We start from the raw sequence: 230,686 nt of genomic DNA, 5'->3' as shown, positions 1-230,686 counted from the left end.
AAGACTTTGACCAACAAGAATTAGAAGCATTGGCTCAACAAGGGGCCAATGTGATTATGACCGAGAAAGATGCCGTCAAGTGCAGCCATTATGCGCAAGATAATTGGTGGTATCTGCCTGTATCTGCCCAGTTTGAACCAAACGATGCAGAGCAAATTTTAAAGAGAATAAAAGAGGTTAAAGCGGCTTATGGATCACCGTCTGCTTGAGATTGTAGCTTGCCCTGTTTGCAAAGGTAAGCTGACGTACGATAAAGAGAATCAAGAGTTGATCTGCAAATTGGATCGCCTCGCTTACCCAATCAAAGAGGGTATTCCCGTTCTGCTCGAGCCTGAGGCTCGTACTATGAGTATGGATGAGGGACGCTAATGTCTTTTACGGTTGTCATTCCTTCGCGTTACGCATCGAGCCGTTTGCCTGGTAAACCGTTAGCGGATATTGGCGGTAAGCCTATGGTTCAGTGGGTTTACGAGCAAGCGCTACAAGCGGGTGCGGAAGATGTTATCGTGGCAACTGATGACGAGCGTGTTGCTGATGCTGTCTCGTCGTTTGGTGGTAAAGTCTGTATGACCTCTCCCAATCACGAGTCAGGTACTGAACGCCTTGCTGAAGTTGTTGAAAAGATGGCTATTCCTGCAGACCACATTATTGTTAATGTGCAAGGGGACGAGCCTTTGATTCCACCGTCTATCATTCGTCAGGTTGCTGATAACTTATCGGGATGTGATGCTCCGATGGCGACATTAGCCGTAGAAATAGACTCGGAAGAAGAAGTGTTCAATCCGAATGCAGTTAAAGTTGTGGCTAATGAGCAAGGCTATGCGATGTACTTTAGCCGAGCAACTATCCCTTGGGATCGCGATAACTTTGCCAAACAAGACAAAATCATTGCCAACCCATTAATGCGTCATATTGGTATTTATGCTTATCGAGCTGGTTTCATTAATACGTATGTAAACTGGGCTCCGAGCGCATTGGAGCAGATTGAGTGCCTTGAGCAACTACGAGTGCTTTGGTACGGTGAAAAAATTCATGTAGCGGTAGCGAAAGAAGCGCCAGCAGCCGGCGTTGATACGCCAGAAGATCTAGAGGCGGTGCGCGCTATTGTGGCGAAGCAAGCATAACTAAAGGTCACATTGAATTAAGAACGAGAAAGGCTCCTGAATTAGGAGCCTTTTTGTTGCTTATATCCAAGTATTAGTTAGATGTTTGTGTCATATTGGTTCCGTTTAGGGCAGGTCGCTAAGACTTCTCGGTGACCTGTGTCTTTTACTTCTTGCAGAATGACATCAAATCCCCACAATCGGTACACGTGTTTCAGAACTTCTTCATAACTGTCATCAAGTGGGATTCGGTTATGAGGTACGTATTGCAACGTGAGTGAGCGATCACCACGAACATCGACATTAAATACCTGAATGTTTGGCTCAAGATTAGATAAGTTGTACTGAGCGGCTAAGGTTTCTCTAATGCGTTTATAACCCATCTCATCGTGTATCGCGGCGACTTCAATAAAGTTTTTGTGGTCATCATCGTTGATCGCAAACAGCTTGAAATCACGCATTAATTTCGGAGAAAGGTATTGGCTAATGAAGCTTTCATCTTTGAAATTATGCATCGCGAAATGTACTGCATCTAACCAATCGGTTCCTGCCAAATCCGGAAACCACTCCTTGTCCTCATCAGTTGGTTCTTCACAGATACGTTTAATATCTCGGAACATTGCAAAGCCCAAGGCGTATGGATTAATACCATTAAAGTAAGGGCTATTATAAGGCGGTTGAGCTACCACACTGGTATGGCTATGTAAGAACTCTAGTATGAACTTTTCTGATACCAAACCCTCATCGTAAAGATGGTTGAGAATGGTGTAATGCCAGAATGTTGCCCAGCCTTCGTTCATGACCTGCGTTTGTTTTTGCGGATAAAAATACTGACTGATTTTGCGTACAATCCGCACGACTTCACGTTGCCACGGCTCTAGTAGCGGGGCATGCTTTTCGAAAAAGTAGAGCAAGTTTTCCTGAGGCTCGCTTGGGAATCGCTCTTTAAGATCTTCCTCTTTGGTTTTGGCTCTTGGTACTGTGCGCCACAATTCATTCACTTGAGACTGTAAGTATGCCTCGCGTTCTTCTTGTCGCGCTTTCTCTTCGGTAATGGAGATTTTCTCTGGTCGCTTGTAACGATCCACACCAAAGTTCATTAAGGCGTGGCAGGAGTCGAGCAGTTTTTCCACTTCCTGTACTCCATATCGCTCCTCACATTCAGCCAAATACTTTTTGGCAAACAGCAAATAATCGATGATGGAGCTAGCGTCCGTCCAGGTTTGGAACAGATAATTACCTTTGAAGAAAGAGTTGTGCCCGTAACAAGCGTGAGCAATCACTAGCGCTTGCATTGTCACGGTGTTTTCTTCCATCAAATAGGCGATACACGGATTGGAGTTAATGACAATCTCGTAGGCTAACCCCATTTGACCATGCTTATAGTTCTGTTCCGTTTGGATGAACTTTTTACCAAACGACCAGTGGTTGTAATTGATGGGCATACCAATACTTGAGTAGGCATCCATCATTTGTTCGGAAGTAATCACTTCTATTTGGTTAGGGTAAGTGTCTAGGCGATAGTGTTGTGCGACACGCTTAATCTCTTTGTGGTAGCGTTCCAACAGCTCAAATGTCCAATCCGGTCCATCTGGCAGCATTTTACTATTACGCTTCTTAGGCGCCTCTCCTGAGAGGTTTTTCGTTGCGGTACTCATCGCTAGCCTCCTTACGCCGTTTCTTTTTGGAATAGTTCACGGAAGACTGGGAAAATATCCTCCACAGAGCGAATGTTTTTCATTGCGAAGTTCGGAAATTCATCGGTGAGTTTTTCGTACTCATGCCATAGAGTTTGGTGCGAGCGTCGCGTAATTTCTATGTAGGAGTAGTACTGACAGTTTGGCAGTAGTTTGTTCACTAATAGATCGCGGCATCTTGGCGAGTCATCTGCCCAGTTATCGCCATCAGATGCTTGCGCAGCATAAATGTTCCATTGTCCAATTGGATAGCGCTCTTTTACGATTTCGTCCATCAGTTTCAATGCGCTGGATACAATAGTGCCCCCGGTCTCTTGCGAGTAGAAGAACTCGTGTTCGTCCACTTCTTTCGCTTGGGTGTGGTGGCGAATAAAGACGACGTCTACATTCTCGTAAGTACGAGTTAAAAACAGGTATAACAGAACGTAAAAACGTTTTGCGATGTCTTTCGTTGCTTGATCCATCGAGCCCGATACGTCCATCAAACAAAACATCACAGCTTGACTAGATGGTACAGGGCGTTTTTCATAGTTTTTAAAGCGTAAGTCGAAGGTGTCAATAAATGGAACCCCCTCAATTTTCTTACGCAGCTCTTCAATTTCAGCCTTCAAGCGGTTCTCTTCAAACTGCTGAGCGGGTTCAATGTTTTTGATACGAGCAAGTTCATCTTCTAGCTCTTTGAGAAGACGTTTCTTACCTGCGGTCATTGCCGTACGTCGTGCAAGAGATTGTTGTAGCGAACGTACTACCGCAATGTTTGAAGGGATACCAGCAGTTTGAAAGCCTGCGCGGTGCGTTTTCCATTCAGTAATTTTGGCAATTTGGTTTTTTTCTAGATTAGGCAGCTCGAGATCTTCGAACAAAATATCTAGGTACTCATCTTTTGATATTTGGAATACAAATTCGTCTTGGCCTTCTCCATCTGGACTGGCATTGCCTTCTCCCGAGCCACTACCTTGACCGCCACCTTTAGGACGCTCAATTTTATCACCAGTAATGAACTGGTCATTGCCGGGATGAACTCGTTCGCGAACACCACCTTTGCCTTGATGAAAGATCGGCTCATTGATGTCTTTGTGAGGGATAGAGACGTCTTCGCCCGTTTCCGTATTCGTAATCGAGCGTCGATTCACTGCGTCTGCTACCGACTCTTTTATTTGCTCTTTGTGGCGCTTCAAGAAGCGCTGTCGATTAACAGCGCTCTTGTTCTTGCCATTGAGCCTTCGGTCTATAAATTGCGCCATGAAATAGCCCTCTTCATGTTTCACAAGCGACCTAACTCAATACTGGGTTAGGATGACTTACGTACTCGTAGGTACCACTCAGAAAGTAGGCGAACCTGTTTCTCGGTATAGCCTTTTTCCATCATGCGAGCGACAAAGTCGTCATGCTTCTTCTGATCTTCAGAAGAGGTTTTCGCATTAAATGAGATAACCGGAAGTAGCTCTTCGGTATTGGAGAACATTTTCTTCTCGATTACTGTGCGCAGTTTTTCGTAGCTGGTCCAAACCGGGTTTTGACCATTGTTATTCGCTTTCGCACGAAGCACAAAGTTAACGATTTCGTTTCGGAAATCTTTCGGGTTAGAAATGCCAGCTGTTTTTTCGATCTTCTCTAGTTCAGCATTCAGTGAAGAGCGATCAAATAGCTGACCAGTTTCTGGATCTCGGTACTCTTGGTCTTGAATCCAGAAGTCTGCATAGGTGACATAGCGGTCGAAGATATTCTGACCGTATTCAGAGTAAGACTCGAGATAAGCGGTCTGAATCTCTTTACCGATAAATTCAACGTAGCGAGGCACTAGATAGCCTTTCAAGAACTCGAGATATTTCTCTGCCGTTTCAGCAGGGAACTGTTCACGTTCAACCTGTTGTTCAATCACATAGAACAGGTGTACAGGGTTGGCTGCCACCTCTGTTTGATCAAAGTTAAATACGCGCGACAAAATCTTAAAGGCGAAACGTGTAGAGAGACCATTCATGCCTTCATCGACACCCGCATAATCACGATACTCTTGATAGCTTTTTGCCTTTGGATCGGTGTCTTTGAGCGTTTCACCATCGTAGACGCGCATTTTTGAGAAAATGGATGAATTTTCAGGCTCTTTCAGGCGTGAAAGAATACTGAATTGCGCTAAAGTTTCGAGCGTGCTTGGAGAACAAGGAGCCTGAGACAGCTCACTGTTTTCAAGCAGTTTTTGGTAAATTTTCACTTCTTCGGATACGCGGAGACAGTAAGGTACTTTTACAATGTACACACGGTCGAGGAAGGCTTCGTTATTTTTGTTGTTACGGAAGGTCTGCCACTCAGATTCGTTCGAGTGAGCCAGAATCATACCGTCGAATGGAATCGCAGATAGACCTTCAGTACCGTTGAAGTTACCTTCTTGCGTTGCCGTCAATAGTGGGTGCAGTACTTTGATCGGCGCTTTGAACATCTCAACGAATTCCATTAAACCTTGGTTTGCTTTACACAGCGCACCGGAATAGCTGTAGGCATCTGGGTCGTCTTGCGAATAATGTTCGAGTTTGCGGATATCGACTTTACCAACCAGTGATGAAATATCTTGGTTGTTTTCATCCCCAGGTTCTGTTTTAGCAATACCGATCTGATCGAGAATTGAAGGGCGAACTTTCACTACCTTAAATTTAGTGATATCGCCGCCAAATTCATGAAGGCGCTTAGCGGCCCATGGCGACATAATCGAGCGAAGATAACGTTGCTCGATGCCGTATTCTTTTTTCAAGATATCGCCGTCTTCCGTGGCTTTGAATAGACAGAATGGATGGTCATTCACTGGGCTACGTTCGCCATTAGCAGTAAGAACATAGATAGGCATCTGTTCCATCAGAGCCTTAAGTTTTTCAGCAAGTGAGGACTTACCACCGCCGACAGGACCGAGTAGATAAAGGATCTGCTTACGTTCCTCTAAACCTTGCGCCGCGTGTTTTAGGTAAGACACAATTTGCTCTATGGCATCTTCCATACCATAAAAATCTTTAAAGGTTTCATAACGAGAGATAACACGATTCGAGAAGATGCGGCTCAATCTCGGGTCTTTTGCCGTATCGATTATCTCTGGTTCACCGATCGCCATCAGTAGGCGTTCTGCTGCATTAGCATAAGCGCTTTTGTCATCCTTACACAGGGCTAGAAACTCCTGTAACGACATCTCTTCATCTTTTGCAGCTTCATATCTTGATTGATAGTGGTCGAAAATACTCATGTCGCTTTCCCCTTTAATAGTCAGTCTACCGACGAACGTTGATTCAGGCTTTCCCACCTATTGTTATGCTCCTTGTTGTTTGAATATACGTCCTGTTATCACATTTGGTTCGTACAGAATGTAAGATTGGCGACACCAAAGACTTTGCTTTATGGACAGTTTTTTCATTACAACGGTGAGCGGTGGGTATGAATCTTTCAATCACAGCCTTTCTCTACTTAAGCCTAGTCGGGGATTTGCAATTTTGCTTAACAATTATGAATTTATTGCAAAAGTGACATTTGAATCACTCTTTCACTGAAGATGAATTTATGTCGTGAATAGGTGCAATAGAAATCAAATATTTGGCAAAGACAGACGAGTCTCAGTGATTCATTGCTCTACATCGCACAAGGGAAGCGTAAGAAGGTGAAAAAGCAGCGGTAAGGTTGTGATAGGGCAAATAAAAAAGGAAAGCGAGTGCTTTCCTTTTCGTAGACGAATATTTTATGCGCTGAAGATTTGTGCAAGCTCGTTTTCGCATAAATGGTACTGACGAGGGCAGTTGCGCCAAGTTTGTAGCATACGACGGTATTTATCCAGCATTGGCATTTGGCTGTTAAAGTGATGGTCTGCTTTATCAAATTGAGGGTACAGACCTTCAGAATCAATAAGGAAGCGTACGTAATGGACTTGTTGGGCCTCTGAAGCAATATCAAACCCAAGGAACTGCAAGCGGCGCTGATCCACTTTGTTACGATCTTCGGTATCGAGCATGTTGTAAGATTCTTGCATCGCGTGATACATCTCCATAACGTCGATGATCTCACGACACTCCGCTTCTGACAGACAGCCGAAATCTTTATTCAACTCACGCATTTGTAGCTCATAGCCACGTTCAACGATCGTTTGTAAGCGTTTGTATTTGGCCGCATTACTTGGATCAAGTTGAGACATAAGGTTGTATTGGTTTGATAGAATCAAACGTTGAGCGTTTGACATTTCCATGATGACCTCACTAGATATCTAATACATTTTTAATGTGCTTAGGTTAACGCTTAAGACATGAGTGAAACATGATCTCAACACATATTTAATACTAAAAAATGGCAAGAACTGTCACTTTTGACCAGTTTAAAAACACTTATTTATGGTAATGATTGTATATGTAGTCTCGGTCTGAAAATACTCTTAGCCACTCTGGCTTGAATACGGTTAAAACCGCCAGTGACATACCATTTAATAGGCCCTCAGGGAAGGCAAGCAACGGTACAAAAATAAAGTAGTTATGTTGAATAGTTTCCCAATCGTAATGACCAACCGATAAATGGTAAAAGGAGTTAATCAGCAGATGCAGGCTTCCTGTTATCGCGCCGTTGAAAAAACCTGCAACGAAGATGAACACAAAAATGTTTCTTGGCAAGTAGTGATAACTCAAAAGAAAGACGAGGTAACTAATGAAGATAGGAAGCAGGGCAGACAATACTAAAGACGTGGGTAACTGCAACAACGACACATCATGTAGCAGGTGGTTGACCAGCATTGCGGGGATACTGATTAGAAAGGCCATACGCCAACCATACATCATCGTCAGCGTTGTTAGCGCGAGAAAATGAATCTGTAGTCCTTCTTTTACGCCTGCTTGAGTTGCCCATAGGATGCTGAAAAAAAAGAGTGTTGCAAAAACGAGGTGCTGAAATGCTTTTTCCTTTTCAAGCTTGGGCCAAACTACTTTTTTCCAATCTGGTAGACAGTAGGCGAGCACTATCCAAAGTATGACAACCAGAGAGCCCAAGTTAAACCAATCCATGTTACTTCCTTCCTATGCGATCATGACGCAATCATTTCTATTGTTCTTTTTATACCTAAATCAACTCATAGAGATTCATTGAAGGTACTTAGGTATAGTTAAAAAAATACCAGCAATATGCTGGTATTTTAAAGAGGTTAGTCTTGCTGTTCACTTAGTATTTTACGTTATCGTTGTACTGCGCAAGAATGGATTGAATCTCGTCCATAGTTTCTTTCGGTGGAGGGTTTACCCCTTCGAGTGGGTATTCTAAGCCCAATGCTTCCCATTTATGGGCACCCAATTTGTGATAAGGAAGTAACTCGACCTTTTCGATGTTATCCATATCTTTAATAAACTCACCAAGCATGTGTGCTGCTTCAGGGTCATCTGTGTAACCAGGCACGACTACATAGCGAATCCAAGTTTTCTTTCCGATTTTTTGCAAGTAACGAGCAAAGTCCAATGTACGTCGGTTCGATACGCCGATGAGATCTTGGTGCACTTCATCTTTCATGTGCTTGATATCAAGCATTACTAAGTCTGTTGCATCCAGTACTTCATCAATAACATCAGTGTGTTTACGAACATAACCGTTCGTATCTAGACACGTATGAATACCTTCTGCTTTAGCTGCGCGGAAAAAGTCCCGTACAAATTCAGGTTGAAGCATCGCTTCGCCGCCAGAACAAGTAACGCCACCACCTGATGCATTCATGAAGTGGCGGTAACTTTTCGCTTCGGAAATGATCTCTTCAACCGTAACTTCTTTGCCATCATGCGTATCCCATGTATCGCGATTGTGGCAATACTTACAGCGCATCAAACAACCTTGCAAGAAGACGATAAAACGAATACCAGGTCCGTCTACGGTACCACATGACTCAAATGAGTGAATACGACCAGTTGTTGACATCTTTTGCTCTCATTACTAGTAAATTCTAGCTGTTATTTTATTACAAAAAGCAGGGTTAAAACAGCTTTGTCGGTACTAAAGGCAAGGTTATGTGAAGAAAGAAAATAGATAGACCAATCTAAATAAATGCTTGATCACAGGGTTGGTTAATACCAAACGAGAGAACTTGCCTTGTATTTAGATTGGTGTGGATACAGGGATAAGTCAGCTTTTAAAAAAAGGCGAACACAGAGAAGGAGCCTGTCCCATAAACATCAGTTTGGGATTCTTCATAATCTGGCGTTTTTATCGTAAAGGTTAGGCTTGCACCGTAATTTTGGTTATACCAAGTTGCACCTGCTACGGCGCTTGCTTGCCAATTTTGCAGTGTGACGTCGTATGGCGCTGATGGCTCAGGAATACCAGGGCGATCGCCTTCGATGGTCATGTCATTGAAACGGTAACGACCTTCAAACCCCGTAAATAAGAACCAGCTTGAAGTATCCTGTGCGAGCATACTCGCTGAGAATGGGCTCTCTACACTAATATTGGCGGCTCCGATGCTGCTTGCTAGGTTTGTACCCCAACGAAACATGACGCCTTGAGAGACATCACTACGGAAGTTACCCGCATTGATGTCGTTAATGTTGATGATTTCCCATTGCGTTTTTTGTCCTTCGCTGCGCATCAATTTATTAAATACGCGGTAGCCAAGGCTAAACGCCACTTTATCGTCGATCTGGTAATCCCAACCTTGTGGGTCAGTCGAGCCTGTTATGCCGTGAACGATTTCTTGCGCTTTTTCTGAAAGCGAACTTTCACCTGTTGCACCGATGGTGAAGTTGTAGCGGACGGCTTTGTCATCAGTCAGAGAAAGATAGTTGATCTCAGTATGTAGATAACCCGCATATGGGCGATCATTGACCAGTGGGTAATCCGCTTCAATGTCGCTCGGAGTCCACATTTTGTGGCCAAGAACCAACTCTATTTTATCGATATTGGCGTGTTCTGAGTCAGCCAGACTCAGCCATCTCCATTGGCTTTCTTGTTTCAGTTGGCCTGTTGCGTAGGAAAGAAAAATACCATTTGTGTAGTCTTGGTCGACGCCGAAAATACCATCATTGTCGAGTGTAAAAGAGACCGTAGACTTAGTGGATGCCATCGCAACTGGAGAAAGAAGAGTAAGAACAATTAATTTACTGAGTTTCATATACTTTATTTACTAACTTTTTTCGCATCATACGTAAGAATGTGGGCAAAATCTTTCGTAATATCACAACTTTCATTCAAGAAATAAAAAAAGGCTGATGCTTAGAAGCATCAGCCTTTGTTGTATCACTAAAACGTTATTTCATTAAAGTCTTATAGAGACTCTGTGAATGTACGTGCGATTACGTCAGCTTGTTGCTCTGCAGTTAGAGAGTTAAAGCGAACAGCGTAACCAGATACACGGATTGTTAGCTGAGGGTATTTCTCTGGGTGCTTAACGGCGTCTTCTAGAGTTTCGCGGTTAAGAACGTTCACGTTTAGGTGTTGACCACCTTCGATACCCGCTTCGTGGTGGAAGTAACCATCCATCAGACCAGCAAGGTTAGCGCGTTGTGAACCCTCATCTTTACCTAGTGCATTAGGTACGATAGAGAATGTGTAAGAGATACCATCTTGTGCGTCAGCAAACGGCAGTTTTGCAACTGAAGTTAGTGATGCTACGGCACCTTTCTCATCGCGACCGTGCATTGGGTTAGCACCTGGAGCAAATGGAGCACCAGCACGACGACCGTCAGGTGTGTTACCAGTTTTCTTACCGTAAACCACGTTTGAAGTGATAGTAAGAATTGACTGAGTAGGGATTGCATCACGGTAAGTCTTAAGCTTACGGATTTTGCCCATAAATACAGAAACAAGTTCACATGCGATATCATCAACGCGTGGGTCGTTGTTACCAAATTTAGGGTAATCACCTTCGATTTCGAAGTCGATTGCTAGACCGTCTTCGTCACGGATTGGCTTAACTTTTGCGTATTTGATTGCAGACAGAGAGTCAGCCGCAACAGATAGACCAGCAATACCACAAGCCATAGTACGTTTAACGTCACGGTCATGTAGAGCCATTAGTGCCGCTTCGTAGCTGTACTTGTCGTGCATGAAGTGGATAGCGTTTAGTGCAGTCACGTACTGCTTCGCTAGCCAATCCATGAAGTGGTCCATTTTCTCCCACAACTCATCGTAGTTCAGTACATCGCCTTCGATCTTCGGCATTTGTGGACCAACTTGGATTTTTAGCTTCTCATCCACACCACCGTTGATGGTGTAAAGCATAGTTTTCGCAAGGTTAGCACGAGCACCAAAGAACTGCATTTGCTTACCAACAACCATTGGAGATACACAACATGCGATTGCGTAGTCGTCAGAGTTCATGTCTGGACGCATTAGGTCGTCGTTTTCGTACTGAATTGAAGAAGTATCGATAGACACTTTCGCACAGAACTTCTTGAAGCCTTCAGGTAGTTGCTCAGACCAAAGAACAGTGATGTTTGGCTCTGGAGAAGGACCCATTGTGTATAGTGAGTTTAGGAAACGGAAGTTTGTACGAGTAACTAGCGTACGACCGTCAAGACCCATACCACCCATAGACTCAGTTGCCCAGATAGGGTCGCCAGAGAATAGATCATCGTACTCAGGAGTACGTAGGAAACGAACCATACGTAGTTTCATTACGAAGTGGTCGATCATTTCCTGAGCTTGTTCTTCTGTGATGCGGCCAGCAGCGATATCGCGCTCGATGAAGATGTCTAGGAACGTAGAAGTACGGCCTAGAGACATTGCTGCGCCGTTTTGAGATTTAACAGCAGCTAGGTAACCGAAGTAAGTCCACTGGATAGCTTCTTGTGCAGTTTCAGCAGGACGAGAAATGTCACAACCGTATTTTGCAGCCATTTCTTTGATTTGACCTAGAGCACGGTGTTGCTCTGCGATCTCTTCACGAAGCTGCATTGTCATTTGTAGGTCTTCGCCGTTCTCGAAACGCTCTTGTAGAGAAGAGAACTGTGCGAATTTATCCTTCATTAGGAAATCAATACCGTATAGAGCAACACGACGGTAGTCACCGATGATACGACCACGACCGTATGCATCAGGAAGACCAGTCAATACGCCAGACTTACGACACGCCATGATTTGTGGAGTGTAGATGTCGAAAACGCCTTGGTTGTGAGTTTTACGGTATTCTGTGTAGATTTTCTTAACTTGTGGGTCAAGCTCGCGGTTGTAGGCTTTGCATGAACCTTCAACCATACGGATACCACCGTTAGGGATGATCGCACGTTTTAGAGGAGCGTCAGTTTGAAGACCTACGATAGTTTCTAGGTCTTTTTCGATGTAGCCTGCATCGTGAGCAGTGATGGTAGAGATAACTGAAGTATCAAAATCAACAGGAGCGTGAGTCGCGTTCTCTTGTTTGATGCCTTCCATTACCTTAGCCCAAAGCTTGTTAGTCGCTTCAGTACCTTCAGAAACTAGGAAAGATTCGTCGCCTTCGTACGGAGTGTAGTTCTTCTGAATGAAATCACGAACGTTTACTTCGTTTTGCCAGTCGCCTGCAGCAAAACCTTCCCAAGCTTTAGCAAATTGCTCTGCCATGACATACCTACCTTTTTAGTAGAAAAAAATACGTACTGCTTCGCCGTTGAGCCAGCTATCCCCAAGTTAAAGAGGGGAACAGTACACTCTTATGAATAACAATATTTATAGTCTTAAATTTAAATGTTCGAGTTACAAAACTATAAATATTGTCACTAGTTTTAACGTTTCTCTTTTTAAGCAACAGTTAGAGGTTAAACTAAAATTTTTTTGCAAACCTTAAACTAAATCAATAAATCCTCAAAAATCTCGATAAAAATGGGGTAGCGACTAGCGCTACCCACACATTTTCTGAACTGTCAGCTTTACAGCCAAGCTTGGATGCCATATTGGCCTTCAAGCATACCAACTGCAAGCATAGCAACTAAACAGATAATAAGTACGCTTACTGGGATCACAATCTTGTCTACAAACGACAAGCGAGACGCGCGCTCTTTATCACCAATTAAGCCGTTGTTATCTAAAAGCATAGTTAGTGCCCAAGCTAGAACAGGGTTAACGACTGCTGAACCAAAGATACAGATGCCTGCTGCTTGTGAATCTTTTGAGTCTTTCACCATCTGCATGCCTGCTTCAAGCAATGGTAGAGAGACACCAACGAGAAGAGCAACGCGCATAACTGGTGGCCATACAGCAACATCCATAGGGAAACCAAGGATTGCAACAATAATACATAGAGAACCTAGTAAGATTGCACCGCCAGGAATAGGGCGCTTCGCGATTGCTGCAGGGATCATGTAAGTCCCCCAAGATGATGTGATGTTACCACCACCGACAGCGGTACCGACCATTTGGCGCACAGAACACATTGTCATTGTGTCATCAACGTCCATCAGTACTTTTTCACTCTTACGTGGGTAGTTCATTTCTTGGAAGATGCGGTGACCCAAGAAGTCAGGAGACCACATTGCTACAGCAAGAATTGCGAATGGTAGAGAAGCGATGAAGTGTTCCATATTAGGAAGACCAAGCATCCAACCTTCTTCTGTTGAACCCCACCAGTAGATTGGGTTTAGGTTTGGAAGACCCGTCTCGGTTACGAATTTAATATCGAAGCCTGCGCCAAGAACAAGTGCGATTGCAAGGCCAGTGAAGGCACAAACAGGGATTGCTAGCCAGCGTTTGTTCACTTTAGCAAGAAACGCGTACAGGCCAATGGTAACCGCAAGAACGATTAGACCGATGTAACCCATGCTACCTGCGGCAACTGTGTCGGATTGCAAACCAACAGCCCAAGCTTGAATGGAATTAATTTGGCTCATCGTTCCGGTTAAACCCAAGAAGATGAGAAGGCCACCAGCCGTACCTTCAGAGGTGAGGTTAACCAGTTTTGAACCACCTTTTAACAGGCTCAGAATTAAACCAAACACACCAATGAGAATTGCCAATGCAAGAGGGTGAGCACCAGCAAGCGCGATGGTACCAATAAGAGGGATCATTGGGCCGTGGTTACCAGCTAGGTTGGCTTTAGGGTTAATAAAGCCAGAAGCAAGTACACAGAAAAGAAGTGCAGGTATGAGCATCTCTACACGAGCAACTTCGATGGCGAAATCTTTGCCCAGGTTAACATGGTCCCATGCGGCAGTTAGGCCTTCAGCCCAAGACATCATTACCGCAGAGTACATCGCGATAATACCAATCGTACCGGCAAGTGCTGGAACAAGATCTTCAAGTTCAAAACGGAAGTCACGACCTGGCAAGTTTAAGCCGAAACGACGCGGCTTCATAATTTGTAGTTCGTGGTCTAGGTAGTCTGAACGGCTTGCGAACTCAGATGCTGGACGATGAAGCTCACGGTAGCTCTTGGTCTCGATATCTGAATCAGAGTGCGTTTTGTTAACTGCGTCTGACATAGATTCCTCATATATTTAAAAGTTATGAATTCTTCATTCAATTGTGTTAATCCGCATCCTGCGGCACGCTTATGCTAGCTATTATTAGATTTGTTACACGTCGACATTGTGCCTAAGCATAGCTAATAACTTATTGTGTTGAGGCACAAAAAAATCCTCATCTTTTGGCAGGAGTCTAGCAAGATAGCCATTTAGGGTGATTGATTTAGATCACTTTAAGAATGGTTGTGAAATAAAACTACAGAAAGTTTCTGGCATGCGAATGAGATGGTGAAATCTTGTGTAATTTCATTACACAAGTTGCATAAAATTAGAATTTGTTGCTCTTATCGTTCGGGGATGCGAAGTAAATATCAATATTCATGATGATTATATAAAGCTGGCTTTATTCTTGCTTTCTACAGGGCAAAGACGATTTTTTGGCTAATCATTGCCGCTCAGTTTAGGAAAAAGACATGAAACAGCTTAAAGTACTGCCACTAGTGGCAATTATCTCAGGGTTAATGGTCGGTTGTGGCGGCGGTGGCGGTGGCGGCGGTGGTGCTGCGCCGAAAACAGCGTTTACTTTTGATTTTGCTATACCTGCAACAATGACTGAAAGTGAAGCTACTGCGAAAGGTTGTACGGTGTATGACCACAAAACTGAGCTAAACGGTGATAAAACGGTTTTAACCTATAGCGCAGCGTCAAAAGAGCAAGTGACTAACTATGTTATCGGTTACTACTCTGATGCAGATGGCAAAAGAGCCGGAGACATCATCAAACCAACCACTGATAACTTTAAGTTTTATCTTGAAGATATCCCTGACGGTGGCTTTGTAACGTTTCAAGCAATAGAATTTAACGGTAGAGAAGCTCGCGTAAATACGTTTTCAAAAGAATTCTTACAAGATAAGAAACTACGTAATGCCACGTTTGCCCTTAACCGAGACTCTTTGAACAAGTGCTTTACTGGCGGAAACTTAGCAAGCAATAAGTTTACTAACCTAGATTACCGAAATGCTGAATCAGGTGGTGGAGACTACAACTTTGTCTCGCAAACCGATGTTTTCACGTCACCTAACCCTGATATGTTGCCTACCGATGAGCTTATGGGGCTTAAAGGTGAGCCTACGGCGTTGTTCCAGTATGAATCTGGTTCAAGCGACAAAGCGCTTTACCAGTATGGTATTGGTTCGTGGGGGACTGGTGAGATCGCCTTAGTCAGAGCGGATAATACGTCAAACATTTATTCGTCTTCTGATTATACTTACGACACTCTCCACATTGGTTTTATTACTAACGGCTTTGCGTATGATGCGCTGAAGCTAGATAAAACGGCCGTTGAATATAATCGCCCTAGTGCAACGAATAAAGAAACTTGGGTCTACATGGCGTTCTCAGAGAATCAAGTTAATGGTTGGGACTCTCTACTTAACGAAACGGTCTCTGATGGATGGGATATTGACGTTGATCCAAGCTCTTACTTAAATATTGATAACCTGCCAAACACAAAACCAAGTGTATCAACACAAGGAAGTGCAGACTCGGTGATTGATCTGGACATGGGTTTAACATCGTCTACAGAAGGCTTTACTCGTGTCGCTTACTTTGCGGCTTCAGGCGACTATAAAGTCACACATCGTATTTTCACAAAGAGCGACAGTGACTCTGTTGTTGTTCCTGAGCTCCATTACTACAATTTCCCAACATCAGCCGTTAACGGTTTGAAAGTTTCAGCTTCGGACGATTTTAATCGCACTGCTTTGGTATTGAGTGACGATAGCAATATCGACTCTAAAGTTTTCATGAGCTTCTTTTCTAATGGTGAAGCGTCAGAGCCTGAGCTAGATGAAGACTTGGATGGCATCATTACTTCTGAAAAAGAAGGCCTAGAAAATGAAGTGACATTACGTACTTCAAACTCATTGGTAGTCAGTCGTTTTAATTAATTCATTACGACCCTAAATAAGTTTCAATTAACACTTTTGTAAATTTATTAAGCCCCTTCTAAAGGGGCTTTTTTATATTTAATATTCAGCTTTTGAAGAATAAGTTGCTATATATTGCATATTAATTTGGCTATCGTATCTTTCTATTCGAATTATTTAGGTTAATAATTTGTTGCAAGTTTCAGGGTGTGGTGCTAATTTGTTCCGAATTAGAGAGGGCGGAGTCCCTTAATTGCAGTGACAAAAACACAGGGAGTAGAGCGCATGAATGATGTACCAGCGCTAGATATAAAAGACCTGCACAAAACATTTGGACAAAATGAAGTTCTCAAGGGAATTTCTCTTGCCGCGCACAAAGGAGATGTCATCTCCATCATTGGCTCTTCCGGTTCTGGTAAGAGTACCTTTCTTAGATGTATCAACTTGCTAGAAACGCCTACCGCAGGCGAAATTTGGGTGAATGGTGAATTAATCCAAATGAAGAACAACCGAGCAGGGGAATCCGTTCCTGCTAATGAAAAGCAAGTGCAACGTATTCGCTCACGTCTAGCGATGGTGTTCCAAGGTTTCAACTTATGGTCACACCTGACAGTACTAGAAAACGTGATTGAAGCCCCTGTTCATGTTCTAGGCGTACCAAAAGCCCAAGCGATTGAAAACGCAGAAGTCTTGCTTAAGAAAGTAGGCCTGTATGAGCGTAAAGACTATTATCCTGGGCACTTATCTGGCGGTCAGCAGCAACGTGCCGCTATTGCCCGTGCGCTAGCAGTTGACCCTGAAGTGATGTTGTTTGACGAGCCAACCTCGGCGCTTGACCCAGAACTTGTTGGGGAAGTATTAGGGGTAATGAGAGATTTGGCAGATGAAGGACGAACCATGCTGGTGGTCACGCACGAAATGGCGTTTGCGCGAGACGTATCAAACCATGTGATGTTCTTGCATCAAGGCTTAGTGGAAGAACAGGGAAATCCAGCTAAGCTATTTACAAACCCGGATTCAGAACGATTACAGCAGTTTATCTCATCCATTTACTAATATTTTTAGGCGGCAGACTATTGCCTCCTAAGCCAGCACAACAAACAAAACGAAATAAAATAGCAATCACAGGAGTATGGAAATGAAAAAGTGGTTATTAGCAGCAACGATCGCTGCAACGGCAGTATCTGGTGTCGCTCAAGCGAAAGAATGGAAAACAGTTCGCTTCGGCATTGAGGGTGCTTACCCTCCGTTTAGCTGGACAGAAACTGATGGTTCTCTTAAAGGCTTCGACGTAGACATGGCCAACGCGCTTTGTGAAGAAATGCAAGTGAAATGTAAGATTGTCGCGCAAGATTGGGATGGCATCATTCCTTCTCTATTAGCGCGTAAGTACGACGCAATCATCGCTGCGATGTCTATTACTGAAGAGCGTAAGAAGAAAGTCGATTTCACTGGCAAATACGCACTGATTCCAAACAAATTTATTGCCAAGAAGGGTGCGAATCTGGATTTTGACAACCTAGATGGCAAGAAAATCGCCGTTCAACGTGCAACAACACACGACAAATATCTGACAGATAACTATGGCGATAAAGTAGAAATTGTTCGTTACGGTTCTTTTGATGAGGCTTACCTAGATTTAGCCAATGGTCGTGTTGCCGCTGTATTGGGCGACGCCTCTGCGCTAGAAGAAGGTGTGCTTAATAAAGCGGGCGGCGACGCGTACGAGTTTGTTGGTCCGTCATTGACCGATCCTAAGTGGTTCGGTGAAGGTTTTGGTATTGCCGTGCGTAAACAAGATAAAGATCTAACGAAGAAATTGGACGCGGCGATAATTTCACTACGTGAGAAAGGTGTTTATCAAGAAATTGCTGGTAAATACTTTAACTACGATGTGTACGGTGAATAAACCGTAATTAAGCGACCGTTGGCTTGTTCCTAGAAGTAGTCAACGGTCGATTTTTTGAGTTTAGGGATTAGGAACTCACCTATGCTAGATTTACAAGGATACGAAGCTTCGATTTTAAAAGGGGCTTTAGTAACGATAGAAGTTGCAGTGCTTTCACTCCTTCTTGCGGTGATCTTAGGTATGCTTGGCGCATTAGCTAAGTTAGCACCTTACAAATGGGCAAGGGCGATTGCCACTCTTTACACCACCGTCATTCGCGGCATTCCAGATTTGGTTCTGATGATGCTGATTTTCTTTGGTGGACAAATACTTTTAAACAATAGCCTGTACTCCATTAACGAGACGCTCAATGAGTGGTTTGCTTCGAGTGATCCAAACCATGAATGGACGTCTTACTTACCCGACTATATTGATGTCAGCCCATTTATTGCAGGTGTACTCACGATTGGTTTTATCTTTGGTGCCTACATGGCGGAGACTTTTCGCGGAGCGATCATGGCGGTGGACAAAGGTGAACTAGAAGCGGCGAAAGCTTATGGTATGAGCTCAGCCTTATCGTTTAGAAGAATCTTACTGCCTCAGATGATTCGTCATGCATTACCTGGATTTGGTAATAACTGGTTAGTGTTACTCAAGACCACAGCGTTAGTGTCCATCATCGGCCTAGATGACATGGTGAGAATGAGCTCGTTGGCGGCAGGTACGACGAAAATGCCATTTACCTTTTACATGGCTGTCGCGCTCATCTTTCTGTTTTTTACCAGCGTTTCGACCGGGCTACTCAAGCTTGTTGAGCGTAAGTTCAGTATTCATGCGAGGTAAGTTATGGATTTTTCTTTGATTATTGAAAGTTTCCCAACTTATCTTCAGGGACTTTGGACGACAGTTTGGCTGGTAGGATTAGCGTTGGTTATCGGTTTGTGTGTCTCGATTCCATTAGCCGTGGCACGTAATAGTACGAATTATGCCTTTAGCTTACCTTCTTGGGGATTCATTTACTTTTTCCGTGGAACACCGTTGTTGGTCCAGTTGTATTTGATTTATTACGGTATGGATCAGTTCTTTCCTGTGAAAGATACCTTGTGGGAAAACGCCTGGTTTTGTGCTTTAGTCGCTTTTATTCTTAATACGTCGGCTTATACAGCAGAAATTATTCGTGGTGCGATTAATGGCTTGCCCAAAGGTGAAGTAGAAGCTGCCAAAGCGTATGGGATGAGTAAGTTTATGACATACAGACGTATCATCTTGCCTAGTGCACTGCGTCGAGCGTTACCAGCTTATTCAAACGAAGTGATTTTCATGCTGCACGGTAGTGCGGTCGCGGGTATCGTTACCATTATGGATCTAACTGGTGCTGCGCGTTTAGTTAACTCACGTTACTATGCGCCATTTGAATCTTTCCTTACGGCGGGGCTGTTCTACATGGCACTGACGTTTATGATCTTGTGGTGCTTTAAAGTGGCAGAGAAGCGCTTCTTGGCATACCTACGTCCTTTAAGTTAATAATTAGTGTCAGCAATGGTATCGAAATGGGTACCATTGCTTTTTGATGATTTTGTTATCTTCATTCCTATTTTTCCTACCGATACAAAAGACTATTTCTTTTTATTCATGTACTTACATTAATATTTGATAAACCCATTGTTTAGTAAGTAAAAATGAAAAAAACAATTCTATCGTTGGGCCTTGCCGCCGTTGCCACTGGATGTGGTGGGGGAGAGGGAGAGTCACAATCTAATGCTCAAGTAAAACCAACGCCAGCTCCAGTTCAACAAGCTCTGGAAACTGGTAATGCACTGCTCGTTTCTGACCCGAACGATTTCATCCGAGAAAGTCGGCAAGTTGTGGAAGGGCACAAGAAACAGTCGAATACGATCAAATCTGCAATTGCGAAAAACCTTTCTGGCCTTTATTGGGATCCAACCCATGATGCAGCGATCTTGGCACCTCAGTATGGGTTCAACGACACCATCTTGATGACCAATAAGGCCATGGCTAGCGGTTATAAAGATCAGGCGCTGTCAATTGGCGTTGCTGGAGAAAAAGCTAATGGTCAACGTTATGCGCTATTAGGTAGTAACCCATTTAGAACGGCACAACGCTTTCCCGAGTCTTCGAATGCAGCGATGACTCAATGGCTAAGCAACCTGGTCACTTGGTTGTCAGGCGGAACTACTTCAAACGTTGTCATCGCGCAAATGGATCAGTCTTATTACTTCCCTGATGAGCAAGCGACTCGGAATTGGCTGAAAGACAATGTTTCACAAGAGTTGGCGTTTAACGAGGCCAACCTATGCGATGGTTCAAAGCTACTTAGCTGCTTGCAAACCAATACTCCAAACTTATTAGTTTTGTCACAGCATCTGCAATCTGGCGACACCAACCAACAAGTACTCGATGCTCTGGCATACGCTGAGCATGCCCAAATTCCTGTTCTATACCTGCATTGGGATGGAGGACTAACTGAACTTGGCCGAGACATTTTGGAAAAATTCCATGTTGATTATGTGGGAGATAACTATTGGCGTAAGTTAGGCTTGGTTGATTGGGCGCCTTCATCACTCATGAACTTCGTGCCAGACTCTGTTGCCATGCAACAAGCGCTGTTGTCTCGTTTTGAATCTCAAAACTTCAATGTTGACTTGTCACAGTGTGATGACAAATCTTGTCCTGACACTGCGAATATGGAAAGTCAATTTTATGCAGGGGCAAACAGCATTCGCCATCGGTTGAAAAAGCTTGATGAACAAAAAGTAGATTTGTTTAATCAAGATGGCTACCAATACGAAAAACTCATGGTATTGCTGGCTGATCACTATCGTCAAACGGTTGTGTTCCCAATGGACAAACAATCAACTCAAACGACCGAATTCCTAAAGTCGTACTTTGCCGATTACGTACAATACAACAGCCGAAGCGTGAACCCAAAACAACCAAATATGGGGAACTTCAGCCGTAGTGAATTTAGCCCTAAAGTAAAGAGAATCAGCGCAACGATTAATATGGAATCAAAGCGTAACTTCCGCTCTGCTGGTTTGTATGCGCTTCCTGGGGAGACCTTTACGGTCACGCGCAATGACAGTAATGAAGTGACGACTAAAATTGTCATCAACAGTTTAAGGAGTGGCGCAACTCATGAATTCAGCAAAGATGGATACACGCGACCAAAAATGCTGACTTCTTTCGCCTATGAGGTGAAGCCGGGTGAAAGCATCACGCTGACTTCACCTTATGGCGGGCCTATCCAGGTTCACTTTAACAACAACGATGTGCCAGTAGAACTAACATTTAGTCATGTAGCGCAACACCCTGTATGGAGAAGTGAAAAGGGTAACGATGCGTTTATTCAGCAGCTTGAAGCGAATTTGTTCGATTGGGCTGAACTGATCACGCCTGGATTTGAGGTACACTCTAAACGCGACAAAATGCTTGAATCTGTCAACGATGAGATGTGGTCGACACCAGCTGAAATGGCGCTAGCGACAGAAGAGTATGTTCATAACTACCCACATGTCTTGGCTGGTTTCCAAGGGCCGGGTATCGATGAGGTTCCGGAAATTATCCAGTATGCCAAAAATCAAGGTTGGGAAATCGCCAATATTGATATGGTGAAGCATATGAACGCTGACCAAGCGACGTGTGGTTACGGCTGTTCTGGTAACCCATACGATGCTTACTGGTCATTCAGCCCACTCGGTCACGGTGATTTACATGAGCTTGGTCATGGCTTGGAAAAAGGTCGATTCCGATTTGCTGGTTGGGAAGGGCATTCAACGACCAATTACTACTCGTATTACAGTAAGTCTCGTTTCTTCCAGAATACGGGGAAAGTTTCAACTTGCCAAAGTTTGGATTTCAAAGGCCAGTTTGAATTATTGCAAGCAAGCCGAACTCAAGCGGATCCAAACGCTTACATGGCAGCGCAAAATCAAACTGGTTGGAGTTGGGGAGCTCGCGTTTACATTCAAATGATGATGGCGACGCAGCAAGAAGGTGTACTGCAAAATGGTTGGCATTTATTGGCGCGATTGCACCTGATTGAACGTGAGTTTAACCGCTTAAAATCGGATGATGCGCTTTGGAATGAGAGACGATTGAGTATTGGTTTCGCCAACTACTCTCGTGAAGAGGCAAATAGCATCTCAAACAACGACTGGTTGCTTATTGCTCTGAGCTACATCTCTCAGCGAGACATGACGAGCTATTTAGATATGTGGGGCTTCTCGTTCACAGAAAAAGCGAAACAGCAGGCTATGGCGCTGAATCTACCGCCGATGCCTCTCACTTACTTTGCAAGCAGCAATACCGGCTACTGTCTGAACGAATTTGCTCAAACGCCAGTCAGTGTTGATGGTCAAACGGTTTGGCCGCTGAACTAGCTGAGTAGAAAGTAACTTGCATGAAAAAGGGAGACAGAGTCTCCCTTTTTCATGGGTTAAGCTTAGCGTTGAGTCCCGCTTATTGCTCAGTTATGTATTACTTGAACGTCGACCAAATTGGAGCGTGGTCTGAAGGTTTTTCAATACCGCGCAATTCATAATCGATACCCGACTCAATACATTTTTGCGCGAGAGAAGGGGTCGCCAAAATGACATCAATTCGTAGACCTCGGTTATCATCAAATCCGCGAGAGCGATAATCAAACCACGAGAATTGATCGTTCACTTCTGGATATAGCTTGCGGAAGGTGTCCTCAAAGCCCCAATCTAGCAAGGTTTTCAGCCATTCGCGCTCTTCCGGTTGGAATGAACATTTACCTGTTTTTAGCCAACGCTTACGGTTTGGTTCGCCGATACCGATATCTGCATCAATAGGGCTGATGTTGATGTCACCCATAACAATCAATTGCTCGTCACTATTGTGATGATCGTTTAGGTAGGTCATCAGATCTTTATAAAACTGACGTTTGTATGGGAATTTTGTTTCGTGGCTGATGTTATCCCCTTGAGGGAAGTAGCCGTTTAGCACAGTGACCTTCTCGCCGTTTTCATTTAAAAACGTTGCCATGATCATTCGCTTTTGATGTTCCTCGTTATCCGTCGGGAACCCTTTTTGTACGTGTAGAGGCTCTTGCTTACAAAGCATTGCTACGCCGTAATGTGCTTTTTGACCATGGAAATACACTTTGTAGCCCATGGCTTCGACAGCTTCAATCGGGAATGCTTCATCGTGAACTTTAATTTCCTGAAGACCAATCACATCAGGTTGGTGTTTGTCGATTAGCGCTTGGAGTTGGTGCAGTCGCGCACGTAATCCATTGATGTTAAAGCTGATTACTTTCATTGTTTATCCTTTTTGAGGGCGTACTTTTTTATGAATAGTATCATTGTGCAAGAGCACTGAAAACGAGTCTCGGTGAAAGGAGCGAAACGTTGGGCTACTTTGCTTTTAATTTGTTTTCTAAGTCATTTTGCACGATCTTCAAAGCGTTAAGCGCAACTTCTGGATCTATCTCATTGCTCTCAAGTAAATAGATCAAATCGACAGCCAATTTGATCTCTTCAGGTGCGTCATCTAAAGGCGAGGTTGGTTGTTCGGCCATTATTGGTGTTTTTCCCTATGCGTAATTTGGTTCTCTAGTTTCAGAAGCGCTGCCTCACAACGTGCCAAACGTTGCTCGGTCGCTAGTAACACTTTCTGAGCCTCGGCACGCATAAAACTAGGAGCGGTTTCGACAGCACGTTCTTTTTCTAACACCATTTCGCGCAAGCGTCTTGCCCACTCTTGGTGTTGAGCGAGTTCCTGATAAAGCACGTTAATAGGCTTGCGGAAATGGCTGCTATGTTTGATCTCATTCTTGCGAATTTTGGTGGTAGAAATCTCGCGTTGAATCGCACCTATTTGCGCTACTAACCGTTCAGTGAGGTACTCAGCACGCAAAGCGGTGAGCTTACCTTCATTTTGCTCGCGCACAATCGCATCCAGCGTGGCTTTTGCTTCTTTTACGCAAGGAGTAAGTAAGCGAGAGCGACAACCAAATAAGCGCTCATCAAAAAGCGGAACATGGTGTTCGCCTCTTTGACGGTCAAGAACAGCGGCTTGCTTCGCCATTTTTTCTAGGTTTTCCTGGAGTTGAGAAATGTTCATGACAAACCTACAAACCATGCGTCATAAGCCAATTTTATGGCCAGTATACTGACGACAGTAACAAATACAGGGCGAATGAATTTAGAACCAAACCGAATGGCGGAATGCGCGCCAACAAAAGCGCCAGCCATTAAACATACCCCCATTGTTAAGCCTAGCACCCAGTTGATATGACCGAGGACTGCAAACGTGATCAAAGAGGTAAAGTTGCTGGTAAAGTTCATTGCTTTTGCTAAGCCAGAGGCGAGCAAGATATTCAGCCGATACAGAGCCATTGAACTTACCGTCCAAAAAGCCCCAGTTCCCGGCCCTGCGAGCCCGTCATAGAACCCTATGGATAATCCTTGCATGTACTGTTTTCTATGAAGTTTTGGGCAAGGCTCGGGAATTGGACTTTGATGAGGAGAGTGCGGTGTTTTATGGAAGACGGTGTATAACGCCGCCGCTAAAATAACAAGAGGTAACCCTTTTTCTAGCCAATCCGTGCTAATCGCGTCCACAAGTAGGGTACCTAATGTTGCTCCGACAAGCGTCGCTACAAATGCTCTTCCCCAGCATTGAGGCTTGAATAAACGTTTCTTGTAGTACGTAAATGCTGCAGTAGAAGAGGCAAAGGTAGCCGCAAGTTTATTGGTGCCTAGTGCAATATGGGGCGGCAAGCCCAACGATAGTAGAGCAGGTACGGTTAGCATGCCACCACCACCGGCAACTGCATCAATAAATCCAGCGACAAAAGCGACAAGCGCCAACACCAACAGCATAGTTGGCTCAATCATTTCCATAAATGGTGATTCTTCTAATATTCTATTTTACGTTTAAATGGAGGTAGTGAGTCGATTAAGGCTTGTCCGTATCGCTTAGTGACTAGGCGTCGATCAAGAATCGTTACTCTACCAGAATCTCTCTCTTTACGCAGTAAGCGACCTACGCTCTGGATCAGCTTTTTGCTTGCGTCAGGTACAGTTATTTGCATAAACGGGTTCCCACCTTTTTTCTCGATATATTCGGAGTGAGCCTGTTCGACAGGGGAGGTTGGAACACCAAATGGAATTTTTGTTATCACCAAGTTTTCAAGTAATTCGCCAGGTAAATCTAGCCCCTCAGAGAAACTGCCAGTACCAAATAAGATGCTGGTTTTATTTGATTCTATTAGCTTTTTATGTTTTTTTAGAATTTCTTGACGTGAGCTTTCACCTTGAACTTGCAATGCCCAGCCTTTTTTTATGAACTCCGAAGACAGCGCCTTCGCAACTTGGTTCATCTGCCAATAGGATGAGAATAATACTAAGTTGGCTTTCTTGTCTTCCAAGTACTTAGGCAATATCTCAATAAGATATTCAGTAAATTGAGGCGCTGGTGGTTCATATTTCATCGCAGGGATGAGCAATTCTGCCTGGTTTTGGTAATCGAATGGTGACGCAAGCGCTAAAAACTGTGTGCCTGATTCTGGTTTTCCATCAATACCAACCTGATGGCAAAAGTAATGGAAGGAGTTTAATGCACGCATCGTTGCGGAAACTAAAATGGCGCCAATGCACCTGCTCCAAATTTGTTGGTCGAGTTGCCATCCAATTTCAAGCGGAGAAACACTCACAATGAAATCACCCTCGCGATCGGGGTGGGTTTCTAACCAGCGAGCTAAAGGCGCACCTTTTTCACGAGTTGGCTCAGCCATCAAGTGCCATACTTGCGCTAGGTTTTCTAACCTTTGAATGTAGAAGCCGAGCTCTGCAAGCGCTGGTTCAGCCAATCTTGTCGCAAGCTCCCCATCTTTTACTCTTTCCGCAATAAGGTCGGCAATTTTTGCCACACTTTGATTTGCTTTTTTACTGAACTGCTTTAACTCTTTGGATTGGTTCTCTAGCCATTCTGGTAGTTCACCGTGCTCAAAGCGGTAGATACTCTCTTCAAATTGAGCTGGATCGAACTGTTTAGGCAGTTGAGTCAGTGCTGGTATCAAGTTCTGAACCGCGTCTTGAAGGTCGTTGCGAAATCGAGCTACGCGCTTCTCGTCTGCGAGCGATGAAAACTTGCTAATCGACTGATTTAACTTCTCAAGCCATGCTGCCGCACCTTTTAAGCTCGCAGATGCTGAAGCATGATCGCGGGCGACATGAGGCAAGTGATGTGCCTCGTCAAAGACGTATATCGTGTTTTCTGGCTCAGGTAAGATTACTCCGCCCCCCAAGTCTGCGTCTGCCATGACGAGAGAGTGGTTCGCAATGATGACATCATTCTTATCCAGCTCTGAGCGCGCTTTTTGAAATGGACAGCCGCGATGGCCCGGTAAACTGTTATTGCAACTGTGTTTATCACTGACAATCAGTTGCCATAGCTTATCATCGATGGTTTTAGGCCAAGAATCACGGTCACCATCCCATTTACCTTGCGCAAGAGAGCGATGCATTGTTTCCAACAGCTCTATATCTTTTTGCTTAGGCTTGGTTTCGAACATGGCTAACTGACCACCATCAGCACCACAAGCTGAAGCAAGTTTTTCTGCACAACAATAGCGTTGACGGCCTTTTGCCAAAATAAAAGAAAACTCTCGGTCGGTAATCCGACGAAAAAGAGGGAGGTCTTTATTTATGAGCTGCTCTTGCAGAGCTACGGTCGCCGTTGAGATAACCACTTTTCTATTGTTATGTACAGCCACGGGGATGGCAGCCATTAGATAGGAGAGCGACTTACCAATTCCAGTCCCTGCTTCTGCAACCAGTATTCGGTTAGATTTGTGGTACTGACCGCACAGCGTTTTTGCAATCTCTGCAACAAGGTAGTTTTGTGCTCTTCTAGGTACAAAGTTATCAAGTTGATCTTGCAGGTTTTGATAGCTATTACGAATCGATTTTTGAATGTTACTGGTCAGCATACGGGCCTCAAATGCGTTGGAGGCGAATAGTAGCACACATCACTAGTTGTACAGTAGTTCACAAAACGGAATGCTTTTATGAGGAATGTAGATCTTCTTCACAAAAAAATATTGAACCTTATCTAAATGAAATTAATTTCATTATATGAAAAATATAAAACTCCAAATATGATATTTGTATGGTTTTTTATTCTATATATTGTGTTTTTTAGTATTTGTTTTGGGTTTAAAATCTCATTGTTAATGGTTTTATAAATTATGAAAAATCAAGAGGATTGATTAGATGTTCGTCGAATAAATAAAGATAAACTTTTCAAGCTATTGTTTTTAAATGTTATTTTTGTTTTTTTACATTGGTATTTAGAAAATTTGACAGCCAGAATAATCTTTTGCACTCTTAGCTCCAGATTTTGAGAAGGCGCTGTATAACGTTTTGTTAACGCTCTATCTCAAACATATAAAAAAAGGGAACCGGACAAGGATATCCCGAACTAAGAAAAGGCAGTGGATTAATTATGAAAAAAACTCTATTAGCACTAGCTGTAGTTGCGTCTGCAACTTCAGTGAACGCAGCTGAAGTATTCAAATCTGAAGAAGGTTCTGTAGATTTCTACGGTCAGCTACGTCCAACTCTTCTATTCCTAGACAGCACAGACCACACTGCAGAGCTAAACACTAGCTCTTCTCGTATGGGTGTAAATGGTGTTTACGTTGTAAACGACAACCTAAAAGTTCTAGGTGAAGTTGAAATCGGTGTTGCTCTAGGTGACAACTACGGTGCAGGTGCTGATTCAAGCGAGCGTACTGATGACTCAGTATACGTACGCCGTCACATCTTTGGCTTCGACATGGGCGATATGGGTACACTTCGTTTTGGTAAAGAAGGTACTTGGGCTGATGACATCTACGGAGCTGATTACTCATACTTCTTCGGTGGTTCTGCACTTCTTTACGGACACGCGTGGAACAACTCTTCTCAAATTAAATACGCTTACGAAAATGACGCATTCTGGCTAAAAGCTGGTTACGCGCTAGGTGAGAAAGATCAAAACGAAGAAATCCGCGAAGTATTCGTAGGTAAGTCTTTCAATGACCTATCTGTACACGCTGGCGTTCTTTCTTCTGAGAACAAGATTGCTTCTAAAGGTAACAACACTGAGAACCTATCTTTCGAAGTAACTGCTGAATACGCTCTAGATGAGCACACTCTAGGTGCTACGTACTACTACAACGAAAATGAAGACAAAGCAGCTAACGAGACTATCGATTCTCACGGTATCTCTCTAGCAGGCATGTTCGCTGTAGCTCCTAAAACAACACTTTACTCTGGCTACGAGCTAGTAATGTCATCTTCTGACAAATCTGGCAAGAAAGATGGCGACCAATCTAAGTTTTACGCTGGCGTTGAATACAAGTTCTCTAAATGGGCTCGCGTATTCGCAGAAGCGGGTTACAATTTTGATGGTGATAAGCTAGAAGCTGGTAAAACAACTGCAGAAACTGATTCTAAAACTGACTTCGGTGTTGGTGCACGTTTCTACTGGTAATCAATACCCAGTTTGATATTGTAAGACCCAGCTATATGCTGGGTCTTTTACTATGAAGATAAGGATGAAAAACTCTATGCAGTTATCATTAAAAGTGGCAATGGCGTTGTCTATTCTTGCCAGTACAAACCTTTATGCTGCAACGACTTTAGTGGTTCCAGAAGACGTGAAGTTACTGGCCGTCAATATGGAGAAGCCAAAACTTGAGGGGGGACTTTTCTCTAGTGAGAAGACAATTGAGATCCCCGACGGAACTAACCAAATTGTCTTCAAATATCAACCTGCTTTTGAAACAAACGAAAACCTTAAGACAGTTTACAGTGACGTGATCATCGCTAAGTTTGATGTTGAAAATGAAAAACTAAAGTTTGAACTACCAGAGTTTAAAACTCTTCGTCAAGCGCAAAACAACATCTCACCTTTAGATTGGCAACTGCTGGACACCAAAGGTCAACCTATTGCTTTGGTCGAAGATGTATTAGAGTCAGATGGTGTTCAAATTGGTCGTAATTACCCTCAAGAATCTCGTAACTACAATATTGCTGGCGGTATCGCGAGTGTTGCCGTTAGTTATGTAACTGTGAATCAGCATCAACAATCAGTAAGTGATATCGAGCCTCGAGTTGAGAGTAGTGATACCCGTTCAACAGTCGCATCGAACGACAGCCCAATGGTTGATGTATTAAAGACGATGTACCAGAAAGCGTCTCCGGCGGAAAAAGAGGCATTTAAAAACTGGCTTGCTGAGCAGTAATCCCTTAGTTCATTAGATAGGGCTTAACTGAAAAAGTACGAATCTAAAAAGCAGGCTTTAAGCCTGCTTTTATCTTTTCTGCCTATTAGAGAGAGATTTCTCTCCATTCACCAGGCATTAGGTCTTTAAGGACGATATCACCCATCGAATGACGAATGAGGCGCAAAGTAGGGAAGCCAATGTGCGCAGTCATGCGACGCACCTGACGATTTCTTCCTTCAATAATGGTAATGGCTAACCAAGTGGTAGGGATATTTGCGCGAAAACGAACAGGAGGGGTTCTATCCCAGACTTGTGGTTCTGGAATCACTTCAACTTCGGCTGGTAGGGTCATACCATCTTTTAGCTCTACTCCCTTTCTCAATTTTTCAAGATCTTGCTCTAGAGGAGCGCCATCGACTTGAACCCAATAAGTCTTCGGGGATTTTGACTTTGGCTGCGTGAGCTTCGCCTGCAAGATGCCATCGTTAGTGAGCACCATCAAACCTTCGCTGTCTCGGTCCAATCGGCCAGCCGCATAGACATCTTTGATTGGGATATAGTCCGCTAACGTTTTGCGACCATCACCATCGGTAAATTGACTGAGCGTGTCGTAAGGCTTGTTGAATATAATGACTTTACGGTCTTTTGGATCCACTTTTGGCTTTTGGTTTCTTGCTGAGCGAACAGGGCGACGGTTTGTTTGAGTACGAGTCTTTGAGCTATTGCGAGCTCCTGAGTGTTTAAATCGGCCCGTTTGGGATTGATTGCGACCGCGACCTTTTTCATGACCTGTACGAGATGACATGTTAACTACCCTGCAAAAATGTAAATGAACTGTGTTTGAAAGTTTTAAGTTTTCTCATGATCGGATATGATTTGCGCGCCTAAAACTAACAAACGCGCACAGAATGATAGACTAATTCGTGTTATTTGTTTAATTATATCAGTGCACTCATGGATTCAGAGCCCAGAGCTTCAAACTACAACAAAGAGTGCGAACCGCATGTGGCGTTAGTGAGGAGACATGTACTGCTAACGTGCAGCAATGCGTCAATTAAACCAACTCAGACGCTGAGTTGATCAGCCAACAAGTTGATTAAAAAATAGGGAAATTTCATGCCTACAGAAAAACCTACAATTATCTACACCATCACTGATGAAGCGCCGGCGCTAGCAACTTATTCATTACTACCAATCATTCAATCATTCACAGCATCGTCTGGCATCAATGTAGATACTCGTGATATTTCACTAGCAGGTCGAATTATCGCTAACTTCCCAGAGCATCTAAAAGAAGAACAGCGCATTGGCGATGCGTTGACAGAGCTTGGTGAACTAGCTCAAACTCCAGAAGCAAATATCATCAAGCTACCTAACATTTCAGCTTCAGTTCCTCAGCTTAAAGCGGCGATTAAAGAGCTTCAGGCGAAAGGTTACGATTTACCAAACTACCCAGAAGAACCGAGCACGTACGAAGAGAAAGCGATTAAAGCGGCTTACGACAAAATCAAAGGTAGTGCGGTTAACCCAGTACTTCGTGAAGGTAACTCAGACCGTCGTGCTCCAACTTCGGTTAAGAACTACGCGAAGAAAAATCCACATTCAATGGGTGCGTGGTCATCAGAGTCTAAGTCTCATGTTGCGAGCATGTCAGACAATGACTTCTTTGGTAGCGAAAAGTCCACGACTATCTCTGGTGCAACAGAGGTAAAAATCGAGTTTGTTGGTAATGACGGTACAGTTAAAGAGCTCAAGTCTGCGTTCCCATTACTAGATAAAGAAGTCATTGACACTTCAGTGATGAAGAAGAAGGCGCTGGTTGAATTTTTCGAGAAAGAGATTGCTGAAGCGAAAGCACAAGACGTGCTGCTGTCTCTTCATATGAAAGCGACAATGATGAAAGTTTCTGACCCTGTCATTTTCGGCCATGCAGTAAAAGTTTACTACAAAGACGTTTTCGATAAGTACGGCAAGCTGTTTGAAGAGCTAGGCGTTGATGTAAACAATGGCATCGGTGATGTTTACTCAAAAATTGAGTCTCTACCTGAAGCGCAAAAAGCAGAAGTTGAAGCGGCCATTCAAGCGGTTTACCAAACTCAACCAGAACTTGCGATGGTTGATTCTGATCGTGGTATCACAAACTTACATGTACCAAGCGACATTATTGTAGATGCTTCTATGCCAGCAATGCTTCGCTCTTCTGGTCAAATGTGGGGACCAGATGGTAAACAAAAAGACACCAAAGCGATGATTCCAGATCGTAGCTACGCAGGTATTTACCAAGCGGTTATTGATTTCTGTAAAGAGCACGGCGCATTTGACCCAACCACTATGGGTAGCGTACCTAACGTTGGCTTAATGGCTCAAAAAGCAGAAGAGTATGGTTCTCACGACAAGACATTCATTCTAGACGCAGCGGGTACTGTTCGCGTTGTTGATACTGCGGGTAACGTATTGTTAGAGCAAGCGGTTGAAGAAGGCGATATCTTCCGTATGTGTCAGGTGAAGGACGCACCAATCCAAGATTGGGTTAAACTAGCAGTGACTCGCGCACGTGCAACAGGTGTTCCAGCCGTATTCTGGCTAGACGAAAACCGTGCGCACGATGCTGAACTCATTAAGAAAGTAAATACGTACTTACCAGAGCACGATACTGACGGTCTAGAGATTAAGATCCTATCTCCTGTTGATGCTTGTAAGTACTCGCTAGAGCGTATGAAAGCGGGTCTAGATACTATTTCTGTAACGGGTAACGTTCTTCGTGACTACCTAACAGACTTGTTCCCAATTTTAGAGTTAGGCACGTCAGCTAAGATGCTATCTATCGTTCCACTGATGAATGGCGGTGGTCTATTTGAAACAGGTGCTGGTGGTTCTGCTCCTAAGCATGTTCAACAAGTAGAAAAAGAGAATCACCTTCGTTGGGATTCTTTAGGTGAGTTCTTAGCACTAGCTGCATCCCTAGAACATCTAAGTGTGGTGGCAAACAACCCGAAAGCGCAAGTTTTGGCGGATACGCTAGACAAAGCGACTGGTGAGTTTTTAGATACCAACAAGTCTCCGTCACGTAAAGTGGGCGAATTAGATAACCGCGGTAGTCATTTCTACCTCGCACTTTACTGGGCGAAAGCACTTGCCGAGCAAACAGACGATGCTGATCTCGCTGCTGAGTTTGCACCGATTGCGAAAGCGTTGTCAGAGCATGAAGAAAAAATCGTCGCTGAGCTAAACAACTCACAGGGTGTGAAAGGAGAGCTGGGCGGTTACTACCTGCTAGACGATGCATTGGTTTCTAAGTTGATGCGCCCAAGCGAAACCTTTAACGCGATCATTAACAAGTAAAATAGATGAAAAGAGCACGTCGCTTTCGGCGTGTTTCTTCTTTTATCAATACTTTGTATGTGGTCTATCTGTATTTCATAAGCTACAAATAGTAAGAAACCCGCTATCTTGGCGGGTTTATTTTTCTCTTCAGAACATCAAAATGACGTTTCGAGAGCAATATTTTTATTTTTCGACAGCGCTCTAATTATTTGGCTTGACCTTCAAGAGGCACGACGCTACTCGCGTGACAGCCTTTGGGACCTTTTTCAATCTCGTATGAGACTTGTTGGCCTGCTTTCAGTGTACGATAACCGTCCATCTGGATAGTTGAGTAGTGGGCAAAGATATCTCCCTCTTCTTCATCTGAACAAATAAACCCAAATCCTTTGGCATTGTTAAACCACTTTACTGTACCTGTAGCCATGCTTTTACATCCCTCATGCATTTTTTACTGAGTTGTTACAACAACCAAGTTATACCTTTAACCTGGTACTACTATTGTCAGCGAACGCTAACAAACATCTAGTCAATGAGAAATCACATTCACCAAGCTGCTTAAAAACAAATGGATTCAAAATGACGATTTATGCATCAACACTTTCCACTGTAGTCAATGAATCCCGACAGTCAATAGCATTAAGCAACAAACAGAAATATAATTGAAAACAAATCACTTTTGAGATTAACAAATTTGCAAACAGTTTTTCGTATATACGCGGAAGTTTGGTCAATTAGCCTGCAAAGTAGTATTCATTGGAAAAACCATACTGTTCGTGTTGCTTATGATAGATGAATCCTCTAACTGAATAAAAAATGAAGTTTTCGTGATAATTACCCCATTCTCAGTTAGGAAGTGTGATCTCGGTAGAAGACTGAGAGATGTTTCGCAATAGCTCGGAGGGGGTAAAAAGAAAGTTATTTTATAAGTAAAAATGTGTAACTTATCGACAAGCATCTTTTATTTGCGCCCCCTCAAGACCTGCATTAGTCTCTATATTAGGTAGCAACTTTTATCGATCAAAGATCGAATTCGGTGCCATATCTCACTACACCGCGCTGCACGCTTGTGGTAGATTGTTTTTATAGGTCGAAAACATCAACCCTTTGATACGATATCTTTGAATTGCCATGAGTAAAAATTTTGAATGGGTCACTCCGGACTCTGATCTTCTGGAGCGAGAAAGTACGAAAGTTCAGCCACCTAAGCTGTACAATGTTGTACTAAATAATGATGACTATACACCTATGGATTTCGTCATAGAGGTACTTGAGCGATTCTTTTCACATGACATTGATAAAGCGACTCAGATCATGCTCAAGATTCACTATGAAGGAAAGGCAATCTGTGGCACATACAGTGCAGAAATTGCCGAAACAAAAGTAGCGCAAGTTACGATGTACGCAAGGGAAAATGAACATCCGCTACTTTGCACTATGGAGCAAGCGTAAACAAAGAAGACTTGCTCGAACAACCCAAGTTGTTTTTTCGGGAGGTACTTATGCTAAATAAAGAACTAGAGTCAAGCCTTAACGGTGCATTTGCTCGGGCGCGAGATAAACGCCACGAGTTTATGACTGTCGAACACCTCCTACTTGCATTATTGGAAAATGATGCAGCTAAGGAAGCCCTTTTAGCTTGTAAAGCGGATCTTGACGCTTTACGTAACGAACTCGATATATTCATCGATCAAACTACGCCTCTTATCCCAGACAGTGATGAGACGCGTGAAACCCAGCCGACTTTGAGTTTTCAACGTGTGCTACAACGCGCCGTCTTTCATGTACAGTCGTCTGGCCGCAACGAAGTAACAGGTGCAAACGTGCTTGTGGCGATCTTCAGTGAGCAAGAGTCGCATGCCGCCTACCTACTGAAGAAAAACGACATCTCCCGCTTAGATATTGTTAACTTTATCTCCCATGGTATTACTAAAGCGTCAGGTGCAAGCGAAGACCCATCATCAGATTCGTTCAGTTCAGAGAGTGTCGAAGAGCCGAATTCTGAAGAACGTTTGGAAAGCTTTGCGACTAACCTTAATCAGGTCGCTAAAGATGGCAATATCGATCCACTGATTGGTCGCGATAAAGAGCTAGAGCGCACTATTCAAGTACTTTGCCGCCGCCGCAAGAATAACCCATTACTAGTGGGTGAAGCCGGGGTAGGTAAAACAGCCATCGCAGAAGGTCTTGCTTGGCGAATTGTAGAAGGGCAGGTCCCGGAAGTTATTCAAAACAGCGTGATTTACTCATTGGATATTGGTTCTCTATTGGCTGGTACTAAGTACCGTGGTGATTTTGAAAAACGCTTCAAGGCGATTTTGAAACAGCTTGAAAAAGAAGAAGATGCAATTTTGTTCATCGATGAGATACACACAATCATCGGTGCGGGTGCGGCTTCTGGTGGTCAAGTTGATGCCGCAAACCTTATCAAACCTCTACTAAGTAGCGGTAAGTTGCGTTGTATCGGCTCGACTACATACCAAGAATACAGCAACATTTTCGAGAAAGAGCGTGCGTTGTCCCGTCGTTTCCAAAAGATAGACGTTGTAGAGCCTTCTCTGGATGACACAACTAAAATCTTGATGGGCTTGAAGCCGAAGTACGAAGCACACCATGAAGTACGTTACACCAATAAAGCACTGCGTGCCGCGGTAGAACTTTCGGCGAAATACATCAATGAACGTCATTTACCAGATAAAGCCATTGATGTCATTGATGAAGCTGGTGCTCGCAGTCGTCTTGCTCCTGCAAGCCGCCGTAAGAAAACGGTTGGTGTTGCCGATATCGAAGCGATGGTTGCCAAGATGGCACGAATCCCAGAGAAGTCGGTTTCTTCTTCAGATAAAGACATCTTGAAGAACCTAGATAGCAAGATGAAGATGTTGGTATTTGGTCAAGATAATGCGATTGATGCATTATCCGAAGCGATCAAGCTGACACGTGCAGGTTTGGGCGTGGATAACAAACCAGTTGGTTCATTCTTGTTTGCTGGCCCTACTGGGGTGGGTAAAACAGAGGTGACGGTGCAGCTATCTAAGCTTCTAGGGATCGAGCTACTTCGTTTTGATATGTCGGAATATGGTGAGCGTCACTCCGTGAGTCGCTTAATTGGTGCACCTCCTGGTTATGTCGGTTACGACCAAGGTGGCTTGCTGACAGACGCTGTTATCAAGCACCCACATTCAGTCGTATTACTCGATGAGATTGAGAAAGCGCATCCAGATATCTTTAATTTGCTATTGCAAGTGATGGATAATGGTACGCTAACGGACAACAACGGTCGTAAAGCAGACTTCCGTAATGTCATCCTCGTTATGACAACCAACGCGGGTGTGGCTGAAACTGAGAAGAAATCAATTGGTTTGATTCAGCAAGACAACAGTCACGATGCGATGGCGGAAATTAAGAAGGTATTCACTCCTGAGTTCCGTAACCGTCTTGATAACATCATCTGGTTTAACAGCCTTGATGAAAGCGTTATCCATCAAGTTGTTGATAAGTTTATTGTTGAACTGCAGGTGCAACTTGATGCTCGTGGCGTATCAATGGAGGTATCGCAAGATGCACGCCATTGGTTAGCGAATAAAGGTTATGATAAGGCGATGGGTGCTCGCCCAATGGGACGCGTTATCCAAGAGCAACTTAAGAAACCTTTGGCTAACGAATTGTTGTTTGGCTCTCTAGTCGACGGCGGCACTGTGAAAGTAACACTAGTGAATGACACACTTAAATTTGAATATTTGAGTGAGAAAGAGGCAGCGATGCATTAATTGCTCCGTAGGGAAGTAAAAGCGCACGATTTTATCGTGCGCTTTTTGTTTGTCTGAACCTACTCGGAAATAAAAATCATGCAATAAAAAACGGAGCAAACTGCTCCGTTTTTTATTGCATCCGAAAATCAGAGATTAACGAGCGCGGAAGACGATGCGGCCTTTTGACAGGTCGTATGGAGTCATCTCTACAGTTACTTTGTCACCCGTTAGGATACGGATGTAGTTCTTACGCATCTTGCCAGAGATGTGAGCAGTCACAACGTGACCGTTTTCAAGTTCAACACGGAACATAGTGTTTGGTAGAGTGTCAAGGACCGTGCCTTGCATCTCGATTACGTCTTCTTTAGCCATTTAATCCTCTTTAGAAATTAGGCAATATTAGCGGGCTATATTCTGCCGCTAAATAGTAATTATGTAAAGTTGAGGCGTATTCTACCCTCGCCAACGCTGATTTACTAGCCTTTGGTGGCGTTGAAAGCGTGTTTTATAGTTCATTGCTGGACACTCATCAATCTGATAACCCAAATAAAGCCACTGTTGTTTGTTTTCTTGGCAGTATTTTATTTGATAGAGCACTGCCAAAGTGCCAAGAGATAACGGGTAGTCAGGGTCAAAAAAAGTATAAAATGCACTCGAACATTGAGTCATTACATCCGTTACCGCAATGGCGAGTAATTGATTTGACTCATCGTAAATATGTAAAAATGAAGTGGTCAACCAACTGGTTTGGGCAAACCGAGAAAACTCATCACGCTTTGGTGGGTACATAGTGCCGTTTTTATGCCGTTTGCAGATGTACCGACTGTAAAGCTCAAACCATTCCTCATCCATTTCAGGTTTCATTTCCCAGCGTAAAAACTGTGCTTTACTGAGCAGCCTCTTCTGGCTTTTTGATAGCGTCACGTCCGGAATCGAGACTCGAATTGGCTGACAAGCATTACAATGCTCACAGTGCGGTTTATATATGGTATCTCCGCTACGACGAAAGCCGTTGGCCATCAGCAGTTGATAGTTTTCTTCAGTATGCAGCCCTGCATCAAGTGCCACCGCCACACGCTCTTGCCGTTCAGGCAAGTAACTGCAAGGGTGATTATTCGTTAATCCAATTCGAATATGTTGTATATCCGTACTCATACTGAATCCTGCAAAACTTGGGGCTTATAGGTATCAAATAGTGTTTGTTTTTCTCTTAAAGATAGTAGTTTTTGCATAAACTCGTTACGCTCTAGTTCAAATGCGCCAAGTGATGCCAAGTGCGAGTTCATAACCTGACAATCGATTAATTGACCTTGCTTTGACGCCAAATGGTTGCATAAGTACCACAATGCAATTTTAGATGCGTTATCTTTTAGGCTAAACATCGACTCTCCGCAAAAAAGTTGACCAACGCAGATGCCATATAGTCCCCCAATGAGCTCGTTGTCATGCCATACTTCTACAGAGTGACAGTGACCCAGTTTAGCTAACTCAATGTAAGACGTTTGCATTTCCTCGTTGAGCCAAGTTTCCTCTGCAGGACGTGTTGATGAACATAGTCTAATCACTTCTTCTGTCGCGAAATTGAGCGTTACTTTATAGTTATGTTTACGCTGAAATTTTTTGAGACTTTTAGACGGTTTAAACGCTAAGGGATCAAAAACAGCGCGTGGGGAAGGGCTCCACCATAGAATAGGTTCTCCAGGACCATACCAAGGGAAAATGCCTTGATAGTAACCATTGAGGATTCTCATGGGATCTAAGTCACCGCCAAAAGCAAGCAAACCATTGGGATCGCTGAGTGCTTTATACGGTGAGGGAAAGTTGAACGTATCATCGAGTTCAGTTAAATAAATAGCCATAAGAAGTCGTTACCAACATTAGAGTCAGAGGAGTTTATGATGACCTGGTCAAGAAATATTGTGAAAGTATGGCTTTGGATCATACTGTTTTTCCCACTTGCCGCCAACGCAGCCTATGAAAGAAATGTTGCCAAGCCGGTAAATGAAGTGGTGTATGGGAAGATTGACTCTGTCCGTTATATTACTCAGCAAGAGGTCGTTCAATCGAAAAGTAACGGTTGGAAAACGCTACTTGGTGCCACAATAGGCGGTTTAGTCGGCAATCAATTTGGTGGTGGTACTGGACGAGAAGTTGCGACGGCAGTGGGTGCACTTGCAGGTGCAGCGGTTGCACAAAATCAAAGTAATTACCAATACACGGTTGAATATAAGTTAGTTGAGCTACTCATTAAAGTGAAGGGCGACAAGCTGATTAATGTTATCCAAGATGTTGATAAAAATATGCTATTTAGTCGAGGGGATGAAGTTCGTATCTTATATTTTGATGATGGAGTCAGAGTTGATATCGCTTATTAATCCTACATTATTTTAGCCTAATCAGGCATGCACAGTAGGGCTGGCTTATCGTCAAATAAAGTCGAAATAGTTTGCTGTTTCGTCGCGCTTTTTTCGCTCTTATTTACATCACTGGCAATGCCTTTAATTCTGCATCTTTAGGCTACTTGAGTATATTCATAAATTAGCGCCGATTTGCTCTGGTTTTGTCGTGTTTTTTTGGGTAGTCTGAATTCACGAAGAATTGTTTAGCTCTCATAAAAAATCGTATGTTGAGGGCACAAAGGATTATCAACTTTTAATGGAAAGCCTAACGTTACAACCTATCAATAAAATTCAAGGGGAAGTGAATCTTCCTGGCTCTAAAAGCGTTTCTAATCGAGCTCTTTTACTTGCTGCTCTTGCTAAAGGCAGAACTCGCCTTACTAACCTCCTCGACAGTGATGATATCCGTCATATGCTGAATGCGCTGACTAAACTCGGCGTTCAATACCAACTTTCCGAAGATAAAACAGAATGTCTCGTTGAAGGCCTTGGGCGTCCGTTTTCTGTCTCAGAACCGGTAGAGTTATTTCTCGGTAATGCTGGCACTGCGATGAGACCATTAGCTGCGGCTCTTTGTCTTGGAGAAGGGGAGTATGTACTGACGGGCGAACCTCGTATGAAAGAGCGTCCAATTGGTCACCTTGTCACGGCACTGAAAGATGCTGGTGCGAACGTTGAGTACATGGAAAACGAGAACTTTCCGCCTCTCAAAATAGTCGGTACTGGCCTAAAAGCAGGTACAGTTTCTATCGATGGATCCATTTCAAGTCAGTTCTTGACCGCTTTCTTAATGTCTGCGCCATTGGCTGAAGGTGAAATTCGCATCAACATCGAAGGCGAGTTGGTTTCTAAGCCTTATATCGATATCACCCTGCATATCATGAAGCAGTTTGGGGTCGATGTGATCAACAACGACTATCAAGAGTTTGTGATTCCTGCCGGTCAGCAATACATCGCTCCAGGTGATTTCTTGGTTGAAGGTGACGCGTCTTCTGCTTCTTACTTCTTGGCGGCGGCAGCCATCAAAGGCGGAGAAGTTAAAGTCACGGGTATCGGTAAAAACAGCATTCAAGGTGATATTCAATTTGCTGATGCGCTTGAAAAAATGGGTGCAGAAATTGAATGGGGTGATGACTACGTAATTTCACGTGTTGGTCAATTGAAAGGCATCGATATGGATTACAACCATATCCCTGATGCTGCAATGACCATCGCGACAACAGCGCTATTTGCCGAAGGCACTACTGCTATTCGTAACGTTTATAACTGGCGTGTAAAAGAAACAGACCGTTTGTCAGCTATGGCGACGGAATTACGTAAAGTGGGTGCGGAAGTGGAAGAAGGGGAAGACTACATCATTGTCAAACCTGTCTCTCAGTTAAAGCATGCTGCGATTGATACTTACGATGATCATCGAATGGCGATGTGTTTTTCGCTGGTGGCACTTAGTGATACGCCTGTGACGATTAACGATCCAAAGTGTACGTCGAAAACGTTCCCTGACTACTTCGACAAACTTAAGGCTTTAAGCTGCTAAATATTCTGACCTGAAACAGGAAAGCCAGAGTGAATAACACTCTGGCTTTTTTGTTTTCCGCTACTATTTAACCAGCGTAAATTCCTTGGAAAGGTGATGCGCTAAGTATTTGAACATATTGAATACTGCAGTCGTATTTGAAGTTGGTAAACCTTTGTCATCAAGGAAGTATTCACCTTTAAAAACTAAAACACCTTCTTTTTCTTCTACGCTTGTTGCTCGCATCCCTTCGATGTAATCATCGTGTTCTTGGATGATTTGGTTAGCGATCAAAAGAAGGTCGAACTCTTCGATAAACGTTCTATCAGACATACTTTTTCTACCATTCATTTCAGTTGAGAACGCTGAGTATACCTACAACTAAAATGGGTTTGCATGATTAATTCAATCAATCGTTCACTTAGCCTAAACAGATCAATTTTTAGAGTGTAAGTATGATTAGTTGGAGGATATGGAAGAGCCACTGAACGAAACTATTTTGTGATGGGTAACAAAATTTATTGCATTGGATTAGCGGATGCTAAGTTTGCCTGTTTAGATATGCCGCTCAATACCTTTCAGAACCCTGTCTCTTTGAAGTATAAAGACGATGAATTGTCAACCAATCGGATCTGAATTTCAAAAAAGCAGTTGATCTTCTTTTCATCTCGCACAATAGTAAAAAAAGAAGCAATGAAATAGAACATTATGCGGGTGGCCTTTAAACAAGGTTTCTACCCGCATTATTATGAAGGACGTTAGAGTCAGTTATGGGTAAATCACTCGTTATAGTGGAGTCACCAGCCAAGGCAAAGACGATAAATAAGTACCTTGGTAAAGACTTTATTGTTAAGTCTAGTGTTGGTCATGTGCGTGATCTGCCTACGGCCGGTCAAAGCACTGGTGAGAAAAAAGCCGCAGCCATCTCAACAAAAGGGATGAGTCCGGAAGAGAAAGCGCGCGTTAAAAAAGAGAAAGACCGCAAAGCGTTGATCAAAAAAATGGGGATTAACCCATATCATGACTGGGAAGCGAATTACCAAATCCTTCCAGGCAAAGAAAAAGTTGTCAACGAACTACAAAAACTCGCCAAAGACGCAGATTGCGTTTATCTCGCAACCGACTTGGACCGCGAAGGGGAAGCAATCGCATGGCACCTTCGTGAGATCATCGGTGGCGATGAAGAGCGATACAAACGTGTAGTTTTTAACGAAATTACGAAAAACGCGATCCAACAAGCTTTCCAAACACCTGGAGAGCTGAACATGGATGGTGTTAATGCCCAACAAGCGCGTCGCTTCATGGACCGTGTCGTTGGTTTTATGGTTTCACCTCTACTTTGGAAAAAAGTGGCTCGTGGTTTATCTGCTGGTCGCGTGCAGTCTGTTGCGGTGAAACTATTAGTTGAGCGTGAGCGTGAGATTAACGCGTTTGTACCAGAAGAATTCTGGGATATTCATGCGAATACGAAAACGAAAGACAAAGCGGACTTTAAACTACTTGTTGCTCAGAAAGATGGTTCTGCGTTTAAGCCAGTTAATGAGGCAGAAACCAAAGCAGCGATGTCTGTGCTTGAGAATGCAAGTTACGAAGTATGTAAGCGTGAAGATCGCCCGACGAAGAGCAAGCCTTCAGCACCTTACATCACCTCTACGCTTCAACAGGCAGCGAGTACACGTCTTGGCTACGGCGTGAAAAAGACCATGATGCTAGCTCAGCGCCTCTATGAGGCCGGTTATATCACTTATATGCGTACGGACTCGACTAACCTAAGTGCCGAGGCTGTGGACGCTGTACGTGATTTTATTGGTTCTGAGTTTGGTGATAAGTATTTACCAGCGAAACCGCTGACGTATGGCAGTAAAGAAGGGGCACAGGAAGCGCACGAAGCGATCCGTCCTTCAAATGTGGGTGTTAAAGCGGAAGACCTGCAAGGTGTCGATGCTGATGCGCACAAACTTTACGCTTTGATTTGGAATCAGTTTGTCGCGTGTCAAATGACACCAGCAGAATACGATTCAACAACCATCAGCGTAAAAGCAGCAGAATACACGCTTAAAGCGAAAGGCCGTATCCTTAAATTTGACGGCTGGACTCGTGTACAACGTCCAATGGGCAAAAACGAGGATACAATCCTTCCTGCGGTACAACTTGGCGATAAGCTAAGCTTAGAGTCACTTGACCCTAAACAGCACTTTACAAAGCCACCTGCGCGCTACACTGAAGCAGCACTGGTTAAAGAGCTGGAAAAACGAGGTATTGGTCGTCCTTCGACTTATGCATCGATCATTTCTACGATTCAAGATCGTGGTTACGTAAAAGTTGATCAGCGTCGTTTCTACGCCGAAAAAATGGGCGAAATTGTTACCGACCGCCTTGATGACAGCTTTAACGATTTAATGAACTACGACTTCACCGCCCGCATGGAACAGAAACTGGACCAAATCGCTGAAGGTGAAGTGAACTGGAAAGCAGTGCTAGATAACTTCTTTGCTGATTTCACTGGCGATCTTGAAAAAGCGGAATTGGATGAGTCAGAAGGCGGTATGAAGCTAAACCATATCGTCATGACGGATATCGAATGTCCGACGTGTAGCCGTCCAATGGGTATCCGTACTGCTTCGACAGGTGTGTTCTTAGGCTGTTCTGGTTACGCGTTACCACCAAAAGAGCGTTGTAAGACAACCATCAACTTGGGTGACGAAGAAGGTATTATTAACGTTTTAGAAGAAGACGTTGAAACGGCCGCGCTTCGTGCTAAAAAGCGTTGTCCGATCTGTGAAACGGCGATGGATGCGTACCTGATTGATGACAAGCGTAAGATGCATGTTTGTGGTAATAACCCGAACTGTGAAGGCTACCTTGTTGAATACGGTGAGTTCAAAGTCAAAGGCTATGATGGTCCAGTTGTTGAATGTGACAAATGTGGCTCTGATATGGTGCTTAAGAACGGTCGCTTTGGTAAATACATGGACTGTACGAGTGAAACGTGTAAGAACACTCGTAAGATTCTGAAGAATGGCGAAGTCGCGCCACCGAAAGAAGATCCTGTTCATTTCCCCGAGTTGCCTTGTGAAAACTCAGATGCGTATTTCGTACTTCGTGATGGTGCTTCAGGTCTATTTATGGCGGCAAGCAACTTCCCGAAATCGCGCGAGACACGTGCTCCTTTGGTTGCTGAACTGGCACGTTTTGAAGAGCGTTTACCTGAGAAGTTCAAATACCTAGCGACCGCACCGCAAGAAGATCCTGATGGTCGTCCTGCAGTTGTACGCTTTAGTCGCAAAACAAAAGAGAACTACGTTCGTTCGGAAGAGAACGGCAAACCATCTGGTTGGACAGCGCTCTTTGTTGAAGGTAAGTGGGAAGTCACAGATAAGCGTAAAAAAGCGAAAGCATAAAAATGCACCATTAAAGTAATGTAAAAAGGCAGCGATATCGCAGCCTTTTTTTGCGTAGGGGCCTACAGTTTTCTTCTGCGCATTCTTCCTCTAATCGACCTTTCCTCACTTTAACAAGCACCATTGTCGCTAGAAAACACCAGAGTCACGATTTATTAGTAGTGAACGTATTTTTTATGTAAAAAACATTCGTCGTAACTTTCATTTTGCATTCATATATTTGTTATATATTAAGCTCAAAAAGTCGGTGGTGTAGTGAATCCGTTCGTAAATTGTTTTCATAATGTAATCGTTTGCTTTTGCATGTGTGATCTAGATATCGTCTTGAGTAAGCAAGAACTGTATGGAACACAGAATGGCGTATTAAAAATTGTAATTTAGAACCTGCTTAGATAATTTATTACAAAAATTAGTGCAACTGTGTGCATTTTGCGTCGAAAAATAAGAAAAGAGTGGACGTTGCATACTGGAAGTGCCGTAGCTTTTTTATCGTGTTGTAAGAGTTCAAAGAAACTCCTGATACGGTTACTAAATGTATTCGCTTGACTCCCCGAGTATGACTCATTCAAGCGAGTACCAAATCCAAGCTATAACGATATGGAGAACAACAAATGGCTGGTGTTTTGGGAATGATTCTTGCTGGCGGTGAAGGCTCTCGTTTGAGACCTTTAACAGAATCTCGTAGTAAACCTTCGGTACCGTTTGGTGGTAGCTATCGATTGATCGATTTTGCTCTAAACAATTTTGTAAATGCGGATTTAATGCGCATTTACGTCCTCACCCAATTTAAATCTCAATCTTTGTTCCATCATTTAAAAAAGGGCTGGAACATTAATGGCATCACTGACCGCTTTATCGATCCTATTCCTGCTCAAATGCGCACTGGTAAGCGTTGGTACGAAGGAACGGCAGACGCGATCTATCAAAATCTCCGTTTTATGGAATTAGAGGAACCAGAGCAAGTTTGTATTTTTGGCTCTGACCATATCTATAAGATGGATATCAAACAAATGCTGAACTTCCATTCAGAAAAGCAGGCTTCTCTGACGGTATCTGCATTGCGTATGCCACTAAAAGAGGCGTCGCAATTTGGGGTTATCGAAGTGGACAGTGAAGGTCGCATGATAGGCTTTGAAGAGAAACCAGCAAACCCGAAGTCGATTCCTGGCGATCCTGATTACGCTTTAGTTTCAATGGGTAACTACGTTTTTGAAGCTCAGGTGTTATTCTCTGAGTTGGTTGAAGATGCGGATAATGAAGCTTCATCACATGATTTTGGGAAGGACATTATTCCTAAGATGTTCCCTCGAGGTGACGTGTTCGTGTATGACTTCAGTACTAACAAAATCAGCGGTGAAAGAGAAGAGGTGTACTGGCGTGACGTGGGAACCATTGATGCGTACTGGGAAGCGCACATGGATCTGCTAGAAAAAGACGCACCGTTTTCACTATATAACCGTAAATGGCCGCTGCATACTTATTATCCTCCATTGCCGCCAGCGACATTTACAGACTCTGATAATGGCCGTGTTCAGATCATCGACAGTTTGGTATGTAATGGCAGTTACGTCAGAGGCTCAAGAATAGAAAAGTCGGTGCTTGGGTTCCGCAGTAATATTGCATCTGCTTGCGATATCAGCGAATGTATCCTTCTTGGTGACGTGAAAATTGGCGAAGGCTGTGTTTTACGTCGTGTGATTGTCGATAAGGATGCCGATATTGCTCCTGGTACTCAGATTGGTGTGAATCTTCAAGAAGATAAAAAACACTTCCACGTGTCTGAGGAGGGCATTGTTGTTATTCCGAAAGGAGCTCGAGTTGGCTACTAACAACTTATCTATTCTGTTTGTAGCTTCTGAGGTTGAAGGTCTCATTAAAAGTGGTGGCTTGGCAGACGTTGCCAAGGCACTACCGGAAGCCCTTCAAAACCTACAGCAAGACGTAAGAATTACCATCCCTGCGTACAGCAGTATTGATAAACTCGCTGACGCAGAAGTTGTATTAGAAACAGAACTAACATCATGGCCGCATACGGAGTATCGAGTTCTGCGGCTCATGCTAGGTCAAAATCCTGTTTATCTGATTGATTGTCAGCCGTATTTCAATCGACCATCGATGTATGCGGAGAACAACCAAGCGTATACCGATAATGGTGAGCGCTTTGCGTTTTTTAGTGCGGCATGTTTAGACATGTTGCCGAAGCTTGCTTTTCAGCCGGATATCATACACGCGAACGATTGGCACACTGGTCTTGTTCCATTTTTGCTCAAGCACAGGTATAGCAATGATCCGTTTTTTGCTCATACTAAAAGCGTCATTTCAATTCACAATGCGGTCTTTAAAGGCGTATTTAGTTATGAAGACGTGCAGTGCTTGCCAGAGTTTCATTGTCGAAACGTTCCCGATGCTGCGGTGAGTGCAACGCATATTACTATGCTCAAAGCTGGTGTAATGAATGCCGATAAGATAAACGCGGTCAGCCCTACGTACGCAGAGGAACTCAAAACAGAGCTTGGCAGTCATGGAATGGCTTGGGAGTTTCAGCAACGCGCGCAGGACTTAGTTGGTATTTTGAACGGTTGTGATTACAGTGCTTGGAACCCGGAAACGGATACTTACTTGCCAGTTAATTACTGCGCTGACCAACAAAGTATGACGCAAGGCAAGAAAGCGTGTAAACAAGCATTACAACTGCGGCTAAATTTGCCTGAAAAAGATGTAGCCATGTTCGGTATGGTTTGTCGGTTGACCCAGCAAAAAGGTGTGCATTACTTGTTGCCTGCTTTGGCCGATTTTTTGAAGCACGATGTTCAACTAGTTGTCGTTGGGACCGGAGACCCTGTACTAGCCGCTCAGCTAGAAGAGGTTGCTGCACAGTTTTCTAGTAAATTTGTCTTCGTAGAAGCCTATGATAATGAACTTGCGCATATCGTTGAAGCGGGTTCTGATTTCTTTCTGATGCCTTCTGAGTTTGAACCATGTGGTTTAAACCAAATCTATAGTATGGCTTATGGGACATTGCCGATAGTACGTGGTGTCGGTGGTCTAAAAGACAGCGTCAACGATTATGATGTGAACCCTTCTGAAGCGACGGGGTTTGTTTTTTTCGAACCGACACCGCAGGCATTGTTGTTAACGATGCTAAGGGCACTGTTGCTCTATGCTCAAAACGAACCTGAAGTGAATAAAGTACAGTTGCACGCGATGCAACAAGATTTTTGTTGGCAAAAGGCCGCAGAAGCTTATTTGCAACTTTACAATTCGGCGTTAAATTGACTTAAAATTGTAACGAAAGGCACCGAATAAGGTGCCTTTATTATCTTGAGTAAGGGGAGTGTGGTAGGATGGCTTTTTACTCAATAGCACGACCTTTTTGATACTTGAATATGACCCAGCCGCTACTTTTTCATAAAACCTATTTGCACCCTACTAGTCATGAGTGGGTTGTATTTGTGCATGGTGCTGGCGGTAGCTCTTCTATCTGGTTCAAGCAAATCAAAGCTTACAAGCAACACTTTAACTTATTGCTGATCGATTTAAGAGGTCATGGAAAGTCAAATCAGTTACTTAAAGAGCTCATTGCCAGCCGTTATACCTTTACGGAAGTCACCCAAGATATTTTGAAAGTATTGGACCATTTAAAGATCCAATCCGCTCATTTTGTCGGTATGTCGCTTGGTACCATTATTGTTCGAAACCTTGCTGAATTATCAGCAGAGCGCGTGCGTTCAATGGTGCTCGGTGGCGCTGTCACAAGGCTCAATACTCGTTCTCAAATATTGGTTAAATTAGGTAATTTTTGTAAGCACATTCTGCCGTACATGTGGCTCTACAAACTTTTTGCGTACATTGTTATGCCACAGAGAAGCCAGCGAGAGTCTCGCCATCTTTTTATTCGTGAGGCCAAGAAGCTTTGCCAAAAAGAATTTAAACGTTGGTTTATTCTTGCTGCTGATGTAAATCCTTTAATGAAGTATTTTAAAGATCGAGAGTTACCCATTCCCACACTCTATTTAATGGGCGACAGAGATTACATGTTTATTAAGCCTGTTAAAGAAATGGTTGCGGCGCATAAGCTTAGTGTTTTACGAGAGATCCCCAACTGTGGTCATGTTTGTAATGTTGAGCGCCCTGAAGATTTCAATCAACATTCCATCGAATTTATTAAGCAGCAAATGGTTTCTGCTTAGCGCTGAATAAATCGATTGAGTAGGAGTAGGGGAGTTATTAAGGCTCCCCTATTTGATGTCCACATTGCCAACAAGCACCAAACTGCCCCTCGTTTACCTCATGGCACTTCGGGCACTGCCAATCTTGATACTCATTTCCATCGGATTGTTTGCGGTAGGCTTGTACTATTCCTTCTGCTTTTACTTGTTGTTTGGCGTCAAAAAGCCAGACATAAGGATCGGTATCATCACTAAACGGCAGCTCTCCTTTTAAACCGAAAATACCTTCTCCGCGGACTTCACAGTAGACTTGCTCGGTTTTCAATAATTCGCACACGATATGCGCTTCTGCTGGGTTTTTAGCAATGAATATTTTCATTAAACACGTCCACTTACTAATTATGAGTTTTGCTGACTCGGTGTTGGCCTTACTTTATTCATAACCCATTTAGTGATGATTGGAAACAGCCCCAGTAACGCAAAAGAGGCCAATACCGCAGGTGAAATAATGCCTGACAGGCTTTCAATTGTTGCTAACTGAGTACCGGCGTTTAAGTAAACTGCAGTGCCTGGCAACATACCTACTTGGCTAGTAAGGTAAAATCGACCTACAGACATTGGCGTTAAGCCCATCAACAAGTTGATAAGAAAGAAAGGGAATACCGGAATGAGACGCAAGGAAAATAGATAAAATGCACCGTCTTTTTCGACGCCTTGATTAATTGCGATTAACTTATTGCCAAACTTGTTTTGTACCCAGTCACGCAGCAAATATCGGCTGCTTAAAAATGCTAGTGTTGCACCCATAGTACTGGCGAAAGAAACCAGTAATAAGCTCGTCCAAAAACCAAATAGAGCCGCACCAAGTAATGTAACCACAGCTGCCCCAGGAATAGAAAAAGCGGTAATTGCAATGTAGGCAAAAAAGTAAATAGCTGCCGAAAAAACAAAGTTCTGATCGATGTATGTGGTCAGCGCTTCTTGTTGTGCTTTTGCATTTTCCAACGTTAAATACTGACTAAAGTTAACGCCTAAAAAGATAATGATCGCGACCAGGATTAGGCCTAATATCAGTTTCTTATTCATATTTATGATTCCAATTTGGGATATATGTAATAAGACAGAATGAAAGTCGAAAAAATTTCACAAAAAAACCGCAGATTAGACTGCGGTTTTACAAGATAGTTTTTAAGGCCGACTTTTATTGGAGGCCATTCATCAACTCATCTCGGCGAGCTTGAGGTACAACGCTCCAATGAGTACCGTTAATAGCACCTTCTAGTGCCCATAACAGCTCAATGTTGACGGTTGCAGAGTGCGTATCTCTTATCGCTTTATAAGCGTTAAGTGCACCTTCCTCTTCCAGTTTTTCTACTGACTCAATGCCTGCTTTTTTCAGCATGCGTTCAGTTGCCAGTCGTAAGTTAGGCAAATCTTTTAAGCGATTAGGCTTTGTAGTTGCTTGCTGTTCTTTTTCAAGCTTTGCCTTTTTCAACGATTGGTTAGCTACTTCGATTAAGCGTTCGCTAGACTCCCATAAATCGTTGGAAATTGCGTAGTACTTAGTAACGACTGGGAAGCCACGTTTTTTATAAACGTAAGGCTTTAGCCCTTGTTTCTCGAAGTCAGATGAAGTTTGTTGGTCTGCTCTTATATGAAGCTGATTATTTACAACTAGTGCAAACATTGTTTCATCAGCGAATAGTCCGAAGCCACCAAACATTGAGCGCGACTTGATATTACCAAGTGCCTCAAATAGCTTCATAGAGTCTTTGAGTATCGGTTTATCCATGTTTTGTTATCTCGGTGTAATTAATATTACGCCACCAAAAGTCAGGTCCGAGAGAGTAGCAAACATGCGCAAAAGCAATGTCATTACAGGGTAAAGTCATCGCTTGCACACTTGCCATCGGTAACCCCGCTACCTTCCATATAGTACTATGGTTCAGGCCGGAGGCTTTGCGTCCCACCCTTTCGAATGGTTTGCCCTGTGCGTGACAGAATGAGCATACTTCGTATATTGAATTAACATCACGTTTTACCCGTAAAAGTGTGATTTTGGTTCAATAAAAAGTGTCGACAAGCGCATATTTGTGCATATTTGAGAATAAGGCGGGATGATCTCGAGGTTGTGAGCGAGTGTGATTTACCTACATATAAAACAGAGACTTAGAGATTCGAGATTTTTTGTCTAACAAACCTAAGTCAGGGAAAAGTTATTTAGATACAAAAAATAAGCGCCCTTTTAGAGCGCTTATTTGACATCGTTATATTTGGCGAATTTTAGTTCATTTTCTTCACGGTGTTTCGAATTACAAGCTCAGGTTGCATTTCGAAAATTCGCTTTTCGTGTTCTTTATCTTTGATTCGCTCAAGTAGGATCTCGAACGCATTTTTACCCACACGACGTTTAGGTTGGTGGATAGTGGTTAACGGTGGAGAGAAGTATTCCGCAAGCTCGATGTTGTCGTAGCCGATCACTGAAATATCATCAGGAACTTTGATACCGTTTTGTTGTAGGCGGCTCATTAAGCCCAAAGCCATTGTGTCGTTAAAACAGAATACCGCTGTCGGACGTTTGTCCATTGCTGTAATTTTATCTGCGACTAAGACGGCCGTATCACATTCAAAGTTACCTTCAAGGATCCAATCTTCATTTACAGCTAGGTTTGCTTCGCTCATCGCGCGACGGAAACCTGCAATGCGCTCTTGGCAAGCAAGTTTTTCAAAATGACCGCTTAGACAAGCAATATCAGTATGGCCATTGTCGATCAGATGTTTGGTTGCGATGTAGCCACCTTCTTCTGAGTTATCCATGATCTTGTCCGCTTGTGAGCTTTCTGGACCCCAATCCATGACCACTTTAGGAATGTCGGCATGACGGTCAAGCATCTCTTTAAGCTCTTCGGTTAAGTCAGAACACATCACTAGGATGCCATCAACACGTTTTTCAGCCAGCATACGGATGTAATCGCGTTGTTTTTCGTAAATCCCACCCGTATTACACAGAATCAGAGTGTAGCCTTGGCGGTAACAGTAGCTCTCAACCCCGTCAATCACTTCTGAGAAGAATAGGTTGGTTGACTGCGTTACTAACATGCCAATAGTACGAGTTGAGTTGCACTTTAGGCTGCGTGCAACCGCACTTGGCGCGTAATTCAACTCGTCCACGGCTTTCATTACTTTTTCTTGCGTTGCTTCTGCAACGAAACGCGTTTTATTGATAACGTGCGAAACTGTCGTAGTGGAAACGCCGGCTAAGCGAGCAACGTCTTTTATAGTGGCCATAAATGGTGTCCTGTATCGAGCTACTGAAATATGTCGTGTTGGATGTACCTGATGCTCTAATGGTTTTACACCCAGCAATCTAAGGTTGGCGCTAAGTGTTTCGGCAGCGGTTGGTCCAAGCACGACAAAAGGGTACGTAGCAGCATCGGTCGATGAATTTTATCTTTTTTCTATCTGATGAGAAATTGCCATCAACCTGTTAAAAAACACAAAAACCGCTATATTTCAGCGGTTTACATATAAATCATATTTAATCGTTTGCGCTCACATTTTAGCCCTATGTGGACTGACTAGCAATGTTTTCAGCAAGAGATTTGTGTATTTGAAGTCACATTTTGACTGCTAAATAACCAAGCGTCTTTGAGCTAAGTTAAGGCAAACGAATAATATACCCAACTTACTTACATTCAGTTATTTCAGGTATACAGGAAGCCCGATAGGCGGGCTCCTTAAAAAAATAGGCGGCAATTATTCCCCAAGAAGGTAAGCGCTGTCTAGTTTACAAAATGCAACTAATAGTTTCGCGACGTTCGAGTAGAACCCAAATTCGTCGAATTGTTTACATTTGTCTGCAAACTGAGGTAACCAAGACATCAACTGTTGCTGGATAAAGTCGTTTTGTTTAACGAAGGCTTCTTCCATGTGTTTTTCTTGCTCAAGTTCGTTTGAGCGGATAATCATGTTGCCGAGAAAGTCGAGTTCAACGGCTAAGTGGTCCGCAGGCTCTTTTAGATTTTCATCTACTTGAACGCCAAATTCTGCCATCAACTTTTCCATTTCCTCGGCTGGCTTGTCATTCAGCAAACCTGATTCACCGATGTACATAGATGCGTAAGGAAGAGCGCCGTATTTTTCTGTCTTCAAAAACAGTTCACAAAAGTCAGCAGCAAGCTCCAATTGAGCGTCTTCACGATCTTGCAATCGGTTTAGCGCATCAACGAGGCTATCAACAGCTGGTTTCAGCGACTCATTTTCACCTAAACCTGCTAGAAAACTGCGAATTTCAACACTGTGGTAGGCTTCCAGCTCTTTCTCTGTTAGTTCTTTTGCGAACAAGCTCGAAAACCACCAGTAAATTTCAGCGCGTTTTTCATTAAAAGCTTTCACTTCTTGCATTTTGGGCTCCTGAATGATGCTTCAAGTTGTGCATCACAAAGTCAATTAGGGATATCCCCTAAGTGTAATCAATTAAAATGAATAGCAGTAACTATAATTATTATGTTTTATGGTCAAAAATTAACGTTTATTAATAGCGATGGGTAAGCTTGTTTTGAATCAATAAAAACGCTAAATCTTGCTTTTTAATGTATCTATGACTAGAAATGTTACTAGTTATGAATAGAATACGTCTTGGATAATAAGAAGACAGAAAAGTGGTGTAAATGAGCTATCACGTATTAGTCGTAGAAGATGATGTTGTAACTCGTAGTAAGCTTGCGGGATATTTCCAAAATGAGGGTTACCAAGTCAGCGAAGCAGAGAGTGGCGCAGAAATGCGTGAGGTCCTGCAAGCGGGCGATGTAGACCTGATCATGCTGGATATCAACCTGCCGGGTGAAGACGGCCTGATGCTTACTCGTGAATTACGTAGCCAATCGGATATTGGTATCATATTAGTAACAGGACGCACGGATAGCATTGATAAAATCGTAGGCCTAGAAATGGGCGCTGACGATTATGTGACAAAACCTTTTGAACTGAGGGAGTTGTTGGTTCGCGTTAAAAACTTGCTGTGGCGTATTTCAGCAGCGCGTAGCGGTAGCGCGAAAGCGAACGAAACCAGTGAAGAACATATTGTACGTTTTGGAGAGTGGACATTCGACATTCAACGTCGTGCGCTGAGCCGTAACGGCGAACCCGTAAAATTGACCAAAGCAGAATACGAACTTTTGGTGGCGTTATCGTCTTACCCTAACCAGGTGTTAAGTCGCGAGCGTATTTTGAATATGATCAGCCACCGAGTTGATGCTCCCAATGATCGTACTATTGATGTTCTTATTCGACGTATGCGCGCAAAAATGGAGTTTGATCCAAAGAACCCGCAAATTTTTGTGACGGTGCACGGCGAAGGCTATATGTTTGCTGGTGATTAAACTGAACAAACCTAAGTCTTAAAAAGAAAAGGAGAGCTTCGGCTCTCCTTTTTTGTGGTTTCAAGATAGTACTACTTTGCTTCAACCATTGGTGTTTGGCCGACAGTATCACGCAATCTTTGCCAAATGCTGCCCAAGTACTCATGCCAATAAAGCTCCGTTTGTTCTAAGTAACGCGCTTTAGGTGAGTATTTATCCCAAGGTTGACTGATTTCGCTAATAGCTAAGAAGTTGGTCGGGGCTGGGATTGGTTTAATGCCTGCTGCGTTGAACTCATACAATGCACGGCTCATGTGGCTCGCAGAAGTGACTAACACAATCTCCTTTTGTTGAACGAATGCAGCCGCTTGACGCGCCTCTTCCCACGTATCTTTCGCATCTTCTAATAAAATGATATCGGATTTCGCGACTCCCAACGCAAGGGCAACGTTCGCCATCATTCTCGCATGGCTAATTTCAGAACCGCCAGCATAGCCAGACAAAATTAATTTAGCACCTGGATACATTCTTAAAATACGAATGCCTTCAGTTAAGCGCATTAATGCTGCACGGCTTAACTGCGAGGTGGGTGGAATTTCGTCATCGATAACATGACCATTCCCTAAAACCATCACGTAGTCGATGGTGCCAGAAACTGGCAAAAAGGCTTTATGCTCTCGCTCTAATGGCATAAGAAGCTTGGTTGAAACAGGTTGGAAGGCAACAAGAAAAATGCCAACAAAAGAGAATAGAACAACGAAGCAGCCAGTTTTACGTTTTGTGGTAAAACTAATGAGAGCAAGACCCAACAAGCCTATCAGCAGCAATGCCGGAAGTGGCATAAGCAAGGCTGACACTACTTTTTTCAGCTCAAACATACATAAATAGTCCGAAAAAACATCAATTGATAATAAAAATGAGGGTACCCCTCTTTATTCCTGCTTTCCTTGTGCCAGAATAGCGGCACAATCCGTTATGATAACTCAGCAGAAGTGACAGAAGACCGCAATTTCGACGATATCGCCCACAAATTTGCAAAAAATATTTACGGCTCCGACAAAGGGGAGATCCGCCAAATCATTGTGTGGGAAGATTTTCTACAGATTCTAAGTGAATTAGATGCTGACCAGCAACCCCTAGAGGTGTTGGATGCTGGTGGTGGTTTGGCACAAATGTCGCAAAAGCTTGCTAAGCTCGGACATCGAATCGCTTTATGTGATCTATCTTCGGAAATGCTGCAGTTGGCTAAGCAGGATATTGAAAAAAACGGTTTGCTTGAGCAGTATCGCCTGATTCATTCGCCTGTCCAATCCATTGGTGAGCATATGGATGAACAGGTGGATCTTGTTATGTTTCACGCCGTCATGGAGTGGTTGGTCGATCCTAAGGCCGCACTTGAAACGGTACTAGAACAAGTAAAACCGGGAGGCATCGCATCAGTGATGTTCTATAACCACCATGGTTTAGTCTATAAAAACGTGGTTTGTGGCAACATTCCTCATATATTAGACGGCATGCCTCACCGAAAAAGATTTAAACTACAGCCGCAAAAAGGCTTAAAACCTGAAGAAGTCTACCAATGGATAGAAGATTCAGGCTTTAGTATTTGTGGTAAATCTGGTATCCGCTCATTTAGTGATTACATAGGTAATATGCAATACATGGGCGATTACGAGTTTGAAGATGTGTTGGCGCTAGAAAAACAACTTTGTCGACAAGAGCCATACCTCTCATTAGGCCGCTACATTCATGTGTGGGCTAAAAAGAACGATAAACAGGAATAACAATGAGTGAGATGACTCTCAATGCTGCAGAGCAACCAATCGATGAGTTGGTTGGCTGGGTTAAGCAGCACGATTTCTCGTTGAACCTGACCACAGAGCGATTGGCATTCTTAATAGCCATTGCCGTACTGAGTAATGAAAGGTTCGATGAAGAATTGGGTGAAGGTGAATTGCATGATGCGTTTGCCATCGTCACTCGATTATTTGATGAGACTGGCGAAGCATCCGCTTTTCGTGCTAACAACGCCATCAACGAGATGGTAAAGCAGCGCCTTATTAGCCGTTTTGTCAGTGAGATTACTGATGGAGCGAGCATTTACCGCTTGTCGCCTTTAGCGATAGGAATTACCGATTACTACGTGCGTCATCGTGAGTTCTCGAAACTGCGCCTTTCTATTCAACTGTCTATGGTGGCAGATGAAATGGCTAAAGCGATTGAGGCAGCACAAAAAGGTGGCACACCGGGCCACTGGAAGAAAAACGTATACGGAGTTTTAAAATATTCTGTAGGCGAAATCTTCGATCAAATCGATCTTAACCAACGTGTGATGGATGAGCAGCAGCAATCTGTAAAACAACAAATTGCCGATCTGCTAAATAAAGACTGGCGCGAAGCGATCAACAACTGTGAAGCGCTCCTATCAGAAACATCAAGCACGTTGCGTGAACTTCAAGATACGCTGCAAGCCGCCAGTGATGAACTGCAAACTCAGATCCTAGATATTCAAGAAATTGTGTACGGCGATCCTGAGCTAGAGTTCATCGAAGAAGCGTTGTTTGGTCTGCAAATGAAGCTGGACCGAATCACAAGCTGGGGCCAGCAAGCGATCGACCTTTGGATTGGCTACGACCGACATGTACACAAGTTCATCCGTACTGCAATTGATATGGATAAGAACCGTGCGTTTAGCTCGCGTCTGCGTCAATCCGTCAAAGATTACTTCGATGCGCCTTGGTATCTGACTTATGCAGATGCGGAAAGGCTTTCTGACCTTCGTGATGAGGCGTTGGTGCTACGTGATGACGAAGTGACCGGCCAAGTTCCGATGGAAGTAGAGTATGAAGAATTTCAACAAGTCAATGATGAGTTGTCTGAACGAATTGGTGACATGCTAAAAGCGCATAAAGATCAAGGCACGCCAATCGACTTGAGTGTGGTATTGCGAGATTACCTTGCACAGCATCCTTACACTCATCATTTTGATTTAGCTCGCATTATTGTCGATCAAGCTGTGCGTCTAGGGTATTCAGAATCGGATTACCAAGCGATTCAACCAGACTGGAAAGCGATCAACGAATTTGGGGCAAAGGTACAAGCGAATGTCATCGACCGATACTAATGAATACATGTCAGAGAATCTGGCAAAAGCAATCTCTAACCCTCTGTTCCCAGCGCTAGACAGCATGCTACGAGCAGGGCGTCATATCTCAAGTGAAGATCTGGATAACCACGCGTTGTTATCGGACTTCGAACTTGAGCTTTCTTCTTTCTACCAGCGCTACAATACCGAATTGGTGAAAGCGCCAGAAGGTTTCTTCTACCTTCGTCCTCGTTCAACTTCTTTGATTGGCCGCAGTGTGCTTTCTGAGCTGGATATGCTGGTGGGTAAGGTACTGTGTTTCCTTTACCTAAGCCCAGAGCGTCTTGCGCACGAAGGCATCTTCACTAACCAAGAGTTGTACGACGAGCTACTTGCTCTGGCTGATGAAAACAAGCTGATGAAGCTAGTGACGAACCGTGCTACCGGTTCTGACCTTGATAAAGAAAAGCTGTTTGAAAAAGTACGTACGTCACTTCGTCGTCTGCGTCGTCTAGGCATGATCATCAACATCGGTGAAACCGGTAAATTCAGCATTAGTGAAGCGGTATTCCGCTTTGGTGCCGATGTACGTATTGGCGATGATATGCGTGAAGCGCAGCTACGCCTGATCCGTGATGGTGAAGCGGTAGTGCACACCAAAGAGCCAAGCCAAGGCAGCCTATTGTCTGAAGAAGATCAAGACGACCAAGCCCAAGAAGAAACAACAGAAGAGGGTGAAGCATGAGCATGATTGAACGCGGTAAATACCAATCGCTGACCATGGTCAACTGGAACGGCTTCTTTGCCCGTACGTTTGACATCGATGGTCTGGTCACCACGCTATCAGGTGGTAACGGTGCAGGTAAATCAACCACAATGGCGGCGTTCATCACCGCATTGATTCCTGACCAAACGCTACTGCACTTCCGTAACACCACAGAAGCAGGCAGCAGCCAATCGTCTCGCGACAAAGGTTTGTACGGTAAGCTGCAGCCGGGCGCATGTTATGCGGCGTTGGACGTGGTGAACTCACGTAACCAACGCCTATTGTTTGCAGTAAAACTGCAGCAAGTTGCGGGTCGTGATAAGAAAGTAGACATCAAACCGTTTGTGATCCAAGGTCTTCCAAGCCATGTGAAACCAACGGATATCTTGGTTGAAAGCGTATCTGCGACTCAAGCTCGTGTACGTCAAATCAACGAAGTAAAAGAATCGATCGCGGAATTTGAAGGCGTTCAGTTCAAAGCGTTCTCTTCTATCGTGGATTACCACGCACAAATGTTTGAATTCGGTGTGATTCCGAAGAAACTGCGTAACTCTGGTGACCGCTCTAAATTCTACCGCCTGATCGAAGCATCGCTTTACGGTGGTATTTCAAGTGCGATTACGCGCTCGCTACGTGACTACCTTCTGCCACAAAACGGCGGCGTGAAGAAAGCGTTCCAAGATATGGAATCGGCGCTGCGTGAAAACCGCATGACGCTAGAAGCGATCAAAACTACGCAAGCAGACCGTGACTTGTTCAAACACTTGATTACAGAGTCGACCAACTACGTGGCAGCTGACTATATGCGCCATGCCAACGAGCGTCGTAAAAAACTAGAACAGACATTGTCTTTGCGTTCAGAGTTATTTGGTTCTCGCGAGACCTTGATTGAGCAAAACAATCTGCTTAACCGCGTTCAAGAAGAGCTGGAACTGCTGATCGAGTCAGAATCTTCTTTAGAGCAAGACTACCAAGCGGCTTCTGATCACTTGCAACTGGTGCAAAACGCGCTGCGTCAGCAAGAGAAGATCGAGCGCTACCAAGAAGATCTTGAAGAGCTGAGCGAGCGTCTTGAAGAACAAATGATGGTAGTGGAAGAAGCGCAAGAACGCGTGATGATGGCTGAAGAGCAAGCGACCATTGCAGAAGAAGAGGTGGACAGCCTTAAGACGCAACTTGCTGATTACCAGCAAGCTCTTGACGTTCAGCAAACTCGCGCGCTTCAATACCAACAAGCCGTTCAAGCGCTGGAGAAAGCGAAGCAGCTACTTGGCGATGACAACCTAACGGCAGAATCCGCACAAGCGTTAGTGGCGGAGCTGAAAAACAAAGAGTCGGAAAATACCAATACGTTGTTATCTGTGAAACATAAGCTCGATATGTCATCAGCTGCGGCAGAGCAGTTTGATACTGCATTGAAGCTTGTACAGAGCATCGTTGGCCCTGTTGAGCGCAAAGATGCCTCTGAGCACGCAAAATTGGCAATCGCTAAAGCTCGAGAATCACAGCAAATTGCACAAAACGAACAGCAATGGCGAGCACAACACCGTGATCTCGAACGCAGCCTTAACCAGCAGCGTCAAGCACGTGAACTGGTTGCTGAATACAAAAAGCAATATCACGTCGAGCTAACCGATGAAGTTACGTTTGAACAAGAACGTGAACGTCATGCGATGCAAATCGAATCACTAGAGATAGCTCAAGAGGAAGTTCGTGATCAGCGTGGTGAACAGCGCCGTCTAGAGCAAAATGCGGCGGCAGAAATCAGTAAGTTTGAAGCGATAGCGCCAGCTTGGATTGCAGCGAACGATGCGCTAGAGAAACTGAGAGAGCAGAGCGGGGCAGACCTTGAGGATCGCCATGCGGTAATGAACCACATGCAGGTTGTTCTTGAGCAAGAAAGGGAGCTGTCCTTAGCTAAAGATAAACTTGCTGAGCGTCGCAGTCAGCTTGACACTGAGATTGAACGTCTTGCTTCTCCTGGTGGTTCAAACGACCCTCGCCTGAAAGGTTTGGCTGATACTTTAGGCGGTGTATTACTGTCTGAGATCTACGATGACATCACGATTGATGACGCGCCTTACTTCAGTGCGATGTACGGTCCGGCTCGTCACGCTATCGTTGTTTCTGACCTGTCAGGTATCGAAGAGAAACTGGTAGAGCTAGACGACTGTCCAGAGGACTTGTACATCATTGAAGGTGACATCGATGCCTTTGATGACAGCTCGTTCGATGCAGAAGAGTTAGAGGGCGCGGTTTGTGTTCGCATGAACGATCGCCAAATGCGTTACTCTCGCTTGCCTGAGATCCCATTGTTTGGTCGTGCGGCACGTGAGCAGCGTTTAGAGTTGCTGCGTAACGAACGAGAAGAAGTGGTAGAGAAGCACGCAAAAGCGGCGTTTGACTCTCAGAAAATGCAGCGTTTGTACCAAGCATTTAACCAATTTGTGTCTAACCATATTCAAGTTGCTTTTGACGCCGATCCAGAACAAGCACTCGCAACCATTCGTGATAAGCGTAACCAAATCGCTCGCGTGCTGGCGGATCTGGATGCGAAAGAGCAACAACAACGTTCTCAGCTTCAAACTAGCAAGCAAGCGTTGTCTTCTCTGGACAAGCTAGCGTCACACATGGTGCTTGTTGAAGATGAGTCATTGCAAGCACGTTTTGATGAGCTAGAAGAGAAAATCGCTCAGCTTGCAGAGGCAAAAAACTTCTTAAACAACTATGCAAAAGCCATCACGCAATTAGAGAATATTGCGTCTGCGCTTGATGCTGACCCAGAGCAATTTGATGCACTAGAAGCAGAATACAAAGCGGCAGATGAACAGTTACAAGATCTTAAGAAGCAAATCTTTGCACTCTCGGATCTGGTTGAACGTCGTCACTACTTCGCTTACTCAGACTCGGTTGATCTTCTGAACAAAAGTAGCGAACTGAGTGAGCAGCTAAAAGCGAAGTTGGTTCAAGCTGAACAGACTCGTACTCGTTCTCGTGAAGAGTTGAAGCAAGCACAAGGACAAATGAACCAATACAACCAAGTATTGGCGTCTTTGAAGAGTTCGCATCAAGCGAAGCAAGAAACCGTACAAGAGTTCAAACAAGAGCTGCAAGAGTATGGCGTAAATGCCGATGAAGGCGCGGAAGAGCGTGCAATGCGCCGTCGTGACGAGCTGCAAGAACGCTTACATACTTCACGTAGCCGTAAGAGTGAATACGAGCGCACGATAACGTCGACCGAGCTTGAGATGAAAGGCTTGGCGAAACGTCTGAAGAAAGTGCAGAAAGAATACGCAGAGCTGCGCAAATTTGTCGTTGCAGCGAAAGCGGGTTGGTGTTCAGTACTTCGCTTAGCGCGTGAAAACGATGTTGAGCGTCGTCTACACAAACGTGAACTGGCGTATATGTCGGCAGATGAATTGCGTTCCATGTCGGATAAATCATTGGGTGCGCTGCGTCTTGCTGTTGCAAACAATGATGACTTGCGTGATGCACTCCGTTTGTCTGAAGACAACGCTCGCCCAGAGCGTAAAGTTCTGTTCTACATCGCTGTTTACCAACACCTTCGTGAGCGTATTCGTCAGGACATCATCCGCACCGATGACCCAGTAGAAGCGATCGAAGAGATGGAAGTGGAACTGGCGCGTCTAACGGAAGAGCTAACGCAACGTGAAAACCGCCTAGCGATCAGCTCTGAGTCGGTAGCGAGCATCATCAAGAAGACGATTCAGCGTGAGCAAAACCGTATTCGTATGCTGAACCAAGGCTTGTCGAACATCTCGTTCGGTCAGGTCAAGGGCGTACGTCTAAACGTGAAAATTCGTGAAAGTCACGAAGTGTTACTGAACGGTCTAGCGACACAACAAGAGCAGCATAAAGATCTGTTCGAATCGACTCGCTTTACCTTCTCTGAAGCAATGGCGAAACTGTTCCAACGTGTGAACCCACATATCGATATGGGTCAACGTTCTCCTCAGGTTCTGGGTGAAGAGCTACTGGATTACCGTAACTACCTAGAGCTAAGTGTAGAAGTGAACCGTGGTACAGATGGTTGGCTACAGGCTGAGTCTGGCGCGCTATCAACAGGTGAAGCGATCGGTACTGGTCAGTCAATCCTTCTGATGGTTGTTCAAAGCTGGGAAGAAGAATCTCGTCGTCTTCGCAGCAAAGACATTGTGCCTTGTCGTCTGCTCTTCTTGGATGAAGCAGCGCGTCTGGATGCGAAATCGATCGCGACATTGTTCGAATTGTGTGACCGTCTGGATATGCAGCTTCTTATTGCGGCACCAGAAAACATCAGCCCAGAGAAAGGTACTACCTACAAGTTGGTGCGTAAGGTGTTTAAAGACCATGAGCACGTACACGTAGTTGGTCTACGTGGTTTTGGTCAAACGGATAAGCCTAAGACCGAAGCGCAAGAGATGATCGAAGAGTTTGAATCGTAAACTCCGAATCTAGCAAAACGCCCGCAATGAACGCGGGCGTTTTTGTATTTGTTAGCGGGAGGCTTCAAAGCGTATAAAATAAGCCGAGACTGTAGGACGACAGTCTCGGCTTATTAATAGAACTTAGCGGGGAGGCTAAGTTTTATTCCTCTGAAATATCGTCTCTGATATCGATCATTTCAGCAAGCTCTTCAAGTGCTTGGACAGAAAGCTCAGACAAGCGTTGTAAATGCTGGTCTAAGCTCTCTTGTTCTTCAAGCTCTGGTTCATCGTTATCTGTTTCTTTTGTTAGCATTTCTCAACCTCTCAAGTTGAGTAAGGGGAGACCTCATCATACTCAAAAGTTAAAGGAGAAAAGAAACGATCTATGTTGATTCTGTTAGCTCGATCATTGATTCAAGTTATAGGTGAGATGGGTTTGTTTAATAAGATTAGTAGGTAGACGGTTTTGGAAACGGAAATAAAAACGCCAGCAATCCGAACAATTACTGGCGAATGATATTGTGATTGGCGATTAGAACTGCGGTTTTACCCCAAACTGCTCTGCTGCGTAGGCGACACGTTCAATCGGCTTTGGATACTCGGCAGGTGTGCCGAGGCTCTCTATGTGTTTCAAACGAGGAAGCAAGCCTGCACCATTGGCGATTTGGATTGCCAAGCCAGGACGAGCGTTGAGCTCTAAAACCATAGGTCCTTCCTCTTTATCCAGCACCATATCCGTACCCATGTACCCCAACCCTGTCATCTCCCACGCACTAGACGCAAGCTCAAGCAAGCGCTCCCAGTGCGGGACTTGGAGGGTAGAAAGGTCTTTGCCGGTATCCGGATGGTGGGTGACTGGATGGTCGAATTGTACCGCTCGGATTGCTTTACCTGTGGCGATATCAATGCCCACGCCCACAGCGCCTTGGTGAAGGTTTGCTTTACCGTCCGACGCCGCCGTAGAACAGCGCATCATTGCCATAACAGGGTAGCCTTTAAATACGATGATTCGAACATCAGGCACGCCTTCATAACTGAAGCCATCGAAACAATCATCAAATTTAATCAGGTTCTCAACGACTGCGACGTCGTTTTTACCACCAAGAGAGAAAAGGCCAGCAAGCGCATTACTGATATGACGTTCAACTTCGTCCTTACCAATTGTAGAGCCGGAAGGTTTGGTATAGACCCCATCTTTATGCGAGGTAATAACCAAAATACCCTTACCACCACTACCTTGAGCGGGCTTGATAACAAAACCAGGCCAATCTTGCACCATTCTATGGATTGTCTTTACTTCTGCTTGGTTATGAATAACGCCGATCAGAGCAGGGACTGTCGCCCCTGCTGCCTGCGCAATAATTTTAGTCTTGAGCTTGTCATCAACTAATGGGTATTTAGAACGATCATTGTAACGGCCGATATAACTGTGGTTACGTTTGTTCATCCCCATAATGCCTTTATGGCGAAGCTTAGCTGGCGAAGTAAAACTTTCGAACATCGTTTAGTCCTCCGCTAGTGGTTTGAAACGACGTAACTCAGTTAGACGGTAACCTGTGTAAGTACCTAGCAATAGAATACCGGCCAGAACAATCAACTGTAGACCAATGAAATTAAAGGTTAGGTGCTGAATGTATGAGTTCGTCATCGCTAAGTAAACCAATACTGCGGTGAGCAGTGAGCCCCCACCTTGCAGAGCGACTTCTTTCGCGCCTTCTTCTTCCCATAGGATAGACATACGTTCAATTGTCCATGACAAGATGATCATAGGGAAGAACGTAATTGTTAAGCCTTCCGTTAAGCCCATCTTAAATGCGACTACTGTGAACACCGAAATGATCATAATAACGGTAATAATGACCGCTGATATCCGTGCTACAAGCAGTAAGTTCAACCTCGATAAGTAACTTCGAATAATCAAGCCTGTGCCAACGATCAGTAAGAAACCGACAATACCCGTTAATAGCTGGGTTTGAACAAACGCAACAGCAATCAGTACTGGCATGAAAGTACCGGATGTTTTTAGACCGATAATCACACGCAAGAACACCACGATAAGGGCACCGATAGGGATCAGCATGATAGTCTTAAACATCGCTTGTTCTTCAAGAGGCAAGCTATGAATTGAAATATTCAGCAGCCCATCAGCTTCTATCTTGTTGTTTGTTGCTTGCTGTGGAGTCATTTCTTGCTTGATCATTGAGAAATGAACTTGGCTATTTTTACCACCAACAAGATCAAGCAGGGATACATTCGACTCATCCCAAACTAATAAGTTTGGTTTCACGGCTTTCTGTTCGGAATTTGGTGAGAACAGCACCCAATCTTTACCTGACCAAACCTGAACCATTGGTTGAATGGTTTGGCGTCGACGGCCATCTTCTAGTTCGATAACACCGACAGTTTTGCTCTGTATACCTGCGGTAAGCAAAATATTATGTAGTGCATCAGTACGGCTGAAGTCATTCAGTAGTAGCGATGAGTTTTGACTGTCTGGGTCATTAAGCGCTTTGATGAGCTCACGAGTGAAGGTCACATTGTCGGCAGAGCGACTCATCGCACGCTCAACAAGGGCATTTGCCGCCGCAGCTTGTGGCGCTGATAGAGTTGGTGGCGTAATGTCTTCAGTTGGTGGTAGAGGCGTAACTTTAGCCTGAGGGTCCACTAAGAACTGCGCTTTGTAGTAAATGGTTTGAGGACCTTTGGCCTGACGAATTGACCACTCGGCACGACGTCCAGAATCAGAATTAATGTAGGAAACGCCATAACCAGAAGAGGAAGCGGATTCACCGATAAGCGTATAACCACTTTGTGTATGAGGTGCTGCGAGTGAAGCTTTGACTTCATTGCCGTTAGCATTGAACTCAATACGTGCCTCTACATCCCATACCTGACGAGTTTCGCCTGGTGTCCAAGGCACGCCGTAGTTTTCATGTCTGAAAACACTCAAAGCAATGCCCGCAATCACCAATAAGATGATTGAAAGGTAAAACGGTATTTTTGACGTCATAATCTACCTTATTATTTTTTATCTTCGTCCGTTTGGATATAGGTACGACTTACATCGACAAGTGCGATGTCGCGCATAAATTCTCTACCCAGTAAAATAGGATGGTTCATATGCGAGCGATCTGCCAACGTAAATTGCGCTTTTTCATGAATTTTTCCAACGCGCACCCAAAGTTCGACTACAGCGCGACGTTCTAGTTCTTCACTGGTAACTTGGCGAATTTTTACGTAACGAATGACTGGCGCTTCGATCCAAGTATTTTTTTCTTCTTCAGATTTACTGGTATCTGCCAGGTGGAATCGAACCCAGTTTTTGCCGTTTCTTTCGAACTCTTCAATATCAACTGCATTTAAAGATGAGGTTGCGGCACCGGTGTCGACACGTGCATCAAAAGTCTGCTTAATGGAGTCGATAGTGACCTTTTCAATTGAGCCAAGGACAATATCATGAGTTGGTGTTGGTTCCACAGGAGCAGGAGATTGGACAATAATCGGCTCTTTTGGCTTTTTCACTTCTGCCATTGCTTCATCACGAAATGTCAGAAGTTCAACCTGTAGTTTATCGACTTGTTCTTCAAGGCTGTCGATATAGTCCGATTGGTTGCTGAGCTGAAGCTCTAAGTTAGTAATGCGATTATTGACATTCGCTTCTGAAGTTTGAATAGCCGCTAACGTTTCTTGGTGGTACTGTTCGCCTTTGGTTAGTGAGCATCCAGATAGTAAGGCGATGGCAACAATCGGGGTCAATCGTAATAACATTGAAAACCTTGGGATTGGATTAAGTTGTTTATTTTTTAGGAGTTTAGCTCATATCGATAAAGCCTCACAAGTAAGAATGTTTCTCTATTACTTATTGTTTGAGGAATAGTGATGAAAAGCTAAAAATCAAGGACATAAAAGCGCATCCTTATTTAGAGCGTGCTTATGTTTTGATGTAACAAATGGACTCGAAAAACAAACACGCTCAGTACGAGGAAAGAGGGTAATGTCTTAACTCGTAAAATGAGTTAAGACAATGTCAGGAATCTCAGCGAATTATGGTTTGCGAGCGACAAGAACCGCGCGGCGAGGGGCAGGGTAACCTTCTACAGTCTTGCTTGGGTCGTTCGGATCTAGATAGTCTGGTAGAGAGTTATGCGTCATCCAATCTGTGGTACGTTGCTCATCAACCGAAGTGACGCTTTCATCAACGATGCGCACATCTTCAAATCCTACCAACTCTAACCACACTTTCAGCGCTTTTGCTGAAGGGAAGAAATAGACATTACGCATTTGTGCGTAACGAGAAGTTGGAACCAACACTGCATTCTCATCACCTTCAATCACGAGTGTTTCCAATACTAGTTCACCACCAGACACTAATTGATCTTTTAGCTGCACCAAGTGATCCAGTGGAGAGCGACGGTGGTAAAGTACGCCCATGCTGAATACCGTGTCGAACGCTTCTAACTTAGGTAGTTGTTCAATACCCAACGGCAGTAGGTGCGCACGTTGGTCATCGCCCATTAGTTTACGAATTGCTTCGAACTGAATTAGGAACAGGTGAGATGGATCGATACCGACGGTTAAGCGTGCACCTTCACCCAGCATGCGCCACATGTGGTAGCCGTTACCACAACCAACATCGAGTACGCTGCGGTTCTTTAATGGAGAAATATGCGGAAGCACACGGTCCCATTTCCAGTCACTGCGCCACTCAGTATCAATATGAATGCCGTGTACGTGGTATGGCCCTTTGCGCCATGGGTGGAATGTACGAAGTAAGTTCTCTAATTTCTTCAGCTCACCTTCATGGAAAGGAGTGTCGTTGCTGATGGTCACTGAATTCTTGATGTCAATTTGATCCGGTGAGCCTTCTGGAATCTTGTTCAGTGCTTTCAACCAGCGACCAAAGTCACCGTGCTCTGCATTTTGCCAATCCGTTAGCTGTTGTGGTAGCACATTGAGCCAAGGTTGAAGACGTGTGTCTTGGGCAATCAATTGGTAGAAGTTTGCAAAGTTAAACATAGTTAGTTAATCGCTGAGTTGATGGTATTAAAATTATTAAATAACAGCCTAAATCGGCGTGATTCAGGGCATTTATATGCAAGGTTTATTTAATTGCGAACATAGAGCCAAAGTTAAAGCATTGGAACCAAACATCGTAGCTAGAAAAGCCAATTTTAGCGAAACGCTCTTTATGCTCTTTCTTTGAATCTGGGCGCATTACGTTTTCTATCGCGCTGCGCTTTTGGCTGATTTCTAGTTCGCTATAACCATTTGCACGTTTAAAGTCGTGGTGAAGGTCAATTAACAGCTCGTTTGACACTTCATCTTCGAAGACGAATTTCTCCGACAAAATCAAAATTCCGCCTGGACGTAGACCCGCGTAGATTCGTTCAAGCAGGGCGTAACGATCGTCTGGAGAAAGAAATTGCAGAGTAAAGTTCAGTACGACAACTGATGCGTTTTCAATATCGATATTACGAATATCCGCTTCAACCACATCTACAGGAGTATCGCTTCGGTACGCGTTTACATGCAATTTGCAACGCTCAACCATCGCAGGAGAGTTGTCCACTGCGATGATTTGGCAACCTTCTTGTTTGATATGGCGACGCATAGACAATGTTGCAGCACCCAAAGAACAGCCAAGGTCATAGATGTTTGAGTGGGGCTTTACAAAACGCTCTGCCAGCATACCAATTGCAGAAATAATGTTGCTGTAACCCGGCACCGATCGTTGAATCATGTCAGGAAATACTTCCGCTACGCGTTCATCGAACGTGAAATCCCCAATTTTATCGATTGGAGCCGAAAAAATAGTATCTGGATTGCTCTTAGGGTTCATAACCAAGTCTCTGCATACAAGCCGCCTGAAAATGTCAGGCACCAAAAAAGGCGCGTATTTTATGGGAATTTCGCGCCTCTGTCATGTGTTGCGTTAGAACATCTGTAACTGCGAGTTGCCATCGTTAGCCGGGAAAGATGCCAAGTCAGGAAGTGTTATACGCTTTTGTATGTCTTTATACAGATTGGCTGCCAACTCCGGCGCAATTATATTGTCCGCAGTATGGATCATGACATACGGCTGCTTACCTTCGGCAATCCATTGCGGCAACTTGCTGAGCCATGGTGTAAAAAACTCGTAATTTTGCTGTTCTTCTGGATGACCAATAAAGCGAATCAAAGGGTGTGAAGCGGTAGCAATGGCGTGGACTGGTACTCTTGGTTTTTTCATTTGCGCATCAATGATCGCTTCATTGTCTGGCTTAGCGGCAAAGACAGGGCGGCTATCCATAATAATGCGGTCAATGTTATTTTCTACTAACCATTGGTTAAGCGCTCGCTCTTCTTCACCTTTGGAGAAAAATGCCATATGACGAACCTCAACACCAAGAGGGAAGTTAGGTGGAAAGCTCGCACAGAAATTTTTCAGTCGATCAAGGTGCTCAGGACCAAATGCGGCTGGCAATTGAATTGTCCATTGCCCCACACGGTCATGCAACGGCTCCATGACTTTCATGAAGTCTCTCAGTTGTTCGCTGCAACCTCTTAGCATTTGCTCATGAGTGATGGCTTTAGGAAGTTTGAAAGTAAAGCGAAAATCATCGTGGGTTGCTGCTCTCCAGTTTTGCACCGTGTTGAGCGTCGGCGTGGCATAAAATGTCGTGTTGCCTTCCACGGTATGGAACACCTGTGCATACTTTTCTAAACGTTCAGCGGGCTTTGTCCCGCTGCCGTAAAAGCTTTGTTGCCATTGATTGTGCGACCACATCGTCAATCCAAGTCGAAGAGGTAAGTTATCCATTATTCTTTACTGCTTGCTACTCGTGTGAATACTTTACGAGAGTTTTGCTGAAATAGGTAATTTCACGCTATAATCCCCACCAATTTTTCCGCTTTGGTGCGCTTTTGAACATTTGTTGTACTAAAAAGCACCAGTGAATGATAAAACACACGTAATTGTATGTTGAGTAGTCGATTTTCGTGGACATTCAGCGTATAACTGAATCTTTACTCTGCTTGGCAATGAGGCTGACAGAGCGTAGTTAACAACATTTGAGAGATTGGGAATTTCATTATGCGTACCCATTACTGTGGTCACCTGAACAAGTCCCTTGCAGGACAAACTGTAGAACTTTGCGGCTGGGTTAACCGTCGTCGTGATTTAGGCGGTCTTATTTTTATTGATATGCGAGATCGCGAAGGTATCGTTCAGGTAGTTGTTGATCCAGATATGGCGGATGCGTATGAAGTGGCTAACACACTTCGTAATGAATTCTGTATCAAACTAACGGGTGAAGTACGCGTTCGTCCAGAAAGCCAAGCAAACAAAGACATGGCAACAGGTGAAGTTGAGATCCTTGCGACAGGTCTTGAAATCATCAACCGCAGTGACGTTTTGCCTCTAGATTTCAACCAAAAGAACTCTGAAGAGCAACGTCTGAAGTACCGTTACTTAGACCTTCGTCGTCCTGAAATGAGCGATCGCATCAAGCTACGTGCTAAAGCGTCTAGCTTTGTTCGTCGTTTCCTAGACGACAACGGCTTCCTAGACATTGAAACTCCAGTACTAACGAAAGCGACACCAGAAGGTGCGCGTGACTACCTAGTACCTAGCCGTGTTCACAAAGGCAGCTTTTACGCGCTTCCTCAGTCTCCACAGCTATTCAAACAGCTTCTAATGATGTCTGGTTTTGACCGTTATTACCAAATCGTTAAGTGTTTCCGTGATGAAGACTTGCGTGCTGACCGTCAGCCAGAATTCACTCAGATCGATATCGAAACGTCATTCATGACGGCTGACCAAGTACGTGAAGTGACGGAAAACATGGTTCGCGATATGTGGCAAGAGCTACTAAACGTAGACCTAGGTCAGTTCCCAGTAATGCCATTCAGCGAAGCGATTCGCCGTTTCGGTTCTGACAAGCCAGACCTACGTAACCCGTTAGAGTTAGTTGATGTCGCTGACCTAGTGAAAGACGTTGAGTTCAAAGTATTCTCTGGCCCAGCAAACGATGAGAAAGGTCGCGTTGCCGTTATTCGCGTTCCAGGTGGTGCATCTTTGACTCGTAAGCAAATTGATGGCTACGGTGAATTCGTTGGTATCTACGGTGCTAAAGGTCTAGCTTGGATGAAGGTTAACGATCGTGCAGCAGGCATGGAAGGTATCCAATCTCCAGTAGCTAAGTTCCTAAACGAAGATGTGATCAACGCCATCTTAGATCGCACTCAAGCGGAATCTGGTGACATCATCCTATTTGGCGCTGATAAAGCGGGTATCGTTGCAGAAGCTATGGGCGCACTGCGTCTGAAGCTAGGTAAAGATCTAGAGCTAACTGACGAATCTGCATGGGCTCCATTATGGGTTGTTGACTTCCCAATGTTCGAAGAAGATGACGAAGGCAACCTACACGCGATGCACCACCCATTCACATCGCCTTTAGGTGTGACTGCGGAAGAGCTAAAAGCGAACCCAGCTGCGGCAAACTCTAACGCTTATGATATGGTTCTAAATGGCTACGAAGTTGGCGGCGGTTCTGTCCGTATCCACAACGCAGATATGCAAGAAGCCGTATTTGATATTCTAGGCATCACACCTGAAGAGCAACAGCTTAAGTTCGGCTTCCTGCTTGATGCACTAAAATTCGGTACGCCTCCACACGCTGGTCTTGCATTCGGTCTTGACCGTCTAGTGATGCTGCTATGTGGTACCGAGAACATCCGTGATGTTATTGCATTCCCGAAAACAACAGCAGCGGCGTGTCTACTAACAGACGCACCAAGCATTGCGAACCCAGCAGCGCTAGAAGAGCTAGCAATCGCAGTGACTGCAGCGAAAGAAAAAGACGCAGAATAAGCGCACAACATTTGAAGAAAACTCCCGCAACTGCGGGAGTTTTTGTTTAAATAAACCCAAGAAACTTCCAAAGCAATTTCCCAAGCAACGCTTTTTAGCTCATGTTTGCTATTAAGCGTCAAAATACATTAAAAGGTGAATTATGGCAGGTCATAGTAAATGGGCGAATATTCGTCACCGTAAAGCAGCGCAAGATGCGAAGCGCGGCAAAATCTTTACCAAATTAATCCGTGAAATCGTTGTTGCCGCAAAAGAGGGAGGCGGTGAGCCAGAAAATAACCCACGTTTGCGAGCTGCAATTGATAAAGCGTTGTCTAACAACATGACGCGTGACACTGTCAACCGCGCTGTCAGCCGAGGTGCTGGTGGTGAAGGCGACGACAATATGGAAACCGTAATCTATGAAGGTTATGGTCCGGGTGGTACTGCGGTTATGGTCGAATGTATGACGGATAACCGAAATCGCACAGTATCAGGCGTACGCCATGCGTTCTCGAAGTCAGGAGGCAATCTGGGTACGGATGGTAGTGTAAACTATCTTTTCGACAAGAAAGGCGTGATCTCATATGCCCCAGGTTTAGATGAAGATGCGGTGATGGAAGTGGCGTTAGAAAGTGGCGCTGATGACATCGAAACATCAGAAGATGGCTCGATTGATGTTTACACCGCGCCAAGCGATTTTGGACTCGTAAAAGATGCCCTTGATGCTGCAGGTTTTGAGGCGGAGAACGCCGAAGTGTCGCTTATCCCTTCAACGAAAGCAGAACTGGATGTGGACACTGCGCCAAAACTGCTCCGTTTGATTGACGCTTTAGAAGATCTGGACGATGTTCAGGAGGTTTATCACAACGGTGACATCTCTGACGACGTTGCGGCCTCTCTAGAGTAAACTCAATGTGCAGTGAGCGGTATTCGCTCCGAAATTAGAAAGTAATAATAAGAAATTGAGGCCGCATTCGGCCTCATTTTTAGGAACATTCATGTCAATTATTTTGGGCATTGACCCAGGTTCACGCATTACCGGTTATGGGGTCATTCGTCAAAATGGACGCCATTTGCAATACCTTGGTAGTGGCTGTATTCGTACTTCAGAAAAAGAACTTCCGGGCCGTCTTAAGCAGATTTACGCTGGCGTCACGGAAATCATTACTCAGTTTCAACCGGACGTATTTGCGATTGAACAAGTGTTTATGGCTAAAAATGCGGATTCAGCATTAAAGCTTGGCCAGGCTCGTGGCAGCGCAATTGTTGCTGCGGTGAATGCAGAGTTGCCGGTATACGAATACGCCGCGCGTCTTATTAAGCAAGCTGTAGTCGGTACTGGTGGTGCGGACAAAGCACAAGTTCAGCATATGGTTCAGCAGATGCTTAAACTGCCCGCCAAGCCTCAAGCAGATGCAGCCGATGCTTTAGGTGTGGCGATTTGTCATGCCAATACGAACAAAACCCTTGTTGCCTTAGCGGGCAAAGCAACCAGTGCCAGAAAAGGGCGCTACCGATAAAATTAACTGGATGTCTATCCAGTTCTTTATTATCCTGTCGCAAATTCATTTCCAAAGAGTATTTATAGTGATTGGACGTCTTCGTGGCACACTGATTGAAAAACAACCACCTGAAGTATTAATTGAAGTTAATGGCATTGGTTATGAAGTCCAGATGCCAATGAGCTGTTTTTACGAGCTGCCAAATGTTGGCGAAGAAGCCATTATTTATACTCACTTTGTCGTCCGTGAAGATGCACAATTGCTATACGGTTTCAACACAGTAAAAGAACGCGCACTTTTCCGTGAAGTGATCAAAGCCAATGGCGTTGGTCCTAAACTCGGTCTTGGTATTCTCTCTGGTATGACAGCAACGCAATTTGTTACTTGTGTGGAACATGAAGACGTTTCTACGCTGGTTAAGCTTCCAGGCGTTGGCAAGAAAACCGCAGAGCGATTGGTTGTTGAAATGAAAGACCGCTTGAAAGGGTGGGGCGCTGGCGATCTATTTACACCATTTACGGATGCTGCTCCTGCGGATTCTGGTGCGACATCCAACAACGCGGAAGAAGAGGCAATTAGCGCGCTTCTAGCTTTGGGTTACAAGCCGACTCAAGCGTCGAAAGTGGTGTCTCAGATCGCTAAACCGGACATGAGCAGTGAGCAAATGATCCGTGAAGCTCTAAAATCAATGGTGTAACGCTGGTTTCACAGTGAGCATTTGTTCAAGATAACTCATTCTCTAAGGTTAATGCCAATCGCTTAACGATGTTTTTTGTGTCATTCCAGCGAGCCTAGCGAGACTGGGAATCTAATAGCAGCATGCTGAGCGGTTAATGAAACAATTTTGACCATAAAGTGCTCGGATAGAAGATCCTGTATCACGCTCCTTCGTCGCTGTACAGGATGACGAGATACAGAAATATGCCACTTGCTGTTAAACGAGCGGCATTATTCTCTCAGGTAACCATTTTTCAAGGTAAAAAGATGATTGAAGCCGATCGTTTAATCGCTCCAGAAAACCCTGCCTTTCGTGATGAAGATGTCATTGATCGTGCTATTCGACCAAAGAAGTTGGCGGATTACCAAGGTCAGGACCACGTTCGTGACCAAATGGAGATCTTCATCAAAGCTGCTCAGTTACGTAGTGAAGCTCTTGATCACCTGTTAATTTTTGGCCCTCCGGGTTTGGGTAAAACCACGCTAGCAAATATTGTCGCCAACGAGATGGAAGTAAACATCCGTACTACTTCAGGGCCAGTTCTTGAAAAAGCAGGCGATTTAGCCGCGTTACTAACCAACCTAGAAGAAAATGACGTTCTATTTATTGACGAAATTCACCGCTTAAGCCCGATGGTTGAAGAGGTTCTGTATCCGGCGATGGAAGATTATCAACTGGATATTATGATCGGTGAAGGTCCGGCCGCTCGTTCTATTAAGATCGATTTGCCGCCGTTTACTTTGATTGGTGCAACGACCCGAGCAGGCTCTTTAACGTCACCATTACGCGACCGTTTTGGTATTACTCAGCGTCTTGAGTTTTATAAGATAAAAGACCTCCAAGATATTGTGCAGCGCAGCGCGGATTGTTTAGGTTTGTCAATGGAACCTGAAGGTGCATTGGAAGTGGCAAGACGTGCACGTGGCACACCACGTATTGCTAACCGCCTACTACGTCGTGTTCGCGATTATGCGGAAGTGAAAGGAAATGGTCACATTTGTGCAGAGGTTGCCGACAAAGCGCTGAATATGCTTGATGTGGACGCCGAAGGTTTCGATTATATGGACCGCAAACTACTACTCGCAATTATGGAGAAATTTGGTGGTGGTCCGGTCGGACTCGATAACATGGCGGCAGCGATAGGTGAAGAAAAGGATACTATCGAAGACGTTCTTGAGCCTTATCTTATTCAACAAGGTTATTTACAACGCACTCCACGTGGAAGAATCGCGACAGATCGTGCGTATTTGCATTTCGGAATTGAAAAATAAGATTCCCGCGCTGGGCCTTTGCTGCCCAGCGCTTCATTAAAGTTGACCAAACTCACATTTTTTGAATTTCTTCTCATACCAGTTTAGTGAGTAAAAAGCATTGATTGTTAACTCTATGTTTGCTCGCAACTGGTTAATTTCTCTCCTGATTACTCTCTCTTAACATCCGTATCTAATACTGGTTGATCTGGATCAATGTGATGGATTTTTGTGCAAATTCCGCGCATAAACATTGATGTATATCAAAGCGCATTCCGGCTATAAACCTTTTGAAACAATCTGTTTTTACAAGTAATATTAGCCCTAGCTATATTAGCTGATGCTTAACAATTAACTAACCAATGAAGCACATTTTTGCAACAATGAGTTGTGATAATTCAACATTTTTCAAGTGTAAATAACACTTGAATATGGATTGCAATATGTAGAGAGTGTCATTCAGCCGACACATAGGAGTTACCATGATTGACGTAGTTGATCTATCGCGGTTGCAGTTTGCACTGACAGCGATGTATCACTTCCTATTCGTACCATTGACCCTTGGTATGGCCTTCCTTCTGGCCATTATGGAATCGATGTACGTAATGACGAACAAGCAAATCTACAAGGACATGACCAAGTTCTGGGGTAAGCTATTCGGTATTAACTTTGCACTTGGTGTGGCGACAGGCCTTACCATGGAATTCCAGTTTGGTACGAACTGGTCTTACTACTCCCACTATGTAGGTGACATCTTCGGTGCGCCGCTAGCGATCGAAGCCCTTGTCGCATTCTTCCTGGAGTCAACTTTTGTTGGTCTATTCTTCTTCGGGTGGGATCGTCTATCTAAACGTCAACACTTAGCGGTTACTTGGCTTGTGGCGCTGGGCTCTAACTTCTCTGCACTTTGGATTCTTATCGCAAACGGCTGGATGCAAAACCCAGTAGGCGCGGACTTCAACTTCGAAACCATGCGAATGGAAATGGTAAGCTTCTCTGAAGTTGTACTAAACCCAGTTGCTCAGGTTAAGTTCGTGCATACGGTTGCTTCTGGCTACACTTGTGGCGCAATGTTTATTCTAGGCATCAGTTCATACTACCTATTAAAAGGTCGTGACATTGCGTTTGCTCGTCGTTCATTTGCTATCGCTGCTTCTTTCGGTATTGCGGCTATCTTATCTACCATCGTTCTTGGCGATGAATCTGGCTACGAGCTTGGTGAAGTTCAAAAAGTGAAGCTTGCTGCAATTGAAGCAGAGTGGCACACAGAACCAGCTCCAGCAGCGTTTACGTTGTTTGGTGTTCCTAACCAAGAAACCATGCACACCGATTACGCAATCAAGATCCCTTACGTAATGGGTATCATCGCGACACGTTCTTTTGATGAGCAAGTAACAGGTCTTCGTGACCTACGTGATGAGCACGTCGATCGTATTCGTGACGGTATGTACGCTTATGAACTTCTCGAGAAGCTTCGTGCGGGCGACAAGTCAGAAGAAAACATGACTGCGTTTGATGAAGTGAAGGGTGACCTAGGTTACGGTCTACTTCTAAAACGCTACACAGACAATGTTGTTGATGCGACAGAAGAGCAAATCCAAGCTGCTGCGGATGACTCAATCCCAACAGTATGGCCGCTATTCTGGTCATTCCGTATCATGGTTGCTTGTGGTTTCATCATGCTATTCGTTTTCGGTGCGGCATTTATTCAAACGTGTCGTCAGAAGATCGAACAGAAACAATGGATTCTTAAAGCTGCACTATTCAGCATCCCACTACCGTGGATTGCGATTGAAGCGGGTTGGTTCGTCGCTGAGTACGGTCGTCAGCCATGGGCTGTTGGTGAAATTTTACCAGTGCACGTTGCAGCTTCTGCATTAACTGCTGGCGAAATCTGGACTTCACTATTCGCAATTCTGGCGCTATACACGGTATTCCTGGTTGCAGAAGTTTACCTAATGTTGAAATTCGCTCGTAAAGGCCCAAGTAGCCTGAAAACGGGTCGCTACCACTTCGAGCAAAATGCTGACTCTGTTGAAGACAAAGTTAGTCGCCAAGTAGAAGCGTAAGGTAAGGAGATAACAAGATGTTTGATTACGAAATCTTGCGACTCATCTGGTGGGTACTAATCGGTGTTCTACTAGTTGGTTTTGCAGTAACAGACGGTTTCGATATGGGTGTAGGCGCGCTTGTACCTATTATCGGTAAAAACGACACGCAACGTCGCGTCATGATTAACTCAATAGCCCCTCACTGGGATGGTAACCAAGTTTGGCTTATCACTGCTGGTGGTGCATTGTTTGCAGCTTGGCCTTTGGTTTATGCAACGTCATTTTCAGGCTTCTACTTAGCGATGATTTTGACACTAGCAGCGCTATGGCTTCGTCCTCTGGGCCTAGACTACCGCTCTAAAATCGAAGATCCAAAGTGGCGTAATACCTGGGATATCTGTATCTCAATCAGTGGTTTTGTTCCACCAATCATCTTTGGTGTAGCGTTTGGCAACCTACTACAGGGTGTACCATTCCAATTGAGTGAGTTCTTGATGCCAACATACCATGGCTCATTCTTTGGTCTTCTAAACCCATTTGCACTGCTGTGTGGCTTAGTTAGTTTGTTCATGATTTTGATGCAAGGTTCGACTTGGCTACAAATGAAAACAACGGGCGAAGTGCATGTGCGTGCTCGCAACGTTGCTCAGTTGGCTGGTTTACTGACGGTTGCAGCGTTTGTAGCTGCTGGTTTCTGGATCCAAAATATTGATGGTTACGTCATTGTTGGCGGTATCGACACTAATGCAGCTTCTAACCCTCTAAACAAAGAGGTAATCCGTGAAGCTGGTGCGTGGATGAAGAATTTTGAAAACTACCCACTACTATGGGCTGCTCCTGTACTAGGTGTCGCAATGCCGCTTCTTGCCGTATTGGCATCTCGTCTTGAAAAATGTGCGATTTCGTTCATTACTTCAAGCTTGGGTGTTGCTGGCGTTATCTTTACTGCAGGTTTTGCGATGTTCCCATTCATCATGCCTTCAGACTTAATGCCAAGCCACAGCTTAACAATGTGGGATGCAACGTCATCTGAACTGACTCTGAATCTAATGACAGGCGTTGCGTTTGTTATGGTACCAATCATCCTTGGTTACACGTCTTGGACTTACTACAAGATGTTTGGTCGCCTTGATGATCAGTACATTGAAGACAACAAAAACTCACTTTACTAAGGAGCATTTACTATGTGGTATTTCGCATGGATTCTAGGTGTACTACTTGCTTGTGCATTCGGTATCATCAACGCTCTTTGGTTAGAGCACTCAGAAATGATGGACAAAGACAGTGAGTAATCTCGCTGATAAGGTAGCGCAACTTCACGCTCCGATGGATAAGACTCTGTTAAGAGTCTTATCTCTCATCCTTGGCTTTATGCATGTAGGATTGGTGATGTGGGATCCTGAAGCTTACCATCAAGCAATTGGTGGTTTTAACTCAATCATCGCACCAGCACTGATTTGGTCTGTATGCTCAAGCATGGTTTACGGTGTGGGCTTCAAACCGAGAAACTGGTACTGGCAAGCTTTGTTTAGTCCCTACTTTTCGTTAGCTATCTTAATTTATTTAACGGCACTTTATTTCTTTTAGGCTGAAATACGCTGTAATAAAGTCGGTTACTAAATCATCGAATAAAAGCTAGGTATTTCGCCTAGCTTTTATTTTTTCTACAAATTTCAAAAATATTCCCTTAGCTCGGTACCAATTGCTGTCGCTTCAGTTATAGTAATTACTTTAAAGAATTGAATATATTGGGACTCCCTTGCAAGGCACATCAAATCTCTTTCGCTGGCCGATCACCGTGTACTATGAAGACACCGATGCGGGCGGCGTTGTATATCATTCTAATTATCTAAAATTCTTTGAGCGCGCGCGGACAGAAATGTTACGTGCCAAAGGCATTTCTCAACATGTGTTACTGGAACAAAATATCGGCTTTGTTGTCCGACACATGGATATTGATTTCAACCAAGGGGCAAGGCTGGACGAGCATTTGACAGTATTAACCCGAGTGTCAGAAATAAAACGTGCTTCCCTGCAATTCTGTCAAGAGTTGGTCAATGATCAAGGCAAGATATTGTGCAAGGCCTCTGTTAAGGTAGCATGTATCGATAATAAGAAAATGAAACCAATAGCTATTCCAACCTTTATAAATTCGGAGCTAACAAATAGTGACTGCTGATATTTCCATTTTAGATCTCTTTCTTCAGGCTAGTCTGTTGGTAAAGCTTGTGATGCTGACGTTGCTTGGTATGTCAATTGTGTCATGGGCAATGATCATCAAGCGCAGCAAAGTGCTTTCTCAAGCCTCAAAGAATGCAGAGCAGTTTGAAGACAAATTCTGGTCGGGTACTGATCTTTCTCAGCTTTACCAAAAAGTAAAAGCGCGTAAAGACGAAATTGAAGGCACAGAAGAAATTTTTTACGCAGGTTTCACGGAGTTTGCTCGTCTACGTAAGAGCAACGCAAACTCACCAGCGTACATCATGGAAGGCACTGGCCGCGCAATGCGCGTTGCTGTCTCTCGTGAAGTTGATGAACTAGAAACAAGCTTACCGTTCTTAGCGACAGTCGGTTCTATCAGTCCTTACATCGGCCTATTTGGTACCGTTTGGGGCATCATGCACGCTTTTATTGCGTTGGGTGAAGTAAAACAAGCTACGTTGTCTATGGTTGCACCGGGTATCGCCGAGGCATTGATCGCGACAGCGATGGGTCTATTTGCGGCTATCCCGGCTGTAATGGCCTACAACCGCCTAAGCAATAAAGTGAGCAAACTAGAGCACACTTACGCAACATTTTCTGAAGAATTCCACAGCATCCTTCATCGTCAAGCGATGGCTGGCCGAGACAGCGCGGATAAGGAATAAAGCATGGCGGGTTATCAACCTAAAAAGCGAAAAATGACAGCGGAGATCAACGTTGTTCCGTACATTGACGTAATGCTCGTACTGTTGATCATTTTTATGGCGACCGCTCCATTTGTGACTCAAGGCGTCGACGTTGATCTTCCGAAAACATCGACCGCAGAATCTATGCAAGACCTTGCTGGCGAGACTGACAGTAGCTTTATTATCATCGAAATTGATAGCGAGGGTAATTTAGGCCTAAGCGTAAATGATGAAGAAGTTCAGCGAGGTTTGTCGTTGCAAGATGTTATTGTGCGAGTGAAAGCGGAGCGAGAGGTTAAGCCGGATTCACCAGTTGCGGTAGGTGGCGACGCGGCAACACCATATGCCGATGTTGTTCTATTGCTAGATGAACTAAGTCGAGCTGGTATCCCTAAGGTAGGTCTAATGACCGATATCAGGGAATAGACATCAATTATCTATGAAAGATCACAAGAAGAAACCCAACCAATACGCCAAACCGATAGCAATATCGGTTGGTTTGCATGCAATTCTAGTTGCAGCCCTGCTTTGGGGGACGGACTTCAACATGTCTAAACCAGAGCCTACAGGGCAAATGGTTCAAGCTGTTGTCATCGATCCAAAACTTGTGCAGCAACAAGCGAAAGAAATTCGCCAGCAACGCGAAAAGGCAGCGAAAAAAGAACAAGAGCGTCTTGATAAACTGAGACGCGAAGCAGAGCAGCTAGAAAAAAACCGCAAAGCTGAAGAAGAGCAAATTCGTAAGTTGAAAGAGCAGCAAGCGAAAGATGCTCAAGCGGCACGAGAAGCAGAAGCTGCACGTAAGAAAAAAGAGCAAGAGCGCAAGCAGGAAGAAGAACGTGTTCGCAAAGAAAAAGAGCGAGCTGCTAAGCTAGAAAAAGAGCGCAAGGCAAAAGAAGAAGCCGTGCGTAAAGCTGAGCAAGAGCGTTTAGCAAAAGAGGCGGCTATAGCAAAAGCTGAGCAAGAACGTTTAGCTCGTGAAAAAGCAGCAAAAGAAGCGGAAGAAAAAGCACGTCGTGAGCGTGAAGCTGCTGAAAAAGCTGAACAAGAGCGCATTGCAAAAGAGAAAGCGGCAAAAGAGGCGGCAGAGCGAGAGCGTAAAGCGAGAGAAGCAGCTGAGCGTGCCGAGCGTGAGCGTAAAGCTCAAGAAGCCGCGTTAGATGATATTTTTGCGGGGCTTGAGGATGAGGTTAGTAAAAATAGTGCTGCTCGAAATCAATTTATTGACGACGAACTTTCTCGAATGTCATCCATCTATACTCAAAATATTCAGCAAAAGTTGATTAAGGATGACTACTTGCTGGGAAAGGAGTGTAGGGTAAACATCAAATTGATTCCGACAGGAACTGATATGATGGTCTCTGGTGTTACCGTTTTGAGTGGCGATACTCGAGTATGTGCAGCGGCGAAGCGAGCGATAGCTCAGGTAGGGACGTTCCCTAAATCTTCAGAAGCTGCGGTAAACGAAAGACTAAAAGACATCAACATAACTGTTGCTTTGGACTAAAAGGAATAAGACGTGATTAGACGCCTTTTACTAGGAATGTTTGTACTGTTTAGCAGTATGACAAATGTGGCGAATGCCGCATTAGAGTTGGTCATTACCGATGGTATTGATTCAGCACGACCAATTGCTGTTGTTCCGTTTAAGTGGGAGGGTACTCAAGCGCTTCCAACGGATATTTCTGCTGTTATTGCCTCGGATTTGCAACGCAGTGGTAAGTTCAGCCCCGTTCCAACGAGCAAGATGCCACAAACTCCGTTCAGTGAATCAGAAGTCAATTTTGATGCCTGGACTAATTTAGGTGTAGATGCTCTGCTGACTGGCTCAATCAAACAAAATGCTCAAGGTGATTACGTTATCAACTACCAACTTGTTGATATTGTGCGTGGCCAACTAACGGGCGGGAAAAGTAAAGCGCTTGGTAGCGATGGCGAATTAGTACTGTCAAAAGATCATGTGCTGTTCAATAAGGTCGCGACCGTTCAAGGTCCTCGCATGCGAGAGTACGCTCACCGCATCTCTGATTTGGTGTATGAGCAGTTAACGGGTGACCGTGGCGCCTTCATGACCCGTATTGCATACGTGGTGGTGAATGATAAAGACCGTTTTCCTTACCAACTTCGTGTGGCTGATTACGATGGTTACAACGAGCGCTTGGTTTTACGTTCTAAGCAACCATTAATGTCACCAGCATGGTCGCCAGATGGTAAAAAGCTTGCGTATGTTAGCTTCCAAAATGGTCAAGCAGAAATCTTTATCATGAACATCTACACCGGTGAGCGTGAGAAGATCACTTCATACCCACGTCATAATGGTGCGCCAAGATTTTCGCCTGACGGCAATAAGTTAGCGATTGTTCTCTCTAAGACAGGCTCGCTTCATGTTTACACGTTCGATCTTAACACTCGCAAGCTGACGCAAATTACGCGTGGCAGATCAAATAATACTGAACCGTTCTGGCATCCAGATGGAAAATCGTTGATTTTCACATCGGATAGGGGTGGTAAACCACAGATTTATCAAGTAAATTTGGGCAGCGGTTCTATTGACCGTTTGACTTGGCAAGGCAGCCAAAATTTGGGTGGCCAGATTACTCCTGATGGGCGATTCCTAGTAATGGTGAACCGCAGTAACGCAGGATTTAACTTGGCGAAACAAGATTTGGAAACTGGTGCTCTTCAAGTCTTAACTAAGACCTTGCTTGATGAGTCTCCTAGTATTGCCCCAAACGGTGGCATGGTTGTGTATAGCTCGATTTACAACAAGAAAAACGTACTATCGATGGTGTCAATTGATGGTCGATTCAAAGCTAGATTACCGGCAACAAATGGGCGTGTTAGAGCGCCTGCATGGTCACCGTTTTTGTAGTAATAAGTTTGATTAATAAAGGAAAATAAGATGCAACTGAACAAGGTTCTAAAAGGGCTACTAATCGCGCTTCCTGTAATGGCTGTTACAGCGTGTAGTTCAAGCGACGACGCTGCTTCTAACACTGGTGCAGCAACAAACAACAATGGCGCAGTTGAAACAACAGTAGCTACGCCAATTGATCAAAGCGGTCAGCTAACAGAGCAAGAGCTAAAAGAGCAAGCGCTACGTGAAACTCAAACAATCTACTTTGCTTTTGATAACTCAACAATTGCAGCAGATTACGAAGAGATGCTTGCAGCTCATGCTTCTTACTTAAGCAAGAACCCAGCTCTTAACGTAACTATCGAAGGTCACGCTGATGAGCGTGGTACTCCTGAGTACAACATCGCTCTTGGTGAGCGTCGTGCACAAGCAGTAGCGAACTACCTGCAAGCACTAGGTGTTCAAGCTGACCAAATCTCAATCGTTAGCTACGGTGAAGAGAAGCCACTTCTTCTAGGTCAATCAGATGAAGTTTACGCTAAGAACCGTCGCGCGGTTCTAGTATACTAATTCGAGGTAATCCTCATGTTCAGTAACACTAAGCGCGCTGTTGCGCTTGCGTTACTGGCAAGTGCAGCGAACTTTGCGTTCGCTGCACCAGCTCCAGTATCCGATCTCAACAGCACATCATCCGTCTCTAAGAGCCGTTCATCTGAAACGGAAGTAGAGCGTCTAGAGCGCTTGCTACAAAACCGCAATCGCGTTCAGCTCCAAATGCAACAGCAAATTGACCAAATGTCACAAGAGATCAGTGAGTTACGTGGTCAATTAGAGCGAAATAGCTACGAAATGAAGCAAATGTTGCAACGTCAACGAGAGTTGTTTGTCGAGCTAGATCGTGTGCGTGGAGAAATCAAATCCGCGCCTGCGCAAGATGCGAAACCGGCTAAAACAGGTGGTCAGTACACACCAAATGTTGATGAGCAAACGGCATACCAAAATGCAGTCGACCTCATTCTCAAGAAACGTGACTACACTGGCGCAATTGCAGCGTTCCAGCAGTTCCAGAAAGATTATCCTGACTCCACATACTCAGCGAATTCTCACTATTGGCTAGGCCAATTGTACTTCGCTAAGAAGCAGGACAAAGATGCTGTAAAGAGCTTTGCTGCGGTGGTGTCTTATAAAGACTCCAATAAGCGAGCCGATGCTTTGCTCAAGTTAGGTGAAATCGCTGAGCGTAATAACAATGCAGCTCAAGCGAAAAAGTACTACCAACAAGTGGTTGATGAATACCCAGGTAGTGCATCTGCAAAACTTGCCAGCTCTAAGTTGTAAGACGTTATGTTTTAAAAAGGAAGCTTCGGCTTCCTTTTTCTTTTCCGTTTCTTTATCGGTGGTGATCGAATAAATCGAGAGGAATGGCATCGAGCCTTTTATCCCCATCTTGCAACGGATCCTTTCAATCAGAAATGCTACCTGTAACAAAGATATACGGCTAGATAGCTAGAAATCCCCGCGACAAGTTGGTTTTTGAAAATTAACGAGGTTACAATACTCGGATTAAAGGAAGTTGCGTAGAGCAAGAGCAATGAGCCATATATTAGATAAAATCGACACTGTTTACCCATTCCCACCGAAGCCAGTTCCATTAAGCGAAGAAGAAAAAGCGTCTTACATTGAGCGCATTAAAAAGCTGCTAAAAGAAAAGGATGCGGTACTTATCGCACACTATTATACCGATCCTGAGATTCAAGCCCTAGCGGAAGAAACGGGTGGTTTTGTTGGTGACTCGTTGGAAATGGCGAAGTTTGGTAATCGTCATCCTGCAAGCACACTGATCATTGGCGGTGTTCGCTTTATGGGCGAGTCGGCCAAAATCTTAACACCAGAAAAGCGAATTCTAATGCCAACGTTGGAAGCGGAATGCTCGCTCGATCTTGGCTGTCCAGCGGATAAGTTCAGTGAGTTCTGTGATGCTCACCCTGATCACACGGTTGTGGTTTATGCAAATACGTCTGCCGCAGTTAAAGCTCGTGCCGATTGGGTCGTTACATCAAGCATTGCGCTTGAAATCGTGGAACATTTAGACGCCGAAGACAAGCCAATCATCTGGGGACCAGACCGTCACTTAGGATCGTACATTGCTAATAAAACTGGCGCAGACATGCTGCTATGGCAAGGTGAGTGTGTGGTTCATGATGAGTTTTCTGCTGATGCGCTACGCAAAATGAAGAGCGTGTATCCAGATGCGGCTATTTTGGTTCACCCTGAATCACCAGCAAGCGTGGTTGAACTTGCCGATGCCGTTGGATCAACGAGTCAGTTGATCAAAGCAGCGAAAGCGCTTCCTCACAAACAAATGATCGTTGCGACAGACAAAGGCATTTTCTTTAAAATGCAGCAACTTGTGCCAGAGAAAGAACTTATCGAAGCTCCAACCGCAGGTGCTGGCGCAACATGTCGTAGCTGCGCACACTGCCCTTGGATGGCAATGAACGGTTTGAAAGCGATAGAGAAAGCGCTTAGCGAAGGCGGTGAAGAACACGAGATCTTTGTTGATGAAGAATTGCGTGTTAAATCGCTCATTCCGTTAAATCGCATGTTGGACTTTGCTGAGCAGCTAAATATGCAAGTGAAAGGTAATGCTTAAAAAGTAGGCGTAACTGAAAGTAAATCTCAAAAACCAGCCGAATATGGCTGGTTTTTTTGTGTCTTACTATCAATGAGTTAATATTGATGCAATCAATGAATATCGAGGTTATAAATTTATGGCGGTGTGGTTAGTAGTTAAAAAGTGGCTTAGTTCACACCTTTTTAAATTGAGCAACCGAAGTCTTCTCATCTTTAGTGGCTTGTATGTGAGCCTTTCATGGGGACTGCTCGTTCTCGCCGGTGAAACCGCATTAACAGACAGCTTCTCTAACTTTATCTATTACCTTATGGTTACGGCGAGTACGGTTGGCTATGGCGATCATTCTCCAGTGACAGATTTGGGTAAATGGGTTGTTGTTCTGTTTGTGATCCCAGGCGGTTTGAGCCTATTCGCTGCATTATTGGGACGTGTCGCTGGAGCAGCGATGGATTACTGGCGAGCGGGTATTTTAGGAAAACGGAGAGTAAGAGTGGAAAACCATATTGTATTGTTGGGTTGGAATGGATCGAGAACGATGCACCTTATTCGCATGTTACAACATGAAGAAGAGGGGAAGCGTCCGATTGTTTTATGCAGCCGTTCAGAAATAGAAAACCCGTTGCCAGGCGAGATCAGTTTTATCAAAGTGACCAGCTACACGGATTCGCAAGAGATGAAAAACGCCAATATTGCTGAAGCAGCTTGCGTTATTGTTGATAACCTCTCGGACGATATCACGCTGTCAGCCGCGCTGTACTGTGCTTCTGTGAATCCTTCCGCACATTTGGTCGCTTACTTTAAAGATGAGGCGTTAGGCCGTCTTTTAAGTCAACACTGTCCTAAAGCGGAATGCATACCTGCTGTTGGCGCAGAAATGTTGGCAAAAGCGGCGGTAGATCCAGGCTCAAGTGCACTTCACCAAGAGCTATTAGCTTCAACACGAGGCATGACTCAATACTCGGTTATTTATCCTGAAAGGCTGCCAGTAACTACTGTTGAGAGTCTCTTTGTTTTTCTCAAAAGACGTCATCATGCCACGCTAATTGCTTTTGACATTGGCCATGGTATCCAACTCAACCCAGATTTAGATGCAGAAGTACCACCGCGTACCAAGCTGTTTTACATTGCAGATGAACGTATTGAAGATTTTGCATGGAAAGAAATGAACAAGGAACAATAATGTACATGATTGCTGACCTGTTAGCAGGTTTTCCCAACTTTTTACTCTATTTTTCGGTTTCTATTATTTTCGTTTTGGCGTTTAAGTTCATCTACGTCAAGCTTACGCCTTACGATGAATGGCACCTGATCAAAGAAAAGCAAAATACAGCGGCAGCGATTGCACTAAGTGGTGCATTTCTTGGTTATTGTATTGCGATTTCGGGGGCTGCAAAAAACTCAGTCAACATTGTCGATTTTATGGTGTGGGGCGTTGTTGCAATGCTGGCGCAGATCATTGCATTTGCAATTGTACGTTTTGTTTTACTTCCAAAAGTGACTGAGCGTATCGAAAAAGATGAGCTGCCTGCCGGTATTGTATTAGCGGCTGTTTCTATATCGGTCGGTGTATTAAATGCCGCTTGTATGACGTACTAGGAGGAACGATGAAGCGGAGTTCTAACGTTAAACGTTCTTCCATGGACAAAAGTTTAAAGCTTGGGAAAATTATTCCCTTTGCTGCTTTTGGCGGTATTTTCTTCTTTGCGACACAAGAATCGAAAACCGAAGGCTACATTTTTTCTGACGCTGATGAATGCAAATCAAACTCGCCAGAGTTCAGTGAGCAGTGCGATATTGCTTATCAAGAAGCTTTGGCTCGAGCCGAACGAAATGCCCCTCGCTACAACAATGAGTTCGAATGTGAAAATGACTTTTACGAAGACGATTGTTACTACAGTTCCAGTTCCCGATCTTATGTGCCTCACTTTGGGGGCTTCTTTTACAGTCGCGCACTGAGCGGTTTGAAAGGTTACAACAAGAGCTATTACTCTGAACCAATGTATCGCTATAAATCCAAATTCTATAATGGTGCCGGACAATTTTTTGGTTCCTATCGTAATCAGCCGACGAAGGTTGCGACCAGTAACCTAAATAAACGTGGTGGCGGAACTATTGGTAGAGCAATGTCTCGAGGCGGGTTTGGTAAAGCGGTATCGGTCAGCCGAGGCGGTTAATAAGCACTATGTTTCGACGAGAAATACAAGAACGAGAAAACTGGCGTGAGTTAGCACGCCAGTTTGGTTTTGGCTTCCATTCCATGTATGACCAACCGTATTGGGATGAGAGTGCTTACTATCAATTCACGCTTGAGCAAATAGAGAACGATATTGAAGCGCCCACTGAAGAGCTGCATCAGATGTGCTTGGCTATTGTGAATGAAGTAGTTCGGAGTGAGAGGTTGCTGACGCAATGTGCGATCCCTGAATTTATGTGGGAGCAGGTTGCTTCTTCGTGGCACCGAAATGAACCCTCACTCTATTCGCGTCTGGATTTTGCATACAACGGAACTTCGCCAGCTAAGTTACTGGAGAACAATGCGGATACGCCGACCAGCCTGTTTGAAACGGGTTTTTGGCAGTGGGTGTGGTTAGAGGATGTTGTAAATAAAGGTCTAATTCACCAGAGTGCGGATCAATTCAACATTCTTCAAGACTTTTTGATTGAACGTTTTTCCGAGATAGCCAAATATCAACCCGGGCAAACCCTTCACTTTAGCTGCTGCAAATACACTGAAGAAGATAAAGGGACTGTCCAGTATTTAGAAGATTGCGCGCGCGAAGCTGGGTTAGCGACGGCGTTTGTTTATGTCGAAGATATTGGTGCGACGGAAGATGGTCTGTTTGTGGATGCAGATGACAGAGCGATTCGTTGGATGTTCAAGCTTTATCCGTGGGAGTTTATGTTTGAAGAGGAATATGCGAAATACCTAGCGACCGCGAAAGTGAATTGGTTAGAACCCATGTGGAAGTCGATTCTATCCAACAAAGCACTTTTACCGTTATTGTGGGAGCGCTTTCCGAATCATCCTAATCTTTTACCTGCCTATTTTGCTAACGATTCAAAAGCGAACACTTTGAAAGACTATGTAATCAAACCACTATTCTCTCGAGAAGGCGCAAATATTGAGGTCGTCAAAGGTGGGAAACGCATACTCAAAACGGCAGGGCCTTATAAATCTAAATTCAATATCGTCCAGCAGTATCATCCGTTACCCAAGTTTGGGCAAAGCCATACATTAATTGGCAGCTGGCTAGTCAACTATAGAGCCGCTGGGATTTCGATTCGGGAAGACACTAGCTTAGTCACGCAAGATATGGCGAGATATATTCCACATGTGATTTTAACATGATCAAAAAAGCTCTCCATCCAGAGAGCTTTTGTCTATTCAGCGGTTCAATCTTGATGGTCGACAGCGTTGTGTCTTATTGTTCTTCAGCTAATGCAACACCGCGCTGAGTAAGACCACATAGCATCACTGGCATGGCATTGAAGATCTCTTCAAACTGTTCTAAGCCTTCCATGCCTTGTTCTGCCAATGTTTCAATGGTCGTTTCTGGATCGTAAAGCATCGTAAGAGAAAGCAAAACACCGCCGAGCAGAGCATTATCTTCGCTGTCCTCTGGCATTAGCGTTTCCCAGTCATCACGAGCAAGTTGCCAACCTTGTAATACACCTTCACAGAAATCACGGGTCTGGCTTGTTACAATATCTTGTTCATCTAACGCGCATCCTTCAGGCCACTGCCAAGATCCTTCTAGAAGAGCAGGACGAGTTTGGTTCCACATTTGCACAATCTCATCAATGTATTGCTCTAATTGCTCACCGTCAGTAAATGGCGCTGTTTCTTCACCACCCCATAAGAATGGCAACCACTCTTGAGGCATTAATACGTTTGGCGCTGCAGCCATCGCTGTTACAAAGCCTTGAGTTTTTGCTAGGTTTAGTAGTTTACCGTCAAGTTCTGGGAGAGAAAGGATGTCTTGTAGTTTCAAAATAGAATACCATTTGTTAATGGGCTGGTTGATTGCGCTCATCTTACCAATCAATTTGTGATAAATCGATATTAGGGAATGATTCACAGACATCTATGGAAATTCGCTCATCACTTAGAAAAAAAAGCATTCTCGCCCTGACACTGTACCTGTGTTTCTTTATCGCAACGATTGGTTCTGTTGCCTATTTGGTTGTCGAGCCTCCGGTTAGGCAAAAGCTAGAGCAAAACCTAGAGTTACGCACCCAACTCCTTGCTCTAGAGATTAAAGAGCCTCTCCTTAGCTCTACCGGTGTATTGAGTAGCCTTGCAGGACTCGCCCAAGGGACTGAAAATATTCAATCTCTCAACACGACAATTCCGCATATTCTCCAATTGAGTGATGAGATGCTCGTCAGTGGTGGCGTATGGCCTAAACCAGAACTCAAAGCTGAACAATGGCGATATAAAAGCCTATTCTTCAATAAAAACAGTGATGGCGGTATTGACCAAATTCACTCCTACAATAACCCTGAATCTGGCGGCTATGATAATGAACCATGGTATAAGGCAGCTGTTGACGCGCCAGTTGGTTCTGTGAGTTGGTCTACGGTTTATATCGACACTTTTACTCAGGTTCAGATGATTACTGCGTCTTCCCCATATTATCAAAACGGTCAATTCGCTGGCGTTGTAACGGTAGACTTATCGCTTGATGCACTTTTTCAGTTTATTCGAGAGCACACGAACCTGCATTCTTTAGGTGTGGTGGTTCGCGATGCTGACTCGAACGTGATTATTGAGCACAACTTCCAACTAACAGACGAAATTTATGTCAGTGAGCTTGATTTTGGAGAGTTTGATTGGCGGATGGAAGTTGTCAACGCGAAAGCTAAAGTAGCTGATCAAGTGTTTGAACAAGTCATGAGTGTTGAGGGGAGGATCATTCCATTCTTACTCTTGTGTGTACTGGTCGGGTATTACTTGCTGAATCGTTACATTGTCGAACCGATTGTCCGTATTGCCGCTAAGATTGATGACTCGAAAACTGGTGGGATCATAGACATTGATTACGATAGCGAAGATGAAATTGGACAGCTCATCGAGAAGTTCAATGAAAAAACCATCTATCTAGAGCAAGAGAGAATAAAAGCCCAGGCTTCGACGAACGCTAAAACGGCATTTTTAGCCACATTATCCCATGAGATCCGTACGCCAATGAACGGTGTATTAGGAACCGCTCAGATATTGTTAAAAACGCCACTCACCGATGATCAACGTAAGCACCTGAGAACACTTTATGACTCAGGTGATCATATGATGACGTTACTTAATGAGATTTTAGATTACTCAAAAATTGAGCAAGGACATGTTGAATTCGAAAATACGCCTTTCCCAATTGAGTCGATCATCGGCAGCATAAAAAGTGTTTATCAAACACTATGTGCAGAAAAAGGCCTTCGTTTTAGAGTCGTGTCTCATTTACCAACAGGGCGCTGGTACAACAATGACAAAGCCCGTCTGCGCCAAGTATTGTTTAACCTACTAAACAACGCTGTCAAGTTCACCGACCGAGGCATCGTAGAGGTAGAGCTGACCGAGAAATCGAGCAAGGCAGGTACCAAGCTTATTCTCGCGGTGAAAGATACGGGGATCGGTATTTCTCAAGAAGCGCAAAAACGCATTTTCCGTCCTTTTGAACAAGCGGAGTCCTCGACGACTAGGCGGTTTGGTGGTACAGGGCTTGGTTTGGCGATAGTAAAAGAAATTGCCGAGCATATGGGAGGGCATGTGATTGTGCAGAGTCAAGAGAATGTCGGGACAACCTTTACCGTCGAGATCGCGCTTACGCCTTGTGAGCCTGGGAAAGTGGAAGCAGTCAATGCACATAAGCTGAATTGCAAAGGTTTGAAAGCGCTCATTGTCGAAGACAACCGAACAAATGCGATCATTATGGAAACTTTCCTAAGAGCCAAAGGCTTTGAGTGCACAAGTGTTGAAAATGGTCAGCTTGCCGTCGATGAGGTGGCCGTTCAGTCATTTGATTTGATATTAATGGACAATCATATGCCTGTTCTTGATGGTGTTGGGGCAATATCAGCCATTCGAGCGATGAGTTCGCCTGTAAAGTCGGTACTGATCTTTGGCTGCACAGCAGATGTATTCAAAGAAACACAAGAGCGCATGATAAATGTAGGAGCCGACCACATAATTGCGAAACCAATTGTGGAGTCTGAATTAAATGATGCGTTATATCTCCATGCAGCACGGTTATACCAATACCAGTCGGACTTTGGTGATAATACAACGGATATCCTTGATGCGGAAAAGTGGCTACTAAACTTCTATGTTGCTCTAGATAATGGTCATCTCAACGAAGCGCTAGAGGCTATTTCAGCGATTATTGCTCAAGTCACCCCAGATGCTAATAAAGACGTTTCTTTAGTTGCCGAGCGAATAAGGCGTAACTTAAAGCGTCAGCAGTCTCCAAACCAAGATGATATCGACACATTAACGCTCTTGCTCGCATCATCATAGCTTAATCCATATAGCGCGATTCAACGCAATCATGAATTGTCTTTACTCTTCATACCTAACCTTAGCTGAATCGTCTGTTTTTTCCTTACTTTCAATGAGCTTAGCGCTGCTGTTGGATTCTGTCATAAGAGAAACGGTGCGGCTCTCAGTTGCGCTCACATCGGGAATACTCTGAATTTTTACAACTCAGTAGCATAAGTTATTAGAATGATAGTTTATTCCCCGAACTTTATCCTAACCCTCCATCCAAACAATCACTTATCCCACTTTTTGTGTAAGTTAAATCCGTATTTTTCTACCATTTTTACGTCATTTTAGGCGTTTTTAGTTGTTGGTGGTGAAAAAAACTACTTTCATTTTAAAAAATGGTTATAAATTTACAACTTAATTTCAAATACAGTGCCATACGCTGCTTTTTATGTGATTTAATTGCCTTATTAACTGGTCATGTATTTGTTTGATGGTTGATAGTTTTATTTTGTTTATTGTTGGTGGTATTTAATTTTAGGGGTTGGTTAATGAAGTCTCGCGGACCATTTTGTATTCGTCACGCCGCAGCGGATACCTTTGCTATGGTTGTTTTTTGCTTTATCACAGGGATGATTGTCGAGATTTTGATTTCAGGGATGACGTTTGAGCAATCTTTAGCATCACGTACACTATCTATTCCAGTGAATATTGCTATTGCTTGGCCGTATGGCGTTTTTCGTGATTGGGTACTACGTCAGGGTAACAAGGTATCGCCGTCTTCATTTATGAAAAACGTATCTGATCTGGTCGCTTATGTGCTTTTTCAGTCTCCAGTTTATGCGGGAATTTTATTCGCAGTTGGTGCGTCTACAGACCAAATAGTGACCGCGGTGACAAGTAACGCCATTATTTCTTGCGGTATGGGTGTGTTGTATGGGTACTTCTTGGACATGTGCCGCCGTTGGTTCCGTGTTCCCGGTTATTCTCAAGGCATCTAAATGACCCAGTTTTGCTCAATTTAGTTACTTAGTGAGCAATCGAGTGGAAAAGGGCGCTTTTTTTTATGTTTAGCCTTGACCATCAGGCACATAATCATTAAATTAGCGCCTCGTTAGCCAATGATGCTAACAAAAATTGATTCGGTGAGTTGTCCGAGTGGCTGAAGGAGCACGCCTGGAAAGTGTGTATACGGCAACGTATCGAGAGTTCGAATCTCTCACTCACCGCCACATTTGAGCCCTAGCAGAAATGCTGGGGCTTTTTCGTATTACGCGACAAGTTCAATCCCAGAGCTGTATATCGTATTGATTCTCAATTACTCATTGAGTCGGCAAGCCCTTCAAAAAAGCCTCCTTTTTATTCATCTTTTGTTACACATTTTCCGTACATGTAGTGCGTTTTTATTCGCATGTTGTGATGAGCGTTCCTTATTAAATTTTCCACAAAATCAATTAATTGTTGAAATTAGAACGCTTGTCAAAAAGTCATCAGATATCATGTTTAATAGAGTCTTTTACCTAATGGGATACTCTATTTGTTTGATATAATTTCTGGCAGTTTGTATACCATAATTAAAGAGAGTCTATTCATGTTCCAGAACTTAACGATCAAGCAGAAGATAGTGATTCCGCTGTCACTGATTATTGGATTGTTTATTGTGAGCTCTGTATTAAACGTTATGACAAGTTGGAAACAATCTGAGTTGAGTGAAACACTTAACGAACAGATAGTGCCGAACTTATTAACGATTGAGGATGCTTACCGCGATCTTTACCAAGCTACATCTGCAATCCAAGGTGTTGCTCTTTCTGATACTCAAACCGATATTGACCACCACATCGGTGAATACAAAGACAACGCATACAAGGCGCTGCCTCGTATGGAGAAAATGATTGAGCTATCGCAAGTTGGCGTGATGCCTTCTTCGCACGGTAATGAAGTGAGAAAGCTTGTCTCCCTAGGTGAAAAATGGTTGGCGAGTTATGAAGCGATGTTGCGTTTACCTCAATCACAATGGCTTGGTTACTACAACGAACACAAACACACCTTTGAAAATCAGTTTATCGAGGTAAGAGCGCAACTTAATGTTGTGAAAGATGCGATAGAAGAAAAACAAAGCCTATTGAAAGATGAAATCTCAGCAGCCGCAACAAGAGCTCAGGTAATTCTTGAAGCGGGCATTGTGATTGTTATTCTGGCCGCTATTGCGATGGCGTTTTTGTTGTTGCAAACCGTCGTGAAGCCTATCAACGATATCAAAAATGCGATGACAGAAATTGCTTCTGGTGAAGGTGATTTAAGCCAGCGAATCGATGTGAAAACACAAGACGAAATTGGCAATTTAGCGAACGCGTTTAATCAGTTTGTGTCTAAAATCCAAGCGACAGTTTCTCAAGTAATTGAAAGTTCGAATACCTTGCGTAATGAGATGGAAAATCTTAGCTCGTTGACCACGACCATCGCGAACTCGACCGTTTCACAGCAAAAAGACAGCGAGGCGGTAGCAGCGGCAGTGCATGAGATGCAAGTCACCAGCAGAAATGTCAGCGATAGCGCCAACGAAGCTGCGGTTGCAAGCCAGACTGCGAATGATGAACTTACCAATACCAATGTTATTTTGGATCAAACCGTTAGCTCAATTCGTAGCCTCGCAAGTGAAATCGAAAGTGCAAGCCACGTCATTAACACATTGGATCATGATGTGAGTAACATTGCTTCTGTATTGGATGTCATTCGTGGTATCGCAGAGCAAACGAACTTATTGGCGCTTAACGCAGCGATTGAAGCGGCTCGTGCAGGAGAGCAAGGGCGAGGCTTTGCTGTTGTAGCCGATGAGGTTCGCTCGTTAGCCAGTCGTACACAACAGAGCACGGGTGAAATCCAAACCATGATTGAAAAGCTACAATCTGGTGCGGGACAAGCCGTAGAAGTGATGCGCGGTAGCCAAAATAGCAGTGATGAAACAATTCAATCGGCAGGGAGAGCGAGTCAATCCCTTTCTGAAATCTTAAACGCGATTTCACGTATGAACGAGATGAACACACACATTGCAACGGCTGCAAGCCAGCAAAGTACGGTAAGTGACGAAGTAAATAGCAACGTACAAGGCATTGCAGATAGCAGTACATCTATTGTGGAAATCGTCAACCAAGCGCAAGCATCTTTAGCCATGTTATCAGAGCAAACCCAGCGCTTAGATCATCAGGTTAGTCAGTTCAAAGTATAAGCTGGAGAACTGCAGTCTCACTGACGAAATAACCCGCTTCTGAGCGGGTTATTTTTTAGATAAGGGTCGAACCTGACTTGTGAAGGCTCGACTATATTTACATCCCTCTTTTACTTAACTTTGTATACCAGAGGTGCAAATAATCCTAGACAGCGGTGACAAACTCTGTACAGCGTGATGATGCTTTTATCATCACTTTTGCTGCTTTTTAACCATTGAAATTGCTCACAGGAAAGTGTGATTTCCAACCCAAAATCTTCAAATTTGAGAACTTCATTACACCTTTACCATAAACGTTTTTCGTAAGCGTATAGAACTGTAAATTTTGTTGTATGTACAACACTGGGTAATTATCATCCTAATTAATTTGTTCTGGATATACATCCGTTAGTCATCATTAAGTCATTCTAGAAGTTTTTAGCAAGGAATCTTGAAGGCTTGTAGGTAAAAGAGAGAAAAATTCATGAGACGTAAAACCACGCTATCTCTGCTGATTGCGTCGAGCCTTTTTGTGGTTGGATGTCAACCTAGCGAAGAAGGATCGAGTAAAGGTAGTGGTCCTGCGCCCGCAACCGAAGTTGAAGTGTTAATGGTGGAGCCAACACGCCAAGCGTTAACTGTTGAGTTGCCAGGTCGTAGCCGTGCATTCAAAGAAGCGGAAGTTCGTCCGCAAGTTACAGGTATTATTTCAGAGCGAAATTTTGTTGAAGGCGGCCTTGTTGAACAAGGACAGTCCCTATATCAAATTGATGATTCATCATTTCAAGCGGATTTGCTGAGCGCTGAAGCGGAATTAATCCGAGCTCAAGCAGCGGCAGAATCGACCCATGCCACAGTGAAGCGTTACAGAACCTTGATCACCAAAAAGTCCATCAGCCAACAAGATTTGGATGAAGCAGAAGCAGCATACAAGGAAGCGCAAGCACAGGTCCTAGTCGCAAAAGCGAAGATCAATACGGCAAAAATCAATTTAGATTACACGCAAGTGAAAGCTCCGATTAGCGGTGTGATCGGTAAATCGAGTGTGACGGCGGGTGCGTTGGTTACGGCTAACCAAGCAGCCAAATTAGCGACCATTCAGCAGCTTGATCCTATCAACGTTGATATTGTGCAATCATCCGCGCAACTGCTGCGTTTAAAAGCGGCTCTTTCCCAAGGTCATATGCAAGAAGATGATTCTGCGCAAGTTACATTGATGCTTGAAGATGGCAGCACGTACGAACATAAAGGCACGATGAAATTTACCGAGGTCAATGTGAACGAAAGCACGGGTAGCGTGACGCTTCGTGCTGAATTCCCAAACCCTGACGGTTTGTTGCTACCAGGAATGTTTGTTCGTGCGACGGTTATTACTGGTGTTGACCCTGACGCGATTCTGATACCACAAAATACCGTTTCTCGCGATGCGACAGGCAAAGCGACAGTGATGATGGTGAATGGTGAGAACAAAGTGGAAGCGAGACCAGTGAAGACAGCCGAAGCGATCAATAATCAATGGCGTATTATTGATGGTTTGAAAGCGGGCGATAAAGTCATTACTGCTGGGTTACAAAAGGTAGGTCCAGGCAGTCCTGTAACTATCCAAAACGGTGAACAGGAGTAATCATGGCACGATTTTTTATCGATCGTCCGGTATTTGCTTGGGTTCTCGCGATTCTAACGATGTTGGCGGGGGTAATGTCATTATTCAATTTACCCGTCTCGCAATACCCAACGATTTCACCGACAACGATCACCATCAGTGCACGTTATCCAGGTGCATCAGCGAAAACCGTTGAAGACTCGGTAACGCAGGTTATCGAGCAAAATATGACGGGATTAGATTATCTTCGCTACCTATCATCGAGCAGTGATGCATTCGGTAATGCGACAGTTACCCTGACGTTTGATAGCGAAGCTGATCCTGATATCGCGCAAGTACAGGTGCAGAACAAACTGCAATTGGCCTTGACGTCATTGCCGATGGAAGTACAAAACCAAGGTATCGTCGTGAATAAATCCAATACGGCATTTCTCATGGTTGTCGCGGTTTATTCTGAAGATCCTGACTTTACAGAAAACGATATCGGTGACTTTGTTGTAACGAATATTCAAGACCCGATAAGTCGTGTAACTGGCGTAGGACAAGTGCAGGCGTTTGGTGCGCAGTATGCGATGCGAGTCTGGCTGGATCCATTTAAGCTTACGCAGTTCAACTTGACGGCAATCGATGTAGCAAATGCGATCAGTGAACAGAACGCGCAAGTTTCTTCAGGTCAACTTGGTGCAGCACCTGCGCAGGAAGGCCAGCTGTTGAATGCAACGATTTCGTCTGCAAGTCGTTTGAGCAGTGTGGAAGAGTTCCAAGACATCATTCTTAAGTCTGACGCCAGTGGTTCTAATGTTTATTTGAAAGATGTTGCTCGTGTTGAACGTGGTGCAGAAAGTTACGATATTCGAGGCCAATATAATGGCTTCCCAGCATCGGGTTTAGGTATTTCATTAGGTACTGGTGCAAACGCGCTTGAGACTGCCAATGCGGTGAAAGAGCGTTTAGAACAACTGAGTGCAACGTTCCCAGAAGGGTTGCAGATTGCTTACCCATTTGAAACTACGCCATTCGTCAAAGCCTCGATTCAAGAAGTGGTTAAAACGCTATTAGAAGCCATTCTTCTTGTGTTCTTAATCATGTACCTGTTCTTGCAGAACTTCCGTGCGACGATCATTCCAACGATCGCAGTGCCTGTCGTACTGCTCGGCACCTTCGCTATTTTGTACGCGACTGGATTTAGCGTAAACACGTTAACCATGTTCGCGATGGTTCTGGCTATCGGTTTGCTGGTGGACGATGCCATCGTTGTGGTGGAAAACGTCGAGCGTGTGATGCATGAGGATGGGTTAGAGCCCAAAGAAGCGACCAAAAAATCGATGGGGCAGATCACTGGTGCTCTGATTGGTGTAGGTCTGACGCTTTCTGCGGTATTCGTCCCTATGGCGTTTATGTCTGGTTCTACAGGGGTTATTTACCGTCAGTTCTCGATAACGATTGTGGCGGCGATGACACTTTCAGTTTTGGTAGCGATAATTCTGACTCCAGCACTATGTGCAACATTACTGAAAAAAGGCGATGCTGAGCTTCTAGAAAAGAAAGGCTTCTTTGGCTGGTTTAACCGCAAGTTTGATGCGATGACAGCTGGCTATGAAACCGGCGTTGCTAAACTCCTCAAGCGCACAGGTCGTATGTTGGTTGTATTCTTGGCAATGAGTGCAGGTGCGGGCTGGCTGTTTATGAACCTTCCGACGTCATTCTTGCCGGATGAAGACCAAGGCACGGTATTCTCAATGGCCATTTTGCCGCCTAACTCAACGCAAGAGCAGACGGAAAAAACACTTGAGAAAATGCGCGACTTTTACCTTGTGGATGAGAAAGACAACGTGAAATCCGTCTTCTCCGTTGCGGGCTTTAGTTTTGCAGGCCAAGGCCAAAACATGGGGATGGCATTTATCGGTCTGAAAGATTGGTCAGAGCGTGAAGCGCCGGGTGCTGATGCAGCTTCCATTACGGGTCGAGCGATGGGGTACTTCTCAACCATCAAAGAAGCACTGGTCTTTGCATTTGCACCTCCTGCGATTCAAGAATTGGGTAACTCGACAGGCTTTGATTTCTATCTCCAAGACTCGTTGAATAAAGGGCACGATGCATTAGTTGCGGCTCAAGGGCAACTTCTGGGCATGGCAGCACAAAACCCGAAACTTGTCGGTGTTCGTCCGAACGGTCAAGCAGATGCGCCAATGTACAAAGTGAACATTGACCACGTTAAACTGCGTGCTCTGGATGTTAGCATTAATGACGTCAACCAAATCCTGTCAGCGGCATGGGGCGGAGCGTACATTAACGACTATATTGATCGCGGTCGAGTGAAAAAAGTCATGATGCAAAGTGATGCGGAATACCGTATGCAGCCAAAAGACTTCGATTCGTGGTACGTGCGCAACTCAAAAGGTGAGATGGTGCCTTTCTCTGCCTTTGCGAGCGGAGAGTGGACGTATGGTTCACCTCTTTTGCAGCGTTTTGATGGTTTGCCAGCGATGAATATCCAAGGCGGCGCAGCTCCTGGCGTCAGTACTGGTGAAGCCATGGCAGAAATTGAAGCAATGGTAGAAAAGCTACCAGAAGGCTTTACGGTGAACTGGAATGGCATCTCTTATGAAGAGCGCCTTTCCGGAAACCAAGCACCAATGTTATATGCGCTGTCTATCCTCGTCGTATTCTTAGTTCTCGCCGCTTTGTATGAAAGTTGGTCAGTACCTTTCGCCGTGGTGTTAGTTGTGCCTCTTGGTGTGCTTGGTGCTGTGCTCGCGGTAATGACGCGAAGTATGGACAACGATGTGTTCTTCCAGGTGAGTTTATTAACGACGGTCGGCTTGGCAACTAAAAACGCCATTCTGATTGTTGAGTTTGCGAAAGATTACTACGAGAAAGGCGCTGGCCTTATCGAAGCAACCCTGCATGCCGTTCGTGTTCGTCTGCGCCCAATTATTATGACATCGCTTGCCTTTGGTCTGGGTGTCGTACCGCTTGCTATCAGTTCAGGTGTGGGATCAGCCGGTCAAAATGCAGTAGGTACTGGTGTACTTGGGGGCATGATCAGTGCGACGCTCTTAGGTATATTCTTTGTGCCAATTTTCTTTGTGGTGGTTGAGCGATTGTTTGATCGACGTGCGAGAAAAGAATCAGAGGCAGAGTTGTCTGAGACTAATCCTAAACCGGCTCAGCAAAGCGAGTAAGACTTGGCTGCTGTAACTGAGTTATACTGGTGATAATAAACACGATAAAAGGGCGCTTCGGCGCTCTTTATTTTATGTTTTCACTTGGTGGTTACCGTCTTTGACGCAAACTTGAAGGGGGAGCGTTTTGCCTTATGCAGAATCTGTTTATTCCTTCCGACCGAATGAAAGCCTAAAGAAGAACAAACGACGATGAAAGATCAGAAAATCTCCCCAATTTCCGTTTTGGATCAAAGCCCTATGTTTGTGTGCGGTGTGATGCAGCGAATGTATCGCAACCGTGCTCAAGCTGAGCTCTCTCGGCAAAATTTAATGACACTCGAGATGGCAAGTGCACTGGCCGCTTTGGAAGAGTTTCAACCCATGAGTCAGCAAGCGTTGGCTGACGCGGTTCGAACTGAGCGAAGTGTAGCAAAGCGAATGGTGGATAATTTGGAAAAGCGAGGGTTTGTTCAAGTTTCTAAAAGTAAATCGAATCAGCGTCTCAAAATGCTAAGCATGACAAAAGAGGGGTCAAATGCTTTAAAGCAAGTGCATCAAATCATGACGAATTTACAGAAAGAATTTTTCGCTTGTTTGTCTGAATCAGAAGCGAGGGAGTTTTTTCGTTTGGTAAGAAAGCTCACTTTTGCAAATCACGACCAGTAGCTTATCTTAATGCTATCTAGCGCGCCTTTACTTTATCGGTGATCAATTATATTAAGTCGTAAAACTTAAGAAATAGAATGCCCAAAGTACACGTGACGGTAGAAAGTACCGTAGTGAGTGCGATGATATTTGCGGCTAATGTGGCATTGCCTCCCATCGAACGTGCCATGACATAACTGGCTGCTGCCACTGGGGAAGCGTTCATAAAGAAAAGAATACCTAACTCAATTCCTCGAAAACCTACTAAGTAAGCACCAATAGTGATCATTACGGGTGCCACGATGAGCTTGTAACTGCTTGCAAACCAAGATGGACCTTTCTCTTTTCTCATCAAGCTAAAATCGAGTGAGCCACCCGTACACAACAGCGCTAAAGGCAGTGTCATTTTGGACAAGTAGTTCCCTGCATCAATAACAACGTTCGGTACTGGAATAGCGAGTAAATAAAAAGCCATCCCTAGGACTATTGAGATTATCAGTGGATTCCTCGTCAGTGTTCGGCCCATCATTTTTGCGGCTTGTGGGACAGAAGTTGCGCCTTTGGGAGATAAGCAAATAACCGCTTGGACGTTGTAAATAAACGTGGTGACCGCGACATAAAGCGCTGCTAACGCCACACCTTGAGAACCATACGCATTGGCAACGTAAGCGATGCCAATAATACCTGTGTTTGCTCGGAACCCACCCTGGATAAGAACACCTTGGTCAGGCGATGCTTTGAACAGAAGCTTGACCGAAAGGTAGGTGAAAATGAAAAACGAAATGCTAGCGATGACGCCGAAATTGACAAAGCCACTCGCCGCGGAAAAATCGTGTTCTGAAGCCACAATACTGACAAATAACATCGCAGGTAGCGTAACTTGAAACACCAGTTTAGAGCCCACTTCGATAAAATTATCGTTGATCAGTCCAATGCGTTTGAACACCACGCCAAGTATTAACATTAAGCAGATAGGGCCGGTTATCGACAAAGAGAATTGCAACTGATGTAGAACAGCTTCCATGTAAGTACCCGCAGCAAAAGAAAAATATTCCTGCTGTCTATTAAGCCATAAACTCCGGGAGACAGGACAGAAAAGTGATGAAATTTTCCTCTTTTGTTGTTTCCAGAACCATTTGCATTCCAAGTTATGGACGAGGTCCCAGTTTAACAAAGCTGTACTGGTTCTATGCGCGATATGTTGGTTTACTACTCACCGTGATGCATCCACATGCGTATTAAATAAAAGGGTTGGTCATTGTGGTTATGGATAGGAGTTCATCGATGAAAAGGAAACACAACAAAACCGTACTTTGTGCATTTGTCTCAGGTTCGGTGTTTGGTGCAGCTTTAGTCATTGCGATGTCTTTACCAATGTAATCGTTTCTGTAGGCTCTTTGAATACTTACGCTAATTCAATACAAAAACAGATTGAGTTCAGCTTGATGTACTGTTAGTTTGAAAACATGAAAATACACGTTAGCCCTTCATCAACAACCTTCTTTTGGTGGCGCTCTAAATAGAGCGGCACGGAATACTCACATTCTTAAGCTGCTGGATGGTAGCTAAGAGTGTTTGATCTTTTTATCTCCAGTAGCGATCTATTAAATACTTGGAGATAAATATGAACACCATTCAAAGTACATCACAGCGTGAAATTATCCTGACCGGCGATCGAGCGACAGGTCCGTTACACCTCGGGCACTATGTCGGTTCATTGCAACAACGAGTCAAATTGCAAACGGAGCATGAGCAAACGATCTTAGTCGCAGATATGCAAGGTTTGACGGATAACGCGCATAACCCATCAAAGGTATCCTCTAATATTCTCAATGTCGTTGCAGATTATTTGGCTGTTGGTATCAACCCCGCTCAAACTACGATCACGTTGCAGTCTCAAATACCAGCGTTAGCTGAGTTAACGATGTATTACAGCAATCTTGTCTCTATTGCGCGTTTAGAGCGTAATCCCACGGTTAAAAATGAGATACAGAGTAAAGGCTTTGAACGCTCTATTCCTGCTGGCTTTTTAACGTATCCAATTTCTCAAGCTGCCGATATTACGGGGTTCCACGCGACGTTGGTTCCGGTAGGTGATGACCAACTGCCGATGTTGGAGCAAACTAATGAAATCGTAAGAAAAATAAACCACCTGGGTGGAAAAGAGGTTCTTAGAGAATGCCGTCCATTACTTAGTGATGCACCTCGTTTGCCGAGTACTGATGGCAAAAATAAGATGTCTAAAAGCATGGGGAATGCAATCAACCTAGGGGCGTCTGAAAAGGAGATTTCTGCGGCGGTGAAATCTATGTATACCGACCCCAATCACCTGAAAATTGAGGACCCTGGCCAAGTCGAAGGTAATATCGTATTTACCTACCTCGATGCCTTTCACCCTGATAAAGATTATATCGAACAGCTAAAAGAGCATTATCGACGAGGTGGGTTAGGTGATGGTTTGACCAAGAAAGTGTTAGAAGAATGCCTACAAGAGATGCTTCGTCCTATTCGAGAAAAGCGTGCCATGTATCTAAATGACAAAGCACAGCTGATTGATATTTTAAAACAAGGTAGTCAGCGTTCTCGTGAGAAAACTGAACAAGTGCTATTTGATGTGAAAGATGTATTTGGTTTGAATTTGTTCTGAATTAAAAAGCAGGGTTCTGAATAAAAGGCACGGCTGTTTATTCGTAACGTGCCTTTTGGACTTTCAATTCCCATCAATGAAAGCTGACGTTTAAGAAGAAAAGAACTCGCGGCGAAAATCCGCTACTTCTTGTTGGTAATAGCTTTGCCATTCCGGTTCTGACAAATTCGAATGGCTTGTGGCTCTTTCTTTTCTGAGTCTGGACTCAAGTTGTTGCAATGCTTGTTGGTAATCTCTGACTTGCTCTTTTTGCTCGGCAATTTGTTGCTGACGATCGTGAATCTCTTCGCTTTCGCCCTTCGTTAAGTAAGTTTTTTGCAGCTCTGCGATGATAGTTTGGCGATCTGGAAAGCTCATGCTATTGGGTATCAGGGCGACTGCACGCTCATATTTTGCTTGGTCGTTTGTAAGCCCGATAGCCTCTGCATTTTCTTGCCAGTCTATGATGAGTTGCTCGAAAGCTTGCAAAAAGCTTTCTGGACTTTGCGTGTTGAGCTGTTGGGCCTCTAAATTGAAATCGTATAGGGCGAACTCATCCGAGAAAATAACATCAGCCAACTCGCCCCAAATGCCTCTTGCCTCGGCTTTAAGTTGTGCAATACGTGAGACTAGTGGTTGTTGCTCATCAAACAACAAATTACCCACACTTTCTTGCCATTGACTGTCGAGTTGATGGTAGTTCGCCAAAAGCTGAAATCGTGCTGAAGATAAATAAGGCTCGAGCAAGGCTAACTGTTCCTCACAGTCGCGGTTCGACATGCACTCATGCCAAAATGACTCAAGCTCTGCGACGAGTTCTTTCCCTTTGAGCAGAGTTAGTCTCTCAGTCGTTATTTGAGTCGCAGAAGGGAGCTCTGCGGTCTGTGGTGAAGCATCTGCACCGGGAGCGATATTGCTTGTTTTTAGTGATGTACTGGGGACGTTCTTATTTTTTGCCTTTGGAGCAGAAGCGGACACGGCTGCTTCTTGCTGCCCATCTTGACTGAAAGTTAAAAACATCATGCCCGCCATAATGGCGGACATGATTATCAACGCGATTTTCTTCATGGCTTGATTGTTGCGCTAACTGGGAAATGGTCAGAAAGGTTGTAGTGTTTCCATAAACTTTCTGAAGTTGTACGCGGCACGTCCACACGGTTGTCATTGAATGATTTCACACCGTATTCGCTACTCACCATAACATAGTCAAGGTATTCCACGTTTTCGCCGCCTGATAACGCTTCACCTGCGAAGTTATTGATACGGGGATCAAAGGTTGACTCCGTGTAACCTGAATACTGAGGTTCGATGGCGCTTAAGTTAGCGATCATTTGTTGGTAGTCACCAGGGAACTTTCTTTTGTTTACGTTAAAGTCGCCGCTGTATACCACAGTTTCGCTTGAAGGAATGTTGAGAGATTTAGCGAGTGCGCGGATTTGTTTGAACTGGCGCTGACGATACTCGCGAGCGGTGTCTGTATCGAAAGATGCGGTATGGGTAGCAAACACATGGTAAGCCTGACCACCTTTAATAATTTCCGCATAATTCACGCCTTTGTCGGCAAAGCAGTCTGTGCCAGAGCAGTCGGGGAAGACATATTGCGCTTCATTCACGATAGGATAGCGACTGACAATGATCACCCCACCATCATGAATATTAACGCCTTCTTTATCTAACATCTTAGTTTGGTACGGATATTCCTTAGCTAACTCACGTAGGAATGCTTCACGACCGCTTGCAAACACTTCTTGCAGCGCTAATACATCATAACCTTTGACGTATTGAGGAATCAGTTCGTAACGATCACCGATGTGCGATGCAATAGCCGTAAGAGCCCAGATGTTGTATGTCATCAACTTAAGGTTTTGTTCTTCGTTATCGACAGATTCATTTACTTTGCTTGGTGTGATGGTGTAATAAAGATCGTCGTATCGAGCGGTACTGTCTGACTTAAATGCCAGTTCGGTTTCTCGGATGCCAAAAGCGTTAGTGTTGGCACGATGAATATCACGATCATCTTTAAGAGATAAATCGACATCGGCCGCCGATAAGCCATATTCAATGGTTGAATTATACCAATGACCTTCCATGACTTGATTGAGTGTTATGCTTTCACCTTTAGGGCTAGAAACCACAGTTTCAAAACGGTAAGTTTGGTTTGATTTCACGCCTTCCCAACGATTGAAGCTCAATACAGGTTTGGTTTCCCACGGACCAAGTACTTGTACATGTTGCTGCCACTCTTCTCCATATTGAAGTAAATCACTGCCTTCGTGCTTTACTTGAATAGTTAAAGGCTGATCAGAGTTATTGGTTAGATAAACATCTGTATCTGCAATGCTTGGCAATGCCACCAAGCCACTTAATAAAAGACCCCACTGCGATAATTTCATCTTATTTTTCCATCATTTGAACTAGAGCAATCATTCTTGTTTATAAATATTACTTGCACGTTAAATATGGATGACATCGAAGCCAGTACTAAAAATTGTTATCAGAATGTGATCTTTATTCAATGGTGAGGAGTCGGGGTAGAGAGTTAATGGTTGCTTAAGCGGTTGTAAATAATAGCGATGGTTAACGAATCGTACTCACTGCAATCAAGTTGTCATCTTCGCTCTATAAGTTGTGCGGCGTCATTCATCCAGCCACATGGCTAGAACTTAAATTGATAGATGGAGCACCATGGCTAGAGCAGTAAATCCAATCGATGAAACCATCATTAAATTACTACAAGAGCAAGGTTTGATTAGAAGCGAAGCAGAAGCTCGTTTAAAGAAAGAGGTATACCGCTTGCAGCCTAATGAGATTGAAAAAGTCAAAAATTATGCCCAGCACTTTGGCATCAACGCTAAAGAAAAACTCATCGATGAGATCTTAGAGTTGCGCCGGGAAGCGCTCATAAAAAAATGCAGACACAATACGGAGCATGCGAGCCTATCTCTAAAATAGCACGTGATAAAAATATCAATTACTGGTCAAGATTTGATCTCTCAGGCCGATGTATATAAGAGCGCTCAATGATATCGAGCGCAAAAAACAGTGTGTTTTAGAGGTTAAGCTTTCACTTAAGTGAGAGGTTTGGAAAGGCTGCAGGGAGAAAGTGCATGCGTATTAAAGACTTAAGCGTCGTAAAGAAAATATCGGTTAGTTATTTAACCGTTTTTGCCGTGTTTGGTTTAGTGTCAGTAATGTTGGTACAAGGTTTGTTAACACTGAATAAAGACATCTCAGTGCTAACAGATAAAAGCTTACCTTCTGTTGCGATTTTGAAAGGTATCCAAGTTGATATTACTAAAGTGCGCAAAGATGAGTTCTCTTTATTGCCAAACGCAAATCACCCCAAAATTGGTGAGTGGTTAAAAGGCCTCGACCAATGGCGTTCTGATGTGCAGGCTGGTATTGCAGAATACGAAAAGCTCGACCTTAATCAGCGTGAAACGCAGTCTTTTAACGTTTTTAAAGAAACCTGGAATCAATACATCAAAGAAACGAAGACTTACAACGCACTGCTAAGCCAAGGTGATGCTGAAAGTGCAAATGATGTGATTTTATCGAGTTTCGATACCTACTCAAAAGCGTTGAGCAGCTTAGATGATACCCTCGCGTTGAACGATGAGTTGGTGAATTTGATTGGCGAAGAAGTACAAAATGAAGCGGCATTTACACAATACAGCGCTGCTGTTGGTTCGCTCGTCGTCGCATTGGTCATGGTAATGTCTGCCATGCTGCTTTCTCGAGTCATTTGCGGGCCTGTTGATCGAGCATTGGAATTCGCTTCTAAAATCGCCAAGGGTCAATTGAATAATCAAATCGACGAAAGTGAATTGAGCAAAGACGAGTTAGGAACGTTGCTCAAAGAGCTTGTCGGTATGCAAACAAACTTACATTCGCTGGTTTCTGAGATTAATGACTCAACGATTCAGCTAACGGCAGCAGTAGAGGAAGTGAGTGCTATTTCTTCTCAGACCGCTTCTGGTATGCAAAATCAACAAATTGAACTTAGTTCGGTGGCTTCTGCGATGACAGAAATGCAAGCTGCTGTAAGTGAAGTGGCACAAAATACCGAAGTTGGCGCGACCTCTGCTTACTCGGCAACGGAAGTGGCTAAACAAGGAACGGCGACGTTACAACAAACTATCGCAGTAATTGAGCGTGTATCACATACGATCCAAGAGTCTGATGAACTGGCACGTGAGCTTGAATCTAGCTCAAACAATATCAATGTGGTCGTAGATGTGATCCGCGGGATTGCGGAGCAAACAAACTTGTTAGCACTGAACGCCGCAATAGAAGCCGCTCGGGCCGGTGAACAAGGACGTGGGTTTGCTGTTGTGGCAGATGAGGTTCGTTCTCTGGCGCAACGCACTCAAGACTCCACTTCACAAATTGTGGAAATTGTTAATCAACTACAAGAGAGCAGCAGCAAAATAGGGCATTCAAGCCGTGATTGTCAGGAGGGCATTTCTCAGTGTGTTGAGCAAGTCAATGACGCTGATAGCCAGATAAAAGAAATTGAACATTCTGTCGATAACATAGCGCAAATGAGCACACAAATCGCAACGGCTTGTAGTGAGCAGAATTCTGTATCCGAAGAGCTGAATCGAAGTGTGGAGCATATTAATAGTGCCTCAACAGAGATGGCTGAGGGAGCTTCGCAAACGGCTGTGGCTTGCCAGCAGATCAGTAGCCTAGCGCACAACTTGAAAACTCGAATGGGTTCATTCCAGCTCTAGTTGTTGTGTTTCAGCTTTATTCCTAACCTCATTGCTACAAAAAATAAGCCGGACGAAATGTCCGGCTTATTTATTCTCTGTCTATATAAATAAGTTCAGAGCATGCTCAATCTTGGGAGAATATGCTCGCTAGGCTGGAATACCACTATGGAACTTAAAATCTGTATCTGGCGTAGAAATTAAATCCGCCTCAACTCGACCAAAATAGGCTATGCGTTCGCTGATGTCTTTGCCCGCGATTTGCTCTGCCAATACAAGATAATCTTGATAGTGGCGTGCTTCTGAGCGCAGTAAAGAAACGTAGAATTTTGCGATATCGTCATCCATATGTGGTGCTAGTTTGGCAAAACGCTCACAAGATCGGGCTTCGATGTACGCACCAATGATGAGCTTATCGATCAGCGTTTCCGGTTCATGAGTCTTCATATGCGAAATGAGCCCTTTAGCATAGCGACTTGCTGGAATATTTTTATACTCAATTCCACGACTTTCCATGATCTCTAAAACCTGATAAAAGTGGTGTAACTCCTCTTTAATCAAAAGCACCATTTTATCGATCAAATCTTGGCTGTAAGGTGAGTTGGACTTAGCCATGATCGCTTTGGAAATATTGCTCTTACCTTTTAACGTTTCTAGTGAGCCTACATTGCGATAAGCAAAGTCTTCATAGGGTTTAAACCAGTCAAGCAGAGCATGTGAACTGGATTGGTCAACGGCATACTTACGAATTAAAAACATCGCAGATTGGCCAGCTTTTAGCTCACACAGTAGGTGGTCTAATAAAATGGTTTGAAGGTTTTCTGGTTTCTTTGCTTCCTCTACCCATTCATCAGGTGTGCTGCATTGCAGAAATTGGTTAATGGGAGCAAGAAGATCTTGATAGGCGTCTAGATTCATCATTTTAGTTTTAGTACTTCACATTCTAATTGGGCATATCCGCTATCTTACGGATAGAAAAAAGGCTGCGATTGCAGCCTTTATTGACCTTAAGTGAATGTTACCACTTTTTCTTCTCGCCGAAGAGTGCTTCCATGTCATTGTCGCGCTCTTTATCGGCGATCTGCTGCATTTCAGCATCACTTTTATCTTGGCGTTTTTTATCTAGGTCGCCCAACATGTCTTCAAGCTTCTGTTTCGCTTGAATCGAGTAGGGATCGCTCTTTGTACTCAATGCATCGATACCTTTGCGTAGCAGTTGAAGTGCTGTGCCAGGTTGACCTCGAGCAATAGAGTCGTTTGCTCTTTTAATGACGTTTTCGATGTTGATACGAATCTGCATCGTTTCTAAACGCGCATTTTCAGCGACATAAGTCTGGGTGTCGATACGGCCTTTATTGTGTTCGTTACGGATAGTATCGCGGAGGCGTTTCACCAACTTAAGCATGACGATGGCTTGTTTATCACTGCTCGGCATTTTGAACGTGGTACTCTCGCCAGTGGGACCATTCTCTTTCAGTTGCTCAATCTGTTGCTTCATGTTTTCGATACGTTGAGCAAGCTGCTTATTCTTCGGGTCAAGCTCATGCATGCTTTCTAGCGCGTCAAGAATACGATTGTTTAGACATAGCAACAGCTCCTTGCTAAAAGGGATATGGTGCGCATGACCAATCAACTCTTCAGTGCCATCAATCAAGGCAACATAGCGTGCGGACTCCTGTCTTTTCGCAGTCTCTACCTTGACCTTATACTGCAACATAATGTTATAGCCTAGGATCAACACCAGTAGGATGGCTACCAAAGCGATTATTAAACCAATATTCATATCTTTGCGTCTGCTTTACTTTTCTACGGCTAGCGTTAAAGAATACATGAATCTTATCTTACTCGGCACCCTATTTGTTTGATTATTTTGTCTCTCCCACGTTTTAGCTACTGATAGAAGTCACATCATAGAAATTCAGTCATTTATTGGCTCAACTTTGTGCATATTGTTTCTATGTTGAGGATTATCAGTATGTGATTGAGGTATAAGTTAGAAATTACTGTTCATTTCGATTTGAACGCGTTATAACTAATTATTATATCGCTCGTCCGAGTGGCCAATAAATTCTCTCATGAACAAGTAAGGGATTACGATGAAACTGCAGCAGCTGAAGTATATTGTTGAGGTTGTAAACCATAATCTGAATGTATCCGCGACGGCAGAAAGCTTGTATACCTCTCAGCCAGGTATCAGTAAACAGGTTCGGTTGCTGGAAGATGAGTTAGGCATTCAGATTTTTGAACGTAGCGGTAAGCACTTAACACAGGTGACACCTGCTGGTGAAGAAATTGTACGTATTTCCCAAGAGATTCTGGCTCGCGTAGAAAGTATCAAAGCTGTAGCAGGGGAGCACACCCACCCAGAAATGGGGACGCTGAATATCACCACGACACACACGCAAGCGCGTTATGCTTTGCCGGATGTCATCAAAGGTTTCACTTCTCGCTACCCAAAAGTGTCATTACACATGCATCAAGGTACGCCGTCACAAATGTCTGAGGCGATTGCCAAAGGTACGGCGAACTTTGCGATTGCGACAGAAGCGCTTCACTTATATCAAGATGCCATCATGCTGCCTTGTTATCACTGGAACCGTTCAATTGTCGTGCCCAAAGATCATCCATTAGCGAAGAAAGACAAAGTAACGATCAGCGATCTTGCCGCTTATCCATTGGTCACTTATGTGTTTGGTTTTACGGGCCGTTCAGAGTTAGATACCGCATTTAATCGTGAAGGTTTAACCCCGAGAGTGGTGTTCACTGCAACTGATGCGGACGTTATTAAAACGTATGTTCGAATGGGTATTGGTGTTGGTGTGATTGCGAGCATGGCTGTGGATGAAGAGCAGGACAGCGATTTAGTCGCAATAGATGCGAGCCATTTATTCGGGGCTAGTACGACAAGTATTGGCTTCCGTCGCGGCACATTCCTGCGCTCATACATGTTCGATTTTATGGAACGCTTTGCTCCTCATTTAACTCGCCCAGTGGTAGAGCAGGCGATTTCGTTGAAATCTAATGCAGAAATCGAAGAGATGTTTAAAGACATCGAGCTCCCAGTGAGATAACACTTCATTGATGTTTCGATTCCCTCTACAATGCGCTCGTTGTAGGGGGAGCTATGAAAACGCAATTTCAATTTATTAATGACTGCTTATTGGAAAACGAATCGCTATGGCGGTTTGAACCATTTAAAAGTAGCATTCACACCTCATTACCTTGGCAAGAGCAACACCCTCAGTTGTGCCAGTGGTTAGTGTCTCTTTCTCCCTCTCAAATCGAAGAGTATAAAGCGGAACCTGAACTCGCCTTAAAAGCGATAAGCGCGTTCGTGCCTCAACTCGAACAACTCGCTTATCACACGCGTTTAGAGTTTTTAACCTTAAATGGTTTGGCACTCGCTCGTGGTTTAGACAACGGCATTCCCGGACGTAAGCTGGAGCAAATCAGCTCGATGGGTGAAGCTGCAATTCAACAACACTGTAGCGAAGAATGGTTAGAGTGGTGTTCAGGGAAAGGTTATTTAGGACGAATCCTGGCAACACAAACCGATCAGCCTGTGACCAGTTTCGAATATCAACAAGCACTGTGTGATTCGGGGCAACAAGCTGCGAATGAACACCATTGGAAAATGACGTTTATTCAAGGTGACGCGTTCGATAGCAAAGCAAAAGCGGTATTCAAGCCAACGCAACACGCGGTGGCACTGCATGCGTGTGGCGACCTCCATGTTCGTCTAATGCAGTACGGCAGTGAGAATGGGATTGCTGCGATGACCATCTCACCTTGTTGTTATCACTTGATTCAGTCGGAACAATACCAGCCGATGTCGAAACCGGGGAGGGCTTCTTCTCTCTCATTGTCTAAGCAAGAACTGCGTATCCCGTTACAGCAAACGGTGACAGGGGGAGAGCGTGTACGTCGCCATCGTCAGCAGGAAATGGTGTTTCGTCTTGGCTTCGATTTGATTACTCGACGAGCGTTAGGCATGGCAGAGTACCAACCTGTCCCCAGTATTCGTAAGTCGCAATTAAGTGAAGGCTTTGAATCTTTGTGTCGCTGGGCGGCGGAGAAGAAAGGTATCGTTCTTTCTCAAGAAATCGATTTCGATCATTTTGAAAAGTTAAGCGAACAACGCTTCTGGCAAATGGAGAGAATGAGCTTAGTGCAACTGGTTTTTCAACGTCCATTGGAGATCTGGCTCGCATTGGACAAAGCACTTTATCTTGAAGAACGTGGTTATCGTGTTAGATTGTCAGAGTTTTGCCCTAAATCGGTTACACCTAGAAATATTTTAATTTGCGCATATAAGAATTAGTTATCTTTTATAGCTAAACGCTCTATATAAAAAAGCCCACTTATGCGTGGGCTTTTGTAAACAAAACGTGACAAATTGTGTTTTATTTTATCATTAATTGAACATGGCGATAGCTTGAGTTGGTTCAACGTATTCCAAGTCAAAGCTTTCTGCTACTTCTTTACATGTTACTTTTCCGTGAATAACGTTTAGACCTTCAAGGAAGCCTTTGTCTTCTAGAAGTGCTTCACGGTAGCCTTTGTTTGCGAGTTTCACAATGTAAGGGAGTGTTGCATTGTTTAATGCGAAAGTTGAAGTACGTGCAACCGCACCAGGCATATTTGCTACGCAGTAGTGAACCACTTCATCAACGATGTAAGTCGGATCTGCGTGGGTTGTTGCGTGAGATGTCTCGAAACAGCCACCTTGGTCAATAGCCACGTCAACCACTGCCGCACCAGGTTTCATCTTAGCAATGTGCTCTTTTGTTACCAGCTTAGGCGCTGCTGCTCCAGGAATTAGAACGGCACCGATAACAAGGTCAGCTTCTAGAACATGCTTCTCGATAGCGTCTTCAGTAGAATAAACCACTTTAGCACGACCTTGGAACTCTTCGTCAAGCTTACGAAGTGTATCTACGTTGCGGTCTAGAATGGTTACGTCAGCGCGAAGGCCAACAGCCATACGAGCTGCGTTTGCACCAACAACACCACCACCAACGATGACAACTTTCGCTGGCTCAACACCAGGTACGCCACCTAGTAGCAGACCACGACCGCCGTGTGATTTTTCCAATGTTTGCGCACCAGCTTGGATAGACATCCGACCTGCCACTTCTGACATTGGTGCTAACAGTGGCAAACGACCCATATTATCTGTTACAGTCTCATAGGCTATACAGACAGCTTTGCTCTTGATTAGCTCATCAGTTTGTGGAAAATCTGGTGCTAGGTGTAAATAAGTAAATAAAATTTGCCCTTCGCGGAGCATTGCTCTCTCTACTGCTTGGGGTTCTTTTACTTTTACAATCATGTCTGCTTGCGCGAATACGTCTGCAGCATGAGGGAGAATGGATGCGCCGACAGCGATGTAATCATCGTCTGAAAAACCAATGCCGGCACCTGCATTGGTCTCAACTAAAACTTGGTGACCATGTGAGATGAGTTCTCTCACGCTTGCTGGGATCATACCAACACGATATTCGTGGTTCTTGATTTCCTTAGGTACGCCAATGATCATCCTGTATCCTCTTTCTATAATGGTTGTATTAACTGTTTGTAGGGTGTTATTGTCGAATTAATAACTAGTATAGTTATAGATTTGTAAAATTTGGCACCAAATATTAAAAAGTTGTAGTATATTTTTTTGCAAGGAAGTAATAAGGTGGAATAAAAAATGGCAGACAACTATAAAAAGCCGTCCAAGGAACTAGACCGTATCGACCGCAACATTCTTAATGAACTGCAGAAAGACGGTCGTATTTCAAACGTTGAGCTTTCAAAACGTGTGGGACTTTCTCCAACGCCATGTTTGGAGCGTGTGCGTCGCTTAGAGCGTCAGGGTTACATCACAGGATACACTGCATTATTGAATCCGCAGTTCCTGGATGCGTCACTATTAGTATTCGTTGAGATTACACTAAACCGTGGTGCGCCGGATGTATTTGAGCAGTTTAACTCAGCTGTTCAAAAGCTAGACGACATACAAGAGTGTCATCTTGTATCAGGTGACTTTGACTATCTTCTTAAAACCCGTGTATCAGATATGGGTGCTTACCGCCGACTATTGGGCGATACGTTACTACGCCTACCTGGCGTAAATGACACTCGCACATACGTTGTAATGGAAGAAGTGAAACAATCTAACCAGCTTGTGATCAAAACTCGTTAATTTCTTGCAAAGAAAGCGGTATATGCTTCCGCTTTCGCCAGAGAGTAATTGGGTTTTTCTCTTTGATATGGTTAAATCAATTTACCGAGCGGCTTGATGCCGCTCGGAATGTTTTGCAATTTCCTATTTCATTTCCATATTCAAGTTGATTTATGTTCAAAGAGAACGCAAAGAAAGTCGAAACCATTATCAAAACCAGTGAAGAGCCCCAGTCTTCACGCTTAAATGGCTTCCAACGCTTAAAAGAGTGCTGCTTTATCGTTGGCGTTCTTAGCTCGGTATTGCTTGCGGTTGCACTATTTACCTTCAGTCCGGCCGATCCTTCCTGGTCCCAAACCGCATGGGGAGGGGAGATCGACAATGCTGGTGGCCTTTTCGGCGCTTGGCTTGCGGACACACTATTCTTCACATTTGGCTCTCTCGCTTATCCAATCCCTTTCTTGCTAGCTGCGGCTGCATGGGTGATTTGCCGTAAACGAGGAGAAGATGAGCCAATTGATTTCATGTTATGGGGTACGAGGTTACTCGGCCTTGTCGTCCTTATAATGACTAGCTGTGGTCTAGCCGATATTAATTTTGATGATATTTGGTATTTCTCGTCCGGTGGTGTCGTCGGGGACGTGTTGTCTAGCCTAGCTTTACCTACATTGAATGTACTTGGCACGACATTGGTACTGCTGTTCTTATGGGGAGCGGGTTTTACTCTCTTTACTGGCATCTCATGGCTTAACATCGTTGAGTGGCTTGGAAATCGTGCATTAGCACTAATTGCGGCGCTTGCAAATAAGATAAGAGGCTCTGAGCAAGAAGTTTTAGAACCTCAGCTAGATGAGTTCGTGGAAGATAAAGTCTCTACGCCTAGACATAACGTAGACCATGACATTGATGATGAGCCGCTTCCTCATTTAACGGCGTTCGATGTCGATGAGCCGAAAGAATCGGCGCCTGTACATGAGTATCCTATTTATATGCCGCAAGCTAAACCTGAGAAGCCAGCGGAACAAATGATGGTGGAACCAACGCCACCACAACGCAAGGCTACGGTTAATGCTGCGCCAGTTTATGCTCAACCTGAGCACCAAACGCAACCTGTCCATGCGGTGAATACTGATAACGTTGATCCGCTTCTGGAGCGTACCAAGCAGCTGAATGTCACGATAGAAGAGCTTGAAGCTGCAGCGCAACAAGCAGATGACTGGGGAACTGGAGAACAGGCAGCCCCATCATTTGCAGACACTTACTCTTCCTATGTAGAGCAACATACAGCTACAGAAGAACCGATCAGTGTTGAACCAGATTATGCGGAGTACGAACAATTTGAAGCAGAGCAAGTACAGCAGCCAAGTATTGAGCATCCTGTGCATGAAGAGCCTGTAATTGATTCCGCTGCGCTAGATAGCATCACGGAGCAAACAGAATCGAGTCAACACATTGAACCTACGATCTCTGATTTTGACGTGTTAGACGATGAAGACGAAGTGGAGTCACAGCCTGTACAACAAGTACAGCCAGCTCCAACAACACCTCATCAGCAAGTGGCAACACCTTCAACAACATTTGAACCTGCACTTCAAAAAGCGGAGGTTGAAGAGGTTCAAGACGGCGACGAAGATGTAGCGGCATTCCAAGACATGGTTTCTAGTGCGCAAGCCAAAGTAGCAGCGACACAGAACCCATTTTTGGTACAGAAAGAAGAAAACTTGCCTGTTCCAGAAGAGCCACTTCCAACGCTCGAGTTGCTTTACCATCCAGAAAAACGCGAAAACTTTATCGACCGAGATGCGCTAGAGCAGGTCGCTCGATTGGTTGAGAGCAAGCTAGCGGACTACAAAATCAAAGCCGACGTGGTGGGGATTTATCCTGGTCCAGTGATCACTCGCTTCGAGCTTGATTTGGCGCCGGGGGTAAAGGTAAGCCGTATTTCTGGTCTTTCAACTGACTTAGCGCGTGCATTGTCTGCAATGGCTGTACGTGTTGTAGAAGTAATCCCTGGCAAGCCTTACATCGGTTTGGAACTGCCAAACATGAGCCGTCAGACGGTCTATTTATCTGATGTAATCAGTAGTCCTCAGTTTGAGCAAGCAACGTCACCCACAACGGTTGTGTTAGGTCAAGACATTGCGGGCGAAGCTGTTGTGGCCGATCTTGCGAAGATGCCTCACGTGCTAGTAGCAGGTACAACTGGTTCTGGTAAGTCGGTGGGTGTGAACGTGATGATTTTGAGCATGCTATATAAAGCAGGTCCAGAAGATGTGCGCTTCATCATGATTGACCCGAAAATGCTAGAGCTTTCTATTTACGAAGGTATCCCTCATCTTCTTTCTGAAGTTGTGACTGATATGAAAGACGCATCAAACGCTCTACGTTGGTGTGTGGGTGAGATGGAACGTCGTTATAAGTTGATGTCGGCATTGGGCGTTCGTAATGTGAAAGGCTTTAACGAGAAGTTGAAGATGGCAGCAGAAGCAGGCCACCCAATTCATGACCCATTCTGGCAAGAAGGCGACAGTATGGATACGGAACCGCCATTGCTAGAAAAACTGCCGTATATCGTTGTCGTTGTCGATGAATTTGCTGACCTGATGATGGTGGTGGGTAAGAAGGTAGAAGAACTGATTGCACGCTTGGCACAAAAGGCGCGTGCGGCAGGTATTCATCTAATTCTTGCGACTCAGCGTCCATCGGTGGATGTTATCACGGGTCTGATTAAAGCGAATATTCCAACTCGTGTTGCGTTTACGGTATCGACTAAAACAGACTCCCGTACGATTCTAGACCAAGGTGGTGCAGAATCACTGCTTGGTATGGGTGATATGTTGTATCTACCGCCGGGCTCAAGTCATACAACTCGTGTCCACGGTGCATTTGCATCAGATGATGATGTTCATGCTGTTGTAAACAACTGGAAAGCGCGTGGTAAACCGAACTACATTGAAGAGATCATCAGCGGAGATCAAAGTCCAGAAAGCTTATTGCCAGGTGAGCAAATGGAAGCGGATGAAGATGTGGATCCACTCTTCGATCAAGTCGTTGAGCACGTAGTTCAGTCACGTCGAGGCTCTGTTTCTGGCGTACAGCGTCGATTTAAGATCGGTTACAACCGTGCCGCCCGTATTGTTGAGCAACTCGAAGCGCAAGGTATCGTGAGTGCTCCGGGTCACAACGGTAACCGCGAAGTTTTAGCTCCTGCGCCGCCAAAAGATTAATGAACTTGTTTTACTCACTTCAGTCCAACTGAGGTGAGTAACTTTAGGTCTTTGACCCTCTGATAGGTATCTGAATGAAAAAACGATTTTCAGCGAAACTTTTCTCAGCGCTAGTTTTAAGCGTTTCTTTCTTCTCAGCTGCGAATGCAGCATCTCCAAAAGATGAACTCAATAAACGTCTCGCAATGAACGAGGGTTTCAGTGCCGATTTCTCCCAGCAAGTGATCAGCCCTGAAGGTGAAACGGTAATGGAAGGTGAGGGCACGGTTGAAATCGCTCGTCCAAGCTTGTTCCGTTGGAGTACGACTTTTCCTGATGAAAACCTTTTAGTATCTGACGGTAAGACGTTGTGGTATTACAGCCCATTCATTGAGCAAGTAAGCATTTACTGGCAAGAGCAAGCGACCGAGCAAACACCATTTGTGCTGTTAACTCGCAATAGAGCAAGCGATTGGGATAACTATAAAATTTCTCAGAAAGGTAATGAGTTTACGCTCATTCCAACGGCAATTGACTCTACTCAAGGCCAATTCCAGATTAATATTGATGCAAAAGGCGTAGTGAAAGGCTTTAACGTCATTGAGCAAGATGGTCAGAAAGGGCTGTTTACTTTTAGTAATGTTAAGCTTGGTAAACCAAAGGTAGACAGATTTACATTCACAATTCCAGATGGCGTGGAAGTGGATGACCAAAGGAATTAATTGTTAGTGAGTAATTACACGTTAGATTTCTCAGGGGACGAAGATTTTCGTCCCCTTGCTGCTCGTATGAGACCACAAACTATCGAACAGTATATTGGACAGCAGCATATTTTAGGTCCGGGTAAACCCCTACGCCGAGCGCTAGAGGCCGGACACATTCACTCGATGATTTTGTGGGGACCACCTGGCACAGGTAAAACGACATTAGCGGAAGTGGCAGCAAACTATGCCAACGCCGAAGTTGAGCGTGTATCTGCGGTGACGTCTGGCGTTAAAGAGATCCGGGCTGCGATCGACAAAGCGCGTGAGAACAAAATGGCAGGTCGCCGCACTATCTTATTCGTGGATGAGGTGCATCGCTTTAACAAATCGCAGCAAGATGCGTTTTTACCGCATATTGAAGACGGTACGGTTACGTTTATCGGTGCGACCACAGAGAACCCTTCGTTTGAGTTAAACAACGCATTACTCTCGCGTGCTCGCGTTTACAAGTTGACTTCTCTTGACCAGAGCGAAATATCGCTGGCGCTTGATCAAGCGATTAACGACAAAGAGCGCGGCTTGGGTAATACACCAGCAAATTTCGCCGACAACGTACTAGATCGCCTAGCAGAGCTAGTGAACGGTGATGCTCGCATGTCTCTTAACTACCTTGAGCTGCTATACGATATGGCAGAAGACAATGCGCAAGGTGAAAAAGAAATCACGCTTAAGTTGCTTGCGGAAGTGGCGGGAGAAAAGGTCTCTCGCTTTGATAACAAAGGTGATATCTGGTACGACTTAATCTCTGCAGTTCACAAATCCATTCGTGGTTCAAATCCAGACGCCGCTTTGTATTGGGCTGCACGTATGATCGCCGCAGGTTGTGATCCGCTCTACATCGCTCGCCGATTACTTGCGATAGCATCGGAAGATGTTGGCAATGCGGACCCTAGAGCCATGCAAGTCGCACTCTCCGCGTGGGATTGCTTTACCCGTGTTGGTCCGGCAGAAGGTGAACGTGCGATTGCACAGGCAATCGTTTACTTAGCGTGCGCGCCAAAAAGTAATGCGGTGTACGTAGCATGGAAACAAGCGCTCACAGATGCTCATAACTTACCTGAATATGAAGTGCCGCATCACCTTCGAAATGCACCTACCAGTTTGATGAAAGACATGGGTTATGGAGCAGAGTATCGTTATGCTCACGATGAGCCGGGTGCCTATGCAGCCGGTGAGCAATATTTGCCACCAGAAATGGCGGATCGTAAGTATTATCAGCCAACAAATCGCGGTCTAGAAACCAAAATCGGCGAAAAGTTAGATTACTTGGCTAAATTAGACGCAAATAGCCAACAAAAGCGCTATGAAAAGTAGGCGTTTTTGGATACATTTGTTCAGTAAATTTTTTTAACGCGTACGCTTGGAAAGTACGCGTGATTTCACAACAAAAAGCATAGGATTAACAATGCTGGATTCTAAATTACTTCGTACAGAGCTGGATGAAACAGCTGCTAAACTGGCGCGTCGTGGCTTTAAGCTAGACGTAGAGACTATTCGTAAACTTGAAGAACAACGTAAGTCCATTCAAGTAGAAGTAGAAAATTTACAATCCACGCGTAACTCCATCTCCAAACAAATCGGCCAAAAAATGGCGGCTGGCGACAAAGAAGGCGCAGAAGAGATCAAGAAACAAATCGGTACTCTAGGTAGCGATCTTGATGCGAAGAAAGTTGAACTTGAGCAAGTAATGGCTCAACTAGACGAATTCACGCTTTCTGTACCAAACATCCCAGCAGATGAAGTGCCAGATGGCAAAGACGAGAACGACAACGTTGAAATCTCTCGTTGGGGTGAGCCTAAGACTTACGATTTCGATTTGAAAGACCATGTTGACCTAGGTGAAATGGGTGGCGGTCTAGACTTCGCAAGTGCAGTTAAGATTACTGGCGCACGTTTCATCGTGATGAAAGGCCAATTTGCTCGTCTACACCGTGCAATTGCTCAGTTCATGCTAGATCTTCACACAGAAGAACATGGCTACACTGAAATGTACGTACCTTACCTAGTGAACTCTGACAGCCTATTCGGTACTGGTCAGCTTCCTAAGTTCGGTAAAGACCTTTTCCACACAGAGCCTCTAGCGGAAAAAGTAAACGACGAAGAGCCACGCAAACTGTCGCTAATCCCTACGGCAGAAGTACCTGTAACGAACCTAGTTCGTGACACGATTTCTGACGAAGCGGATCTACCTATCAAGATGACAGCACACACGCCATGTTTCCGTTCAGAAGCAGGTTCATACGGTCGTGATACTCGTGGTCTGATTCGTATGCACCAGTTCGACAAAGTTGAGCTAGTACAAATCACTAAGCCAGAAGATTCAATGAACGCACTAGAAGAGCTAACAGGTCACGCTGAGAAAGTTCTACAACTTCTTGAACTTCCTTACCGTAAAGTCGTTCTATGTACTGGCGACATGGGCTTCGGCGCTCGTAAGACTTACGACCTAGAAGTGTGGGTTCCTGCTCAAGAAACTTACCGTGAAATCTCTTCATGTTCTAACATGTGGGACTTCCAAGCTCGTCGTATGCAAGCGCGTTTCCGTCGTAAAGGCGAGAAGAAACCTGAGCTTGTACACACGCTAAACGGTTCTGGTCTAGCTGTAGGTCGTACAATGGTTGCTATCCTAGAAAACAACCAAGAAGCAGACGGTCGCATTGCAATCCCTACAGTACTTCAGAAGTACATGGGCGGCGCAACGCACATCGGTTAGTGCATTAGCCACTAGAACACCAAAACCCAGCCATAGTGCTGGGTTTTTTGTTATTTGCGTCGAGTGAAAATACGTTGTTATGTAATTAGCACACGCAATAGTGAAGAGCTCGCCCAGAATCTGGCAGTACGAGACAAATGATATTTTTCTAAACGGTTTTTCACGTGACAAGCTAATGGCATCATTTGCCCTTGTTGTTAAACGTTATGCCAGTAAATCATCTTTCATTGCTTATTATTTTTGCGCTTACTTTGCTCGTTAGTAAGAGTGTTATCGCAAGTGAACTTATTCAGCCTCAATACTTAGATAGTGAGCGAACCGATCGCTTTTTCGCGCGCGAAATAGCGCAACCTTCCAAAGAAAATATGCAACTTCGTAACTCACTCGATTGGGGCTATGAACTTGAATTGAAACGTGCATCTGATGAAGAAAAACTAGTATCTAATTGCCAAGACTTAGCTACGGCAAACTCTACGGGCTTTACTGCGGCAAAAGCCTATGAATACGGCGCGTTTAAAGCATATTTAACTCAGTGCCAAACATGGAGTGAGATGGCAAAGTTAGCTGCCTCTAAGCGTTCATTTATATCAGACTTTAAGTTAGACGATACCTTTCCTAATTTCGCTCCAAGTGCACTTGCTTTTGTTATTTCTGACGAAAGTGCAGAGAAAGCAAAGACGCTATCAACGTGGGATGAAGCAGACCATATCCAAAGAACTCAGGTCATCAGTGAAGTCAGAGCAGAGTATTACGATTCGACTGATGGCTTTCAGGTTATTACCGTTACCGCAAAAGGTGATTACAACGCTGACGGCATCGAGGATATCGTTATTGAGAAAGAGAATAGTGTACTCAGTGGCTCGTATTCATCTTCACACGGATATGTATTAACCTGTATGTCTGAACAAGCGCTATTTACAGTGTTGGCTGAATGGTAATGAAACGATTGGCGGTCACTTTGGGTTTAAGTGTTGCGATGATGAGCACGTTTGCTGTTGCTAACACCTCGCCCAGAAGAGTCTTTGAATGCTCAGTGAACCAAACTATGAACTTTAGTATTTTTATAGAGCAAGGCAAAGGTGGGATTATCTTTAATGAGTCCATTGAGAATCAAAGCTCTGTTTTACAGCGGATAAAACCTCAAGATTATCGTGTTGAACATTATCATCGAGCGTTGGTAGATGAGAAGTCACTGGAATTTAGTATTGGTGAGCGCGTCATATTAGTCAGTGAGTACTTTAGCGAGGAGTTTGGTGAGGTAGAGAAGATACTCAGTGTTACTTTGAGAGAGCCTGAGCAAACGCAGTACTTTGAATGTGAGGAAGGGAGTATGAGTAACCTTGCATTGCTTTTCCATGAGAGTGCCGAATAATCGATTGCAGAGTAATTATTACCAAAGCGTAATAGTGTTTTCGAATTTACCCTAATTATCTTGTTATTTGTAATCGATATAATCATCCACCTTACCACGGTAAGTAGATTTTCTCATTCAAGTAACGAGGAGGGCTTATGGCCGTAGGGTGGGCAAACGACGATAGCGTCAGCCAACAAATTCAAAACACAATAGACGACGAAATTTCCCGTGTTCGTGGCAGTATCACAGAGGGTGAGAGCGCCCATTACTGCGATGAGTGTGGTGATGAGATTCCGGAAGCGCGTCGTCTTGCAATGAAAGGCGTTCGTTTGTGTATCGAATGCCAGTCAACAATTGAATTGGCATCTCAACGCCAAGTATTATTCAATCGACGAGCGAGTAAAGACAGTCAACTTCGATAGCTTTACTGTTCTAATAAATAAAGAGATGGTTTGAGTCTCATACTCAAACCGTTTTCGTGTTGAATTGGACTATGAAGCGAAGCAATCTTTACGTTGCAACGCTGCATCAATCGCATTCACTAACTTTTCAATATCTTCCGGCTTGCTGATGAACGGCGGCATCATATAAATCAGTTTGCCAAATGGACGAATCCAAACACCGTGCTCAACAAAGAGAGCCTGGATGGTTTCCATATTCACAGGGCGATGCGTCTCCACTACGCCAATAGCACCCAACCAACGGGTGTTTTTCACCAAGTCGTATTCTTCAAGTTTTGGTAGTAACTCAGAAAACAGCGTTTCAATTTGTTGGGTTTGTTGCTTCCAATCACCTTGCTCGATCAATTCCAAACTTGCAGTAGCTACAGCACAAGCGAGTGGATTCCCCATAAAGGTTGGACCGTGCATAAAACAACCAGCATCACCACCACAAACAGTGTCTGCTACGTGTTTGCTCGCGAGGGTCGCAGAGAGGGTCATGTAGCCGCCTGTGAGTGCTTTCCCGACACACAAAATGTCTGGTTGAATATCTGCATGTTCGCAGGCAAACAATTTGCCTGTGCGTCCAAAACCGGTAGCGATCTCATCTGCAATCAATAACAAACCGTATTTGTCGCAAAGTCTACGCACGCCTTTGAGAAATTCTGGATGGTAGATGCGCATGCCACCTGCGCCTTGAACGATAGGCTCTAGGATCACCGCAGCGAGTTCTTGATGATGTGTTTCAATCTTGTGCTCAAAGTCAGCAAGATCTTCAGATTTCCACTCATCCCAAAAGCCACAAGTTGGCGACTCCGCAAAGATATGCTCAGGCAGAAAGCCTTTGTAGAGAGAGTGCATGGAGTTATCAGGATCGGTTACCGACATGGCCGCAAAGGTGTCACCGTGATAACCGTGTCGTAAAGTAAGAAACTTCGGTCGGCGTTCACCTTTTGCATGCCAATATTGCAGTGCCATTTTTAAGCTGACTTCTACGGCAACGGAGCCTGAATCGGCAAGGAATACATGTTCAAGATTACTTGGCGCTAGGGGTAGCAACTTCTTACACAAACTGATTGCTGGCTGGTGGGTAATCCCGCCAAACATCACGTGAGAGACTTGATCGATTTGCTGGTGAGCCGCTTGATTTAAGTGCGGATGGTTATAGCCGTGGATCGTCGACCACCAAGAAGACATGCCATCGATAAGCTCAGTACCGTCTTCCAATTTAATGTGAACACCACTTGCTGATTCTACTGGGTAGCAGGTCAGAGGTGTTAATGTCGAAGTGTAAGGATGCCAGATATGCTGGCGGTCGAAGGCGAGATCCATGTGCGATTCCAATAACAAATGAGATTAAAAAACAAACAGATGTAAACTTTGTTTCTTTGTGTTGTGTTGACAGTTTATCGAGACTCAGTAGACTGTCAACACAACAAAAAAAGTGATTAAAGGAATACACGTGGAAGTTCGTCATAACTGGACGCATGCTGAAGTGCGCGATCTCATGGAAAAACCATTCATGGATCTCCTATTCGAAGCGCAGCTTGTTCATCGTCAATACCAACAAACCAACCATGTTCAAGTAAGCACGCTTTTGTCGATTAAGACAGGTGCTTGTCCAGAAGATTGTAAGTACTGTCCTCAGAGTGCTCGTTACACCACAGACATCGAGAAAGAGCGTCTGATGGAAGTAGAACGCGTACTCGATGCTGCGCAAAAAGCCAAAAATGCTGGTTCTACTCGATTCTGTATGGGTGCCGCATGGAAAAACCCCAAAGAGCGTGACATGCCGCATTTGACCGACATGATCAAAGGCGTGAAGGGCATGGGCTTAGAAACGTGTATGACATTGGGCATGTTGACGCCAGATCAAGCAAAGCAATTGGCAACAGCAGGTCTGGACTACTACAACCATAACCTCGATACCTCACCTGAGTTCTACGGCAACATCATTACCACCCGTACTTACCAAGACCGTTTAGATACGCTTTCTCACGTTCGTGATGCTGGTATGAAGATTTGTTCCGGTGGCATAATCGGCATGGGTGAAAGTGCTAACGACCGAGCAGGTTTGTTGGTTGAATTGGCTAACTTGCCGGTACACCCTGAAAGCGTTCCAATCAACATGCTCGTGAAGGTAAAGGGCACACCATTGGAAGAAGTGGACGACGTTGAGCCGTTCGACTTTATTCGTCTGATTGCAATAGCACGAATTATGATGCCTCAATCAGCCGTTCGTTTATCCGCTGGCCGTGAAAACATGAACGAACAAATGCAAGCGCTGTGTTTTATGGCGGGTGCCAACTCCGTCTTCTATGGCTGCAAACTTCTGACCACGCCAAACCCTTCTGAAGACAAAGACATGATGCTGTTTAACAAGCTCGGCATTAACAGCCAAGAGGTGTCTCAAAAACCTGATGAAGTCGAAGAAAACGAGTTGCTAGATCGCGTCGTAGAGCGCGTTGCTGCCCGTCCGACAAAAGACGACCTTTTCTACGATGCCAGCGTTTAAATCTCGTATCGAGTCCGCCCTTGCCGATCGTAAAGCGCAGGGGCTGAATCGTTCTATGAATGTGGTGTTTGCCGGTAACCAGTCCGTTTTGGAACACGAAGGCAGACGCTACATTAATTTCTCAAGTAATGATTATTTGGGATTGGCCAATGACCAAGCGCTTGTTCGGGCTTGGCAGCAAGGTTTAAGCGTATACGGCAGCGGTAGCGGCGCGTCTCCAATGGTCACCGGTTTTAGTGCAGCGCACAGCAATTTAGAAGCAGCACTAACTGAATGGCTGGGTTACGAAAGGGCAGTCCTGTTTGGCTCTGGATTCAGTGCCAATCAAGCTTTGTTATTCACCTTGCTAGAAAAATCAGACTTACTCATTCAAGACCGTTTGAACCATGCCTCGTTGATGGAAGCGGGGGCGTTGTCACCAGCTAAAATGAAGCGCTTCAAGCACAATGACATCGAGCACCTAAAGTCGCTGCTGAATAGCGAAGACAATCACTTAGTCGTGACTGAAGGGGTGTTTAGTATGGACGGGGATTGTGCACCACTTGCTGATATAGCTGACGTCACCAGTAATCATGATGCATGGCTTGCTGTAGACGACGCTCATGGTATCGGTGTTCTAGGGGAATCTGGCGGTGGCTCATGTGAATTAGCGGCGGTTAAGCCTGAGATACTGATCGTTACTTTCGGCAAAGCGTTTGGTATGTCTGGCGCGGCTATTTTATGTGACCACACAACGGGGGACTTTTTAACTCAGTTTGCTCGTCACCATGTGTATTCCACGGCGATGCCTCCGGCACAAGCCTATGCGCTCACGCATGCTGTCTCGATGGTTCAAGAGCAGTCTTGGCGACGTGAAAAGCTCACAGAGTTAAGTGAAGTGTATCGAGATAGCCTCAGCGATGTTGAGGGCTTTGTTGAGACTCAAACTTCGATTAAGCCGTTTGTGATTGGTGAATCTGATTTGGCTTTGCGAGTAGCAGGTGCTTGTCGCCAAAACGGTATTTGGGTTACTGCTATTCGTCCTCCAACAGTTCCGAAAGGGACGTCTCGTCTGCGAATCACACTCACTGCTAATCACACTAACGAACAAGTTAAAACGCTTTCAATGGCATTGAAGCAAGCATTAGGAACGCAGTAATGGATAATGCAGAGCAAATGAAGTTGGATTGCTTACTGCCTAATAAACAAGCGATCGCCGCTTCCTTTAGTAAGGCGGCTGACACATACGACAAACATGCCGCTTTCCAGCGTGACGTCGGCCATCGCTTACTAGACAAACTTCCGAATGACTTAACTCATCAACGTGTTTTGGATTTAGGATGTGGTACGGGCTATTTTTCTCAACTTCTTCAAGAGCGTGGCGCTGAAGTGTTTTGTGTGGACATCTCTCAAGAGATGTTAAGCAAAGCTATGGTGCGCTGTGGCCATGAACGAATGAATTATGTGCTAGCCGACGCAGAAAACTTGCCTTTCGACGATACAAGCTTCGACTACGTATTCTCTAGCTTGGCTTTGCAATGGTGTGCCGATTTAAGTTATCCCCTGAGAGAAGTTCGTCGTGTACTAAAAGCTAATGGGAAGGCGGCTTTTTCTACCCTAGCTGAAGGGTCACTGTGCGAGTTGCGTGCATCATGGAAAAAAATTGATGCATATCAACACGTCAATAACTTTCTATCGCTCAATCAGGTAAAAATTGCGTTAGCGCAATCTCGATGTGACAACCATCAACTAGACTTGACCACCATCACAGTTTGGTACGACTCAGCATTTTCAGTTATGCGTGACCTCAAAGGTATAGGGGCAAATCACGTAAGCGGGCGCTCACATGGTTTAACCAGTCGAGAGACTTTGTTGCAAGTTGAGCATGAGTACCAAGCGTTTAAAAATGATCAAGGTCTTCTACCTGCAAGTTATCAGGTTTGTTTTGGAGTAATACATCTATGATTGATGCTTTTTTTATTGCTGGTACGGATACTGATGTAGGAAAAACGGTAGCGTCTAAAGCCATTTTGCAAGCGTTGGCAGCAAAAGGACTAAACACTATTGGTTATAAACCAGTGGCAGCAGGGAGTGATAAGACTGAAGCTGGATGGCGTAACTCTGACGCCTTACATTTACAAGCGGCCGCGACACTTGATGTCGCTTATGATGATGTGAATCCATACGCTTTAGAATTGCCAGCTTCTCCTCACATCGCGGCAAAACATGAACATGTCGAAATAAAATACGAACTCCTCAGTGAAAAGCTGGCTCAACACAAGCAGCAAGCTGATGTCGTTCTCGTTGAGGGCGCTGGTGGTTGGCGTGTGCCTGTGTCAGATACCGACTGTTTATCTACTTGGGTACAAGCAGAGCAGTTACCCGTGGTCTTGGTGGTTGGTATTAAATTAGGTTGTTTGAGCCATGCTTTACTCACGGCTGAGAGTATTAAAGCGGATGGCTTGAATCTTGTTGGTTGGGTGGCAAACCGAGTTAACCCTGGCACCGAGCACTATGCTGATATTATCGAGATGCTTGAAGCGCGTATCGGTGCGCCTAAGCTTGGCGAAATCCCATACATTCCAAGTGCTAAGCGCAAAGAGCTAGGCAAGTACATTAATGTCGAGCCTTTGCTAAATACTGACTGATTGTGTTTAAAATACTAAAAACCAAAGGGCTGCGTAATGCAGCCCTTTTTTATTGGTGTAATCTATAACATCAGATTACTTATCTTGGCTAAGCCCCATCAATGCTTGCTGTGTTTCTGCAACACGCTGAGACATATGATGATCGGTTGAAATACCAAGTTGTTGCTTCGCCTCATCCTCTGAGATGCCTAGATGACAACGTAGTAAATCAATAGCCATTTGATAGTCGTTAGTTTCTACCATGGTTTTTCCCTCAATACATGGAAGTTTTGAGCTCACCTAATGTACCTTTTAATGTACTTAGAGTGGCTCTGTTTTGTTCATCTCACTTGAATCTAGCATGTCCATGTCGCCGCACAATAAGACCAAAGTCTATAGCGGGGCTAACATACTGTTTTTGGTCTAGTAAAATATTTCTAGCTAAGCTGCCTAGAGGTGATAGATTTAACATCAAGGTCATCCATTGATAGATGAGGTGCGATTCAAAGTGCTTTTCATCACGGTAAGGAATGAATATGAATGGAGGTAATGGCTTTTATCAGAACGTGCCTAGAAATCGCTTGAGCATGATCTTTCAGTCTCGAAAACAAATGTTGCAATTTATTGCTTAACCTTGTTTTTATCGCGGATAGACTATATCTATAACGCATGGAGCATGAAACTTAGCGGAATTGGCTTTTACAGCGATTACCACCTGTTCCTTATAACAATCCGTTTTAAAAAAACGATAAGCTTCCTCGGAGAAAAGTAATGAAGCGAATTATGTTATTCCTAGCAACTAACCTAGCTGTCGTGCTAGTGCTTAGTGTTGTTCTGAATATTGTTTACGCTACCACTGGAATGCAACCTGGCAGTCTTTCTGGTTTGCTAGTTATGGCCGCCATATTTGGTTTTGGTGGTGCTCTTATTTCGTTGATGATGTCAAAGGGCATGGCACTGCGCTCGGTTGGCGGTATGGTCATTGAAAGTCCGCGTAACGAAACTGAGCATTGGTTAGTCGAAACTGTGGGTCGTCAAGCTCAGCAAGCGGGTATTGGTATGCCAACGGTGGCTATTTATGACTCACCAGATATCAATGCATTCGCGACGGGAGCAAAGCGAGATGACTCTCTTGTCGCGGTTTCCACTGGCCTTTTACACAATATGACTCGTGATGAAGCAGAAGCGGTACTGGCCCACGAAGTGAGCCATATTGCAAATGGTGACATGGTCACGATGACATTGATGCAAGGTGTTGTGAACACGTTTGTTATCTTCCTATCCCGTTTTATCGCCAATATTGTGGCATCGAACGATGATGAAGAAGGTCAAGGTGCAAACATGATGGTTTACTTCGGTGTATCTATGGTGCTTGAGCTAGTGTTTGGCTTCTTAGCAAGCTTTATTACCATGTGGTACAGCCGTCATCGCGAATTCCATGCCGACGCAGGTGCTGCTCACTTAGTTGGTAAAGAGAAAATGATCGCGGCATTGGAACGTTTGAAGATGAGTCACGAATCTCAACTTGATGGCACAATGATGGCGTTCGGTATCAATGGCAAGCAGTCATTGACTGAACTACTGATGAGTCACCCTCCGCTAGATAAACGTATTGCAGCGTTACGTAGTCAGCAATACTAGTTGTAAAAACTGACAGCGCACACGAAAGTAATCGTTAATTTCCTGAAAAGGCTTGGTTTTGACCAAGCCTTTTTTTTGATCGATTGATCGCTTGCGAGCTCCATCACGTATCTACCTACAGAAACAAAGTTATACAAAATAATTTTTGTACAACTTTTAAGGAATGAACTATCTTGTACATATAATAATTTTGTACAACTTGATGGGCATGTAGGAGTAAACACATGGACATACAGTCTGTTGGCAATATCTATCAAAAGCTGAATAAAGCGAACTTACATCTGCTTAAAGACGTATATCACCAAGATGTCGTCTTTGAAGATGCTGCTCATCGTTTAGAGGGGTGGCCTGCACTTTCAGATTACTTCACATCATTATATGCCAACGTCATAAGCTGTGACTTTGTTATCCACGAACATCAACAAGTCGGAGATACTGGCTTCCTAACGTGGACCATGGATCTTCAGCATCCCAAACTTCAAAAAGGTGCACCTATTCTCGTTAATGGTGTGTCGCATCTTAAATTCAGCGAAGGCCAAGTTATTTATCACCGAGATTACTTTGATCTCGGAGAAATGCTTTACGAAAACTTACCTTTACTTGGCTCCGTCGTAAAAACCATCAAGCAGAGGTTAGGACAATGAACAATACTATCTTAATCACTGGCGCTACCTCCGGAATAGGGAAGCAACTGGCTTTAGATTACGCGAACTCTGATTGGAGCGTTATTGCTTGTGGGCGAAACAAAGACGTTCTTGCTGAATTGGGGGCTGCTTCTTCTAATATCCATACATTGCAGTTTGACGTGACAAACCATGAACAAACTCAGCAGGCGCTGTCCAGTTTGCCTTTCACGCCGAGTACCTGGGTTTTTAATGCAGGGGATTGTGAGTATATGGACAACGGTGTGGTTGACGCGAAACTCATGGCGCGTGTGATGAATGTAAACGTCGTTGGTGTTGCCAACTGCGTAGAAGGTTGCCAACCACACTTAGATAAAGGGCATCGCATCGTTATCGTGGGTTCTATTGCTTCAGAAGTCGCGTTGCCAAGGGCTGAAGCCTACGGCGCTTCTAAGGCCGCTGTGAGCTACTTTGCTCGCACATTAGCTGTTGATTTGAAGAAGAAGGGCATTCAAGTGGTGACCGTGTTCCCAGGCTTTGTGGAAACCCCGTTAACTGACAAAAATGACTTCGAAATGCCGATGATTATTTCTACGCAGCAAGCCTCGAACTCTATCAGAAAACAGTTGGCTGCCAACAAGACTCACATCTATTTCCCCGCGAGGTTTACCAATATTTTACGTTTTATCTCGTTACTTCCATACAGTTGGCAAGCTCGTCTAACTGCTAAACTCGTATCATAAGAAGGAATAAAAATGAAAACAGTAGGAAGAAAGAAGGTAGCGATTGTGGGAACCGGAATTTCTGGCCTTACGTGTGGTTACTATCTACATAAAGAGCATGATGTCACCGTATTTGAAGCTAACGATTACATTGGCGGGCACACCGCGACGGTGGATGTAAAACTCGATGGTAAAGAATATGCGATTGATACGGGCTTTATTGTTTACAACGATCGCACTTATCCTAATTTCATCAAAATGATGAACGAGATTGGTGTCGAAGGGTTGCCAACCCAGATGAGCTTTAGTGTAAGAAACGACGGCAATGGTTTGGAATATAACGGTCACACCGTGTCGACATTATTTGCTCAAAAGCGTAATTGGGTAAATCCTAAGTTCTATCGTTTTATCTTCGAGATCCTTCGTTTCAACAAACTTGCCAAAAGCGTCGCTAGCAAACAATCGAGTCATTCTCAGACGCTAGGTGAGTTTCTTGATGAGCACAACTTCAGTACTTTCTTTTCAGATAACTACATTTTGCCGATGGGCGCTGCAATTTGGTCTTCGACTTTAGCGGACATGCGCGCATTTCCGCTGATGTTTTTCCTTCGCTTTTTCTTAAATCACGGATTGCTTGATGTCACTAACAGGCCGCAATGGTATGTAATTAAAGGTGGCTCTCGTGAGTACATTCCACCTTTGACTCAAGGTTTTATCGATAAAATTCGACTCAATAGTCCGGTAGAAAAAGTGCTCCGTAGTGAGAATGGTGTGGGTTTAAAAGTCAACGGTGAAATGCATTGGTTTGATGATGTCATCTTTGCTTGTCACAGTGATCAAGCGATGAACATGTTAGGTGACATTAGCCCAGTCGAGCAAGAGGTGCTGGGTAATATGGCTTATCAAGCGAATGAAGTGGTGCTTCACACTGATACGAGTTTACTTCCAAAGCGTAAAGCGGCGTGGGCTTCGTGGAACTACCTACTGGAGGGCAGTGAAGACGAACAGCAACGTCTCCCTTCGCTTACTTACAACATGAATATTCTCCAACATGTTCAATCTGAGCACACATTCTGTGTCACGCTAAATAGCACTGAGCAGATCGAACCGAGCAAAGTATTACGGACGTTTACCTATCACCATCCAGTGTTCTCCACCGACTCTATCGCTGCACAGCAACGTAAAGAAGAGGTGCAAGGGCTGAACAATACTTGGTTCTGCGGCGCTTATTGGTACAACGGTTTCCACGAGGATGGCGTTCGCAGCGCATTGGACGTAGTGAAAGGGCTTGAAGAGAAATATCGCGTTCAAACTGCTGTCAACTTAGAAAAAGGTGCAGCGTGATATGGATAGCCAAATGAACAGCCAGTTGTTTGTTGGCAACGTTCGACATCGCAGGTTCACGCCGATAAAACATGAATTGAACTACTCATTGTTTATGCCAGCTATTGACGTCGATGAGCTAAAAAAACTAGAGGAAAAAGTTTGGGGGTTTGGCTCTCGTTGGTGGCATTGGGCACGCTTTAAACGCAGTGACTATGTTGGTGAGGGCTGTTTAAAGGTGGCCGTACACGACAAAATTGAAGAGTTAACAGGCGTTCGTTGTACCGGCAAAGTCATCGCTGTTTGTCATTTGCGCTATTTAGGACTTTATTTTAGTCCGGTGAATTTCTACTACGTTTATAACAAAGAAGGGGAATGGAAATACCTCTTAGCTGAAGTCAGCAATACACCTTGGAACGAGCGTCATTACTACGCAGTCGCTGCTGAGCAAAACGATGAAAACTTTGGATGGGAACAAGAGAAAGCCTTTCATGTTTCTCCGTTTAATCCAATTGACCAACAGTATCATTGGAAGATTAAACCACTGACGGACAAGTTAAGGATTCATCTTGAATGCCACAAAAGCGAAAAGCATTTTGATGCGACGATGACAATGAAAGCTCAAGTGTTTTCGAGCAAAAGCCTATTGAAGTGTTTGATCGTTACGCCAATACAGACGGTAAAAGTAATGGTTGGTATTTATTGGCACGCATTAAAACTTTGGGTGAAAGGCGCGCCTTTTTATTCTCATCCTAAATATTCAACACACGACGAAATAGAAGCCGACACAAAAAAAACAGACAAAAAAAATAAAAAGCACAAGGAGAATTCTGCATGTTAAATACCAGTTCTATGACATTGCCGCGCAAATTGACGACAACACAAAAGGCGGCTCGCGGAGTTATTTTTCAATGTCTGCAAAAAATGGAAATCGGCTGCTTAACTGTTATTGAAAGCTTTAAGACGGAAACGACAGAAAGAAGCGAGCGCTTTAATGCGCCCAACGGTGAATACAGCGGTCAGCCTGTTGTGGCGACGATTGAGGTAAAGCATCCTGGCTTTTACTCGCGAATCTTGCAAGGTGGCAGCATTGCAGCGGGTGAGGCTTATATGGATGGTTGGTGGGACAGCCCAGATCTAACCTCGTTAATGAAACTTATGGCTCTTAATATGCGCGCGCTAGATAAACTTGAAGAGAAAGGAAGTTGGCTAACTAAAATACTGTACAAGTTCAGTCATTGGACCAACCGCAATTCTCAAGAGAACTCTCGTAAAAACATTCATGCGCATTACGACTTGGGCAACAATTTGTACGAGTCATTTTTAGACGACAACATGCTGTACTCATCGGCCTTATATGTGCAAGACAACGATACTTTGGAACAAGCGCAAATCAACAAAATGGATCGTTTGTGCCAGCAACTTGAGCTTCAACCATCCGATCGAGTGATTGAGATCGGTACAGGGTGGGGGGCTATGGCCATTTACATGGCAGAGCAATATGGTTGTCATGTAACGACAACGACGATTTCTGAAGAGCAGCATGCTTACGCTGAACAAAAAATTAGAGAGCGAAATTTGGGCGACAAGATCACTCTATTAAAACAAGACTATCGAGACCTTTCGGGTCACTACGATAAGTTAGTCTCGATAGAAATGATCGAAGCGGTTGGAAAACAATTTTTGCCTTCCTACATCAAGCAATGCCAATCATTACTCAAGCCGGGTGGTTTAATGGCAATTCAAGCCATCACTATCGCTGACCAGCGTTATGATTACTACAGTAACAACGTTGACTTTATCCAGAAATACATCTTTCCAGGTGGTTTTTTACCTTCGGTTACATCTTTAACTCAAGCTGCGACCAAAAACAGTGACTTGGTGGTGAGAGACTTATTTGATATTGGCTTGGACTATGCGAAAACCTTGAGCGAGTGGCACTCTAGATTTAATCAAGCTGAAGAGCACGTACGCTCTCTCGGTTATGACGACCGCTTTGTCCGCATGTGGCGCTATTACCTGAGCTATTGTGAAGGCGGCTTTTTAGCTCGAAGTATCAGTGCCGTTCACATGACATTCCAGCGACCTTAAACCGTTATGAAGTTGCTGATTGCCTCTACATGGTTCCAGCTCTGTTGGTTCTCTGCAGTGCTTGGGACCTATCAATGGCAGTGGCTAACACTGATCTTAACATTTATTACTCTTGTCTATTGTTGGAGGACGGACGCTTCTGCCTTGAAGCACATCGCGAGTATCGTTTTGGCGGGTGTAGTGCTCGATACGCTCAATCAACAGTTTTCTGTTTTTGTCTTTCCAACACAATGGTTACCCATTTGGTTGTTGTGCCTTTGGGTTCTGTTCTCTTGGTATGCCTATCAGCTCAAGCCTGTTTTGTACCGTTTCCCAAAAATCTACGTATCAATTGTAGGTGGCGTTGGAGGAACCGTCAGTTACTACGCCGGTTACAAGCTCCAAGTCGTTGAATATGGATTTAATACCAGCGTTACGTTGGTCATTCTATTTGCTGAATGGTTTGCCATGACGCTTTTGATACTCAAGGTATACGGATATGAAAAGCTTGAAGAGAGATTTAACCCAGAGGCTGATTAAGGTAGTTGCTTCTCTAGTAGTTATGGGCTCCTTTGCTCTACAAGCTCAGCCAGTTGGAAACAGTGAAAACGCAGATAAGATGTCGAGTTGGGAGGGGTGGAAAACTGTCGGTGAGGCACAACTCACATGGTTCATCTTCGATATATATCAGTCTCGACTAAAAGCACCCGATGGAAAGTTCATTGTAAATGGCGATGTATCACCACACCCTCTGGCATTGGAAATTAACTATCAAAGAGACATCAGCAAGCAGCAGTTGCTTGATGTAACTGATGAGCAATGGGCAAAACTTGGTTTTACTGAATCATATCGAAAAAGTTGGATCAGTGAACTAAACCGTATGTTCCCTGATATAAAAAAAGGGGATGAGCTTACTTACTTAACCGATGGTAAAACTGGTCAGCTTCTTTACCGACAAGCTGGCATTGCACAAATCAAGACAGTCGGCTTCGTTCAAGATGAGCGAATGAACGATGCGTTTTTGTCTATATGGTTGTCACCTAATACAGAGTTCCCAAAACTTCGAAAACAATTAATAGGGCAGGTTAGATAGTGCTTAAACGAATTTTAAAATCAGTCGCCTTGGCTGCTGCGGCCTTACTTTCAGCATGCTCAGCAGGTATCGATAATTATCAATCATCTACACCGACTTTTGATTTATTCGGCTATTTTGAAGGCGAAACAAAGGCGTGGGGGATGGTCCAAGATTACACTGAACAACAAACTCGTCGTTTTGAAGTCGACATCGTGGGTACTGTGGAAGGTAACACGTTGACGCTGGTGGAAGACTTTGTGTTTGATGATGGAGAAGTTGACCAGCGAGTTTGGGTTATTACCAAATTAGAAGATGGACGCTATGAAGGTAAAGCAGAGGATATTATTGGTGTAGCAACAGGGGCTGAGCAAGGCAATGCGTTGCAGTGGCGGTATGACTTTGAGTTGCAAATGGATGACTCAACAGTAACGGTCGCTTTTGATGATTGGCTTTATCGTCAGGACGAGAAGCATGTTTTCAACCTCACCAAAATTAAAAAGTTTGGTGTAGAGGTAGGGACGATTACTCTTTTCTTCCAGAGGCAATAGAAATAAAGAAACGAGATGCGGGAGCGCTTCGCTTTAGGAATCGAGAGGGACGCGCTGGTATTTCAGTAAAGGGACGTTAAACTTGGAATGTGTGGGTAGAAGTTGCTTCTTTAATGGATATAACTGAGCCATATCCCTTATCCTGAAGCTTAGCGTTCCATAGGGAGAATCCTGTTCCCCCTAAACGAAGAAAGGGTTGACGCTTTCACGTCAACCCTCACTATTATCAGATTCTCGATTCTCGATTCTCGATTCTCGATTCTCGATTCTCGATTCTCGATTCTCTTACAGCTTATCTGTCAGCTCAACCGCTTGACCAATGTAGTTCGCTGGCGTCATCTCTTTCAGACGTGCTTTCTCGTGCTCAGGAAGCTCAAGACCGTCTATGAAGTTACGCATTGCCTCGCCGTCTACACGCTTACCACGAGTTAGCTCTTTTAGCTTCTCGTATGGCTTCTCGATGCCGTAACGACGCATAACTGTTTGTACTGGCTCTGCTAGTACTTCCCAGTTTTTATCTAGTTCAGCAAGAAGTGCTTCACGGTTTACTTCTAGCTTGCTGATGCCTTTAAGCGTAGAAGTGTAAGCGATAATAGCGTAACCAACACCAACACCAAGGTTACGTAGAACCGTTGAGTCAGTTAGGTCACGTTGCCAACGAGAGATAGGCAGTTTTTGTGCTAAGTGGCCGAATACTGCGTTCGCAAGACCTAGGTTACCTTCAGAGTTTTCAAAGTCGATTGGGTTAACTTTGTGCGGCATTGTTGAAGAACCGATCTCACCAGCAATGGTTTTTTGCTTGAAGTGGCCTAATGCAATGTAACCCCAAACGTCACGATCGAAGTCAATCAGGATAGTGTTGAAACGAGCGATAGCGTCGAACAGCTCAGCGATGTAATCATGCGGCTCGATTTGTGTTGTGTAAGGGTTCCAAGTTACGCCTAGAGACTCTGTAATGAATTCTTCAGAGAACTTGTGCCAATCTAGCTCTGGGTAAGCAGAAAGGTGTGCGTTGTAGTTACCTACTGCACCGTTGATTTTCGCTAGGATCTCAACGTTTTCGATTTGCTTGAATTGACGCTCCATACGGTACGCCACGTTTGCCATTTCTTTACCCATTGTAGATGGAGAAGCAGGCTGGCCGTGTGTACGAGATAGAAGAGGAATGTCGCGGTATTCAACTGCGAGTGCTTTGATAGCGTCAATTAGGTTACGGATTTCTGGAAGAATCACTTGCTCACGTGCTTCTTTTAGCATTAACGCATGAGAGGTGTTATTGATGTCTTCAGAAGTACATGCAAAGTGGAAGAACTCATTAACAGCGTGCAGTTCAGGAACGTCTGCTACTTTCTCTTTTAAGAAGTACTCAACCGCTTTAACGTCGTGGTTAGTTGTACGCTCGATTTCTTTAATACGGCGTGCATCTTCTTCAGAGAAGTTAGCAGCAAGGTCGTCTAGGAATTGGTTAGCTTCTGCGCTGAATGCTGGCACTTCTGCAATTTCAGCAGTAGCCGCTAGCTTCTGTAGCCAACGAATTTCTACGATAGTACGGTATTTTAGTAGACCGTACTCGCTGAAAATTTCGCGTAACGCAATCGTCTTACTTCCGTAACGGCCGTCTACTGGTGAAACAGCAGTCAATGCTGACAGTTCCATGATGTTCTCCTGAATTGGGTTTCTAAATTTCGTGAGCGTTATACCAATAACTGTGGCAATTGTCACGAATATTGCGCAAACGTTTGCGCGGGATTTGTTTTATTCGAAAAAAAGTAGCTCGCGATAAACGCGAGCTAGCAGAGTATTCTACATTCTGGCTAACAGGATTTGAGCCTGTTCGACCATTTTCTTTCGGCCAAAAATTAGATGACGACGTTTACCGCCTACTTGGCGCCACAGAACAGCACTACGAATGCCAGATAGCAGTAGAGCACGGACTTTGTGTTGGCTTGCCGTTTGTTGCAGTACAGAAGGCGTGCCTGTTACTTGAATGCGTGGTCCAATAGGGCTAACAACATCCAAGTAGATGCTTGCTAAATTGCTGATCATTTGATCATCTAGCAGTTCAAAATGCTCTGACTGGCGCTTGGCCATCTGGATACGGTCACCAAGCTGGGACATGGCATCGTTGCGAGCGCTTAACTTACGTTCTAGCGCCATTAAGCTAATGATGTAACGAGTGATCTCACTGCCTGATGGGGTGCTATCAATCCCTTTAACCAGACACTCCAGACCGAGCTTTAGATCGGCTTCGCGACCGAATACGCCAACGGTGTTAGCAGGGTTTGTGTTCAAAATAGCGTTGATTGATGTTTCAAAAGCATCTTGATCACAATGCCCGTTTCTCGCAACTTGTTGAACCAAAGCGACAGCTTGGCAAATACCAGCGAAAGCGATAGTACGGTCATAAAGTGTATTCGCCACGTAACGACTCCTAAGCTTGAGAATATTTAATGCGTTGCTCGATGATGCCGCCACCTAGACATACGTCATCTTTATAAAACACTGCTGATTGACCAGGCGTCACTGCAATTTGTGGTTCATCAAAGATCACTTTAATGTTTTCATCATCGATCGGGATGATTGTACAAGGAATATCTTCCTGACGGTAACGAGTTTTCACTGTGCACTTCATAACATCGCGAATTGGCTCACGATCTACCCAGTGAAGTTGTGACGCAAGTAGACCTTCTGATTTTAGCATCGGGTGGTCTTTACCTTGGACTGCGATTAGCACGTTACGCTCTAGGTCTTTTTCACCAACAAACCACGGCTCTTCATTACCACCGCCGCCTTTACGGCCACCGATGTGTAGACCTTTACGCTGACCTAGTGTGTGGTACATCAAACCTTGGTGTTGACCGATCACTTCGCCTTCTGGCGTTTCGATATTACCAGGCTGAGCAGGAAGGTAACGACCTAGGAAGTCGGTAAATTTACGCTCACCGATGAAACAAATACCTGTCGAGTCTTTCTTCTTCGCTGTTACTAAACCTTGCTCTTCCGCAATACGGCGTACTTCAGGTTTCTCTAAATCACCAACAGGGAAGAGGCTACGGCCAATTTGTTCGTGGCTTAGTGTATATAGAAAGTAGCTCTGGTCTTTGTTGCCATCTAGGCCACGCAACATCGCTGGTTTCTCACCGTTATCCGGGAAAGAGCGACGTACGTAGTGACCCATTGCAATGTAGTCAGCATCAAGCACTTCATCAGCGAATTCTAGGAATGCTTTGAACTTGATTTCTTTGTTACAAAGAATGTCAGGGTTCGGTGTACGACCCGCTTTGTATTCAGCAAGGAAGTACTCAAATACGTTATCCCAGTATTCGGCAGCAAAGTTGATGGTGTGTAGATGAATGCCTAGCTTGTCACATACTGCCTGAGCATCAGCAAGATCTTCTGCTGCTGTACAATATTCTTCGTTGTCATCTTCTTCCCAGTTCTTCATGAACAGGCCTTCTACTTGGTAGCCTTGTTGCTTGAGAAGATACGCAGAAACAGATGAATCAACGCCGCCGGACATACCGACGATGACTTTCTTTTGGCTGTTATCAGACATTACTAAACACCACTTAAATAAACGGGATGCAGATTCTATCAGAATCCACAGACCGGTGACAGATCCGAGATCGAAATCACAATTCGTTTCGCTGCATTTTTCTTCAACAGAAATTCGAACGGGCAATTTCGCAAGTATAGAAGAGGTATATATGGCATAGTTGGCAAAAATCCAAGAGGAAAGTCCAAATGACCGAAGAAAACCAGTTTATGCAAGAAGCCGAGTTGATTGAAATTGTTGAAAACCAACTTGAGGACGGCAATCCATTAAAAGTTAAAGAGACGCTAATGCGCTTAATGATGACAGGGACACCTAGAGAAGAAGCGGTTGCAATGATGGCATGTGCCATGTCGATTGAAATTTTCGATGTGATGAAAAATGAAGGTGAGTTCAACCTAAAGCGTTACTGCGAGCACCTTGAGCAACTGCCAGATCTAAGTTTTATGGAAGGTGAATAAGGAGTCTAGAAGAAAAAAGTGGCTAGCAAACGTTTGCTATAATTGCTTTTATTGCCGCTTTATTATTAGCGGTATAGAATCCGTTCTCCTTTTCATCCCCTTACTCAGACTGACAATATGAAATTTCCTGGACAACGCAAATCGAAGCACTATTTTCCTGTTCATGCTCGTGACCCGCTGGTGAGCCAAGCACAAGAAAGCAAGAAGATGACGCGCACTCACATCATTGGTATTGACCAAACTTTGGTTGATATTGAAGCTAAAGTTACAACGGATGTGATTGAAAAGTACGGTCTGAGTAAAGGTCACTCTTTGGTTATTGATGACGAAAGAGCAGAAGAGTTGTACCAGCAACTTAAAGAAGAGAACTTAATTACCAATGAGTATGCGGGTGGCACAATTGGTAACACGCTACACAACTACTCTGTGCTAGCAGATGATCGCTCTACGCTGCTTGGAGTGATGAGCCAGGATATCAAAATTGGCAGCTATGGCTACCGTTACCTTTGTAATACATCAAGCCGCATGGACTTGAACTATCTACAAGGTGTTGATGGCGCTATCGGTCGTTGTTTCGCTCTTATTACAGAAGATGGTGAACGTACTTTTGCGATCAGTGAAGGGCAAATGAACCAACTGCATCCTGATAGCATTCCAGAAAAAATCTTTAAAAATGCATCGGCGCTTGTACTAACGTCATATTTAGTACGTTGTAAAGAAGGCGACCCAATGCCTGAAGCAACAATGAAAGCGATTGAGTACGCGAAAAAGAATGATGTACCTGTTGTTCTGACTCTTGGGACGAAGTTCGTTATTCAAGATGACCCGAAATATTGGCAAGAATTCATTCGAGATAACGTTTCAGTCGTTGCGATGAATGAAGATGAAGCAGAAGCACTGACGGGTGAGTCAGACCCACTTGCTGCATCTGATAAAACACTGGAGTGGGCAGATCTAGTATTGTGCACCGCGGGGCCTGTAGGCCTATTTATGGCGGGTTATACGGAAGACAGCGCGAAGCGCGAAACTTCTTTGCCATTACTTCCGGGGTCAATCGCTGAATTTAATCGCTATGAATTTAGTCGTCCGGCGAAAAAAGATACATGTGAAACACCAATAAAAGTGTACTCACATATCTCGCCATATATGGGTGGTCCAGAAAAAATCAAGAATACCAATGGTGCAGGTGATGCTGCGTTATCTGCTGTTCTTCATGATATGGCGGCAAACAAATACCATAAAGAAAATGTGCCTAATTCAAGCAAGCACAGTAACGAATATTTAACTTACTCTTCTTTTTCTCAAGTATGTAAATACGCAAACCGTGCGAGCTACGAAGTTCTCGTGCAACATTCTCCACGTTTGTCACGTGGGCTTCCTGAGCGAGAAGATAGCCTAGAAGAAGCATACTGGGAACGTTAATACACAGTAGTTTAATTAACTATTCTATAACTAAAGTAAAAGGCGCATTTTTTAATGCGCCTTTTTTTATTTGTAATGAACCAAATAAAAAAGGCTCCCATTGGGAGCCTTTTAAAAAATAGCGCGAATTTAGATCAGGAAATCATCCAGAGATTTACCTGCATCAAGTTGCTCTTGAATTGCAGAAGGTGTACGACCTTGGCCTGTCCAAGTCTTCTCATTACCGTTTGAGTCTGTGTATTTGTATTTAGCTGGACGAGGTGCACGCTTCGCTTTGCCTTTCGTCTTAGTTTCGCCAGATAGCGCAGTAATAAGCGCTTCTACGTCAATACCGTCTTGAGCAATTTTCTCTGCGATCTCTGCTAGCTTAGCTTCTTGCTCAGCTTGTGCTGCACGTTCTGCTTCTTCTGCTTCACGACGCTCTTCTACGACAGTAGTTAGTTTATCTAGAGCTTCTTCCAATTGTTCTAGAGTCAGCTCACGAGAAAATGCACGAAGGCTACGGATATTTAGAAGGGTTTTAGTCAGCTCTGACATAACGATTCCTATTAAAAGGTTAATGTGTTGGGCACTTTTTATCGTTACGATTAAATAATGCCAATCTATAAATAAACAAAGAGTCCTTATATTTAACTTTATCTTTTCCTTATGTGCAAATACTAAATCAAGATTTTGTTTAAATTTAGCTATTTTTTTAAAGCAATAAATATTATTACACTCGAAATAAATCTTATTAGATGAGAATTGAAATCAACACTCGTTATTGTATAGAGATAGAGCCAGCTTGGTTTTTATAAAAAAAGTTGAGTTATTACTTAAAAATATGAAGCGTCCATCTTTGATGGAGTGTCATATATCCTTAATTTATTGATACAAGATAAACCATGATATTTTTAAGGTAGTAATAATGTTTCATAAATAACAAAATTGATGTGATTTCAGTTGCACAAAACTAACTTGAAGTAGACAAGGTTTATAAATTATCTCAGTCATTATTTATTTGTTTAATTTAGTTTGATGTGTTGCATTGACTCTCATCATAAGTACAATGGCTGCTACCTGATGCAATATTGCAGACAATTTGTTGTTAATTTGTACAGTTAGTGGTTAATTGTTTGTTGTTGCCGTAGAGGCGCGGTCTCGAAGAGTAGCTATTATTGGGGTGATGCCAATGAATAATAGTGGAAGGCGAAGATTGCCGAAGTAAGTAACTCATCAAAGTTACTTGCTGGGGTTGTATCTGAAAGGAACAACACTGCCATAGTATATATTCACATTAAACTATGGAGCGCTACTGTAGGGTTGGGTGGAGTGTTCGCTTCCCTGTCGCTAAGTTCAACATGAGCACGTATCGTATGCTACGTGACTTGTCTGCAGTAGATCTCTAGCCAAACTTTGGTTTTTGAAGATCATGAATTTAATAGATTTTTCTAGTTCTCCTGTTTCATTATTGCCACCTATTGTCGCTTTGACTTTGGCGATCTTGACTCGACGTGTATTAGTTTCCTTAGGTGTAGGTATCGTGCTGGGTGCGGTTCTACTTAATAGCTGGTCTATCGGTGATACCGTTAGTTACGTGAGTTCTCAAGTTTCTTCTGTCTTTATTGAAGATGGCGGAATTAACACTTGGAACATGAGCATTGTTGGTTTCCTAATCTTATTAGGTATGACAACTGCATTATTAACGCTATCTGGTGGTACTCGTGCATTTGCCGAATGGGCACAATCTCGAGTGAAGAGTAAACGCGGCTCCAAACTTCTTGCTGCCTTTTTAGGCGTATTCATTTTTGTCGACGATTACTTTAACAGTCTTGCTGTTGGTGCCATTTCTCGTCCAGTGACCGATCGTTTTTATGTGTCTCGCGCGAAGCTTGCATACATTCTAGACTCAACTGCTGCACCAATGTGTGTGATCATGCCTGCTTCTAGCTGGGGTGCTTACATTATTACGATTATCGGCGGTATCTTAGTCTCACATGGGATCACTGAGTATTCGGCTCTTGGCGCGTACGTTCGTCTTATTCCAATGAACTTCTATGCAGTTTTTGCACTGCTTATGGTGTTTGCTGTGGCGTGGTTTGGCCTCGATATCGGTAAGATGCGTGAGCATGAAATCTCTGCATCTCAAGGCCGCGGCTTTGATAAAGACAAAGAAAACGACTCGCAAGAAGCGCATGATCTAAACGAAGAGCTAGATATCCGTGAAAGCGAAAAGGGTAAAGTGTCAGACTTGGTACTTCCTATCGTGACGCTGATTATTGCGACTATCGCTTCTATGCTTTACACGGGTGGCCGAGCATTGGCTGCTGACGGCAAAGAGTTTGCGCTTCTAGGTGCGTTTGAAAATACAGATGTAGGTACATCACTAATCTACGGTAGCTTGCTTGGCTTAGCAGTTGCACTGTTTACTGTTGTGAAGCAAGGTCTTCCAATGGGTGAAATTGCACGCACACTTTGGATTGGTGCGAAGTCTATGTTTGGCGCGATTCTAATCCTAGTATTTGCCTGGACTATCGGTTCGGTTATCGGTGACATGAAGACGGGTTCTTACCTTTCTACAATGGCGCAGGGCAATATCAATCCACATTGGCTACCAGTTATCCTATTCTTGTTGTCTGGTCTAATGGCATTTTCAACAGGTACTTCTTGGGGTACGTTCGGCATTATGCTTCCAATCGCGGGTGATATGGCTGGTGCAACAGATCTTGCGCTAATGCTCCCAATGCTAAGTGCAGTTTTAGCCGGTGCCGTTTTTGGTGACCATTGTTCACCTATCTCCGATACCACTATTCTGTCGTCGACTGGTGCACGTTGTAATCATATTGATCACGTATCGACCCAGTTGCCTTATGCATTGTCCGTGGCGCTAGTTTCCTGTGTTGGCTTCATTACTTTGGGGATGACTGCGTCAATTGCATTCTCATTCATTGCTGCATCAATCACATTTATTATTGTATGTGGAGCACTTTCTTGGTTGTCGAAGTCTAAAATGGCATCGTGCCAAAATGTCTAGTACAGCTCAGTATTTTTAATAAAGAGGAAGCTCCGCTAAATTTAGCGGAGCTTTTTTTTAACGCGATTTAGGTGAGGGGGGCAATCGCGTTTTTGGGGATAATCGTTTCGTGTTAAAAGCGAGCTATTTGTGTTCTGAGCACTCCTTTCTGTGCTGTGATAGAAAATCTATCAACCGACTTCTTCTTAGCTCTAAGCAAAGACTATGCCTAGTTTAAGTTGTTGATTTTAAAGGCGGTAATGTCAAGAGATTTATGATGAGGGGCTAAGTAAATGATATATGATGAGTTGTCTGTTACACAGTGTCACGTTACACCTGTACAGCAACTAAACATTTAAGTTGTATTTCTTTATTAGACGATAAAGCGTTGTTCTTGAAATACCAAGATGACGTGCAGCCGCACTCATATTGTGCTTATTTTCTTCGATAGCTTGCAGTAGGTAGTCAAGATCAATTTGGTCCACTGAAGGGAGTAATTGCCTTTCATTATTATCAAGGCCCAAGTCAGCGACGAGAAGCGTGTGATCTTCACACATGACAATCGCTCGTTGGATTACATTTCGCAGTTCTCTTACGTTACCTGGCCAACGATGCTTGAGGAGCTTGGCTTTCACTTTATCCGACATTTTTTGTACCTGACCATGAGACAAATCTGTTAAGAAGTGTTCTGATAACATAAGGATATCTTTCCCACGCTTTCTCAGTGGAGGAATAGTTAATGGCAAGATATTAAGCCGATAGAATAAATCTTCACGGAATCCGCCTTGTACAACCTCATTTTTCAAATCCACGTGGCTCGCAGCAATGACTCTACAGTCCACATCAATGAATTTATCAGCGCCGACTTTATGGATTTGCTTACTCTCTAAAAAGTGCAGAAGGTGGATTTGTAGATCCGGCGGCATATCACCAATCTCATCTAGGAATAGGGTACCTTTATGCGCTTTTTGAATAAAACCGATACGATCTGAAATCGCTCCTGTAAATGCTCCTTTTTCGTGACCGAAAAGTTCGGACGCAATAAGACCACTTGGAATTGCGCCGCAGTTAACTTCAACAAAAGGTGCCGAGTGTCTGTTCGACAACTGATGAATAAGACGAGCACAGAGACCTTTGCCCACCCCTGTTTCACCCTGAATGAGTACTTCAGCATCACATTGAGCGTACTTTTGGATTGCCGTGCGAAGTTCTTGGATACATGCACTATTGCCGATTAATGGGTATAGTGTTGTATCGCTGAAATCCACAGCTTGTTTGTTACTACCGTTACGCAGTTTCATGGTTAATCACTATTTTTTGCCCCACTAAAATAATAGTTTTGAATGAGCCGTCTCAAACGTGAGTGGATGTCTCTTTATTGAGAATGATGCCAATTACTAAGGGCGGTGAGATCTAAATAGTTGTTTTGATGAAAATTCATACTATTCTTCTTTTTCTTTAAGAATAGGGTTGAATAGAAACCTAATTTCTACCCATATACTCAACTGAAATTAAATTTAAATCCTTTAAAATCAAGTGATTATAAAAAATAGTTGGAAAATGCTAAATTCAGTATTGAAAAATATAGAATCCTTGGTTAGTGTGGTTACTAACGAAGCAACTCAATAGAGCCTTAAATAAGTATGCGTAATTTTGTAATGAACATTCATCACCATCATCACCCAATCTAGTCTTTCGGGCGATGTACGCATACCCGGGAGGCAGGAAACTCCCGGAGGTGAAATCAAAGTAAAAGCAGATTTTAAACCCTCGGGAGACTCCAATCTCTCGAGGGTTTTTTAGTTTTACTAATTCAAAAATTACTTAGATATCAAAATCTTGCACAGGGAAAAAGCAATGCAAACACAACGCTTAAGAATCGCAATTCAGAAAAAAGGTCGCCTTAGCAAAGAGAGCCAAGCTCTGCTAAAACAGTGCGGCGTAAAATTTAATGTAATGGGTGAGCGTTTAGTGGTTCACTCGGAGAACATGCCAATTGATTTGCTTTTGGTTCGTGACGATGACATCCCTGGCTTGATCATGGATGGCGTGGTTGACCTTGGTTTCATCGGAGAAAACGAACTAGAAGAAGTTCGTCTTGATCGCAAAGCTTTGGGTGAGCCATGTGAGTTTGTTCAACTTCGTCGACTGGATTTTGGCGGTTGTCGCTTGTCTATCGCTATCGACAAGGATGAAGAGTACAACGGTCCACAAGACTTAGCTGGTAAGCGTATTGCCACAACTTACCCTCAACTCCTAAAAGCTTACATGGATGAAGCAGGCGTTCCATTCTCCACATGTATGCTAACTGGCTCTGTAGAAGTTGCACCTCGCGCAGGTCTAGCTGACGCTATTGCTGATTTGGTATCGACTGGCGCAACGTTAGAAGCGAATGGCTTAAAAGAAGCGGAAGTGATCTTTAAATCTAAAGCGACGCTGATTCAACGTATCGGTGAGTTTGATGCAGACAAAACAGCACTGATTGAAAAACTACTGACTCGCATGCAAGGCGTACAACAAGCGAAAGAGTCTAAGTACATCATGCTTCACGCGCCAGCTGAAAAGCTCGATCAAATCAAAGCACTACTTCCTGGCGCTGAGGATCCTACGGTTCTTCCTCTTTCTGCAGATAAGCAGAAAATGGCTGTTCACTTAGTGAGTTCTGAGAACCTGTTCTGGGAAACCATGGAACAGCTAAAAGAGTTAGGTGCTAGCTCAATCCTAGTGCTACCAATTGAAAAAATGATGGAGTAAACATCATGAGAACAGTCGTTTGGCAATCTTTAAGTGAAGAGCAGCAAGATTCGATCTTAGAACGTCCTGCTATTGCAGAAGGTGCAAATATCACTGCAGCAGTGTCTGAGGTTATCGCTAAAGTTAGAAATGAAGGCGACTCTGCTCTCAACGAGCTGACAGAAAAGTTTGATCGCGTTAAACCTGAGTCCATTCGTGTTTCTTCTCAGGAAATTAAAGCCGCTTCAGAGCGCTTGTCTGAATCAATGAAAAACGCATTAGAGCAAGCTTATGCCAATATTTCTAAATTCCACAAAGCGCAAAAGCCACAGCCAATTAAAGTCGAAACTCAACCGGGTGTGCTTTGTGAACAGGTAACACGTCCAATTCAAAAAGTGGGTTTGTACATTCCTGGTGGTAGCGCGCCATTGCCATCGACGGTTTTGATGCTTGGCGTGCCTGCGAAAATTGCTGGCTGTCGTAAAGTTGTGCTTTGCTCTCCGCCTCCAATCGCTGACGAGATCCTTTACGTAGCAAAATTGTGTGGCATTGATGAAGTGTACAACGTCGGTGGTGGTCAAGCTGTTGCTGCAATGGCATATGGTACAGAGACCGTATCAAAAGTTGATAAGATTTTTGGCCCGGGTAACGCTTACGTGACGGAAGCAAAGCGTCAGGTGAGCAATGATTTCCGTGGCGCAGCGATTGATATGCCAGCGGGTCCTTCGGAAGTTCTTGTGATTGCGGATGAAACAGCGGACCCAGATTTTATTGCGGCGGACCTTCTAAGTCAGGCAGAGCATGGACCTGACTCTCAAGTTGTACTTGTGACGCCATCAGCCATTATTGCAGATCAGGTGACAGATGCCGTTCGTCGTCAATTGAAAGAGTTGTCTCGTTCAGAGATTGCAGAAAAAGCGCTCGCATCGAGTTTAATCATTATTGCTGAATCGATCACCCAAGCGATCTCTATTTCTAATTATTATGGCCCTGAGCACTTAATTGTTCAGACTAAGAACCCACGCGAGCTTCTGCCTCTATTAGACAACGCAGGTTCGATCTTCCTTGGTGATTGGTCGCCTGAATCTGCAGGTGATTACGCATCGGGAACTAACCACGTTCTTCCTACTTACGGTTACACACGGACATATTCAAGCTTAGGTTTGGCTGATTTTTCTAAACGAATGACGGTTCAAGAGCTTTCAGCTGACGGTCTTAAAAATCTTGCGCCAACGGTTGTCACCATGGCTGAAGCAGAAGGTCTGGACGCCCACAAACGTGCTGTTACTATCCGTGTAGAAAAATTAGCAAGTAAGTAAGAATAAGAGAGTAAAGAGATGGAAAAGCTAGCGCGTAAACAAGTCCAACAACTAACACCTTATCTTTCGGCTCGCCGAATTGGTGGTACAGGTGACGTATGGCTGAACGCCAACGAATCGCCATTCAACAATGAATACAAAACAGACTTTGCTCGTCTTAATCGTTACAGCGAATGCCAGCCGAAAGAACTGATTTCTGCTTACGCCGCGTATGCTGGAGTGAAGCCAGAACAAACGCTGACTTCTCGCGGTGCAGATGAAGGTATTGAGTTATTGATTCGTGCTTTCTGTGAACCGGGTGAAGACGCGATTTTATACTGCCCACCGACTTACGGTATGTACGCCATCAGTGCAGAAACCATCGGTGTAGAGCGCAAAACGGTGCCGCTAACGTCAGATTGGCAACTAGACCTCGCAGGTATCGAAGCGAGTCTGGATAACGTAAAACTGGTTTTCGTATGCTCGCCAAACAACCCAACGGGTAACTTAGTTAAGCGTGACGATATTGTCTCTCTGCTTGAGATGACAAAAGACCGCGCAATCGTGGTCATGGACGAAGCGTACATCGATTTTTGTCCAGAAGCGTCAACAGTAGATTTATTGGCAGAATATCCAAATCTAGCGATTCTGCGTACTCTGTCGAAAGCTTTCGCGCTTGCTGGTCTTCGTTGTGGATTTACGCTAGCAAACGAAGAACTGATTAACGTCCTTCTTAAAGTGATCGCACCATATCCAGTACCGGTTCCAGTTGCTGAAATTGCTACTCAAGCGCTCTCTGAAGCAGGCCTAGCGCGAGCGAAGTTCCAAGTTCTCGACTTGAACGCAAACCGAGCTTACTTACAAGTTGGTTTGTCGATGATTCCGGGTCTGGAGGTTTTTGAAGGGTGGGGTAACTACTTATTGGTGAAATTCCCAGATGGCGATGCTCTTTTCAAAGCCGCTTGGGATACGGGCATTATCCTGCGTAACTCGCCAATTGAGAACTGCGTGCGTATCAGTGTTGGTAACCGCGACGAGTGTGAAAAGACACTGGGTTTCATTAGAAACTACTATTCATAAATAGAATTCTCAACGTTCTCGGTTTATGCCGAGAACGAAACAAGATTAGTAATAAGGAAGTTCGAGTGAGCAAGCAACAAAAAATCCTATTTATCGACCGAGATGGCACGCTGATTGTTGAGCCACCGATTGATTTCCAAGTTGACCGCTTGGATAAGTTAAAACTAGAGCCATTTGTTATCCCAAGCCTGTTGTCGTTGCAGGATGCAGGATACCGTCTAGTGATGGTCACGAACCAAGATGGTTTGGGTACTGACAGCTACCCACAAGAAGATTTTGATGCACCACACAACATGATGATGGAGCTCTTTGAGTCTCAAGGTGTGAAGTTTGATGACGTGCTGATTTGTCCTCACTTTGAAGAAGATAATTGCTCATGCCGTAAGCCTAAATTAGGCTTGGTAAAAGAGTACCTTCAAGGTGGCAAAGTGGATTTCCAAAACTCTGTTGTGATTGGCGATCGTCAAACCGATCTTCAACTTGCAGAAAACATGGCAATTCGTGGTATTCAATACAACCCAGAAACCATGGGCTGGAAACAGATCCTAAAAGATCTGACGGTGAAGGCGCGCGTAGCTGAAGTGGTTCGTACCACAAAAGAAACAGACATCAAAGTAATCGTTAATCTTGATGAGCAAGGCGGTAACGATATCTCTACAGGTCTTGGCTTCTTTGACCACATGCTGGATCAAATTGCGACGCACGGTGGATTCCAAATGGTGTGCAAAGTGGAAGGTGACCTGCACATTGATGATCACCACACAGTAGAAGATACCGCTCTTGCGTTAGGTCAAGCGTTGAAAGAAGCACTGGGTGACAAACGTGGTATTGGTCGCTTTGGTTTCAGCCTGCCAATGGATGAGTGCTTGGCACAATGTGCACTGGACCTATCTGGTCGTCCTTACCTTAAGTTCGATGCGCAGTTTAGCCGTGAGCAAGTGGGTGATCTTTCAACAGAGATGGTGGTTCACTTCTTCCGTTCTTTAACTGACACACTAGCGTGTACACTGCACCTTTCTTCTGCGGGCAACAATGATCACCACATCATTGAGAGCCTATTTAAAGCGTTTGGTCGTACTCTGCGCCAAGCAATCAAAGTAGAAGGCACTGAGCTACCGAGTAGTAAAGGCGTACTTTAAGGCTAACGTTAGCAAGGAGAAAAACAGTGACAGAACAGAAAGTTGTCATTATCGATACTGGCTGTGCCAACGTCTCTTCGGTGAAGTTTGCTATTGAACGCCTAGGTTATGACGTAACGATTTCAAAAGATCCACAAGTTGTATTGGCGGCTGACAAGCTATTTCTACCGGGCGTGGGAACCGCCAGCGAAGCGATGAAGAACCTAGAAGAGCGTGACCTTATCAGCTTGGTAAAACAGGTAGAAAAGCCACTGCTAGGTATCTGTTTAGGCATGCAACTGTTGGGCAAAGTGTCTCAAGAAAAAGGGCAGAAAGCCGACGAGTTAGTTGAGTGTCTTGGACTTTGTGACGGCGAAGTGAAGCTACTACAAACCGGCGACTTACCGCTGCCGCATATGGGCTGGAACACGGTGTCTGCAAAAGCAGGTAACCCACTGTTCAAAGGTATTGAAGAAGGTGAGTACTTCTATTTTGTGCACAGCTTTGCGATGCCAGTTGGAGACTACACTATTGCCGAGTGTGAATACGGCAACCCGTTCACAGCAGCAGTACAAAGCGGCAACTACTACGGTGTGCAGTTCCACCCTGAGCGTTCTTCAAAAGCGGGCGCGAAGCTTATTCAAAACTTCTTAGAATTATAAAAGGGATTTAGTGTGATTATTCCAGCTCTTGATTTAATTGAAGGACAGGTGGTTCGCCTTTATCAAGGTGATTACGGCCAAGTAACCGAATACAAAGTTGACCCAGCAGAGCAGTTTAACTTGTACCACCAAGCGGGCGCTAACTGGCTGCATTTGGTGGATTTAACTGGCGCGAAAGACACGACAGCACGTCAACTTGATTTGATTGCAAAGCTACTAGCAAGCACGCCAGCGAACATCCAAATCGGTGGCGGAGTGCGTACAGAGCAAGACGTGATTGACCTGTTAGAAGCTGGTGCTCAGCGTGTTGTTGTTGGTTCTACAGCAGTAAAACAGCCAGAACTTGTGAAAGGTTGGATGGAAAAATACGGTGCAGAGAAAATCGTTCTCGCGCTAGACATCAACATATATCAAGACGGCACGCGTAAAGTGGCGATCTCTGGTTGGCAAGAAGACTCAGGCGTGACCATCGAAGCTCTGATCAACGATTACTTAACGGTAGGTTTGCAGCACGTGCTTTGTACGGACATTTCTCGTGATGGTACGCTAGAAGGCTCAAACGTTGAGCTTTACATCGACTTATGTAAACAATACCCACAAGTGCAGTTCCAATCTTCAGGTGGCATCGGTTCATTAGCGGATATCGAAGCACTAAAAGGCAGCGGTGTTGCTGGCGTTATTGTTGGTCGTGCATTGTTAGATGGTAAGTTCACAGCAGAGGAGGCGTTTGCATGTTGGCAAAGCGAATAATTCCATGTCTTGATGTTCGTGATGGACAAGTGGTGAAGGGCGTTCAGTTCCGCAACCACGAAATCATTGGCGACATCGTTCCTCTGGCGCAGCGTTATGCTGAAGAAGGCGCTGACGAGCTTGTGTTCTACGATATTACCGCTTCAAGTGATGGGCGTGTCGTTGATAAAAGTTGGGTCGCTCGCGTTGCAGAAGTGATTGATATTCCGTTCTGTGTGGCTGGTGGCATTAAATCAACAGAGGACGCGGCGCGCATTCTTGAGTTTGGTGCAGATAAGGTATCTATTAACTCTCCTGCCTTGGCGAACCCTCAGTTGATTACTGACCTTGCTGATAAGTTTGGTGTGCAATGTATCGTCGTTGGTATCGATTCATACTATGACAAAGAGACGGGCAAGTATCAGGTTTACCAGTTTACTGGTGATGAAGAACGCACCAAAGCGACCCAATGGGAAACGCGTGATTGGGTGCAAGAAGTACAAAAACGCGGTGCTGGTGAAATCGTACTGAACATGATGAACCAAGACGGCGTGCGTAACGGCTACGATATTGAACAACTTAATATGGTGCGTGAAGTGTGTAACGTGCCATTGATTGCATCGGGTGGTGCAGGTGCCATGGAGCACTTCGCAGAAGCCTACCAAAAAGCAAATGTGGATGGCGCGCTTGCCGCGTCGGTATTCCACAAGCAAGTCATCAATATTGGTGAACTAAAGCAGTATTTGAAACAACAAGGCATTGAGGTACGACTATGAGTGTGAAAGCCGCCGAAGTAAGTTCGCTAGCTGAGCGAATCAACTGGGAAAAGGTGGATGGTCTGGTACCTGCCATCGTACAAGATTTTCAATCAAGCCAAGTGCTGATGATGGGTTACATGAACCAAGATGCGTTGGCAAAAACGGGCGAAACGGGTCAAGTGACGTTTTTCTCTCGTACCAAAGAGCGTCTTTGGACCAAAGGGGAAACCTCAGGCAATGTATTACAATTGGTGAACATGCAGCTCGATTGCGACAATGACACACTGCTAGTTAAAGTGAATCCTATTGGTCCGACTTGCCATACTGGAACAACAACTTGTTGGGATGGAGATCCGCAAGAGGAGTCACAAATGGTGTGGCTTCATCAACTTGAGCAGCTATTGGCTGCCCGCAAGAGTGCCGACCCAGATTCCTCTTATACTGCCAGTCTTTATGCCCGTGGCACCAAGCGTATTTCGCAAAAAGTGGGCGAAGAAGGCGTTGAAGTCGCGCTTGCGGCGACGTCGGGCGATAAGGCGGAGTTAGTGTGTGAATCAGCAGACTTGATTTACCACTTAATGGTATTGCTTCAAGACCAAGGCTTATCGATGAATGACGTAGTGAACAAGTTGAAAGAACGTCATAAGTAAACTTGCTTATAGATAAGTGAAAGCCCCTATGCTCTCGAGTCTAGGGGCTTTTTTTAATTTAGTGTTCTTGATTCGGGGGTAAAAACCGGCAACAGTGCTGGTGGCGATTAGATTCTGAATCACGCTCGTCCCTCGCTGTTCAGAATGACGGTATATTTTCTAATGGTATTTGAAGTCGCGTTATCTATTTCAAACGAAAGTACATATTCACGTTATTCCGACGAGCTTAGGTGAGATCAGGAATCTCATTAAAGCGAGCTCAATAAGCTAAACGTGGATGCCTTTACCCACAACACTTCTTAAACTTCTTACCGCTTCCGCAGATACACGGATCGTTACGACCTAGCTTTAGGCTACTAACTGGCTGGCTCAATCGTGGATCCTGTTCTGGCTCTTCTTCAGGAAATGTGCCGTCAATGTAGTACCAAAGCCCATTTTCTTTTACGAAGCGAGAACGTTCTGTCATACAGTAGCGTTTGCCGTCTTCATCAAAATAAGCGCTAAACTCGACAAAGCCTTCATTGTCATTACTGCCAGCTTCTGTTTTTAATACTTCAAGTTTGCACCAATCGCTGTCGATAGATTGGGCAATGCCTTCTCGTTGTTCTTCTGCATTACAGCTTGGATGGTACGTGTTCACCACGTAATCTACTAGACCTAACACATGCGCACTGTAACGAGAGCGCATTAACTGCTCCGGAGTGGTAACGTCAGCATGGTTATTGTGGGCAATTTCACAACACTGTTGGTAGGTGCGGTTAGAGCAGCAAGGACAAGAAGAAGCCATAAAATGAAATCTCGATTAATTAAGCGGTAAAAACAAACAACCTCACAATTGCGAGGCTGGAGGTGAGGCATTATAGCGGTTTAGGGCGTTTGAGACAGCAGTTCTTGAGCCCACTCGGTAGATTGATTAAAAGCGTCTGCTAATTGAGGCTCGGTTAATTTAAGAACGGTGCAATACCGCTCAGCTAATTCCCAGTCTGCTTGTTCGTAGGCGATCGTCATTGAAAGTAAGTGGCCAAGTACGCCTTTTCGACTGGTTAAAGCGAGTTTTATATCTTCGTCAACGGGGATATCTTCAATGACATCCGAGAGCGGTTGATCGAGCAAAGATCCGAGTAAAGAAAACATGCCTGTCAAAAAAGCCTGCCCAGGGTCATACCTAGTGTTCATTTGACTAAGTAACAGTTCACACATTCTTGCACGCTGAATCGCTAAAGAGTAAAGAGAGTCAGGTTTATCCTCTTGAACGGACGCAATGGCAACTAAGGAAATAAAGCGTCGTAGTCGCTCTTCACCCAGATAAATAAGCGCTTGTCTGAACGACTTAATCTTGGTCGTTAATGTATAGCCTGAATTAACGTAAGTAAGCAGCTTGTATGATAGCGTCACATCAATCGAAAACAGACGTTCCACTTCATTGAAATCGATAGGCTTATCAGCAATCTCTTTACACAGCTGGATGACTGTCAGAAATGCGGGGTTCAACCGTTTTTTCTGGATCATCTCAGGCTTGCTGAAAAAATATCCCTGAAAGTAGTTAAAACCTGCTTCTAAAGCTTGCTCAAACTCTTCGTAGGTCTCTACTTTTTCCGCAAGAAAGTCGATTTTAAATGGGCTCAATGCCTGAATAAAAATAGCGGCTTTCTTGATCGGTACGAGTCGAATGTCAAACTTGATCATGGAAACGTATGGAAGAAAACGTTTCCAAGCCTTCGTCGGCACAAAATCATCTAAAGCAATTTTGTATCCGCACTCATGAAGGTGCTTGATGGCTTCTAGCAGCTCTTCTGTCGGTTCACAATCTTCAAGGACTTCAATGACGAGAGACTCTTTGGGAAACAGAGTTGGGACTAGATTCACCAAGCTTTGATGCGGAAAGTTAACAAAGCCAAGTTTGTTCCCTAATGTGTTGTAATGCGTCGACAAAAAATGATCGGATAGCAGTCGACTAGTAGCCAGCTCTGGTTCTACTTCAGGGAAGGTATTTTTAGGACCGTCTCGAAAGAGAAGTTCGTAACCTATGGTTCGTTTTTCTCTATCCAGAATCGGTTGGCGAGCTACGTAAGAATACTTCAATTAGGTACTTCGTTCTGTTTAACTTAGTATTATGATAATAGCGATTTTTTACAAAATATCTACGACTTGAGCGTGAATCTTCTACACGCTCTACATGCTTAACGCAAATTCTGTATGAATGGTCTCGTTTGTAGGTCAAAGCCATCAGAATTTACTTGTAAAACTGAGCCTTGCGTATACCAATCCCCTAAAACTATCCGGGTCTTTTTAACGCCATCGACGTCAAAAAAATGTGTATTCGGGCGATGAGTGTGACCATGAATCATTAAGTTGACGCAATTCTGAGACATCACTTTCTCGACTTCATTTTGATTGACGTCCATGATGTCCAAAGGCTTGCTCATTTTATCATCACGAATATCGGATTGAACTTTTGAGACAATTTTCTTCTTAATAAACCAAGGAATGTGATTAAACAGCCATTGCAACCAAGGTTGATGAACAGTCTTACGGAATTTTTGATAATCAATGTCGTCAGTACACAGGGTGTCACCGTGGAGAATAACCGCTTTAGTACCATAAAGGTCTATGAGGCTAACTTCATCCAGTAATGTAATGCCTGTCTCTTTACAGAAGCGTTTTCCCAATAGGAAGTCGCGATTGCCCTGAATGAAATAAACAGGAACGCCAGTCTTTGTTAGTTGCTGGAACTCAGTACGGATTTGATTGGCAAAAGGAGTTTTGTCATCGTCTCCAACCCAAAACTCGAACAGATCGCCTAATACATAAAGTGCATCGGCTTTCGTTGCTTCTGTTCGCATGAACGTCACAAAACATTCCGTGATATCCGGACGCGATGGGGTGAGGTGAAGATCGGAAATAAATAATGTTGTCATAGAAATAAGGGGAAGCGATGCCTCCCCATTAAATTATCTCTTAGAAATAATTCTTACGAATTATTCTTCAATTGTTGTACCAGTGATTACTACGTCCTCTAGAGGTACGTCTTGGTGCATGCCGTAAGAACCAGTGCTAACGCCTTTGATCTTATTTACGATGTCCATGCCTTCTACAACTTCACCGAATACACAGTAACCCCAACCATCTAGGCTTTCGCTACGGAAATCTAGGAATGTGTTGTTGTTTACGTTGATAAAGAACTGAGAGCTTGCTGAATGCGGTTCCATAGTACGTGCCATAGCAAGTGTACCCACTTTGTTGCTTAGGCCGTTGTTTGCTTCGTTCTTGATAGGTGCACGTGATGCTTTTTCACGTAGACCAGGTTCCATGCCACCACCTTGGATCATGAAACCGTCAATAACACGGTGGAAAAGAGTGTTGTCGTAAAAGCCATCGCGGCAGTACTGAAGGAAGTTTGCGCTAGTCTCTGGCGCTTTCTCTTCGTTTAGTTGAATCTTGATGTCACCAAAATTAGTGTGAAGGGTGATCATGCTACTTTCCTTTACTGTGTTGTGTTGAGCCCGAGATTCTAGCCTAAGTTCTAGTGCTTTAAAAACTCAGGAAGAGGAAATTCTTCGTTTTGTGCTTGAAGTTTAGCCGATTATCGTTTTATCGGTTAATTGCTATTACCTAACCAGGTCGGAGTTGATATACTCGACTTTCTTTTATTCATTCACAATCATAGATAGAGATCATGTTAAAGATATATAACACACTCACAAGACAGAAAGAGGAATTCAAACCAATTACAGCTGGCAAAGTCGGCATGTATGTCTGTGGAGTTACCATCTACGATCTCTGTCACATCGGTCACGGTCGCACTTTTGTCTCCTTTGACGTGGTATCACGTTACCTTCGTTACCTAGGTTACGATCTAACGTTTGTACGCAACATCACAGACATTGATGATAAGATCATTAAACGTGCGGCTGAAAATGGCGAGTCTTGTGACTCATTGACCGAGCGCTTGATCGGTGAAATGCACGCAGACTTCGACGCATTAAACATGAAGCGCCCAGATATTGAGCCTCGTGCAACCCAGTTTATTCCAGAAATCATCGAACTTGTTCAAAAACTGATTGAACGTGGTTTTGCTTACGTTGCGGATAATGGCGATGTAATGTTTGAGGTTCGCAAGTTTGACGAATACGGCAAACTGTCTAAACAAGATTTGGATCAGCTGCAAGCGGGCGCGCGCGTTGATGTCGAAACAGCCAAACGCAGCCCACTAGACTTCGTTCTTTGGAAGATGTCTAAACCAGGTGAACCTACGTGGGAATCACCATGGGGCCCTGGTCGTCCAGGCTGGCACATTGAATGTTCTGCTATGAACTCTTCAATCCTAGGTGATCACTTTGATATTCACGGTGGCGGCTCTGATCTTCAATTCCCACACCACGAAAACGAAATCGCGCAATCATGCTGTGCACACGACACTAAGTACGTAAATACTTGGATGCACAGTGGCATGGTGATGGTAGATCGCGAGAAGATGTCTAAGTCTCTAGGCAACTTCTTTACTATCCGTGACGTACTTGGTCACTACGATGCAGAAACGGTTCGTTACTTCCTTATGTCTGGTCACTACCGTAGCCAGTTAAACTACAGCGAAGAGAACCTAAACCAAGCACGCGCTTCGCTTGAGCGTCTATACACTTCTCTACGTGGTTTGGATCTAAATGCTGCTCCTGCTGGTGGTGAAGAGTACGTATCTCGCTTTACAGCAGCGATGAACGATGACTTCAATACGCCAGAAGCGTACTCAGTTCTGTTCGACATGGCGCGCGAAGTTAACCGTCTGAAAACAGAAAACCTAGAGAAAGCGAGCGAGCTAGGTGCGCTTATGCGTGAACTAGCAGATGTGATCGGTATTCTTCACCAAGATCCAGAAGCCTTCCTAAAAGGTGATGCAGGTAACGATGATGAAGTGGCTGAAATCGAAGCTCTTATCAAGCTGCGTAACGACTCTCGCGCTGCGAAAGATTGGGCGAATGCAGATATGGCTCGTGACAAGCTAACCGAAATGGGCATTGTTCTGGAAGATGGTCCAGAAGGCACAACGTGGCGTCGTAAGTAATTGAATTTTCAATTTTAAAGGGCTGATAATTCAGCCCTTTTATTTTCCATTTCCATAAATTAAAACTTTAACTTTAGGTAATGCTCTGTGGCTCAGATGTATTTCTATTACTCAGCAATGAATGCGGGTAAATCAACAACGCTTCTTCAATCCTCTTTCAACTATCAAGAACGCGGCATGACGCCAGTTATTTTTACGGCGGCACTAGATGATCGCTTTGGTGTCGGTAAAGTGAGCTCTCGTATTGGTCTTCAATCTGACGCACACTTGTTTCGTCAGGATACCAATTTATATCAAGAGATCGCAGCTCTGAATGAGGTTGAGAAACGTCACTGTATTCTTGTTGATGAGTGTCAGTTCTTGTCGAAAGAGCAGGTTTACCAACTTACTGAAGTTGTTGATAAACTACATATTCCAGTATTGTGTTACGGCCTTCGCACCGATTTTCTAGGCGAACTTTTTGAAGGCAGTAAGTACCTGTTATCTTGGGCAGACAAGTTGGTTGAGCTCAAAACGATCTGCCACTGCGGTCGCAAAGCGAATATGGTTATTCGTACCGATGAACATGGCGTGGCGATTAAAGAGGGCGATCAAGTTGCGATCGGCGGTAACGACAAATATGTCTCCGTGTGCCGTCAGCATTACAAAGAAGCACTCGGTAAATAATCCGTATTAATACAGAAAAGCCACCGTAATCGGTGGCTTTTTGTTGTCTGCTAGAAAGGGCTTAGACTAAGTCAAAACCAAATCTCTCTAGCAAAACCTGGTAAGACGATTCGACTTGCAGAGGGATGTTCTGCTCGGTTTGAAATCCTTTCTCTGGATAGCTTTTTACACGAGAGAAATCTTCCATTAGTGCTTCTAGCACCATCATTAATGGCATGTCTTCATTAATATACTCAAAAAACGGATGAGCCGTAGAGCTTACTTGGAGCTGGGAGTAGGGTGACTGCCACTGTTTTTCAAATGTCGCTATAGCTCTGCGTTCCATAAATGGTTTTTGCACCAGAATAAACGATGAGCAATTTTTTCCTTCCTCTTTCAATCGCTGCTCAGTAAAGCGAACGTTTTCTCCACTGTTGGTGGATTCAGTTTCGAGCAAAATTGCTTCACTGGGCACACCTGACATCTTGGCAATCTCGGCAAAAGTTTCCGCTTCGCTTTTTTCAAACAGTCCATCGGTAAAACGACCTTCTCCCCCTGAAAATACAATCAAAGGCGCTAACTTTTGGTGGTACAGGTTTGCTGCATGTTCTGCTACACGCACATCGTTACTGCACATCACAAACAAACAGTCTGCGGGTTTCAGCTCATGTTTGAGTTGCATGTAATCCCAAAGTGTTTCTATGTGTCGATAGAGTTTCATAGCGCGTCCAAAGTTGAGTTGAAATGAAATTGATAGCCAAGTGAGAGTAGTTTGTCTGCGAGAATGCGCTTATCCGTTTGTTCTGTGACTGGTGGAAGAGGTATCTCACTTTCGCTCTTATTTATAGCGGCTTGGTAGAACTCCGCCTTGCTGACGGTATGCGGTGTGGTCACGTTAATAACTTGGTTGCTTAAATTATCTAAAGCAAATTTGACCGCCGATACTGCATCGTCTTGATGAAGCATATTAGCAGGCGCTTTACGACTGACTTGTTTTAGTCTCATTGCAAAGCGAGAAGGGTGCCTGTCTGGCCCCATTAGCCCGCTACAACGCATAATGACGAAGCTAATATTAGAGTCGATAACATGCTGCTCGGCTTGCAGCATAATACGTGCATTGTCAGAGAAATAAGGGCTGTCGGCTGCTAAAGAGAGTGACGCATCTGCTTCTTCCATATCTGAAGCTAGGTTGGGATACACCGTTGTAGAGCTAATCATAACGAGCTTTTCAACGTTGTTTTGCTTTGCTGCGTTTGCGAGCATTTGCCATTGTTGGGCGTATTCTTGTCCGCGTCCTTTACGAAAACCAGGGGGAAAAGCACCGACAACGTGAGTAATTTGATGTTGCTTAAGCAACTCATCTAGCCGTTTCGCCGCGTTAAGTTGATTAAAATCGAATAATGCGGAGTGAGTTAATGAAGCGGGTAACTCGTTTAACCGAGCTTGGTTACGACGAGTAACGACAACGTGGTGTCCGTCTTTCATCAAAGTTTCTGCTAGCGGAGTTCCGAGCCAGCCTGCACCTACGATCAATGTATTTGCCATTTGGGTCTTCCTACTTACTTATTTATGTCTGCTCGAATAGATTGAGCAGCTCTGCTTTGGCTTGTTGATGGAGGGGATCTGAATGCCATTTCTGATGTTGAATAAGGTCAACATTGACTTGCCAAGCCAGCTTTGTGAAATCATCCCCAACTCTTTTCAGTGTGTTCGGTGAATACGCGACTAAATGCTCCGGAAGAAAGCACCAACCAAACCCTTTATTCGCTAATTCCAACAAAATATAGTAGTTATCAGCGTACCAGATATCCGGGCTGAATGCTTGATTGAGACCACATGGCTCTGCGTTTTTGGAGCGTATGACCAGTTGACGATGTTGTTTGAGTTGATCAATGTGAGTGACGCGTTGCTGTGCTAGAGCGTGCGTTGAAGAGACATAGACATCGAACGCAATGTTACCAAGATTAGTGAAATCGATATGTCTTGGCATTTGTAAGTCACTCAAAATAATCCCAGTAGTGGCGCGCTCCGATTTGACCAATTCAATGATATCCGGACTTGAAGCTGTTAAGCATTCAACTTGCAAATGTGGAAAGCGTTGCTCTAAATTTTTTAGCACGTCGGGCAAGCGAGTCAGAGGAATCCCTTCATCAATGGCTAAAACCAATTTATTCGTTGGTGTTGAAAAAAGCTGTGATGCTCTGTTGTTCAATCGGTCTAGTTGGCTGATTGCCGCTTGTGCATAAGGTATGAGCGCGAGGCCACTCTCGGTTAATTTCGGATATCGACCAGAGCGATCAAATAGATCAACACCACAGTCGACCTCCATATTTATGATGTGTTGGCTGACTACGGATTGAGCTCGCCCCAGTTTTCTTGCCGCGCCTGAAAATGATCCGGTTTCTGATGTAGCAATGAAAGCTTGCAGTTGTTCGATGGTAAACATATCGCTTTTGCCGATGGTATCTAACTTTTTGTTATCTGAATAATAGATAAAATTCTAAGCATTGAGTAGAACTATTTGGACAGAGAAATATGACTCGTAACGAACGAATTTTTCATGCAGTACTTTTTGAGTTAATCGCACTCGCGATCATTGTGCCAGCGGCTTCATTGATCACCGGAAAGGGATCGAGTGATCTCGCGTTAGTTGGGATTGGGTTGAGCATGTATACCGTCGTGTGGAATTACATCTACAACTTGTACTTTGACAAGTGGTTTGGCAGCAATCGAACTGAGCGAAGTTTAGCAATGCGTTTTGGGCATACAATTGGATTCGAGGGAGGGTTGATCTTTATCTCTATACCCGTCATTGCTTGGTTCTTAGAAATTACGCTTCTCCAAGCTCTGGTGTTGGAAGCTGGCTTCCTAGTGTTCTTCCTATTTTATGCCACAGGCTTTAATTGGTTGTACGACAAGGTGCAGCCATTTAGCAAAATGAAAAAACGATTAGCACCGCAGGTTTCGGCAGGAACAAAATGCAGGGACCAATAAAAAAACGCCACCGAATTCGGTGGCGTTTTTGTTCAAATTACACAGAAAGGACTCTTAAAATCTTATCCGCATGCTCTGCGACTTCAATACCTTCATCTGTTAAATAACCACCATCAGGCTGTGTACAAAGTTGCTTCTCGTATAGACGAGCAACGGCTGCCTGCATTTCTTCTGACGCGTCTGTATGAACTTTAATACCAGTTGCAGCACTACTTAGGTCGAACTGAAGAAGTAGGTTCAATTCGGCGATATGTTCAGCTGAATATTTCATAAATGATTCCTTTACGCTTTTTTTACCAAGCTAGTCTGAAAAGAAGAGTTGAGCAACATTAAACGATAAGAAGTGTTAAGTATGGCGCTATCAGGCTGATATAACGCAGGATCTTTGTTCGAAAGGCAGAATACTTGTTAAGTATCAATGATAGTTACGATTGCTAATGATAGTTGACTTTTATCGGTTGATCTCCCGATAACAACATTTTTAGTAAACATGTCAAATAGCGCTTGAAAAAGTAGGGAAATGGAGCGATTATCCGCGCCTCTTTAATTGTTTCTAAATGTTACACCACAATGAACTTCAATCAGTTTGACTCACTATTACCGCCTCAGGCTGCGGAACGCGCGGCTGAAGTGGGGGTAGGTAAAGCAACTAAAGCACCGATCAAATCTTTTTTATTGGCAATTTCTGCCGGACTTCATATTGGTATTGCGTTCATCTTTTACACCACGGTGACAACAGGTGCAGGCGACCTTCCATGGGGTATTACCAGGCTAATCGGTGGCCTAGCCTTCAGCCTTGGTTTGATTCTTGTTGTCGTTACAGGTGGTGAGCTTTTCACTAGCTCAGTATTAACATTGGTAGCGCGAGCGAGTGGAAAGATCTCGTGGCAAGCGCTCATCAAAAACTGGTTTGTGGTTTATTTCGGCAACATGGTTGGTGCTCTTTTGTTGGTAGCATGCATGTTGGTCACCAAGCAGTATATGTTTGATCACGGCCAAGTTGGCCTCAACGCGATGGCGATCTCTCAACACAAATTGCACCATGGTTTCTTTGCTGCTGTTGCGCTTGGCATCATGTGTAACGTGCTGGTGTGTATTGCTGTTTGGATGACGTTTAGTGGACGTACATTAACTGACAAAATAGCGGTCATGATTCTGCCAGTAGCTATGTTCGTGTCGGCAGGTTTCGAGCACTGTATTGCGAACATGTTCCAAGTCCCCATGGCGATTGGAATCAAATATTTTGCACCGGAAGCATTTTGGCAAATGACAGGGGCGGATATTGCAAACTATGCGGACTTAAACATGATGGGGTTCATCGTAAATAACCTTATCCCTGTAACGATAGGGAACATCATTGGTGGCGGTGTATTCGTTGGTATGTGGTATTGGATGATTTATCTACGTGATGAAGACAAGCATTTACGATAAATCTAAAAGAACAAAAGAAAGGCGAGCCAAATGGTTCGCCTTTCTTTTATTCATGTCGATAAGTTTCACACAAATCGAGTGAGTTAAATCAGCTCTTCATTGATGCCAAAATCGGTTGGGAGCCAATGAGAAGTCACTTCCTTTGGTTCTTGAACGAGCCAGTCCAGAGGTGCATCGGATAGGAGTTCATCGTAATTTTCTTTGATCATTAAGACATCCATGTACGTCTCTCCAAGTTTGTGGTCACTATCTTTACTCTAAAATTAGAATATGTCAGGCAAGTGATCAAAGCATGACGATTAGATTGATCACTTATGTTGCTATGTTTCTGGTTGCGTATGGGTTTAGGGTGTTTATCCACATTTTCTGTGGATAACCTGTCTCAAAGGCCGTGCGTATCTAAACTTGCAAAGAAAATTTCATAAAATTAGAGGCTTATACTCGAGATAATTCTGTCTGACTTTTCTCCAGAAAGCGTCTTGATGAATGTTTAAAGAATGGATGAGTTATTCAGTTAAAAGTGCGTTTGACTTGATAATACAAGCCCTTCCACTGGCTTTGTTCACACGCTTAAACTATCTATGAGTTTTGGTTGGTTCTGGTTGTTGGATTTTTATTTTGATCCGGCCTTCTTTCGTTTGTACCCAGCTCAGTGTCATCTCCAGCGTAATAGCGACGGAGGTACTCAACATGACGAAAATAGCCAGCATAATCACCAACTGATATTTAATTGCAACCATCGGGCTTGCGCCACCTAGAATTTGACCAGTCATCATGCCTGGCAAGGTAACCAGCCCTGTAGTGGCCATAGAGGCTAAAGTTGGAGCAAGTGACTTTCTAAGGGCCTCTTGAATGAAGGGGAATGATGCATAACGAGGAGAGGCACCAAGTGAGATAGCAGCCTCGTATTCTGATTGTCTCTGTTCAAAAGCCGTAAATAAATTCTGCAGTGCGATGATGTTACTACTTAAGCTGTTACCCAATAGCATGCCCGCAAGTGGGATCATGTACTGGGCGTTGTAAATAGGGGATGGCTGTACTAGGCCTGCGGTAATCGCTATAAGAAGTGGAATTAGGCCACAGGTTAAGCCTGTAAGAAGAGGAAGCATAAGTGGCTTTTTAGGCAGGCGAGCTTTTCCTGCAATTGAGCTTGCACCAATCAGTAACATGATGGCAAGCCAAAGTATATTGACCAGTAAGCTGTTTAATTGAAAAAGATACTCTAAATACACGCCAATCAATATGAGCTGAAGTGTCATACGAATAACACTGATGATCGTGTCTTTCGCAATCCCTAATTTGTAGCGGGCATTAATAAAGAAGGGAACCAACAAAATCAGACCAAACAATGCCAGTTTGGTCCAACTTATATCCACCACGCTATCCATAATCGCTCCTCGAAAATCCGCGAATAATTGTAACTAAGCTCCTCCTTTATATGAACATCAATGTGCATTTTTTGATGTTCTCAACGTAAACCTTTACCGCTATTCTCGTCATTATTTTGCATCATTTTATTCACAACTGATTATCTTTTGACGGGTTTTTAAGCCAATTTATGACCCGTTAATTACTATCCAAATGTAACTTATGTTTGGTAAATGTTGTTGTTTTAACAATTGATTAAAAGACTTATTTTGTCACATCTGTTCATGTTTTTTAATAAATAACATCAATCAATCACATCTCTGGATGAGCTCAAAAAAGTGTTGAATTACAAGGCCTGAGAGCTCTTATTTGATTGAACCTTACTATTAGTATGGTCTAACATTTTCCATTAGAGATTGTAAAAAACTTAAGCTTGGTTACGCGGGCTTTTCAATAACACTAGATACAAAATAGGCAAATGTATGAGTGATGTTAATAAAATTGAGAGTGGTGAAAAACGCTCCCTGGAGTGGAAGTCGTTCCTCTTCATTGCAGTTGTTCTCTTCCCAATTCTGAGTGTGGCTTTTGTCGGCGGTTACGGGTTCATCGTTTGGATGTTGCAAGTGTTCTTCTTTGGACCTCCAGGCGCGCACGGCATGTAAGCCTGTGAGCTCATAACCACACTTTTGAAAAGATTTTAAGAGAGCAAATAATGAAATCATTAATCATTAAACTGTGGCGTACCATGACGCGCCCAGCTGTACATATCAGCCTAGGTGTGCTGACTATGGGCGGCTTCATTGCTGGTGTTATCTTTTGGGGTGGCTTTAACACCGCTCTAGAAGCAACCAACACAGAAGAATTCTGTATTAGTTGTCACACAATGCGTGACAACGTGTACGTTGAGCTGCAAGAAACGGTTCACTGGAAAAACCATTCAGGCGTTCGTGCTACTTGCCCTGACTGTCACGTTCCTCATAACTGGACAGACAAAATTGCTCGTAAAATGCAGGCATCTAAAGAGGTATTTGCACAGGTATTTGGCAACTACGATGAACCGGGTGTGTTCGAAGAGCGTCGTATCGAACTTGCGAAACACGAATGGGATCGTTTCTCGGCAAACAAATCTTTAGAGTGTAAGAACTGTCACAACTACGAATCGATGGATTTCGAGCAAATGTCTCCAACCGCTCGTATCCAAATGAAGCAAGCAGCAGAGAAAGATCAAAGCTGTGTTGACTGTCATAAAGGTATCGCGCATAACCTGCCAGCAGGTATGGACAGCATCGGCGGTATCGTGGGTGACCTAGAAGGTATGACTTCAAATACAGATTACTCAGTAGGTCAGCAACTAGTGAGTGTTCGTCACCTACCTATTTACTTTGATGCACAAGGCACTAAAGAAGCCGGTCTTCTTAACCCAGCATCGACCGTTAAAGTTCTTGAAGACAAAGGCGAGTTTGTTGAAATCGAAATCGATGGCTGGCGTAAAGCGAAAGGCTTTGGTCGCGTAATTCAAGAAGACTTCGGTAAGAACATTGCGACTGCGTCTCTGATGAAAGAAGCAGCGACAGATAGCAACATTGTGACGACTGGTGAGAAAAAAGTGGATGAGCTAACGGGTCTTCCATGGGAAAAAGTGGCGGCGAAAGTATGGCTTAAGAAAGAGTCTATGCTGAACGACATCAATCCTGTTTGGGAAAAATCTCGTGAAGCGTACAAGACCAACTGTTCTGTATGTCACACGCAACCTGCGGAAGCGCACTTCGACGCGAACACCTGGCCAGGTATGTTCGACGGTATGTTGGCGTTCGTCAACCTAGATACAGACAGTGAAGCCCTGATCTTGAAGTATCTACAGAAACACTCTTCAGATTATGCTGAAGGTCACCACTAATAAGCGTCGGATTGGAGTAATTTAAATGGCTATTACACGAAGAAGTTTTCTTAAAGGTGTAGCAACCACAAGTGCAGCGTCAGTTATTGGTCCTAGCTTATTGGCGTCCGCCTCTGCCAATGCTGTTGAGACGACAGGTACTTGGAAAGTAACAGGTTCTCACTGGGGCGCGTTCCGCGCCCACATCTACGCGGGTAAAGTTCAAGAGATCAAACCGCTAGAGCTAGACAAAAACCCAACTGAAATGCTAAACGGCATCAAGGGCATTATTTACAGCCCTTCACGTGTTCGTTACCCAATGGTTCGTCTAGATTGGTTGAAGAAACATAAATACAGCGCGGATACTCGCGGTAACAACCGTTTCATCCGCGTGACTTGGGATGAAGCGCTAGATTTGTTCTACCGCGAACTAGAACGTATTCAAAAAGACTACGGTCCATGGGCGCTACACGCAGGTCAAACGGGTTGGAACCAAACAGGTTCATTCAACAACTGTACCGCGCACATGCAACGTGCAGTGGGTATGCACGGCAACTTCATTACGAAAGTAGGTGACTACTCGACGGGTGCAGGTCAAACCATCATGCCTTACGTACTTGGTTCAACCGAAGTTTACGCACAAGGTACGTCTTGGTCTGAAATCCTAGAGAACTCTGACAACATCGTTCTTTGGGCTAACGACCCAGTGAAAAACCTTCAAGTAGGTTGGAACTGTGAAACGCATGAGTCGTTCAAGTACCTAGCACAACTAAAAGAAAAAGTAGCGAAAGGTGAGATCAACGTTCTATCTGTAGATCCAGTGAAGAATAAGACTCAGCGCTACTTAGAGAACGATCACTTGTACATTAACCCGCTGACAGACGTAGCGTTCATGCTTGCTGTGGCGCACGTGCTGTACAACGAAGACTTGTACGATAAGAAGTTTATTGATACTTACTGTCTAGGCTTTGAAGAGTTTATTCAATACGTTCAAGGTAAGACAAAAGATAAAGTAGAGAAAACACCAGAGTGGGCTGCGGCTATCTGTGGCGTGAAAGCGGACAAGATTCGCGAATTCGCGCGTATGCTAGTCAGTGGCCGTACACAGATCCTGATGGGTTGGTGTATCCAGCGTCAAGAGCACGGTGAGCAACCATACTGGGCGGCGGCTGTGGTTGCTGCAATGGTTGGTCAAATCGGTCTACCTGGCGGTGGTATCTCTTACGGTCACCATTACTCAAGTATCGGTGTACCTTCAACTGGTTTCGCGGGCCCTGGTGGTTTCCCTCGTAACCTTGACCAAGGTATGAAGCCGAAGTGGGACAACAACGACTTTAACGGTTACAGCCGTACTATCCCAGTTGCACGTTGGATCGACTGTCTGCTAGAACCAGGCAAAGAGATCAACTACAACGGCGGTAAAGTGAAACTGCCAGACTTCAAGATGATGGTGATCTCGGGTTGCAACCCATGGCACCACCATCAAGATCGTAACCGCATGAAGAAAGCGTTCCGCAAACTTCAAACGGTTGTAACGATCGAGTTTGCTTGGACTGCAACATGTCGTTTCTCGGATATCGTTCTACCTGCGTGTACGCAATGGGAACGTAACGACATCGACGTATACGGTTCATACTCGAACAAAGGTCTGATTGCAATGCATCGTCTCGTCGATCCATTGTTCCAATCTAAGCCTGACTTCCAAATCATGAGTGAACTAACTCAGCGTTTTGGTCGCCGCGAAGAATACACTCGTGGTATGAGCGAGATGGAATGGATCGAAAGCCTATACAACGATTGTAAGAAAGCGAACGAAGGTAAGTTTGAAATGCCAGAATTCAACGAGTTCTGGGAGAAGAGCGTACTAGACTTCGGTGAAGGTAAACCTTGGGTTCGTCATGCGGACTTCCGTAAAGACCCTGAGCTTAACCCACTAGGTACGCCGTCTGGTTTCATCGAGATCACGTCTCGTAAGATCGGCCGTTACGGTTACGAACACTGTCAAGAGCACCCAATGTGGTTCGAAAAATCAGAGCGTTCACACGGTGGCCCTGGTTCAGACAAATACCCATTCTGGTTGCAGTCTTGTCACCCAGACAAGCGTCTGCACTCTCAAATGTGTGAATCTGAAGAGTTCCGTGCAACTTACGCGGTGCAAGGTCGTGAGCCTGTTTACATCAACCCAGCGGATGCGAAAGCGAAAGGCATCAAAGACGGTGACTTAGTGCGCGTATTCAACGGTCGTGGTCAGCTATTAGCTGGTGCTGTTCTTACTGACAGCTACCCACGTGGCGTTATTCGTATCGAAGAAGGTGCATGGTACGGTCCTCTAAACGAGAAAGAGGGCGCAATCTGTACTTACGGTGACCCTAACACGCTAACGCAAGACATCGGCTCTTCTGAACTTGCGCAGGCGACTTCTGCGAACACATGTATCGTAGACTTCGAGAAGTTCACCGGCAAAGTACCGCCAGTGACTTCATTCGGTGGCCCAATCGAAGTTGCTTAATGAATGCAATTTACATCAATCGAAATACCAGCCTTCGGGCTGGTATTTTTTTAACCAAAATTTCAGTGAGCGTTATCTCAATAATAAATTTGTGACGCTAAACGACAGTAGGATTCGTGACGTTGATAACGAATTGGGTGGGACAAGCAGGGGATAATGAACCAAGCTAAACAATAATAATTAAGTGAGTAGACTCTTTATGGCTCAGAGCATTCAATTGGCAAACCACATTGAGATCACTGTGAATAACAACGACTTCCAAGTTGAAGTTGAGGGTAATCAATTACATTTTTCTTTTGCTGGGCTTCACAATAAAACGTTTACCGACCGTGAAGTGTTGTTCGAGATGCCGTTTTTATATGAGCACGAGGCCAACGTGATTGGCGATGGATTCCAAATGCTGGCGCAAACAGCGGGAACGGTTAGCCATCCTGTTGATATTGGTCGCTGTCCAGACAACAACCCTTCTTATCGAATCTATCCCAAAGATGCCCCTAAGCGTTACTACAATTATTTAGTGGTGGAAGGCTCGGCTGGCTATACCTTGTTTGGCTTTACTTCATGTCACCGTTTTGCGGGCTATTTTGATGTTGTCCTGCGTGATGGACATTGGGTTTTATCTGCCGCGATTGATGGTGAGTTTACTCAAGTGGCGGATTGGGAAAGTAATCAACTTGAGTCCGTGGCGGTACTCTGTGGCCAATCTCTGTCTGAGCTTTATCAAATCTATGGCGAGATGATTGCAGAGCATCATCCTGTTCGCCAAGGTGTGACACAAGATGCGCCTGTCGGTTGGTGTTCGTGGTATGCCTACTACGCAGACGTGACAGAGCAAAACATCATGCAGAACGTTGATTGCATGCAAGATAAGCTTGAAGACCTAGAGTGGGTACTTCTGGATGATGGCTATCAAGCCTTTATGGGCGATTGGTTAATCCCATCGGATAAGTTTTCTGGTGGTGTGAAAGAGCTCATTCATAGTATCCGTGCAAAAGGCAAAAAGCCGGCGATTTGGATGGCACCCTTTATTGCTCAACCTGAGTCGGAGATCTTCAAACAACACCCAGAGTGGTTTGTTCGTCACAAAGATGGAAGCTTACTTAAAGCAGAAGATGTCACATACGGTGGTTGGCGCTGCACGCCTTGGTACATACTCGATACCTCAAACCCAGAAGTGCAAGACCATCTGACGAATGTGGTCTCTGTCATGAGACAAGAGTGGGGCGTTGAATTGTTCAAGCTAGACGCGAACTATTGGGGCACCTTGAAAGGTGTGCGTAAACAATCTGGTATTACAGGCGTTGAGGCGTATCGCTTAGGAATGGAAGCGATTGCTAAAGGCGCTGGTGATGCGTGGCTTTTAGGTTGCAACGCGCCAATGTGGCCATCTCTAGGGCTTGTGGATGCAATGCGTGTTTCTGATGACGTAGAACGCCATAGTCGTCGTTTCGAGCAGATAGCCAAAGAAACCTTTTATCGTAGTTGGCAGCATCGAAAACTGTGGCAAATTGATCCGGATTGCGCGACATTCACGTCATTAGCTAATCAAGCCGCATCCAGAGAAGAGTATGAATTTCATCGCACGGTGTTATTGGCGTGTGGTGGTTTGCTGCTGTCTGGCGATCCGCTCCCTGAGATTACGCCATTTGCAAAGAAGACATTGGCTAAGCTCATGCTACGTCAACAACGTAACCAAGAGTCAGCAAAGTTCACGGCTTTGAGTTTAAATCATGCGTTTTTAAAACTAACGACGAAGAATGACCTTCACTGCTTGTTTAACTATGCCAGCTACGGGGCGATGGAATTTACGCTGACGTCTGATCAACCGATGGATTGGTATGATTACTGGACAGGAGAAAAGCTAAACCAAGAACCTTGTCAGTTATTAATGGTTAGCGTTGATAAAGGGTTAAATGCGAAAGCGATCGTCACGGCATAACGTGAACCAAATCGTTCGATTATAAAAACAAGAAAGGAGCCTACTGTGGCTCCTTTTTCGTTTTGACGTCCTGAGCGTCAGAACTCGAATAAAAAGTAATACCCGTATCCAACGATAAAAGCAGGAATGGACGAATAAATAGTCGCGACCAAAGCGGCTTTCGGTGCCATTGCAATGGCGGGGAATAGGGCGTCACCATCGTTAGATATCGCATTGGCTAGTTGCGCGGACAGTGGAGCAGCACCAGAAATGTATAGGCTAGTGACTAAAATTTGCGGTCCGCAACCAGGTAGCATACCAATGGCTAAGCCAGCTAATGGCATCCAAATTCCCCAATGAGAAAAGGTTTCTACGAGATTGATTCCAGAAAAATAGGTTGTCAGTTCAAACGCCAGAAACGCCACGATCACCCAAGCACTGACGAAATTCGTATCTTGGGCTGCTTTTTGAATCGGGTGTGAGTCCACAATTTTTTCATCTTCAGAGACCGTTGACTGATAATCGCCGAGCTCTTTTGTCATCGCCCACAACGACATTGTGATCACCGCGAAGATAGCGCCCAGCCATTCAATGGTATTGGCCTGCAAAGACAACAGCTGATTAATATCGATTTGGAAAGACATTAACACAGCAACGACGCTGGCAGGCACAATAAGCCATTTCCAAAACGCGCCTTGTAGATTGATTGCACGTTGTTCAAGTGGCGTGTGACGGTCTGTCTGGTGTTGGCAACAAGCATGTGTCTGAGGCGCTTCTTTTGGTTCTGGGCGCAGAAAGTTATCAGCATGAAAAGCATTAACGACCAACCCTGAAAGAGTACCCACGATAATGCCCAATCCAACCACGCCTACACCAACACTAGGTTTGGCGGCGAGAAGCAAAAAGGCAGCGTCACCCATTGTTGAAGTAAGTACCGCGACAATCGCACCAAATCCTACTCGGCCACTAATAAATTGCGTTGTCACAACAATAGCGCCACCACAGCCAGGCAAAGCGCCCAATAAAGAAGCAAAGAAAACCTGATGATTACGCGAGCGGTGGTAGAGCTCGGTAATTCGATTGGTTTTCGACATAAAGTTTGAAAGATAATGATAAATTGCCAAGGTGGCGGCAACATAGCATGACACCGCCCAGAATGAGTCGGATAGCGTCTGTACGGCAACGTCACGTGTATTTTCATTGCCTAGCAAAATGAGCATGACGATAGGGATCAGCAATCGCTTATAAGCTAAACGAAACTGAGTAGGCTGAAACAACTGTTGTGCAGAGTGTAAAAATTGGGTCGCGTTCATCGTTTACTCAAATGCAAATAGGAATAATTATCATTATATGTAAATGAGATTTATTCGCAATAGCATTGTGAACTTTTCTTCGTGTCAAACTCTCTGAAATCAGGTAAAGTATCGGCCTTTGTGAGCAAACACGCCCTAATTAACTGTATTAGGCGGCGTATAAAATTGACTTGAATAGGAAGAAACATGATTCTAGTTGTAGGTCATAAGAACCCAGACAGTGACAGTATTTGTAGTGCACTCGTTGCAACTGAACTTCTAAAAGCGCGTGGCGTTGAAGCTATGCCAATTCGCCAAGGCGAAATCAACCGTGAAACTCAGCACATCCTAGAAGTTGCTGGCGCTGAAGTTCCTGAGCTTCGCACATCAGTTGCGGGTGAGACCGTTTGGCTAGTAGATTACTCAGATCTAGCACAAGCACCAGACGATATCGCAGAAGCTGAAATTGCGGGTATTGTTGACCACCACCGCCTAGGTGACGTGATGACAGTAAACCCAATGGAAGCATGGATCTGGCCTGTTGGTTGTACCAACACTGTTCTATTCAACATGTTCAAGATTGAAGGTCACGCGATTACTCCACAAATCGCTAAGCTAATGATGTCAGCAATTCTATCTGACACAGTAGGCTTTGCTTCTCCAACTTGTACACAAAAAGACAAAGATGCCGTTGCTGAGCTAGCGGTAATCGCAGACGTACAAGATGTTGACGCATTCACTAAAGATCTTCTAATTGCTAAGACAAACATCGAAGGTCTATCTGCGGCTGAGCTTGTTGAGAAAGACCTTAAAGGTTACCCATTCAACGGTCGTGACGTAGTAGTAGGTCAGGTTGAGCTTGCCACACTAGAGCAAGTTGACGGTATGATCGAAGCACTAGAAGCGGATCTAGAAGCGCGTTGCGAAAAAGACAACCTTGCATTTGCTGCTGTAATGCTAACAGACATCACGACTGCTCAAACTCGTCTTCTATACAAAGGTGAGTGGGCTGAGAAGCTTGTTAAGCACGAAAAAGACGGAATGCTAATGATGGAAAACACGCTAAGCCGTAAGAAGCAAGGCTGGCCTTGGCTTCAAACTGAGCTAGCTTAATTTTCTAGCATATACTTTAAATGCCCGCCTAGCTGCGGGCATTTTTCTATGGGAAATAGGAGACGAATATGTCTGAGCAACTGACCCAAGAGCAGATGGATACCATCAATCGTTACAACGAAGAGCAACGTTTAAAGTACTGCGTAAAAGAGGTTGTGGCGAATCGTAAAGTTTGGATTCTGAAAGATGAACATGGCTGTGTCATGTTAAATACAGAAGATGATGATTGTGTACCAGTATGGCCAAACGAAGAGTTTGCTTTGCAATGGGCGAATGGTGATTGGGAAGATTGCGAGCCAGAAGCGATCTCTCTAAACAAGTGGCACAGTCGTTGGACCTCTGGTCTAGAGGATGACGAGCTATCGATTGTTGTATTCCCAAATCAAAATGAAGAAGGGGTCGTATTGTTTCCTGACGAGTTTGATTTTGAACTGCGCAAACAAGCGAGCCGCCGTTAGTTTTTTGATTAGTACCCATACAATAAAGAAGCCTGCTTTAACGCAGGCTTCTTTACATTTGAACGATGACATCTTTAATAGGCTATTTTGTTTGGTGGCTTGGCGCCTTATAGAAGTGGCTTTCGACTAGGCGTTGAGTAATAGGATGCTCGGGATGAGTCAATACCTGGTTAGTTTCGCCAAACTCGACCACTTCACCTTCATGCATCACCATCACTTTGTCAGTAATGTGCTTAACAATGCCAATGTGTTGAGATACATACACAAATGACAATCCCATCTCTTCTTGTAACTCGAGGAATAAGTTAATGATCTGTGAGCGCATGGCCATATCCAAACCGTTTAACGCCTCGTCAGCGACAATGATGGAAGGTTGAAGAATAAGCGCACGAGCTAAACACACACGCTGTTTTTGACCTGCCGCTAGCATTTGTGGGTAAAAATAGGCGTGCTCAGGCAACAATCCGACGCGGAGTAGGGTGTTCTTCACACGCTGCATGCGTGCATCTGGCGGCATGTTGGTGTTTCGCTTTAACGGACCTTCCAAAATACGGCCAATCTGGATACGCGGGTTGAGCGATGTATTTGGATCTTGGAAAATCATGCGAATGAGCTTACAGCGTGTCGCGTAATCTTTGTGCTCCAATCGTTCACCATTTACACGGATTTCTCCAGAGCTTGGCTCTACAACGCCTGCAAGCATACGGGCAAGAGTGGATTTTCCTGAACCGTTTTGGCCAATAAAACCGATAGTTTGCCCCGGCTCTAACGTAAAGCTCACCGGTTTGACAGCCTCATTAACCTGACGTTTGAATAGTCGGGAGCGCGTAACAAACTGCTTCGATAAATTATCGACTTCAAGTAACGCACTCATGACTTTTTCTCCGTGTTCAATGGAAAGTGGCAGTTAAATTTATGATTCTTAATTCGTCTGGTGTGTGGAATTTCAACACATTGTTTCTGCGCATACGGGCAACGTGGACCGAGTCGACAACCGATGGGCAGATGCTGCAATGGCGGAATCGATCCCGGTAGGGATTGGAGTTTTTGCTTGTGTGGTACCCAATCATTAAAGTCTGGCATCGCTTTAAGCAAGGCATCTGTGTACGGGTGCTTGGGTGCCGCAATTATTTTACTGGTATCGGCAGACTCCACCGACTGACCACAATACATTACCGTAATGCGGCCCGCCCATTGTGTGATGGTCGCTAAGTCGTGACCGATAAGCAGAATGGTCGTGTTATTGAGCTGGTTCATACGGCTCAATAAACGCAATATTTGCGATTGGGTAATCGGGTCTAAGTCGTTGGTTGGTTCATCTGCGATCAGCAACTTTGGTTTGGTCGCTATCGCCATGGCAATCATGACTTTTTGGCACTCACCATCAGTCAGTTCATAAGGGTAGCTACCCATTAAACGCTTGTGATCTTTAATGCCTACTTTATGCAGAAGCGCGATGGCTTGTTTTTTACGCCATTTAAATCGTTCCCACCATTTCCCTTCAAACGCGCGAGATGGGATGGACTCGATCAATTGACGTCCCACTTCTTCTGAAGGATCAAGACAGGTTGATGGCTCTTGGAAGATCATCGCAATGTCACGGGCAATGACACGTCGACGCTCTTTTGGCGTAAGCTGAAGCAAGTCAATATTGCCAAGGCGCATACGGTCTGCGGTAATGCGCCAGTTATCTTTACTTACCCCAACAATCGCTTTTGCAACCAAGCTTTTCCCTGAACCAGACTCACCTACAAGACCACGAATTTCGCCTTCATTCAAAGTTAGGCTCATTCGGTCCACGGCTTTGACCAACCCTTGAGGGGTTTCAATCTCAATAGTCAAATGTCGAATATCTAACAACGGCATTATTCGATCCCCGCATTAAGCGCTTGACGTACACCTTCACCTACTAAGTTTAGGGTAATAACGGTAAACATGATGGTTAGGCCGGGTAGGGTTACGGTCCAAGGTGCAATATAAATCAACTCGACAGAGTCACCTAATATCGCTCCCCACTCAGTACTTGGGGCTTGTGCGCCTAAGCCAAGAAAACCCAGCGCAGTAATATCTAAAATCGCAGCAGAGAGCGCGAGCGTGATTTCAGCAGCAATAACCGTCAATATGTTGGGAAGAATTGAACTCCACAGTAAGTAGAAATCATTAGCGCCATCAAGGCGTGCCGCCATGATGTAGTCTTTTTCAACTTCGGTGTGGACTGCGATATAAACGGAGCGAATAAAACGCGGAATCAAAGCCAAGCAGATCGCGAGTAAAATATTGAACCCACCAAAGCCTAGAAATGCCACAAAAATGATTGCTAATAAGAGCGACGGTATCGACATGACGGTATCGAGCAAGTGATTGAGGGTACTCGACAGTAAGCCTTTCGTCATACCTGCTAATACGCCAATCAAACAACCTACGACCGCGGCAATCGCAGTGATGGCAACGGCTGCACCAAATGTAAGTTGAGAGCCCATGATCAAGCGTGACAGAATGTCTCGGCCTAAGTCATCGGTCCCCAAAAAGTAATCAACCGTTCCAGCTGGGGCCCATGATGGCGGCACAAGCAATTCGCCTGACTGTGCTTGGGCATCAAACGGCGCAAGCAGTGGCGCAAAAATGGTAATTAGGACGATAAATACCAAGCACCATAGGCCAAACATGGCTAGCCCGTTGGCGCGGTAACTTCGCCAAAATCGCTCAAACTGAGTTGGAATGCGCTCTTCCTGATAAACGTTATTTGTTAGCATACCATTCCTTTCGAACTAGAGGGTTAATCATCGCGCCAATCAAATCAGAGAGAATATTAGCGGTGAGAACCAAAGTCGCAAGTACCATCACGCCAGCTTGGATTGATGCATAATCTTGGTTTGCCAATGCATCTAACAACCAACGACCAATACCTGGCCAGTTAAAAATAGATTCAGTGATGATAGCCAAGGTAATCATACTGGAAAGTTGAACACCGACTTTGGGGATGATAGGCGGTATTGCATTACGCAAGACATGTTGAGTAACGATCTCGCGGTTAGAGAGACCTTTGATTCTCGCTGCACGAATGTAGTTTTGGCTCATCACTTCCGCCACCGAAGAACGCATTAGTCCGACAACCTGCGTGGTTGGAGCCAAAGCGAGCACCAAACATGGCAGCACCATATGCTCAATGACGCTTTGCAGTGCGTGAGCGCGGTATTCACCTTTCGCCATGAAAGCGTCGATAATGGCAAATCCGGTTACATGATCAATTTCGTACAGCAGGTCATACCGTCCTGCCACGGGAAAGAGTTGGTATTCCAATGAAAAAACCATGATAAGTAGCAGAGCCACCCAAAAAATTGGAGCGGAATAACCAGACATCGACATGAATGAAATGCTGGTGTCGAGCCATTTACCTTGCTTCATCCCAGCAACGGTTCCAAGCGGAATACCGATCAAAAGGGACACCAAAAAGGCAAAAAAGCACAGTTCCAAAGTGGCAGGGAATACGACGGCGAGCTCGTCATAAATCGCGTTGCCGTTTTTACTTATGCCAAAATCAAGCTGAGAAAGGTTGATTAAGTAAGTTTGCCAACCAGACCAAAAATCAACGTTTGCCCAGTGCGAGAGAGGGTCAAGGCGCAGCAGAGAAAAGCCCACTAATGTGAGGATCATCAAAGTGATGAAAAATAGGTTAAAGCGTCGAACGGTATACCAAAACATCAGTGAATTCTCTCAACTCTATCAAACGGTTGGGCATTGAAAGGGCTTGATTTGAAGCCTGTCAGTGATTTGTCGTGAACACGGAATTGCACACCATGTGCCAGAGGAATTACCGGGAATTCTTGATTTAAAATGTTCTGCGCTTGGCGATATAGGTTCAGACGGTAACGCGGTTCTTGGGTTTCCAATGCCAAATCGAGCAAGAAATCGAAATCATCGTTACACCACATCGATACGTTGAGGCCAACGCGATCAGACTCACAAGATAATAACGGGCGGAAAAAGTTGTCAGGGTCCCCGGTATCACCAATCCAACCAGTTAAAAGTAAATCGATGTCGTTGATGTTCTCTAAATCCACACGTTCGAATCTATCATCGGTTAGCAACGTTAACTCAACCCCAATATCGGCAAAATTCGCTTGGATTAGCTCCGCGGTCTTGCGAGGACTTGGGTTAAAGGCGCGTGGTTCAAGTGGTACCCACATGGTCAGCTCTAGACCGTCTTCATAGCCAGCATCACGGAGAAGTGCTAATGCATAGTTACGGTCATAACGAATTTTTACGCTGTCCTTTTGATAGGCCCATGAATTAGGCGGTAGCAATGTATAAGCTTGCGAGCCAGTTCCGTAGTAAACCGAATCTAAAATGTTCTGACGGTTAATCGCTAAGTTAAGTGCTTGGCGGACGCGAGCATCACTAAGTGCGGTCGTTTCAGTGTTGATCGCAATAAAGGATACGTTGTTGGCTGGCGTAGCAGTTAACTCAAGATTGTCATTTTCTTGAATAACGGGTATTTGGCTTGAAATAGGCGAAGAGAGCACATCACACTCGTTTCTTAAAAGTTTCGCCAAGGTACCAGTGCCTCGATGAGAGATATCGAACACCACTTGTTCCATTTTCGCGGGTGACTTCCAGTAGTTAGAGTGACGTTCCAAACGAATCAAGTCGTTAACTTGGTACTCTTTTAGTTGATATGGGCCGGTACCGATAGGAAGTTGGTCGATTTCTTCTTTATGATCTTTTGCTGCCAGTTGCTGTCCGTACTCCGCAGACAATATGACAGCATGGCTGGTGGCAATATTTGCCAAGAAGGAAAAATTTGGCTGAGATAAGGTAAACCTTACCGTATGCTCGTCAATCGCAGTCACGTCTTGCAGCAGGTTTTGAAAATCTAACCCTGCAAACCATGGATAAAAACCACCACCTACTTGGTGAAAAGGATGGTCTACATCAATGATTCGCTTGAAGCTAAATACCACATCCTTTGCATTCAATGGGCGAGTGGGAGTGAACCAGGACGTGGTTTGGAATTGAACATTACGTTTAAGCTTAAACGTGTATTCCGTTCCTGACTCATTCACAGACCAACTCTCAGCGATATTTGCTACTGGCTGATGTGATTTAGGATCGAGCGTGAGCAGCGTATCGTACAACTGCGGGCTCAGTGCCTCTGCGGTAATACCGCTATCAATAAGCTGAGGGTTAAACGTGGTTGGCTTACCTTGTCCGCAAAACACAAAGCCAGCTTTGCGAATGTCATTGTGGTCAATTTCATCACCACAAGCGGTCAGTAGGCTAATTCCAATAAGGCTCAGCGATAATCTTATAAAAGCATTCATAATATGAAATGTTCATTGGATCTTGCTTGTTTCATTTGATCTTACTCTTTCAGAGCTAACAAGCGAAAATGATCTCGCTAATTTATCACCTTTGTGAACTCGCTCCAAACATAAAATCCATACACTGTAAGGTGTTATGCTTGAAAGACATACAAATTAGAGCGCTGTCACTCGCTCGCTAACCGATCAAGCACCTTCGACCAAGCTAGCTTTGCCCGACTAAACCATATTTTCTAACCATCCCTCGTAATTGGTGGTAGCTCAAACCAAGTAGCTCGGCTGCTTGTCGTTGATTAAACTTGGCCTCTTCCAATGCGCGATTGAGTAAGTGGATGTCTTGCTCTTCTTGCCACTGTTTATAGTCTAGAGGGAATTGAACTGCGCTGCTTGGTGCTTCTTCTTGCTGCTGTTCGGCTTGCTCGGCATTATGACCAAGCGTGTTATTCCAAACTGTTTCAAAAGGATTGAAAATCAGTTCATCAATTGGATCGGCATTGAGACCATGTTGGTAAATAGCACGTTCAATCACGTTTTTTAGTTCACGGACATTACCTGGCCATTCATATTCAAGAAGCGAATGCTGTGCTTTTGAGGTAAAACCGACAAAATATTCGAGCTGAAGTTCACGGCACATCTTCATCGCGTAGTGCTCTGCTAAAGAGAGGATGTCTTCTTTTCGTTCACGAAGAGGAGGCAGCATGATGACATCAAACGCTAAACGGTCGAGTAAGTCGGCACGGAAATCGCCTTGTTCCGCCAATTTTGGTAGGTCGGCATTGGTTGCACAAACAAGTCGAACATCCGCATTGAGAGCGGTATGACCGCCAACTCGTTCATATTCACCATATTCGATGACACGCAACAGCTTTTCTTGAACTAAAAGTGGTGCGGTGGCCAGTTCGTCAAGAAACAAAGTGCCGCCTTCGGCGCGTTCAAAACGTCCTTTATGCTTGCCCTTAGAACCTGTAAAAGAGCCGGATTCATGACCAAATAGCTCTGAATCTATTAGTCCTTCGCTTAAGGTCGCACAGTTGAGTGATAGTAGTGGCTTATCCCAACGTCTTGATAAATAATGCAAACGCTGAGCGATGAGTTCTTTACCCGTTCCTCGTTCACCGATAATGAGGACTGGACGCTCAATAGGCGCAAGTTGTGATACTTTATCTAGTACGGCGAGAAAAGCAGGTGATTCACCAATCAGGTTTTGCTTCATAAAGTCCTTCTTATTTAACAGCCGAGCCTTGATTTACATATGGAGTTGGTGAATTTCACCAACAGTTGGTGAAAAACATCATAGCATAATAGTGCATAACGACAACAAAATGCATAAACTGCTGATTTTAAATGTAATTTTAAGTTGGCATGCTACTTGTAATGTATTCAGGGAGACGCAAGGTCAATCACCACCTTGTCGAGTTTTAATAGGAAAAAAGAGGAGTTCCGTTATGGGTATTTTTTCTCGATTTGCAGATATCGTTAACTCAAACATCAGTGCATTGCTGGACAAGGCGGAAGATCCTGAAAAAATGATCCGTCTTATCATTCAAGAAATGGAAGACACACTTGTTGAAGTGCGTACTAACTCGGCTAAAGCGATTGCAGACAAAAAAGAGTTGGCTCGTAAAGTTGAAACGTTAGAAGAGCAAATTGGCGAATGGAGCCAAAAAGCGAGCCTAGCGTTGGTAAAACAGCGTGAAGATTTGGCTCGTGCAGCGTTAATTGAAAAGCAAAAGCTTGAGCAAGTGATTAAAGGTCTTCACACTGAGCAGACGTTAGTAGAAGAAACGATCGACAAGCTTACAGGCGAGATCGGTAAGTTAGAAAGCAAAATTGCAGAAACGCGTGCAAAACAGCAAGCACTAGCAATTCGTAACCAAACCGCCTCTAACCGTCGTGATGTGCAAAAACACCTGCACACTAGCCGTACTAATGAAGCGATGGCGAAGTTTGAGCAGTACTCGCGTAAAGTGGATGAAATGGAAGCAGAAGCAGATTTGTACGCACAAACTGGTAATGCAAAATCGCTAGAGCAAGAGTTTGCAGAGCTTCAAGCTCAAGACGAAATCGAAAAAGAGTTGGCAAAACTGAAAGAACAGATGTCATCGAAAGATAAATAATAAAGGAGCCATTTATGTCGACATTTTTATTTGCAGGACCAGCAATTGTCTTTCTGATCTTTGTCGCTCCTCTATGGCTCTTCTTACACTATCGCAGTAAACGCAAAACGGATAGTGCACTGTCGAGCCAAGATTTAGAGCGCCTTCAGGTACTATCTGAAAAAGCGGAAGCGATGCAGTCCCGAGTTGATACATTGGAGCGCATCTTGGATGCTGAGTCACCAACATGGAGACGCAAGTATGACTAATCGAGAGCTGTATCGTGACCCAGTAAATGGCAAAATCTCCGGTGTTTGCGCCGGAATTGCCAACTACTTTGGTGCAGAGGTTTGGTTGATTCGTATTGTAGTGATTTCTGCAGCGCTGTTGGGCGGTACGTTTTTGGTGTTGTTAGCATACGTCGCGATGGCGTTTATGTTAGAAAAGCAACCAGTGACGTATTCTGAAAATATCCGAGCGCAACAAGAGCACACACTTAAAAGTAAGCCTTGGCAGAAAGGACAAAGTCCGGACCAATTGCTCAGTGTGTTGGAACGCGATTTTGACCGTCTTGATGGCAAAATCCGTAACATGGAAGCGTATGTTACGTCTGATACATATAGGGTGAATCGGGAGTTCAGTAAGCTCTAAACACTCCGCATCCAAAGAAGATTTAAACGAAGCAGGTGCAAAGCCTGCTTTTTTGTCACAAATTACTAATTTTAAAGCACTATTAATCTTTTCAACTCTGGAAGTTCGCCCAGAATTCATCTACTTTAAAAATAATCCCTTAATTTTTATGGATGAATGTAATGAGAAGATTGCTCATTCCTGTCGCCATCTCGGCTGTGTTGTCGGGGTGTGGTAAAGAACTTCCCCCTGTTCCAGAACCTGAATCCCGCCCCGCAAAGCTATTTACAGTATCTGTTGGCAATGCCCAATTTGAACGACACTTTCCTGCCACGACGGAAGCTGGTGATAAAGCGGTACTGACGTTTCGAGTTCCTGGACTTCTTCAAACGATTGAGGTGAATGAAGGTCAAGTCGTCAGCAAAGGCGATGTATTGGCTTCATTAAACCCTGATGAATATTCTCTGCTTGAACAGCAAGCTCGGGCAAATTTCGCGCTCGCAGACGTGCAGTACAAGCGATACCAAAAGTTACGTAAAGACCAAGTGGTGTCCGAACAAGATTTTGATGAGGCAAAAGCGAATCACAATTCAGCCAAAGCTCAGTGGAATCAAGCAAAGGCAAATTTAAGGTATACCAAACTTGTCGCGCCATATGATGGTACGATTTCGTATATTCCAGCAGAAAACCATGAGTATGTCGCCGCAAAAGAAGGCGTGATGAATATTCAATCCAACCAACTGCTTAAGGTGATATTCCAAGTCCCTGACTATCTGCTAAATCGTTACACTCAGGGTAGCGATGTCTCTGCCAGAATGGTCTTTGACGCTTTCCCCGAGCAGTCATTTGACTTGACCTTTCAAGAAATCGATACAGAAGCCGATCCTAAAACCGGTAGTTACAAAGTCACTATGGTGATGGAGCGACCAGCAGAAATAGGCCTTTTACCGGGCATGTCTGGTAATGCTTACCTCCTATCTAAAAATGCTGGTGCAACAAAAATTCCTAATTCCGCGCTGCTAGAAGAGAACGGCAAAACATACGTTTGGCGTGTCGATGAGCAAGGTATTGTGTCCAAAGCCGCTATTGAAATGAATGACAAAAACCAAGTGTTAGCTGGGCTTAACGATGGCGATCAAATCATTATCTCTGGTGTTAGTGTAATTGAACCCGGAATTAAGGTAAGAGCCTGGATTAAGGAAAGAGGGTTGTAATATGAAAGGAATCATCTCTCTAGCGGCATTATTTTCAACGTTTCTTCTTGTTGGTTGTGGCGATAAGGCACCAGAAAAAGCTCTTGAGACACCGCGTGTAAGAGTTACCTCATTAGCGGGAAATCGGGTGGATGACAACTTATATTTCCCTGCGGTTGCGAATGCAGCGGATCGCTCTCATTTGAGTTTCCGAGTGGCAGGAGAAGTCAGCCGCATCATGGTAAAAGAGGGCGATAAAGTCACGAAGGGTGATGTTATCGCAACGTTGGACCCTACGGACTATGAGTTGGATGTAGATAATGCGAGTGCGCGTTTTTCTGTTGTTGACAGTCAGTATCGCCGTTCACGTCCTTTGGTTGATAAAGGCCTATTAGCTAAGTCTCAGTTTGATGAAATTGCAGCACAACGACAAATCGCTCTGGCTGAGCTTAAGTTAGCGAAACTCCGTTTATCATTTACTACCTTAAAAGCGCCTGTGGATGGGATCATTTCTCGAGTTAATATCGAGCAATTCGAAAATGTCCAAGTCGGACAGCATATCGTCAATATTCATAGTTTGGAGCGAGTAGAGGTGCTGATTCAACTTCCAGACCGGCTCTATGTGAACCAACCGCCAACGGAAGAAAGACTTACCGCGATAAAAGCATTGGTGCGCGTCCCTAGTGGTAACGAGTACAACGCGACCGTGAAAGAATTTACGACTGAGCCAGACCCAACCACAGGCACGTTTACCGTCACATTATCGCTTCCTATGCCGGAAGAAGAATACATCCTAGATGGGATGGCAGTTGAGGTGACCTCCAAAGATAAGAACGTTGGCTTGGATCTCAATTTAGGAATTAATGTTCCTATTGAAGCCATTTTCAATGCGGACGGTGACGAGCTGGGGCGGGAAAACAAATTTGTTTGGGTACTGAATGATGACAATACGGTATCGCGCAGACAGGTTCGAGCAGGTAAAGCATCTAAAACATCCATTCAAATCCTTGATGGTCTCATGCTGAAAGACAAAGTTGTGATTGCCGGTGTTTCTCGGTTAAGGGATGGCATGAAAGTGGAAGTGATACAGGAAATGGCTACGCAGGAGGCCGGTCTATGAGCGATCTTAATAAATCAGTGCCTCAAAGTGATGATGATGTGACCGGTATTGCTGCGTACTTCATCCGAAATCGTGTCATCAGCTGGATGGTCGCACTGATCTTTTTGATTGGTGGTATCGCTGCATTCTTTGGGTTAGGGCGTCTTGAAGACCCTGCTTTTACCATCAAAGATGCCATGGTGGTGACCTCTTATCCTGGTGCGACGCCGCAACAAGTCGAAGAAGAAGTGACTTATCCGATCGAAAAAGCGATTCAGCAGCTTACTTATGTTGATGAAGTGAATTCGATTTCTAGCCGAGGATTATCGCAAATCACAGTCACGATGAAGAACAATTATGGCCCTGATGATCTGCCACAAATCTGGGATGAGTTACGCCGTAAAGTGAATGACCTTAAAGGGACGTTGCCTCCGGGTGTGAATGAACCTCAAGTGATCGATGATTTTGGTGATGTTTACGGGATTTTGTTAGCGGTGACTGGCGACGGTTATAGCTACAAAGAGCTACTGGATTACGTTGATTACTTACGCCGAGAGCTCGAACTGGTTGATGGCGTGAGTAAAGTTTCGGTATCCGGGCAACAGCAAGAGCAAGTTTTCATCGAAGTATCGATGAAAAAGCTGAGCAGTATAGGACTTTCCCCCGATACGGTCTTTAATCTTCTCTCGACGCAAAACGTGGTTTCTGACGCAGGGGCGATCAGAATTGGTGACGAGTACATCAGAATTCAGCCGACTGGCGAATTCCAGAGTGTGGATGAGCTAGGCGATTTGTTGATTACTGAGTCGGGAGCTCAGGGGCTCATCTTCTTGAAAGATGTAGCGGAAATAAAACGTGGTTATGTAGAAGTCCCGAATAATATTATTAATTTTAACGGCAGCCTCGCACTAAACGTGGGTGTTTCTTTTGCTGAAGGCGTCAATGTCGTTGAAGTCGGAAAAGCGTTTGATCATCGCCTTGCAGAGCTAAAGTACCAACAACCTGTCGGTATCGAAATTTCCGAAATTTACAGTCAGCCTAAAGAGGTGGATAAATCGGTTAGCGGTTTTGTTGTCAGCTTGGCTCAAGCTGTCGGTATCGTCATTATCGTACTTCTGTTCTTTATGGGGCTACGTTCAGGTCTGCTTATCGGTTTAATTTTACTGCTGACGGTGTTGGGTACGTTCATTTTCATGAAGTATCTCGCGATAGATTTGCAGCGGATTTCATTAGGTGCCTTGGTTATCGCGTTAGGTATGTTGGTGGATAATGCGATTGTCGTGGTTGAAGGGATTTTGATTGGTACTCAAAAAGGACGAACTCGACTCCAAGCGGCGACTGATATCGTTACCCAAACCAAGTGGCCATTACTTGGGGCAACTGTGATCGCGGTAACTGCATTTGCGCCCATAGGACTGTCTGAAGACTCGACGGGTGAATACTGTGGCACTTTGTTTACGGTTCTTCTGATCTCATTGATGTTGAGTTGGTTTACCGCTATCTCGTTGACACCGTTCTTTGCTGACATCTTCTTTAAAGGCCAGAAGATTAAACAAGGTGAAGGGGAAGAAAATGATCCATATAACGGGGTTATTTTCGTTATTTATAAAAAGTTTCTCCAGTTCTGTATGCGCCGTGCTTGGTTTACCGTTGTGGTGCTGATTGCGGGATTAGCGGCAAGTGTTTATGGGTTCACCTTTGTGAAGCAAGCGTTTTTCCCATCGTCGACAACGCCTATTTTTCAGTTAGATGTATGGATGCCGGAAGGAACTGATATTCGCGCCACCAACACAACGCTTAAAGAGTTAGAAAGTTGGTTAGCTAAGCAAGAGCATGTTGACCATATCACGACGACCGCGGGTAAAGGCTTACAGCGCTTCATGTTAACGTACGCGCCAGAGAAAAGTTATGCGGCTTATGGTGAGATAACCACTCGTATGGAAAATTACGAATCGTTAAAACCATTAATGGCGAAGTTTCGAGAGTATTTAAAAGCCAACTACCCAGAAATCAATTACAAGCTCAAACAGATTGAGTTAGGCCCTGGTGGTGGTGCAAAAATTGAAGCGCGCATTATTGGCTCAGATCCAACCGTCCTTCGTACGATAGCCGCTCAGGTCAAGGACATCATGTACGCCGATCCTCAGGCAACAAATATCAGGCATGATTGGCGTGAACGAACCCAAGTTCTTGAACCTCAGTTTAACGAGAGTCAGGCACGTCGCTATGGCATTACCAAATCGGACGTCGATGACTTCTTGTCCATGTCATTCTCTGGAATGACGATAGGTTTATACCGAGACGGCACGACGCTCATGCCTATCGTGGCTCGCTTACCTGAAGATGAACGCATTGATATTCGTAACATCGAAGGCATGAAAATATGGAGTCCAGCACAGAGTGAGTTTATCCCACTTCAACAAGTTACAATGGGTTACGACATGCGCTGGGAGGATCCTATCATCGTGCGTAAGAACCGTAAGCGCATGCTCACTGTGATGGCAGACCCTGATATTCTAGGTGAAGAAACCGCATCGACGTTGCAAAAACGTTTACAGCCCCAAATCGAAGCGATTCAAATGCCTCCTGGCTATTCACTAGAATGGGGTGGTGAGTACGAATCTTCAGGTGATGCTCAAGAGTCGCTGTTTACTACCATGCCAATGGGGTACTTGTTCATGTTCTTGATCACCGTATTCCTATTTAACTCTATCAAAGAGCCACTCATTGTTTGGCTTACCGTGCCGCTGGCGTTAATTGGTGTCACCACCGGTTTGTTGGCACTCAACACGCCGTTTGGTTTTATGGCATTGCTCGGCTTCTTAAGCTTATCGGGAATGGTGCTCAAAAATGGCATCGTATTACTGGACCAAATTGAAATTGAAATGAAGTCCGGTAAAGAGGCTTATGACGCGGTCGTTGATGCTGCGGTAAGTCGCGTCCGTCCCGTTTGTATGGCTGCTATCACGACGATCCTTGGTATGATCCCACTGTTGCCAGATATTTTCTTCAAACCAATGGCGGTTACGATTATGTTTGGTTTGGGTTTTGCGACAGTCCTGACACTGATTGTCGTGCCAGTGTTGTATCGTTTGTTCCATAAAGTGGCAGTACCGAAACAGGCTTAGTGCTACTGATATAACGATGAAAAATATCGCGCCTCTAGCTCATCAGTTAGAGGCGCTTTTTAAGGAAGAATAATGACAGAACAAAAAACGTGTGCGTGGGCGATGAATCACCCATTAGAGCGCGAATATCATGATTCCGAATGGGGCGTGCCAGTATATGACGACCAAGTCCTGTTTGAATTTATTACTTTGGAAGGTGCGCAAGCTGGCCTTAGTTGGATCACCATTCTTAAAAAGCGCGAAGGTTACAGAGAAGCGTTCGAGAATTACGATCTAGATGCGTTGGAACAAAGAAATGAAGAACACGCTGAATACATCGTGGAAAACTTCGATGTTGTGAGACATCGCGGAAAGATTAACTCGGTATTCAGTAATGCCAAAGCGGCCAAAGCGTTAATTGCTGAATACGGGAGTTTATCAGACGCGTTGTGGCAGTTCGTGGACGGCGAACCAATCGTTAATCAATGGCAACATATGAGTGACGTACCAGCTTCGACAGAGCAATCCAAAGCCATGAGTAAATTCCTAAAAAAGAAAGGCTTCAAGTTTGTCGGTGAAACCATCTGTTATGCTCTCATGCAAGCCGTCGGCATGGTGGATGACCATATTGTTGGATGTCCTAAAAAGCAGAATAAGTAACGTTTGGCTTGTTCAGTTTATATCGTTAATTCTGGCTATCATGGATACGTTCCAAAGCTTCGATTCGACGCCATTGAGCTGCATCGAAGCTTTGTTTTCTTAAAGCAATGATTTCTGCCTGTTTTTCATCTTGCCCTAGAAAATCCCTATTCAGAATCTCTTGACGCTGTTTTAAGTAAGTGGCGAGTTGAGTCTCAAATGATGCTCTTTGCTCATCAAGCTTTTGCAGCCTTTGCGCTCCAGCGTCTCCCACCAGTGCAACACGGGCGATGTACTTATCTTGTGAATCAAGCTGAGAAGCTCGCTCGAGTTGCTCCGTTAATGCGTTATTGCGTTCACTCTCTCGGATGTAATCCGGTTGTTCTGATAACGCTTGATTGAGAAGGTGTGTTTGACTCTCGATATCCGATGCCTGTTTTTTAATCGTCAGCTTTTCCAATGCAAGTTGGCGAAGTCGGTTTTCTTCGTCAAACAATTGAGCTATCTGGACCTCGCTAAAGTATTGAAGTTGTAAATTCAGTATCGCTTCATTCAGCATGGTTAACTGTTCAAGCGTTAGTTGGTTATGCTCAAAAGGCTCCAATGCAGAGAGCGCTTGCTTGTAGGAAAGGTAGGTCTGGAAGAGTTTGGCATCAATATTCAGTGTTTGTTTTGCTAAAGTGTCATCATTGACTTCCGCTTTGATCGTATCGAGATCTTCTTCGCCCAGTCGGCTAAGAGAATATTCGAAGAAGTCTCTTGGGGAAGAGACATCGGCGGCTATATCTTGCTGAGATTGCGAATGGTTAGAGGTTGTCTCTTGTTGTTTGTCGCTTTGCAACAGAGAAAGCGCTCCCACGCCAAACATCGAGAGCAGGATAAAAGTGATGAGAGCGACTTTCTTCATTGTGATGACCTCTTATAAACCTTGAAGTTTGAGACGATTTGCATGTTGGCGATAAAGCGTGACTGGATCGGTTTCAAAAAGATGATGAATACCGAGTAGGCCGTTAATTTCATCCAAATGGTTCATTTGATAATCATCACGTATGACTTTGCCTAAATGTGTGCTGCACGCACCAACTAAGCCATCATTCGGCCCATCAAATGCTAAGCCAAGTACCATCATGGCAGCGTCAGTCGGATCGAAAACGTTTGTAAAAGTGGATGATCCAGTCCATGAGTAGTAATAAACGCCATTTGAAGCCAGCAAGTCACCATTACCACATTCACTGGTAGGAACTCCCTCTGGGTAGTGTTGGTTAAACGCTAATGATCCTTCCGTGGTTAATGCTGCTAGTGAGGCTAAAGGGTCTTGGTCGAGATCAGAACCGCCTGATAGAAGATTAATAAGAGTGGTTAAGCCTTGCGCCAGTTTTACCGCGAGCTGCTCGCTGCCAGAACCCTCAGATACGGTGCCACGAACTAAATCTGCCACTTTAGACCCTTTATTAACGCCACCGATACTCGTAACTGATGCGACTAGGTCAGGACGGACAGAGGCGACGTAGCGCGTTGTTGGACCACCGTGACTGTGACCGATGAGATTGACTTTCTCTGCGCCTGTTGCAGCAAGTAAGGTTTCTACTTGAGCAAGCAGTTGCTCCCCTCTAACTTCGCTGCTGTTGGTCGCGGATACCTGCGCTACATAAACTTTAGCACCGTCTTTCGTTAAGGAATGTGGTATTCCGAAAAAGTAATCTACGCCTGCGAGGGTATCAAAACCAAATAATCCATGAACCAGAACAATCGGATACTTTGTTTGGGTATAACCCGTTGCGGCGTGTACGGTGGTTATTGGGACGGTAATTAAGGTAAAAAGCATTAGCGCTATGAATTTGAGTTTCAAAACTATCTCCTTGTGGTATGACCTCTTATGAATGATAAAAAGTAGGAGAGAAACTCTAAATTTGGAAAGCCTATTTGTGGCACATTATTTCATTCTGTGACTGCTCAATTGAAAAACAACATAAATGATTAACATTAACGAATAGGTGGTGGGAATGTTAGGTAATTCTAATTAAGTCAGCGAGTTATAAAAACGCCCCGCGAAGCAGGGCGATTCAATTACTATTTTAGAGAGACTTCTTTTTCTAAAATTAACGCGTTATAGCGTGCAAAACCAGCCTCTAGATCGGCGATCAAGTCATCCACGTCTTCTAAGCCAATATGAATTCGAACTAAAGTGCCCTCAAAGTGTGGGTGCGCTACGGTTCTCAAGCTGTTAAAGCTCTTTGGTTCGTTAGCAAGAATGAGGCTTTCATACCCGCCCCAAGAATAACCCATACTGAAGTGTTTCATACCGTCAAGCAGAGCCGTCGTCGCTTTTGGATAAGACGTTTTGAGAACAAATGAAAACAAGCCGTTTCCACCAGTGAAGTCACGTTTGAAAAACTCATGGCCAGGGCACGATTCCAATGCTGGGTGGCGGACATGATCAACTTCCGGACGAGAAGCTAGCCACTTGGCGACTTTCAAGCTACTTTCTGCGTGTTGTCTTAGGCGAACATCCAGCGTGCGAATACCACGAAGGCCTAGGTATGCGTCGTCAGGAGAAACGCACTGACCCATCAAGTAGCTTTGTTCACGCAGTTGGGGCCAGTATTTTTCGGAAGCTACGGCTGTACCTAACATTACATCAGAGTGACCAACTATGTATTTGGTGGCGGCTTGAATGGAAATATCGACACCATGTTCAAATGGTGAGAAGTTCACGCCAGCTCCCCATGTGTTATCAAGCATCACAATAATATCGTGCTCGTGAGCAATGCGCGCCAATGTTGGTACATCCTGCACCTCCATTGTGACTGACCCCGGAGATTCTAGGAAAAGGACTTTGGTATTTGGTTGAATCAAATCACGAATACCTTCGCCGATCATCGGATCATAATAGGTAGTTTCGATGCCCATTTTCTTCATGATGGTATTACAAAAATCACGAGTTGGTTCGTAACAAGTGTCCACCATCAGAATGTGATCGCCAGTTTCGACGAAAGAGAGAATCGCATTTGAAATTGCTGCCGTGCCACAAGGGTAGAGAGCACAACCTGATCCACCTTCAATCTCAACCATTGCATCTTGAAAAGCGAAGTGCGTGTTGGTGCCACGGCGACCATAAAATAATGTTTTATTGGTGCGGTTCATGGTGGCTTGGTTCTTCTCTGCAACCGTGTTGAATACCACGGTTGAAGCGCGTTGAACGGGTGGGTTTACAACACCGTTTGTCCACTTTTTATCGCGGCCAGCGGTAATGAGCTTGGTTTTTTTGCCCTCTGACATAAAAGTTCCCTGTCTTAAATATTGCGGTTTTGAATATTTAAAACATGGACGACGTAGGTTATGCAAGGGAAAAGTCGACTATCAGCCAATAACAGCCAAGATGAACAGGTAATGATGTCGAGAGGTATCGTGTAGATAGGGAGCTAAAAGAACAAACCTCCAGCAGGATGCATGTAGCGCTGGAGGTTTTTTAGCCTGTGTATTTGAGGTATTAGAGGAGTGGGTTGAAGAGATAGAACACTCGCTCTAAGAACCGAGAAAATAGGCTCCTTTTCTCCCATTCTTCCAATACAACAGTGTGAGATTGCTTAATATAGCTATCTTGTAACCAAGACATTTGCTTGGTGAACTCTTCGTCATCAACGGCGAGGGTCACTTCGAAGTTCAGCCACAAGCTGCGCATATCCATGTTTACGGTGCCAACTAAACAGAATTGGTCGTCAATTACGACAGATTTTGTATGCAGCAAACCACCATAAAATTCATAAATCTTGACCCCTGCACTCAAGAGCTCACTATAAAAAGCGCGTGACGCCCATTGCACCATCATAGAGTCATTTTTATGTGGAATAATGAGTTCAACGTCAATGCCTCGTTGTGCTGTCATCTTTAACGTTTCGAGTAAATCAGCATTGGGCACGAAATATGGTGTTGTGATTCGTACCGAGCGATTGGCTTGGTTTATTGCCAATGTTAATACTTGATAGATCAGATATTCCGGCATACCTGGGCCAGAAGGCACAACCTGAATAGGGTGTTGGAATTCACTCTCATCGATCTTGCATTCAGGTAGTCTTGGTAAATGACGTTCGCCAGTTTCGACTTCCCAATCCCAACAGTGGATGGCACTCAATACGTTTACCGTTGGTCCTGTAATGCGAACCATGATGTCCACCCAATGCCCAACGCCACTATTTTGCTTGAAGTAAGCCGGGTCAACCAAGTTCATTGAACCTGTATAAGCAATTTCATCATCAATTACGATGATCTTGCGATGTTGGCGAAGATCAAGACGACGTAAGAAAATACGCCACATCTTCACTTCTAACGCTTGAATAACTTCAATTCCAGCATCCTGCATCATTCGATACCAAGGGCTTCTGAAAAAACGCGGGCTACCTGCTGAATCGAGCAATAGTTTGACATCTACGCCGCGTTTAGCCGCTTGGATAAGTGCAGAAGCGACAGAGTCAGCCAAACCACCCGGATGCCAAATGTAGAATACCATTCGAATACTGCTCTGCGCGTTTTCGATGTCTTCAATAATGGAATGCAAAATCTCATTAGGTGACTGTTGCAGCGACAATGTATTACCGCTCAATGCGGGAAGACCAAGGCGGTTGTTACAAAGTTCATCAATTCGGTAGATGTGCCTTCCCATCGTTTCTGGGTTGTGCGCGTTACAGTCGTTAAGTTGACTGAACCACTTCTCGAATGGTGTAAACATCTCTTTTGCGCGTTCGGCCCGTTTTCTGCCTAAGTTCAGTTCACCGAAGAGGAAATAACATGCGACACCCAGAACGGGAAGGATATAAATGATCATTAGCCAAGCTAAAGACACGCTCACTGCACGGCGCTTTAAAACGACACGAATGGTCACACCTGCGACCAGTAACCAATATAGCCCGATGCCAGCTAAAGTAAGAAAGTGATAAAACTTGTCCATATACGCTCAGAGTAATATGCCCTTCTAGGATATTAAGCATAAAAGTGGGTTGGGGGAATAGATTTCCCATTTAGACGTGGGATTGACCTTATATGAGAAACGAATTTCATAACAGATGATTCTGTTATTTTAATGTGAAAAATAAGGCCATTCTTTAACTTTTGAACAAAAAAGCAGCATTTAACCTGCGTGACTCGACACTTGTGCGATAAATGTACTTTTTTGGGGTTCCAATTTTAAAGGGGAGCTGCTTTACTTTCTAGACATAGTGCGTCGAACGCTTATTTTATAAGTGTACAATAATTTTTACATAAACTTTTTAGACGCCTATCTCTATGCATACACAACAAACTAATTTTGGAGAAAAAGCGTGGCTACAACTAATACAGCAGCACCACGTGATACGTGGGGGTCTAAACTAGGCTTCGTAATGGCAGCAGCGGGTTCCGCTGTCGGTTTAGGCAATATATGGAAATTCCCTTACACAGCGGGTGAGAGTGGCGGCGGTGCATTCGTTGCTATCTACCTTATCTTTGTTATTTTTATCGGCTTTAGCGTGATGCTGACAGAGTTCGCTATTGGTCGTAAGACAGGTCTTTCTGCCGTAGGTGCATTCAAAACAACTGACCGACGCTGGACGTTCACTGGCGTTATGGGAGTCTTCAGTGGTCTTTTGATCATGGGCTTCTACCCAGTGGTTGGTGGTTGGGCATTGGCCTACATCTTTAAAGTGGGCGGTGGTCTACTCAGCGCGCCAGAAGCAATTGGCGACAGCTTTGGCGGTTTCATCTCAGATCCGATTCAACCTTTAATGTGGATGGGTGTTTACCTGTTCCTCAACGTCATGATTGTGATGAAAGGTATTTCGGGTGGTATTGAGAAAGCCGGTAAGGTTCTGATGCCGCTTCTGTTCTTAATCCTAATCGTTGTTTCTGTTAAAGGCTTGATGCTGCCAGGTGCAATGGCTGGCCTTGAGTTCTTATTCATGCCGGACTTTTCTAAAGTCGACAGCAACGTGGTTCTTGCTGCACTAGGGCAGGCGTTCTTCTCACTTAGCTTAGGTATGGGTTGTATGATGACGTACGGTTCTTACCTGAAGAAGAAAGAGAACCTAGTTCAAACAACCGGTATGGTTACTGCGATGGATACAGGTGTAGCGATTCTTGCTGGTGTTGCTATGTTCCCTGCTATGTTTGCCTTTGGCATGGAGCCTGCGGCAGGCCCTGGTCTTGTATTCGTTGTCGTTCCTCAGCTATTTGCTGAAATGGGTGGTGTGATTGGGTTGCTATTCGCGTTGCTATTTTTCATCGGTTTGACGGTGGCGGCATTAACTTCTTCAGTATCACTATTGGAAGTTGTCGTGTCTTACCTAATCGACGAGAAAGGCATGAAGCGCTCTAACGCAGTTCTGTCTGCAAGTGCAGTTATGGCGGCATTATGTATTTTTGCGTCACTATCGTTAGGTGGAATGGGACCAACGCTGTTTGGTACCGGTGCCTTTGATATCTTCGACTTGCTAACGGACAAAATCTTCCTAGCGGTTGGTGGTATGTTGGTTTGTATCTTTGCTGGATGGCGCCTAAGCCGTGCTGAGCTAGAAAAAGAGATCACTAATGACGGCGAAGTATCTTTCCCGCTATTTGGATTGTGGTACAACCTAGTTAAATACCTGATTCCTGTTGCGATCGCTATTGTTGCCTTCATGGGGATTAAGTCGGGCTTTGACAGTGGCAAAGGTGAAATCATGCTGCTGGGTATCGCGATCATTGGTCTTGCTGGTATTTTCTCTAGAAAGCTCTAGCTCAGGCCTTGGGGCAAGCCTCGATAGCTTTGTCCGATAACTTATGTATACTGCTGGCTCCAAACGTGGAGCCAGTTTTTTTATGTTCGATATTCTACATACCCATCCCGATTTTCTGATCATCAATAAGCATCCCAACGTCTCTGTTCATAAAGACGATGGCGACACAATGCTGCTGCAAGAAGTGGCCAAGCAGAGTGGTGATGAGCAGCTCTATCTTATCCATCGCTTGGATAAAATGACATCGGGTATTCTGCTCCTCGGACGCAACGCCAAAGCGGCCAGTGTGTTATCGCAAGCCTTCGCTGACCGCCAAGTGGAAAAGTTCTATCTGGCGATTGGCTCTAAAAAGCCGAAAAAGAAACAAGGTTTGGTCGTTGGTGATATGGAGCGTTCGCGCCGTTCATCATGGAAGCTGGTCAACAGCAAAAATAACCCAGCCGTCACCCAGTTTTTCTCTCTTGCGGCAGAGCCAGGAGAGCGCCTATTTTTATGTAAGCCACACACTGGTAAAACGCATCAAATCCGCGTGGCATTAAAATCGGTTGGCTCAGGTATTATTGGTGACCCGATTTACAATGCAGGCAATGAGGCTGATCGCGGTTATCTGCATGCATTTTCACTTTGCTTCCAATACCGAGATGAGCAATATCGCTTTGTTTGCGACCCACGAGAACACAAAATGCTTGGTAAAAAATGGCACAGTGAGACCGTCTCTCAGGGTTTGGATACTTGGCTTTCCCCTTGGGAACTGAACTGGCCTACGATCAAATAACCGTCACAAAGAAAACTAATAAGAGAACTCGATGCAAGCATCACAACTTCCGCTGTTCTTTCAGCATCTAGAAACCGAGCTCGCGCAAGCTCCGAATGAAATTCGTCGACTGTTTCATGGTCGTGGCCGCCGTTTTGAGGGCCTAGAGCAAATTACCTGTGACTGGTTACAAGGTCAGTTGATCATCAACTTGTTTAAAGAAGTCGACGACGCGTTTCTCGCTGAGCTGAAAAGCGGCCTCAATGCGTTGGCACAATCACAACTGTGGGCAGATAAGCAAGGTCGCACTATGGTTCTTCAGCACCGTTATGCCGATGGTGCGCCTTCAGAAGTGCTTGTTGGTGAATTAGACGCTCGCCCTGTCGTTGAAGAAAGCGGTTTGAAATACCAATTGGATATTGGCCGCAACCAAAACTTCGGTCTGTTTTTGGACATGCGCTACGGTCGTGATTGGGTACGGGAAAATGCGAAGCATAAAAACGTGCTTAACTTGTTTGCTTACACGTGTGGCTTTTCTGTCGCTGCCATTGCGGGTGGTGCAGATAAAGTGGTTAACGTCGACATGGCGAAAGCGTCGTTGTCTAAAGGTCGTGAGAACCACAAGCTAAATGGTCATAACATCAACCAGGTAAGCTTTATGGGGCACGATATCTTTAAATCGTGGGGTAAGATTAAAAAATCTGGTCAGTATGACTTGATTATCATTGACCCACCTTCATTCCAGAAAGGCAGCTTTGCACTGACCAAAGACTACAAAAAGATTCTGCGTCGATTGCCTGATTTGTTGGCAGACAGCGGTCAAGTGATGGCATGTGTGAACTCGCCATCTGTGACAAGCGACTTCTTGATTGAAAGCATGAAAGAAGAAGCGCCAGAGTTGACATTCCGTGAGCGTCTGGATAACCCACCAGAGTTTATGGACGTAGACAGCGAAGCAGCATTGAAAGTGTTGCTGTTTAGCCAGAAGCAATGACGACGAAACGAAAGTTGTACCTATCTATAATACCAGCCGTTTGAGTACGGCTGGCATCTCCGCGATACCCCGTCAATCTGAATAGCGAGACACGAGTGTGATTCAGAGTCTATTATCAGAATGAGTTATTCCTAACACGCTGATATTAGGTTTCTGATCTCGCCTAGGCTCGTCGGAATGACGGGAAACAATAAAAGATCGATACCAGCAGCATTAACCGATCTGCACTTCAAGATCCGCTTCGATGGTTGATGAGCAGGCGAGCACATAGCCTTGTTCAATTTCTTCTGGCGTTAATGTTTCTAGGCTGGTGGAAGAGACGCTGCCTTGACGAACCTTGCATTTGCACGAGCCACAAATGCCGCTACGACAAGCGACGATTAATGGTAAACCTGCGCTTTCAAGCACATCGGCTAGTACCTGACCTTTTTGCGCATCGATGGTTTGAGCAAAGTCAGGAGCAGAAACACGAACAACTTCATCGGAGACCGATGTTTCTGCGCCAGTCGCTGGCGTAAAACTCTCTTGGTAGAAGTTCGTCATGTCAAAACCAAGGTCATTCAAATAGCCGTGAACATCTTGCATGAACTGACTTGGACCACACAGGTAAACGGTGCGTTGCTTGAAATCAGGAACAAGCTCTTTAAGCCAGTCGGCATTCAAACGACCTTGTGGGTGTGACGTTCCTTCGCGGTTTTTCAGCAACAGCTTTAAATGGAAGTTGGGATACACAGCGTCGAATGTTTCTAGCTGATCGTAGTAAATCGTCTCTTCAGGGCTGCGTGCGATATGAAGAAATGCGATGTCCACATCGTTGTCGTTTTCATCTTGCTCACTCAGCCAGTGTTTTGCCATCGAAAATACGGGCGTGACGCCGCAACCTGCACTGATAAGTAAGGCTTTTGTTTCGCCATCACGTAAAAACGGTGGATGGTCAATGCAGTTAAATTCGCCCGCTGGGGGAAATGCTTGAACGGTATCACCAAGCAGCAGCGAGTCAACGATGTAGTTCGATACTTTACCGCCAGATACTCGTTTGATGGTGAGTTGAAGGTGATCGTCTTCATTGATCGAGCTGATTGAATAGGCACGAAACTCCATTTTTCCATCAATTTCGACGCCTAAGTTAATAAACTGGCCAGGCTTAAACTGAAACAGAAGTGATTCGGTTAGTTCGGCCAATTTGATGCTGACGGTGTCGTGTGTTTCGAAGTATTTGTCGATGCAACGGAGCGTGACGGGTTGGTTACCTTGCCATTCAAAAAACATAACAATCTCTTTGGTTGTGGCTATTTTTAGTTCGAAATAGATAGCGCCTCCACGTAAGGAGGCGCGTAACAAGCAGGTTTATTAGGCTGCTAGGATGGCTTTTAGATCATCCTGAACATTGCCAATACTGCGCATATCGAACTTCTCTTGGATGATGGCGATTAGGTTTGGCGTCAGGAATGCCGGTGCAGTAGGGCCTGTGTAAATGCCTTTCACGCCCAATGCAAATAGCGTTAGCAAGATAACGATCGCTTTTTGCTCGAACCAAGAAAGTACAAGCGTGAGTGGCAGTTCATTGATGTCACAGTCAAACTCTTTCGCCAGTGCAAGTGCAAGCTGGATTGCAGAGTAAGCATCGTTACATTGGCCCACATCCAATAGGCGAGGGATGCCGTTGATATCGCCGAACGTATTCTTGTTGAAGCGGAACTTACCACACGCCAACGTCAGGATTAGCGTGTCTTCTGGTGCTTCAGCCGTAAAATCGGTGTAGTAGCTACGTTCCGCTTTATCACCATCACAACCACCGACTAGGAAGAAGTGTTTGATGTTGCCTTGCTTCACTTGGTCGATAACCGCAGGGGCGGCGTTCATCAGTGCATTGCGACCAAAACCAACCGTGATATGGTGTTCGATTTCATCGTGTTGGAAACCGTCTTGCGCTAGAGCACATTCAATCACTTGGCTAAAATCATCGCCTTCGATGTGAGCCACACCAGGCCAGCCAACAATACTACGAGTGAATAAACGGTCTGCGTATTGACCCACATTTGGATTCAACAAGCAGTTTGACGTCATTACGATTGCACCAGGGAAGTTGGCGAATTCTTTCTGCTGGTTTTGCCATGCGCTGCCGTAGTTACCGACAAGATGAGAGTATTTCTTCAGCTCAGGGTAGCCGTGTGCAGGCAGCATTTCACCGTTGGTGTAAACGTTAATGCCTTTGCTTTCGGTCTGTTGCAGGATTTTTTCTAGGTCATGCAAATCATGGCCAGAAACAAGAATACATTTGCCTTTTACTGGCTTGACGTTCACTGTGGTTGGTTCTGGATGACCGAAGGTCGTTGTTTCACCTTGGTCGAGCATTTCCATCACTTTGTAGTTCATCAGGCCAATGCGCATTGAGCAATCAAGTAGTTCGCCGAGATCTTCAGGATCGGTGCCCAACCACGCCATGATTTCATGGTATTCGGCATAGATATCGTTGTTGGTTTGCTCAAGAACACGTGCGTGCTCCATGTACGCGGCTGCACCTTTAAGTCCGTATAGGCAAAGTAGGCGTAGGCCAATAACATCTTCATGTACTTGGTCTTTACCACGGTTAACCGCGACTTGAGGGGCAAAAGCTAAGATCGCTTCTGCGCTGTTTGGTAGCTCAAAGTGAGCAACCGCAGGAATGTCAGCGACTTCGGTATCGGTAAGCGTTGCTGCAGACATCACTTGCTCTTTTAACAATGCTTTGTACGTTGCAGCTTGAGAAGTTAACTCTAGGATGCGTTCAGGGTCGAAGTTAACGTTCGTCAATGTAGAGAAAAATGCCTTGGGTGCCCATTGGTTGATTTCATCGTTAATTATGTTGAATTTAAGTGCTTTTGATGCCCAAAAAGAAACCCCTTGCAGTGTGTAAACCAACACGTCTTGTAGGTCTGATACTTCAGAAGTTTTGCCACACATGCCTTGTGCAAAAGAACAACCTTTAACAGCAGGGGTTTGAATTGTCTGTTCACATTGAATACAGAACATATTGGGTTCTCCAGTGATTGTTTTAATAGTCGTGATGTTGACCACTAGAGAGCAGAATGCGTGCCAATTATTATCTTATTGATTTATATTTAATTTTATCGTTTTTAGATGAGTGATTGATGTAATTAATACAACGCAGTTGATGTCTTAATTACATCGGCTTCTTGTGGTTGGTTATTTATTGATCCCGAGCTTTTTACCCATTCGATATAAGTTCCCGCGATCCATTTGTAAAAACTCCGCTGCTTTTGCCCAAACGCCACCAGTTTGGCTCAAAGCATGTTCAATTAAATCACGCTGATAGCTTTCTATCAGCTCCCGCATTGGTTGGCTTTCTTTAGGCAGATAATGCGATGTGTTTTTTACATCATCGAGAGCCAATGAGGTGTCGAAATGGTTAAGCATGATTGTGCTCGCGCCTTGTTGAATGGCGTGTAAAGCCGCGCGAGTTAAAGTGTGTTCGAGCTCGCGTACGTTTCCGTACCAAGGCAAAGACTCCAGTTGAGTCAACACCTTAGGATGAACGTGCAGATTGGGCGCATTAAATTGTTGGCGTACCTTTTCTAACAGATATCCGGCTAAAACGGGAATATCACCGTCACGGGTACGAAGTGGGGGGACTTGGATTGGGAACACGTTCAAACGGTGGAAAAGGTCTGCTCGAAACGTGCCAGCTTCGACCTCTTTTTCTAATTGTCGATTGGTCGCGGCGATGATGCGCACATTGACCATCAAATGTTGATCGCTACCTACTCGTTGCAGCTCGCCTTGCTGAATAACACGCAGCAATTTTGCCTGTAAAATCAAAGGCAGTTCGCCCACTTCATCAAGGAAGATAGTCCCGCCGTCTGCCAGTTCAAACTTACCGGCGCGATGGCTATTGGCTCCAGTGAATGCGCCTTTGACATGGCCAAACAGTTCACTCTCAGCCAGACCTTCAGGCAGGGCCGCACAGTTGACGTAAATCATCGGCTTATCGCTACGATGAGATTGCGCGTGCACCGAGTGCGCGACCAGTTCTTTACCAGTACCGGTCTCTCCTGTGATAAGTACCGCGTAATCCGATTGAGCAACGGTTGCAATGTTGTTTCGTAACTGGTTGATCTGCTGGCTCAAGCCTACCATTTCGCCATGTTGAGAACGGGCTTGCTGGATAAGGGTTTGAGTGACGCTTTTTTGCTTCTGGTTTTGCGCTTTGAGTGCTTTTAATTGAGCAATGTTACGCAATGTCGCAGCGGTCAAAGCCGCAAAGGTTTCGATAGCGACAGGGTCAATGTCATCAAACGCGCCCACCGTTAGAGCATCCATAGTTAGTGCGCCAACAAGTTGGCCTTCTACATACAAGCTAAAGCCCATGCAATCGTGAACATCAATGCACTGGTCTTCGGTTAATAGTGTGCCGTCAAAAGGATCAGGCAGTGAACAATCGGCATCGAAACGCACCGGTTCGCGGCTATGAATAATGGCATCTAAGCGTGGATGCGCTTTGGGGAAATAGCGACGACCTAAGACCGAGCTGGATAAGCCTTTTACCGCGACAGGAGTCAGAAACCCATCCTCATCGAAGATAAACAGGCAACTAGCATCACATGGGAATACTTGCGCGACCCCATCAATGAGGTTTTGATATTGCTGTTCGTGAGAGCGATTAGAGCTGAGGTTTAGCGCGATATTAAGGAGTACGTGGTCAACAGTCGGAGTCATAACAAGCCCAAAGTTATCTGGAATGGGCTCATGCTAGCAACTTGATGTCATTTGAACATCGAAAGGTGTGGGAGATTGATGTTCCATTGACGACGATCAAACTTGATACAAATAGAATCGCGCAAGCCGATAAGTAAGCAATGTACGCTTGCGCGGATTAAGCTCTTTGAAACAAAACAGCAGACCAATGGAACGGAGTCATCGTGTTCAAATTAGCGAGGTACAACCCTTGCGTCATTACCAGACATGTTGATTTGAACCGCTTGGCCTGGCTGAAAAATCATGTTTGGGTTTGCTTCTTGAACGACAGAGATTATTTTTCCATCCTCTAAGCGAATGGTCAGATTCACACCATTTCGTTTCGCGGTTGCTTCAGCGGCTTTACTGCCGGCATAACCACCCAGCAGACCACCACCAATAGCTGCGATATCCGAGCCAGAGCCGCCCCCGACTTTTGAGCCTAATATACCACCCACGGCGGCACCAGCGATTGTACCTATGGCGTTGGATTGGGTAGAGGCATCAATGGTTACTGGTTCAACTTTTTCAATCGTTCCGTAGTAAACCTGCTGAACTTTGCGTGTGTCTGAAGAGCCGTATGCATCTCCGTACGGGTTAGGTGAGGTACAGCCGCTAAGCATAACAATACAAGACATGATGAGCAGCATACCTAGCTTGACGTATTTTTTCATATAGCCTCCGAATGATTTCTCTCCATCCAAAGAGTATATACCCCAATTTAATATATGCTTTAGTGTTATATAAAACAGGTACTTAGCGGCTGTTCTCTCAAGAAAACGTGAACTTCTAAGTGGTTTAATGGCCTTTAAGCGTATGAAACCCAGAGTAAATACGTGTGAATGTGGTAAACCAACATGCTGCACCAAAGATATAAGCAATGACGGCAAAGTGTTGCGGTAACAAACAAAATAGCACCAAACAACCAATGGTTTCAGTACCTTCGGTTAAACCGCTCATGTAGTAGAGAGATTTGTGTTTATACACTGGATTATCGATGCCTTGTTTGCCTGCCATGATGGCAAAAGCCAAAAAGCTGCTTCCCGTCCCGACAAAGGAAAAAATCAAAAATGCCCCTGCAATGGCATTTTGTTCTGGGTTTGCCAACACAAAACCAAAAGGAATCAGGGAATAGAACAGAAAATCCAAGCTGATATCGAGAAAACCACCCGCATCGGTAATGCCTTGAATTCTCGCCAGTGCGCCGTCTAATCCATCACAGATTCTGTTCAGCAAAATAAACAGCAACGCCAACAAGTACTGTTCGGCGATCAAAGCTGGTAGGGCAAAACAGCCAAGCACAAAACCAAATACTGTCGTCTGATTTGCGGTGATGCCACATTTATCGAGGTATGTCGCACTGATGGCCAGCGGTTTGCGGATGAGCTTTATACTCAGGCTATCAAGCATGGTTTGTCTCCCACGGCCAATTTAGGCAGCGGCTGCCATTAGGAATATCATCCTCATCGTGCGTTACCATCAAAGTAGGGATGTTCGCTTGCTGTAATTGTTCGACCACCCAATTGCGAAATTGTACACGCAGGTCTTTATCCAACTTGCTATAGGGTTCATCAAGTAGCGCAACTTTCGGCTTTGCCAGCAGCATACGAGTCAAAGCAATCCGGGCACGTTGTCCTCCGGAGATTTGATCTGGGAAGGATTCGGCAAGTTTGGTCAATGCAATGTTCTTCAGTGCTTGCATGGCGTGTGCTTTACGCTCCTCACCTTTGATTGAGTTTGGTAGCGCGAAGGCAAGGTTCTCCCACACCGTCAAGTGGGGGAAGAGCAAATCGTCTTGGAATAGAATACCGACCTGACGCTTATGGGCAGGGAGGGCATCCAACTTTTCGTTATCAAGCGTAATGGATCCAGAGTAGTTGAACTCGGCGGATAGGTGCCCAGCAATAGCATCCAACAAAGTGGATTTACCACAACCACTTGGTCCCATCAGAGTAACAATTTCACCTTTCTCTACGGTCATGTTGAACGCAGAAAAAAGCGTGTCGCCATTGGCTTTACGGATGGCGAGGTTTTCGAGACAAAGACTCATTCAGTAGTAAACCTTTTATAGACAAGCGGCGATACTTCACGTGTAAGCGGCTTAGTAGTATCGCAAAAGAGAAGAACAAGAACGGCAAGAGTGCTTGCCAAATGGCGTAAATCGCGGTGACACGTCGGTCAAAACCACTGGATAGCGCAACGGCTTCGGTTGTAATGGTGCTAATGCGCCCAGCCCCTAGCACCAATGTCGGCAGGTATTGCGCCAGACTTACGCTAATCCCAACCGCCCATGCGAATGTAATCGCAGGTAGGAGGATTGGCAGTTTCACTTTTAACCAAGCTTGCATCGGTGTTTTACCCAAGCTGAGTGCGACGCGAGTTAAGCCGTTATCGAAGCTGCGCCATGGACCGTCTAGAGAGAGGTAAATAAATGGGAACGCGAAGAACACGTGCGCCCAGCATACCCAAAAGAAATACGCGTTGCTGTTTAAGTACAGCGTCACTACTTGCATACCGAATAGCACGGATAGCTGAGGAATCAGCATTGGGATGGCGATGATGTAACCGGGCACCTGCCAGCGATAACGAAGGCGATACTCATGTGCGATCAAGGCAAGAGCTAGAGCGACGGTCGCGCTGATAACGGCAATCAGCATGCTCTGTTCCAGCGTACCAAGAATGCTGTGCCATTCGTATTCCCAAAAACGCAGGCTATAACGGCTCGGTAGTAAATCTGGAAAGCGCCAGCGTTGAGCAAAGCTCCATACCACCATGAGCGGAATCATTAGAAGTGCGAGTAGCGCGATCAGTGAAAATAGGGTTTTACCGGGTAAACGAAACCCGTTTCGACCAGAGTACTGCCAGCGTTTGAAGCCTTTGGTAATACACCATTCCATCAAGCGTGCAAATCCAATCAAAAGGCTAGCGATCGCAAACAACATGACCGCGCCTGCGGCAGCTCTTGGTAGAAGTGATAAATCAGGATCGTTAAACCACTGCCATACCAAAACCGCAAACGTCGGTGGGTTGGTAGGGCCAATAATCAATGCAACATCAACAACCGACAAGCTGTAAGCCAATACCGCCAGCATTGGAAAGCGCAGTTTTGCTATCCATTGTGGGAATACGCATTTCCACCACGCTTGCGCCGAACTGTAGCCCATCGAATGACTGACTTTTTCAATCTTATCGACTTTCAATTGCTGAAGAATTGGAATACTCATCAATAATAAAAACGGCACTTCTTTAATCGCAAGCATGATGACCAAACCGAGTGCATGCGGGTCTTTAATCAGCAATGCTAAGTCATTCACCGTTTGTGCATTGGGATCGTAACCAAACAGTTGGTTGAGAACACGGACGCCCATACCAGTTGGTGCAAACAAGAACGCAAAGCCAATTGCAAACGCGACATGCGGCATAGCGAGAAGTGGGGAAAGGCTAACTTCAATTTTTCGCCAAAACTTGCTGCCCCACGATGCTTGCAAAATCGCAAATGTGATCAAGCAAGCCAAGTAGCTACTGAAAATGGCAGAGTAGAAAGTAAGCCCGATGGATGTCCAAACACCCTCCCAATCAAAAACAGCGTTAAAGCCATCTAAAGAAAAGTGGTGCAAGCCGATAGGAGGCACATAACCGAGCGCAGAGACCACCACTCCGAGTAGTCCCGGAATGGTAGGCAAAATACAAACTGCGATAATGACTAAATATAGCGCTCTTAACATGGGCTCTTATTAATTTCCGTAGCGTTTCAACCATTCTTTTTCTAAGGCAGATTGCCAGCTTGGATGCGGCTCAGCGATAGATTTGAATTGTTGAGTATTTTTAGCCGAACCTGTTAGGTATTGGCTGCTTAGCACTGAAGGATCGCCCCAGATGTTAAGGTTACCTTTGCGAGATTGTGCTTCAGGGCTCAATAAAAAGTTTATCGCAACTTGCGCACCGGCACTGGCATTTGCGTTCCAAGGAATCGCTAAGAAGTGAATGTTTGAGAGTGCACCTGCGTCCATCGCATACGCTTTGGTGCTTTCTGCAAGATTACCGCTCGACTGCGCAGAGAAAACCGCGTTCGGGTTAAAGGTAATTGCCAGGTCAGTCTGACCATCATCCAGTAGTTGAAGGGTTTCTGCTGTACCACCTGGAAACTGTTTACCACCGCGCCAAGCGACTTTATGGAACTCATCTAGGTAAGCCCACAGCGGTTGAGTAACTTGTTCAAACGTGTCATCGGTAACTGGTTTTTGCAGAGCAGGGGCGTTGTTAGACAGTTCAATGAGTAATGCTTTAATAAAGCTTGTGCCATGAAACTCTGGTGGGCGAGGGTAAGTTAGGCGATTTGGAAACGCCTTTGCGTAACTCAGCATTTCAGCAAATGATCGAGGAGGGTTATGCAGGGTTTGCTCATCATGGATAAACACCAATTGCCCCACACCCCAAGGTGCTTCCAAACCTTCAGTCGGCTCTGAAAAATCCACATCAATTGGCAATGATTTATCGACGTATTGCCAGCTTGGCAAACCTTCAACAAAAGGACCAAACAGCAATTGGTTATCCTTCATTGATTTGAAGTTTTCGCCATTGATCCAAACCATATCAACACTGCCACCGCTGTTTTTACCTGCGGCTTTTTCTGCGATAAGTCGAGTGGTGGTCTCAGAAATATCGGTGACTTTAACGTGGTTTAGCGTCACGTTATAACGCGATTTTAGCTCTCTACTCGCCCACTGGATGTAGCGATTAATTTCTTGGCTTCCGCCCCAAGCATGAAAGTAGACGGATTGTCCGTCGGCTTGTTGTTCGATTTTTTGCCATTCATTAGCAACCGATGAGTTGGCAAAAGAAGATGTCGCGAAAGTGGTGGCTAAAATGCCAACGGTACTGAGTAGCTTTTTCATATCTATTCCGTGTTATGTCTTTTTATTCTCGTTTCCGGCGTTATTGACGTCTAAACAAGTCGCTCCGCTTTGTTACAAGGATAGTAATCCATCTCTCTCTATTATCAATGCCAATCCCAAACGGAATCACTCATTGATTCAAAGAATTATTCTCAATGTGAAGCAAAACGAAGAAAGGACAATTCTGGTGTCGTTTTAGGTATACAAGAGCGGACCGCTTGTTTGACGATATTCTTTCAAGTAATTGAAAATTATTGTCCTCAAGCAACTTCGATATGTTGATTTGGAAGACTGAACCCGCGTCGTAGACGTTGCGTTGAGGGCGTAAAGAGGGAAAGAGTTTGTCGTTTTAAACGATTTTGCTAACCGAAACGTGCGAAACAGACATCCTGCCTGCTTTGATATGGATTAGGATGCATAAAAAAGCAGCCATTTTATGGCTGCTCTTAGAATATGAAATGGGACTTAGTTTACCCAATCACGCAACTGAAACGTTAGTTCGTGATCGTCATTTTTAAGCATTAGCCCTTCTTTGGTTAGCGTTATATCACTCCATTCAGTAAGAGTTTCAGACATCGCTTGCTCAATTTTCATTTGGTCATCCATACACATCTTCATGGTCATTCCCATTTTTTCGATGCGTAGTTGATTGTTTTTTAGTTCAGCTTGACCAAAGAAGTTGTTACACCCCGCGTTACCATTTGCAGTCAGATTTTCTCCGATTTCTAAGCGAGGCGCTTGCTGACGTTCTTTTAATTCGATGTTTTTACCATCAATCTGAACCAGCTCCCAATTATGGTGCTGTAAATCTTGAGCCGTAATTTCTTTCACATTGTCACCGTTGCTAGCACATGCAGTCATAAGAACAGGAAGAGAGATTGCTGTAACTAACGTTTTTAGGCTAAGCTTCATTTTATAGACTCCGTTTTTAGAAAACGTGGTAAGTATAGGTAATAAAACACTGTTTTTGTCAGCATAAGGTAATAGTTTCGTATTACTGTGACAGAGTCCAGTTTATATACTCAAACGGCTTCGAGGTGCAAGATGTATAGCACGGTTGGGAGCGTATATTGAAGTCGTTATAATATCATTACAGCACAGCGAGCAAAAAACGGTTAGAGCATGGAGCAACTAGAGTTTTTTACCGTCCCAAACCCTTGCGTTGGTATTTGTAGTGTTGACGAGAAAGGGTATTGCAAAGGATGTATGCGTAAAAGAGAAGAGCGATTTAACTGGCTCACTTATACCCCTGCTCAACAGTTGCATGTAATTAAGCTATGCCGTCAGCGCTATAGAAGAAAGGTATTGGCAGGGAAGGGAAAGGCAGAAGAGTCTCAAGAAGAATTATCACCACAGCAAGATCTCTTTTAAATTTCGAATTATCCCGGCTCGGCAATAATCAATGATGAGCCGGGACTGTATTAGCTCTTACTATGCGGTGCGTGTAAGGCAAGTTCGCTAAATTCGCGCTACTTCATTGACCAACGGTCACTGACCCATCCCCCAGCATGTTCGTCAAAGTGGCTTCCTGAAAATCGATGATTGAATTCAACATCTAATTTACTAGTAGGGCGTTCATCCATCAGTTGATGAATGTATCTCGCCATAGGGTCCGTGCAAGCTTCGCGCTCTCTACGGGTAACCACTTCTTTGATCATTTGAAGTCTGTAGCTATTGCTGGCTCGTTTCATTTTTGACCTCCTGAACTCGATGGCAGCAGTTTGAACATATTGACGTCCAGATCGCTGCTCATTGGTGAACGCTTGGCGGCGAATCACCTTCGTTTTAGGTCAAAAAGACAAATTGTTTGAGAGCAGTGTTTGTAACGCCATTCACATCTTTCCTAGAATCATCCACTAAGCTACGAAACTTCATAGCGAAAAGTTAGTTGATGAATCTGTATTTTCGAAAGACCTTATCAAACATAGAAGCCCAGCACATGGGCGTCAACAGCACAAATGAATAATTTTTGAACACTTTATGAAGGGCGATAATTTTCAGCACTTTAACGAAAATAAAAAAACCGAAGCGTCACGCTTCGGTTTTTAGGGTGGCTCTGACGGAACAACTTCTAAAAGCTCTTCACGTCAGAGTGTAAGGTGTTTTTAGCTATTAGTTGCTGGGCAACCTTTCACAGCTTGACCGTTACTGAAATACTTGATGTTTTCTAAGTTCTTGTTGTAGCTATCCGCAGAGATCTGTGGGTTATTTACGAAGAACTCACGTAAAACGTATGCATCGGTTAGCTGGGTAGATTGAACATCGATGATTGGATAGTTATCGCCACCAGCAGCACTGAAGCTGATTACAGAGAATGTGTACGTTGCGTCTAGATCGAAGCCTTTATTGTTAATGTCGGTAATGGTTACTGAACCAGTATCACAATTTACATCTAAAGTGATGTTATCTAGTTGAGCGTAAGCACCAGAGCCTGCAGATTTCGTCGCAACCACATCTAGGTATTCTTTAACTTCTTTACCTGTCATAGTTGCTTTAGTCACGAAGTTACCGAACGGCTGGACTGTAAGTACATCACGGTAAGTGATGTCACCATCTTGGATTGAATCACGCACACCGCCAGAGTTCATCACACCAAAGTCAGCACCTACCGTTTTGTAAGTACGGTATGCCTCGCCCAGTAGATGACCTAGGTTAGTTTGTTGAGAGCGAACTACGTTACGATCACCTTCTAACTTACCCGTCGTATTAGAAATCTTCTCATCTAATAACTCTTGACCTTGCTGTTGGTATGGCAGTAGTAACGCTTTTACCGTCGCATCTTGTTGAATGCGTTCACCGATCACTTCATCGTTGTCGTCCAAAAGGTTTACAGGAATCAGTGCGTAGTTCGCTAAGTGAAGCTTGCCGTCGTAATATTCGAAGTCCGCACGACCCACATATTTACCCCACTCATGCGCTTGCATAATCCAAGTGCCTTTTTGTTGGTCTGGCGCGCAATCATCACCAGGTTTGAAATCAGCATACTCATTGGTACCTGGCTCCATACACACTGGGTTTTGTGAGTGACCACCGATGATAGCGTCTAGTTGTCCCTCTTCAAGAGAGCGAGCGAGCTTCACGTCCCCTGGTGCTTCACTACCATTATTACCATCTTGGTAGTGACCCATGTGCGTCGTTGCAAATACTAGATCTACTTTTTCGTTTTCTTCGATTTCCTTAAGTACTTTTTTGATTTCAACTTGAGGGTCTTCGAAGTGGATGTTTGATACGTTGTCTGGATTAACGAGCTTCGCCGTGTCCTGGGTGGTTAGACCAATAACAGCGATCTTAAGGCCGTTGATAGTAAATACTTTGTAAGGGTCGAAGTAACGCTCATTGGTATCTTTCTTATAGATATTCGCAGCCAGCATAGGGAAGTCAGCTAGCTCAGCTTGCATATCGAGAATATCTAGTGAGTTATCAAACTCGTGGTTACCGACAGCCATTGCATCGTAACCAAGTAGGTTCATCCCTACGAAGTCTGGAACCGCATCTTGCATGTCTGATTCTGGTACGCCGGTATTAATATCACCGCCAGACAGCAGAATGGTTTCACCGCCTTTTGCTTCGACTTCTGCGCGAATAGATTCGATTAAAGTGTGACGCGCAGCCATGCCATATTCGCCGTCGCTGTTATGCCAAAAGCGACCGTGGTTATCGTTAGTGTGGAGAACGGTGAACTTAGTACAAGAATCTGCAGTCTCGCAGGTTACTGGAGAATTATCGCTGTCTGAGCCGCATCCTGCTAGCGCAGCGCCCACTGCCATTACCAAAAGAGATTTGGAAAACTTCATAAGGGATCCTTTCTTTGTGATTTTGTTATTGTTACGGCGTGAAATATACGGAATTAATGTGAAACTTTAGTGATCTATCTCTTATTTATACTTCTATCGGAGACATGAATTAATAAGCCTGCAAACTACGTCTCCAATTAAACAGAAATAGTTTTTAGTATATTGAAATTAGAGGGAGGGGGTTATTTTGTGAAGTGGCCAATTGAATGAATGTGGTTTGTGTGAATCAATGCGCATTTTTGCGAAGTATAGCGCTGATTTTGGTGATTATTTTGCCAAGTTCATGTTTTTCTTAGCAGCTATGACACAAATCGTTATAAATTTTCGCTCTGATGATGAGAGAAATGTGTTGTATATAAAATGATCACTGTAAAACCTAAACTCGTTTGATCTTGGCTTACTCTGTTTAATACAACCAGAAATGGTATTTCTCTCTTTACTATAATTGCGACCGTTTAGAAATCTTATGCCTTAGATATCGTTTATTTATTCTTATTCGATACCTTACCGTGTTTATCCCGCTTTCGATACCCGGATGTTAAAACAAATAGATTCAATCTAATGAGCGAAAGTGAAACGTAAATAACGTGGCGTTTTCTTCGGATATTACGATGTGCACTATCATTGAATTAATGAAAATGAAATGGAGTAATGTAAAGCGTTGCATCTGTGGCTGCTCGCTTTGAGCTTCGATTCAAAGAGTAGGGTTGAAAGAATTTGTAAGTGGCGAATTTTAAGAAAGGATAGTAATGAGATACACAGTAAGGAACGCAGTCAGAGAGGAAGCAACTCAAATCGCCAAGATACATGCTGATTCGTGGCAGGTAGCATACAAAGGGTTAATGCCACAGAGCTACATCGATCAGTTTACGATTGAGCGCCGAGAAAGGATGTGGACGCGAGTCATGACTGAGCAACTGGCCCAATTGATCGTCGTTGAGAGACAGGGGGAAATCGTCGGCTTTTTAAGTTACGAACTACCTAACCACACCTGTGAAGATAAAACGGCGTGGGTAACATGTTGCTATGTCTCTCCTTTGCATTATGGGCAAGGGGCAGGGAGTGCATTGTTAGATGAACTAGAAACGCGTCTACTCTCTACGCCCGTTATGCAGATAAGCTTGAAAGCACTGGATACCAATAAACAGGGGCTTAACTTTTACAAGAAGTGTGGTTTTGTGCGTACTGGAGAGGAAGAGGCGGAAATCATTGACCGTATGACGCTGACGGATCTCACTTTAGTGAAGTACATTGCCCGTTCGTAAATCAATTGTTATATGCCACATATAGTAAAACCCCGGAGGTGGTAAGACTCCGGGGTTTTGAAATTTTTTAGATGTCTCGGTTGGTAAGTCCGATTATCTTTAATGCAAAAGGTTTGGATTTAATCCGATTAATTCCTTGGTAGGGAATTAGATACGGATGAAGTCCATGTGTTCAACTTTTGGCTTGAACGCGTGACGTTGAACGTCTTGTGGCTTAACTTTAACTTCTTTGCCATCGATAACTAGAACTAGGCCTTCGTAGAATTCAGGCTTGTCCATTTGGTTTACGATGTCGTCGTGGTTAAGAACGATAGCTACTGCTGCTTCTTCACCGCCGTATACAACTGCAGGGAATTTGCCAGCGTGACGTAGGCGGCGGCTCGCACCTTTACCTAGTTCAGTACGTACTACTGCTTCGAATTTCATAGTATTTACTCTCAAATTAGTAAAAATCAAATGTTCACAATCAACAATGCGACCTTGTTGTTCGTGGTAAAGCTTGAAACAGGAACTGTTCAAGCGAGCGCGGATACTATCATTCCACTTATAAATGGGCAACCCAAATCGTCCCCAAATCAACAAAAAGGTATGATTTATCTGGGTGTAAGGCTATCCCTTTTAACGCTTTGCTTGGATTTTGTTCACATCGGCTTCATTTTCATCGGTTTACTAATCATGGTCCGAAGAACAAAGTTTATGCGTTATATGCTTTATGTTCGGCTGAGGTGTAAGACTAAAGATGCTTTTAAGCCACCTAAAGCGCTCGCTTCCAGTGTTAATTGACCTCGGTAACTGTGTGCCATTTCACTGACTATATTTAGACCAAGACCTGAACCAGGGGTTGCTTCATCCAATCTAACGCCTCTCTTGATTACTTGACTCAGTTTCTCTTTAGGGATACCTGGTCCGTCATCTTCAATAATGATGTGTATATTGTCTTTATCCTGAGAGGAGTGCACACGAATCATGTTGTTGGCCCACTTATAGGCATTTTCAAGCAAGTTACCCAGCATTTCGTCGAGATCGGTCTGCTCTACCGCTACATTCAGCTCTGAATCAAGTTCATTAATTAAGGAGATATCTCGGCTCGCATACACTTTATCAAACGCCATTGAGATAGCATCCACACGCTCTGCTGGGTTCGATTTCACTGATAAAATATTCATAGACCCCGCCATACGAGCACGACCCAAATGGTAATCGATATGGTCTTGTATTTGATTGATTGGAGTACGCAGACGGGATTGCGTACTAGGTTCTAACGTCTGTACTTCATTTTTTAGGACAGAAAGTGGGGTTTTTAGTGCATGTGAGAGATTGCCTGCATGATTCCTAGCTCGTTCTAACAATTCCTGATAATGGAAAAGCAGAGCGTTGAGGTCGAAGATAAGAGGAGAAATCTCTTTCGGATAGGTTTCTTCTAGACTCTTTTTGTTACCAGACTTCAGCTCGGCCAACTCTTTTTGTAACTTTGTAAGCGGACTCAATGACCATGCAATTTGCAGCAAAATGACGGCAAGAACCCCTGCGAATAATAAGCCTAAAATAAGCCAGAGTTGCCCGATTAGCGTTTGCAGGGTGCTTTTGATAGGCTCTTCGTCAATACCAATAATGATTTGGATAGGCCCATCGTAATCTGGTAAGTACAGAGCTTTTTCGATGGTAATCAGCCTTTCGCCTCTCGCGCCGTAAGCATCGTTATCCAGACCTTTGTATTCGATTTTTTTGTCCCACAAAGAACGAGAACGCTCGAGACTCGTCTCAGTAGAGGCACTCCAATATAAACCACTGTAAGGTCGGTTAAATCGAGGATCTGAGAGCAGAGCAGCGAGTGAGAGGTGCCCAGTCTCATCGACTTCTAACTGAGCGGCGATTTCATCCATAAAAATGCTCAGCTGTGAGCGAGTGTCGTCAACCATATAGTTGTACACTTGGGTCGGTATCGTCACACCAGCTGCGAGGATCATTGCCGTCAACCAAACGATCGCCGCTAAAACGAGGCGACTTTTGATACTCAGTCGTTTTATTGCGTTCAACGGTAGCCTGTTCTTATTCGGCATTTAATTGGTATCCCAACCCTCGGACAGTTTTGATGATCTTTGGCGCGATTTTTTTGCGAATTCGACCGATAAAAACTTCGATTGTGTTGGAGTCACGATCAAAGTCTTGTTTGTAAATGTGCTCGACGAGTTCGGTGCGAGAAATTACTTTTTCTGGGTTATGCATAAAGTAAGCGACCACTTTATACTCCAGCGCCGTTAAGCTTACTGCTTGCCCTTGCCACATGACTTTAGAAGTGCGCGTATCCAAGCTCAAGTCGCCAATTTGCATCACAGGAGAGGCGTTACCTGATGCTCTTCGCAGTTGCGCGCGAATACGAGCGATAAGCTCAACCATTTCAAACGGCTTAGTTAGGTAATCGTCTGCACCTGCGTTTAGACCTTCAACTCGCTGCGTTAGGGTATCGCGAGCACTCAGGATAACGACAGGGGTATTGATGTTTTCATCTCGAATGCCTTTTAGCACAGTGAGGCCATCCAATTTCGGCAGTCCTAGATCAAGAACAATAGCGTCCCATTCTTCCGATGTCGCGCGATACAGCGCGTCTATGCCATCTTGAGATAATTCTGGTACCCAGCCGGTACTTTCTAATGTTTCGATGATTTGCTCGCCTAAACGAGGGTCATCTTCAACGACAAGTATTTTCATATTGGTGATTCTTATTATGTTGGGAGTGTTATCGAAGTAAGCTACGCATTGCGTCGGGATTACGCATTAGACCAGTTTAGTTGTTTTGTGGCTTTAACGCTTTGTTAAAGCTGCGACCTTTGATCTCAAGCATTTCCAGCGTAGCGGCGTCGTACTCAACTTTCAGGACGCTATTGTTGTACAGAATTTTCAATTCATACACCCAAGCATCATCATCTTCTTCAAGCTCGACCTTGATGATACGGCCGTATAGGTCGTTTTCTACTGCGGCGTAAAGGTCCGAAAATGGTCGTATATATCCTTGTTGAACCGCGCGATAGACCTCATCTTGATCTTCATCGAATTCAATACGTGTTCCAGGCTTTTCGACATCTTGCACGATGGCGTGACCATTTTGTGATGCATAGTAGTCGTCATGCTTGGCGAAACTTGGTGCACACATCAATGTCGTGATAAGGCCGAAAAGTAACGCAGAATGTTGAGAAGTCGTTGCTTTATACATAGTCAAACCTTTTCTAGAACGTTAGCCGCAGTATATCGGATATAGATGAACAGAGAGTGAATCATCGAGTTCAGTTTTACTAAATGTTGCAGACGTTATTTCAACTCGTCTTCAAAAATTTTGTCTCGCAATTTCCAAAAGCGACCGGATTTCCTTGCAATAACAAACTGAGGCAAACGGAAACGATGTTGATTGGCAACAACACGTGTCGGTGAAGCCTCTTCAAAAGGGCGATGCTTGTCTGCCAAGTGAGGGCGCACAAATTGGTCTTTAAACGTTTGTTTTTGTTTTTTGGTACTCAATGACCAAAACTCATGAACTAACGCATTGCCTTCGCCTTGGTATGGTTCACCAGAATACGTCACCTTGAGTTGAGATTTACCATCACTGGACTTGAATACTGACAGGTCCATTTCTGTGCATTCAAATATCAATGCATCTTTTAGATTAAGGGCTTCTTTTAATTTTTTATCTGGATCAACAAGCGTTGCGTCACACTCATGACAAATGCGCGCAGCGATATCGTTGTCGGCACCACATTCACCACAGTATTTGGCACGAAAACGGTAGCCACAGTGTTCACGCTCGCCTGTGTCTTCATCTTCAAAGTAACCCTGGCAACGTCTGCCAAAGTGTTCAACCAAGAAACCGTTACTATCCAATTTCCCCCAGAAGTTGTTATTGAATCCGCAAGCCGGGCAGGGAATCGTGATAATTTCACTGTCAGAGTCTGGTTTGGGATCACCGACTTCAGGTTGGTATAAATCGTAGCTGTTGCCTGCGTAATCAAGCACTAAACATTCTGATTTTCCGTCTGATAAGCGTAATCCTCGCCCTACAATCTGCTGGTATAGACTGACTGACTCTGTTGGTCGCAAAATCGCGATTAAATCGACATGCGGCGCATCAAACCCGGTAGTCAGTACCGAAACATTGACCAAATATTTTATTTGACGATTCTTGAACGCTTGGATGATCGCGTCACGTTCCGGCGTAGGTGTATCACCAATGACGATTTCAGTTTCGCCTTCTGGCAGTAAACTGCGGATCTCTTGTGCGTGTCGGACAGTCGCGGCGAAGATCATGACACCTTGACGTTCTCTCGCATATTGCATGATTTGCTCAACAATTTGCGGAGTGGCGCGCTTGGCTTTATCGATCACCATGTCCATTTCTGCTTCTTTGTAGCGTCCGGTGTTTGCGGGTTTCAGTTGCGAGAAGTCGTAAGACAAAACGGGCGCGTCCATCATGCGGGCCGGAGTGAGGAAGTTTTCGTCGAGCAAGTAACGGATCGGTAGTTCGAAAATACAATCGCGGAAGAATCGAGGCTCTTCGGTGCGTACTTGACCTCGGGTGTGATACTGATAAATCCAGCCCATTCCTAAACGATAGGGCGTTGCAGTTAGTCCCAGCACCTTAATGCCTGGGTTCAGTTCTCGTAAGTGAGTAATAACTTTTTGGTAGCTGCTGTTTTTGTCATCCGGCACACGATGGCACTCATCAATAACGAGCAGAGAAAACTGGTTTTTGAACGAATCTAAGTTACGTACGACCGATTGAACCGAAGCAAACACGACTTGCTGGTCAGTTTCTTTTCGCCCCAATCCTGCTGAGAAGATGGAACCTTTTAAACCATAACCTTCATACTTCGCGTGGTTTTGCTCGACCAGCTCTTTAACGTGAGCGAGGACTAACACTCTCCCTTTCGCAAGGCGAGCAAGTTCTGCGATCACCAAGCTTTTTCCGGCACCGGTTGGCAGCACGATCACTGCTGGTGTCGAGTGTTTACGAAAGTAATGAATGACTGCTTTAACCGAGTCGGCTTGATAAGGACGAAGTGTGTACATGAAAATATGTGAAATTGCTCAACTATTCGAACGAGGAACGCTATAATACCTGACTTTTATACCCAAGTGACCTTTAAACCAAGATTTGGAGATCACTTGGGTATAATTCAATGAGGTATTCATGCGTTTAGATAAATATTTGTGTGATGCCCTGGGTGCAACACGCAAACAGGCAACAAAGATCATCAAAAGTGGAGACATCACCGTTGACGGTGAGGTTCAAAAAAGTGGTGCATTTAAAGTACCTGAAGGTGCAGAAGTAATGTGGGAAGACCGCGTTATAGGTGCTCCTGGTCCTCGTTACATTATGTTGTATAAGCCTGCTGACTTTGTTTGTTCACATGAAGATGGCTACAACCAAACTGCATTCGCATTGCTTGATGAGCCTAAAATTGAAAACCTTCACTTTGCAGGCCGATTAGACGTAGACACAACCGGTTTGGTGTTGATTACGGATGATGGTAAGTGGTCTCACCGTATTACCTCACCTAAGCATAAGTGTGAGAAAACGTACCGTGTTTGGCTTGTCGATGCGATTCAGCCTGATTACGCGGAAAAGCTCGAACAAGGCATCATTTTGCGCAATGAATCAGAAGCAACATTACCTGCTCGTTTGGAGATCGTGAACGAGGCCGAGAATGAAGTATTGTTAACTATTGTGGAAGGTAAGTATCACCAAGTGAAACGCATGTTTGCGGCGTTAGGAAATAAAGTTGAGTACTTACATCGTGAGCGTATTGGTTCGATTGAACTCGATGAGGCACTAGAACCTGGCGATTATCGCTACCTCACGCCGGAAGAAATTGATTCTATTTGGAATTAATTATCGGCATGGGAAATTCTTTAGTTCCCAATTGGAACTAGTTTTTTTGGTAGGAATTGGCTCAAAATTAATTTTCCTACCAAAATTAGTGCCTAGACGATTCCGGTGTGCTTACTCATCTCAGTGATATGCCTTTGCATTTAGCTGAGGCATGCATACTCTTATTGCAAAGCCTTCGGCTACGGTGAATAAATGGTGGAATCAATTCCATCATTTTTACTGCATTGTGTTTGTTTCCCATAAACACATTTCGCTTTCACATGCTTTTCTATGTCGAGTTCGTCAAGGTCACACCTTGGTACATATTTGCCCTTATGATTCTCGAACGTTGGATAGAACAGGTCTTTGGCTTCTGCATTCCGCGATATGAGAACTGTCCGTTATTTTCACTTTGCTCTGCAAGTATTGACGGTAGGGCTCCAACAAGAGGTAAAAGAATGACAGAAAAAGCTCAAAGTGCTCCGCAATCCCAAATCAGTTTTCTATTGTTTCTTGTATTAGGAGCGATTGGTGCTTTGACGCCTTTGGCGATCGACATGTATCTGCCTGCAATGCCAACCATCGCGAAAGATTTGGGGGTCGCGCCTGGCGCGGTTCAGATTACGTTGACGGCTTATACGGCAGGTTTTGCGATTGGCCAGTTAATTCATGGGCCGCTTGCCGATAGTTTTGGCCGTAGACCTGTACTGATTTTGGGTGTGCTTTTCTTTGGATTAGCGGCGGTAGTGAGTGCGACCACAAACGGCATCGATGCATTGACTTATGTGCGTACGGCACAAGGTTTTGCTGGCGCAGCAGCGGCGGTCATTATCCAAGCCGTCGTGCGTGATATGTTTGACCGTGAAGACTTTGCCCGTGCAATGTCTTTCGTCACCTTAGTGATCACCATGGCACCCTTGGTCGCGCCTATGATAGGTGGTCACCTAGCGATCTGGTTTGGTTGGCGTTCTATTTTTTGGGTATTAGCCATTTTCGCTGTGGTGGTAATTCTACTGGTACTTTGGAAAATCCCAGAGACGTTGAAACCAGAAAATCGTCAGCCGCTTCGTTTTCGCACTACGATGAGAAACTACGCCAGATTATGCTCCAACCCTGAAGCGATAGGTTTGATGCTTTCTGGAGCGTTTTCATTTTCCGGAATGTTTGCATTCCTGACTGCGGGCTCGTTTGTTTATATTGATTTATATGGTGTTCGACCAGACCACTTTGGTTATTTATTTGGTTTGAACATTGTTGCGATGATCATCATGACCAGTATTAATGGTCGCTTGGTGAAGAAAGTTGGCTCTCATGCCATGCTTCGTTTTGGGTTGTTCGTGCAACTTTTGGCTGGCATTGGTCTGTTCGTAAGTTGGTTGATGGACTTCGGATTGTGGGGCATCGTGCCTTTTGTTGTGCTGTTTATCGGTACATTGTCGACGATTGGTAGTAATGCGATGGCGCTGCTTTTAAGTGGCTACCCATCAATGGCGGGTACGGCATCGTCTCTGGCGGGGACGTTAAGATTCGGTATCGGCTCATTGGTTGGCGCGCTGGTGGCATCACTACCAGGTAATGTTGCGTGGCCTATGATCATCGTTATGTTTGCTTGTTCTGTGCTTTCAGCACTGTTTTATTGGACTTTAGGAAGAAAGGCGTAATGTCGAATTACACCAAAGAAATTCAAAACTTGGTTAACTCTGCTCTGAATGAACTGGAGCAGGAACATCGTTCTGGCAAGTTGGCCAATGCGCCAGTAGCGAACAACCACTATCTTGTTCGTTGGGTAACAAAAGCTCTGAAATCTCAGCGTTTTGGTCGAACGGTCGGCGATGACTTAACTCGTTGGCAAAAGGCGGGGCGTTCAAAGGGGAATAACGCTGGTTTGTTGTTTATCTTCAAACGTATTTCTGCTTTCTACGCGCAATTCTTCCCTGAAGGTGAAGATTCAAAAGTGATCAAAGACTCTGACGTCGAAGCTTTTTTGGACGTAATGGAGCAAGCGGGTTGGGAGGTTTCTACCTCTGAACAATTGGTTGGTTGTGGCAAAATCCAAATCTTCACGGAAGGTCAAAATTCTTTGGCACTATGTGCAGACCAATGCGAAAGCTGCTTCGACGGCGAGTTGCTCGTTAAACCAATGAGCTGGTTTGTGCGTGGCAACCATGCTGAGTTTGTTGAGAAAGCAGCGCAAGCGGGCTTTATGGTGCATAAAGTGACGGACTACAAATCGATGGTGAAATACCACGGCGAGTACCTTATCTTCCCTGCAAACGAAGGTAACCAATTGGCTGAGATTCCTTTGAGCTTCCAAGCTTAATCAACTTCTCACAGCAGTAGAATTGAAATACGAAAGCATCAGGCGCTTAAAACGTCTGATGCTTTTTTGTTACGTCACACTGTGCTTAAAAGCGATATTTCCAATAGACGCCGCCATACAGACCTTCATAGCTTTGCAAAACGTCGCCCATCGTTCCGGTTTCGTTGTTAAACAAGTAATCCTCTTCTGAGTAGTCTTCATAACGGAGGTTAAGCTGCACGTTTTGATTTTCAGATACTTCATAGTCAGCGATGACCTCAAATCGGTACGAGTTCGCCTCGTTATCGGGATATTGGTAGCCACCAGATGTGGTTGAAGATTTTCCATCAGCTTGGCTGTAGCTGTAATCAAACGAGATAGAAAGTTTGTCGTCTAGTAGCTGCTCTTTACTCACACCAAAGCCAATGGTTGTGATGTCATCTTTGAGTTTGGTGGTGTAGCGATTCCAACCGACAACGTCAGAGTTTGCTTGTTGTTGCTCGGAGCGGATGACCTGTTGATTGTAAAAAACATGCCCGTTTAGTCCGTCGAGTAAATTGAAGTTGACGCTGATATCGTAGCCGTAATCTTCTCCTTCGCTTAAACCTATATCGGGTTTAACATAGTCGTCGTTTCCGTACCAAAGCTCAGCAAGTAACTGGACATCGTTTGTTACGTCATAGCCGCCGTCGCCACGGAGCTCAATCCTCTCTTTATCGGCTAAATAGTATTGGCGCAAATTAGGCGAGTCGCTGCTGTCGTCCTGCCAATCAGAGCCATCGCGAAAAGAGTAGGAGACTTTACCGCCTAATTGCCACGGTCTATTTGGTCTGTACTGGGCACCAACAAAAACGCGTTGTTCATCGGTACGTTTCCTATCAGCATAACTTCGCTCATCTTGTCTAAAATGGTAACCCGTATTCAATTTCACATCAGAAGTAACACGATGCTTGAGTGTTGCTTCCAGTTTGGTTTTGGTGTGGTCGTATTTTTCTCTCGTCGATCCGATGATGGTGTTTCTATCGGAGTTATCGTCTTTGTCTGAATAGTCTGCAGAAATGGCGAAAGCTGTATCTCGCGAAAGTTTGTTGTGGTAATCCGCGCTCATTTGCCAAGTGTTAGTTTCGCCATGGAATGTATTGGAGTTAACGGGGGACTGTGGAAACGGATTTAACCCACCTTCAGAAGACGTCTGTGACCAAAGTAAGCGGCCGCTGAACGTTTGTTGATTCAACCGATAATTCCCCGTGACAGCAAACTGGTGAAAGTCGTTGTCAGGCTCATACGCGAGGTGGTTAGCGTAAGGATTGGTAGTGCTGCCGTAATAAAGTGCGGACTTGTCATTTCTAAAAAACGAGCCGCGATACGCAATATCCACCAGCCAAAAATCTTCCATGTAGCTTACTCCTACTTGAGTATTTAAGGTTTCATGGTCGACGGCTTTGGGTATGAATCCCGGCGCGTTGGCGTAACCCGGAATGGTCGATGAATAGAGCGAAGTTGTGCCTTCTTTACGTTCGTGCTTCATGGATGCATATGGCTTCCATGGCGTATGTGGTGTGTACTTGAGTTCTAACTTAAACGTCTCTCGCGTCACTGAGTTTTCATATTTCGATAGGTCACCACTGACGAGTGCATCCTCTCTTGGATGATACGCACTGAGTGAGGACTGATTCCAGAAATACGGCGTTTCACTATAACTGCCGAGGACACGTAATCCGTCGTACTGCCCCATTTCCCACTGCAGTAAAAAGCGTTGCAAACCAAGATCTTCGACGACGATTCGATTGTAGAACCCATCGTCTTCATATTGTTCGATATTGGCGTTTAGGCTCGCGTTAAAGTGTTTGTTGTCAGAGTTTGTACCGTAAACGGGTGGATTCCAATTATAGAATCGCGAGGAACCATCGTTGTTAAGGTAACCGACGCCAGCGCTGACTTCTCCACTCCACGTGCCGTCGCTGCTGCATCCACTGCACTGCCAGCGGCTAGTGTCGGCTGGTTGAGAACGTTGTAACGAATAATCGTTGGCGTGTGCTTGCACAGCAAAAGCAAGGGAAATAGCGATGCACAGTTGAGATAGTTTCATGCCTCCCTCCTAATAACTTAATGTTTGACCACGTGGGTGGTTAGAGCCATGCACTTGATTGTGGCAGTTCAAACAACTTCCGCCACGCACTCTCAAGTCGTTTTCAGGAATGGCTACGTTTGCATGTGGCACACGGTGACATTCCTGACATAGCATTGGCAGCCGTTTATTTAGCAGGGCTTTGTTCACTGAACCATGAGGTGTGTGGCAGGATGTACAATCTTCAGTTACAGGCTCATGCTCCCATAAGAATGGGCCGCGTTTTTCTGCATGACACTCGTAACAAGCGTTATTGACGGTTGACCAGTTCAGGCTCGCTTCATTTAATGCCTGATGTGGATTGTGGCAGCTAGAACAAGTCATGACGCCGTCAATGATAGGATGACGACTGCGTTTGTGGATATCCGATTTGGTGCGGGAGTGACAATCGGTGCATTTGTCTGCTTGCATTTCGGCAACCATCATCGGATCGTTTTTTTGGTGCAGTTGGTGACAGCTTGCACAAGACAGCCCTTCAAAAGCGTGCTCACTGCTATGCCAAGTCGAGCGTTTCGCATCTTGGTGGCAAGATAAACACACGCTGTTTTGCTTTTCGGCCGGAACAGAGGAGTTTGGCCCAAAGGTGATCATCGGCTCACGAACTTGTCCTTTTCGCGGATTGCGCGCGTGATTGTTTGCTGGGCCATGGCATGCTTCACATTGTTTATCATTCATTGGCCCATGCAAGTTCGCTGACTTGCCGTGGATGTTGTCGAAAATACCGGTTGCAGGTTTGTCTGAGGTATCGTCATGGCAACGAAGGCAGCCATCTGCTCCACGGCGTGAGTATTTCCCCTCAGAAAATTTGGTGTCCAATATAGTTTCAATTTCTTCTTGAGTTAACGTCGCCGCTTTGGGTTCTGGCTCGGCGACATCTTCCGAACTGACGGTGAAGATGACGCCTAACCCAAGTATCCCAGCTACCAACCACCGCAGAAACATTGCTTTCATAGCTCTTCCTTTTCTTGTCCTTAATTGTCAAAGCATTGTGTTCAATGACGAATTCAACGGTAGTCGTATACCTTGTGAACCTTATCTACCCCTTGTGACTGGCCAATGGCATGGCAAGTTGCACACTGCTCAGTACCCATGGCTTGCTCCGCGGTGTCTGCTCCAAATACGGCGCCGTGATTCAGCATATGGTTCAGAGTCGCATCTCCTGCCACACTATCCGGGTCAGCATTAGCTAAAGATGACTCTAAGTGACACGCGCCACAGGCGACTAATGCAGGACTAAAGTACTTACCACTCGCAAGAGAAGGGCGCGTATTTTGTTGGCTAGGTAAGTTGTATTGAGCATTGGTATGGCAGGCCTCACAGTTGTTGACTGCGCCAGGGAAAGGCGCTTCACCGCTATGAGCGGAGCCAAAGGCGTGGAATGAGTGTACGTGGTACTTTAGATCAGCCGCCATCCCAGGATAAAACGCAGAACGTTCAGAGTTATGGCAATTTTTACATTGTTGGAAGTCGGTGGCGGCATGTGGATGCTCACCAAGCTTATGGATAGTCAGCTCTTTGTGACAATCGTTACACGATGAAATGTCCGCGCCCACTGGCAGTTTGTGTTGCTTGTTGATACCAGACACATCAAACGAGCCGGATGCGTTATTGGCGGCAATGACGAAAGGCGATTTGATAAGATCGATGCCTTCAAACGTGACGCATTCGGCGAGCTCGCCATCTCTACGGTTGGCGCAAAGTGGCATGTCGGCGATGTTAACCGTCAACGTAGAGTTGGAGATTGGCTTAATCGCAGCGTCAGTGAAGTCTTTATGACACAAGAATAGGCCTTCTCCTTGAGCCTCACAGCCGTCACCAAGTGCGCCATCATCGGCGACGTTGAGACTGTTGTTTGCGACCATCGGGCCTTGGCCGTTATCCCAGTTCAGCAACAAATTGAGGTGGCCATGTTCATTGATGAAAGGTGTCAGTTCGTCGATGGATCCAATACCTGTGCCCGCTTTCGACACTCTTAGTTCAACCTCAAACTGGTCATCAATAAATCGCGCGCTTTCAACGTTGATTTCAAGCGAATCACGTGCCTTTGCAAGATTCTCTAAACGCATTACGTGAACCGTTTTAGCACTTCGGCTTGCGTCTTGGCCGATGATTGGAGCGCCATTGTCGTCTCGGTCATAAGGTCGGTGACAGCCAGAGCAGGAGTTTTGTGGTTCGCCGTTTCTTACCCAACCCGTACCGATTTGGTTATCATGCGCTCCTCTGTCTCGGTACAAGTGACAGGTCTCACAGGCAACTTGACTTGGGTGTTCAAACCAATTGTTGGCGTCTGATGCTTTCGCGACATCGGTTGAATGGCAGGTTGTACAGTTGCGGGCATCTTGCGGGAAAGGGTTGCCTTCAATGACTAAACCATTGATGTCGGTAACGAGCACGTCATTCTCGTCGACAGGCTGTTTGTAAGTCTCGGTGTTATTTCTGTCGCTACCTAATTTGAAAACATTACCGTGGTATTGATGAACAATGGCAGCGAGAGGGCGTCTGGCTGGCGCAGCGCCAGGGTTACTGTCATTGTGGCAAGCGGTACAAACGGCAATGTTGTTATCAATTGAGCGATAGCCCGGTCCATGATGAAGCGGTTCGCCCATATGACAGTTTTCACAGGTGCCTGTTTCAATCACATTGCGGGAGACAGCCGTATCTGAACTTTCTTGCGGCACCCATTCAAACACGTAGGTAAAACCGTTGCCTTGCTCGCCATACGCCATGACGATTCGGTGGAGTTTATTCGCATCCCAAGCGATAAAACCATTGTTGCTAGAAGAGTCGGCAGTATAAGGATCGGACACTTTCAAAACGTCAGGAATGGCAAACGTGTAGCGATATCCCTCGTCTGTTTTTACTAATGTTCCATCCCAAACACTCTCCATGCTGGCACGGTTATTTGCGGTATTACTTGAGTGATGGAAACTCTTCCAATAAGTGTTGCCATGGCGCCCATTGAAGGCAAAGGCTGGATCGCTCGAGTTTTGTGTATCGACACGAGAGGGCATTGCTTTAAGAAGTGCGATGCGAAAATCTTTCGTTTCGTCTAGCTCATGAGGTCTGTCACTGCCGTCTTTAACGGTAAAATCGACCACCAGTTTGGTTTCTCCGGTTTCTTGAGTGACCAATGATGGCTTGGAAACACTGATCTCGAAATCACCAAGTGCAGGTGGTGGTGTATTCTGATCGTTTTTGCTGTCTGGACCACATCCGGTGAGCAGTAAAATAAAAAATATTAATGTAGCGATCGACTTTAAACCGTTCATAGTCCCTCTCGATTCGTCCTAAAGTAAGTGGGAATGCATGGGAATGGTTGAATATTTCAATAAACGATTGATTGAAATATTAATTTCATATTCAAGGCAAAAGAAAAAATATCCATATTTACATCGCTTGAATAAATCGAAACACATGGCTTGTAAGAGTATAGACGCAATATGAAATATTATTAAAATAAACCACTATTTTTGTATGTGAATTTTGGGGTTGAATTTATTGTCATTTTAAATCAATTATTTGGGTTGGATTTTCTGCGATTGAAGAGGTCGGCGCAGAAAAAGTGAGGGTATTGAACTACGCTACTTTAAATAGTTGACGGCTTAATATTTTTATCTTGGATATCGTTGGTTTTAAGTCGCGTTTATAAATTGATTTTCTTATCGTTTATTCGCTGTCTGGTTTTGATTAATAAAGATAATTACTACGGAGTCAGTCTAATATGCACCAGATAATTAAATTCTCACTAAAAATTTCCTCAGTGTTAGCCATCAGTTCTGCTTTGGTTTCCCACAGTTTAGCATCACCAAGTGAGCTAATTTCACAATACGAATGTGAAGCCTGTCATGGGCCAGACGGTGTTAGCTCCGACACGAATATTCCTACCATCGCAGGGATTCCCGAATTCAATTTTTTTGACCAGATGCTACGTTACCTAGAAGGTAGGCCTGCAAATTCTGTTAGTCACGCTTACGGAGACACGAGCAAAAAAGGCGACATGGTGTCGATAGTTAAATCTTTATCTGAGGCGCAGATTGAAGAGTTAGCAAAACATTATGCTGGGCTCGAGTTTGTGCCAGCTAAGCAGTCTTTTGATCAAGCGTTAGCGATGAAAGGTAAGGCTATCCACGCGAAAGGCTGCGAGAACTGTCATTCGGATGGTGGCAGCAACGCTCTAGACGAAGCGTCGATCTTAGCTGGTCAGCAGAAGGGATATCTCGCCACGACATTGAAACAGTTTAAGCAAGGGAAACGCTCCGTTGATAAGAAAATGGACGAAGCATTCAAAGGGCTTAGTGCCGATGATTTAAATGCGCTCGTTGAATACTATGCGAGTTATCGCTAGCGCTGTTTTGGGATGAACCCCGATGAGTTTATGGCGTAAACCAAACAGGAAGTGGATGCTCGGCATACCAATTGGTGGCTTGTTGGCGTTTATCCTTGGTGGGTTGGCAGTTAGTGTTTTTCACTTTGGTATGGATTACACCAATCGCAACGAGTTTTGTTATAGTTGCCATATTGGGATGGATACGATAGTTGAGGAGTACCAAGCATCTCCACACTTCAAAAATGCTCAGGGTGTGATTGCCGCTACGTGCAGTGATTGCCATGTCCCTAGGGAGTTTTTTGCTAAAATCGCATTGAAAATCGGCGCTACAGCCGACATCTATCACAAACTGACTGGAGAAATTACGTTAGAGAACTTCGAGGCGGAGCATCGTCCGAGGTTGGCTGCTGAAGTCACACAGCAGTTTATCGAGAATAAATCAAAACAGTGTCGATATTGCCATTCCGTTGACAAGATGGATTTCGAAGCGCAAGGACGAACCGTTGCGCGTCGACATCAAATGATGGAAAGTCGAGATCAATCGTGCATTGATTGCCATGCGGGGATTGCCCATCACCTGCCTATTTCTCTAGATTCTCCAGAGACTGTCCCACCTGAGGAGTAATACTGATACTTTCGGCTTCTTTCGCGATGGCTTTGACCATGCCTTTGAATATGAATAGATGGGCTGGCATCATGGCAAACCAGTAAAGCAGCCCGAGAAACCCCTGCGGGTGCCACCAAGCTGTGATATCCAGTTCTCGTTCATCACCATGGTCTTTGATGGTAATTTCTAAACGTCCAAGCCCCGGGCCTTTCATCCCAAAAAACAGGGAGAGGAACTGATTTTCTTCGCAGCGAATCACTTTCCAAGAGTCAATATAATCGCCGACTTTGAGCTCCGGCCCCGGAGGAGAAACGCGAATCGGTTTCCCGCCACCAAAAAAGATGTCGAGCCATTCACGTGTGCGCCACAAAATGTTGGCAAAGTAATAGCCTTTTTCACGACTCCCGATTTTTTGAGCCACTTTCCATAATGCCGCAGCGGAGGCTTGAGTTTTTATGCTCGCACCGGCTTGTTTAGGGTAGTAGCCATACCCTGGTTGCCATCGACGAAGTGCCGCTGGTTCAAAGCCCCAAACATTGCTGCGTACAAACGTGCCTTCATCTTGAATGGTATCGGATACCGCTTGCTCGTAGCTGATCAGCGTTTGCGGAAATCGTGCTTCAATCGCTTTGGAATCGGCAATGTAGTCATGCTCTAACCCCGCGAGTAATGCTTTGCCGATGTTTGCTGGTACAGAGGTGACCAAGCCGAGCCAGTACGATGCCATTTTTGGGGTAAGCAACGGTGTCGACCACAGCCGATAAGGCTTGTTGGTGATTCGGCAAATGACTTTAAACTGCTCGCGGTAGCTGAGTGTATCTGGCCCACCAACTTCATAAATTTGGTTTTCTTCTGGGGCTGATGCTTCGGCCAGCTGCAATAAATAGTGATTGAGGTTGGGTAGGGCAATAGGGTTGGCTTTTGAGTCGACCCATTTAGGCGCGATCAAAATAGGTAAGTTGTAGACAAAATCTCGCATGATCTCGAAAGCCGCGGAGCCGGGGCCAATGATGACGCCAGCACGCAATTCAGTTACTGGAACACCGGATTGTCGAATGATCTTTCCAGTGGCTTTACGAGCGGCTAAATGACGCGAGTTTCCGGTTTGCGGTTGGATGGCACTTAAATAAATGACATGTTTGACACGGCTTTGCTCCAATGCGTATTTAAAGTTCAAAGCAAGGTTTAGCTCGTACTCAACAAAGTCATCGCCTTGTGCCATTCCGTGCACTAGGAAAAATACCAAGTCAAAATCGTTCACCACAGCGAGCGTGGCTTCTGCGTCGGCTAGGTCCAGATACCGCAACGTTAAATTAGGATGGGGCCGAGTCCTTGACTCCAAATAATCGATATGCCGCGCCGCAGCCGTGACGGCGTAACCTTTGTCTAAAAGTAACGGAAGAAGTTGAGAACCAATGTAACCCGAGGCGCCTAGCACCAACACCTTTTTCATTGTCTGTCCTTTTAATCGTTGGTGGAATAAACACCACAGAGTATAATCATGAGACACTTTCCCCATTCTATCAATAAGTTGTCGTTGGAGCGCTTGTGACTTTTCTCTCTCAACTCTCAATACATGCAGATAAAGCATTCTTACGTCGCTTATTCGCGATCGCGCTACCAATTACACTGCAAAGCATGATGTTTTCTAGCCGAAGCCTCGTCGATGTGCTTATGCTCGGCCAACTTGGTGAAGCTGAAATAGCCGCTGTTGGGGTAGCGGCGCGCGCGACGTTTGTTACTACCATCATGTTAGTTGGGGTGACGACGGGTGGTGCATTACTGACCGCACAATATTGGGGGGCAGGCGATAAAGTCGGGGTACGTCGCAGTACCGCTTTAACATGGATGATAGCCATGGTGTTTGCCGCCATTGCCGTTGCTTTGTTTGTTATTTTCCCACAGCCAGTCATGAAACTGACGACAGACTCACAAGAAGTGATTGAGTTAGGGGCCAGCTATCTAATTATTTCATCCGTTAGCATGTTTGCTGTTGCGTGTGTCGCTAGTATGTCGGTGGGCTTGAGAGCGATGCACCAACCGGGGCTGAGCACATTTTTTAGTGGTATAGGCATTCTGTCTAATGTTTTCCTTAACTGGGTGTTAATTTTGGGTCACTTAGGTTTTCCTGCTTTAGGGATTACAGGGGCAGCCATTGCAACGGTTATCAGTGGCGCGATCGAAGTCGGTTGTCTATTTGGCTATTTATGGCTGAAGAAACACATAATTGCATTTGGTTGGGATGATATACGCGCAGGTTTGGTTTTAGACAAAATAACGCGTTTCTTGAGCCTTTCCTTACCGACCACATTTAACTTTTTGGCATGGGCTGGTGGATTGTTCGCTTACCATGCCATCATGGGGCAAGCGGGTGTGCAAGGTTTGGCAGCGTTGTCGGTGATGACGCCCGTTGAGTCAATCGCTCTCGCTATGATGATTGGCCTATCGAATGCAGCTGCGGTTTTAGTGGGTAACCAACTCGGCGCGAAAAACTTTGAACCTGTGTATTACCAAGCTTGGGCTACGGTCATTTTGAATGTGTTTATCGCATTTGTGGTCGCTGTTGTATTGATAGTGTCCAATCAATGGATCCTTAATGCGTTTAGTGCACTGACAGCGGATACTCGCCAGTTAGCTGAACAGTTTATGGTGATTCTTGCTTTAGGTGTCGTACTACGCTCGGTGCCGATGATGGTCATTGTTGGGGTATTACGTGCAGGTGGTGACGTTAAGTTTTGTTTGTATCAAGACATTCTTGCGCAGTGGGTGATCGGGATTCCACTCGCGGCATTTGCAGCGATTCAGCTCGGTTGGGAACCGCAATGGGTTTACTTACTCTTTTTGACCGAGGAAGTTGTGAAGTGGACGATTTGTCTGCCAAGAATGGTGAGCCGAAAATGGATGAAAAACCTTATCGGTCAATAGAGGTAAACAGAGTTTTCTGCAGCTGCAAAAATCTGCTCAATACGTCAACAAAATTAGGAACAGAAAGTGAACTGAGTTGCATTTGTACTCTCATAGTGTGATCAAGCATTCAAAATACTTTCTACTAACAGGATTTTAGTGTAGATTCTGATCCCAATTTTTAAATACCATCCGAGCGGCATAATCAATGTTAAAACTGTCAGACCTATGTAAAGGCTATGTAGACGGGGGAGAATTTCACCCTGTATTACAAGGGGCAGAATTAACATTACAGCAAGGTGACCAAGTCGCTCTGATGGGAGAAAGTGGTTCGGGTAAAAGTACTTTGCTGAACTTAATTGCCGGACTGGATACTGCAGACTCTGGTGAAGTTCAGTTTCCAAATTTTGCCATGCATGATGCGCCAGAGCATTTGAGAACCCTTTATCGCCGCAACAATATTGGTAATATCTTCCAACAGTTCAACCTGCTTCCTACGCTCAATATTGCCGACAATATTCGTTTTTGTCGTCAGTTAAAAGGTTTGCCAGAAGATAAAGAGTTGTGGCGTCAAATTCTTTCTGCTCTGGATTTAATGCCTCTGCTAGGCCGCTACCCGGAAGAAGCATCTGGTGGTCAGCAACAACGTGCTGCTATTGCTCGCGCACTCTATATGGAACCTAAAATCCTACTCGCTGATGAGCCAACTGGTAGCCTAGACGAGCGAAACGCAGAAGCGGTAATGCGCTTATTGACGAGTCTCGCTCGCCAACTGGAATGCACTTTATTGTTGGTGACACACAGTGAAAAAGTGGCGGCCCATATGGAAGGTAAGATTCGACTTCAAGGAGGGCAACTGCATGTTATGGCCCGTAGTTAAGGCACTACTCGGTCATTACCGTCGTTACCCACTACAAATTATTCTTGTCTGGCTAGGGTTAACCTTAGGCGTGTCCCTTCTTGTTGGTGTTACTTCTATCAACCAGCATGCAAAACAAAGTTATGCGACAGGAGAAAAGCTTTTCTCCAATCCTTTGCCATACCGAATCCGAACTAAACACTCTGCCAATAAAATCCCTCAAGGTTTCTATATCCAGTTGCGTCGAGCTGGGTTTAACCAATGTGCGCCGTTTGACGTGCTGCATCTAGATGCTAAAACCGATATGAGCTTGATGCTGGTGGGGATTGATCCTGTCGCGATGATTCCATTGCAGCAAGGCAAATCTTTGGGTGAGATGCCCGTTCTATCATTAATGAAACCTCCTTATCCCATTCTAGTCAGTCAAGATTTGGCCGCTTACATGAGTTGGCAGGATGGGGACTTTATTGAGATGAATGACGGAAGTCGTCTCGGACCGATTCAAGTCGATAAAAACAAAATGCTCTCAGGGACTCGGCTGGTTACTGATATATCGTTGTTGCGTATGCTCAAGCGGAGCTCAGGTTTATCTGCGATTTCTTGTGGTGAAATGCCAGAGGAAAAGCTAATAGCACTGAAAAATATGCTTCCCAATGGCATGACGCTCGTTAGGAATACGCGTACGGAGCTTGAGTCGTTAACTAATGCATTCCACATGAATCTCACTGCGATGGGGATGCTGTCATTTTTGGTCGGGTTGTTTATTTTTTATCAAGCGATGTCTTTGTCATTTATTCAGCGACAACGTTTGGTGGGTATTTTGAGACAGACGGGGGTCAATGGAACGCAGTTGGCTCAAGCATTGTTGTTAGAGTTGTCGTTGCTCGTCTTTATTGCGTGGGCGTGTGGTAACTTTTTTGGTTTGATCTTGGCAAATGAGCTGATCCCTGCAGTCTCATCGAGCCTGAGCGATTTGTACGATGCCAACGTAGGCTTAACAATAGGATGGTCTTGGCAGTCCAGCTTATATAGTCTGATCATGGCAGCGATGGGCGCATTAATATCGTGTTTGTGGCCATTGATTCGTTTGTTGAAGTCACAGCCAATTCGTCTATCTTCTCGACTGTCATTAATGCGATTTGCAGGGCGTGAGTTCTCTTGGCAGGCTCTTGCTGCGTGTGCGTTTTGTGTCGCGGCAATCGCAGTGTATCAAGCACCGAAAACACAAGAAACTGGCTTTGCCATTATTGCGCTGATGTTGGTTAGTGTGGCCTTGTTCATGCCATTTATTATGTGGCATATGTTCCAGAGCTTTTCTTACACCATGCGTTGGGTACGTGTACGTTGGTTTTTTGCCGATGCGGCTGCGAGCATGAGTTATCGCGGTGTGGCAACAATGGCGTTTATGTTGGCACTGGCGGCAAATATCGGCGTAGAAACGATGGTAGGCAGTTTTAGGGATACAACCGATAAATGGCTCAGCCAGCGATTAGCAGCGGATATTTATATCTATCCGACAAATAACTCAGCAGCTCGGATGAGTGCGTGGCTGCAAAACCAACCAGAAGTCAACTCGGTTTGGTGGCGTTGGGAAAAAGATATGCCAATCGAACATGGTGCCTTGCAAGTGGTGAGTACAGGCTCTTCTGAAGGTGAGCTAGATGCACTGACGGTAAAACTAGGTGTCCCGAATTACTGGTATCAACTGCACGCGACCAAGAGCTTGATGGTGAGTGAATCGATGGCCTTGAAGCTGGATATTCGCCCAGGAGACTTCATTAACTTGCAGGAACCACTGGGTGGAGACTGGCAAGTCGTTGGTGTTTATTACGATTATGGAAACCCGTATAACCAGGTGATGATGTCGCACCGGAATTGGCTGTATGCATTTGCAGGGACGGGCAATGTTGGCCTTGGTGTGGTGTTAAAAGATAGC

General features: G+C 44.6%; 207 protein-coding genes, 1 tRNA gene, 2 riboswitches and 1 other annotated feature (2 of these 211 running past the window's edge). Of the genes, 120 read left to right on the top strand and 88 right to left on the bottom strand.

From position 1 onward, the window contains the following. The 3 genes in view from lpxK to kdsB are tightly spaced (each overlapping or abutting the next) and all read left to right on the top strand, a layout consistent with a single transcriptional unit that may run on beyond the window. A protein-coding gene (lpxK, locus tag FR741_RS10400) for a tetraacyldisaccharide 4'-kinase (protein WP_167426755.1) crosses the window boundary here: on the top strand, positions 1-209 show its 3' portion. It extends 799 nt beyond the left edge of the window; only the last 209 of its 1,008 coding nucleotides appear in the window; its start codon lies beyond the left edge, outside the window; the stop codon is at positions 207-209. Further along, on the top strand, positions 190-369 hold the full coding sequence (locus tag FR741_RS10395) for a Trm112 family protein (RefSeq protein WP_005390649.1): 180 nt from the start codon (positions 190-192) through the stop codon (positions 367-369). Before lpxK ends, FR741_RS10395 begins: the two co-directional genes overlap by 20 nt. After that, positions 369-1,124, top strand: a complete 756-nt coding sequence (gene kdsB / locus FR741_RS10390) for a 3-deoxy-manno-octulosonate cytidylyltransferase (RefSeq protein WP_005390653.1) — start codon at positions 369-371, stop codon at positions 1,122-1,124. The genes FR741_RS10395 and kdsB overlap by 1 nt, the downstream gene beginning before the upstream one ends. Positions 1,125-1,201: 77 nt before the next feature. On the opposite strand, the gene FR741_RS10385 is transcribed toward kdsB, so the two are convergent. The 9 genes from FR741_RS10385 to FR741_RS10345 form a co-directional block, all read right to left on the bottom strand. Beyond that, positions 1,202-2,761 (bottom strand): SpoVR family protein, encoded by a 1,560-nt coding sequence (locus FR741_RS10385; protein ID WP_006742146.1) that lies wholly within the window; start codon positions 2,759-2,761, stop codon positions 1,202-1,204. An 11-nt stretch (positions 2,762-2,772) separates the two neighbouring features. Further along, complete coding sequence (locus FR741_RS10380) at positions 2,773-4,044, bottom strand: YeaH/YhbH family protein (protein ID WP_005390656.1); 1,272 nt, start codon at positions 4,042-4,044, stop codon at positions 2,773-2,775. 47 nt (positions 4,045-4,091) lie between these two features. Continuing rightward, entirely contained in the window at positions 4,092-6,026 is a 1,935-nt protein-coding gene (locus FR741_RS10375) for a PrkA family serine protein kinase (RefSeq protein ID WP_005390658.1), read from the bottom strand. A 486-nt stretch (positions 6,027-6,512) separates the two neighbouring features. Then, the gene (locus FR741_RS10370) at positions 6,513-7,013 is read right to left on the bottom strand and encodes a YfbU family protein (RefSeq protein WP_005390659.1); all 501 of its coding nucleotides are present in this window, start codon (positions 7,011-7,013) and stop codon (positions 6,513-6,515) included. 136 nt (positions 7,014-7,149) lie between these two features. Then, a complete protein-coding gene (locus FR741_RS10365; protein WP_006742143.1) occupies positions 7,150-7,815 on the bottom strand; it encodes an energy-coupling factor ABC transporter permease in 666 nt (221 codons plus the stop codon). Positions 7,816-7,969: 154 nt separating this feature from the next. Further along, complete coding sequence (pflA, locus tag FR741_RS10360) at positions 7,970-8,710, bottom strand: pyruvate formate lyase 1-activating protein (RefSeq protein WP_005390663.1); 741 nt, start codon at positions 8,708-8,710, stop codon at positions 7,970-7,972. 211 nt (positions 8,711-8,921) lie between these two features. Beyond that, positions 8,922-9,899, bottom strand: coding sequence for a lipid A deacylase LpxR family protein (locus FR741_RS10355; RefSeq protein WP_167426754.1), 978 nt, complete (start codon positions 9,897-9,899; stop codon positions 8,922-8,924). 152 nt (positions 9,900-10,051) lie between these two features. Then, the gene (pflB, locus tag FR741_RS10350; RefSeq protein ID WP_005390666.1) at positions 10,052-12,328 is read right to left on the bottom strand and encodes a formate C-acetyltransferase; all 2,277 of its coding nucleotides are present in this window, start codon (positions 12,326-12,328) and stop codon (positions 10,052-10,054) included. 305 nt (positions 12,329-12,633) lie between these two features. Beyond that, a complete protein-coding gene (locus FR741_RS10345; RefSeq protein ID WP_005390668.1) occupies positions 12,634-14,181 on the bottom strand; it encodes a DUF3360 family protein in 1,548 nt (515 codons plus the stop codon). Positions 14,182-14,636: 455 nt separating this feature from the next. Here FR741_RS10345 and FR741_RS10340 point away from each other — a divergent pair, with 455 nt between their 5' ends. The 6 genes from FR741_RS10340 to FR741_RS10315 all read left to right on the top strand — a co-directional run bounded on the left by FR741_RS10340 (position 14,637) and on the right by FR741_RS10315 (position 22,379). After that, on the top strand, positions 14,637-16,112 hold the full coding sequence (locus tag FR741_RS10340) for a 54K polar flagellar sheath protein A (protein ID WP_085343553.1): 1,476 nt from the start codon (positions 14,637-14,639) through the stop codon (positions 16,110-16,112). Positions 16,113-16,376: 264 nt separating this feature from the next. Continuing rightward, positions 16,377-17,147, top strand: coding sequence for an ABC transporter ATP-binding protein (locus FR741_RS10335; protein ID WP_005378438.1), 771 nt, complete (start codon positions 16,377-16,379; stop codon positions 17,145-17,147). An 82-nt stretch (positions 17,148-17,229) separates the two neighbouring features. After that, positions 17,230-18,000: an ABC transporter substrate-binding protein gene (locus tag FR741_RS10330; RefSeq protein ID WP_012841998.1), complete on the top strand. Its 771-nt coding sequence runs from the start codon at positions 17,230-17,232 to the stop codon at positions 17,998-18,000. A gap of 81 nt (positions 18,001-18,081) precedes the next feature. Continuing rightward, entirely contained in the window at positions 18,082-18,822 is a 741-nt protein-coding gene (locus FR741_RS10325) for an ABC transporter permease (RefSeq protein ID WP_006742137.1), read from the top strand. A gap of 3 nt (positions 18,823-18,825) precedes the next feature. Beyond that, positions 18,826-19,503 (top strand): ABC transporter permease, encoded by a 678-nt coding sequence (locus FR741_RS10320; RefSeq protein WP_005390676.1) that lies wholly within the window; start codon positions 18,826-18,828, stop codon positions 19,501-19,503. Positions 19,504-19,658: 155 nt separating this feature from the next. Beyond that, on the top strand, positions 19,659-22,379 hold the full coding sequence (locus FR741_RS10315; RefSeq protein ID WP_167426753.1) for an ImpA family metalloprotease: 2,721 nt from the start codon (positions 19,659-19,661) through the stop codon (positions 22,377-22,379). Between the two features lie 97 nt (positions 22,380-22,476). Here the strand turns inward: FR741_RS10315 and xthA are convergent, their stop codons facing one another. From xthA to dinG, 5 genes are all read right to left on the bottom strand, one after another. Further along, positions 22,477-23,283 carry an exodeoxyribonuclease III gene (xthA, locus tag FR741_RS10310; RefSeq protein ID WP_048626179.1) on the bottom strand — a complete coding sequence of 269 codons (807 nt, stop codon included), beginning with the start codon at positions 23,281-23,283 and terminating at the stop codon, positions 22,477-22,479. A gap of 94 nt (positions 23,284-23,377) precedes the next feature. Next, the gene (gene rsmS / locus FR741_RS10305; protein ID WP_139060330.1) at positions 23,378-23,542 is read right to left on the bottom strand and encodes a pleiotropic regulatory protein RsmS; all 165 of its coding nucleotides are present in this window, start codon (positions 23,540-23,542) and stop codon (positions 23,378-23,380) included. Beyond that, on the bottom strand, positions 23,542-24,087 hold the full coding sequence (locus FR741_RS10300) for a primosomal replication protein (protein ID WP_167426752.1): 546 nt from the start codon (positions 24,085-24,087) through the stop codon (positions 23,542-23,544). Before FR741_RS10300 ends, rsmS begins: the two co-directional genes overlap by 1 nt. After that, on the bottom strand, positions 24,084-24,869 hold the full coding sequence (locus FR741_RS10295) for a sulfite exporter TauE/SafE family protein (protein WP_005390688.1): 786 nt from the start codon (positions 24,867-24,869) through the stop codon (positions 24,084-24,086). The genes FR741_RS10300 and FR741_RS10295 overlap by 4 nt, the downstream gene beginning before the upstream one ends. A gap of 14 nt (positions 24,870-24,883) precedes the next feature. Beyond that, positions 24,884-26,959 carry an ATP-dependent DNA helicase DinG gene (gene dinG / locus FR741_RS10290; protein WP_124008674.1) on the bottom strand — a complete coding sequence of 692 codons (2,076 nt, stop codon included), beginning with the start codon at positions 26,957-26,959 and terminating at the stop codon, positions 24,884-24,886. 515 nt (positions 26,960-27,474) lie between these two features. Between dinG and FR741_RS10285 the strand changes: the two genes are divergently transcribed. Together FR741_RS10285 and FR741_RS10280 are read left to right on the top strand one after the other, a co-directional pair. Further along, positions 27,475-28,506 (top strand): porin, encoded by a 1,032-nt coding sequence (locus FR741_RS10285; RefSeq protein WP_006742133.1) that lies wholly within the window; start codon positions 27,475-27,477, stop codon positions 28,504-28,506. A gap of 76 nt (positions 28,507-28,582) precedes the next feature. Then, on the top strand, positions 28,583-29,260 hold the full coding sequence (locus FR741_RS10280) for a DUF2057 family protein (RefSeq protein WP_012841993.1): 678 nt from the start codon (positions 28,583-28,585) through the stop codon (positions 29,258-29,260). A gap of 85 nt (positions 29,261-29,345) precedes the next feature. Here the strand turns inward: FR741_RS10280 and FR741_RS10275 are convergent, their stop codons facing one another. Next, positions 29,346-30,047, bottom strand: coding sequence for a pseudouridine synthase (locus FR741_RS10275; protein ID WP_085343558.1), 702 nt, complete (start codon positions 30,045-30,047; stop codon positions 29,346-29,348). 311 nt (positions 30,048-30,358) lie between these two features. Between FR741_RS10275 and FR741_RS10270 the strand changes: the two genes are divergently transcribed. Then, positions 30,359-32,584 carry an NADP-dependent isocitrate dehydrogenase gene (locus tag FR741_RS10270; RefSeq protein WP_167426751.1) on the top strand — a complete coding sequence of 742 codons (2,226 nt, stop codon included), beginning with the start codon at positions 30,359-30,361 and terminating at the stop codon, positions 32,582-32,584. A 187-nt stretch (positions 32,585-32,771) separates the two neighbouring features. Here the strand turns inward: FR741_RS10270 and cspD are convergent, their stop codons facing one another. Further along, positions 32,772-32,990: a cold shock domain-containing protein CspD gene (gene cspD, locus FR741_RS10265; RefSeq protein WP_005378407.1), complete on the bottom strand. Its 219-nt coding sequence runs from the start codon at positions 32,988-32,990 to the stop codon at positions 32,772-32,774. 704 nt (positions 32,991-33,694) lie between these two features. On the opposite strand from cspD, the gene clpS reads away from it, so the two are divergent. Continuing rightward, positions 33,695-34,015: an ATP-dependent Clp protease adapter ClpS gene (clpS, locus tag FR741_RS10260; protein WP_031780157.1), complete on the top strand. Its 321-nt coding sequence runs from the start codon at positions 33,695-33,697 to the stop codon at positions 34,013-34,015. Between the two features lie 50 nt (positions 34,016-34,065). Beyond that, positions 34,066-36,333 carry an ATP-dependent Clp protease ATP-binding subunit ClpA gene (gene clpA / locus FR741_RS10255; RefSeq protein WP_005390700.1) on the top strand — a complete coding sequence of 756 codons (2,268 nt, stop codon included), beginning with the start codon at positions 34,066-34,068 and terminating at the stop codon, positions 36,331-36,333. 135 nt (positions 36,334-36,468) lie between these two features. Here clpA and infA read toward each other — a convergent pair whose 3' ends face one another. From infA to aat, 3 genes are all read right to left on the bottom strand, one after another. Further along, complete coding sequence (gene infA, locus FR741_RS10250) at positions 36,469-36,687, bottom strand: translation initiation factor IF-1 (RefSeq protein WP_001040192.1); 219 nt, start codon at positions 36,685-36,687, stop codon at positions 36,469-36,471. A gap of 81 nt (positions 36,688-36,768) precedes the next feature. Further along, complete coding sequence (locus tag FR741_RS10245; RefSeq protein WP_104974297.1) at positions 36,769-37,470, bottom strand: arginyltransferase; 702 nt, start codon at positions 37,468-37,470, stop codon at positions 36,769-36,771. Further along, positions 37,467-38,174, bottom strand: coding sequence for a leucyl/phenylalanyl-tRNA--protein transferase (aat, locus tag FR741_RS10240; protein ID WP_167426750.1), 708 nt, complete (start codon positions 38,172-38,174; stop codon positions 37,467-37,469). Before aat ends, FR741_RS10245 begins: the two co-directional genes overlap by 4 nt. Before the next feature lie 39 nt (positions 38,175-38,213). Between aat and FR741_RS10235 the strand changes: the two genes are divergently transcribed. Together FR741_RS10235 and aroA are read left to right on the top strand one after the other, a co-directional pair. Continuing rightward, a complete protein-coding gene (locus FR741_RS10235) occupies positions 38,214-38,690 on the top strand; it encodes an outer membrane lipoprotein (protein WP_046874731.1) in 477 nt (158 codons plus the stop codon). A gap of 280 nt (positions 38,691-38,970) precedes the next feature. After that, positions 38,971-40,251 carry a 3-phosphoshikimate 1-carboxyvinyltransferase gene (gene aroA / locus FR741_RS10230; RefSeq protein ID WP_046874732.1) on the top strand — a complete coding sequence of 427 codons (1,281 nt, stop codon included), beginning with the start codon at positions 38,971-38,973 and terminating at the stop codon, positions 40,249-40,251. Positions 40,252-40,314: 63 nt separating this feature from the next. Here aroA and FR741_RS10225 read toward each other — a convergent pair whose 3' ends face one another. Further along, a complete protein-coding gene (locus FR741_RS10225) occupies positions 40,315-40,563 on the bottom strand; it encodes a YciN family protein (protein WP_005387884.1) in 249 nt (82 codons plus the stop codon). A 437-nt stretch (positions 40,564-41,000) separates the two neighbouring features. Here FR741_RS10225 and topA point away from each other — a divergent pair, with 437 nt between their 5' ends. From topA to FR741_RS10205, 4 genes are all read left to right on the top strand, one after another. Next, entirely contained in the window at positions 41,001-43,631 is a 2,631-nt protein-coding gene (topA, locus tag FR741_RS10220) for a type I DNA topoisomerase (protein ID WP_005390711.1), read from the top strand. 611 nt (positions 43,632-44,242) lie between these two features. Further along, positions 44,243-45,460 (top strand): glucose-1-phosphate adenylyltransferase, encoded by a 1,218-nt coding sequence (gene glgC, locus FR741_RS10215; RefSeq protein ID WP_005390714.1) that lies wholly within the window; start codon positions 44,243-44,245, stop codon positions 45,458-45,460. Next, on the top strand, positions 45,450-46,907 hold the full coding sequence (gene glgA, locus FR741_RS10210; protein ID WP_046874734.1) for a glycogen synthase GlgA: 1,458 nt from the start codon (positions 45,450-45,452) through the stop codon (positions 46,905-46,907). Before glgC ends, glgA begins: the two co-directional genes overlap by 11 nt. 110 nt (positions 46,908-47,017) lie before the next feature. Next, positions 47,018-47,821 (top strand): alpha/beta fold hydrolase, encoded by an 804-nt coding sequence (locus FR741_RS10205; RefSeq protein WP_046874735.1) that lies wholly within the window; start codon positions 47,018-47,020, stop codon positions 47,819-47,821. Positions 47,822-47,858: 37 nt separating this feature from the next. On the opposite strand, the gene FR741_RS10200 is transcribed toward FR741_RS10205, so the two are convergent. The 5 genes from FR741_RS10200 to torD form a co-directional block, all read right to left on the bottom strand. Then, the gene (locus FR741_RS10200) at positions 47,859-48,179 is read right to left on the bottom strand and encodes a hypothetical protein (protein ID WP_005390719.1); all 321 of its coding nucleotides are present in this window, start codon (positions 48,177-48,179) and stop codon (positions 47,859-47,861) included. Between the two features lie 20 nt (positions 48,180-48,199). Beyond that, a complete protein-coding gene (locus FR741_RS10195; RefSeq protein WP_046874737.1) occupies positions 48,200-48,886 on the bottom strand; it encodes a TVP38/TMEM64 family protein in 687 nt (228 codons plus the stop codon). Positions 48,887-49,001: 115 nt separating this feature from the next. After that, the gene (locus tag FR741_RS10190; protein WP_005390721.1) at positions 49,002-49,592 is read right to left on the bottom strand and encodes a TfoX/Sxy family DNA transformation protein; all 591 of its coding nucleotides are present in this window, start codon (positions 49,590-49,592) and stop codon (positions 49,002-49,004) included. A 116-nt stretch (positions 49,593-49,708) separates the two neighbouring features. Further along, positions 49,709-49,798: riboswitch (cyclic di-GMP riboswitch) on the bottom strand. A gap of 285 nt (positions 49,799-50,083) precedes the next feature. Next, positions 50,084-51,088, bottom strand: coding sequence for an HTH-type transcriptional repressor PurR (gene purR, locus FR741_RS10185; RefSeq protein WP_053807169.1), 1,005 nt, complete (start codon positions 51,086-51,088; stop codon positions 50,084-50,086). A gap of 468 nt (positions 51,089-51,556) precedes the next feature. Further along, a complete protein-coding gene (torD, locus tag FR741_RS10180; protein WP_065645390.1) occupies positions 51,557-52,204 on the bottom strand; it encodes a molecular chaperone TorD in 648 nt (215 codons plus the stop codon). Between the two features lie 266 nt (positions 52,205-52,470). Here torD and torR point away from each other — a divergent pair, with 266 nt between their 5' ends. Further along, positions 52,471-53,181, top strand: coding sequence for a two-component system response regulator TorR (gene torR, locus FR741_RS10175; protein WP_005390726.1), 711 nt, complete (start codon positions 52,471-52,473; stop codon positions 53,179-53,181). A 71-nt stretch (positions 53,182-53,252) separates the two neighbouring features. Here the strand turns inward: torR and elyC are convergent, their stop codons facing one another. Further along, complete coding sequence (gene elyC / locus FR741_RS10170; protein ID WP_006742121.1) at positions 53,253-54,038, bottom strand: envelope biogenesis factor ElyC; 786 nt, start codon at positions 54,036-54,038, stop codon at positions 53,253-53,255. Positions 54,039-54,152: 114 nt separating this feature from the next. On the opposite strand from elyC, the gene cmoM reads away from it, so the two are divergent. Genes cmoM through mukB form a run of 4 tightly spaced genes read left to right on the top strand, consistent with a single transcriptional unit; the run spans position 54,153 to position 61,456 of the window. After that, entirely contained in the window at positions 54,153-54,944 is a 792-nt protein-coding gene (gene cmoM / locus FR741_RS10165; RefSeq protein ID WP_012841987.1) for a tRNA uridine 5-oxyacetic acid(34) methyltransferase CmoM, read from the top strand. 2 nt (positions 54,945-54,946) lie between these two features. Next, entirely contained in the window at positions 54,947-56,284 is a 1,338-nt protein-coding gene (gene mukF / locus FR741_RS10160; RefSeq protein ID WP_048626187.1) for a chromosome partition protein MukF, read from the top strand. Then, entirely contained in the window at positions 56,265-56,990 is a 726-nt protein-coding gene (mukE, locus tag FR741_RS10155; protein WP_005378379.1) for a chromosome partition protein MukE, read from the top strand. Before mukF ends, mukE begins: the two co-directional genes overlap by 20 nt. A 2-nt stretch (positions 56,991-56,992) precedes the next feature. Further along, positions 56,993-61,456, top strand: coding sequence for a chromosome partition protein MukB (gene mukB, locus FR741_RS10150; protein WP_167427107.1), 4,464 nt, complete (start codon positions 56,993-56,995; stop codon positions 61,454-61,456). 142 nt (positions 61,457-61,598) lie between these two features. Here the strand turns inward: mukB and FR741_RS10145 are convergent, their stop codons facing one another. From FR741_RS10145 to FR741_RS10115, 7 genes are all read right to left on the bottom strand, one after another. After that, positions 61,599-61,751, bottom strand: a complete 153-nt coding sequence (locus tag FR741_RS10145; RefSeq protein WP_005390736.1) for a hypothetical protein — start codon at positions 61,749-61,751, stop codon at positions 61,599-61,601. A gap of 219 nt (positions 61,752-61,970) precedes the next feature. After that, entirely contained in the window at positions 61,971-62,939 is a 969-nt protein-coding gene (locus tag FR741_RS10140) for an alpha-L-glutamate ligase-like protein (protein ID WP_006742116.1), read from the bottom strand. Between the two features lie 3 nt (positions 62,940-62,942). Then, complete coding sequence (locus FR741_RS10135) at positions 62,943-64,448, bottom strand: inactive transglutaminase family protein (RefSeq protein WP_005390741.1); 1,506 nt, start codon at positions 64,446-64,448, stop codon at positions 62,943-62,945. A gap of 11 nt (positions 64,449-64,459) precedes the next feature. Next, positions 64,460-65,206, bottom strand: coding sequence for an ATP-dependent zinc protease family protein (locus tag FR741_RS10130; RefSeq protein WP_012841986.1), 747 nt, complete (start codon positions 65,204-65,206; stop codon positions 64,460-64,462). A 276-nt stretch (positions 65,207-65,482) separates the two neighbouring features. Then, complete coding sequence (gene cmoB / locus FR741_RS10125; RefSeq protein ID WP_167426749.1) at positions 65,483-66,454, bottom strand: tRNA 5-methoxyuridine(34)/uridine 5-oxyacetic acid(34) synthase CmoB; 972 nt, start codon at positions 66,452-66,454, stop codon at positions 65,483-65,485. A gap of 85 nt (positions 66,455-66,539) precedes the next feature. Continuing rightward, positions 66,540-67,277 (bottom strand): carboxy-S-adenosyl-L-methionine synthase CmoA, encoded by a 738-nt coding sequence (gene cmoA, locus FR741_RS10120; protein ID WP_012841984.1) that lies wholly within the window; start codon positions 67,275-67,277, stop codon positions 66,540-66,542. A 93-nt stretch (positions 67,278-67,370) separates the two neighbouring features. Beyond that, on the bottom strand, positions 67,371-68,237 hold the full coding sequence (locus FR741_RS10115; RefSeq protein ID WP_167394146.1) for a DUF72 domain-containing protein: 867 nt from the start codon (positions 68,235-68,237) through the stop codon (positions 67,371-67,373). 273 nt (positions 68,238-68,510) lie between these two features. Between FR741_RS10115 and aspS the strand changes: the two genes are divergently transcribed. From aspS to FR741_RS10010, 21 genes are all read left to right on the top strand, one after another. Continuing rightward, the gene (gene aspS, locus FR741_RS10110) at positions 68,511-70,289 is read left to right on the top strand and encodes an aspartate--tRNA ligase (protein WP_046874741.1); all 1,779 of its coding nucleotides are present in this window, start codon (positions 68,511-68,513) and stop codon (positions 70,287-70,289) included. Positions 70,290-70,431: 142 nt separating this feature from the next. Beyond that, entirely contained in the window at positions 70,432-71,178 is a 747-nt protein-coding gene (locus FR741_RS10105) for a YebC/PmpR family DNA-binding transcriptional regulator (RefSeq protein WP_005390747.1), read from the top strand. A 91-nt stretch (positions 71,179-71,269) separates the two neighbouring features. Further along, positions 71,270-71,791, top strand: a complete 522-nt coding sequence (gene ruvC, locus FR741_RS10100) for a crossover junction endodeoxyribonuclease RuvC (protein WP_012841980.1) — start codon at positions 71,270-71,272, stop codon at positions 71,789-71,791. 67 nt (positions 71,792-71,858) lie between these two features. Beyond that, positions 71,859-72,470: a Holliday junction branch migration protein RuvA gene (gene ruvA / locus FR741_RS10095; RefSeq protein WP_012841979.1), complete on the top strand. Its 612-nt coding sequence runs from the start codon at positions 71,859-71,861 to the stop codon at positions 72,468-72,470. Positions 72,471-72,757: 287 nt separating this feature from the next. Further along, on the top strand, positions 72,758-73,762 hold the full coding sequence (ruvB, locus tag FR741_RS10090) for a Holliday junction branch migration DNA helicase RuvB (RefSeq protein ID WP_031780162.1): 1,005 nt from the start codon (positions 72,758-72,760) through the stop codon (positions 73,760-73,762). Positions 73,763-74,223: 461 nt separating this feature from the next. After that, positions 74,224-75,810 (top strand): cytochrome ubiquinol oxidase subunit I, encoded by a 1,587-nt coding sequence (cydA, locus tag FR741_RS10085; protein ID WP_012841977.1) that lies wholly within the window; start codon positions 74,224-74,226, stop codon positions 75,808-75,810. Between the two features lie 17 nt (positions 75,811-75,827). Beyond that, on the top strand, positions 75,828-76,964 hold the full coding sequence (gene cydB, locus FR741_RS10080; protein ID WP_006742909.1) for a cytochrome d ubiquinol oxidase subunit II: 1,137 nt from the start codon (positions 75,828-75,830) through the stop codon (positions 76,962-76,964). Positions 76,965-76,976: 12 nt separating this feature from the next. Further along, on the top strand, positions 76,977-77,084 hold the full coding sequence (gene cydX, locus FR741_RS10075) for a cytochrome bd-I oxidase subunit CydX (protein ID WP_000270284.1): 108 nt from the start codon (positions 76,977-76,979) through the stop codon (positions 77,082-77,084). Then, entirely contained in the window at positions 77,077-77,379 is a 303-nt protein-coding gene (gene ybgE, locus FR741_RS10070; protein ID WP_041852976.1) for a cyd operon protein YbgE, read from the top strand. The genes cydX and ybgE overlap by 8 nt, the downstream gene beginning before the upstream one ends. 172 nt (positions 77,380-77,551) lie before the next feature. Continuing rightward, the gene (ybgC, locus tag FR741_RS10065; protein WP_012841975.1) at positions 77,552-77,971 is read left to right on the top strand and encodes a tol-pal system-associated acyl-CoA thioesterase; all 420 of its coding nucleotides are present in this window, start codon (positions 77,552-77,554) and stop codon (positions 77,969-77,971) included. Then, positions 77,961-78,659, top strand: coding sequence for a protein TolQ (gene tolQ, locus FR741_RS10060; RefSeq protein ID WP_005378301.1), 699 nt, complete (start codon positions 77,961-77,963; stop codon positions 78,657-78,659). The genes ybgC and tolQ overlap by 11 nt, the downstream gene beginning before the upstream one ends. 3 nt (positions 78,660-78,662) lie before the next feature. Next, the gene (locus tag FR741_RS10055) at positions 78,663-79,106 is read left to right on the top strand and encodes an ExbD/TolR family protein (RefSeq protein ID WP_005378298.1); all 444 of its coding nucleotides are present in this window, start codon (positions 78,663-78,665) and stop codon (positions 79,104-79,106) included. A 13-nt stretch (positions 79,107-79,119) separates the two neighbouring features. Next, on the top strand, positions 79,120-80,187 hold the full coding sequence (gene tolA, locus FR741_RS10050; RefSeq protein WP_053807177.1) for a cell envelope integrity protein TolA: 1,068 nt from the start codon (positions 79,120-79,122) through the stop codon (positions 80,185-80,187). Between the two features lie 12 nt (positions 80,188-80,199). Continuing rightward, the gene (tolB, locus tag FR741_RS10045; RefSeq protein ID WP_005390758.1) at positions 80,200-81,552 is read left to right on the top strand and encodes a Tol-Pal system beta propeller repeat protein TolB; all 1,353 of its coding nucleotides are present in this window, start codon (positions 80,200-80,202) and stop codon (positions 81,550-81,552) included. Between the two features lie 30 nt (positions 81,553-81,582). Next, positions 81,583-82,107 (top strand): peptidoglycan-associated lipoprotein Pal, encoded by a 525-nt coding sequence (gene pal / locus FR741_RS10040; protein ID WP_005378293.1) that lies wholly within the window; start codon positions 81,583-81,585, stop codon positions 82,105-82,107. Between the two features lie 15 nt (positions 82,108-82,122). Then, on the top strand, positions 82,123-82,875 hold the full coding sequence (gene ybgF / locus FR741_RS10035) for a tol-pal system protein YbgF (protein ID WP_167426748.1): 753 nt from the start codon (positions 82,123-82,125) through the stop codon (positions 82,873-82,875). Between the two features lie 253 nt (positions 82,876-83,128). Continuing rightward, positions 83,129-84,190, top strand: coding sequence for a quinolinate synthase NadA (gene nadA, locus FR741_RS10030; protein ID WP_005390762.1), 1,062 nt, complete (start codon positions 83,129-83,131; stop codon positions 84,188-84,190). Positions 84,191-84,308: 118 nt separating this feature from the next. Then, a complete protein-coding gene (locus tag FR741_RS10025) occupies positions 84,309-85,352 on the top strand; it encodes a potassium channel protein (protein ID WP_167426747.1) in 1,044 nt (347 codons plus the stop codon). Further along, positions 85,352-85,768, top strand: a complete 417-nt coding sequence (locus FR741_RS10020) for a DUF350 domain-containing protein (protein ID WP_167426746.1) — start codon at positions 85,352-85,354, stop codon at positions 85,766-85,768. The genes FR741_RS10025 and FR741_RS10020 overlap by 1 nt, the downstream gene beginning before the upstream one ends. 8 nt (positions 85,769-85,776) lie before the next feature. Continuing rightward, positions 85,777-86,346 carry a DUF1190 domain-containing protein gene (locus FR741_RS10015; RefSeq protein ID WP_167426745.1) on the top strand — a complete coding sequence of 190 codons (570 nt, stop codon included), beginning with the start codon at positions 85,777-85,779 and terminating at the stop codon, positions 86,344-86,346. A gap of 8 nt (positions 86,347-86,354) precedes the next feature. Then, the gene (locus tag FR741_RS10010) at positions 86,355-87,521 is read left to right on the top strand and encodes a glutathionylspermidine synthase family protein (RefSeq protein WP_167426744.1); all 1,167 of its coding nucleotides are present in this window, start codon (positions 86,355-86,357) and stop codon (positions 87,519-87,521) included. 73 nt (positions 87,522-87,594) lie between these two features. Here the strand turns inward: FR741_RS10010 and FR741_RS10005 are convergent, their stop codons facing one another. Next, entirely contained in the window at positions 87,595-88,206 is a 612-nt protein-coding gene (locus tag FR741_RS10005; protein WP_005390772.1) for a YecA/YgfB family protein, read from the bottom strand. Between the two features lie 53 nt (positions 88,207-88,259). Between FR741_RS10005 and FR741_RS10000 the strand changes: the two genes are divergently transcribed. The 7 genes from FR741_RS10000 to FR741_RS09970 all read left to right on the top strand — a co-directional run bounded on the left by FR741_RS10000 (position 88,260) and on the right by FR741_RS09970 (position 99,291). Continuing rightward, entirely contained in the window at positions 88,260-90,680 is a 2,421-nt protein-coding gene (locus FR741_RS10000; RefSeq protein WP_167426743.1) for an ATP-binding protein, read from the top strand. 518 nt (positions 90,681-91,198) lie between these two features. After that, complete coding sequence (locus tag FR741_RS09995; protein ID WP_047008566.1) at positions 91,199-91,648, top strand: L-alanine exporter AlaE; 450 nt, start codon at positions 91,199-91,201, stop codon at positions 91,646-91,648. A gap of 143 nt (positions 91,649-91,791) precedes the next feature. Then, positions 91,792-91,879 (top strand) — tRNA-Ser (locus FR741_RS09990). A 359-nt stretch (positions 91,880-92,238) separates the two neighbouring features. Beyond that, positions 92,239-93,876, top strand: a complete 1,638-nt coding sequence (locus FR741_RS09985) for a methyl-accepting chemotaxis protein (RefSeq protein WP_167426742.1) — start codon at positions 92,239-92,241, stop codon at positions 93,874-93,876. Between the two features lie 463 nt (positions 93,877-94,339). Then, positions 94,340-95,479, top strand: coding sequence for an efflux RND transporter periplasmic adaptor subunit (locus FR741_RS09980; protein ID WP_167426741.1), 1,140 nt, complete (start codon positions 94,340-94,342; stop codon positions 95,477-95,479). A 2-nt stretch (positions 95,480-95,481) separates the two neighbouring features. After that, positions 95,482-98,643 (top strand): efflux RND transporter permease subunit, encoded by a 3,162-nt coding sequence (locus tag FR741_RS09975; protein ID WP_167426740.1) that lies wholly within the window; start codon positions 95,482-95,484, stop codon positions 98,641-98,643. A gap of 192 nt (positions 98,644-98,835) precedes the next feature. Next, the gene (locus tag FR741_RS09970; RefSeq protein WP_167426739.1) at positions 98,836-99,291 is read left to right on the top strand and encodes a MarR family winged helix-turn-helix transcriptional regulator; all 456 of its coding nucleotides are present in this window, start codon (positions 98,836-98,838) and stop codon (positions 99,289-99,291) included. A 46-nt stretch (positions 99,292-99,337) separates the two neighbouring features. Here the strand turns inward: FR741_RS09970 and FR741_RS09965 are convergent, their stop codons facing one another. Continuing rightward, positions 99,338-100,294: an AEC family transporter gene (locus FR741_RS09965; protein ID WP_046874753.1), complete on the bottom strand. Its 957-nt coding sequence runs from the start codon at positions 100,292-100,294 to the stop codon at positions 99,338-99,340. 600 nt (positions 100,295-100,894) lie between these two features. On the opposite strand from FR741_RS09965, the gene trpS reads away from it, so the two are divergent. Next, entirely contained in the window at positions 100,895-101,917 is a 1,023-nt protein-coding gene (gene trpS / locus FR741_RS09960) for a tryptophan--tRNA ligase (RefSeq protein WP_167426738.1), read from the top strand. Positions 101,918-102,007: 90 nt separating this feature from the next. On the opposite strand, the gene FR741_RS09955 is transcribed toward trpS, so the two are convergent. Beyond that, positions 102,008-102,964 (bottom strand): ATP-dependent dsDNA exonuclease, encoded by a 957-nt coding sequence (locus FR741_RS09955; protein ID WP_167426737.1) that lies wholly within the window; start codon positions 102,962-102,964, stop codon positions 102,008-102,010. Beyond that, positions 102,961-104,289 (bottom strand): sphingomyelin phosphodiesterase, encoded by a 1,329-nt coding sequence (locus FR741_RS09950; protein WP_167426736.1) that lies wholly within the window; start codon positions 104,287-104,289, stop codon positions 102,961-102,963. Before FR741_RS09950 ends, FR741_RS09955 begins: the two co-directional genes overlap by 4 nt. 292 nt (positions 104,290-104,581) lie before the next feature. Here FR741_RS09950 and FR741_RS09945 point away from each other — a divergent pair, with 292 nt between their 5' ends. Both FR741_RS09945 and FR741_RS09940 read left to right on the top strand, forming a co-directional pair. Further along, complete coding sequence (locus tag FR741_RS09945; protein ID WP_109168505.1) at positions 104,582-104,848, top strand: hypothetical protein; 267 nt, start codon at positions 104,582-104,584, stop codon at positions 104,846-104,848. Positions 104,849-105,003: 155 nt separating this feature from the next. Continuing rightward, the gene (locus tag FR741_RS09940) at positions 105,004-106,632 is read left to right on the top strand and encodes a methyl-accepting chemotaxis protein (protein WP_167426735.1); all 1,629 of its coding nucleotides are present in this window, start codon (positions 105,004-105,006) and stop codon (positions 106,630-106,632) included. A gap of 129 nt (positions 106,633-106,761) precedes the next feature. Here FR741_RS09940 and miaE read toward each other — a convergent pair whose 3' ends face one another. Both miaE and FR741_RS09930 read right to left on the bottom strand, forming a co-directional pair. Next, positions 106,762-107,532 carry a tRNA isopentenyl-2-thiomethyl-A-37 hydroxylase MiaE gene (gene miaE, locus FR741_RS09935; RefSeq protein WP_104974277.1) on the bottom strand — a complete coding sequence of 257 codons (771 nt, stop codon included), beginning with the start codon at positions 107,530-107,532 and terminating at the stop codon, positions 106,762-106,764. 97 nt (positions 107,533-107,629) lie between these two features. Then, positions 107,630-108,394 carry a hypothetical protein gene (locus FR741_RS09930; RefSeq protein WP_006742886.1) on the bottom strand — a complete coding sequence of 255 codons (765 nt, stop codon included), beginning with the start codon at positions 108,392-108,394 and terminating at the stop codon, positions 107,630-107,632. Between the two features lie 313 nt (positions 108,395-108,707). On the opposite strand from FR741_RS09930, the gene cysB reads away from it, so the two are divergent. Both cysB and FR741_RS09920 read left to right on the top strand, forming a co-directional pair. Further along, positions 108,708-109,682 carry an HTH-type transcriptional regulator CysB gene (cysB, locus tag FR741_RS09925; protein WP_006742885.1) on the top strand — a complete coding sequence of 325 codons (975 nt, stop codon included), beginning with the start codon at positions 108,708-108,710 and terminating at the stop codon, positions 109,680-109,682. 53 nt (positions 109,683-109,735) lie between these two features. Further along, on the top strand, positions 109,736-110,932 hold the full coding sequence (locus FR741_RS09920; protein WP_167426734.1) for a methyltransferase: 1,197 nt from the start codon (positions 109,736-109,738) through the stop codon (positions 110,930-110,932). Between the two features lie 93 nt (positions 110,933-111,025). Here FR741_RS09920 and ald read toward each other — a convergent pair whose 3' ends face one another. Further along, positions 111,026-112,150, bottom strand: coding sequence for an alanine dehydrogenase (gene ald / locus FR741_RS09915; protein ID WP_005378241.1), 1,125 nt, complete (start codon positions 112,148-112,150; stop codon positions 111,026-111,028). A 156-nt stretch (positions 112,151-112,306) separates the two neighbouring features. Between ald and lrp the strand changes: the two genes are divergently transcribed. The 8 genes from lrp to FR741_RS09875 all read left to right on the top strand — a co-directional run bounded on the left by lrp (position 112,307) and on the right by FR741_RS09875 (position 121,239). Beyond that, positions 112,307-112,801 (top strand): leucine-responsive transcriptional regulator Lrp, encoded by a 495-nt coding sequence (lrp, locus tag FR741_RS09910; protein ID WP_005378234.1) that lies wholly within the window; start codon positions 112,307-112,309, stop codon positions 112,799-112,801. A gap of 152 nt (positions 112,802-112,953) precedes the next feature. After that, positions 112,954-116,007, top strand: a complete 3,054-nt coding sequence (locus FR741_RS09905) for a DNA translocase FtsK 4TM domain-containing protein (RefSeq protein ID WP_167426733.1) — start codon at positions 112,954-112,956, stop codon at positions 116,005-116,007. 74 nt (positions 116,008-116,081) lie between these two features. Then, positions 116,082-116,708 carry an outer membrane lipoprotein chaperone LolA gene (gene lolA, locus FR741_RS09900; protein ID WP_012841960.1) on the top strand — a complete coding sequence of 209 codons (627 nt, stop codon included), beginning with the start codon at positions 116,082-116,084 and terminating at the stop codon, positions 116,706-116,708. Next, positions 116,709-118,064 (top strand): replication-associated recombination protein A, encoded by a 1,356-nt coding sequence (locus FR741_RS09895; RefSeq protein ID WP_269819577.1) that lies wholly within the window; start codon positions 116,709-116,711, stop codon positions 118,062-118,064. A gap of 91 nt (positions 118,065-118,155) precedes the next feature. Then, the gene (gene serS / locus FR741_RS09890; protein WP_167426732.1) at positions 118,156-119,463 is read left to right on the top strand and encodes a serine--tRNA ligase; all 1,308 of its coding nucleotides are present in this window, start codon (positions 118,156-118,158) and stop codon (positions 119,461-119,463) included. Between the two features lie 206 nt (positions 119,464-119,669). After that, positions 119,670-120,401: an ATPase gene (locus FR741_RS09885; RefSeq protein ID WP_167426731.1), complete on the top strand. Its 732-nt coding sequence runs from the start codon at positions 119,670-119,672 to the stop codon at positions 120,399-120,401. Continuing rightward, positions 120,395-120,835 carry a hypothetical protein gene (locus FR741_RS09880; RefSeq protein WP_167426730.1) on the top strand — a complete coding sequence of 147 codons (441 nt, stop codon included), beginning with the start codon at positions 120,395-120,397 and terminating at the stop codon, positions 120,833-120,835. The genes FR741_RS09885 and FR741_RS09880 overlap by 7 nt, the downstream gene beginning before the upstream one ends. Before the next feature lie 137 nt (positions 120,836-120,972). Further along, positions 120,973-121,239: a DksA/TraR family C4-type zinc finger protein gene (locus FR741_RS09875; protein WP_167426729.1), complete on the top strand. Its 267-nt coding sequence runs from the start codon at positions 120,973-120,975 to the stop codon at positions 121,237-121,239. Between the two features lie 69 nt (positions 121,240-121,308). Here the strand turns inward: FR741_RS09875 and bioA are convergent, their stop codons facing one another. Then, positions 121,309-122,589: an adenosylmethionine--8-amino-7-oxononanoate transaminase gene (gene bioA / locus FR741_RS09870; protein ID WP_085343597.1), complete on the bottom strand. Its 1,281-nt coding sequence runs from the start codon at positions 122,587-122,589 to the stop codon at positions 121,309-121,311. A 130-nt stretch (positions 122,590-122,719) separates the two neighbouring features. Between bioA and bioB the strand changes: the two genes are divergently transcribed. Genes bioB through bioD form a run of 4 tightly spaced genes read left to right on the top strand, consistent with a single transcriptional unit; the run spans position 122,720 to position 126,399 of the window. Further along, positions 122,720-123,772 carry a biotin synthase BioB gene (gene bioB / locus FR741_RS09865; RefSeq protein WP_167426728.1) on the top strand — a complete coding sequence of 351 codons (1,053 nt, stop codon included), beginning with the start codon at positions 122,720-122,722 and terminating at the stop codon, positions 123,770-123,772. Further along, positions 123,759-124,910, top strand: coding sequence for an 8-amino-7-oxononanoate synthase (gene bioF, locus FR741_RS09860; RefSeq protein ID WP_167426727.1), 1,152 nt, complete (start codon positions 123,759-123,761; stop codon positions 124,908-124,910). Before bioB ends, bioF begins: the two co-directional genes overlap by 14 nt. Further along, entirely contained in the window at positions 124,910-125,716 is an 807-nt protein-coding gene (gene bioC / locus FR741_RS09855) for a malonyl-ACP O-methyltransferase BioC (protein WP_152812426.1), read from the top strand. Before bioF ends, bioC begins: the two co-directional genes overlap by 1 nt. Next, positions 125,713-126,399 (top strand): dethiobiotin synthase, encoded by a 687-nt coding sequence (bioD, locus tag FR741_RS09850; protein ID WP_005390831.1) that lies wholly within the window; start codon positions 125,713-125,715, stop codon positions 126,397-126,399. Before bioC ends, bioD begins: the two co-directional genes overlap by 4 nt. 75 nt (positions 126,400-126,474) lie before the next feature. Here the strand turns inward: bioD and FR741_RS09845 are convergent, their stop codons facing one another. After that, a complete protein-coding gene (locus FR741_RS09845; RefSeq protein WP_162860661.1) occupies positions 126,475-126,678 on the bottom strand; it encodes a hypothetical protein in 204 nt (67 codons plus the stop codon). Positions 126,679-127,149: 471 nt separating this feature from the next. Here FR741_RS09845 and htpX point away from each other — a divergent pair, with 471 nt between their 5' ends. From htpX to FR741_RS09800, 9 genes are all read left to right on the top strand, one after another. Then, complete coding sequence (htpX, locus tag FR741_RS09840) at positions 127,150-128,019, top strand: protease HtpX (protein ID WP_167426726.1); 870 nt, start codon at positions 127,150-127,152, stop codon at positions 128,017-128,019. A gap of 224 nt (positions 128,020-128,243) precedes the next feature. Beyond that, positions 128,244-128,663 (top strand): nuclear transport factor 2 family protein, encoded by a 420-nt coding sequence (locus tag FR741_RS09835; RefSeq protein ID WP_005390833.1) that lies wholly within the window; start codon positions 128,244-128,246, stop codon positions 128,661-128,663. Then, positions 128,660-129,385, top strand: coding sequence for an SDR family oxidoreductase (locus FR741_RS09830; protein ID WP_167426725.1), 726 nt, complete (start codon positions 128,660-128,662; stop codon positions 129,383-129,385). Before FR741_RS09835 ends, FR741_RS09830 begins: the two co-directional genes overlap by 4 nt. A 12-nt stretch (positions 129,386-129,397) precedes the next feature. Further along, complete coding sequence (locus FR741_RS09825; RefSeq protein ID WP_161443072.1) at positions 129,398-130,708, top strand: NAD(P)/FAD-dependent oxidoreductase; 1,311 nt, start codon at positions 129,398-129,400, stop codon at positions 130,706-130,708. A 1-nt stretch (position 130,709) separates the two neighbouring features. Then, positions 130,710-131,528, top strand: coding sequence for a DUF1365 domain-containing protein (locus tag FR741_RS09820; RefSeq protein WP_074191109.1), 819 nt, complete (start codon positions 130,710-130,712; stop codon positions 131,526-131,528). After that, entirely contained in the window at positions 131,522-132,778 is a 1,257-nt protein-coding gene (locus FR741_RS09815; RefSeq protein WP_167426724.1) for an SAM-dependent methyltransferase, read from the top strand. The genes FR741_RS09820 and FR741_RS09815 overlap by 7 nt, the downstream gene beginning before the upstream one ends. Positions 132,779-132,784: 6 nt before the next feature. Continuing rightward, a complete protein-coding gene (locus FR741_RS09810; protein ID WP_046874769.1) occupies positions 132,785-133,297 on the top strand; it encodes a DUF2878 domain-containing protein in 513 nt (170 codons plus the stop codon). Further along, a complete protein-coding gene (locus FR741_RS09805; RefSeq protein ID WP_046874770.1) occupies positions 133,257-133,850 on the top strand; it encodes a chalcone isomerase family protein in 594 nt (197 codons plus the stop codon). The genes FR741_RS09810 and FR741_RS09805 overlap by 41 nt, the downstream gene beginning before the upstream one ends. Beyond that, positions 133,850-134,380, top strand: coding sequence for a DUF3833 domain-containing protein (locus FR741_RS09800; RefSeq protein WP_408646608.1), 531 nt, complete (start codon positions 133,850-133,852; stop codon positions 134,378-134,380). Before FR741_RS09805 ends, FR741_RS09800 begins: the two co-directional genes overlap by 1 nt. A 285-nt stretch (positions 134,381-134,665) precedes the next feature. Here the strand turns inward: FR741_RS09800 and purB are convergent, their stop codons facing one another. From purB to mnmA, 3 genes are all read right to left on the bottom strand, one after another. Continuing rightward, on the bottom strand, positions 134,666-136,036 hold the full coding sequence (gene purB, locus FR741_RS09795) for an adenylosuccinate lyase (RefSeq protein WP_005390853.1): 1,371 nt from the start codon (positions 136,034-136,036) through the stop codon (positions 134,666-134,668). Between the two features lie 147 nt (positions 136,037-136,183). Then, a complete protein-coding gene (gene hflD, locus FR741_RS09790) occupies positions 136,184-136,801 on the bottom strand; it encodes a high frequency lysogenization protein HflD (RefSeq protein WP_046874772.1) in 618 nt (205 codons plus the stop codon). Positions 136,802-136,811: 10 nt separating this feature from the next. Further along, entirely contained in the window at positions 136,812-137,936 is a 1,125-nt protein-coding gene (mnmA, locus tag FR741_RS09785) for a tRNA 2-thiouridine(34) synthase MnmA (protein WP_005390857.1), read from the bottom strand. Between the two features lie 188 nt (positions 137,937-138,124). Here mnmA and FR741_RS09780 point away from each other — a divergent pair, with 188 nt between their 5' ends. Together FR741_RS09780 and FR741_RS09775 are read left to right on the top strand one after the other, a co-directional pair. After that, positions 138,125-138,394: a hypothetical protein gene (locus FR741_RS09780; protein WP_005390859.1), complete on the top strand. Its 270-nt coding sequence runs from the start codon at positions 138,125-138,127 to the stop codon at positions 138,392-138,394. A 117-nt stretch (positions 138,395-138,511) separates the two neighbouring features. After that, entirely contained in the window at positions 138,512-139,816 is a 1,305-nt protein-coding gene (locus tag FR741_RS09775; protein ID WP_005390861.1) for an inosine/guanosine kinase, read from the top strand. Positions 139,817-139,945: 129 nt separating this feature from the next. Here the strand turns inward: FR741_RS09775 and FR741_RS09770 are convergent, their stop codons facing one another. Beyond that, positions 139,946-140,353, bottom strand: a complete 408-nt coding sequence (locus FR741_RS09770; RefSeq protein WP_005390863.1) for an H-NS family histone-like protein — start codon at positions 140,351-140,353, stop codon at positions 139,946-139,948. Positions 140,354-140,935: 582 nt separating this feature from the next. Then, positions 140,936-141,118, top strand: a riboswitch (Lysine riboswitch). Positions 141,119-141,227: 109 nt separating this feature from the next. Between FR741_RS09770 and tet(35) the strand changes: the two genes are divergently transcribed. After that, positions 141,228-142,829 (top strand): tetracycline efflux Na+/H+ antiporter family transporter Tet(35), encoded by a 1,602-nt coding sequence (tet(35), locus tag FR741_RS09765; protein ID WP_167426723.1) that lies wholly within the window; start codon positions 141,228-141,230, stop codon positions 142,827-142,829. A gap of 326 nt (positions 142,830-143,155) precedes the next feature. Here tet(35) and FR741_RS09760 read toward each other — a convergent pair whose 3' ends face one another. After that, positions 143,156-144,109 (bottom strand): sigma-54 interaction domain-containing protein, encoded by a 954-nt coding sequence (locus FR741_RS09760; RefSeq protein ID WP_005390867.1) that lies wholly within the window; start codon positions 144,107-144,109, stop codon positions 143,156-143,158. Positions 144,110-144,474: 365 nt separating this feature from the next. Further along, positions 144,475-144,612: a sequence feature (His leader region), on the top strand. 53 nt (positions 144,613-144,665) lie between these two features. Between FR741_RS09760 and hisG the strand changes: the two genes are divergently transcribed. The 8 genes from hisG (at position 144,666) to hisIE (ending at position 151,836) form a co-directional block, all read left to right on the top strand. Continuing rightward, positions 144,666-145,562, top strand: a complete 897-nt coding sequence (gene hisG, locus FR741_RS09755; RefSeq protein ID WP_005390869.1) for an ATP phosphoribosyltransferase — start codon at positions 144,666-144,668, stop codon at positions 145,560-145,562. A gap of 5 nt (positions 145,563-145,567) precedes the next feature. Further along, positions 145,568-146,860 (top strand): histidinol dehydrogenase, encoded by a 1,293-nt coding sequence (gene hisD / locus FR741_RS09750; protein ID WP_005390871.1) that lies wholly within the window; start codon positions 145,568-145,570, stop codon positions 146,858-146,860. Positions 146,861-146,878: 18 nt separating this feature from the next. Beyond that, positions 146,879-147,919, top strand: coding sequence for a histidinol-phosphate transaminase (gene hisC / locus FR741_RS09745; RefSeq protein WP_104969274.1), 1,041 nt, complete (start codon positions 146,879-146,881; stop codon positions 147,917-147,919). A gap of 65 nt (positions 147,920-147,984) precedes the next feature. Then, the gene (hisB, locus tag FR741_RS09740) at positions 147,985-149,058 is read left to right on the top strand and encodes a bifunctional histidinol-phosphatase/imidazoleglycerol-phosphate dehydratase HisB (protein ID WP_167426722.1); all 1,074 of its coding nucleotides are present in this window, start codon (positions 147,985-147,987) and stop codon (positions 149,056-149,058) included. 26 nt (positions 149,059-149,084) lie between these two features. After that, complete coding sequence (gene hisH / locus FR741_RS09735) at positions 149,085-149,699, top strand: imidazole glycerol phosphate synthase subunit HisH (protein WP_005450758.1); 615 nt, start codon at positions 149,085-149,087, stop codon at positions 149,697-149,699. Between the two features lie 12 nt (positions 149,700-149,711). Beyond that, positions 149,712-150,449 (top strand): 1-(5-phosphoribosyl)-5-[(5-phosphoribosylamino)methylideneamino]imidazole-4-carboxamide isomerase, encoded by a 738-nt coding sequence (gene hisA / locus FR741_RS09730; RefSeq protein WP_167426721.1) that lies wholly within the window; start codon positions 149,712-149,714, stop codon positions 150,447-150,449. Continuing rightward, complete coding sequence (gene hisF / locus FR741_RS09725) at positions 150,431-151,204, top strand: imidazole glycerol phosphate synthase subunit HisF (protein WP_167426720.1); 774 nt, start codon at positions 150,431-150,433, stop codon at positions 151,202-151,204. Before hisA ends, hisF begins: the two co-directional genes overlap by 19 nt. Continuing rightward, complete coding sequence (gene hisIE / locus FR741_RS09720; protein ID WP_104969276.1) at positions 151,201-151,836, top strand: bifunctional phosphoribosyl-AMP cyclohydrolase/phosphoribosyl-ATP diphosphatase HisIE; 636 nt, start codon at positions 151,201-151,203, stop codon at positions 151,834-151,836. The genes hisF and hisIE overlap by 4 nt, the downstream gene beginning before the upstream one ends. A 283-nt stretch (positions 151,837-152,119) precedes the next feature. On the opposite strand, the gene FR741_RS09715 is transcribed toward hisIE, so the two are convergent. The 4 genes from FR741_RS09715 to FR741_RS09700 all read right to left on the bottom strand — a co-directional run bounded on the left by FR741_RS09715 (position 152,120) and on the right by FR741_RS09700 (position 155,309). Beyond that, positions 152,120-152,623 carry a YchJ family protein gene (locus tag FR741_RS09715; protein WP_167426719.1) on the bottom strand — a complete coding sequence of 168 codons (504 nt, stop codon included), beginning with the start codon at positions 152,621-152,623 and terminating at the stop codon, positions 152,120-152,122. Between the two features lie 80 nt (positions 152,624-152,703). Then, positions 152,704-153,918: an EAL and HDOD domain-containing protein gene (locus FR741_RS09710; protein ID WP_005378158.1), complete on the bottom strand. Its 1,215-nt coding sequence runs from the start codon at positions 153,916-153,918 to the stop codon at positions 152,704-152,706. Between the two features lie 98 nt (positions 153,919-154,016). Continuing rightward, the gene (lpxH, locus tag FR741_RS09705; RefSeq protein ID WP_006743038.1) at positions 154,017-154,754 is read right to left on the bottom strand and encodes a UDP-2,3-diacylglucosamine diphosphatase; all 738 of its coding nucleotides are present in this window, start codon (positions 154,752-154,754) and stop codon (positions 154,017-154,019) included. Between the two features lie 60 nt (positions 154,755-154,814). Then, positions 154,815-155,309, bottom strand: coding sequence for a peptidylprolyl isomerase (locus tag FR741_RS09700; RefSeq protein WP_005390900.1), 495 nt, complete (start codon positions 155,307-155,309; stop codon positions 154,815-154,817). 203 nt (positions 155,310-155,512) lie between these two features. Here FR741_RS09700 and cysS point away from each other — a divergent pair, with 203 nt between their 5' ends. Both cysS and FR741_RS09690 read left to right on the top strand, forming a co-directional pair. Beyond that, positions 155,513-156,895: a cysteine--tRNA ligase gene (gene cysS / locus FR741_RS09695; protein WP_005390902.1), complete on the top strand. Its 1,383-nt coding sequence runs from the start codon at positions 155,513-155,515 to the stop codon at positions 156,893-156,895. Positions 156,896-156,982: 87 nt separating this feature from the next. Beyond that, positions 156,983-157,561: a thymidine kinase gene (locus tag FR741_RS09690; protein WP_005378154.1), complete on the top strand. Its 579-nt coding sequence runs from the start codon at positions 156,983-156,985 to the stop codon at positions 157,559-157,561. A gap of 61 nt (positions 157,562-157,622) precedes the next feature. Here the strand turns inward: FR741_RS09690 and FR741_RS09685 are convergent, their stop codons facing one another. The 3 genes from FR741_RS09685 to FR741_RS09675 are packed head-to-tail and all read right to left on the bottom strand — an operon-like array spanning position 157,623 to position 159,986. After that, positions 157,623-158,261 (bottom strand): YdcF family protein, encoded by a 639-nt coding sequence (locus tag FR741_RS09685; protein ID WP_167426718.1) that lies wholly within the window; start codon positions 158,259-158,261, stop codon positions 157,623-157,625. Then, positions 158,258-159,085: an NAD-dependent epimerase/dehydratase family protein gene (locus FR741_RS09680; protein ID WP_109168487.1), complete on the bottom strand. Its 828-nt coding sequence runs from the start codon at positions 159,083-159,085 to the stop codon at positions 158,258-158,260. The genes FR741_RS09685 and FR741_RS09680 overlap by 4 nt, the downstream gene beginning before the upstream one ends. Positions 159,086-159,107: 22 nt before the next feature. After that, complete coding sequence (locus tag FR741_RS09675) at positions 159,108-159,986, bottom strand: LysR family transcriptional regulator (RefSeq protein WP_005390908.1); 879 nt, start codon at positions 159,984-159,986, stop codon at positions 159,108-159,110. Between the two features lie 89 nt (positions 159,987-160,075). Between FR741_RS09675 and FR741_RS09670 the strand changes: the two genes are divergently transcribed. Next, positions 160,076-160,534 (top strand): PACE efflux transporter, encoded by a 459-nt coding sequence (locus tag FR741_RS09670; protein WP_005390910.1) that lies wholly within the window; start codon positions 160,076-160,078, stop codon positions 160,532-160,534. A gap of 37 nt (positions 160,535-160,571) precedes the next feature. Here the strand turns inward: FR741_RS09670 and FR741_RS09665 are convergent, their stop codons facing one another. Continuing rightward, on the bottom strand, positions 160,572-160,805 hold the full coding sequence (locus FR741_RS09665) for a TIGR02647 family protein (protein WP_005378148.1): 234 nt from the start codon (positions 160,803-160,805) through the stop codon (positions 160,572-160,574). A gap of 299 nt (positions 160,806-161,104) precedes the next feature. On the opposite strand from FR741_RS09665, the gene focA reads away from it, so the two are divergent. Beyond that, positions 161,105-161,965, top strand: coding sequence for a formate transporter FocA (gene focA / locus FR741_RS09660; protein WP_005393324.1), 861 nt, complete (start codon positions 161,105-161,107; stop codon positions 161,963-161,965). A gap of 83 nt (positions 161,966-162,048) precedes the next feature. Here the strand turns inward: focA and FR741_RS23720 are convergent, their stop codons facing one another. After that, positions 162,049-162,174, bottom strand: coding sequence for a hypothetical protein (locus tag FR741_RS23720; RefSeq protein WP_254903806.1), 126 nt, complete (start codon positions 162,172-162,174; stop codon positions 162,049-162,051). A gap of 366 nt (positions 162,175-162,540) precedes the next feature. Then, positions 162,541-163,353 (bottom strand): ABC transporter permease, encoded by an 813-nt coding sequence (locus FR741_RS09655; RefSeq protein ID WP_065645351.1) that lies wholly within the window; start codon positions 163,351-163,353, stop codon positions 162,541-162,543. Between the two features lie 462 nt (positions 163,354-163,815). On the opposite strand from FR741_RS09655, the gene torE reads away from it, so the two are divergent. The 4 genes from torE (at position 163,816) to FR741_RS09635 (ending at position 169,657) form a co-directional block, all read left to right on the top strand. Then, on the top strand, positions 163,816-163,995 hold the full coding sequence (gene torE, locus FR741_RS09650; RefSeq protein ID WP_005378141.1) for a trimethylamine N-oxide reductase system protein TorE: 180 nt from the start codon (positions 163,816-163,818) through the stop codon (positions 163,993-163,995). Between the two features lie 50 nt (positions 163,996-164,045). Next, on the top strand, positions 164,046-165,230 hold the full coding sequence (gene torC / locus FR741_RS09645) for a pentaheme c-type cytochrome TorC (RefSeq protein ID WP_031780338.1): 1,185 nt from the start codon (positions 164,046-164,048) through the stop codon (positions 165,228-165,230). Positions 165,231-165,255: 25 nt separating this feature from the next. Further along, positions 165,256-167,718: a trimethylamine-N-oxide reductase TorA gene (gene torA, locus FR741_RS09640; protein WP_041156583.1), complete on the top strand. Its 2,463-nt coding sequence runs from the start codon at positions 165,256-165,258 to the stop codon at positions 167,716-167,718. Positions 167,719-167,917: 199 nt separating this feature from the next. Beyond that, on the top strand, positions 167,918-169,657 hold the full coding sequence (locus FR741_RS09635; RefSeq protein WP_167426717.1) for a glycoside hydrolase family 36 protein: 1,740 nt from the start codon (positions 167,918-167,920) through the stop codon (positions 169,655-169,657). Between the two features lie 77 nt (positions 169,658-169,734). On the opposite strand, the gene FR741_RS09630 is transcribed toward FR741_RS09635, so the two are convergent. After that, positions 169,735-170,949: a putative manganese transporter gene (locus FR741_RS09630; protein ID WP_167426716.1), complete on the bottom strand. Its 1,215-nt coding sequence runs from the start codon at positions 170,947-170,949 to the stop codon at positions 169,735-169,737. A gap of 186 nt (positions 170,950-171,135) precedes the next feature. Here FR741_RS09630 and FR741_RS09625 point away from each other — a divergent pair, with 186 nt between their 5' ends. Next, entirely contained in the window at positions 171,136-172,041 is a 906-nt protein-coding gene (locus FR741_RS09625; protein WP_005393312.1) for a manganese-dependent inorganic pyrophosphatase, read from the top strand. Positions 172,042-172,109: 68 nt separating this feature from the next. Continuing rightward, positions 172,110-172,499 carry a DUF2750 domain-containing protein gene (locus tag FR741_RS09620; protein ID WP_085343079.1) on the top strand — a complete coding sequence of 130 codons (390 nt, stop codon included), beginning with the start codon at positions 172,110-172,112 and terminating at the stop codon, positions 172,497-172,499. Between the two features lie 82 nt (positions 172,500-172,581). On the opposite strand, the gene FR741_RS09615 is transcribed toward FR741_RS09620, so the two are convergent. The 6 genes from FR741_RS09615 to pspF form a co-directional block, all read right to left on the bottom strand. After that, positions 172,582-173,373, bottom strand: a complete 792-nt coding sequence (locus tag FR741_RS09615) for a peptide ABC transporter ATP-binding protein (RefSeq protein WP_005393308.1) — start codon at positions 173,371-173,373, stop codon at positions 172,582-172,584. Further along, complete coding sequence (locus tag FR741_RS09610) at positions 173,370-174,365, bottom strand: peptide ABC transporter ATP-binding protein (protein ID WP_005378126.1); 996 nt, start codon at positions 174,363-174,365, stop codon at positions 173,370-173,372. Before FR741_RS09610 ends, FR741_RS09615 begins: the two co-directional genes overlap by 4 nt. Next, positions 174,365-175,252 carry an ABC transporter permease subunit gene (locus FR741_RS09605; protein WP_005378123.1) on the bottom strand — a complete coding sequence of 296 codons (888 nt, stop codon included), beginning with the start codon at positions 175,250-175,252 and terminating at the stop codon, positions 174,365-174,367. Before FR741_RS09605 ends, FR741_RS09610 begins: the two co-directional genes overlap by 1 nt. After that, positions 175,239-176,201: an ABC transporter permease gene (locus tag FR741_RS09600; protein ID WP_046874787.1), complete on the bottom strand. Its 963-nt coding sequence runs from the start codon at positions 176,199-176,201 to the stop codon at positions 175,239-175,241. Before FR741_RS09600 ends, FR741_RS09605 begins: the two co-directional genes overlap by 14 nt. Next, the gene (gene sapA / locus FR741_RS09595) at positions 176,201-177,820 is read right to left on the bottom strand and encodes an ABC transporter substrate-binding protein SapA (protein ID WP_005393298.1); all 1,620 of its coding nucleotides are present in this window, start codon (positions 177,818-177,820) and stop codon (positions 176,201-176,203) included. Before sapA ends, FR741_RS09600 begins: the two co-directional genes overlap by 1 nt. A gap of 205 nt (positions 177,821-178,025) precedes the next feature. Then, positions 178,026-179,033, bottom strand: coding sequence for a phage shock protein operon transcriptional activator (pspF, locus tag FR741_RS09590; protein ID WP_167426715.1), 1,008 nt, complete (start codon positions 179,031-179,033; stop codon positions 178,026-178,028). Positions 179,034-179,265: 232 nt separating this feature from the next. On the opposite strand from pspF, the gene pspA reads away from it, so the two are divergent. From pspA to FR741_RS09555, 7 genes are all read left to right on the top strand, one after another. Then, the gene (gene pspA / locus FR741_RS09585; RefSeq protein ID WP_005393294.1) at positions 179,266-179,937 is read left to right on the top strand and encodes a phage shock protein PspA; all 672 of its coding nucleotides are present in this window, start codon (positions 179,266-179,268) and stop codon (positions 179,935-179,937) included. A 14-nt stretch (positions 179,938-179,951) separates the two neighbouring features. After that, on the top strand, positions 179,952-180,185 hold the full coding sequence (gene pspB, locus FR741_RS09580) for an envelope stress response membrane protein PspB (RefSeq protein WP_046874790.1): 234 nt from the start codon (positions 179,952-179,954) through the stop codon (positions 180,183-180,185). Further along, on the top strand, positions 180,178-180,567 hold the full coding sequence (gene pspC / locus FR741_RS09575) for an envelope stress response membrane protein PspC (RefSeq protein ID WP_012841944.1): 390 nt from the start codon (positions 180,178-180,180) through the stop codon (positions 180,565-180,567). The genes pspB and pspC overlap by 8 nt, the downstream gene beginning before the upstream one ends. Positions 180,568-180,728: 161 nt before the next feature. Beyond that, complete coding sequence (locus FR741_RS09570) at positions 180,729-181,760, top strand: efflux RND transporter periplasmic adaptor subunit (protein ID WP_047008606.1); 1,032 nt, start codon at positions 180,729-180,731, stop codon at positions 181,758-181,760. A 1-nt stretch (position 181,761) separates the two neighbouring features. Then, entirely contained in the window at positions 181,762-182,859 is a 1,098-nt protein-coding gene (locus FR741_RS09565; protein ID WP_074191125.1) for an efflux RND transporter periplasmic adaptor subunit, read from the top strand. Further along, positions 182,856-185,966, top strand: a complete 3,111-nt coding sequence (gene vmeI / locus FR741_RS09560; protein ID WP_167426714.1) for an efflux RND transporter permease subunit VmeI — start codon at positions 182,856-182,858, stop codon at positions 185,964-185,966. Before FR741_RS09565 ends, vmeI begins: the two co-directional genes overlap by 4 nt. Before the next feature lie 72 nt (positions 185,967-186,038). Next, positions 186,039-186,605, top strand: a complete 567-nt coding sequence (locus FR741_RS09555; RefSeq protein WP_167426713.1) for a DNA-3-methyladenine glycosylase I — start codon at positions 186,039-186,041, stop codon at positions 186,603-186,605. A 25-nt stretch (positions 186,606-186,630) separates the two neighbouring features. Here FR741_RS09555 and FR741_RS09550 read toward each other — a convergent pair whose 3' ends face one another. The 4 genes from FR741_RS09550 to cls all read right to left on the bottom strand — a co-directional run bounded on the left by FR741_RS09550 (position 186,631) and on the right by cls (position 191,529). Beyond that, positions 186,631-187,491 carry a lipase secretion chaperone gene (locus FR741_RS09550; protein WP_167426712.1) on the bottom strand — a complete coding sequence of 287 codons (861 nt, stop codon included), beginning with the start codon at positions 187,489-187,491 and terminating at the stop codon, positions 186,631-186,633. A gap of 12 nt (positions 187,492-187,503) precedes the next feature. Beyond that, on the bottom strand, positions 187,504-188,433 hold the full coding sequence (locus FR741_RS09545) for an esterase/lipase family protein (protein ID WP_005393281.1): 930 nt from the start codon (positions 188,431-188,433) through the stop codon (positions 187,504-187,506). 221 nt (positions 188,434-188,654) lie between these two features. Beyond that, the gene (locus tag FR741_RS09540; RefSeq protein ID WP_085343097.1) at positions 188,655-189,863 is read right to left on the bottom strand and encodes a cystathionine beta-lyase; all 1,209 of its coding nucleotides are present in this window, start codon (positions 189,861-189,863) and stop codon (positions 188,655-188,657) included. A gap of 211 nt (positions 189,864-190,074) precedes the next feature. Then, positions 190,075-191,529 (bottom strand): cardiolipin synthase, encoded by a 1,455-nt coding sequence (gene cls / locus FR741_RS09535; protein WP_005378105.1) that lies wholly within the window; start codon positions 191,527-191,529, stop codon positions 190,075-190,077. Between the two features lie 430 nt (positions 191,530-191,959). Here cls and FR741_RS09530 point away from each other — a divergent pair, with 430 nt between their 5' ends. From FR741_RS09530 to FR741_RS09520, 3 genes are all read left to right on the top strand, one after another. Further along, positions 191,960-193,330, top strand: coding sequence for a sodium-dependent transporter (locus tag FR741_RS09530; protein ID WP_043884644.1), 1,371 nt, complete (start codon positions 191,960-191,962; stop codon positions 193,328-193,330). An 82-nt stretch (positions 193,331-193,412) separates the two neighbouring features. Then, positions 193,413-194,105 carry a TIGR01621 family pseudouridine synthase gene (locus FR741_RS09525; protein ID WP_167426711.1) on the top strand — a complete coding sequence of 231 codons (693 nt, stop codon included), beginning with the start codon at positions 193,413-193,415 and terminating at the stop codon, positions 194,103-194,105. 31 nt (positions 194,106-194,136) lie between these two features. Beyond that, positions 194,137-195,078 (top strand): class I SAM-dependent methyltransferase, encoded by a 942-nt coding sequence (locus tag FR741_RS09520; protein ID WP_167426710.1) that lies wholly within the window; start codon positions 194,137-194,139, stop codon positions 195,076-195,078. A gap of 213 nt (positions 195,079-195,291) precedes the next feature. Here FR741_RS09520 and FR741_RS09515 read toward each other — a convergent pair whose 3' ends face one another. The 9 genes from FR741_RS09515 to FR741_RS09475 form a co-directional block, all read right to left on the bottom strand. After that, complete coding sequence (locus FR741_RS09515) at positions 195,292-196,347, bottom strand: hybrid-cluster NAD(P)-dependent oxidoreductase (RefSeq protein WP_167426709.1); 1,056 nt, start codon at positions 196,345-196,347, stop codon at positions 195,292-195,294. An 81-nt stretch (positions 196,348-196,428) separates the two neighbouring features. Beyond that, on the bottom strand, positions 196,429-198,090 hold the full coding sequence (gene hcp, locus FR741_RS09510; RefSeq protein ID WP_167426708.1) for a hydroxylamine reductase: 1,662 nt from the start codon (positions 198,088-198,090) through the stop codon (positions 196,429-196,431). Between the two features lie 174 nt (positions 198,091-198,264). After that, positions 198,265-199,794: a nitric oxide reductase transcriptional regulator NorR gene (norR, locus tag FR741_RS09505; RefSeq protein WP_167426707.1), complete on the bottom strand. Its 1,530-nt coding sequence runs from the start codon at positions 199,792-199,794 to the stop codon at positions 198,265-198,267. A 212-nt stretch (positions 199,795-200,006) separates the two neighbouring features. Continuing rightward, positions 200,007-200,486, bottom strand: a complete 480-nt coding sequence (locus FR741_RS09500) for an outer membrane lipoprotein (protein ID WP_012841939.1) — start codon at positions 200,484-200,486, stop codon at positions 200,007-200,009. Between the two features lie 124 nt (positions 200,487-200,610). Continuing rightward, entirely contained in the window at positions 200,611-201,222 is a 612-nt protein-coding gene (locus tag FR741_RS09495; protein ID WP_053807232.1) for a CDP-alcohol phosphatidyltransferase family protein, read from the bottom strand. Then, entirely contained in the window at positions 201,215-201,862 is a 648-nt protein-coding gene (locus FR741_RS09490; RefSeq protein WP_020903950.1) for an ATP-binding cassette domain-containing protein, read from the bottom strand. Before FR741_RS09490 ends, FR741_RS09495 begins: the two co-directional genes overlap by 8 nt. Next, positions 201,828-203,537: an ABC transporter permease gene (locus tag FR741_RS09485; protein ID WP_167426706.1), complete on the bottom strand. Its 1,710-nt coding sequence runs from the start codon at positions 203,535-203,537 to the stop codon at positions 201,828-201,830. Before FR741_RS09485 ends, FR741_RS09490 begins: the two co-directional genes overlap by 35 nt. 9 nt (positions 203,538-203,546) lie before the next feature. Continuing rightward, complete coding sequence (locus FR741_RS09480) at positions 203,547-204,707, bottom strand: ABC transporter substrate-binding protein (protein WP_167426705.1); 1,161 nt, start codon at positions 204,705-204,707, stop codon at positions 203,547-203,549. A 465-nt stretch (positions 204,708-205,172) separates the two neighbouring features. Next, a complete protein-coding gene (locus FR741_RS09475; protein ID WP_005393252.1) occupies positions 205,173-205,619 on the bottom strand; it encodes an META domain-containing protein in 447 nt (148 codons plus the stop codon). Positions 205,620-205,829: 210 nt separating this feature from the next. On the opposite strand from FR741_RS09475, the gene FR741_RS09470 reads away from it, so the two are divergent. Further along, complete coding sequence (locus FR741_RS09470; protein WP_012841935.1) at positions 205,830-206,078, top strand: DUF1289 domain-containing protein; 249 nt, start codon at positions 205,830-205,832, stop codon at positions 206,076-206,078. Between the two features lie 98 nt (positions 206,079-206,176). On the opposite strand, the gene FR741_RS09465 is transcribed toward FR741_RS09470, so the two are convergent. Together FR741_RS09465 and ushA are read right to left on the bottom strand one after the other, a co-directional pair. Beyond that, the gene (locus FR741_RS09465; protein ID WP_005393249.1) at positions 206,177-206,398 is read right to left on the bottom strand and encodes a hypothetical protein; all 222 of its coding nucleotides are present in this window, start codon (positions 206,396-206,398) and stop codon (positions 206,177-206,179) included. A gap of 414 nt (positions 206,399-206,812) precedes the next feature. Continuing rightward, positions 206,813-208,501: a bifunctional UDP-sugar hydrolase/5'-nucleotidase UshA gene (ushA, locus tag FR741_RS09460; RefSeq protein ID WP_167426704.1), complete on the bottom strand. Its 1,689-nt coding sequence runs from the start codon at positions 208,499-208,501 to the stop codon at positions 206,813-206,815. A 749-nt stretch (positions 208,502-209,250) separates the two neighbouring features. Here ushA and FR741_RS09455 point away from each other — a divergent pair. Continuing rightward, positions 209,251-209,766, top strand: coding sequence for a GNAT family N-acetyltransferase (locus FR741_RS09455; protein ID WP_167426703.1), 516 nt, complete (start codon positions 209,251-209,253; stop codon positions 209,764-209,766). 147 nt (positions 209,767-209,913) lie between these two features. Here the strand turns inward: FR741_RS09455 and rplY are convergent, their stop codons facing one another. From rplY to FR741_RS09430, 5 genes are all read right to left on the bottom strand, one after another. Next, complete coding sequence (gene rplY / locus FR741_RS09450; RefSeq protein WP_005393245.1) at positions 209,914-210,192, bottom strand: 50S ribosomal protein L25; 279 nt, start codon at positions 210,190-210,192, stop codon at positions 209,914-209,916. Positions 210,193-210,476: 284 nt separating this feature from the next. Then, complete coding sequence (locus tag FR741_RS09445) at positions 210,477-211,826, bottom strand: ATP-binding protein (protein WP_167426702.1); 1,350 nt, start codon at positions 211,824-211,826, stop codon at positions 210,477-210,479. Next, positions 211,816-212,475, bottom strand: coding sequence for a response regulator transcription factor (locus FR741_RS09440; protein ID WP_005378073.1), 660 nt, complete (start codon positions 212,473-212,475; stop codon positions 211,816-211,818). Before FR741_RS09440 ends, FR741_RS09445 begins: the two co-directional genes overlap by 11 nt. 76 nt (positions 212,476-212,551) lie before the next feature. Further along, entirely contained in the window at positions 212,552-212,977 is a 426-nt protein-coding gene (locus FR741_RS09435) for a PepSY domain-containing protein (RefSeq protein ID WP_012841930.1), read from the bottom strand. A 95-nt stretch (positions 212,978-213,072) separates the two neighbouring features. Beyond that, a complete protein-coding gene (locus tag FR741_RS09430) occupies positions 213,073-214,824 on the bottom strand; it encodes a DEAD/DEAH box helicase (protein ID WP_167426701.1) in 1,752 nt (583 codons plus the stop codon). A gap of 121 nt (positions 214,825-214,945) precedes the next feature. Here FR741_RS09430 and rsuA point away from each other — a divergent pair, with 121 nt between their 5' ends. From rsuA to FR741_RS09415, 3 genes are all read left to right on the top strand, one after another. Continuing rightward, on the top strand, positions 214,946-215,647 hold the full coding sequence (gene rsuA, locus FR741_RS09425; RefSeq protein ID WP_167426700.1) for a 16S rRNA pseudouridine(516) synthase RsuA: 702 nt from the start codon (positions 214,946-214,948) through the stop codon (positions 215,645-215,647). Between the two features lie 437 nt (positions 215,648-216,084). Continuing rightward, complete coding sequence (locus tag FR741_RS09420) at positions 216,085-217,287, top strand: Bcr/CflA family multidrug efflux MFS transporter (protein WP_005393240.1); 1,203 nt, start codon at positions 216,085-216,087, stop codon at positions 217,285-217,287. Beyond that, positions 217,287-217,946: a DUF2913 family protein gene (locus FR741_RS09415; RefSeq protein WP_167426699.1), complete on the top strand. Its 660-nt coding sequence runs from the start codon at positions 217,287-217,289 to the stop codon at positions 217,944-217,946. The genes FR741_RS09420 and FR741_RS09415 overlap by 1 nt, the downstream gene beginning before the upstream one ends. An 85-nt stretch (positions 217,947-218,031) precedes the next feature. On the opposite strand, the gene FR741_RS09410 is transcribed toward FR741_RS09415, so the two are convergent. Genes FR741_RS09410 through FR741_RS09400 form a run of 3 tightly spaced genes read right to left on the bottom strand, consistent with a single transcriptional unit; the run spans position 218,032 to position 223,322 of the window. After that, positions 218,032-220,014, bottom strand: a complete 1,983-nt coding sequence (locus FR741_RS09410; RefSeq protein WP_167426698.1) for an MtrB/PioB family decaheme-associated outer membrane protein — start codon at positions 220,012-220,014, stop codon at positions 218,032-218,034. Positions 220,015-220,023: 9 nt separating this feature from the next. Then, positions 220,024-221,004 carry a DmsE family decaheme c-type cytochrome gene (locus tag FR741_RS09405; RefSeq protein WP_167426697.1) on the bottom strand — a complete coding sequence of 327 codons (981 nt, stop codon included), beginning with the start codon at positions 221,002-221,004 and terminating at the stop codon, positions 220,024-220,026. 53 nt (positions 221,005-221,057) lie between these two features. Then, entirely contained in the window at positions 221,058-223,322 is a 2,265-nt protein-coding gene (locus tag FR741_RS09400; protein ID WP_167426696.1) for an OmcA/MtrC family decaheme c-type cytochrome, read from the bottom strand. A 452-nt stretch (positions 223,323-223,774) separates the two neighbouring features. Between FR741_RS09400 and FR741_RS09395 the strand changes: the two genes are divergently transcribed. Beyond that, the gene (locus tag FR741_RS09395; RefSeq protein WP_167426695.1) at positions 223,775-224,398 is read left to right on the top strand and encodes a c-type cytochrome; all 624 of its coding nucleotides are present in this window, start codon (positions 223,775-223,777) and stop codon (positions 224,396-224,398) included. A gap of 22 nt (positions 224,399-224,420) precedes the next feature. After that, positions 224,421-225,005 (top strand): NapC/NirT family cytochrome c, encoded by a 585-nt coding sequence (locus FR741_RS09390; protein WP_167426694.1) that lies wholly within the window; start codon positions 224,421-224,423, stop codon positions 225,003-225,005. Here the strand turns inward: FR741_RS09390 and FR741_RS09385 are convergent. Then, a complete protein-coding gene (locus FR741_RS09385) occupies positions 224,962-226,440 on the bottom strand; it encodes a DUF2867 domain-containing protein (protein WP_065645323.1) in 1,479 nt (492 codons plus the stop codon). The two genes, FR741_RS09390 and FR741_RS09385, sit on opposite strands and share 44 nt — an antisense overlap. Positions 226,441-226,535: 95 nt before the next feature. Between FR741_RS09385 and FR741_RS09380 the strand changes: the two genes are divergently transcribed. From FR741_RS09380 to FR741_RS09370, 3 genes are all read left to right on the top strand, one after another. Next, complete coding sequence (locus tag FR741_RS09380) at positions 226,536-227,912, top strand: MATE family efflux transporter (protein WP_167426693.1); 1,377 nt, start codon at positions 226,536-226,538, stop codon at positions 227,910-227,912. 187 nt (positions 227,913-228,099) lie between these two features. Continuing rightward, positions 228,100-228,771 (top strand): ABC transporter ATP-binding protein, encoded by a 672-nt coding sequence (locus FR741_RS09375; protein ID WP_005393230.1) that lies wholly within the window; start codon positions 228,100-228,102, stop codon positions 228,769-228,771. Continuing rightward, positions 228,752-230,686 carry the 5' portion of an ABC transporter permease gene (locus FR741_RS09370; RefSeq protein ID WP_167426692.1) on the top strand. 519 nt of this gene lie beyond the right edge of the window, so the window shows 1,935 of its 2,454 coding nt (coding positions 1-1,935); its start codon is at positions 228,752-228,754; its stop codon lies off the right edge, out of view. The genes FR741_RS09375 and FR741_RS09370 overlap by 20 nt, the downstream gene beginning before the upstream one ends.

The organism is Vibrio diabolicus (genome assembly GCF_011801455.1).
Lineage (GTDB): Bacteria > Pseudomonadota > Gammaproteobacteria > Enterobacterales > Vibrionaceae > Vibrio > Vibrio diabolicus.
The sequence above is the reverse complement of the archived record's forward strand: the minus strand, read 5'-3'. Positions and strand labels throughout refer to the sequence as shown.

Coding starts and splice junctions, on each gene's coding strand:
- bioC (WP_152812426.1), top strand. CDS start 124,910: ATGGATAATGCAGAGCAAATGAAGTTGGATTGCTTACTGCCTAATAAA.
- topA (WP_005390711.1), top strand. CDS start 41,001: ATGGGTAAATCACTCGTTATAGTGGAGTCACCAGCCAAGGCAAAGACG.
- hisC (WP_104969274.1), top strand. CDS start 146,879: ATGGAAAAGCTAGCGCGTAAACAAGTCCAACAACTAACACCTTATCTT.
- FR741_RS09685 (WP_167426718.1), bottom strand. CDS start 158,261: ATGAAACTCTATCGACACATAGAAACACTTTGGGATTACATGCAACTC.
- torE (WP_005378141.1), top strand. CDS start 163,816: ATGAGTGATGTTAATAAAATTGAGAGTGGTGAAAAACGCTCCCTGGAG.
- FR741_RS23720 (WP_254903806.1), bottom strand. CDS start 162,174: ATGATCAAAGAAAATTACGATGAACTCCTATCCGATGCACCTCTGGAC.
- FR741_RS10320 (WP_005390676.1), top strand. CDS start 18,826: ATGGATTTTTCTTTGATTATTGAAAGTTTCCCAACTTATCTTCAGGGA.
- FR741_RS10140 (WP_006742116.1), bottom strand. CDS start 62,939: ATGTTCGAAAGTTTTACTTCGCCAGCTAAGCTTCGCCATAAAGGCATT.
- FR741_RS09905 (WP_167426733.1), top strand. CDS start 112,954: ATGTTCAAAGAGAACGCAAAGAAAGTCGAAACCATTATCAAAACCAGT.
- FR741_RS09430 (WP_167426701.1), bottom strand. CDS start 214,824: ATGTACACACTTCGTCCTTATCAAGCCGACTCGGTTAAAGCAGTCATT.
- cmoA (WP_012841984.1), bottom strand. CDS start 67,277: ATGAACCCTAAGAGCAATCCAGATACTATTTTTTCGGCTCCAATCGAT.
- purB (WP_005390853.1), bottom strand. CDS start 136,036: ATGGAACTGTCAGCATTGACTGCTGTTTCACCAGTAGACGGCCGTTAC.
- FR741_RS10105 (WP_005390747.1), top strand. CDS start 70,432: ATGGCAGGTCATAGTAAATGGGCGAATATTCGTCACCGTAAAGCAGCG.
- FR741_RS09420 (WP_005393240.1), top strand. CDS start 216,085: ATGACAGAAAAAGCTCAAAGTGCTCCGCAATCCCAAATCAGTTTTCTA.
- lrp (WP_005378234.1), top strand. CDS start 112,307: ATGGCAGACAACTATAAAAAGCCGTCCAAGGAACTAGACCGTATCGAC.
- FR741_RS09680 (WP_109168487.1), bottom strand. CDS start 159,085: ATGGCAAATACATTGATCGTAGGTGCAGGCTGGCTCGGAACTCCGCTA.
- clpA (WP_005390700.1), top strand. CDS start 34,066: ATGCTAAATAAAGAACTAGAGTCAAGCCTTAACGGTGCATTTGCTCGG.
- FR741_RS09950 (WP_167426736.1), bottom strand. CDS start 104,289: ATGAAATTATCGCAGTGGGGTCTTTTATTAAGTGGCTTGGTGGCATTG.
- FR741_RS09830 (WP_167426725.1), top strand. CDS start 128,660: ATGAACAATACTATCTTAATCACTGGCGCTACCTCCGGAATAGGGAAG.
- cspD (WP_005378407.1), bottom strand. CDS start 32,990: ATGGCTACAGGTACAGTAAAGTGGTTTAACAATGCCAAAGGATTTGGG.
- aat (WP_167426750.1), bottom strand. CDS start 38,174: ATGGCTATTTATTTAACTGAACTCGATGATACGTTCAACTTTCCCTCA.
- FR741_RS10200 (WP_005390719.1), bottom strand. CDS start 48,179: ATGAAAATATTCATTGCTAAAAACCCAGCAGAAGCGCATATCGTGTGC.
- purR (WP_053807169.1), bottom strand. CDS start 51,088: ATGGCCACTATAAAAGACGTTGCTCGCTTAGCCGGCGTTTCCACTACG.
- hisG (WP_005390869.1), top strand. CDS start 144,666: ATGCAAACACAACGCTTAAGAATCGCAATTCAGAAAAAAGGTCGCCTT.
- FR741_RS09985 (WP_167426742.1), top strand. CDS start 92,239: ATGTTCCAGAACTTAACGATCAAGCAGAAGATAGTGATTCCGCTGTCA.
- FR741_RS10370 (WP_005390659.1), bottom strand. CDS start 7,013: ATGGAAATGTCAAACGCTCAACGTTTGATTCTATCAAACCAATACAAC.
- FR741_RS10395 (WP_005390649.1), top strand. CDS start 190: ATGGATCACCGTCTGCTTGAGATTGTAGCTTGCCCTGTTTGCAAAGGT.
- FR741_RS09405 (WP_167426697.1), bottom strand. CDS start 221,004: ATGAAAGCAATGTTTCTGCGGTGGTTGGTAGCTGGGATACTTGGGTTA.
- FR741_RS09600 (WP_046874787.1), bottom strand. CDS start 176,201: ATGTTTTGGTATACCGTTCGACGCTTTAACCTATTTTTCATCACTTTG.
- FR741_RS10330 (WP_012841998.1), top strand. CDS start 17,230: ATGAAAAAGTGGTTATTAGCAGCAACGATCGCTGCAACGGCAGTATCT.
- hisD (WP_005390871.1), top strand. CDS start 145,568: ATGAGAACAGTCGTTTGGCAATCTTTAAGTGAAGAGCAGCAAGATTCG.
- FR741_RS09780 (WP_005390859.1), top strand. CDS start 138,125: ATGACCGAAGAAAACCAGTTTATGCAAGAAGCCGAGTTGATTGAAATT.
- FR741_RS09385 (WP_065645323.1), bottom strand. CDS start 226,440: ATGAAAAAGGTGTTGGTGCTAGGCGCCTCGGGTTACATTGGTTCTCAA.
- FR741_RS10355 (WP_167426754.1), bottom strand. CDS start 9,899: ATGAAACTCAGTAAATTAATTGTTCTTACTCTTCTTTCTCCAGTTGCG.
- FR741_RS09630 (WP_167426716.1), bottom strand. CDS start 170,949: ATGAACGCGACCCAATTTTTACACTCTGCACAACAGTTGTTTCAGCCT.
- norR (WP_167426707.1), bottom strand. CDS start 199,794: ATGACTCCGACTGTTGACCACGTACTCCTTAATATCGCGCTAAACCTC.
- FR741_RS09775 (WP_005390861.1), top strand. CDS start 138,512: ATGAAATTTCCTGGACAACGCAAATCGAAGCACTATTTTCCTGTTCAT.
- FR741_RS09970 (WP_167426739.1), top strand. CDS start 98,836: ATGAAAGATCAGAAAATCTCCCCAATTTCCGTTTTGGATCAAAGCCCT.
- ybgF (WP_167426748.1), top strand. CDS start 82,123: ATGTTCAGTAACACTAAGCGCGCTGTTGCGCTTGCGTTACTGGCAAGT.
- FR741_RS09395 (WP_167426695.1), top strand. CDS start 223,775: ATGCACCAGATAATTAAATTCTCACTAAAAATTTCCTCAGTGTTAGCC.
- FR741_RS10010 (WP_167426744.1), top strand. CDS start 86,355: ATGTTTCGACGAGAAATACAAGAACGAGAAAACTGGCGTGAGTTAGCA.
- sapA (WP_005393298.1), bottom strand. CDS start 177,820: ATGAATGCTTTTATAAGATTATCGCTGAGCCTTATTGGAATTAGCCTA.
- htpX (WP_167426726.1), top strand. CDS start 127,150: ATGAAGCGAATTATGTTATTCCTAGCAACTAACCTAGCTGTCGTGCTA.
- FR741_RS10005 (WP_005390772.1), bottom strand. CDS start 88,206: ATGAGCGCAATCAACCAGCCCATTAACAAATGGTATTCTATTTTGAAA.
- FR741_RS09995 (WP_047008566.1), top strand. CDS start 91,199: ATGAAGTCTCGCGGACCATTTTGTATTCGTCACGCCGCAGCGGATACC.
- ald (WP_005378241.1), bottom strand. CDS start 112,150: ATGATCATTGGCGTACCTAAGGAAATCAAGAACCACGAATATCGTGTT.
- bioF (WP_167426727.1), top strand. CDS start 123,759: ATGCCAGCGTTTAAATCTCGTATCGAGTCCGCCCTTGCCGATCGTAAA.
- FR741_RS10055 (WP_005378298.1), top strand. CDS start 78,663: ATGGCGGGTTATCAACCTAAAAAGCGAAAAATGACAGCGGAGATCAAC.
- FR741_RS09655 (WP_065645351.1), bottom strand. CDS start 163,353: ATGGATAGCGTGGTGGATATAAGTTGGACCAAACTGGCATTGTTTGGT.
- FR741_RS10025 (WP_167426747.1), top strand. CDS start 84,309: ATGGCGGTGTGGTTAGTAGTTAAAAAGTGGCTTAGTTCACACCTTTTT.
- glgC (WP_005390714.1), top strand. CDS start 44,243: ATGGCTGGTGTTTTGGGAATGATTCTTGCTGGCGGTGAAGGCTCTCGT.
- FR741_RS09490 (WP_020903950.1), bottom strand. CDS start 201,862: ATGAGTCTTTGTCTCGAAAACCTCGCCATCCGTAAAGCCAATGGCGAC.
- FR741_RS09885 (WP_167426731.1), top strand. CDS start 119,670: ATGCCAGTAAATCATCTTTCATTGCTTATTATTTTTGCGCTTACTTTG.
- serS (WP_167426732.1), top strand. CDS start 118,156: ATGCTGGATTCTAAATTACTTCGTACAGAGCTGGATGAAACAGCTGCT.
- FR741_RS09615 (WP_005393308.1), bottom strand. CDS start 173,373: ATGAGTGCGTTACTTGAAGTCGATAATTTATCGAAGCAGTTTGTTACG.
- FR741_RS09475 (WP_005393252.1), bottom strand. CDS start 205,619: ATGAAGCTTAGCCTAAAAACGTTAGTTACAGCAATCTCTCTTCCTGTT.
- hisF (WP_167426720.1), top strand. CDS start 150,431: ATGTTGGCAAAGCGAATAATTCCATGTCTTGATGTTCGTGATGGACAA.
- FR741_RS10285 (WP_006742133.1), top strand. CDS start 27,475: ATGAAAAAAACTCTATTAGCACTAGCTGTAGTTGCGTCTGCAACTTCA.
- FR741_RS09495 (WP_053807232.1), bottom strand. CDS start 201,222: ATGCTTGATAGCCTGAGTATAAAGCTCATCCGCAAACCGCTGGCCATC.
- FR741_RS10280 (WP_012841993.1), top strand. CDS start 28,583: ATGCAGTTATCATTAAAAGTGGCAATGGCGTTGTCTATTCTTGCCAGT.
- pflB (WP_005390666.1), bottom strand. CDS start 12,328: ATGGCAGAGCAATTTGCTAAAGCTTGGGAAGGTTTTGCTGCAGGCGAC.
- FR741_RS09610 (WP_005378126.1), bottom strand. CDS start 174,365: ATGCCGTTGTTAGATATTCGACATTTGACTATTGAGATTGAAACCCCT.
- nadA (WP_005390762.1), top strand. CDS start 83,129: ATGAGCCATATATTAGATAAAATCGACACTGTTTACCCATTCCCACCG.
- lolA (WP_012841960.1), top strand. CDS start 116,082: ATGAAAAAACGATTTTCAGCGAAACTTTTCTCAGCGCTAGTTTTAAGC.
- pal (WP_005378293.1), top strand. CDS start 81,583: ATGCAACTGAACAAGGTTCTAAAAGGGCTACTAATCGCGCTTCCTGTA.
- FR741_RS10000 (WP_167426743.1), top strand. CDS start 88,260: ATGGAAATTCGCTCATCACTTAGAAAAAAAAGCATTCTCGCCCTGACA.
- FR741_RS09375 (WP_005393230.1), top strand. CDS start 228,100: ATGTTAAAACTGTCAGACCTATGTAAAGGCTATGTAGACGGGGGAGAA.
- FR741_RS09965 (WP_046874753.1), bottom strand. CDS start 100,294: ATGGAAGCTGTTCTACATCAGTTGCAATTCTCTTTGTCGATAACCGGC.
- FR741_RS09500 (WP_012841939.1), bottom strand. CDS start 200,486: ATGAAAAAATACGTCAAGCTAGGTATGCTGCTCATCATGTCTTGTATT.
- FR741_RS09440 (WP_005378073.1), bottom strand. CDS start 212,475: ATGAAAATACTTGTCGTTGAAGATGACCCTCGTTTAGGCGAGCAAATC.
- FR741_RS09980 (WP_167426741.1), top strand. CDS start 94,340: ATGAGACGTAAAACCACGCTATCTCTGCTGATTGCGTCGAGCCTTTTT.
- hcp (WP_167426708.1), bottom strand. CDS start 198,090: ATGTTCTGTATTCAATGTGAACAGACAATTCAAACCCCTGCTGTTAAA.
- FR741_RS10020 (WP_167426746.1), top strand. CDS start 85,352: ATGTACATGATTGCTGACCTGTTAGCAGGTTTTCCCAACTTTTTACTC.
- FR741_RS09875 (WP_167426729.1), top strand. CDS start 120,973: ATGGCCGTAGGGTGGGCAAACGACGATAGCGTCAGCCAACAAATTCAA.
- cysB (WP_006742885.1), top strand. CDS start 108,708: ATGAAACTGCAGCAGCTGAAGTATATTGTTGAGGTTGTAAACCATAAT.
- FR741_RS10270 (WP_167426751.1), top strand. CDS start 30,359: ATGCCTACAGAAAAACCTACAATTATCTACACCATCACTGATGAAGCG.
- FR741_RS10345 (WP_005390668.1), bottom strand. CDS start 14,181: ATGTCAGACGCAGTTAACAAAACGCACTCTGATTCAGATATCGAGACC.
- FR741_RS10375 (WP_005390658.1), bottom strand. CDS start 6,026: ATGAGTATTTTCGACCACTATCAATCAAGATATGAAGCTGCAAAAGAT.
- FR741_RS09760 (WP_005390867.1), bottom strand. CDS start 144,109: ATGAAACTGCGTAACGGTAGTAACAAACAAGCTGTGGATTTCAGCGAT.
- infA (WP_001040192.1), bottom strand. CDS start 36,687: ATGGCTAAAGAAGACGTAATCGAGATGCAAGGCACGGTCCTTGACACT.
- dinG (WP_124008674.1), bottom strand. CDS start 26,959: ATGCTGACCAGTAACATTCAAAAATCGATTCGTAATAGCTATCAAAAC.
- FR741_RS10015 (WP_167426745.1), top strand. CDS start 85,777: ATGAAGCGGAGTTCTAACGTTAAACGTTCTTCCATGGACAAAAGTTTA.
- pflA (WP_005390663.1), bottom strand. CDS start 8,710: ATGTCAACAACTGGTCGTATTCACTCATTTGAGTCATGTGGTACCGTA.
- FR741_RS09550 (WP_167426712.1), bottom strand. CDS start 187,491: ATGAAGAAAGTCGCTCTCATCACTTTTATCCTGCTCTCGATGTTTGGC.
- FR741_RS09515 (WP_167426709.1), bottom strand. CDS start 196,347: ATGTTTTTTGAATGGCAAGGTAACCAACCCGTCACGCTCCGTTGCATC.
- mukB (WP_167427107.1), top strand. CDS start 56,993: ATGATTGAACGCGGTAAATACCAATCGCTGACCATGGTCAACTGGAAC.
- FR741_RS09880 (WP_167426730.1), top strand. CDS start 120,395: ATGGTAATGAAACGATTGGCGGTCACTTTGGGTTTAAGTGTTGCGATG.
- FR741_RS09700 (WP_005390900.1), bottom strand. CDS start 155,309: ATGATCACCCTTCACACTAATTTTGGTGACATCAAGATTCAACTAAAC.
- FR741_RS09625 (WP_005393312.1), top strand. CDS start 171,136: ATGATTCTAGTTGTAGGTCATAAGAACCCAGACAGTGACAGTATTTGT.
- hisIE (WP_104969276.1), top strand. CDS start 151,201: ATGAGTGTGAAAGCCGCCGAAGTAAGTTCGCTAGCTGAGCGAATCAAC.
- ruvC (WP_012841980.1), top strand. CDS start 71,270: ATGTCAATTATTTTGGGCATTGACCCAGGTTCACGCATTACCGGTTAT.
- FR741_RS10130 (WP_012841986.1), bottom strand. CDS start 65,206: ATGTTATTACGATTGACCCCGATTGTTGCCATCGCCTTACTATCTGGA.
- cmoB (WP_167426749.1), bottom strand. CDS start 66,454: ATGTTTAACTTTGCAAACTTCTACCAATTGATTGCCCAAGACACACGT.
- FR741_RS10325 (WP_006742137.1), top strand. CDS start 18,082: ATGCTAGATTTACAAGGATACGAAGCTTCGATTTTAAAAGGGGCTTTA.
- FR741_RS09470 (WP_012841935.1), top strand. CDS start 205,830: ATGGAGCAACTAGAGTTTTTTACCGTCCCAAACCCTTGCGTTGGTATT.
- rsmS (WP_139060330.1), bottom strand. CDS start 23,542: ATGGCCGAACAACCAACCTCGCCTTTAGATGACGCACCTGAAGAGATC.
- FR741_RS09810 (WP_046874769.1), top strand. CDS start 132,785: ATGAAGTTGCTGATTGCCTCTACATGGTTCCAGCTCTGTTGGTTCTCT.
- FR741_RS09835 (WP_005390833.1), top strand. CDS start 128,244: ATGGACATACAGTCTGTTGGCAATATCTATCAAAAGCTGAATAAAGCG.
- cysS (WP_005390902.1), top strand. CDS start 155,513: ATGTTAAAGATATATAACACACTCACAAGACAGAAAGAGGAATTCAAA.
- FR741_RS09920 (WP_167426734.1), top strand. CDS start 109,736: ATGAAAACGCAATTTCAATTTATTAATGACTGCTTATTGGAAAACGAA.
- FR741_RS09665 (WP_005378148.1), bottom strand. CDS start 160,805: ATGAAATATTCAGCTGAACATATCGCCGAATTGAACCTACTTCTTCAG.
- FR741_RS10335 (WP_005378438.1), top strand. CDS start 16,377: ATGAATGATGTACCAGCGCTAGATATAAAAGACCTGCACAAAACATTT.
- FR741_RS09410 (WP_167426698.1), bottom strand. CDS start 220,014: ATGAAACTATCTCAACTGTGCATCGCTATTTCCCTTGCTTTTGCTGTG.
- ushA (WP_167426704.1), bottom strand. CDS start 208,501: ATGAAGTTTTCCAAATCTCTTTTGGTAATGGCAGTGGGCGCTGCGCTA.
- aspS (WP_046874741.1), top strand. CDS start 68,511: ATGCGTACCCATTACTGTGGTCACCTGAACAAGTCCCTTGCAGGACAA.
- FR741_RS09400 (WP_167426696.1), bottom strand. CDS start 223,322: ATGAACGGTTTAAAGTCGATCGCTACATTAATATTTTTTATTTTACTG.
- pspA (WP_005393294.1), top strand. CDS start 179,266: ATGGGTATTTTTTCTCGATTTGCAGATATCGTTAACTCAAACATCAGT.
- FR741_RS09605 (WP_005378123.1), bottom strand. CDS start 175,252: ATGCTAACAAATAACGTTTATCAGGAAGAGCGCATTCCAACTCAGTTT.
- FR741_RS09540 (WP_085343097.1), bottom strand. CDS start 189,863: ATGTCAGAGGGCAAAAAAACCAAGCTCATTACCGCTGGCCGCGATAAA.
- FR741_RS09465 (WP_005393249.1), bottom strand. CDS start 206,398: ATGAAACGAGCCAGCAATAGCTACAGACTTCAAATGATCAAAGAAGTG.
- ruvB (WP_031780162.1), top strand. CDS start 72,758: ATGATTGAAGCCGATCGTTTAATCGCTCCAGAAAACCCTGCCTTTCGT.
- focA (WP_005393324.1), top strand. CDS start 161,105: ATGAACTTCAATCAGTTTGACTCACTATTACCGCCTCAGGCTGCGGAA.
- FR741_RS10295 (WP_005390688.1), bottom strand. CDS start 24,869: ATGGAAATGATTGAGCCAACTATGCTGTTGGTGTTGGCGCTTGTCGCT.
- FR741_RS09480 (WP_167426705.1), bottom strand. CDS start 204,707: ATGAAAAAGCTACTCAGTACCGTTGGCATTTTAGCCACCACTTTCGCG.
- FR741_RS09825 (WP_161443072.1), top strand. CDS start 129,398: ATGAAAACAGTAGGAAGAAAGAAGGTAGCGATTGTGGGAACCGGAATT.
- FR741_RS09570 (WP_047008606.1), top strand. CDS start 180,729: ATGAGAAGATTGCTCATTCCTGTCGCCATCTCGGCTGTGTTGTCGGGG.
- cydX (WP_000270284.1), top strand. CDS start 76,977: ATGTGGTATTTCGCATGGATTCTAGGTGTACTACTTGCTTGTGCATTC.
- torR (WP_005390726.1), top strand. CDS start 52,471: ATGAGCTATCACGTATTAGTCGTAGAAGATGATGTTGTAACTCGTAGT.
- rplY (WP_005393245.1), bottom strand. CDS start 210,192: ATGAAATTCGAAGCAGTAGTACGTACTGAACTAGGTAAAGGTGCGAGC.
- FR741_RS09565 (WP_074191125.1), top strand. CDS start 181,762: ATGAAAGGAATCATCTCTCTAGCGGCATTATTTTCAACGTTTCTTCTT.
- FR741_RS10245 (WP_104974297.1), bottom strand. CDS start 37,470: ATGAGTACGGATATACAACATATTCGAATTGGATTAACGAATAATCAC.
- FR741_RS09435 (WP_012841930.1), bottom strand. CDS start 212,977: ATGTATAAAGCAACGACTTCTCAACATTCTGCGTTACTTTTCGGCCTT.
- trpS (WP_167426738.1), top strand. CDS start 100,895: ATGAACACCATTCAAAGTACATCACAGCGTGAAATTATCCTGACCGGC.
- FR741_RS09620 (WP_085343079.1), top strand. CDS start 172,110: ATGTCTGAGCAACTGACCCAAGAGCAGATGGATACCATCAATCGTTAC.
- FR741_RS10275 (WP_085343558.1), bottom strand. CDS start 30,047: ATGTCATCTCGTACAGGTCATGAAAAAGGTCGCGGTCGCAATCAATCC.
- pspF (WP_167426715.1), bottom strand. CDS start 179,033: ATGAAGCAAAACCTGATTGGTGAATCACCTGCTTTTCTCGCCGTACTA.
- kdsB (WP_005390653.1), top strand. CDS start 369: ATGTCTTTTACGGTTGTCATTCCTTCGCGTTACGCATCGAGCCGTTTG.
- FR741_RS09975 (WP_167426740.1), top strand. CDS start 95,482: ATGGCACGATTTTTTATCGATCGTCCGGTATTTGCTTGGGTTCTCGCG.
- FR741_RS10315 (WP_167426753.1), top strand. CDS start 19,659: ATGAAAAAAACAATTCTATCGTTGGGCCTTGCCGCCGTTGCCACTGGA.
- FR741_RS09930 (WP_006742886.1), bottom strand. CDS start 108,394: ATGAATATTGGTTTAATAATCGCTTTGGTAGCCATCCTACTGGTGTTG.
- aroA (WP_046874732.1), top strand. CDS start 38,971: ATGGAAAGCCTAACGTTACAACCTATCAATAAAATTCAAGGGGAAGTG.
- clpS (WP_031780157.1), top strand. CDS start 33,695: ATGAGTAAAAATTTTGAATGGGTCACTCCGGACTCTGATCTTCTGGAG.
- FR741_RS09445 (WP_167426702.1), bottom strand. CDS start 211,826: ATGCCGAATAAGAACAGGCTACCGTTGAACGCAATAAAACGACTGAGT.
- FR741_RS10145 (WP_005390736.1), bottom strand. CDS start 61,751: ATGCTAACAAAAGAAACAGATAACGATGAACCAGAGCTTGAAGAACAA.
- torD (WP_065645390.1), bottom strand. CDS start 52,204: ATGCAAGAAGTGAAAGCTTTTAATGAAAAACGCGCTGAAATTTACTGG.
- FR741_RS09770 (WP_005390863.1), bottom strand. CDS start 140,353: ATGTCAGAGCTGACTAAAACCCTTCTAAATATCCGTAGCCTTCGTGCA.
- FR741_RS10300 (WP_167426752.1), bottom strand. CDS start 24,087: ATGAACATTTCTCAACTCCAGGAAAACCTAGAAAAAATGGCGAAGCAA.
- FR741_RS09940 (WP_167426735.1), top strand. CDS start 105,004: ATGCGTATTAAAGACTTAAGCGTCGTAAAGAAAATATCGGTTAGTTAT.
- rsuA (WP_167426700.1), top strand. CDS start 214,946: ATGCGTTTAGATAAATATTTGTGTGATGCCCTGGGTGCAACACGCAAA.
- FR741_RS09945 (WP_109168505.1), top strand. CDS start 104,582: ATGGCTAGAGCAGTAAATCCAATCGATGAAACCATCATTAAATTACTA.
- FR741_RS10225 (WP_005387884.1), bottom strand. CDS start 40,563: ATGTCTGATAGAACGTTTATCGAAGAGTTCGACCTTCTTTTGATCGCT.
- torA (WP_041156583.1), top strand. CDS start 165,256: ATGGCTATTACACGAAGAAGTTTTCTTAAAGGTGTAGCAACCACAAGT.
- torC (WP_031780338.1), top strand. CDS start 164,046: ATGAAATCATTAATCATTAAACTGTGGCGTACCATGACGCGCCCAGCT.
- tolA (WP_053807177.1), top strand. CDS start 79,120: ATGAAAGATCACAAGAAGAAACCCAACCAATACGCCAAACCGATAGCA.
- FR741_RS09815 (WP_167426724.1), top strand. CDS start 131,522: ATGTTAAATACCAGTTCTATGACATTGCCGCGCAAATTGACGACAACA.
- FR741_RS09670 (WP_005390910.1), top strand. CDS start 160,076: ATGACTCGTAACGAACGAATTTTTCATGCAGTACTTTTTGAGTTAATC.
- mukE (WP_005378379.1), top strand. CDS start 56,265: ATGTCATCGACCGATACTAATGAATACATGTCAGAGAATCTGGCAAAA.
- vmeI (WP_167426714.1), top strand. CDS start 182,856: ATGAGCGATCTTAATAAATCAGTGCCTCAAAGTGATGATGATGTGACC.
- miaE (WP_104974277.1), bottom strand. CDS start 107,532: ATGATGAATCTAGACGCCTATCAAGATCTTCTTGCTCCCATTAACCAA.
- FR741_RS10365 (WP_006742143.1), bottom strand. CDS start 7,815: ATGGATTGGTTTAACTTGGGCTCTCTGGTTGTCATACTTTGGATAGTG.
- FR741_RS09555 (WP_167426713.1), top strand. CDS start 186,039: ATGACAGAACAAAAAACGTGTGCGTGGGCGATGAATCACCCATTAGAG.
- FR741_RS09955 (WP_167426737.1), bottom strand. CDS start 102,964: ATGAAGAAAATCGCGTTGATAATCATGTCCGCCATTATGGCGGGCATG.
- FR741_RS09415 (WP_167426699.1), top strand. CDS start 217,287: ATGTCGAATTACACCAAAGAAATTCAAAACTTGGTTAACTCTGCTCTG.
- FR741_RS09805 (WP_046874770.1), top strand. CDS start 133,257: ATGAAAAGCTTGAAGAGAGATTTAACCCAGAGGCTGATTAAGGTAGTT.
- FR741_RS10190 (WP_005390721.1), bottom strand. CDS start 49,592: ATGGATAAACCGATACTCAAAGACTCTATGAAGCTATTTGAGGCACTT.
- FR741_RS10380 (WP_005390656.1), bottom strand. CDS start 4,044: ATGGCGCAATTTATAGACCGAAGGCTCAATGGCAAGAACAAGAGCGCT.
- bioA (WP_085343597.1), bottom strand. CDS start 122,589: ATGGATCTCGCCTTCGACCGCCAGCATATCTGGCATCCTTACACTTCG.
- xthA (WP_048626179.1), bottom strand. CDS start 23,283: ATGAAAGTAATCAGCTTTAACATCAATGGATTACGTGCGCGACTGCAC.
- bioD (WP_005390831.1), top strand. CDS start 125,713: ATGATTGATGCTTTTTTTATTGCTGGTACGGATACTGATGTAGGAAAA.
- FR741_RS10205 (WP_046874735.1), top strand. CDS start 47,018: ATGACCCAGCCGCTACTTTTTCATAAAACCTATTTGCACCCTACTAGT.
- FR741_RS09390 (WP_167426694.1), top strand. CDS start 224,421: ATGAGTTTATGGCGTAAACCAAACAGGAAGTGGATGCTCGGCATACCA.
- lpxH (WP_006743038.1), bottom strand. CDS start 154,754: ATGACAACATTATTTATTTCCGATCTTCACCTCACCCCATCGCGTCCG.
- cydB (WP_006742909.1), top strand. CDS start 75,828: ATGTTTGATTACGAAATCTTGCGACTCATCTGGTGGGTACTAATCGGT.
- FR741_RS09455 (WP_167426703.1), top strand. CDS start 209,251: ATGAGATACACAGTAAGGAACGCAGTCAGAGAGGAAGCAACTCAAATC.
- FR741_RS10340 (WP_085343553.1), top strand. CDS start 14,637: ATGAAACAGCTTAAAGTACTGCCACTAGTGGCAATTATCTCAGGGTTA.
- FR741_RS09485 (WP_167426706.1), bottom strand. CDS start 203,537: ATGTTAAGAGCGCTATATTTAGTCATTATCGCAGTTTGTATTTTGCCT.
- pspC (WP_012841944.1), top strand. CDS start 180,178: ATGACTAATCGAGAGCTGTATCGTGACCCAGTAAATGGCAAAATCTCC.
- FR741_RS10135 (WP_005390741.1), bottom strand. CDS start 64,448: ATGACGTCAAAAATACCGTTTTACCTTTCAATCATCTTATTGGTGATT.
- FR741_RS09715 (WP_167426719.1), bottom strand. CDS start 152,623: ATGGCTTCTTCTTGTCCTTGCTGCTCTAACCGCACCTACCAACAGTGT.
- pspB (WP_046874790.1), top strand. CDS start 179,952: ATGTCGACATTTTTATTTGCAGGACCAGCAATTGTCTTTCTGATCTTT.
- elyC (WP_006742121.1), bottom strand. CDS start 54,038: ATGTTTGAGCTGAAAAAAGTAGTGTCAGCCTTGCTTATGCCACTTCCG.
- FR741_RS09530 (WP_043884644.1), top strand. CDS start 191,960: ATGGCAGCAGCGGGTTCCGCTGTCGGTTTAGGCAATATATGGAAATTC.
- FR741_RS10115 (WP_167394146.1), bottom strand. CDS start 68,237: ATGGATAACTTACCTCTTCGACTTGGATTGACGATGTGGTCGCACAAT.
- FR741_RS10235 (WP_046874731.1), top strand. CDS start 38,214: ATGACCTGGTCAAGAAATATTGTGAAAGTATGGCTTTGGATCATACTG.
- cls (WP_005378105.1), bottom strand. CDS start 191,529: ATGGACAAGTTTTATCACTTTCTTACTTTAGCTGGCATCGGGCTATAT.
- FR741_RS10195 (WP_046874737.1), bottom strand. CDS start 48,886: ATGAATAAGAAACTGATATTAGGCCTAATCCTGGTCGCGATCATTATC.
- mukF (WP_048626187.1), top strand. CDS start 54,947: ATGAGTGAGATGACTCTCAATGCTGCAGAGCAACCAATCGATGAGTTG.
- FR741_RS09635 (WP_167426717.1), top strand. CDS start 167,918: ATGGCTCAGAGCATTCAATTGGCAAACCACATTGAGATCACTGTGAAT.
- FR741_RS09675 (WP_005390908.1), bottom strand. CDS start 159,986: ATGTTTACCATCGAACAACTGCAAGCTTTCATTGCTACATCAGAAACC.
- FR741_RS09820 (WP_074191109.1), top strand. CDS start 130,710: ATGGATAGCCAAATGAACAGCCAGTTGTTTGTTGGCAACGTTCGACAT.
- mnmA (WP_005390857.1), bottom strand. CDS start 137,936: ATGTCTGATAACAGCCAAAAGAAAGTCATCGTCGGTATGTCCGGCGGC.
- FR741_RS09525 (WP_167426711.1), top strand. CDS start 193,413: ATGTTCGATATTCTACATACCCATCCCGATTTTCTGATCATCAATAAG.
- FR741_RS09520 (WP_167426710.1), top strand. CDS start 194,137: ATGCAAGCATCACAACTTCCGCTGTTCTTTCAGCATCTAGAAACCGAG.
- cydA (WP_012841977.1), top strand. CDS start 74,224: ATGATTGACGTAGTTGATCTATCGCGGTTGCAGTTTGCACTGACAGCG.
- FR741_RS10385 (WP_006742146.1), bottom strand. CDS start 2,761: ATGAGTACCGCAACGAAAAACCTCTCAGGAGAGGCGCCTAAGAAGCGT.